Source organism: Mycobacterium sp. IS-836 (assembly GCF_001954275.1).
Classification (GTDB): domain Bacteria; phylum Actinomycetota; class Actinomycetes; order Mycobacteriales; family Mycobacteriaceae; genus Mycobacterium.
On the sequence record NZ_MBEU01000072.1, the window covers coordinates 1 to 191,425 of the forward strand.

At 67.2% G+C, this 191,425-nt stretch carries 186 protein-coding genes, 1 tRNA gene and 1 riboswitch; of the genes, 113 read left to right on the top strand and 74 right to left on the bottom strand.

Annotated elements, in window-relative coordinates; all coding sequences use genetic code 11:
* Positions 1–211 precede the first annotated feature (211 nt).
* Positions 212–1,348: a PPE family protein gene (locus A5747_RS20105; RefSeq protein ID WP_076115395.1), complete on the bottom strand. Its 1,137-nt coding sequence runs from the start codon at positions 1,346–1,348 to the stop codon at positions 212–214.
* Between the two features lie 45 nt (positions 1,349–1,393).
* Positions 1,394–2,263: a PE domain-containing protein gene (locus A5747_RS20110; protein WP_076127554.1), complete on the bottom strand. Its 870-nt coding sequence runs from the start codon at positions 2,261–2,263 to the stop codon at positions 1,394–1,396.
* Between the two features lie 358 nt (positions 2,264–2,621).
* Between A5747_RS20110 and A5747_RS20115 the strand changes: the two genes are divergently transcribed.
* Positions 2,622–2,695 (top strand) — tRNA-Leu (locus tag A5747_RS20115).
* Between the two features lie 29 nt (positions 2,696–2,724).
* On the opposite strand, the gene A5747_RS20120 is transcribed toward A5747_RS20115, so the two are convergent.
* The 3 genes from A5747_RS20120 to A5747_RS20130 form a co-directional block, all read right to left on the bottom strand.
* Positions 2,725–3,015, bottom strand: coding sequence for a hypothetical protein (locus A5747_RS20120; RefSeq protein ID WP_076127556.1), 291 nt, complete (start codon positions 3,013–3,015; stop codon positions 2,725–2,727).
* Positions 3,016–3,163: 148 nt separating this feature from the next.
* Positions 3,164–3,598: an FHA domain-containing protein gene (locus tag A5747_RS20125; RefSeq protein WP_076127558.1), complete on the bottom strand. Its 435-nt coding sequence runs from the start codon at positions 3,596–3,598 to the stop codon at positions 3,164–3,166.
* Positions 3,599–4,319: 721 nt separating this feature from the next.
* Entirely contained in the window at positions 4,320–4,826 is a 507-nt protein-coding gene (locus A5747_RS20130) for an isoprenylcysteine carboxylmethyltransferase family protein (RefSeq protein ID WP_083700563.1), read from the bottom strand.
* 79 nt (positions 4,827–4,905) lie between these two features.
* On the opposite strand from A5747_RS20130, the gene A5747_RS20135 reads away from it, so the two are divergent.
* The 13 genes from A5747_RS20135 (at position 4,906) to A5747_RS20195 (ending at position 16,996) form a co-directional block, all read left to right on the top strand.
* Positions 4,906–5,571 carry a winged helix-turn-helix transcriptional regulator gene (locus A5747_RS20135; protein WP_076127560.1) on the top strand — a complete coding sequence of 222 codons (666 nt, stop codon included), beginning with the start codon at positions 4,906–4,908 and terminating at the stop codon, positions 5,569–5,571.
* A 51-nt stretch (positions 5,572–5,622) separates the two neighbouring features.
* Positions 5,623–6,417, top strand: a complete 795-nt coding sequence (locus A5747_RS20140) for a hypothetical protein (RefSeq protein ID WP_076127562.1) — start codon at positions 5,623–5,625, stop codon at positions 6,415–6,417.
* 194 nt (positions 6,418–6,611) lie between these two features.
* Complete coding sequence (locus A5747_RS20145; protein WP_076127883.1) at positions 6,612–7,367, top strand: dienelactone hydrolase family protein; 756 nt, start codon at positions 6,612–6,614, stop codon at positions 7,365–7,367.
* A 12-nt stretch (positions 7,368–7,379) separates the two neighbouring features.
* Positions 7,380–7,652 carry a DUF6295 family protein gene (locus A5747_RS20150; RefSeq protein WP_076127885.1) on the top strand — a complete coding sequence of 91 codons (273 nt, stop codon included), beginning with the start codon at positions 7,380–7,382 and terminating at the stop codon, positions 7,650–7,652.
* Positions 7,653–7,659: 7 nt separating this feature from the next.
* Positions 7,660–8,439, top strand: coding sequence for a DUF427 domain-containing protein (locus A5747_RS20155; protein WP_076127565.1), 780 nt, complete (start codon positions 7,660–7,662; stop codon positions 8,437–8,439).
* A 147-nt stretch (positions 8,440–8,586) separates the two neighbouring features.
* Entirely contained in the window at positions 8,587–10,008 is a 1,422-nt protein-coding gene (locus tag A5747_RS20160) for an ammonium transporter (RefSeq protein ID WP_083700565.1), read from the top strand.
* A gap of 2 nt (positions 10,009–10,010) precedes the next feature.
* The gene (locus tag A5747_RS20165; protein ID WP_076127567.1) at positions 10,011–10,349 is read left to right on the top strand and encodes a P-II family nitrogen regulator; all 339 of its coding nucleotides are present in this window, start codon (positions 10,011–10,013) and stop codon (positions 10,347–10,349) included.
* Between the two features lie 485 nt (positions 10,350–10,834).
* Positions 10,835–11,953 carry a YncE family protein gene (locus tag A5747_RS20170; RefSeq protein WP_076127569.1) on the top strand — a complete coding sequence of 373 codons (1,119 nt, stop codon included), beginning with the start codon at positions 10,835–10,837 and terminating at the stop codon, positions 11,951–11,953.
* Between the two features lie 132 nt (positions 11,954–12,085).
* On the top strand, positions 12,086–13,717 hold the full coding sequence (locus A5747_RS20175; RefSeq protein ID WP_076127571.1) for a long-chain fatty acid--CoA ligase: 1,632 nt from the start codon (positions 12,086–12,088) through the stop codon (positions 13,715–13,717).
* Positions 13,718–13,750: 33 nt separating this feature from the next.
* A complete protein-coding gene (locus A5747_RS20180; RefSeq protein ID WP_076127573.1) occupies positions 13,751–14,815 on the top strand; it encodes a dihydrodipicolinate reductase in 1,065 nt (354 codons plus the stop codon).
* 14 nt (positions 14,816–14,829) lie between these two features.
* On the top strand, positions 14,830–15,303 hold the full coding sequence (locus A5747_RS20185; RefSeq protein WP_076127575.1) for an SRPBCC family protein: 474 nt from the start codon (positions 14,830–14,832) through the stop codon (positions 15,301–15,303).
* A 4-nt stretch (positions 15,304–15,307) separates the two neighbouring features.
* Positions 15,308–16,198, top strand: a complete 891-nt coding sequence (locus tag A5747_RS20190; protein WP_076127577.1) for a class II glutamine amidotransferase — start codon at positions 15,308–15,310, stop codon at positions 16,196–16,198.
* A 240-nt stretch (positions 16,199–16,438) separates the two neighbouring features.
* Positions 16,439–16,996 (top strand): class I SAM-dependent methyltransferase, encoded by a 558-nt coding sequence (locus A5747_RS20195; RefSeq protein WP_233148093.1) that lies wholly within the window; start codon positions 16,439–16,441, stop codon positions 16,994–16,996.
* 56 nt (positions 16,997–17,052) lie between these two features.
* On the opposite strand, the gene A5747_RS20200 is transcribed toward A5747_RS20195, so the two are convergent.
* Positions 17,053–17,727: a metalloregulator ArsR/SmtB family transcription factor gene (locus A5747_RS20200; RefSeq protein ID WP_076127581.1), complete on the bottom strand. Its 675-nt coding sequence runs from the start codon at positions 17,725–17,727 to the stop codon at positions 17,053–17,055.
* 105 nt (positions 17,728–17,832) lie between these two features.
* On the opposite strand from A5747_RS20200, the gene A5747_RS20205 reads away from it, so the two are divergent.
* The 5 genes from A5747_RS20205 to A5747_RS20225 all read left to right on the top strand — a co-directional run bounded on the left by A5747_RS20205 (position 17,833) and on the right by A5747_RS20225 (position 22,572).
* Entirely contained in the window at positions 17,833–19,008 is a 1,176-nt protein-coding gene (locus A5747_RS20205) for an NAD(P)/FAD-dependent oxidoreductase (protein WP_076127583.1), read from the top strand.
* 69 nt (positions 19,009–19,077) lie between these two features.
* Positions 19,078–19,848: a methanethiol S-methyltransferase gene (gene mddA, locus A5747_RS20210; protein ID WP_076127585.1), complete on the top strand. Its 771-nt coding sequence runs from the start codon at positions 19,078–19,080 to the stop codon at positions 19,846–19,848.
* The gene (locus tag A5747_RS20215; protein ID WP_142245658.1) at positions 19,845–20,786 is read left to right on the top strand and encodes an adenylate/guanylate cyclase domain-containing protein; all 942 of its coding nucleotides are present in this window, start codon (positions 19,845–19,847) and stop codon (positions 20,784–20,786) included. Before mddA ends, A5747_RS20215 begins: the two co-directional genes overlap by 4 nt.
* A gap of 184 nt (positions 20,787–20,970) precedes the next feature.
* Positions 20,971–21,663 (top strand): cutinase family protein, encoded by a 693-nt coding sequence (locus A5747_RS20220; protein WP_083700569.1) that lies wholly within the window; start codon positions 20,971–20,973, stop codon positions 21,661–21,663.
* Between the two features lie 39 nt (positions 21,664–21,702).
* On the top strand, positions 21,703–22,572 hold the full coding sequence (locus A5747_RS20225) for a patatin-like phospholipase family protein (RefSeq protein ID WP_076127590.1): 870 nt from the start codon (positions 21,703–21,705) through the stop codon (positions 22,570–22,572).
* Between the two features lie 15 nt (positions 22,573–22,587).
* On the opposite strand, the gene A5747_RS20230 is transcribed toward A5747_RS20225, so the two are convergent.
* Positions 22,588–23,658, bottom strand: coding sequence for a patatin-like phospholipase family protein (locus tag A5747_RS20230; protein ID WP_175611163.1), 1,071 nt, complete (start codon positions 23,656–23,658; stop codon positions 22,588–22,590).
* Between the two features lie 90 nt (positions 23,659–23,748).
* Positions 23,749–24,192 (bottom strand): lipoprotein LpqV, encoded by a 444-nt coding sequence (locus A5747_RS20235; RefSeq protein ID WP_076127594.1) that lies wholly within the window; start codon positions 24,190–24,192, stop codon positions 23,749–23,751.
* A gap of 115 nt (positions 24,193–24,307) precedes the next feature.
* Here A5747_RS20235 and A5747_RS20240 point away from each other — a divergent pair, with 115 nt between their 5' ends.
* Positions 24,308–24,895: a cysteine dioxygenase gene (locus tag A5747_RS20240; protein ID WP_076127596.1), complete on the top strand. Its 588-nt coding sequence runs from the start codon at positions 24,308–24,310 to the stop codon at positions 24,893–24,895.
* Positions 24,892–25,338, top strand: coding sequence for a rhodanese-like domain-containing protein (locus tag A5747_RS20245; protein WP_076127598.1), 447 nt, complete (start codon positions 24,892–24,894; stop codon positions 25,336–25,338). The genes A5747_RS20240 and A5747_RS20245 overlap by 4 nt, the downstream gene beginning before the upstream one ends.
* Here the strand turns inward: A5747_RS20245 and A5747_RS20250 are convergent, their stop codons facing one another.
* The 3 genes from A5747_RS20250 to A5747_RS20260 are packed head-to-tail and all read right to left on the bottom strand — an operon-like array spanning position 25,339 to position 28,938.
* Positions 25,339–27,087, bottom strand: coding sequence for an alpha/beta-hydrolase family protein (locus A5747_RS20250; protein ID WP_076127600.1), 1,749 nt, complete (start codon positions 27,085–27,087; stop codon positions 25,339–25,341).
* An 8-nt stretch (positions 27,088–27,095) separates the two neighbouring features.
* Complete coding sequence (locus A5747_RS20255) at positions 27,096–27,887, bottom strand: enoyl-CoA hydratase (RefSeq protein ID WP_076127602.1); 792 nt, start codon at positions 27,885–27,887, stop codon at positions 27,096–27,098.
* Between the two features lie 13 nt (positions 27,888–27,900).
* Entirely contained in the window at positions 27,901–28,938 is a 1,038-nt protein-coding gene (locus A5747_RS20260) for an enoyl-CoA hydratase/isomerase family protein (RefSeq protein ID WP_076127888.1), read from the bottom strand.
* Between the two features lie 261 nt (positions 28,939–29,199).
* On the opposite strand from A5747_RS20260, the gene A5747_RS20265 reads away from it, so the two are divergent.
* From A5747_RS20265 to A5747_RS20275, 3 genes are all read left to right on the top strand, one after another.
* Positions 29,200–30,048, top strand: a complete 849-nt coding sequence (locus A5747_RS20265) for a Bax inhibitor-1/YccA family protein (protein ID WP_076061815.1) — start codon at positions 29,200–29,202, stop codon at positions 30,046–30,048.
* 124 nt (positions 30,049–30,172) lie between these two features.
* Complete coding sequence (locus A5747_RS20270; RefSeq protein ID WP_076127892.1) at positions 30,173–31,333, top strand: NAD(P)/FAD-dependent oxidoreductase; 1,161 nt, start codon at positions 30,173–30,175, stop codon at positions 31,331–31,333.
* On the top strand, positions 31,330–32,223 hold the full coding sequence (locus A5747_RS20275; protein ID WP_076127890.1) for an RNA polymerase sigma-70 factor: 894 nt from the start codon (positions 31,330–31,332) through the stop codon (positions 32,221–32,223). Before A5747_RS20270 ends, A5747_RS20275 begins: the two co-directional genes overlap by 4 nt.
* Before the next feature lie 72 nt (positions 32,224–32,295).
* On the opposite strand, the gene A5747_RS20280 is transcribed toward A5747_RS20275, so the two are convergent.
* Together A5747_RS20280 and A5747_RS20285 are read right to left on the bottom strand one after the other, a co-directional pair.
* A complete protein-coding gene (locus A5747_RS20280; RefSeq protein WP_076127604.1) occupies positions 32,296–33,513 on the bottom strand; it encodes an acetyl-CoA C-acetyltransferase in 1,218 nt (405 codons plus the stop codon).
* Positions 33,514–33,606: 93 nt separating this feature from the next.
* Entirely contained in the window at positions 33,607–34,551 is a 945-nt protein-coding gene (locus A5747_RS20285) for an SGNH/GDSL hydrolase family protein (protein ID WP_139333082.1), read from the bottom strand.
* A 245-nt stretch (positions 34,552–34,796) separates the two neighbouring features.
* On the opposite strand from A5747_RS20285, the gene A5747_RS20290 reads away from it, so the two are divergent.
* The 4 genes from A5747_RS20290 (at position 34,797) to A5747_RS20305 (ending at position 39,295) form a co-directional block, all read left to right on the top strand.
* Positions 34,797–35,864, top strand: a complete 1,068-nt coding sequence (locus tag A5747_RS20290) for an alpha/beta hydrolase (protein WP_076127608.1) — start codon at positions 34,797–34,799, stop codon at positions 35,862–35,864.
* 65 nt (positions 35,865–35,929) lie between these two features.
* Positions 35,930–37,321, top strand: a complete 1,392-nt coding sequence (locus A5747_RS20295) for a cystathionine beta-synthase (protein WP_076127610.1) — start codon at positions 35,930–35,932, stop codon at positions 37,319–37,321.
* Between the two features lie 90 nt (positions 37,322–37,411).
* Entirely contained in the window at positions 37,412–38,098 is a 687-nt protein-coding gene (locus A5747_RS20300) for an RDD family protein (protein ID WP_076127612.1), read from the top strand.
* 30 nt (positions 38,099–38,128) lie between these two features.
* Entirely contained in the window at positions 38,129–39,295 is a 1,167-nt protein-coding gene (locus A5747_RS20305; RefSeq protein ID WP_076127614.1) for a cystathionine gamma-synthase, read from the top strand.
* A 108-nt stretch (positions 39,296–39,403) separates the two neighbouring features.
* Here A5747_RS20305 and greA read toward each other — a convergent pair whose 3' ends face one another.
* Together greA and A5747_RS20315 are read right to left on the bottom strand one after the other, a co-directional pair.
* Positions 39,404–39,898 carry a transcription elongation factor GreA gene (gene greA, locus A5747_RS20310; protein ID WP_066915156.1) on the bottom strand — a complete coding sequence of 165 codons (495 nt, stop codon included), beginning with the start codon at positions 39,896–39,898 and terminating at the stop codon, positions 39,404–39,406.
* Positions 39,899–40,102: 204 nt separating this feature from the next.
* Positions 40,103–40,546, bottom strand: a complete 444-nt coding sequence (locus A5747_RS20315) for a DUF4307 domain-containing protein (RefSeq protein WP_076127616.1) — start codon at positions 40,544–40,546, stop codon at positions 40,103–40,105.
* 114 nt (positions 40,547–40,660) lie between these two features.
* Between A5747_RS20315 and mca the strand changes: the two genes are divergently transcribed.
* Genes mca through A5747_RS20335 form a run of 4 tightly spaced genes read left to right on the top strand, consistent with a single transcriptional unit; the run spans position 40,661 to position 44,211 of the window.
* Positions 40,661–41,533: a mycothiol conjugate amidase Mca gene (gene mca, locus A5747_RS20320; protein WP_076127618.1), complete on the top strand. Its 873-nt coding sequence runs from the start codon at positions 40,661–40,663 to the stop codon at positions 41,531–41,533.
* On the top strand, positions 41,530–41,829 hold the full coding sequence (locus tag A5747_RS20325) for a hypothetical protein (protein ID WP_076127620.1): 300 nt from the start codon (positions 41,530–41,532) through the stop codon (positions 41,827–41,829). Before mca ends, A5747_RS20325 begins: the two co-directional genes overlap by 4 nt.
* Positions 41,816–43,828 carry a thioredoxin domain-containing protein gene (locus tag A5747_RS20330; RefSeq protein ID WP_076127622.1) on the top strand — a complete coding sequence of 671 codons (2,013 nt, stop codon included), beginning with the start codon at positions 41,816–41,818 and terminating at the stop codon, positions 43,826–43,828. The genes A5747_RS20325 and A5747_RS20330 overlap by 14 nt, the downstream gene beginning before the upstream one ends.
* An 11-nt stretch (positions 43,829–43,839) precedes the next feature.
* On the top strand, positions 43,840–44,211 hold the full coding sequence (locus A5747_RS20335) for a nuclear transport factor 2 family protein (RefSeq protein WP_076127624.1): 372 nt from the start codon (positions 43,840–43,842) through the stop codon (positions 44,209–44,211).
* Here A5747_RS20335 and A5747_RS20340 read toward each other — a convergent pair.
* Positions 44,208–44,945, bottom strand: a complete 738-nt coding sequence (locus A5747_RS20340) for a hemolysin III family protein (RefSeq protein ID WP_076127626.1) — start codon at positions 44,943–44,945, stop codon at positions 44,208–44,210. The two genes, A5747_RS20335 and A5747_RS20340, sit on opposite strands and share 4 nt — an antisense overlap.
* 107 nt (positions 44,946–45,052) lie before the next feature.
* On the opposite strand from A5747_RS20340, the gene A5747_RS20345 reads away from it, so the two are divergent.
* From A5747_RS20345 to A5747_RS20355, 3 genes are all read left to right on the top strand, one after another.
* Positions 45,053–45,841, top strand: coding sequence for a (2Z,6E)-farnesyl diphosphate synthase (locus A5747_RS20345; RefSeq protein WP_076127628.1), 789 nt, complete (start codon positions 45,053–45,055; stop codon positions 45,839–45,841).
* 19 nt (positions 45,842–45,860) lie between these two features.
* Positions 45,861–47,240, top strand: coding sequence for a hypothetical protein (locus A5747_RS20350; RefSeq protein ID WP_076127630.1), 1,380 nt, complete (start codon positions 45,861–45,863; stop codon positions 47,238–47,240).
* 278 nt (positions 47,241–47,518) lie between these two features.
* Complete coding sequence (locus A5747_RS20355) at positions 47,519–47,932, top strand: hypothetical protein (RefSeq protein WP_076127633.1); 414 nt, start codon at positions 47,519–47,521, stop codon at positions 47,930–47,932.
* A gap of 68 nt (positions 47,933–48,000) precedes the next feature.
* Here A5747_RS20355 and coaA read toward each other — a convergent pair whose 3' ends face one another.
* Entirely contained in the window at positions 48,001–48,939 is a 939-nt protein-coding gene (gene coaA, locus A5747_RS20360) for a type I pantothenate kinase (protein ID WP_076127635.1), read from the bottom strand.
* A 115-nt stretch (positions 48,940–49,054) separates the two neighbouring features.
* On the opposite strand from coaA, the gene glyA reads away from it, so the two are divergent.
* The 5 genes from glyA to A5747_RS20385 all read left to right on the top strand — a co-directional run bounded on the left by glyA (position 49,055) and on the right by A5747_RS20385 (position 55,310).
* On the top strand, positions 49,055–50,335 hold the full coding sequence (glyA, locus tag A5747_RS20365) for a serine hydroxymethyltransferase (protein ID WP_076127895.1): 1,281 nt from the start codon (positions 49,055–49,057) through the stop codon (positions 50,333–50,335).
* A 75-nt stretch (positions 50,336–50,410) separates the two neighbouring features.
* Positions 50,411–51,238 (top strand): acyl-ACP desaturase, encoded by an 828-nt coding sequence (locus A5747_RS20370; protein WP_076127637.1) that lies wholly within the window; start codon positions 50,411–50,413, stop codon positions 51,236–51,238.
* A 250-nt stretch (positions 51,239–51,488) separates the two neighbouring features.
* Positions 51,489–52,790, top strand: a complete 1,302-nt coding sequence (locus A5747_RS20375; RefSeq protein ID WP_076127639.1) for a PhoH family protein — start codon at positions 51,489–51,491, stop codon at positions 52,788–52,790.
* Positions 52,791–52,882: 92 nt separating this feature from the next.
* Complete coding sequence (locus A5747_RS20380) at positions 52,883–53,758, top strand: polysaccharide deacetylase family protein (RefSeq protein ID WP_076127641.1); 876 nt, start codon at positions 52,883–52,885, stop codon at positions 53,756–53,758.
* Positions 53,759–53,840: 82 nt separating this feature from the next.
* Positions 53,841–55,310 carry an adenylate/guanylate cyclase domain-containing protein gene (locus A5747_RS20385; RefSeq protein ID WP_076127897.1) on the top strand — a complete coding sequence of 490 codons (1,470 nt, stop codon included), beginning with the start codon at positions 53,841–53,843 and terminating at the stop codon, positions 55,308–55,310.
* Here the strand turns inward: A5747_RS20385 and A5747_RS20390 are convergent.
* From A5747_RS20390 to glpX, 3 genes are read right to left on the bottom strand one after another with little or no spacing between them, the layout of a single operon-like run.
* Positions 55,294–56,265: a hypothetical protein gene (locus tag A5747_RS20390; protein ID WP_076127642.1), complete on the bottom strand. Its 972-nt coding sequence runs from the start codon at positions 56,263–56,265 to the stop codon at positions 55,294–55,296. The genes A5747_RS20385 and A5747_RS20390 overlap by 17 nt on opposite strands.
* Positions 56,266–56,294: 29 nt before the next feature.
* Positions 56,295–57,695 (bottom strand): class II fumarate hydratase, encoded by a 1,401-nt coding sequence (locus A5747_RS20395; protein ID WP_076127644.1) that lies wholly within the window; start codon positions 57,693–57,695, stop codon positions 56,295–56,297.
* Between the two features lie 27 nt (positions 57,696–57,722).
* Positions 57,723–58,778: a class II fructose-bisphosphatase gene (gene glpX / locus A5747_RS20400; protein WP_175611162.1), complete on the bottom strand. Its 1,056-nt coding sequence runs from the start codon at positions 58,776–58,778 to the stop codon at positions 57,723–57,725.
* Positions 58,779–58,857: 79 nt separating this feature from the next.
* On the opposite strand from glpX, the gene A5747_RS20405 reads away from it, so the two are divergent.
* Genes A5747_RS20405 through A5747_RS20415 form a run of 3 tightly spaced genes read left to right on the top strand, consistent with a single transcriptional unit; the run spans position 58,858 to position 61,911 of the window.
* Positions 58,858–59,547, top strand: coding sequence for a DUF4245 domain-containing protein (locus tag A5747_RS20405; RefSeq protein ID WP_076127646.1), 690 nt, complete (start codon positions 58,858–58,860; stop codon positions 59,545–59,547).
* A gap of 11 nt (positions 59,548–59,558) precedes the next feature.
* Positions 59,559–60,356 carry a dienelactone hydrolase family protein gene (locus A5747_RS20410; RefSeq protein ID WP_076127649.1) on the top strand — a complete coding sequence of 266 codons (798 nt, stop codon included), beginning with the start codon at positions 59,559–59,561 and terminating at the stop codon, positions 60,354–60,356.
* A 7-nt stretch (positions 60,357–60,363) separates the two neighbouring features.
* The gene (locus A5747_RS20415) at positions 60,364–61,911 is read left to right on the top strand and encodes a carboxylesterase/lipase family protein (RefSeq protein WP_076127650.1); all 1,548 of its coding nucleotides are present in this window, start codon (positions 60,364–60,366) and stop codon (positions 61,909–61,911) included.
* 22 nt (positions 61,912–61,933) lie between these two features.
* Here A5747_RS20415 and A5747_RS20420 read toward each other — a convergent pair whose 3' ends face one another.
* The 4 genes from A5747_RS20420 to A5747_RS20435 are packed head-to-tail and all read right to left on the bottom strand — an operon-like array spanning position 61,934 to position 65,209.
* Complete coding sequence (locus A5747_RS20420; RefSeq protein WP_076127652.1) at positions 61,934–63,034, bottom strand: NAD-dependent epimerase/dehydratase family protein; 1,101 nt, start codon at positions 63,032–63,034, stop codon at positions 61,934–61,936.
* Between the two features lie 60 nt (positions 63,035–63,094).
* On the bottom strand, positions 63,095–63,364 hold the full coding sequence (locus tag A5747_RS20425; RefSeq protein ID WP_076127655.1) for an exodeoxyribonuclease VII small subunit: 270 nt from the start codon (positions 63,362–63,364) through the stop codon (positions 63,095–63,097).
* Positions 63,357–64,607: an exodeoxyribonuclease VII large subunit gene (gene xseA / locus A5747_RS20430; RefSeq protein ID WP_076127657.1), complete on the bottom strand. Its 1,251-nt coding sequence runs from the start codon at positions 64,605–64,607 to the stop codon at positions 63,357–63,359. The genes A5747_RS20425 and xseA overlap by 8 nt, the downstream gene beginning before the upstream one ends.
* Entirely contained in the window at positions 64,604–65,209 is a 606-nt protein-coding gene (locus tag A5747_RS20435; RefSeq protein ID WP_076127659.1) for a lipid droplet-associated protein, read from the bottom strand. Before A5747_RS20435 ends, xseA begins: the two co-directional genes overlap by 4 nt.
* 96 nt (positions 65,210–65,305) lie before the next feature.
* Between A5747_RS20435 and A5747_RS20440 the strand changes: the two genes are divergently transcribed.
* Positions 65,306–66,310: a 4-hydroxy-3-methylbut-2-enyl diphosphate reductase gene (locus tag A5747_RS20440; protein ID WP_076127661.1), complete on the top strand. Its 1,005-nt coding sequence runs from the start codon at positions 65,306–65,308 to the stop codon at positions 66,308–66,310.
* On the opposite strand, the gene A5747_RS20445 is transcribed toward A5747_RS20440, so the two are convergent.
* Positions 66,307–67,506 (bottom strand): DUF6542 domain-containing protein, encoded by a 1,200-nt coding sequence (locus tag A5747_RS20445; RefSeq protein ID WP_198938229.1) that lies wholly within the window; start codon positions 67,504–67,506, stop codon positions 66,307–66,309. The two genes, A5747_RS20440 and A5747_RS20445, sit on opposite strands and share 4 nt — an antisense overlap.
* A 132-nt stretch (positions 67,507–67,638) precedes the next feature.
* Here A5747_RS20445 and ychF point away from each other — a divergent pair, with 132 nt between their 5' ends.
* Positions 67,639–68,712 carry a redox-regulated ATPase YchF gene (gene ychF / locus A5747_RS20450; RefSeq protein ID WP_076127665.1) on the top strand — a complete coding sequence of 358 codons (1,074 nt, stop codon included), beginning with the start codon at positions 67,639–67,641 and terminating at the stop codon, positions 68,710–68,712.
* Positions 68,713–68,739: 27 nt separating this feature from the next.
* Here the strand turns inward: ychF and A5747_RS20455 are convergent, their stop codons facing one another.
* Positions 68,740–69,129, bottom strand: coding sequence for a DUF732 domain-containing protein (locus A5747_RS20455; RefSeq protein WP_076127667.1), 390 nt, complete (start codon positions 69,127–69,129; stop codon positions 68,740–68,742).
* 200 nt (positions 69,130–69,329) lie between these two features.
* Between A5747_RS20455 and A5747_RS20460 the strand changes: the two genes are divergently transcribed.
* From A5747_RS20460 to A5747_RS20475, 4 genes are all read left to right on the top strand, one after another.
* Entirely contained in the window at positions 69,330–69,728 is a 399-nt protein-coding gene (locus A5747_RS20460) for a VOC family protein (protein WP_076127669.1), read from the top strand.
* A gap of 70 nt (positions 69,729–69,798) precedes the next feature.
* Positions 69,799–70,134, top strand: coding sequence for a hypothetical protein (locus A5747_RS20465; protein ID WP_142245668.1), 336 nt, complete (start codon positions 69,799–69,801; stop codon positions 70,132–70,134).
* Between the two features lie 156 nt (positions 70,135–70,290).
* The gene (locus tag A5747_RS20470; RefSeq protein WP_076127901.1) at positions 70,291–70,869 is read left to right on the top strand and encodes a glycoside hydrolase; all 579 of its coding nucleotides are present in this window, start codon (positions 70,291–70,293) and stop codon (positions 70,867–70,869) included.
* Positions 70,870–71,190: 321 nt separating this feature from the next.
* Entirely contained in the window at positions 71,191–71,514 is a 324-nt protein-coding gene (locus A5747_RS20475; RefSeq protein ID WP_076127673.1) for a putative quinol monooxygenase, read from the top strand.
* Positions 71,515–71,519: 5 nt separating this feature from the next.
* Here A5747_RS20475 and A5747_RS20480 read toward each other — a convergent pair whose 3' ends face one another.
* Positions 71,520–72,209 (bottom strand): guanylate cyclase, encoded by a 690-nt coding sequence (locus A5747_RS20480; protein ID WP_076127675.1) that lies wholly within the window; start codon positions 72,207–72,209, stop codon positions 71,520–71,522.
* Positions 72,210–72,421: 212 nt separating this feature from the next.
* Here A5747_RS20480 and A5747_RS20485 point away from each other — a divergent pair, with 212 nt between their 5' ends.
* Positions 72,422–72,607, top strand: coding sequence for a hypothetical protein (locus A5747_RS20485; RefSeq protein WP_076127677.1), 186 nt, complete (start codon positions 72,422–72,424; stop codon positions 72,605–72,607).
* Here A5747_RS20485 and A5747_RS20490 read toward each other — a convergent pair.
* Positions 72,583–73,410 (bottom strand): adenylate/guanylate cyclase domain-containing protein, encoded by an 828-nt coding sequence (locus A5747_RS20490; RefSeq protein ID WP_076127680.1) that lies wholly within the window; start codon positions 73,408–73,410, stop codon positions 72,583–72,585. The two genes, A5747_RS20485 and A5747_RS20490, sit on opposite strands and share 25 nt — an antisense overlap.
* 117 nt (positions 73,411–73,527) lie before the next feature.
* On the opposite strand from A5747_RS20490, the gene A5747_RS20495 reads away from it, so the two are divergent.
* Both A5747_RS20495 and gnd read left to right on the top strand, forming a co-directional pair.
* The gene (locus A5747_RS20495; protein ID WP_076127682.1) at positions 73,528–74,937 is read left to right on the top strand and encodes a glucose-6-phosphate dehydrogenase; all 1,410 of its coding nucleotides are present in this window, start codon (positions 73,528–73,530) and stop codon (positions 74,935–74,937) included.
* A gap of 14 nt (positions 74,938–74,951) precedes the next feature.
* Positions 74,952–75,974 (top strand): phosphogluconate dehydrogenase (NAD(+)-dependent, decarboxylating), encoded by a 1,023-nt coding sequence (gene gnd, locus A5747_RS20500; protein WP_076127684.1) that lies wholly within the window; start codon positions 74,952–74,954, stop codon positions 75,972–75,974.
* Here the strand turns inward: gnd and A5747_RS20505 are convergent.
* Positions 75,967–76,827, bottom strand: a complete 861-nt coding sequence (locus A5747_RS20505; protein WP_076127686.1) for an alpha/beta fold hydrolase — start codon at positions 76,825–76,827, stop codon at positions 75,967–75,969. The two genes, gnd and A5747_RS20505, sit on opposite strands and share 8 nt — an antisense overlap.
* 138 nt (positions 76,828–76,965) lie before the next feature.
* Here A5747_RS20505 and A5747_RS20510 point away from each other — a divergent pair, with 138 nt between their 5' ends.
* The 3 genes from A5747_RS20510 to A5747_RS20520 all read left to right on the top strand — a co-directional run bounded on the left by A5747_RS20510 (position 76,966) and on the right by A5747_RS20520 (position 79,694).
* Positions 76,966–77,442, top strand: coding sequence for a VOC family protein (locus A5747_RS20510; protein ID WP_076127688.1), 477 nt, complete (start codon positions 76,966–76,968; stop codon positions 77,440–77,442).
* A gap of 94 nt (positions 77,443–77,536) precedes the next feature.
* Positions 77,537–78,439, top strand: coding sequence for an alpha/beta fold hydrolase (locus A5747_RS20515; protein ID WP_076127690.1), 903 nt, complete (start codon positions 77,537–77,539; stop codon positions 78,437–78,439).
* Between the two features lie 4 nt (positions 78,440–78,443).
* Positions 78,444–79,694, top strand: coding sequence for a WS/DGAT domain-containing protein (locus tag A5747_RS20520; RefSeq protein WP_076127692.1), 1,251 nt, complete (start codon positions 78,444–78,446; stop codon positions 79,692–79,694).
* A gap of 1 nt (position 79,695) precedes the next feature.
* Here the strand turns inward: A5747_RS20520 and A5747_RS20525 are convergent, their stop codons facing one another.
* From A5747_RS20525 to A5747_RS20535, 3 genes are read right to left on the bottom strand one after another with little or no spacing between them, the layout of a single operon-like run.
* The gene (locus A5747_RS20525) at positions 79,696–80,310 is read right to left on the bottom strand and encodes a MarR family transcriptional regulator (RefSeq protein WP_076127694.1); all 615 of its coding nucleotides are present in this window, start codon (positions 80,308–80,310) and stop codon (positions 79,696–79,698) included.
* On the bottom strand, positions 80,307–81,899 hold the full coding sequence (locus A5747_RS20530; protein ID WP_076127696.1) for a pyruvate, phosphate dikinase: 1,593 nt from the start codon (positions 81,897–81,899) through the stop codon (positions 80,307–80,309). The genes A5747_RS20525 and A5747_RS20530 overlap by 4 nt, the downstream gene beginning before the upstream one ends.
* Positions 81,900–81,946: 47 nt before the next feature.
* The gene (locus A5747_RS20535; RefSeq protein ID WP_233148094.1) at positions 81,947–82,612 is read right to left on the bottom strand and encodes an NADPH-dependent F420 reductase; all 666 of its coding nucleotides are present in this window, start codon (positions 82,610–82,612) and stop codon (positions 81,947–81,949) included.
* A 17-nt stretch (positions 82,613–82,629) separates the two neighbouring features.
* Here A5747_RS20535 and A5747_RS20540 point away from each other — a divergent pair, with 17 nt between their 5' ends.
* Positions 82,630–83,139: a DoxX family protein gene (locus tag A5747_RS20540; RefSeq protein WP_076127698.1), complete on the top strand. Its 510-nt coding sequence runs from the start codon at positions 82,630–82,632 to the stop codon at positions 83,137–83,139.
* Between the two features lie 4 nt (positions 83,140–83,143).
* Here A5747_RS20540 and A5747_RS20545 read toward each other — a convergent pair whose 3' ends face one another.
* Both A5747_RS20545 and A5747_RS20550 read right to left on the bottom strand, forming a co-directional pair.
* Positions 83,144–84,526, bottom strand: coding sequence for an FAD-dependent oxidoreductase (locus tag A5747_RS20545; RefSeq protein WP_076127700.1), 1,383 nt, complete (start codon positions 84,524–84,526; stop codon positions 83,144–83,146).
* Between the two features lie 99 nt (positions 84,527–84,625).
* A complete protein-coding gene (locus A5747_RS20550) occupies positions 84,626–86,566 on the bottom strand; it encodes a hypothetical protein (RefSeq protein ID WP_233148095.1) in 1,941 nt (646 codons plus the stop codon).
* A 171-nt stretch (positions 86,567–86,737) separates the two neighbouring features.
* Between A5747_RS20550 and prpD the strand changes: the two genes are divergently transcribed.
* Positions 86,738–88,228: a 2-methylcitrate dehydratase PrpD gene (gene prpD / locus A5747_RS20555; RefSeq protein WP_142245659.1), complete on the top strand. Its 1,491-nt coding sequence runs from the start codon at positions 86,738–86,740 to the stop codon at positions 88,226–88,228.
* Between the two features lie 28 nt (positions 88,229–88,256).
* On the opposite strand, the gene A5747_RS20560 is transcribed toward prpD, so the two are convergent.
* A complete protein-coding gene (locus A5747_RS20560) occupies positions 88,257–88,484 on the bottom strand; it encodes a hypothetical protein (RefSeq protein ID WP_076127704.1) in 228 nt (75 codons plus the stop codon).
* Between the two features lie 123 nt (positions 88,485–88,607).
* On the opposite strand from A5747_RS20560, the gene A5747_RS20565 reads away from it, so the two are divergent.
* Positions 88,608–90,347, top strand: coding sequence for a DUF3556 domain-containing protein (locus tag A5747_RS20565; protein WP_076127706.1), 1,740 nt, complete (start codon positions 88,608–88,610; stop codon positions 90,345–90,347).
* 52 nt (positions 90,348–90,399) lie between these two features.
* Here A5747_RS20565 and metE read toward each other — a convergent pair whose 3' ends face one another.
* The 8 genes from metE to A5747_RS20605 all read right to left on the bottom strand — a co-directional run bounded on the left by metE (position 90,400) and on the right by A5747_RS20605 (position 99,879).
* The gene (gene metE / locus A5747_RS20570; RefSeq protein ID WP_233148096.1) at positions 90,400–92,682 is read right to left on the bottom strand and encodes a 5-methyltetrahydropteroyltriglutamate--homocysteine S-methyltransferase; all 2,283 of its coding nucleotides are present in this window, start codon (positions 92,680–92,682) and stop codon (positions 90,400–90,402) included.
* Positions 92,683–92,772: 90 nt separating this feature from the next.
* A riboswitch (cobalamin riboswitch) is annotated at positions 92,773–92,935 on the bottom strand.
* Positions 92,924–93,565, bottom strand: a complete 642-nt coding sequence (locus A5747_RS20575; protein ID WP_076127710.1) for an NAD(P)-dependent oxidoreductase — start codon at positions 93,563–93,565, stop codon at positions 92,924–92,926. Its footprint overlaps the riboswitch before it by 12 nt.
* Before the next feature lie 147 nt (positions 93,566–93,712).
* Positions 93,713–94,555 (bottom strand): SDR family oxidoreductase, encoded by an 843-nt coding sequence (locus A5747_RS20580; protein ID WP_076127712.1) that lies wholly within the window; start codon positions 94,553–94,555, stop codon positions 93,713–93,715.
* A gap of 96 nt (positions 94,556–94,651) precedes the next feature.
* Positions 94,652–95,959: a TetR/AcrR family transcriptional regulator gene (locus A5747_RS20585; protein WP_076127714.1), complete on the bottom strand. Its 1,308-nt coding sequence runs from the start codon at positions 95,957–95,959 to the stop codon at positions 94,652–94,654.
* 86 nt (positions 95,960–96,045) lie between these two features.
* Positions 96,046–96,693, bottom strand: coding sequence for a nitroreductase family protein (locus tag A5747_RS20590; protein ID WP_076127716.1), 648 nt, complete (start codon positions 96,691–96,693; stop codon positions 96,046–96,048).
* Positions 96,693–97,622 carry an SDR family NAD(P)-dependent oxidoreductase gene (locus tag A5747_RS20595; protein ID WP_076127718.1) on the bottom strand — a complete coding sequence of 310 codons (930 nt, stop codon included), beginning with the start codon at positions 97,620–97,622 and terminating at the stop codon, positions 96,693–96,695. Before A5747_RS20595 ends, A5747_RS20590 begins: the two co-directional genes overlap by 1 nt.
* The gene (locus A5747_RS20600; protein ID WP_076127720.1) at positions 97,619–98,719 is read right to left on the bottom strand and encodes an acyl-CoA dehydrogenase family protein; all 1,101 of its coding nucleotides are present in this window, start codon (positions 98,717–98,719) and stop codon (positions 97,619–97,621) included. The genes A5747_RS20595 and A5747_RS20600 overlap by 4 nt, the downstream gene beginning before the upstream one ends.
* Entirely contained in the window at positions 98,716–99,879 is a 1,164-nt protein-coding gene (locus A5747_RS20605) for an acyl-CoA dehydrogenase family protein (RefSeq protein WP_076127722.1), read from the bottom strand. Before A5747_RS20605 ends, A5747_RS20600 begins: the two co-directional genes overlap by 4 nt.
* A 98-nt stretch (positions 99,880–99,977) precedes the next feature.
* Here A5747_RS20605 and A5747_RS20610 point away from each other — a divergent pair, with 98 nt between their 5' ends.
* The 9 genes from A5747_RS20610 (at position 99,978) to A5747_RS20650 (ending at position 110,863) form a co-directional block, all read left to right on the top strand.
* Positions 99,978–101,690 carry a nitric oxide reductase activation protein NorD gene (locus tag A5747_RS20610; protein WP_076127724.1) on the top strand — a complete coding sequence of 571 codons (1,713 nt, stop codon included), beginning with the start codon at positions 99,978–99,980 and terminating at the stop codon, positions 101,688–101,690.
* A gap of 64 nt (positions 101,691–101,754) precedes the next feature.
* The gene (locus A5747_RS20615) at positions 101,755–102,600 is read left to right on the top strand and encodes a CbbQ/NirQ/NorQ/GpvN family protein (RefSeq protein ID WP_076127726.1); all 846 of its coding nucleotides are present in this window, start codon (positions 101,755–101,757) and stop codon (positions 102,598–102,600) included.
* 109 nt (positions 102,601–102,709) lie between these two features.
* Entirely contained in the window at positions 102,710–103,822 is a 1,113-nt protein-coding gene (locus A5747_RS20620; protein ID WP_076127728.1) for an ABC transporter substrate-binding protein, read from the top strand.
* A 10-nt stretch (positions 103,823–103,832) separates the two neighbouring features.
* Positions 103,833–104,975, top strand: coding sequence for a spirocyclase AveC family protein (locus A5747_RS20625; protein WP_076127729.1), 1,143 nt, complete (start codon positions 103,833–103,835; stop codon positions 104,973–104,975).
* Positions 104,968–105,930: an SDR family oxidoreductase gene (locus tag A5747_RS20630; RefSeq protein ID WP_076127732.1), complete on the top strand. Its 963-nt coding sequence runs from the start codon at positions 104,968–104,970 to the stop codon at positions 105,928–105,930. Before A5747_RS20625 ends, A5747_RS20630 begins: the two co-directional genes overlap by 8 nt.
* Positions 105,930–107,144 (top strand): cytochrome P450, encoded by a 1,215-nt coding sequence (locus A5747_RS20635; RefSeq protein WP_076127734.1) that lies wholly within the window; start codon positions 105,930–105,932, stop codon positions 107,142–107,144. The genes A5747_RS20630 and A5747_RS20635 overlap by 1 nt, the downstream gene beginning before the upstream one ends.
* A 91-nt stretch (positions 107,145–107,235) precedes the next feature.
* On the top strand, positions 107,236–108,720 hold the full coding sequence (locus A5747_RS20640; RefSeq protein ID WP_076127736.1) for an aldehyde dehydrogenase family protein: 1,485 nt from the start codon (positions 107,236–107,238) through the stop codon (positions 108,718–108,720).
* A gap of 203 nt (positions 108,721–108,923) precedes the next feature.
* Entirely contained in the window at positions 108,924–110,069 is a 1,146-nt protein-coding gene (locus A5747_RS20645) for a thiolase family protein (protein ID WP_076127738.1), read from the top strand.
* 47 nt (positions 110,070–110,116) lie between these two features.
* Entirely contained in the window at positions 110,117–110,863 is a 747-nt protein-coding gene (locus A5747_RS20650; protein ID WP_369805154.1) for a crotonase/enoyl-CoA hydratase family protein, read from the top strand.
* Here A5747_RS20650 and A5747_RS20655 read toward each other — a convergent pair.
* Both A5747_RS20655 and A5747_RS20660 read right to left on the bottom strand, forming a co-directional pair.
* The gene (locus A5747_RS20655) at positions 110,860–111,876 is read right to left on the bottom strand and encodes an NAD(P)/FAD-dependent oxidoreductase (RefSeq protein ID WP_076127742.1); all 1,017 of its coding nucleotides are present in this window, start codon (positions 111,874–111,876) and stop codon (positions 110,860–110,862) included. The two genes, A5747_RS20650 and A5747_RS20655, sit on opposite strands and share 4 nt — an antisense overlap.
* Entirely contained in the window at positions 111,873–112,373 is a 501-nt protein-coding gene (locus A5747_RS20660) for an isoprenylcysteine carboxyl methyltransferase family protein (RefSeq protein WP_076127744.1), read from the bottom strand. The genes A5747_RS20655 and A5747_RS20660 overlap by 4 nt, the downstream gene beginning before the upstream one ends.
* Positions 112,374–112,501: 128 nt before the next feature.
* On the opposite strand from A5747_RS20660, the gene A5747_RS20665 reads away from it, so the two are divergent.
* Positions 112,502–113,038 (top strand): gamma carbonic anhydrase family protein, encoded by a 537-nt coding sequence (locus A5747_RS20665; protein ID WP_076127907.1) that lies wholly within the window; start codon positions 112,502–112,504, stop codon positions 113,036–113,038.
* Between the two features lie 89 nt (positions 113,039–113,127).
* Positions 113,128–113,850 carry a CPBP family intramembrane glutamic endopeptidase gene (locus A5747_RS20670; protein WP_076127746.1) on the top strand — a complete coding sequence of 241 codons (723 nt, stop codon included), beginning with the start codon at positions 113,128–113,130 and terminating at the stop codon, positions 113,848–113,850.
* On the opposite strand, the gene A5747_RS20675 is transcribed toward A5747_RS20670, so the two are convergent.
* Together A5747_RS20675 and A5747_RS20680 are read right to left on the bottom strand one after the other, a co-directional pair.
* Positions 113,813–115,195, bottom strand: a complete 1,383-nt coding sequence (locus A5747_RS20675) for a DUF2867 domain-containing protein (protein ID WP_076127748.1) — start codon at positions 115,193–115,195, stop codon at positions 113,813–113,815. The two genes, A5747_RS20670 and A5747_RS20675, sit on opposite strands and share 38 nt — an antisense overlap.
* Before the next feature lie 75 nt (positions 115,196–115,270).
* Positions 115,271–116,080 (bottom strand): enoyl-CoA hydratase, encoded by an 810-nt coding sequence (locus tag A5747_RS20680; protein ID WP_076127750.1) that lies wholly within the window; start codon positions 116,078–116,080, stop codon positions 115,271–115,273.
* A 90-nt stretch (positions 116,081–116,170) separates the two neighbouring features.
* On the opposite strand from A5747_RS20680, the gene A5747_RS20685 reads away from it, so the two are divergent.
* Both A5747_RS20685 and A5747_RS20690 read left to right on the top strand, forming a co-directional pair.
* Positions 116,171–117,253 carry a CaiB/BaiF CoA-transferase family protein gene (locus A5747_RS20685; RefSeq protein WP_076127752.1) on the top strand — a complete coding sequence of 361 codons (1,083 nt, stop codon included), beginning with the start codon at positions 116,171–116,173 and terminating at the stop codon, positions 117,251–117,253.
* Positions 117,254–117,298: 45 nt separating this feature from the next.
* Positions 117,299–118,051, top strand: a complete 753-nt coding sequence (locus A5747_RS20690) for a 3-hydroxyacyl-CoA dehydrogenase (protein ID WP_076127754.1) — start codon at positions 117,299–117,301, stop codon at positions 118,049–118,051.
* Positions 118,052–118,181: 130 nt separating this feature from the next.
* Here A5747_RS20690 and A5747_RS25655 read toward each other — a convergent pair whose 3' ends face one another.
* Complete coding sequence (locus A5747_RS25655; RefSeq protein ID WP_139329413.1) at positions 118,182–118,313, bottom strand: hypothetical protein; 132 nt, start codon at positions 118,311–118,313, stop codon at positions 118,182–118,184.
* A 303-nt stretch (positions 118,314–118,616) separates the two neighbouring features.
* Here A5747_RS25655 and A5747_RS20695 point away from each other — a divergent pair, with 303 nt between their 5' ends.
* Positions 118,617–120,953 (top strand): MMPL family transporter, encoded by a 2,337-nt coding sequence (locus tag A5747_RS20695; RefSeq protein WP_076127756.1) that lies wholly within the window; start codon positions 118,617–118,619, stop codon positions 120,951–120,953.
* 15 nt (positions 120,954–120,968) lie between these two features.
* Complete coding sequence (locus A5747_RS20700) at positions 120,969–121,613, top strand: class I SAM-dependent methyltransferase (RefSeq protein WP_076127758.1); 645 nt, start codon at positions 120,969–120,971, stop codon at positions 121,611–121,613.
* 9 nt (positions 121,614–121,622) lie between these two features.
* On the opposite strand, the gene A5747_RS20705 is transcribed toward A5747_RS20700, so the two are convergent.
* Entirely contained in the window at positions 121,623–122,336 is a 714-nt protein-coding gene (locus A5747_RS20705; RefSeq protein WP_076127760.1) for an NAD-dependent deacylase, read from the bottom strand.
* 37 nt (positions 122,337–122,373) lie between these two features.
* Here A5747_RS20705 and A5747_RS20710 point away from each other — a divergent pair, with 37 nt between their 5' ends.
* Entirely contained in the window at positions 122,374–122,751 is a 378-nt protein-coding gene (locus tag A5747_RS20710; RefSeq protein ID WP_076127762.1) for a GntR family transcriptional regulator, read from the top strand.
* Positions 122,752–122,794: 43 nt separating this feature from the next.
* Here A5747_RS20710 and A5747_RS20715 read toward each other — a convergent pair whose 3' ends face one another.
* Entirely contained in the window at positions 122,795–123,316 is a 522-nt protein-coding gene (locus tag A5747_RS20715; protein ID WP_076127764.1) for a DUF1697 domain-containing protein, read from the bottom strand.
* Between the two features lie 32 nt (positions 123,317–123,348).
* Here A5747_RS20715 and A5747_RS20720 point away from each other — a divergent pair, with 32 nt between their 5' ends.
* From A5747_RS20720 to A5747_RS20735, 5 genes are all read left to right on the top strand, one after another.
* Positions 123,349–123,792, top strand: a complete 444-nt coding sequence (locus A5747_RS20720) for a PPOX class F420-dependent oxidoreductase (protein ID WP_076057775.1) — start codon at positions 123,349–123,351, stop codon at positions 123,790–123,792.
* A 42-nt stretch (positions 123,793–123,834) separates the two neighbouring features.
* Entirely contained in the window at positions 123,835–124,011 is a 177-nt protein-coding gene (locus tag A5747_RS24950) for a DUF5302 domain-containing protein (RefSeq protein WP_139333377.1), read from the top strand.
* A 54-nt stretch (positions 124,012–124,065) separates the two neighbouring features.
* Positions 124,066–124,458 carry a VOC family protein gene (locus tag A5747_RS20725; protein WP_076127766.1) on the top strand — a complete coding sequence of 131 codons (393 nt, stop codon included), beginning with the start codon at positions 124,066–124,068 and terminating at the stop codon, positions 124,456–124,458.
* A gap of 274 nt (positions 124,459–124,732) precedes the next feature.
* Positions 124,733–125,311: an HhH-GPD-type base excision DNA repair protein gene (locus A5747_RS20730; protein WP_076127768.1), complete on the top strand. Its 579-nt coding sequence runs from the start codon at positions 124,733–124,735 to the stop codon at positions 125,309–125,311.
* Complete coding sequence (locus A5747_RS20735) at positions 125,308–125,454, top strand: hypothetical protein (protein ID WP_007169078.1); 147 nt, start codon at positions 125,308–125,310, stop codon at positions 125,452–125,454. Before A5747_RS20730 ends, A5747_RS20735 begins: the two co-directional genes overlap by 4 nt.
* 27 nt (positions 125,455–125,481) lie before the next feature.
* Here the strand turns inward: A5747_RS20735 and A5747_RS20740 are convergent, their stop codons facing one another.
* Both A5747_RS20740 and A5747_RS20745 read right to left on the bottom strand, forming a co-directional pair.
* Positions 125,482–126,546 (bottom strand): hypothetical protein, encoded by a 1,065-nt coding sequence (locus A5747_RS20740; protein ID WP_142245669.1) that lies wholly within the window; start codon positions 126,544–126,546, stop codon positions 125,482–125,484.
* Position 126,547: 1 nt separating this feature from the next.
* Positions 126,548–127,225 (bottom strand): hypothetical protein, encoded by a 678-nt coding sequence (locus A5747_RS20745; RefSeq protein ID WP_076127772.1) that lies wholly within the window; start codon positions 127,223–127,225, stop codon positions 126,548–126,550.
* A 94-nt stretch (positions 127,226–127,319) separates the two neighbouring features.
* Here A5747_RS20745 and A5747_RS20750 point away from each other — a divergent pair, with 94 nt between their 5' ends.
* Positions 127,320–128,636, top strand: a complete 1,317-nt coding sequence (locus A5747_RS20750; protein ID WP_076127777.1) for a mannosyltransferase — start codon at positions 127,320–127,322, stop codon at positions 128,634–128,636.
* Here the strand turns inward: A5747_RS20750 and A5747_RS20755 are convergent.
* The gene (locus A5747_RS20755) at positions 128,633–128,917 is read right to left on the bottom strand and encodes a 4a-hydroxytetrahydrobiopterin dehydratase (protein WP_076127780.1); all 285 of its coding nucleotides are present in this window, start codon (positions 128,915–128,917) and stop codon (positions 128,633–128,635) included. The two genes, A5747_RS20750 and A5747_RS20755, sit on opposite strands and share 4 nt — an antisense overlap.
* Before the next feature lie 73 nt (positions 128,918–128,990).
* On the opposite strand from A5747_RS20755, the gene A5747_RS20760 reads away from it, so the two are divergent.
* From A5747_RS20760 to A5747_RS20800, 9 genes are all read left to right on the top strand, one after another.
* Complete coding sequence (locus A5747_RS20760) at positions 128,991–129,491, top strand: nitroreductase family deazaflavin-dependent oxidoreductase (RefSeq protein WP_076127909.1); 501 nt, start codon at positions 128,991–128,993, stop codon at positions 129,489–129,491.
* A 268-nt stretch (positions 129,492–129,759) separates the two neighbouring features.
* Entirely contained in the window at positions 129,760–130,014 is a 255-nt protein-coding gene (locus A5747_RS20765; RefSeq protein ID WP_142245661.1) for a hypothetical protein, read from the top strand.
* 41 nt (positions 130,015–130,055) lie between these two features.
* Complete coding sequence (locus tag A5747_RS20770) at positions 130,056–130,460, top strand: (deoxy)nucleoside triphosphate pyrophosphohydrolase (RefSeq protein WP_076127782.1); 405 nt, start codon at positions 130,056–130,058, stop codon at positions 130,458–130,460.
* Between the two features lie 402 nt (positions 130,461–130,862).
* The gene (locus tag A5747_RS20775) at positions 130,863–134,537 is read left to right on the top strand and encodes a nitrate reductase subunit alpha (RefSeq protein WP_076127784.1); all 3,675 of its coding nucleotides are present in this window, start codon (positions 130,863–130,865) and stop codon (positions 134,535–134,537) included.
* The gene (gene narH, locus A5747_RS20780; RefSeq protein ID WP_076127787.1) at positions 134,537–136,210 is read left to right on the top strand and encodes a nitrate reductase subunit beta; all 1,674 of its coding nucleotides are present in this window, start codon (positions 134,537–134,539) and stop codon (positions 136,208–136,210) included. The genes A5747_RS20775 and narH overlap by 1 nt, the downstream gene beginning before the upstream one ends.
* A gap of 2 nt (positions 136,211–136,212) precedes the next feature.
* Complete coding sequence (narJ, locus tag A5747_RS20785; protein WP_076127790.1) at positions 136,213–136,878, top strand: nitrate reductase molybdenum cofactor assembly chaperone; 666 nt, start codon at positions 136,213–136,215, stop codon at positions 136,876–136,878.
* Between the two features lie 11 nt (positions 136,879–136,889).
* Entirely contained in the window at positions 136,890–137,618 is a 729-nt protein-coding gene (gene narI, locus A5747_RS20790) for a respiratory nitrate reductase subunit gamma (protein ID WP_076127792.1), read from the top strand.
* A gap of 139 nt (positions 137,619–137,757) precedes the next feature.
* Positions 137,758–139,644, top strand: a complete 1,887-nt coding sequence (gene typA, locus A5747_RS20795; protein ID WP_076127795.1) for a translational GTPase TypA — start codon at positions 137,758–137,760, stop codon at positions 139,642–139,644.
* A 46-nt stretch (positions 139,645–139,690) separates the two neighbouring features.
* Positions 139,691–141,625, top strand: coding sequence for an ABC transporter family substrate-binding protein (locus A5747_RS20800; protein ID WP_198938230.1), 1,935 nt, complete (start codon positions 139,691–139,693; stop codon positions 141,623–141,625).
* A gap of 7 nt (positions 141,626–141,632) precedes the next feature.
* Here the strand turns inward: A5747_RS20800 and A5747_RS20805 are convergent, their stop codons facing one another.
* Positions 141,633–142,244, bottom strand: a complete 612-nt coding sequence (locus A5747_RS20805) for a TetR/AcrR family transcriptional regulator (protein WP_076127800.1) — start codon at positions 142,242–142,244, stop codon at positions 141,633–141,635.
* Between the two features lie 87 nt (positions 142,245–142,331).
* Here A5747_RS20805 and mshB point away from each other — a divergent pair, with 87 nt between their 5' ends.
* The 4 genes from mshB to A5747_RS20825 all read left to right on the top strand — a co-directional run bounded on the left by mshB (position 142,332) and on the right by A5747_RS20825 (position 147,315).
* Positions 142,332–143,234: an N-acetyl-1-D-myo-inositol-2-amino-2-deoxy-alpha-D-glucopyranoside deacetylase gene (mshB, locus tag A5747_RS20810; RefSeq protein WP_076127803.1), complete on the top strand. Its 903-nt coding sequence runs from the start codon at positions 142,332–142,334 to the stop codon at positions 143,232–143,234.
* 92 nt (positions 143,235–143,326) lie between these two features.
* Positions 143,327–143,788, top strand: a complete 462-nt coding sequence (locus A5747_RS20815; protein ID WP_076127805.1) for a hypothetical protein — start codon at positions 143,327–143,329, stop codon at positions 143,786–143,788.
* Positions 143,789–143,889: 101 nt separating this feature from the next.
* Positions 143,890–146,511 carry a bifunctional FO biosynthesis protein CofGH gene (locus A5747_RS20820; protein ID WP_076127913.1) on the top strand — a complete coding sequence of 874 codons (2,622 nt, stop codon included), beginning with the start codon at positions 143,890–143,892 and terminating at the stop codon, positions 146,509–146,511.
* A gap of 30 nt (positions 146,512–146,541) precedes the next feature.
* The gene (locus A5747_RS20825) at positions 146,542–147,315 is read left to right on the top strand and encodes a maleylpyruvate isomerase N-terminal domain-containing protein (protein WP_076127915.1); all 774 of its coding nucleotides are present in this window, start codon (positions 146,542–146,544) and stop codon (positions 147,313–147,315) included.
* A gap of 19 nt (positions 147,316–147,334) precedes the next feature.
* Here the strand turns inward: A5747_RS20825 and A5747_RS20830 are convergent, their stop codons facing one another.
* Positions 147,335–147,658, bottom strand: coding sequence for a hemophore-related protein (locus A5747_RS20830; protein WP_076057822.1), 324 nt, complete (start codon positions 147,656–147,658; stop codon positions 147,335–147,337).
* 432 nt (positions 147,659–148,090) lie between these two features.
* Here A5747_RS20830 and fdxA point away from each other — a divergent pair, with 432 nt between their 5' ends.
* The 4 genes from fdxA (at position 148,091) to A5747_RS20850 (ending at position 153,273) form a co-directional block, all read left to right on the top strand.
* On the top strand, positions 148,091–148,417 hold the full coding sequence (gene fdxA / locus A5747_RS20835; protein WP_007168467.1) for a ferredoxin: 327 nt from the start codon (positions 148,091–148,093) through the stop codon (positions 148,415–148,417).
* A gap of 26 nt (positions 148,418–148,443) precedes the next feature.
* Complete coding sequence (gene dapC, locus A5747_RS20840) at positions 148,444–149,556, top strand: succinyldiaminopimelate transaminase (RefSeq protein ID WP_076127807.1); 1,113 nt, start codon at positions 148,444–148,446, stop codon at positions 149,554–149,556.
* A gap of 100 nt (positions 149,557–149,656) precedes the next feature.
* On the top strand, positions 149,657–152,032 hold the full coding sequence (locus A5747_RS20845; protein ID WP_076127809.1) for an APC family permease: 2,376 nt from the start codon (positions 149,657–149,659) through the stop codon (positions 152,030–152,032).
* Positions 152,029–153,273, top strand: coding sequence for an alpha/beta hydrolase (locus A5747_RS20850; RefSeq protein WP_198938231.1), 1,245 nt, complete (start codon positions 152,029–152,031; stop codon positions 153,271–153,273). Before A5747_RS20845 ends, A5747_RS20850 begins: the two co-directional genes overlap by 4 nt.
* Before the next feature lie 6 nt (positions 153,274–153,279).
* Here A5747_RS20850 and A5747_RS20855 read toward each other — a convergent pair whose 3' ends face one another.
* The 3 genes from A5747_RS20855 to cysD form a co-directional block, all read right to left on the bottom strand.
* Positions 153,280–154,398 (bottom strand): YeiH family protein, encoded by a 1,119-nt coding sequence (locus A5747_RS20855; RefSeq protein WP_076127814.1) that lies wholly within the window; start codon positions 154,396–154,398, stop codon positions 153,280–153,282.
* Between the two features lie 176 nt (positions 154,399–154,574).
* The gene (gene cysC / locus A5747_RS20860) at positions 154,575–156,494 is read right to left on the bottom strand and encodes an adenylyl-sulfate kinase (RefSeq protein WP_076127817.1); all 1,920 of its coding nucleotides are present in this window, start codon (positions 156,492–156,494) and stop codon (positions 154,575–154,577) included.
* Positions 156,494–157,414, bottom strand: coding sequence for a sulfate adenylyltransferase subunit CysD (gene cysD / locus A5747_RS20865; RefSeq protein ID WP_076127820.1), 921 nt, complete (start codon positions 157,412–157,414; stop codon positions 156,494–156,496). Before cysD ends, cysC begins: the two co-directional genes overlap by 1 nt.
* A 145-nt stretch (positions 157,415–157,559) precedes the next feature.
* On the opposite strand from cysD, the gene A5747_RS20870 reads away from it, so the two are divergent.
* From A5747_RS20870 to A5747_RS20880, 3 genes are read left to right on the top strand one after another with little or no spacing between them, the layout of a single operon-like run.
* Positions 157,560–157,838, top strand: a complete 279-nt coding sequence (locus A5747_RS20870; protein ID WP_076127822.1) for a hypothetical protein — start codon at positions 157,560–157,562, stop codon at positions 157,836–157,838.
* Between the two features lie 13 nt (positions 157,839–157,851).
* Positions 157,852–158,763: a hypothetical protein gene (locus tag A5747_RS20875; protein ID WP_076127825.1), complete on the top strand. Its 912-nt coding sequence runs from the start codon at positions 157,852–157,854 to the stop codon at positions 158,761–158,763.
* Between the two features lie 13 nt (positions 158,764–158,776).
* A complete protein-coding gene (locus A5747_RS20880; RefSeq protein ID WP_158070283.1) occupies positions 158,777–159,688 on the top strand; it encodes an NHL repeat-containing protein in 912 nt (303 codons plus the stop codon).
* A gap of 13 nt (positions 159,689–159,701) precedes the next feature.
* On the opposite strand, the gene A5747_RS20885 is transcribed toward A5747_RS20880, so the two are convergent.
* On the bottom strand, positions 159,702–161,294 hold the full coding sequence (locus tag A5747_RS20885) for a CdaR family transcriptional regulator (protein WP_076127829.1): 1,593 nt from the start codon (positions 161,292–161,294) through the stop codon (positions 159,702–159,704).
* 83 nt (positions 161,295–161,377) lie between these two features.
* Here A5747_RS20885 and pruA point away from each other — a divergent pair, with 83 nt between their 5' ends.
* Both pruA and A5747_RS20895 read left to right on the top strand, forming a co-directional pair.
* On the top strand, positions 161,378–163,009 hold the full coding sequence (gene pruA / locus A5747_RS20890; protein ID WP_076127831.1) for an L-glutamate gamma-semialdehyde dehydrogenase: 1,632 nt from the start codon (positions 161,378–161,380) through the stop codon (positions 163,007–163,009).
* Positions 163,009–163,977 carry a proline dehydrogenase family protein gene (locus A5747_RS20895; RefSeq protein ID WP_076127833.1) on the top strand — a complete coding sequence of 323 codons (969 nt, stop codon included), beginning with the start codon at positions 163,009–163,011 and terminating at the stop codon, positions 163,975–163,977. Before pruA ends, A5747_RS20895 begins: the two co-directional genes overlap by 1 nt.
* A gap of 64 nt (positions 163,978–164,041) precedes the next feature.
* Here A5747_RS20895 and A5747_RS20900 read toward each other — a convergent pair whose 3' ends face one another.
* Genes A5747_RS20900 through A5747_RS20940 form a run of 9 tightly spaced genes read right to left on the bottom strand, consistent with a single transcriptional unit; the run spans position 164,042 to position 171,849 of the window.
* On the bottom strand, positions 164,042–164,644 hold the full coding sequence (locus A5747_RS20900; RefSeq protein ID WP_076127835.1) for a TetR/AcrR family transcriptional regulator: 603 nt from the start codon (positions 164,642–164,644) through the stop codon (positions 164,042–164,044).
* Positions 164,641–165,711 carry a zinc-binding dehydrogenase gene (locus A5747_RS20905; RefSeq protein WP_076127838.1) on the bottom strand — a complete coding sequence of 357 codons (1,071 nt, stop codon included), beginning with the start codon at positions 165,709–165,711 and terminating at the stop codon, positions 164,641–164,643. Before A5747_RS20905 ends, A5747_RS20900 begins: the two co-directional genes overlap by 4 nt.
* A gap of 21 nt (positions 165,712–165,732) precedes the next feature.
* A complete protein-coding gene (locus tag A5747_RS20910) occupies positions 165,733–166,902 on the bottom strand; it encodes a lipid-transfer protein (RefSeq protein ID WP_076127840.1) in 1,170 nt (389 codons plus the stop codon).
* A complete protein-coding gene (locus A5747_RS20915; RefSeq protein WP_076127843.1) occupies positions 166,899–167,354 on the bottom strand; it encodes a MaoC family dehydratase in 456 nt (151 codons plus the stop codon). Before A5747_RS20915 ends, A5747_RS20910 begins: the two co-directional genes overlap by 4 nt.
* Complete coding sequence (locus A5747_RS20920) at positions 167,351–168,463, bottom strand: acyl-CoA dehydrogenase family protein (protein WP_076127846.1); 1,113 nt, start codon at positions 168,461–168,463, stop codon at positions 167,351–167,353. Before A5747_RS20920 ends, A5747_RS20915 begins: the two co-directional genes overlap by 4 nt.
* Before the next feature lie 9 nt (positions 168,464–168,472).
* Complete coding sequence (locus A5747_RS20925) at positions 168,473–168,883, bottom strand: Zn-ribbon domain-containing OB-fold protein (RefSeq protein WP_076127849.1); 411 nt, start codon at positions 168,881–168,883, stop codon at positions 168,473–168,475.
* The gene (locus A5747_RS20930; protein WP_076127852.1) at positions 168,883–169,425 is read right to left on the bottom strand and encodes a MaoC family dehydratase N-terminal domain-containing protein; all 543 of its coding nucleotides are present in this window, start codon (positions 169,423–169,425) and stop codon (positions 168,883–168,885) included. The genes A5747_RS20925 and A5747_RS20930 overlap by 1 nt, the downstream gene beginning before the upstream one ends.
* Complete coding sequence (locus tag A5747_RS20935; RefSeq protein ID WP_076127854.1) at positions 169,426–170,625, bottom strand: acyl-CoA dehydrogenase family protein; 1,200 nt, start codon at positions 170,623–170,625, stop codon at positions 169,426–169,428. It abuts the gene before it with no gap.
* A 3-nt stretch (positions 170,626–170,628) separates the two neighbouring features.
* Positions 170,629–171,849 (bottom strand): cytochrome P450, encoded by a 1,221-nt coding sequence (locus A5747_RS20940; protein ID WP_083700572.1) that lies wholly within the window; start codon positions 171,847–171,849, stop codon positions 170,629–170,631.
* Between the two features lie 168 nt (positions 171,850–172,017).
* On the opposite strand from A5747_RS20940, the gene A5747_RS20945 reads away from it, so the two are divergent.
* Both A5747_RS20945 and A5747_RS20950 read left to right on the top strand, forming a co-directional pair.
* Positions 172,018–173,487 (top strand): aldehyde dehydrogenase family protein, encoded by a 1,470-nt coding sequence (locus A5747_RS20945; RefSeq protein WP_076127856.1) that lies wholly within the window; start codon positions 172,018–172,020, stop codon positions 173,485–173,487.
* Entirely contained in the window at positions 173,484–175,793 is a 2,310-nt protein-coding gene (locus A5747_RS20950) for a CaiB/BaiF CoA-transferase family protein (RefSeq protein ID WP_076127858.1), read from the top strand. Before A5747_RS20945 ends, A5747_RS20950 begins: the two co-directional genes overlap by 4 nt.
* A 1-nt stretch (position 175,794) precedes the next feature.
* Here A5747_RS20950 and A5747_RS20955 read toward each other — a convergent pair whose 3' ends face one another.
* Positions 175,795–176,202, bottom strand: a complete 408-nt coding sequence (locus tag A5747_RS20955) for a VOC family protein (RefSeq protein WP_076127860.1) — start codon at positions 176,200–176,202, stop codon at positions 175,795–175,797.
* Complete coding sequence (locus tag A5747_RS20960) at positions 176,202–176,744, bottom strand: carboxymuconolactone decarboxylase family protein (RefSeq protein WP_076127862.1); 543 nt, start codon at positions 176,742–176,744, stop codon at positions 176,202–176,204. Before A5747_RS20960 ends, A5747_RS20955 begins: the two co-directional genes overlap by 1 nt.
* Positions 176,745–176,857: 113 nt before the next feature.
* Here A5747_RS20960 and sigI point away from each other — a divergent pair, with 113 nt between their 5' ends.
* The 4 genes from sigI to A5747_RS20980 all read left to right on the top strand — a co-directional run bounded on the left by sigI (position 176,858) and on the right by A5747_RS20980 (position 180,081).
* Entirely contained in the window at positions 176,858–177,751 is an 894-nt protein-coding gene (gene sigI / locus A5747_RS20965; RefSeq protein WP_076127864.1) for an RNA polymerase sigma factor SigI, read from the top strand.
* A gap of 126 nt (positions 177,752–177,877) precedes the next feature.
* Positions 177,878–178,249, top strand: coding sequence for a nitroreductase family deazaflavin-dependent oxidoreductase (locus A5747_RS20970; protein WP_076127866.1), 372 nt, complete (start codon positions 177,878–177,880; stop codon positions 178,247–178,249).
* Positions 178,250–178,261: 12 nt separating this feature from the next.
* Positions 178,262–179,143 (top strand): alpha/beta fold hydrolase, encoded by an 882-nt coding sequence (locus A5747_RS20975; RefSeq protein ID WP_076127868.1) that lies wholly within the window; start codon positions 178,262–178,264, stop codon positions 179,141–179,143.
* A 29-nt stretch (positions 179,144–179,172) separates the two neighbouring features.
* The gene (locus A5747_RS20980) at positions 179,173–180,081 is read left to right on the top strand and encodes an alpha/beta fold hydrolase (RefSeq protein ID WP_076114951.1); all 909 of its coding nucleotides are present in this window, start codon (positions 179,173–179,175) and stop codon (positions 180,079–180,081) included.
* A gap of 22 nt (positions 180,082–180,103) precedes the next feature.
* On the opposite strand, the gene A5747_RS20985 is transcribed toward A5747_RS20980, so the two are convergent.
* Both A5747_RS20985 and A5747_RS20990 read right to left on the bottom strand, forming a co-directional pair.
* On the bottom strand, positions 180,104–181,342 hold the full coding sequence (locus A5747_RS20985) for a type II toxin-antitoxin system HipA family toxin (RefSeq protein WP_076127870.1): 1,239 nt from the start codon (positions 181,340–181,342) through the stop codon (positions 180,104–180,106).
* On the bottom strand, positions 181,339–181,638 hold the full coding sequence (locus A5747_RS20990) for a helix-turn-helix domain-containing protein (protein WP_083700574.1): 300 nt from the start codon (positions 181,636–181,638) through the stop codon (positions 181,339–181,341). Before A5747_RS20990 ends, A5747_RS20985 begins: the two co-directional genes overlap by 4 nt.
* Before the next feature lie 161 nt (positions 181,639–181,799).
* Here A5747_RS20990 and A5747_RS20995 point away from each other — a divergent pair, with 161 nt between their 5' ends.
* Both A5747_RS20995 and A5747_RS21000 read left to right on the top strand, forming a co-directional pair.
* A complete protein-coding gene (locus A5747_RS20995) occupies positions 181,800–183,215 on the top strand; it encodes an acyl-CoA synthetase (RefSeq protein WP_076127872.1) in 1,416 nt (471 codons plus the stop codon).
* 143 nt (positions 183,216–183,358) lie between these two features.
* Positions 183,359–184,645 (top strand): MFS transporter, encoded by a 1,287-nt coding sequence (locus A5747_RS21000; protein WP_076127924.1) that lies wholly within the window; start codon positions 183,359–183,361, stop codon positions 184,643–184,645.
* On the opposite strand, the gene dapD is transcribed toward A5747_RS21000, so the two are convergent.
* Positions 184,642–185,595 carry a 2,3,4,5-tetrahydropyridine-2,6-dicarboxylate N-succinyltransferase gene (gene dapD, locus A5747_RS21005; protein ID WP_142245664.1) on the bottom strand — a complete coding sequence of 318 codons (954 nt, stop codon included), beginning with the start codon at positions 185,593–185,595 and terminating at the stop codon, positions 184,642–184,644. The genes A5747_RS21000 and dapD overlap by 4 nt on opposite strands.
* Before the next feature lie 44 nt (positions 185,596–185,639).
* Here dapD and dapE point away from each other — a divergent pair, with 44 nt between their 5' ends.
* On the top strand, positions 185,640–186,716 hold the full coding sequence (gene dapE / locus A5747_RS21010; RefSeq protein ID WP_076127874.1) for a succinyl-diaminopimelate desuccinylase: 1,077 nt from the start codon (positions 185,640–185,642) through the stop codon (positions 186,714–186,716).
* A gap of 13 nt (positions 186,717–186,729) precedes the next feature.
* On the opposite strand, the gene A5747_RS21015 is transcribed toward dapE, so the two are convergent.
* A complete protein-coding gene (locus A5747_RS21015) occupies positions 186,730–188,862 on the bottom strand; it encodes an ATP-binding protein (RefSeq protein ID WP_076127876.1) in 2,133 nt (710 codons plus the stop codon).
* Positions 188,863–188,921: 59 nt separating this feature from the next.
* Between A5747_RS21015 and A5747_RS21020 the strand changes: the two genes are divergently transcribed.
* Positions 188,922–189,485: a TIGR00730 family Rossman fold protein gene (locus A5747_RS21020; RefSeq protein WP_076127926.1), complete on the top strand. Its 564-nt coding sequence runs from the start codon at positions 188,922–188,924 to the stop codon at positions 189,483–189,485.
* A gap of 47 nt (positions 189,486–189,532) precedes the next feature.
* The gene (fadD6, locus tag A5747_RS21025) at positions 189,533–191,308 is read left to right on the top strand and encodes a long-chain-acyl-CoA synthetase FadD6 (protein ID WP_233148097.1); all 1,776 of its coding nucleotides are present in this window, start codon (positions 189,533–189,535) and stop codon (positions 191,306–191,308) included.
* The last annotated feature ends 117 nt before the right edge of the window (positions 191,309–191,425 follow it).

Sequence of the window (191,425 nt, forward strand, 5' to 3'; positions counted from 1 at the left end):
ATCTCAAAGCGGCCCGCCATCGCCCGCATCGCGTGCGGGTCAGTCATAAAACGTGTTGCCATCTTGGCTATCTCCTTTTCGTTCGAGCCTTCGGCCTGTCGAAGTTTCCGCGGTCGGTATCGGTTCGTTGGTGGCCGTATCGCGGATAGAGTACGGCGCAGCGGTTAACAGCTGGCCTCAAATGCGTGACATGTACCCCCTTTTTTCCGCATCAGACGACGACCTGTTTGGGCATGACAATGGGTTTGACCCCGTACCGTGGCCCAGCCCCGTAGGCACCGGCACCCTTGGCGGCCGCCGCAGCGCCCGGCATGCCGGGCATTGCCGCCACGGGCTCCTCGGTGGCGGCGGTCCAGCCCGAACCCGCGAGGGGAGCGGTGGACGAAGCCGCCGACGCCGGGGCTGCCGCGTTCCAGCTGGCCGGTACCGAAAGACCGCCGACCGCGGACGCCTCGCCCAGGGTCGCCGACGTCGCCGCGCCCGACACCGAGCCCACCATCGTCCCGGGAATGATGCCCGCGCCGGTGGCGGGTGCAACCGCGTCCGAGAGGGCGTAGGGGATCGATCCCACGGTGCCAAGTTTTTGCCCCAGTGCTACGCCGTTTGGGATGGCGTTCATGGTGAACCAGGCCCCGGTGTTCACCGCTCCGTTGATGGCGTTGAAGACGGACGGAGTGCCGATGAAGTTGTCAATCGAGGACAGCAAGCCGTCGGTCGTAAAGGGCAGCGAGGCGGCGGCCGGAGCGGCCAGCGCCTGGACCGGGGCGTTCACCGCCGAATTGGCGACCGCGGCGGCCTGAATCCCGTCGGCGGCCGGGTTGGTGGCCGGCGTCATCGGCGTCACCGGCTGCAGGACCCCGGCCGCCATCGAAGCCGCCTGATAAGTGGCCATCATCGTGGCGTCTTGGACCCACATCTCGGCGTACTGGGCCTCGGTCGCCGCGATCGCGGCCGAGTTGACACCCAGAAAGTTGGTTGCGATGAGCGTTGCGAGCAATGTCCTATTGGCCGCGATCACCGGCGGGGGCACCGTCGCGGCAAACGCCGCCTCGTAAGCGGCCGCCGACGCCGTCGCCTGGGCGCCCGCCTGCTCTGCCGCAGCTGCCGAAGTCGTCAGCCAGGTCACGATTGGCTGGGACGCGGCGGCTGCCGCCGCCGATCCGGCACCCGTCCACTGCTCGGTGGTGAGCAACGTGATGATCGATTCCCATTGCGTCGCCGTCGTACTCAGCTCGGCGGCCAGGTTGTTCCATGCCGTCGCGGCGGCCATGAGTGGTCCCGCCCCCGCGCCCGCGTACATCAGGCTCGACGTGATTTCGGGTGGGATAGCTGCGAAATCCAAAACCATTTTTCTGTATTCCGTTTCTATGGAGGGAATTTGGCGGGTTGTTGACTAGACGGCGGTCGGTTTGGGCATAACCAGGGGCTTGACGCCGTAGCGCGGCGCACCGAAGCCGGCGCCGCTGCGCGCTCCCGAGACCATTCCGGGCATCCCCGGGATGATCCCCCCTGTCCCGGCCTGCGGCGCGCCGGCGGTCCAACCCACGGTCTGGATTGGGGTGACCGCGCTGGTAGCCGGGCCGACCGTGCCGGCCCAGCTGGGTGGCACCGACAACTTGCCGACCATGGTCGCGTTGCCCGCCGCGGCCGCCGGCATCGCTCCCACACCACCCATGCCACCGACGGGCGCCATCGGCGTCGTCGTGTTGGCGAGGTCCGCGCCGGCGGCGGCGTCGCTGACAGAAGTGTCCAGCAGGCCGCCACTGCCCAGACCGAGCAAGTCGGACGCGGCGGAGGCCCAGTTGCCGCCACCGATGTTCAAGATGTTCGCACCGTTGCTCGACAGGCCGAAGATCCCACCGAGCATGTTCGGGTTGGTGCCGTTGCCGGTGCTACCGAGGAGATAGGCAAGCCAGTCGAGGGGAGTGTTCGAAGACGTGGCAGCGGGGGCCGCGGCACTTGAAAGGGCGCTCGCGGCGGCATTCGAGGCCTCCGTGGCGCTATACGTCCCGGAGCTGGTACCCAGCGTGCTCGCATACTGCTCTTGAATCGTCTGTGCCTCGGCGGCGATCGTCTGGTACTCGGTGCCGAACGCCGAGAAGATCGCCGCCTGCTGGGCCGACACCGGGTCGGCGGCCGCGGGAGCGATGACCGTGGTCGCCGCGGCGGCGCCCGCGTTCTGCGCCGCCAGGTTGGAGTTGATCCCTTCCAGCAGCCCCTGTGCGGCAAGCAACTCTTCAGGCAGTGTTGTCAGAAACGACATCTATTAGCTCCTATTGTGTGAACCATGCCGGCCCATGCGCTGGGCCGACCCTGTGCGTTGTCGTACGGGCCCCTGTGTATTGGCGTAAGGCTAAACAGCTCGGTCTCCACATTCCCGACCGAAAGGGTTAGGGTGACAGCCGTTTACGGCTTCTTAACGCGAGGGCGGGCAGTTTTAACAAGCTCACGCCGGGTGACATAGCCGTGTCATCTGATTTCGGGTGGCGAACCAGCGGATAGACCCGCGGCCGCCGCATCCTAGGCGAAAGTCACTCCGCACGCATGCCCAAGATTTGGCAAGGTGTGGAGTGCGGCGCGGTGCGCCGGGCCTGGCATCCACCCGCTAAATTCGCCGCCGGGCCCCCATAGCCCAATTGGCAGAGGCAGCGGACTTAAAATCCGCCCAGTGTCGGTTCGAGTCCGACTGGGGGCACAACGTTTGCGCAAGTAGATGCGCCAAGCTCACCTATGACCGTCGGGCTGGGGCGCGCTGGATCCGACTGGGGTTTCGCCGGCACTGGTCGGCGAAGTCCCGTCTGTCGCGAGCACGTCACCGACATCCTGGTTGCCGAAGATGCTCGCGATGGCGCGGCTAAACGAGGTGCGCCCAACATTCTCGCCACCCGGTAGTTCGCTGTGTACGTGGAGAGCCCCGCAGGTAAGAAACGACACGACCACGCTGAACACCTCTATGCCGACATTGAGAATCTGCGTGAGGATGCATTCGCTGCTCGAGCCGGTGGGGTTGCTCACAGCGCGACCGCGTTCTCGGTCAACTCAAACTTGGCTGCCATGGCAGTTTCTCCCTGTTCGTTTTCTCGAACAGGGAGACGCTACGCCTCGATTGCATCTCGCGCGCGCACCTAGCTTATGGGTCGCTTATGGGTCGTGGCCGCTCGGATTATCCGGTCAGGAAGACGAGCCGGAACTTCCCGATCTGAACTTGATCGTTATTGGCCAGCACCGTTGAGTCCACCGGCTGTCGGTTGACGTAGGTGCCGTTGAGGCTGCCGACGTCGGCGACGGCCCAGCTGCCGTCCTTGTCGAGGCGAAACTCGGCGTGACGGCGGCTCACGGTGACGTCGTCGAGAAGAATGTCGCTATCGGGATGGCGCCCTGCCGAGGTGACCGGCTGATCGAGCAGAAATCGAGAACCGGCGTTCGGGCCACGTTTAACAACCAGCAGCGCCGATCCGCTCGGCAGTCCTTCGGCGGTTTCCGCCTCGGTAGTAGCTGTCGAACCGTTATCCGCGTCGTCGAGAAAGTGGTCACCAAAATCCGCGGTGGTCTCCGCCGCTGCTTGATTGAGGTTTCGGTCATCGTCGCCGCGGTTCACAGTGTTGTTTCACCGCCCGCCACTCTTGCCCGCTTTGCATGGTGCCAGCCCACTCGACGGCTCCTTATACATGAAGCTCGGGCACGATCAGATACCCGCTAGCTACAAGAAGTACCCGAGTCCGGCGGTCTTATGCCCCCCAGATCGGCGAGCTCGTGCAACTGCCGCGCCTTCGGGATAAGGCTGTATTAGCCGAACATTCTTTGAGATGAATCGCAGAATTTCCCGCCCCGATCCGTGACCTTTTCCGAGGGAATGCGACTCACCCGCATGATCAACGAAGCATTCCAAAAGGGTCACGAAGGAAAACATCGATTGGCTCGGTGATTCGCGGTACTTACATTTGTTCAATGAATGTCAAAATACTGGCTGTGACCAGCGCGCTTGCGCTTGCGGGCGGAATCGCGGCGGCGCCGCTAGCCAGTGACTATCCAGCACTGGACTTACCCACTTTGCTAATGCTGCGTTTCTACACCGTCCCAACGACTGGGTCTTGCGACGACGCCGCCTGCAAACCCCCCGCGAACGACCATCCGGTCCAAACGGACGAATTGGCGTTATTTCGCGCAAACAAATGACATGACACCTACGAAATACTTTGGTAGCAAATAACTTTGGGGACTCGAATGCTTAGCGGCCCGCTTGGCCGATCGGCGCACATGATTCGATCCCCTTGTCGCGCAACAACATATCCATGACCCGCAGCTGAAGTCCGCTTGCCCTAGATCCACCTGCGGGTTCGGTGTTTGTAGCGTCGATAGGCCTCGCCGAACGTGGCCTCCAGGCACCGCTCCTCCCGCGCAATGACGCCGCGGTCGACCACGATCAAGACGCCCACAAGAACGATGAGAGCCCACGGGGCCTCGGCGAGGACGACGATGCCTGCGTAGGCCAGCGCCATCCCCAGATAACCCGGATTGCGGCTCAACCGGTAGGGGCCCGTCGTCACGAGTGCGCTGGACCGCTCGTACGGGTTGATTGTGGTGCGGGCGCGCCTGAACGCGCGAATGAACCCTATCGCCAGCAGGCCACCCGCCAGCAGCAGCGCGGCACCAACCGGGATGGCAAGTCCAGTCGGGATCGAGATGGGCGGAAGCACGGCATCAAGCGCGAATCCGCCAGCCAGGCCGGCAAGGTAGATCAGCGGCGGGGGCGCGATTACCCGCGGGGTTCCGGGGCTCGCCCCGCCTTCCGAGTCGACGCCTTTGCCCGGATCCTCTTGGCTCATGGTTGGCAGTCTACTACCAATAAATAAGTAAAAACAATTAAAAGCGTACTTTCAACTTTCAGATTGCTACTATGCCTCTGTGCGGAGTTATCAGCAGTTCTGCCCGACGGCCCGGGCCCTAGACCTGGTCGGTGAGCGTTGGACGCTGCTGATCGTCCGGGAGCTCCTGTTCGGCCCCAAGCGCTATACCGACTTGCAGGATGGGCTTCGCGGTATTGGCCCGAACGTGCTCGCCGCTCGTTTGCAATCGATGGAAACCAACGACTTGATCCGCAAGCGTCGCCTGCCGCCGCCCGCGGCCTCGACGGTGTACGAGCTCACCGAACTCGGCGATCGCCTGCGCCCCGTGGTGCGCGCACTTTTCGAGTGGGGCCTCGACATCACCGACACCCCAGACGCGGACGACACCGTCAAAGCCAGCTACTGGCTTCCGGCCGTTCACGCCGCCGTCCAAGCGCAATCGCCCTCGACCGATATCGACGACGAGTACGAATTCCGGGTCGCGGACGAGGCGATCACCGTAACGGTCAGGGCCGGAAAGACAGACGTTCGGCAGGGGCCGGCCGACAGGCCCGATGTCGTGCTGCGCACCGACACCCAAACCTTCATCGGCCTCGGCACCGGCCGGATCGCGCCGGCGGAGGCAATCGAGGCGGGCGCCCTCAGGGTCGAAGGAGACCCGGGCGCCGCTCAGCGGTGCGCGGAACTGTTCGGACTCTCGGGCACGCAGGGCCCGAAGCGGTGACGCGACGGCGGGTGGCCGTGGCGCAAACGGGCGGCCATACACTGACCCTCCGTGGGCATGCTGTTTGGATTCGCGCCATGGATCGTCTATTGGGTGCTAGTCGGTAACGTCCCGTTCAAGGCCGCCGTGTTGGTCGCGCTGGCGATCGCCGTCGCCGTGTCGGTGATCGGGCGCGTCACCGGCCAGCCGGGTCGCACGCTCGACATGGGCGCTGTCGCAACGTTTCTGGTGCTGACCGTGCTCACGTTTACGCTCAGCGAGTCCTTCATGCAGGGCTGGATACAGCCGCTGAGCAACGCCGGGATCTTCCTGGTGGCCTTGATCAGCCTGCTGATCGGCAAGCCGTTCGTGCGTGAGTTCGCCGCGGCCGAACAGCCCGCCGACGTGGCCAAGACCGAGCTGTTCGGCCGCGTCGTCACCGTCCTGACCTGGATTTGGATTGCGGCCTTCGCCGGCATGACGGTGTCGTCGGCGATCCCACCGATCGCGCAACGCCTCGGCGGCGAAGAGGCCACGATCCTCGACACCAAGACCCCCTTGTCGTTCGTCTGCTACTGGGTCATTCCGTTCTCCCTGCTGGGCGCGGCTGCCCTTGCGTCGCGCTACCTGCCCGAACGGATGCTGGCCGGTATCGAAGACGTGGCGCGGGAGACGTCGTTCGTCGCCTACGACGAAGCCACCATCGACGAGCTGTACTACCTCGCCCAGGAACACGCCAACCGCGAGGTCGGCCCGGGCAAGGAAGCCTACAACGTCAAGGTCGGCGGCATGGGAACCCCGCTGACCGGGGACGAGTCGCGAAAGTCGTGGCCCTCGACCTACAAGGTGCGCGACAAGCGACACTGAACCCCTGCCCAAAACCGACGCATCTACCCACCGCGACACATAATCCACGCACACGACATGCCGGAAAACGTCGCAGCGGCTTATGTTTCGGCGACGGAGCCGTGCCGCGCCACGAGTCGGATACGTTGGTGAAGGCGGGGCGACTCGAGACGGGCCGCGCGCCCCGCAACTTGCGGCCAAGCGAGGAGCACGCGATGAATGCGTTCAGCCCAGATGCCATTCGCGCCGAAACGATCACCATCACCGGCCACGGCGGCGACGAGATCGAGGCCTACCGCGCGAGCCCGCTCGCCGAGGGATCACGCGGCGGGATCGTCTGGATCCACCACATGCCCGGCTACGACCGGGAGACCAAGGAGTTCGTGCGCCGACTCGCGGTCAACGGCTATCACGCCGTGGCCACGAATTTGTATTCCCGCGAGGCCCCGGGCGCCGCGCCCGACGATGCCGCCGCGACGGTGCGGGCCGCGGGCGGAGTGCCCGACGAACGACTGGTCGGCGATGTCGCCGGAGCGGTGGAGCACCTGCGCACCCTGCCGGGTGCGAATGGGAAGTTCGGTGTCATCGGGCATTGTTCGGGCGGGCGGCATGCCTTCCTTTCGGCGTGCTCGCTGCCGTTCGACGCCGCGGTCGACTGCTACGGAGCGTTCATCGTCGAGGACCTGCCCGAGGGCATGCCCAAGGCCATGCAACCGATCCTGCATCTGGCGCCGAAGCTGAGTTGCCCGCTGCTGGGCCTATTCGGGCTCGACGACAGGTACCCGGCGCCGCCGGCGGTGGCCATCCTCGATGCCGAGCTGGCCAAATACGACAAGCCACACGAGTTTCACTCCTACGAGGGCGCCGGCCATTCGTTCTTCTCCGTCGACCGCCCGGCGTACCGGGTGGAGGCCGCGGTCGACGGCTGGCAACGCATCGACGAATTCTTCGCCACCCACCTGAAAGGCTAGGTGTCCCAAGTCATGTGCACATATCTCACCGAACACGTCGCGATCGACGGCAGCGGCAAGGGCGCAATCGGATGGTTTGGCGCCGACCGCGCGACGGTCTATGTCGATCACCCCGTGCACGCTCCCTACGGCCACACGGTCAACATCGACATCCTCAATCCGGCGCTGGGTCCGTCGGCGCGGGTCGCCCTCGAGCTCACCGAGGAGAGCGCGCTGAAGCTGGCCGACGCCATACACAAAGCGATCGCCCACGCTCCGGCCGGGCTGGCGTCGAAGGATCAGTAGGTGTCCCATGGCTAACGACATCGGTCACGGCGCCTTCCCGCAAATGGCCGCCAGCCGCGGCCGGATCGAGCCCGCGCCCCGCCGGGTCCGGGGTTTCCTCGGCCACGAACTCGTATTCGACACCACCTCGGCACGTTATGTGTGGGAATTGCCTTATTACCCAGCGTATTACGTGCCGTTGGCCGACGTCCGCGAAGGATTCCTGCGCGACGAGAACCATCCGCAGACGGTGCAGCTGGGCCCGTCGCGGCTGCACTCGCTGGTGGGCGCGGACCAAACCTACCAATCCGCCGCGCGGGTATTCGACGCCGACGGCGCCAGCCCAGTGGCGGGCACCGTGCGCTTCGAATGGAATCCGTTGCGGTGGTTCGAGGAAGACGAGCCGATCTACGGCCACCCGCGCAATCCGTATTCCCGGGTCGACGCGTTGCGCTCACACCGGCACGTGCGGGTGGAACTCGACGGGTTGGTGCTGGCCGACACCCGATCGCCGGTGATGCTCTTCGAAACCGGTTTACCCACACGGTATTACATCGATCCGACCGACATCGCCTTCGAGCATCTGGAGCCCAGCCCGACGCAGACGTTGTGCCCGTACAAGGGCGTGACGTCGGGCTACTGGTCGGTGCGGGCCGGCGACACGGTGCATCCCGACCTCGCGTGGACGTACCATTACCCGCTGCCGGCCGTCGGCCAGATCGCCGGCCTGGTGGCGTTCTACAACGAGAAGCTCGACATCACGGTCGACGACGCCGCCCTGTCCCGGCCGCAAACTCAGTTCAGCTAAGGCATCGCGACGCGAACCGAAATGAATATTTAAACCGCCGCACACACGGTCGAAACATTTTCATTCGACGCTTCACCCGTCTACGGCGTCACTTCGCACCGCAGCTGATTTAAAGCCCGACGGCTCGAATTGGGGTGTGTCTGAACCATGTTGCCCTATCCCGACTGGGTAAATTCCGGAGACAACGCCTGGCAGCTAGTGGCCGCGACCTTGGTCGGCCTGATGAGCATTCCGGGAATCGCCGTCCTGTATGGCGGCATCGTCCAGAAGAAGTGGGCCGTCAACACCATGCTGATGGCCTTCACCGGGTTCTCGCTGGTGCTGGTCGTGTGGGTGCTGTGGGGTTTCAAGATGGGCTTCGGCGAGCCGTTGAAGCTCGGCCCGGGCATCCTGCAGGCCGCGGTCGGCAAGCCCCACACCATCCTGGGCTCCGCCAACCAGCAGCAGGCGGTGATTCCGCTCCTTGACGGGACGATGCCCAAGTTCCGCTTCTCTGAGACGACGCTGGCCTATTTCCACTTTGCGTTCGCGGCGATCACCCCACTGCTGTTCCTGGGCAGCGTGGTCGGTCGGATGAACTTCAAGGTCTGGCTGATCTTCGTGCCGCTGTGGTCGACGTTCGCGTATTCGGTCAACGCGTTCCTGCTGTGGGGTGGCGGCTGGTGGGCGCAAGCCCCGCACGCCGCCATGGACTACTCCGGTGGCTATGTGATCCACCTCGCCGCCGGCACAAGTGGTTTCGTCGCGGCGGCGGTCATCGGGCCCAGGCTGGCCCGAGACCGGGAACGAGCAGTGCCCAACAACCTGCCACTGGCAGCGATCGGTGCGGGCATCCTGTGGCTGGGCTGGAACGGGTTCAACGGCGGCGACATGTACTTCTCCGGCGCCAACGCGTCGCTGGCCGTGATCAACACGAACCTGGCCACCGCCGTCGGGGTCATCACCTGGGTGGTGTGGGACATTTTCGCGAGCAAGCAGCGCAAGCCGACGTTCCTCGGCGCCATCAACGGCATGATCACGGGCCTGGTCGCGATCACCCCGGCAGCCGGTTACGTCAACAGCTTCGGCGCGTTGATCATCGGCGTGGTCGCCGCTTCGCTGGTCTGGATGTCCTGGAATTGGCTCGGCAGGGCCAGGCTCTTCAAGAAGGTCGATGACACTCTGGGTGTGTTCCACACCCACGGCGTCGCGGGCCTGGCGGGCGGATTGCTCGTCGGGGTACTCGCCGACCCGAAGATCATCGTTTACCTGGGTGGCAGTACAGGGCAGGACGTGTCCATGTCGGGCTGGCTGTGGGGCCATCACCCGAAACAGCTATTGATCCAGCTCGGCGCGGCGGGCACTGTCATCGCCTGGGACGCGTTCGTCACGTTCGTCATCCTGAGAGTCCTTGGCCTCTTTATGAAGTTGCGGCTGCCCGACGAGGTCTTGGAAACCGGCGACCTCGGAGTGCACGACGAAGAGGCTTACCCCGACGAAACGCTTGTCACGGGTCGGCACGTCGAGCAGTTAGTGACAACGCGGGCTGAGGCGGTACCCTCCAATCCCGCTGAGCCAGTGGATGATTGACCATGAAGCTGATCACTGCGGTCGTCAAGCCCTTCGCACTAGACGAGGTCAAGCACGCCGTTGAGTCCGCCGGCGTGCTGGGCATGACCGTTACCGAGGTCCAGGGGTACGGCAGGCAACGCGGGCACACCGAGGTCTACCGCGGAGCCGAGTACAACGTTGATTTCGTCCCGAAGGCCCGTGTCGACGTCGTGGTCGACGAGGAATATGTCGAACGAGTCGTTGGAGCCATCGTCACAGCGGCCCGCACCGGCAAGATCGGCGACGGCAAGGTATGGGTCTGCCCGGTGGACAGTCTGGTTCGCATCCGCACCGGAGAGCGCGACCACGAGGCGCTTTAAGCGCTACCGGGACAATGCTTTTCGCTGCACTCGCGTGTGTCGAGCGGGAAATCTGCTGCGCGGCATCCCGTTTCGACCCTGCCCGCGATTAGGTAATTGTTCGGCTAACGACACGCGACAACGCATAAATGTGACGTTTGCCTCGTTTTAAGATTAATTATAAGAATTTCTTACTCGACGCCCGGCGACGCGGGCGCGCCAAGCGTTAGCGATCCCCATCAAAACAACTGCTGGAAGCGATACGCAATGTTCGCTGCGCCATAGGCTGGCGGATAACCGGCAATCGCAATCTAAGCGCAGCCTGAGTGGCCGGCGTGACGTGTGTAACAGCTCGCGAATTAGCCGCTTCTGCACCGATATTCCGTGACTAAACTCTGACGAAAGCAGTCACCTAAACGGTGCTGGAATCCGGTTAATCCCGTGTGGCGCACAGCGCTCGTCAAGAGCTTGCGCGCGCGTGGATGCCGACGAAAGGCGGTACCAGCATGACCAGTGTCAACGGCCCCACGGCCGCCCACGACGGCCTGGATCGCCCGGTCCTCGAGCTCGGCAACGCGCCCGGTTTCCCGATCGTCGTCGAGGTCGCCGTGCATGAGGGTCCCATCAGCGGCATCGCGACCAGCTCCGATGGCACCCGGCTGTTGGTGACCAACTACGGCAACGACAGCGTCTCGGTCATCGACACCCACTCCTGCCGGGTGGGGGAGACCATCGCGGGCCTCGACGAGCCATTCACGATCGCCGTGGGCAGCGAGAACGCCGAGCGTGCCTACGTCAGCGCGGTGTCGGCCGCATACGACTCGATCGCGGTCATCGACCTGCCCACCGGCGCGGTCGTTGCGACCCACCCGGTGGCGCTCAGCGTCACCGATCTGGCGGTCAGCCCCGACGGTAGGCACGTCTACATCAGCCGAAACGCCGCCCGCGGCGCCGACGTCGCCGCCTTGGACACCACGACCGGCGACGTCGAGGCGCTCGACATCGCAACCGCGCCGGGAACCTCCGCCGCATGCGTGCGCGTCAGCCCTGACGGCGACCGCCTGTATGTCGGGACCAACGGGCCGGCCGGCGGTCGGCTGATCGTGATCGGCACGCGCGGCGACTCCGGGCAGACCGGATTGAGCCTCCTGGGCACCGTCGACATCGGTTTGCCCGTTCGCGACGTCGCGCTTTCTCCCAACGGCGCCGTCGCCTACGTGGCCAGTTGCGATCCCGGGTTGGGCGCGGTGCTCGACGTCGTCGACACCGCGACCCGCAAGATCGTCGGGACGCGCAAGCTCGGCGAGATCGGCGGCACTCTCACCGGTTTGACGCTCAGTCGCGACGGCGACCGCGCCTACCTGGTCAGCGAGGACGGCATCGCCGTGCTCTGCACACTGACCCACGACGTTGTCGGCACCGTGACGGGGGCCAATCAACCATCGTGCGTGGTCGAAAGTCCGGACGCGAAGTACCTCTACATCGCGGACTACTCGGGCCGGGTCACCCTGGCGGCGGTCGCCGCGATCGTCGCGTTGGGTACCGAGACCGAGGCGCCTGAAACGCAGATCCCGACCGATTGGGTCACGCCCGAGCTGCTGCACTACGAGCCGGCGCTCGCCTAGCCGCGCAGCCGCAGGGCACGGGTAAACGCGCGTTGTCGGGGGAACCCATTTCTCATCGTTGCGCGCGGCGATAGCATTCGCCCGATTGATCATCAGGCGGTGCTGCGCCGAGACCCGTAAGGCGGTACATCGATGGACAGCACGATGCAGGACTTTCCGCTGACGGTCGCCGCGATCATGCGACACGGCTGCGGTGTCCACGGAGGACGCACCGTCACGACCGCCTCCGACGCCGGCTATCGGCACATCAGCTACCGCGAGCTGGGTCAGCAGGCCGCCCGCCTGGCCAACGCGCTACGCCGCCTCGGCGTCGCCGGGGACCAGCGCGTCGCGACGTTCATGTGGAACAACGCCGAACACCTGGCGACCTACCTCGCCGTGCCGTCGATGGGCGCCGTGCTGCACACCCTCAACATCCGGCTCTTTCCCGAGCAGATCGCATACGTCGCCAACGAGGCCGAAGACCAGGTCGTGCTGGTCGACATGTCCCTGGCCAAACTCCTCGGGCCGGTGCTGGGCGAGCTGAAAACCGTTCACACGGTGATCGCGGTCGGCGAGGGCGACACGGCGCCCCTGAGCGAATCGGGCAAGAACGTGCTGCGCTACGCCGAGGTGCTCGACGGCGAGTCGACCGAGTTCGACTGGCCGCAGATCGACGAGAAGTCGGCCGCCGCGATGTGCTACACCAGCGGCACCACCGGCAACCCCAAAGGCGTTGTCTACAGCCACCGTTCGAGCTTCTTGCACACGATGGCGGCCTGCACGACCAACGGGATAGGGATCGGATCCAGCGATCGCGTGCTGCCCGTCGTGCCGATGTTCCACGCCAACGCGTGGGGCCTGCCCTACGCGGCGCTGATGGCGGGCGCCGACTTGGTGCTACCCGATCGCCACCTCGACGCCCGGTCGCTGATCGGCATGGTCGAGGAGCTGCGGCCCACCGTGGCCGGCGCGGTGCCGACCATCTGGAACGACGTGCTGCATCACCTCGAGAAGGACCCAGCGCACGACATGTCGTCGCTGCGCCTGGTGGCCTGCGGCGGCTCGGCGGTGCCGCTGTCGCTGATGCGCACCTTCGAAGACAAGCACGACGTCCAGATCCGGCAGCTGTGGGGCATGACGGAGACATCGCCGCTGGCCACCATGGCCTGGCCCCCGCTGGGCACGCCGGAAGACGAGCACTGGAAGTTGCGCGCGACCCAAGGGCAACCGGTGTGCGGCGTGGAGATGCGGATCGTCGACGACGACGGGCAGGTGCTGCCCAACGACGGCGACGCGGTGGGGGAGGTAGAAGTCCGCGGCCCGTGGATCGCCGGCTCCTACTACCTGGGGCGCGACGACTCCAAGTTCGACTCCGGCTGGCTGCGCACCGGCGACGTCGGCCGAATCGACGAGCAGGGCTTCGTGACCCTGACCGACCGGGCCAAAGACGTCATCAAGTCCGGCGGCGAATGGATCTCCTCCGTCGAGCTGGAGAACTGCCTGATTGGGCATCCCGATGTGCTGGAGGCCGCGGTGGTCGGTGTGCCCGACGAGCGCTGGCAGGAAAGGCCGCTGGCCGTCGTCGTCCTCAACGAAGGCGCATCGGTCGAGCCGGGCGATCTACGAATGTTCCTCTCGGACAAGGTTGTTCGCTGGTGGCTGCCCGAGCGGTGGGCCTTCGCGGACGAGATACCCCGCACCAGCGTGGGCAAATACGACAAGAAGACCATTCGGTCCCGCTACGCCGAGAACGCCTACCAGGTGATCGAGGCGCGCGACTGACCGGTGCCCGCGCCGATGGTGTAGAACGAGTCCATGGGACTGCGGGTCGTTCAATGGGCAACCGGGTCGGTCGGTGTGGCGGCGATCAACGGCGTGCTGGATCATCCCGAGCTCGAACTCGTCGGATGCTGGGTGCATTCCGAAGTCAAGGCGGGCAAGGACGTCGGTGAGATCATCGGCACGTCGCCGCTCGGCGTGACCACGACTAACGACGTCGACGACGTGCTCGCGCTGGACGCCGACGCGGTGATCTACGCACCGCTGATGCCCAACGCCGACGAGGTCGCCGCGCTGCTGCGGTCGGGGAAAAACGTCGTCACCCCGCTCGGCTGGTTCTACCCGAGCGAAAAGGAGGGTGCCCCGCTGGAAATCGCCGCGCAGGCGGGCAACGCGACGCTGCACGGCGCCGGCATCGGCCCCGGGGCGGCCACCGAGCTGTTTCCCTTGCTGTTCACCATGATGTCCACCGGAGTGACTTTCGTTCGCGCCGAAGAGTTTTCGGACCTGCGTACCTACGGCGCCCCGGATGTGCTGCGCTATGTGATGGGTTTCGGCGGGACGCCGGACAGCGCGTTGACCGGGCCGATGCAGAAGCTGCTCGACGGCGGTTTCCTTCAGTCGGTGCGGCTGTGCGTCGACCGGTTGGGCTTTGCCGCCGACCCCGAGATCCGCTCTTCGCAGGAGGTCACGGTCGCGACCGCGCCGATCGATTCGCCCATCGGCCCGATCGAGCCGGGACAGGTCGCCGGGCGCCGCTTCCACTGGGAAGCCGTCGTCGGCGACAAGGTGGTCGTCCAGATCACGGTGAACTGGCTGATGGGGGAGGAAAACCTCGATCCGCCTTGGTCTTTCGGGCCCGCGGGCGAGCGCTACGAGATCGAAGTGCACGGCAACCCGAACGCCTTTGTGACGGTCAAGGGCTGGCAACCGGAGAGTGTGGAGGCAGGGCTGAAAAGCAACCCGGGCATCGTCGCGACCGCGGCGCATTGCGTCAACGCCATCCCCGCGACGTGCGCCGCACCGGCGGGCATCCAAAGCTTCTTCGATCTGCCGCTCTTCACCGGCCGGGCTGCCGCAGCCCTGCGGGCAGACAATTGAAAGGCATTGCAACCATGGCACATTCGCTCGTCGTCGAGGAATCCCTCGTCATCCCCGTCCCCGCCGAGCAGGCGTTCCACAACACGCTGCCGGCACCGCTCCCGGAGATTTTCAAGCGCTGGCACGGGCCCTTCCCGCCCGTCAAGGAGGTGCGCGAGCAGACGGGCGCGTGGGATGCGGCCGGCCAGACCCGCACCGTCCTGCTCGCCGGCGGGGGCAGCACGCGCGAGGAACTGACCAGCATCGACGCGCCCCGCTCGTTCGGCTACCGGCTCACCAACGTCACCGGCCCAATGGCGCTCCTGGTCGACCACGTCGAAGGCGAATGGCTCTTCACCCCGGCGCCCGACGGAACCGAGGTGACCTGGCGCTGGACCATCCATTCCAAGTCGCCGCTGACCTCGTGGCTGCTCCCGCTGGTCGGCGCCCTGTGGAAGGGCTACGCGCGCAAAGCGCTGCGCGATCTCGCGACGACGCTGACGGCCTGACGTCATGTGCCGACTCTTCGGCCTGCACGCCGGGACGCACGCGTGCATCGCGACGTTTTGGCTGCTGGACGCCCCCGACAGCCTGGCCGAGCAGAGCAGAACGAACCCCGACGGCACGGGCCTGGGCGTCTTCGACGAGCACGCCCGGCCCCGGCTGCACAAGCAACCCATCGCGGCCTGGCAGGACGCCGCCTTCGCCACTGAGGCACACCGGCTGACCGGGACGACGTTCATCGCGCACGTTCGCTACGCGACGACCGGTTCGCTCGACCTCCGCAATACCCACCCGTTCCTGCAGGACGGGCGGATCTTCGCCCACAACGGAGTGCTCGAGGGCCTGGACGCCCTCGATGAACGGCTGCGCGAGGTCGGCACCGACGACCTGGTCCTGGGCGACACCGATTCCGAGCGGGTGTTCGCGTTGATCACCGCCTCGATCCGCGCGCACGGGGGCGAGGTGACGGCCGGTCTGGTCGATGCGACGAAGTGGCTCGCGTCGAACGTGCCGATCTACGCGGTCAATGTGCTGCTGACTACGGCGACGGACATGTGGGCGCTGCGGTACCCGGAGACTCATGAGCTGTACATCCTGGAACGGCCCGACGAATCCCGAACCGCGCCGCCCGAATTCGACCTACGCACCAAGCGAATTCACGCGCGGTCGGAACATCTGTGCACGCGGGCATCGGTGGTGTTCGCGTCCGAACCGATGGACGACGACCCGCGCTGGCGTCTGCTGGATTCGGGAGAGCTGGTCCACGTCGACGCCGCGTTGCGGGTCGAGCGCAGCGTGGTGCTACCCGACCCGCCGAAACATCCGCTCCGGCGGGAGGATCTGAGCGGGCCGGTCCAGGACGCGCAGCACGCCCTCCCGAGCACTCGGCGGCTCGCCTGACGCCGGGTCACGCAAATTAGGGCGGTACATATCGGGAACCAAGTTGTAATCTCGGGGGCCGGTACGCTAACTTCTACGCTATTCCAAGGATAGTTGGAGAATACCTTGCCGGACCCGCGGAAACTCGGTCGATGCGCGAGTTTGTCAGCACGCGAGCTGTGCGCGTTGCAGCGCCGACACTGGCAAGACACTTATCGAGCACACCCCGACATGTACGGGTCTGCGCCGTCAGCCCCGGCGGTGTACGCAGCGAACCTGTTTAAGGCCGCTGGCGTCAAGCGGCTGCTGGAATTGGCTGCCGGTCACGGCCGCGATGCCATGTATTTCGCCAGAGAAGGCTTCACGGTGACGGCTATTGACTTCAGTGATGTTGCGATCGAACGAATCCGCGGAGTAGCCCAAGCCCAAGGCGTAGGGGCGCAATTGTCGACAGTTGTGCACGACATGCGCGAGCCCCTCTCCCTGGAAAACCGCGCCGTCGATGCGGTGTTCGCGCACATGGCGTTGTGTATGGCCCTGTCGACGACGGAGATACACGCCGTCGTCAGCGAGGTCCGGCGCGTGCTGCGGCCTGGCGGGATACTCGTTTACACTGTGCGCCACACCGGCGACGCCCACTGCGGTGCCGGAAAAGCATACGGAGACAACACTTTCGAGCATGGTGGCTTCGTTGTGCACTTCTTCAACCGGCAGCTGGTCGAGGCTTTGGCCGAGGGCTGGACGCTTAACGAGGTGTATGCCTTCGAAGAAGGAGACCTGCCTCGTCGGCTATGGCGCGTCACGATGATACGCGGTTGAGACGTCGTGGCATCGTCGTTCGGTGATCCCTAGCCGCGGTCGCCAAGAATGACGTGTCAGCCTGCTTGCCCCGTGGGTTCCTCTACCGGCAGTCCAGCGAGGCGCCATTCGAGCATGCCTTCGTCAAGGCGTTTCACCACGCGCCCAGCGCTTTTCACGATGCGAGTGGCCTCGGGTGCCATGACACAGTACGCGCCGCGGCAGTAGGCGACGATCTCCTGACCGGCCGGCAGTTCGGATAGTCGGTCTACCAGCTCGGCGAGGGGCATGCTGATCGCGCCGGGAATGTGCCCGGCTGAGTACTCCTCATGCGGTCGCACGTCGATCAGCGTGACCTCGCCGGCGTCGAGGCGGCGTATCAGTTCCTGCCGCGTGATGGCGTCTTCGGGCGAACCAAGCACCGCGGCGGCCGCGACGGCCACATCGGCCAGGTGCGCCTCAGCGACTGTCTGCACCAGTGAAAACAGCCGGCCCACGTCCTCTCCGGCGAGCCGGTAGTACTGACGGGTGCCATCACGACGGGTTTCGACCAGACCGCCGGCCTTGAGCGATTGCAGGTTCGCCGAGGCGGTGGTCAGGTTCATCCCCGTCGCAGTGGCGATCGCGTCGACGGTGCGCTCGCCCTGAGCGAGCAAGTCGAGGATCTGCAGTCGGCGCCCGTTGCCCAGCGCCTTACCGACCCGCGCGATCTCGTCCATAAGTGCCGCTTTGGAACCAGCCGGCTTTCCCATCTTGCTTCTCCAATAATCTTTGGAATATCGTATAGATCTTAGCACGCGGCGACGGTCCCACCAGATCATCGACGTCTGACCAACTCCGTCGGGAGGTGAGCGTCCATGAACAAGACCGTTGTCGTCCTGGGGGCCGGCGTCGGAGGCCTGACCGCGGCCGCAGAGCTGCGCAAGGTACTACCCACCCAAGATCGGATCGTGCTGGTCGACCGGAGCTTTACCGGCGGCTTGGGGTTGTCGCTGCTGTGGGTGATGCGCGGCTGGCGGACCGCGGAGCAAGTGCGCGTAAAACCCACGGCGGCGGCGCTTCCCGGTGTGCAGATGGTGACCGCGGAAGTCGATCGCATCGACGACGTCGAGCAGGCGGTGCACTGCCGCGGTTCGAGCCCGGTCCGCTACGACGCTTTGGTGATCGCCCTTGGCGCCGCCCTCGACGCTTCAGCCCTGCCAGGTTTATCGGAGGCGTTCGAATCTGGTATCGCGGACCAGTTCTACACACTCGAGGGTGCCGCGGATCTGCACCGCACGATCGGGACGCTGGAGTCGGGACGGGTGATCGTGCTGGTCGTCCGTGCGCCGTTCAAATGCCCGGCCGCACCATTCGAGGCGGCGTTCCTGATCGCCGACCAATTAGGCGCTAGGTATGCCAGCGGCGCGGTGCGAGTTGACGCGTTCAGCCCTGATGCGCTCCCGATGCCGGTCGCCGGCCCGGAAGTTGGTGAAGCCCTAGTCGCCATCATGGAAGCGAAAGGCATTGGTTTCCATGGTGATAAGTCCGCGACATGCATCCATCCGGATAACCACGTCGTGGAATTCGCGGACGGAACTACTGAATCGTTCGATCACCTCGCGGTGGTTCCGCCACACCAGTCACCAGCAACAGCGGTGATGTCGACCGAACTCCACGCTGGCGGCTGGATCCCGGTCGATCCGCAAACTCTCGCCACAAGGACGCCGAATGTCTGGGCGATCGGCGATGTCACCGCACTTGAGCTGCCCAACGGCAAACCGCTACCGAAGGCAGCGATCTTCGCCCGAGCCGAAGCCGAGATCGTCGCGCACCAGGTGGCCCGCCATCTAGGCCGTGACGCGCCCGACACCCGCTTCACCGGCGAGGCCGCCTGTTATGTCGAGATCGGCGGGGGTCTGGCCGCTAAGGCTGAGGGTAATTTCCTGACGCTGCCCGCGCCTCAGATCGCATTGCGTGACCCGTCGCGGGCGTATCACGTGGAAAAGGAGCAGGAGGAGCGAGATTGGCTGGTGCGCTGGAACATTCGCTAAGCAACCCGGAGACGCCGGCGCGACAACCGCACGGCCAGGAACCGTAGGAAACGGAAAACGGAGGACATAATGAAGCGCTCACTCACCATCGCTTACGGCGCCACGTGCTATCTCGTCTTTTTGGCGGCGTTCCTATACGCCATCGGCTTCGTGGGCAACCTTGTTGTGCCGCGCAGCATCGACAATGGTGTCGCGGCGTCGATTCGGGAGGCGGTCGTCGTCAACGCGGTGTTGCTCGCGTTATTTGCCGTGCAGCACAGCGTGATGGCACGACCGACGTTTAAGCGTTGGTGGACGCGGTTGATACCTGAGAATATCGAGCGCAGCACCTACGTGCTGTTGTCGAGTTTGGTTCTGTTCCTGTTGTTCTGGCAGTGGCGGACGATGCCGGCGGTCATCTGGGACGTCGCATGGCTACCGGGCCGGATCGGGCTGCAGGTCCTGTTCTGGCTCGGCTGGGCCACGGTTCTGGCTTCGACATTCATGATCAATCACTTTGATCTGTTCGGCCTTCGTCAGGTCTATCTGGCGTGGCGTGCAGAACCCTACAGCGAGACGGGCTTTCGTTCGCCACTGCTGTATCGGGTCGTCCGGCACCCTCTCATGCTCGGTTTCATTGTCGCGTTTTGGGCCGCCCCGACGATGACGGCAGGGCATCTGCTTTTCGCGTTGGCGACCACCGGGTACATCCTGATAGCGCTGCAGATTGAGGAGCACGACCTCACAGCGGCGCTCGGCGACGAATATCGCGAATATCGTCGCCGCGTGCCGATGCTCATTCCGGGACTTCAGCGGCCCGGTCACCGTACCGACGCTGAAGCCACTACAAATCGGGCTTGACAATTAATCGGCAGCATCTCGTGATCATTGACCGTCTGTGGGGGGTGCGTGAAAATGCGGGTATGGGCGAGGTTCGAGTCAAGAACCTGATGAGTCCGGACGAGACACTCGAGTTCAAAGGGATCAAGGTCCAGCAGGTCGATGTGGGTGACCTGACTGTCGGGCGGATCGTGACGCAGCCAGGATGGCGGTGGTCTACGCACGTGCGTCCACAAGTCGGCGGGGATTGGTGCGAGGCGCGCCACGTAGGGATCGTGGTGTCGGGCCGGTTCGAAGTCGCGATGCGCGACGGGACGACGCTGCAGTTCGGCCCGGACGACGTCTTCGAGATCCCGCCCGGTCATGACGGATACACGCTTGGGAACGAGCCGTGCATCCAAATCGAGTGGTCGGGGTTGCGAGCCTTCGCGGGATTCCGGCTCATCGGCACTCAGAACCGGGCGCTGGTCACGCTGCTGTTCACCGATCTCGTTGACTCTACGGTGACGGCAAAACGACTTGGCGATGTCGCATGGCGAGACGTGCTCTCGGCACACTATGAGGCGACGCGGGCCGCGTTGGAACGCCATCATGGCCACGAGATCAACACGACCGGAGACGGACTGCTCGCGACCTTCGATGGACCGGCAAGCGCCTTGCGCTGCGCTGCGGCGATCGGCCGGGCCGCTCGTCGGGAAGGCCTGCAGATCCGCGCGAGCGTACACGTCGGAGAAGTGGAACTGGTTGGGAACGACGTGCGCGGCGTCGCGGTACATGAAGCGGCACGGATCCTCAGCGCGGCGACGGCCGACGAAATCCTGGTGTCGGCCACGACGCGCGCATTGGCGAGCAACGCGGGCTTTGTGTTCCGGCCCCGCGGTACACACACGCTCAAGGGCCTGCCGGGCGAATGGAATCTCTTCGCCTGCTTCGAGGACGAGAAGCCCACACGCACTTGAACTGCGAGGACACCTTTTGAGGCGCTAGAGGGGTATAAGCGCAACCCAGGAGCGCGTACTTTCGCGCCGGCGTGTTGCTATGAGTAGCTGTTTGTGCCCGCGCGGCGCATGACGCACGCAAGGCAGGCGTTGGGTCAGCAAATTAGGGCGGTACATATCGGTCGCGATGTGCCAGCATTAACTCGTGGGCGCACGTCGATTCGCTCGCTTGCTGGTCGTCGCGGTGGTGGCGACCTGGGCGACGCTGCTGACCCCGCCGATCCTCATCGCCTCCGCGTCCGCCGCGCCCTGCCCCGACGTCGAGGTGACGTTTGCCCGCGCCACCACCGAAGCGCCCGGCGTTGGTGGGGTCGGACAGGCATTCATCGACTCGCTGCGCTCGCAGGTCGGGGGTCGATCCCTCGGGGTGTATCCCGTCAACTACCCCGCCACCGAAGATTTTGGCCCTTCCGCATCCGCCGGTGCCCGCGATGCGAGCGCTCATGTCGAATCCATGGCCGCGACCTGTCCCAACACCAAGCTGGTGCTCGGTGGATATTCCCAAGGCGCGATGGTGATCGATCTGATCACCATCGCCCAAATAGAGGTTGCAGGTTTGGTCCCCTCGTCGCTGCCGCAGGACGTGGCTGATCATGTTGCCGCGCTCGCCCTCTTCGGGAATCCATCGGACAGATATCTAGGAGCGCCGGTGAGCACGGTCAGCCCGTGGTACGGGGCTAAGGCCATCGATTTGTGTGCGCCCGGCGATCCGATCTGCACTCCGGGCGGGGCCCTGGCACCGCCGACGCATGACGAAATGTTCTCCGCGGCGCACCTGTCCTACAAGCAGTCCGGGATGCCCACTGAGGCCGCGACTTTCGTGGCCGGCCACCTCTGACGCGGGCGCGCCCGGCGCCGGCTGGCAGAGTGGGTCGACGTGGCAACCAAACGCGCGCTCGTGTTGGCCGGCGGAGGAATAGCGGGAATCGCCTGGGAGACAGGTGTTCTGCGGGGTATCGCCGACGAGTCGCCGGAATCGGCGCGGCTGCTGCTGGATTCCGACGTGCTGGTCGGGACCTCGGCCGGCTCGGCGGTCGCCGCCCAAATCAGCGGCGGGAGCACGCTCGAGGCGCTGTTCGACCGGCAGGTCGCCGAGGCATCCGCCGAGATCGATTCCGGTGTCGACGTCGACGACATCGCCGAGATCTTCCTGGTCGCGCTCGCCGAACCATACGACGAGACGGCGGACAAGACCCGCCAGCAGTTGCGGCGGATCGGAGCCGTGGCGCTGACGACCGAAACGGTCGCGGAGCCGGTCCGCCGCCAGGTGATCGCGCAACGCTTGCCCTCCCACGAGTGGCCCGACCGGCAGTTGCGGCTGACCGCGATCGACACCGAGACAGGGGAATTGGTCGTTTTCGACAATCGGTCGGGTGTCGAGCTCGTCGACGCGGTGGCGGCCAGTTGCGCGGTGCCCGGAGCGTGGCCGCCGGTGACGATCGCGGGCCGGCGCTACATGGACGGCGGGGTCGGCAGCACGGTCAACCTCGGCGTCGCCCGCGACTGCGACGAGGCGGTGGTGCTGGTGCCCTCGGGCGTCGATACCCCGTCGCCGTTCGGCCCTGGCCCGGCGGCCGAGATCGCGGCCTTCCCCGGCGCAGCCTTCCCCGTGTTCGCCGACGCAAACTCGTTGGCGGCCTTCGGGCCCAACGCGCTGGATCCCCGCTGCCGCATCCCCTCGGCAACCGCCGGACGCGAACAAGGACGGCGCGAGGCCCGCGCGGTCGCGAAATTCCTGGGAGCCTAAGGGACTTAAGCGCGTTCAGCCCTCGATCGCGGGTGGGACCGGCTGGTCCTCCTCGCGCTCGAAGGCGTCCAGCGCCTGCGTGGCCAGCTCGCGGCCCGCGGCGATCACCTCCACCGCCCGATGAAATTCCAGGCTTCGGCACGTCGTGCGGGGCACCTCGATCAGCAGGTCGGCCGGGTAGGCGGCCAGCGTGTGGCGGGCCAGCGCCGATTGGGCGATGTCGATCGTCCGATTCATCACTTCGAAGCTGCCCAGCTTCGGCACTTCGGGAGCCTCCAGGGCGGCAAGGGCGTCGAGTTCGGTTGCGGTCGGTTCGATGTCGGCATCCGCGGACCAGGCATCCGGTTCCGCGGCCGCGCCGCCGAATCGGCTCAGCATCGCCCGCGCCGCGGGCCGGTCCAGCAGCGAGCGTGCCGCGGTGGCATCGAGCAGCGCGGAGGTGCTGCGCACCATGCGGTTCAGCCACTCGACGGTGGCGCCGGGCTCCTCCTCGCGGCTGACGATGGTCTCGCTGCCGTTGAGGCTCACCGCGATGGTCAGATCGGCGTTGACCGCGGCGATCGGGGCCATCGGCAGCGGATCCAGAATGCCGCCGTCGGCGAGCAGGCGCCCGTCGATCGCGTGCGGGGCGATCACCCCGGGAATCGCGATCGACGCCCGGATGGCCTCGTCGAGCGGGCCGCGCTGAAACCACACCGACTTGCCAGCGAGCAGGTCGGTCGCCACGGCGGTGTAGGGGATGGGCAGTTCCTCGATCGTGACCGGGCCGAGGATGTCGCGCACGGTGTCCAGGATCTTCTCGGCCCGCATCACGCCGGCCGCGCTGATGGAGAAGTCCAGCAGCCGCAGGATCGTGCGCTGGGTTAGCGACTTCGCCCAGTCGGCGAATTCGTCGAGGCGCCCGGCGGCCTGCAGACCGCCGACCATCGCGCCCATCGACGAGCCGGCGATGCCCACGATGTCGTAGCCGCGCTCGGCCAGCACCTCGATGACTCCGATGTGGGCGTAGCCGCGGGCGCCGCCGCTGCCGAGCGCCAACGCCACCCGTATCGGTGCTGATCGACGGTCGACAACTTCGCCAGGCACTCCCTCATTTTGCGCGGCGGAAGGCGCCCCGAGCGGGCCGGGTGGGCAGTTTTTTCACCCGTGATCTGAATTGCGTGAGGCCGGCCGCGGCTACCCGCATTCGTCGTTGGCGGCCGCGCGCGCCGCGGTGATCAGGGCCGCCTGCCGTGCCAGGGTCAGCTCCGCCCACCGGATGTTCCAGCTGCCCGCGGTGCCCGATGGCGAGGCCTGAACCATCGCCAGATACGGCTCGAACAGCGACTGACCCGTCTTGGGCTGGCCGTCCATCCACTCTTTCGCGGCATGACAGGCCTGGTAGTACTCCTCCTCGGTCGAATCCGCGGGGACGTCGACCCTGGTCGTGACGCCCGTGGGGGACAGACCCACGGCGCCCGGCGGCGCGCTGGCCGGGCCGGCGGGGATGCCCGACGGCCGCGCCGACGACGAGGTGGGCGCGCCGGTATGGGCGCCGCGCGAGCACCCGGTGACCGTCACCAAACCGGCCGCCAGGACGACCGCGACCCATCCCAGGAGCCAACGACTGCGCCAACGCACGATGTCAATCTATGCAACACTGGCGGCCGTGATGGAGCGCTTCGGATTTTGCGAGTGTTGTCGGCCCTAACTTGCCGCCGCTCGTCCCGATCCGTCCTCCCTGGAGCACTCCCCAATGTCTTTGCCCTCGTCCATCGAGTTGCGCCCCTACACCGTCGCATCGCCCTCCGCCGGCCCCACCCGGCTGCGGGTCCCCGACCTGTTGCACGCCACCGACCAGGCAGCCGACGACGTGCTCAGCGGGCGCTGCGACCACCTGCTGCCCGAGGGGGGCATACCGCACGCCGAGCGCTGGTTCACCCGCATCCACGGCGACGATGAGCTGGACGTCTGGCTGATCAGTTGGGTCCCCGGTCGGGCCACCGAACTGCACGACCACGGCGGTTCCCTCGGCGCGCTAACCGTGCTGTCCGGTTCGCTCAACGAATTCCGTTGGGACGGACGCGGACTGCGACGCCGCCGGCTCGACGCGGGCGACCAGGCCGGGTTCCCGCTGGGCTGGGTGCACGACGTGGTGTGGGCGCCCCGGGCCGTCACCGGGCCCGCCTCGGCGAGCACGATCAAGGGTCCGGTCGAGCCGACGCTGAGCGTGCACGCCTACTCGCCGCCGCTGACCGCGATGTCCTATTACGAAGTCACCGATGCCAACAGGTTGCGCCGCCGGCGCACCGAATTGACCGACCAACCTGAGGGGCCGCAGTGAGCCGCATCGACGTGGTGTTGAGATCCGCCCGGCGCAGGTACCGCCGCCTGCCCGCCGCCGAGGTGCCCGACGCGGTGCGACGCGGCGCGGTGCTGGTCGACATCCGGCCGCAGGCGCAGCGATTCCGCGAGGGTGAGATACCGGGCGCGCTGGTGATCGAGCGCAACGTCCTGGAATGGCGCTGCGATCCGACCAGCGACGCCCGGCTGCCGGAGGCCGTCGGCGACGACGTCGAATGGGTGATCGTGTGTTCGGAGGGCTACACGTCCAGCCTGGCCGCCGCGGCGCTGCTCGATATTGGCCTGCTCCGCGCCACCGACGTCATCGGCGGCTACCACGCGCTGGCGGGTGCCGGTGTGCTGGAACGGCTGGCCGGCGGCGCGGTCGACGCGCGCCCCGGCGGACTGGCCGACGCCGGGACGACCGGTCGCCGCTGGCTCTAGTCACTCGCTGGCGTGCAGCAGCGGCCGCAGCCTTTCCGTCTTGTCCGGCGTCCATCCGGGCGGTGACAGCACCGCGGCGCAGCCGTCGGCCACGTCGGCGACGTAGCGGTGGCCATGCCCGTCGGGCACGTCCACGGCGACCGCCATATCCGCCGAGACTTGCAGGAACGTCACCACCGGAATCCATTGTGTCTGCGGCAGCACGTCGTATCCCCGTCTTTCGCGCAGCCAATCCGGTTCACTGAACAGCAGATCCGGCGTCCACCACGCGATCGGGTCCGACGCGTGCTGCAAATACACCACGCGGGGGTGACCCCACGTCGAATCCGGGCGCGCCAAATTGCTTGGGCGAGCGACGAATCGGACGTTCTTGCCGTCGTTGTAGATCGGCAGCCACTGCGGGGACCCCGCGTCGCGCGTCGACGTCAGGTCCGTCCAGATCGTGTTGTTGAAGGTCGGGCCGCTGAACAGCGCTCCGTCGGTGCGGGCCAGCACGTTGTTGAGGCTCATGAACGGTGCCTCGCCGCCGAAGGATCCGAGGCTCTCGCCGAACACGACGAGCTTGGGACGCTGCCCTTCGGGCATTTGGCGGATAAGCCTGTCGACCGCCTCGAACAGTGCCTGGCCGGCGTGCCGCGCGTTCTCCTTGTCCACCAGGAACGACAGCCAGCTCGGCAAGAACGAATACTGCACGCTCACGATCGCGGTGTTGCCGTTGTACATGTATTCCAGCGCCGAGGCCTCCGCCTCGTTGATCCAGCCGGTGCCGGTGGTCGTCGCGACGGCGACGACCTGCCGCTGCAGGCCCCCTTCGCGTTGCAGCTCGCGCGCCGCAAGCTCGGCGGCCGCCGTGATGCCGTCGGCGGACGTCAGGCCGGCGTAGGCGCGGATCGGTTCGGCGGCCGGGGCACCGTTGAAAGCGGTCAGCTCGCTGATAGTCGGGCCGCCGTTGACGAAGATGCGGCCCTGGTGGCCCAGCGATTCCCACGAAACCAGGGACTGTGGGCCGCCGGATCGCAGCGGGCTCTTCGGCGGCGCGATCTCGGGATTCATCTCGTTGTTCGCCGTGGCGAACGTGTTGTTCATGGTGCGCATCGCGAACTTGAGCACGACGCCGTTGAGCAAGGTGACCGTCAGGAACACCAGCACCACTACGACGATGGTCACCGACAGGCGGAAGGGGGCGATCCGGTCGACTTCGCCCACCAAAAATCTGACCAGCCAGCGAATGAACTGGCCGATTTCGACGACGGTGAACAGCACCACCACCGACAGCCCCGCGGCGATCGGGTAGTCGTACCACTCCAGGTGCGCCACGCCCATCAAGTCGCGCACGTCGTCCTGCCAGACGTGAAACCAGATCGCCATCAGCACCTGGCCGATCACGGCGATCGGGATCAGTACCTTCCACGCCCAGCGCGGCGCCGGCGGGCTGGACTTCGATTCACGCATGTAGCGAACCAGCCACACCGAAAAGACGCCCAGCCCATAGCCGATGGCGCCGGAGATCCCGCTGACCAGCCCCTGGAACAACGGGCCGCGGGGCAGCAGCGACGGCGTCATGGAGAACCAGATGAAGATGAGGCCGACCGCGGTCCCGGTGAACGTGTAATGCCTTACCCACCAAGGCTTTCGGATACCCTCGGGCGCTTCGGCGGTGCCGTGCGCGCTGGCCGGCGCCTCGGCGTCGGGGCTGGCGACGGATTCGTCGTCGGCTTCGGTACTGGTGACAGAGCCCGTTTCGCTCATGGAGCGTCCTACCGATGGGTGAAGTTGGGGGTGCGCTTCTCGATGAATGCGGCCATGCCCTCGGACTGGTCGTGCGTCGCGAAGGTCGAATGGAAGAGCCGGCGTTCGTAGAGAAGTCCTTCGGACAGCGTCGATTCGAAGGCCCGGTTGACGGCTTCCTTGGCCATCCGGGCCGCCGAACGCGACATCTGCGAAATAGTGGTGGCAACGGCCTTGGCCTCGGTCAGCAAATCGTCGGCGGGCACCACCCGCGAAACCAGGCCGCTGCGTTCGGCTTCTGCGGCGTCGATGGTGCGGCCGGTCAGGATCAGGTCCATGGCCTTGGCCTTACCGATGGCCCGGGTGAGACGTTGCGAGCCGCCCATGCCCGGCAGCACGCCGAGTTTGATCTCCGGCTGACCGAATTTCGCGGTGTCAGCCGCGATCAGCAGGTCACACATCATGGCGAGCTCGCATCCTCCGCCCAGGGCGTGGCCGGCGACGGCGGCGATCGTCGGGGTGCGGATCGCCGCCAATTTGCCCCAGGCCGCGAAGAAGTCGGCCTCGAACGCGTCGGAAAACGTCAACTCGGCCATTTCTTTGATGTCGGCGCCGGCGGCGAACGCCTTGGCTGACCCGGTGATGATGATTGCCCCGATACCCGGATCGTTGTCCAACTCCGTTGCCGCACTGGTGACTTCATTCATCACCTGACTGTTGAGGGCGTTGAGGGCCTTGGGCCGGTTCAGCGTGATGATCCCAACTCGCTGGTCGCGCTCGACCAGGATGGTTTCGTAGGTTGTAGAGGTCACCTCTGTCATCCAAACCGCCTTTCTAGAAACTCAAGTCGTCGTCGACGGGCGCGAAGTACGCGTCGACGTCGGCCGCGCTGACCGCGTCCAGCGTCGCCGGCGACCATTTCGGATTGCGATCCTTGTCGATGATCTGCGCGCGGATGCCCTCGACCAGGTCGTGCGAGCGCGCCGACGCGGACGACACCCGATAGTCCTGGATCAGAACGTCTTCCAGCGTGTCGAGTTTCGTGGCCCGGCGCACCGCCTCCAACGCCACCGACACCGCGATGGGGGAGCGGGTGGCGATCAGGTTGGCGGCGTCGTTTGCCGGCCCGGCGCCGTGGCCGCGCAGCGCCGCGACGATGTCTTCGACGCTTTCGCCGGCGAAGCAGTCGTCGATCCAATCACGTTGTGCGGCAAGCTCACTCGGTGGGGGTTCGACGGCATAGCGGGCCAGCGCGCTCTCGATGCCGTCGGAAACGATCGCCGCGGTGAACGCGTCGAGTTCGCCGTGTGGCACGTAGTGGTCGGCGAATCCCATCGCGATGGCGTCGGCTCCGGAAAACGGCGCGCCGGTGAGCGCGGCGTGCAGCCCCAGCGCGCCCGGCGCCCGGGACAGCAGAAACGCGCCGCCGACGTCGGGGATGAAGCCGATGCCGACCTCCGGCATCGCCACCTTTGACGTCTCGGTCACCACCCGAACGGTGCCGTGCGCGCTGACGCCGACGCCGCCGCCCATCACGATGCCGTCCATCAACGACACATACGGCTTGGGGAAACGCCCGATCTGGCCGTTCAGCAGATACTCGTCGCGCCAGAACTTGCGGACCTCCACGCCGTCCTTGCGGGCGCTGTGGTAGACGGCGACAACGTCGCCGCCGGCGCACAACCCGCGGTCCCCGGCGCCGGACAACACCACGGCGCGCACCGCGTCGTCGGCTTCCCAGCGGGTGAGGATGGCGCGCAGGGCGTCCACCATCGATTGGTTCAGCGAATTGATCGCCTTGGGGCGGTTGAGCGTGATCAGGCCGACGCCGCCGTCGACCCGGGTAAGGACCTCGTCGGATTCCTCCGTCACGCCCACGCCTTAGCCTCCTAATCGCCGGAAAATCCGTACCCAGAATGCTGCCCGACAAGGCAGTCGGAGTCTCGACCAGCAATCTAGATCGTCACTACCGCCCCAGTACCCGCGGGTAAGGTTTATGTTTAACCGGACGAGAACGTCCGAGCCCGGATTTATCGACAAAACCCCAGCTCCGCTGGGAACCCGGGCGGGTCGCTGATCGTTGAGCAGGTGTTCGCACAGCTCCAAGCCACAGTCTTCAGAGAGGATCCGACAGTGCGGGAGACAAGTAACCCGGTATTTCGCTCGCTGCCCAAGCAGCGCGGCGGGTACGCGCAATTCGGCACTGGCGCGGCCCAGGTGCAGCAGGGGTACTACCAAGGTGACCCCTACACGGCGGCTCCCTACCAGGAGGCCAAGGTATCCCGTCCGGTCACGATCGATGACGTCGTCACCAAGACGGGCATCACGCTGGGCGTGCTGACGGTCGCGGCGATCGTCTCCTACTTCCTGGTGGCGTCCAATCTCGCGCTGGCGATGCCGCTCACCCTGATCGGCGCGCTCGGCGGCTTGGGGCTGGTGCTGGTCGCGACGTTCGGTCGCAAGCAGGACAGCCCGGCGATCGTGCTCAGCTACGCCGTCCTCGAGGGCCTGTTCCTCGGCGCGGTCTCGTTCGTCTTCGCGAACTTCACGGTGTCGTCCGCCAACGCCGGCGCCCTGATCGGGGAGGCCGTGCTCGGCACCTTCGGTGTGTTCTTCGGGATGCTCGTCGTCTACAAGACCGGCGCCATCCGGGTCACGCCCAAGTTCACCCGCATGCTGGTCGCCGCGATGTTCGGCGTGCTGGCCCTGATGCTCGGCAATTTCGTGCTGGCAATGTTCCACGTCGGCGGCGGCACGGGCCTGGGTCTGCGCAGCGGCGGAACGATCGCGATCATCTTCTCGCTGGTGTGCATCGGTATCGCGGCGTTCAGCTTCCTCATCGACTTCGACGCGGCCGACCAGATGATCCGCGCCGGGGCGCCGGAGAAGGCGGCTTGGGGCATCGCCCTGGGCCTGACCGTGACGCTGGTCTGGCTGTACCTCGAGATCCTGCGTCTGCTCAGTTATCTGCAGAACGATTAGCGCTTGACCCGAAAACCGGCACGCCGTTCGGCGTGCCGGTTTTTGTCGCGCGTGATGTCACATCCACGACCGCTGGATGCGTCTGCTGGTTGTCAGCACCCATTCACTCGCGAAAGGCAGCATCATGAAGCACATCGTTATCATCGGCGCCGGCTATGCCGGCATGGCGGCCACCGCCCGCTTGGCGCGTCGGGTCAAGGGCCGCGACGACGTGCGCGTCACCCTGGTCAACCCGCAGGCTCGGTTCACCGAGCGGTTGCGCCTCCACCAGGCGGCTTCGGGCCAGCGGCTGGCCGAGCTTCAGATCCCGGACATGCTCGCCGGTACCGACGTCGAGTTCGTCCAGGGCTGGGTCACCGGCCTGGACGCCGACGCGCGGACCGTCCGTCTCGACGACGAGCGCGTGATCGGCTACGACACCCTGGTCTATGCGCTTGGCAGCGTCGCCGACACCGAGGCAGTGCCCGGCGTCGACGAATTCGCCTACACCCTCAACAGCGCCCACGACGCCGGCTTGCTGGCCCAGGAGCTGGATCGGCTCGGCGCCGGGACGGTCGTGGTCGCCGGCGGCGGTCTGACGGGCATCGAATCGGCCGCCGAGATCGCCGAGCGGCACCCGGAACTCGACGTCGTCCTGCTGAGCCGGCAGACACCCGGATCGATGATGGGCCCCAAGGCGCGTGCCCGCCTGCACGCCGGGCTGGCCCGGTTGGGCGTGCGGATCCGTTCCGGTGTCGACATCGTCAAGGTGATGCCCGACGGGGTCGCCCTGGCCGACGGCGAGGTCGTGCCGGCCGGCGCGGTGCTGTGGGCCACGGGCGTGCGGGTGTCGCCGCTGGCGGCCGCCGCGGGCCTGCGCGTCGACGAGCGGGGCCGAATCATCACCGACGCGGCGCTGCGCTCGGTGTCCCACCGGGACGTGTACGTCGTTGGCGACGCCGCGGCGGTTCGGCAAGGATATGGCCTCGTGCACGGCACCTGCCAGAGCGGCATCCCGACCGGGGTGCACGCCGCGGCCAACATCGTGCGAGAGCTGAAGGGCAAGCAGCCCAAGCGGTTCCGCTTCGGCTATGTCCACCAGCCGGTGAGCCTGGGGCGGCACGACGCCGTCATCCAGTTCACCCATCCCGACGACAGCGCGTCGCGTTTCTATCTGGCCGGTCGGTGGGCGGTCGCCTACAAGGAGACGGTGAGCGCCAGTCCGTGGACGACCTACCGATTGCTCAAGCTGCTGCCGGCGCTGGGCGCCGTGACATGGCGGCGCGGTGGGGGCTTCACCCGATGAGCGCCGACGAGCACACGTTCGTCGAACATCGGAAACTGTTGTTCGCCATCGCCTATCGGATCCTGGGCTCGGCGGCAGACGCCGAGGACGTGGTTCAGGATGCCTGGCTGAAGTGGTCGGCGGCCGATCGGGGTCAGGTCGCCGACCCCAAAGCCTATCTGTCCCGCATCGTGTCGAATCTGTCGATGGAACGGCTGCGCTCGACTCGGCGCCAGCGGGAGACCTACGTGGGCCCGTGGCTTCCCGAGCCGATCCTCACGAGCGAAGACACGGCGGAGGACGTCGCGGCCGCCGAATCGGTGTCGATGGCGATGCTGGTCGTACTCGAGACGCTGAGCCCCCTGGAGCGTGCGGTGTTCGTCCTCAAGGAGGTGTTCGACTTCAGCTACGCCGAAATCGCTTCGGCCGTCGATCGTTCCGAGGCCGCGGTGCGCCAGGCGGGCCACCGCGCCCGCAATCACGTGCAGGCGCGCCGGCCCCGGTTCGAGGCCGACCGCGGCAAGAAGCGCGCGGTCACCGAACGCTTCTTCGCCGCGGCGACCGGCGGGGACATCAACGATCTCATGCAACTGCTCGCCCCCGATGTCACGCTGTGGACGGACGGCGGCGGAAAGGTGCGCCAGGCGCTGCGTCCGGTCGAGGGCATGGCCAAGGTCGCCGCGTGGCTCGCCGGTGTCACCAAGCGCCCCTACGAAGGCGTCGAGATCGCCGATATGACAGCCCAAGTCGTCGACATCAACGGCGGGCCGGGCATCGTTTTCTCCGCCACGGGCCGCGTGATCGCAACCCTCACAGTCGAACTCGGCACTGACGGGCGCATCGTCACCATCCACAACGTGGCCAACCCGGACAAGCTGGGCGCCGTCGCGGACGGGGTACAGCGCGGCTGACGCCTTTGGTTGTGCACTCGCGGCGCCCCGGGCGCACACTCGGCGCCCAGGACGCACACTCGACGAGCAGGGCTAGCTGAGCCGCTCGATCACCATCGCCATGCCCTGCCCGCCGCCGACACACATGGTCTCCAGACCAAGCGTCTTGTCGTGCGTCTGCAGGTTGTTCAGCAACGTGGTGGCGATGCGCGCGCCGGTCATGCCGAACGGGTGGCCGAGTGCAATCGCCCCGCCCGACACGTTCAGCTTGTCCTCGTCCATGCCGAGCTCCCGCGCCGAGCCCAGCACCTGGACCGCGAACGCCTCGTTGATCTCGTACAGGTCGATGTCGCTGATCGACATGCCGGCCCGCTCCAGCGCCTTCTTGGACGCCTCGATCGGGCCCAGCCCCATGATCTCCGGCGACAGTCCGCTGACGCCGGTCGACACGATGCGGGCCAGTGGTGTCAGGCCCAGTTCCTTGGCCTTGGTGTCGCTGGTGATCACCAGCGCGGCGGCGCCGTCGTTGAGCGGACAGGCGTTGCCCGCCGTCACGGTGCCGTTGGGGCGAAACACCGGTTTGAGCTCGCTGACCTTCTCGTAGGTGGTGCCCGGACGCGGGCCGTCGTCGGTGCTGACGGTGCTGCCGTCGGGCAGCGTCACCGGGGTGATCTCGCGTTCGAAGAACCCGCTCTTGATGGCCTCCTCGGCCCGGTTCTGGCTGCGCACGCCCCAGTGGTCCTGGTCCTCGCGGCTGATGCCGGTCAAGATGGCGACGTTTTCAGCGGTCTGGCCCATCGCGATGTAGACGTCGGGCAGGTTGTCGTCGGCGCGGGGGTCGTGCCATTCGTCCGCGCCGCCGGCCGCGGCGGCGGTCCGCTCCTGGGCCTCGTCGAACAGCGGATTCTTGGTGTCCGGCCACGAGTCGGAGTTGCCCTTTCCGAACCGGGACACGGTCTCCACTCCCGCGGAGATGAACGCGTCACCCTCGCCCGCCTTGATCGCGTGGAAGGCCATCCGCGTCGTCTGCAGCGACGACGAGCAGTACCGGTTCACCGTGGTGCCCGGCAGGAAGTCGTAGCCCAGTTCGACGGCGACGACGCGCGCCATGTTGAAGCCGGACTCGCCGCCGGGCAGGCCGCAACCCAGGATGAGGTCGTCGATTTGGTGCGGGTTGAGGGCGGGCACCTTGTCGAGCGCGGCGCGGACCATCTGCGCCGCGAGGTCGTCGGGCCGCATGGAGACCAGCGACCCCTTCATGGCGCGGCCGATCGGCGAGCGGGCAGCGGAGACTATGACGGCTTCAGGCATGGCGGTTCTCTCCCATGGGACGCGGGCTAGCTAGGAACGGGTGGTACGTCCACCTCGACGGGTAGCACAAATCTAGTCGGTGCCGACCGGCCGCTACGACGACGGGGCGCGCGAACCCGGCACCGGCCGCTGCCAGAGCCGCGGCATGACGCTGCGTCGGGTGTGCGCGGTGTCGAGCACCTGCGCCGGGGCGGGGGCCGGTGCCTGCTCCGCCGGGCCGTCGACCTGCTCGGCCAGTTCATCGCAGAGCGTCGCCAACAGCGCCCTGGCCGCGAGCGCGTACGCGGCCGGCGAGGGATGGAAGCCGTCGGCGGAGAACATCACCTCGGGCGTGGCCCGGAACTGGGGCGCCAGCAGGTGCGCCAACGGCACCGGCACACCGCCGGCCGCCCGGACCGACGCGGCCTGGGCGCGGGCGAGCTGCGAAGTGCGCGCATGCGCAAGGGAGCGAAGCGGTTGGGGGATGGCGCTGATCACGCCCAGGTCCGGGCAGGTGCCCACGATGACGATCGCGCCGCGGGTGCGCAACTTGCGCACCGCCGTGCCCAGCCGTTGCGCGGACTGGCTGATCCCATTGAGCGCGGTGACGTCGTTGGCGCCGATCATCATCACGGCCGCGTCCGGTGGCGCGCCGGCCACGAACATCGCATCCACTTGGCCGCAAACGCCTTTCGAGGTGGCGCCGACGATTGCCTTGGTGCTCAACCTGATGCGCTTGCCGGTCTGCTCCGCGAGTCCGCGTGCGATCAGCACGCCCGGCACCTCTTCGGCGCTGATGCAGCCGTATCCGGTGGCCGTCGAATCCCCGAACATCATCAAGTGCAGATCGGCGGGCACCCCGCGCTGCCACCGCTCCACCGGCCCGCCGCCCGGGCTGTACACGCCGTCGGCGCGGGGCGGGATGTCCCACGCCTTCGGGATGACGGTGCGCGCGTGCGTCGCCTGGCCGACGAGCAGGTTGCGAGCGCCCAGGTAGGCCGTGCCTGTCGAGGCGAGTGCACCCGCTGTGGCCAGGGCGATCGTCGAACGACGCGGCACCCGGATGGTCACAAAATCAGTTTAGATCGGCTCGAGTGTTTGCGCTGGCGGCTTAAAAACAATGTGATCACGTTGTGAATCACATGTGGTATCAAATCAGACTCTTCAAATGTTGTACCCGGAAAAGCCTGTCAAGCTAAGTCCAGCGAGTTGGCTGAACGACTCGGCGAATAGAAGATGAACCGGACGCTTAGCCGCCTCGTCACATGCTGTATCGGACTACAACGGCGTAGGAAGTGTTGAGCATGACCGCACCGAGCAAGGTCTCCGGTTCCGCCCCGAGAGCCATTTGCACACACGATGTCCTCAGGGCACGTAGAGTTGAATCACGCAAATTCGCGATCAGCGATGGGGCGCCGGTCGAGGTCCTCGAATCGGGGCCGAGCGTTGCTGCGAGGCTTGCCAATCTCGCGTCACGGCTGACGATCCGGCCGATCCTGGCCGCTGGGAGCCACGCACCCAACGCACCCTGGCCCTGGGGCCTCATCGACCTTCTATCTCGGGTCGTGCTTCCGGTGACCGCCACGGTGCGACAGGACGTGAACTTGCCAAACGCGTCGGCACAGTTGGTCCGTGCCCCCGGGGTGCTGCCGGCGGACGGCACCCGCCGGATGGTTCTCTACTTCCATGGCGGAGCGTTCTTGACATGTGGAGCAAACTCACACGGCCGGCTCGTCGAAGCGCTCTCGAAGTTTGCTGACTCACCGGTCCTGGTGGTCAACTACCGGCTCCTGCCCAAGCATTCAGTGGGAATGGCGCTGGCCGATTGCTACGACGCCTACCAATGGGTGCGCCGGCGCGGCTACGACGCCGACCGCGTCGTGCTGGCCGGCGACTCGGCCGGCGGGTATCTCGCGCTCGCCCTCGCGCAACGTCTACAGGAGGAGGGCGAAGAGCCGGCGGCGCTGGTCGCGATCTCGCCACTGCTGCAGCTAGCAAAGGAATGCAAGCAGGCGCATCCCAACATCAAGACCGATGCGATGTTCCCCGCCACCGCCTTCGACGCGCTCGTTGCTTTGGTTGCTAGCGCCGCCGAAAAGAACATCGTCGACGGCAAACCCGAAGAGATCTACGAGCCACTGGAGCACATCAAACCCGGACTGCCGCGGACGCTGATCCACGTCTCCGGATCCGAGGTGCTGCTGCATGACGCCCAGTTGGCCGCGAGCCGGCTGGCGGCGGTCGGCGTGCCCGCCGAGGTCCGGGTGTGGCCAGGCCAGATTCACGATTTCCAGCTCGCCGCGCCGATGGTGCCCGAAGCAATCCGTTCGCTGCGCCAAATCGGCGAGTACATCCGCGAAGCTACCGATTAGCGCGCCGCCGCGGCCGACCGCGGCGCGGGTATGCGCGGCCCGAAACGGCCTGAGACGATGAACGCATGCGAATCGCGCAGCACATCAGTGAGCTCATCGGTGGCACCCCACTGGTTCGCCTGAACTCCGTCATCCCCGCGGGCGCCGGCACCGTCGTGGCAAAGGTCGAATACCTCAACCCCGGGGCCAGCTCCAAGGACCGGATCGCGGTGAAGATGATCGACGCCGCGGAGGCAGCTGGGCTGCTGAAGCCGGGCGGCACCATCGTCGAACCGACCTCGGGCAACACCGGTGTCGGTCTCGCCTTGGTCGCCCAACACCGCGGCTACAAGTGCGTGTTCGTCTGCCCGGACAAGGTCAGCGAGGACAAGCGCAACGTGTTGCTCGCCTACGGCGCCGAGGTGGTGGTGTGCCCGACGGCGGTGCCGCCCGACCACCCGGACAGCTACTACAGCGTTTCCGACCGGCTGGTCCGGGAGATCGACGGCGCCTGGAAGCCCGACCAGTACGCCAATCCCGAGGGCCCGGCCAGCCACTACGAGACCACCGGCCCGGAGATCTGGGCCGACACCGACGGCAAGGTCACCCACTTCGTCGCTGGCATCGGCACCGGCGGAACCATCACCGGCGCCGGGCGCTACCTCAAGGAGGTGTCCGGTGGCGCGGTGCGCATCGTCGGCGCCGACCCCGAGGGCTCGGTGTATTCGGGCGGCACCGGCCGGCCCTACCTCGTCGAAGGCGTCGGTGAGGATTTCTGGCCGGCGGCCTACGACCCGACCGTGCCCGATCAGATCATCGCGGTGTCCGACTCCGATTCGTTCAACATGACCCGGCGGCTGGCCCGCGAGGAAGCGATGCTGGTCGGCGGCTCGTGCGGGATGGCCGTGGTGGCCGCGGTGAAGGTGGCAGAGGAGGCCGGGCCCGATGCGCTCGTCGTCGTTTTGCTGCCCGACGGCGGGCGAGGCTACATGTCGAAGATCTTCAACGACGCGTGGATGTCGTCGTACGGGTTCCTGCGCAGCCGCCTCGACGGCTCGACCGAGCAGCCGACGGTCGGCGACGTGTTGCGCGGGAAGTCCGGCGCGCTACCGGATTTGGTGCACACCCATCCGTCGGAGACGGTGCGCGACGCCATCGGCATTCTGCGTGAGTACGGCGTCTCGCAGATGCCGGTCGTCGGGGCCGAGCCGCCGGTGATGGCCGGCGAGGTCGCCGGCAGCGTCTCCGAACGCGAACTACTTTCGGCCGTTTTCGAGGGACGCGCCAAATTGGCCGACGCCGTCGCCGAACATATGAGTCCGCCGCTGCGGATGATCGGCGCCGGCGAGTTGGTCACCGCGGCCGGCAAGGCGCTGCGCGAGTGGGACGCGCTGATGGTGGTGGAGCAAGGCAAGCCGGTGGGAGTGATCACGCGGTACGACTTGTTGGGGTTCCTCTCGGAGCCGCGGCGGCCCTAGCGCGGCGTCCCCAAAGGTCTCGCCTGGCCAGTGGGTGCTCAGGTACTGTGATTCGGCCTAGTTCAGCTCATCCGAAGTGGAAGGGTTGCCATGACCGATCAACCGCCGCCCGGCGAATCTCAGCTCCCCGCTCCACCTCCGCCCGGCCAGGGTGAGCATGAGCCCGCGCCTTCGGCGCCCGGCGCCGCCTACCCGCCACCGCCCCCGCCACCGGGCGGCGGTTCGTACCCGCCGCCACCGCCGCCGTCCGGCGCTGTTGCGCCGCCACCACCGGGACCCGTCATCCGGACGCTGCCGACGGAGGCCTACACGCCGTGGCTCACCCGGGTGTTGGCCTTCATCATCGATGTCATCCCGTACGCGGTGGTGGTCGGCATCGGCACGGTGATCATGATCGCCACGCAGCAGACGTCCTGCGTCACCGATATCACGCAGTACGACGTCAACCAGTACTGCGCCAGCCAGCCCTCGATGATCGGTCAACTCGTGCAGTGGTTGGCGCACCTGGCCGGCCTCGCCTACCTGTTGTGGAACTACGGCTACCGCCAGGGCACCACGGGGTCGAGCCTCGGTAAATCGGTGATGAAGGTCAAGGTGGTCAGCGAGGTCACCGGCCAGCCCCTCGGTTTCGGGCTGTCCATCGTGCGCCAACTTGCGCACTTCGTCGACGCGATCATTTGCTACATCGGTTTCCTGTTCCCGCTGTGGGACGCCAAGCGACAGACTCTGGCCGACAAGATCATGACGACGGTCGTCCTGCCGATCGAAGAGGGCTAGCAATGGCCGGGCTGGCTAGGCTGATCGTCGATGAGCGGAGACGGTAAGCGACACCAGGAAATCACCGGCCTAGCCACCAAAGCCATCCATGCCGGCTACCGCCCCGATCCCGCGACCGGGGCGGTGAACACCCCGATCTATGCCAGCAGCACGTTCGCCCAAGACGGCGTCGGGGGCCTGCGTGGCGGATTCGAATACGCCCGCACCGGCAACCCGACCAGATCGGCGCTCGAAGCCTCGCTGGCGGCCGTCGAAGAGGGCACGTTCGCAAGGGCATTCAGTTCTGGGATGGCCGCCACCGATTGCGCGCTGCGGGCGATGCTGCGGCCCGGCGATCACGTCGTCATCCCGAATGACGCCTACGGCGGCACCTTCCGGCTGATCGACAAGGTCTTCACACCCTGGAACGTCGGGTATACACCGGTGGCGCTGTCCGACCTGGACGCCGTGCGCGACGCGATCACGCCGACGACGCGGCTGGTTTGGGTGGAGACACCGACCAACCCGCTGCTGTCCATCGCCGACATCGCGGCCCTTGCCGACCTCGGCCGACAGCACTCGGCAAAGGTGTTGGTGGACAACACATTTGCCTCACCCGCGCTGCAGCAGCCGCTGACGCTGGGCGCCGATGTGGTGCTGCATTCGACCACCAAATACATCGGCGGTCACTCCGACGTGGTGGGCGGCGCATTGATCACCAACGACGAAGAGCTGGACGACGCCTTCGGTTTCCTGCAGAACGGGGCCGGGGCGGTGCCGGGCCCGTTCGACGCGTACCTGACGATGCGCGGGTTGAAGACGCTGGTGCTGCGAATGCAGCGGCACAGCGAAAACGCTTTGGCCGTAGCGGAATTCCTCGCCGGGCATCCCGCGGTGAGCGCGGTGCTGTATCCGGGTCTGCCCGGTCACCCCGGGCACGAGATCGCCGCGAAGCAGATGAGCGGCTTCGGTGGCATGGTTTCCGTGCGCATGCGGGCCGGCAGGGCCGCCGCCGAGCAGCTGTGCGCCGGCACCAAGGTGTTCATCCTGGCCGAATCGCTGGGCGGGGTGGAGTCGCTGATCGAGCACCCCAGCGCGATGACCCACGCGTCGACGGCCGGCTCGCAGTTGGAAGTGCCCGACGACCTGGTGCGGCTTTCGGTGGGAATCGAGGACGTCGCCGACCTGCTGGCCGACCTCGAGCAGGCGCTGGGCTAACGACTAACGACGCCGAGTGTGAATCTCGCGACGCGACACGCCGCCGACCCGTCGCACGATTCACGCTCGACGCGGCGGGCGAAAGGCCGACCTCGAGCAGGCGCTCGGTTAGGAGTGGTAGGGCTCCGCGCTGACCAACGTGACCTCGACGGTGTTGCCGTTGGGCACGGTGTAGCTGCGGGTCTCGCCCACTTTGGCGTCGATCAGGGCGCCGCCCAGCGGTGAGTTCGGCGAATACACCTCGAGCTTGCCCTCGTTGACGCCCTCCTGACGGGTGGCGATCAGGAACGTCTCGCTGTCGGACTTGTCGCCGTTGTAGTAGACCTTGACCACCGAGCCGGGCAGCGCCACACCGGACTGCTTGGGCGCCTCCCCGACCTTGGCGTTGTTGAGCAGGTCCTGCAGCTGGCGAATGCGCGCCTCTTGCTGGCCCTGCTCCTCGCGGGCGGCGTGGTATCCGCCGTTCTCCCGGAGGTCGCCCTCCTCGCGACGGTCGTTGATTTCCGCGGCGATGACGGGGCGATTCGCGATCAACTGATCGAGCTCGGCCTTGAGCCGGTCATGTGATTCCTGGGTCAGCCAGGTGACCTGAGTATCGGTCATCTCGTCGCGCTCCTCGTCTTTCCGGTCCGCATATCCGCGTAAGCTTCTGATCCCCGCTGTCGGGGTATTGGGGTCCCACCCCCCGGTGCTACCACGCCGTTCTGCTCACGGCCTTTAAGCAGCAATACACGGTCCCAGCAGGAACCGTGCATTCATCCATGTTACCACTGCGGAAACAGCTGATGACGATATATTCGCAGTTCTTTATCGTTTGTCGGGCGGGCGCAAATAGCCCGGCACGTCGGTGCCGCACCCGTAAATGTCCGCCATGGCCGGGGGTTGGGAGGACTTCACCGTCGTCGTCACCTGCACCGTGGTCTCGGTAGCCGGCGGAACCAGCACCTCGCGCCTGCCGGTCTCGCTGCCGTCCTTGGCGCGAACCCGCACGATGCAGTCCACCGGCCGCGACGGGTCGGATCGCGTCACGCTGATCGTCACCGACGCCGTCTCGTCATCGATCACCGAATAGCCGCCCAGCGACCCGGTGACGTCGCTGGTGCCAAGCCGTAGGTAGCCGACGACGGCGACCACGAGGCCGACCGCGACCGCCAGCAGGGCCGCCGCGATGACCACGCGGCGGCCCGAGACCCCCGACCGCCGCGAACGCCCGTAGCGGGCCTCCGGACGAGCGATGGGGGTTTCGGTCATGGGTGGGTATGCCTGGGCTGAGCGACTGCCGGACCTCGGCCGAGGGAATACAGCGATCGGCAACTGGAATTATAGGGTCGAAACCGGGCGTCCAGCAGACCGACAAGGGGGCATGTGAGCGAACTGCGGTTGATGGCTGTGCACGCCCACCCCGACGACGAATCCAGCAAGGGTGCGGCGACCCTTGCCCGGTACGCCGACGAAGGCCATCGGGTGCTTGTGGTGACGCTGACCGGCGGCGAGCGCGGCGACATCCTCAATCCGGCGATGGACCTGCCCGACGTGCACGGGCACATGGCCGAAATCCGCCGCGACGAGATGGCCAAGGCCGCCGAGATTCTCGGCGTGGAACACACCTGGCTCGGTTTCGTCGACTCCGGCCTGCCCAAGGGCGACCCGCCACCACCGCTACCCGAGGACTGCTTCGCGCTGGTCCCGTTGGAGGTGTCCACCGAGGCGCTGGTGCGTGTCATCCGCGAGTTTCGGCCGCACGTTATGACCACCTATGACGAAAACGGCGGCTACCCGCATCCGGATCACATTGCCTGCCACAATGTTTCGGTCGCCGCCTACGAGGCGGCCGGCGACCGTACCCGCTTCCCGGGCGCCGGCGAGCCGTGGAACGTGTCCAAGCTGTACTACGTGCACGGGTTCTTGCGCCAGCGGATGCAGCTGCTGCAGGACGAGTTCGCCAAGCGTGGCGAAGAGGGCCCGTTCGGTAAGTGGCTGCAGCACTGGAAACCCGAGCACGATCCTTTCGAGTCGCGGGTGACCACGCGGGTGGAGTGCTCGAAATATTTCAGCCAGCGCGACGATGCGCTGCGCGCCCACGCCACCCAGATCGACCCGAACGCCGAATTCTTCGCGGCCCCGATCTCATGGCAGCAGCGGCTCTGGCCGACCGAGGAATTCGAGTTGGCCCGCTCGCGAGTGCCCGCCCAGCTGCCCGAGGACGACCTGTTCGCCGGGATCGAGAACGACTCGTGAGCAGCCTTCTGCTCACGGTGATCGCTGACGGATCGCCCGGCAACCACGGCCCGGATTTCGGCAAGGCGAGCCCGTTGGGGTTGCTGGTCGTCGTGCTGCTGCTGATCGCCACGTTGTTGCTGCTGCGGTCGATGAACCGGCAGCTGAAGAAGGTCCCCAAGACGTTCGACCCCGAGCACCCCGAGCCCGATCAGGCCGCCGACGAGGGCACCGACACCGTCGACGAGGCGCCGGAGCGACGCCCCGGGCGCCCCGACGGATCGGCACCGCCAGGTTCCGGCGATGAGCCCGGCTGAGGGCGCCGGGACCAACACACTCGGGCTGGCCACCAGCCCGTATCTACGTCAGCACGCCGAAAACCCGGTGCATTGGCAGCAGTGGACGCCCCAGGCGCTGGCGGAGGCCGCCGCGCGCGATGTGCCGATCCTGCTGTCCATCGGCTACGCCGCGTGCCATTGGTGCCACGTCATGGCGCACGAGTCGTTCGAGGACGACGAGGTGGCCGCGGCGATGAACGCGGGATTCGTCTGCATCAAAGTGGACCGCGAGGAACGGCCGGACATCGACGCGGTCTACATGAACGCCACCGTCGCGCTTACCGGGCAGGGCGGTTGGCCGATGACGTGTTTCCTCACGCCGGACGGCCGCCCCTTCTTTTGCGGCACGTACTACCCGAAAGACAGCTTCCTGCAACTCCTTTCGGCCGTATCCGAAACGTGGCGAACCCGCCGCGGTGAGGTCGACGAGGCGTCCGAACACATCGCCGGCGAGTTGCGCAAAATGTCGGCCGGGCTGCCCGGCGGCGGCCCGGATGTGGCACCCGCCCTGTGCGACCAGGCCGTCGCGACGGTGCTGGGCGAGCAGGACACCGTGCACGGCGGATTCGGTGGCGCCCCGAAGTTCCCGCCGTCGGCGATCCTCGAGGCGCTGCTGCGCCACTACGAGCGCACCGGCTCGTCGGCGGCGCTGCAGGCGGTTACGCGCACCGGCAACGCGATGGCCCGCGGCGGCATCTACGACCAGCTGGGCGGCGGCTTCGCCCGGTACAGCGTCGACAACGCTTGGGTGGTACCACATTTCGAGAAGATGCTCTACGACAACGCGCTGCTGCTGCGCTGCTATGCGCACTGGGCCCGGCGGACCGGGGATCCGCTGGCGCGCCGGGTCGCCGCCCAGACGGCGGGGTTTCTGCTCGACGAACTCGCCGACGGCGCCATGTTCACCTCGTCGCTGGACGCCGACGCCGACGGGCGCGAGGGCTTGACCTATGTGTGGACGCCGGGGCAGCTGACCGAGGTGCTCGGCGTCGACGACGGGCGTTGGGCCGCAGAGATTTTCGCAGTCACCGAGCCCGGAACGTTCGAACACGGGACGTCGGTGCTGCAGTGCCCCGCCGATGCCGACGATCCCCAGCGGCTCGACCGCGTCCGGGCCGCGCTGCTGGCAGCCCGGCGCACGCGCCCCCAGCCCGGGCGCGACGACAAGGTCGTCACGTCGTGGAACGGGCTGGCGATCACCGCGCTGGCCGAGGCCAGCGTGGCCCTGGACGAACCCGAATTCGCAAGCGCCGCACGGGATTGCGCGGCGGCCCTGCTGGACTTACACGTCGTCGATGGCCGGCTGCGGCGCGCCAGCCTCGGCGGGGTGGTCGGCGACAGCGCCGCCATCCTGGAGGACCACGCGATGCTGGCCACCGGACTGCTCGCGCTGTATCAACTGACCGCCGACGACGCTTGGCTGACGAGGGCAACCGAGCTACTCGACATTGCGCTCGCGCACTTCGCCGACCCGCAGCGGCCCGGCCGGTGGTTCGACACCGCCGACGACGCCGAGCAACTGATGCTGCGGCCCGCCGACCCGCTGGACGGCGCGACGCCGTCGGGCGCGTCGACCGTCACCGACGCGCTGCTGACCGTGGCCCACCTGGTCGACGGCGACCGCGCGCAGCGGTATCTGCAGGCGGCGTCCGATGCGCTGACCGCACACTCGGTGCTGCTGGCGCGCGCGCCGCGATCGGCCGGACATTGGCTGGCCGTCGCCGAATCCGCGGTTCGCGGCCCGCTGCAGATCGCGGTCGCCTGCGATCCGTCGAACTCGCCACTGCTCGCCGACGCGCGCCGGCTCGCGCCCGGCGGGGCGATCGTCGTCGGCGGCGAAAGGGACTCGTCGGCGCTGCTCGCCGGGCGGGACCGGGTGGCCGGCGCCGACGCCGCCTACGTGTGCCGGGGACGCGTCTGCGACCTGCCCGTCACCTCTGCCGAACACCTCGCTGAGGCGTTGGCCGCGCCACGGTAGCGTGACCGTTTATGCCGAGCGCCGAACACATCACCGAAACGGTCAACCGCTACATCGAACTGATGGCCAAGGGCAGCGCCGACGACGTCGTCGAGTTGTACGCCGACGATGCCACCGTCGAGGACCCGGTCGGCGGCGAGGTCCACATCGGTCGCCAGGCGATCCACGGCTTCTACTCGGCGGTCAACGATCTGCAGCGCGAGTGCGAACTGGTCACGCTGCGCGTCGCCGGCAAAGAGGCCGCCTTCCAGTTCCGGCTGACCGTGGCCGCGGGCGAGCACCGGATGCGGATCGAGCCGATCGACGTCATGGTGTTCGACGACCAGGGCAAGGTCGCCGCGATGAAGGCCTACTGGTCGGCGGACAACGTCACCCAGCTCTAAAACACCACGAACCACATCGCGATGTAGTGGCAGATCGCCGCCACCGCGGTGCAGGCGTGGAAGAACTCGTGGTATCCGAACGTGTTCGGCCACGGGTCGGGCCAGCGCAGCGCGTACAGAATGCCGCCGATGCTGTACAGGGCGCCGCCGACGAACAGCAGCACCATCGCGGCCACCCCGGCGTTGTGCAGGATCGTGCCCGTGTACCAGACCGCGACCCAGCCCAGCAGCAGATACAGCGGCACCCCCACCCAGCGCGGCGCCGACGGCCAGCACATCTTCAACAGAATCCCGGCCACCGCGCCGCCCCACACGATGGACAACACCGCTCGCCCCGCGGCGGGCGGCATGGCCAGCAGCGCGAACGGTGTGTAGCTGCCGGCGATGAACACGAAGATCATCGAATGATCGGCCCGCTTCATCCATTTCCGCGCGGTCTCGGATTGCCAGTTGACGCGGTGATAGGTCGCGCTGACCGTGAACATCACGATGGTGGCCGCGGTGTAGGCGAACGTCGCGAGGCCGGCCTTGGTCGATCCGACCGCCCACGACACGGCGATCAGCGAGGCGCCCGCGGCGACGGCGGTCCCGGCGGAGTAGACGTGGATCCAGCCGCGGAAGCGGGGCTTGGTCAGGACCCGGGCGACGCCGTCGACGAGATGCTGCGCGGCATTGGCCGCGGGGCCCTGCGATTCGGACTCCGGTTGGGTGACCGTGGTGATCTGGCCGCTCATACCGCTAAACATTAGCGGCCGTCGGCGCAATGGCTGGTCAGACGTGCAGTGAGATTGCCGGAAATGCGGGCGGGAAATTGGCGCAGCTCACAGTAGGGTGAATCTTCGTGGAGGTCATCCCGCCGCGGCTCAAAGAGCCCCTGTACCGCATTTACGAGCTGCGGCTGCGGCAGGGTCTGGCCGCGTCGAAGTCCGAATTGCCCCGCCACATCGCGGTGCTGTGCGACGGAAACCGGCGATGGGCGCGCGATGCCGGGTACGACGACGTCAGCTACGGCTACCGCATGGGCGCCGCGAAGATCGCCGAGATGCTGCGCTGGTGCCAGGCCGCCGGTATCGAAATGACCACCGTCTACCTGCTGTCCACCGAAAACCTGCAGCGCGACCCCGACGAGCTGGCCGCACTCATCGAGATCATCACCGACGTCGTCGAGGAGATCTGCGCGCCCGCCAACCGGTGGAGCGTGCGCACCGTGGGGGATTTGGAGCTGCTCGGCGACGAACCCGCCCGGCGGCTTCGCGGCGCGGTCGAGTCCACGCCGGCGGTGGCGCCGTTCCACGTCAACGTCGCCGTCGGCTACGGCGGGCGCCGGGAGATCGTCGACGCGGTGCGGGCGCTGCTGAGCAAGGAGCTGGCCAACGGGGCCAGCGCGGAGGAACTCGTCGACGCGGTGACCGTCGACGCCATCTCCGAAAACCTTTACACCTCTGGGCAACCCGACCCCGACCTGGTCATCCGCACATCGGGGGAGCAGCGCCTGTCCGGCTTTCTGTTGTGGCAAAGCGCGTACTCGGAGATGTGGTTCTGCGAAGCGCACTGGCCCGCGTTCCGGCATGTGGATTTCCTGCGCGCGCTGCGTGACTATAGCCAGCGCCATCGCCGCTACGGGAAATAACCCGTGACAAACTAGAGGCATGGCTGCGCTGTCGGCGGTGGTGTTCACGCTGAGCGGGTGGCTGGGGTTGTACCTGCTGGCCCGCGATCCGCGTAAGCCGGTGCTCGCGTTGGCGGCGATCGGACTGTGCGGTTTCGCGCTGGTGGTGGCGCTGGACGCGGTGCGCACAGTTGGCGTTGCGCGCAGCGGACTCCTCAGCCAGATCGAGATCTACCTGGCCGCCGTCCCCAGCGTCGCGTGGTTCGCCGTCCTCGTCGAGCTGTCCCGGCCGTCCGAAGGCTGGCGGGCTCGCACCTGGGAGCTGTTGCTCGTCGCCGGCGTCGGCGCGCTCACCCTGTTCGGCGCGGCCATGGCCGGCAGCGTCGACGGGCCGCTGCGGCCCGGGCATGTGCTGATGATGGCGGTCATCTCGATATCCACCCTGGGCGCGATGGTCGCCGCCGTGCGGCGTCCCAAACAGCCGGTGCCGGTGGCCGGCATCGTCGTCGTCGCGACCCTGTTCTTCGCGCTGGCCAACGCCATCCTGATCATCCCGCTGGGCCTGGTGCCCAGCTGGCTGGCCCTGGCGTCCACGGGTTTCGATGTGCTGACGCTGGGCGTGGCGGTCGCACTGTGGGATGCGTTCGACGAGGGCCAGGCGCTGCGCGCGGACATGCTGCGCTCGTTTGTCGGCTGTTCGGCGGTGGCCGTCCTGTTCGGCGGCCAGGCGCTGATCGGCTTGGCCATCATCCGGCATGAGACCACCGCGCAGACGGTGCTGACCGTGCTGCTGTTCACCACCCTGGCGATCGCGATCGCGGTGCAGGTCCTGGCCGACCCGCTGGCCGGGGTGCTGGACCGGCTGGCGTTCTCGAAATCGCCCACGCTGCGCGCCGATCGGGCCGCGCTGCGGCACACCGGGGCGGCGCTGCCGCTGCGCTCGGCCGATCCCCTCAGGGCCCTGCATGGCGTCGACGACGACACGTTCACCCGGCTCACCCGCCGGGCGCTGGGCCACTACGCCGACCTGACCAAGTTGGTCGCGAGCCCGCTGACGGCGCTGCCGGTCATCGACGAGCGGCTGGCCGCGCGCGGCGCGCCCGACCACCCGGTGGAGCGGGCCAACGAACTCAAGGCCGTCCTCGCCGACGGCATCGCGCGGCTCAAGCCCCGCGACGCGGGCGATTTCGGCACCACCGAGGAGTGGCGCTACTACAACTCGCTGTACTTCCCCTACGTCGTCGGGGTGCGCGCATACGCGCAGAACGCCACGGCCGCGGGCCTGGATCCGACCGCCAGGCAGGCCTGGCAATGGTTCGTGACCGAGGTCCCGCAGCGCTCGCTGCACAACTGGCAGAACGCCGCGGCCCGGCTTATCGCGGCGGATCTGCGCGGGCGCGTCCCCGTCGCCAGCGAATAGGCATCGGCGAGTCGCCGCCCTCGAGATATAACCCATTGCGAGCGTCGTCGGCGTGTCTTCGCCACTGGTTATGTGTCGCGGTCGCGGCGCAGCCGATCACGCCGCCAACCCCACGGTTTGAGACACGTGTGGAATTTGGCGCGGCCGAGCGGGAATAGCCCGATGAACTACCTGGTCATAGAACTCGTGGCAGTGATTGGCAGTGCCACGCGTCGATATGGCAGTGCGTGGGCGGCACGCTCAAACCTGTTCGACTATTGCCATCGCGAGGAGTAATCATGACCGCTGTATCTGGTATTCCAACCAGGCCCCTCTACGATTCGACCGACTCGCTGCTGCGTTTCGCCATGCGTGCCGATGCCACGTTGACGGGATTGTGCGGTCTGGCGGTCGCCGTCTTCGCCGACCCACTCTCGTCGCTGACCGGCCTGACGTCCCTTCAGGAATACGCCCTGGGCGCGTTCTTCGTGCTCTATGGCCTGGCGGTGTTCGGCCTGGCGGCGGTGCAGGACTTGCGTCGGGTCGGGATCGGCGTGGTCGTCGCCAACATCGTTTACACCCTGGCCGCGATCGTGGCCGCCGGCGTTGTGCCGATGACCGCATTCGGGGTCGCCGCGACGCTGGCCACCGGTGTCTACACGGCGGGCTTCGCCGCCCTGCAATACCTGGGAGTGCGGCGCCTCGCGGCTTAGCCTCCCCTCCCGCCGGTGCGGGGCGCCTCCGTTAGGAGCGCCGCCCCGCTCCGGCCTTTCGCGGTTCGTCAGAGCTTGCGCAAACGGAGGCGGTTGATCGAGTGGTCGGCGTCCTTGCGCAGCACCAGGGTCGCGCGGGGACGGGTGGGCAGAATGTTCTCGACCAGATTCGGCCGGTTGATCGATCGCCAGATCTCGCGGGCGGCCGCGACGGCCTTGGTGTCGTTGAGGGCCGAGTAGTGGTGGAAGTGTGATTCCGGGTCGGCGAACGCCGTACCGCGCAGCGAGAGGAACCGCGACACGTACCACTGCTCGATGTCTTCGATCCGGGCGTCCACATACAGCGAGAAGTCGAACAGGTCCGACACCATCAGCGTCGGGCCGGTCTGTAAAACGTTGAGGCCCTCCAAGATCAGGATGTCTGGATGGCGGACCACGTGCTTGGCCCCCGGGATGATGTCGTACTTCAGGTGCGAATACACCGGCGCGCACGCGTAATCGGAACCGGACTTCACCGAGGTCACGAACCGCATCAACGCGCGGCGGTTGTAACTCTCCGGAAAACCCTTGCGGTGCATGAGGTTTCGCCGATCCAATTCGGCATTGGGGTAGAGGAAACCGTCGGTGGTGACAAGGTCGACCCGCGGGTGGTGATCCCAGCGCGCCAGCAGCGCCTGCAGCACGCGGGCGGTGGTCGACTTGCCCACCGCCACGCTTCCGGCCACGCCGATCACGAACGGCACGGGCCGGTCGGGGTTTTGTTGCGGCTCGCCGAGGAACTCCGCGGTGGCGGCGAACAACCGCTGCCGCGCGGCGACCTGAAGATGAATGAGCCGGGCCAGCGGCAGGTACACCTCTTCGACCTCGAGCAGGTCGAGCTGCTCGCCCAGACCGCGCAGGCCGATCAGTTCCTCTTCGGTGAGGGCCAGCGGCGTCGACATGCGGAGCGCGCGCCACTGCTTTCGGTCGAACTCCACGTAGGGGCTCGGCTCGCTCAGCCGCGGCATAGTGCCAGTGTCGCAGGGGCCGACGCGCGCCCCACGGCTGGGCTGGCCAAAAATGCGGCTCGATAGACTGGCGGCCGTGACTGCCGCACCCGACGCCCGCACCACCGCATCCCTGATGTCGGCCCCCCTCGCCGAGGTTGACCCCGAAATCGCCGAGTTGCTGGACAAGGAACTCCACCGGCAACGCGACACGCTGGAGATGATCGCTTCGGAGAACTTCGCGCCGCGCTCGGTGCTGCAGGCGCAGGGCAGCGTGCTGACCAACAAATACGCCGAAGGCCTACCCGGCCGGCGCTACTACGGCGGCTGCGAACACGTCGACGTCGTCGAGAACATCGCCCGCGACCGCGCCAAGGCACTCTTCGGCGCCGAGTTCGCCAACGTGCAGCCGCATTCCGGCGCCCAGGCGAACGCGGCCATACTGCACGCGTTCATGCAGCCCGGGGAACGCCTGCTGGGTCTGGACCTCGCCAACGGCGGCCACCTGACGCACGGCATGAAGCTCAACTTCTCCGGCAAGCTTTACGACGTCGGTTTCTACACCGTCGATCCGACGTCGCATCTGCTCGACATGGACGCGGTTCGCGCCAAGGCGCTCGAATTCCGGCCCAAGGTGATCATCGCGGGCTGGTCGGCCTACCCGCGGATCCAGGACTTCGCGGCCTTCCGGTCGATCGCCGACGAGGTCGGCGCCAAGCTGTGGGTCGACATGGCCCACTTCGCCGGGCTGGTGGCCGTGGGCCTGCACCCGACCCCGGTGCCCCACGCCGACGTGGTGTCCACGACCGTGCACAAGACCCTCGGCGGCGCCCGGTCCGGGATGATCCTGGGCAAGCAGGAGCACGCCAAAGCCATCAACTCCGCGGTTTTCCCCGGCCAGCAGGGCGGACCGCTGATGCACGTCATCGCCGGCAAGGCGGTCGCGTTCAAGATCGCCGGCACGCCCGAATTCGCCGACCGGCAGCAGCGCACCCTCTCCGGCGCCCGGATCATCGCCGAGCGGCTGCTGGCATCCGATGTCGCCAAATCCGGTGTGTCGGTGGTCAGCGGCGGGACCGACGTCCACCTGGTGCTGGTGGACCTTCGCGATTCGCCGCTCGACGGCAAGGCCGCCGAGGATCTGCTCCACGAGACCGGCATCACGGTGAACCGCAACGCCGTCCCCAACGACCCGCGGCCGCCGATGGTGACCTCGGGCCTGCGGGTCGGCACCCCGGCCCTGGCCACTCGCGGTTTCGGCGATGCCGAGTTCACCGAGGTCGCCGACATCATCGCCACCGCGCTCGCGGCGGGCACCGCAGCGGACGTACCCGCTCTGCGGCAGCGGGTGACGCGGTTGGCGCGGGACTTTCCGCTGTACGAGGGGCTCGAGGACTGGACGCTGGTCGATCGCTAGCCACCGCCCGCACTCGGGCCGCGACACGACTGCACCAATTTCACGAAATCTGTGTACGGAGGTTACAGTTACTTTATGGCACAGAAACCTGTACCTAATGCGCTGACCCTGGAGCTCGAACCGGTGGTCGAGCAGCTGATGGATCACCACCTCAACACCGAGGACATCTGGTTCGCCCACGACTACGTGCCGTTCGACCAGGGCGAGAACTTCGCCTTCCTCGGCGGGCGCGACTGGGACCCGTCGCAGACGACGCTGCCGAGGACCATCACGGACGCCTGCGAGATCCTGCTGCTGCTCAAGGACAACCTGGCCGCCCATCACCGCGAGCTCGTCGAGCACTTCATTCTCGAGGAGTGGTGGGGTCGCTGGCTCGGCCGGTGGACCGCCGAGGAGCACCTGCACGCCATCGCGCTGCGTGAGTACCTGGTGGTGACCCGCGAGGTCGACCCCACCGCCAACGAGGAGGCCCGCGTCCAGCACGTGATGAAGGGCTACCGCGGCGACATGTACACACAGGTCGAAACCCTGGTGTACATGGCGTTCACCGAGCGCACCCACGCCGTCTTCGCCCGCAACCTGGCTGCGCAGATCGAGGAGCCCGTCCTGGCCGGCCTTATCGACCGCATCGCCCGCGACGAGGTGCGCCACGAGGAGATCTTCGCCAAGCTCGTCGCGCACTGCCTCGAGTACACGCGCGACGAGACGATCGCCGCGATCGCCGCACGCGCGGCGGACCTCGAGGTCGTCGGCGCCGACATCGACGCTTACAAGGACAAGGTGCAGCACGTCGCCGAGGCGGGCATCTTCGGTCCCGCCGAGCTGCGGCAGGCGATTTCCGATCGCATCACCGCGTGGGGAGTGGCCGACGAGCCCACCCTCAAGCAGTTCGTCGTCGGTTAACCCAACCTTCGCCCGCCGGCGTACATTTCGCGGCTCGGATCTTTCGCTCGCGGCGGATCTCGGCGCGCCTGCCCGGCAGCCGAGCGGCCACGAGAGTAGCGTCATTCTTCGATGGCCAGCGACAGACTCTGCTGCCAGGGCGGCACCTCCCGTCACGACTACGGCAGGACCGGCCCCGGTCCTGGTGCCGCGTTTCCCGCCGACATGCCTGTGTGGGTCCGCGCGGGCTTTCCCGCTCGAGGAGCGCTTCGTGACCGATACCCGGACCTATGTGATCGACACGTCCGTCCTGCTGTCCGATCCGTGGGCGTGCAGTCGGTTCGCCGAGCACGAGGTGGTGGTTCCGCTGGTGGTGATCAGCGAACTGGAGGCCAAACGCCACCACCACGAGCTGGGGTGGTTCGCCCGTCAGGCGTTGCGTCTGTTCGATGATCTGCGCCTCGAACACGGGCGGCTGGATCAAGCGATTCCCATTGGCACACAAGGCGGTACGCTGCACGTCGAACTCAACCACACGGACCCGACGGTGCTGCCCGCCGGCTTCCGCACCGACAGCAACGACTCCCGCATTCTGAGCTGCGCCGCCAACCTCGCCGCCGAGGGCAGGCGAGTCACGTTGGTCAGCAAGGACATCCCGCTTCGAGTCAAGGCCGCCGCGGTGGGCCTGGCCGCGGACGAATACCACGCCCAGGACGTCATCGTCTCGGGGTGGTCGGGGATGCACGAGATCGAGACGGCGGCCGAGGATATCGACACATTGTTCGCCGACGGCGAGATCGACCTGGCCGAAGCGCGAGACCTGCCGTGTCACACCGGGATTCGTTTGCTCGGCGGCAGCTCCCATGCGCTGGGCCGGGTCACTCCGGCCAAGCGCGTCCAACTGGTCCGCGGTGACCGCGAGGTGTTCGGCCTGCGCGGCCGCTCAGCCGAGCAGCGGGTCGCGCTTGACTTGCTGCTCGACGAGTCGGTGGGCATCGTCTCGCTGGGCGGCAAAGCCGGAACCGGCAAGTCGGCGCTGGCGCTGTGCGCGGGTCTCGAGGCGGTGCTGGAACGCCGGACCCACCGCAAGGTGGTGGTTTTCCGCCCGCTGTATGCCGTCGGCGGCCAGGAGCTGGGCTACCTGCCCGGCAGCGAGAGCGAAAAGATGGGCCCCTGGGCGCAGGCCGTCTTCGACACGCTGGAGGGCCTGGCCAGCCCGGCGGTGCTGGAGGAGGTGCTCTCCCGCGGCATGCTCGAGGTGCTGCCGCTGACCCACATCCGGGGTCGCTCGCTGCACGACTCGTTCGTCATCGTCGACGAGGCACAGTCGCTGGAGCGCAACGTCCTGCTCACCGTGTTGTCCAGGCTGGGCGCCGGATCGCGGGTGGTCCTGACCCATGACATCGCCCAACGCGACAACCTGCGGGTCGGTCGCCACGACGGGGTAGCGGCCGTGATCGAGAAGCTCAAAGGCCATCCGCTGTTCGCACACATCACCCTGCTGCGCAGCGAGCGATCGCCGATCGCCGCGCTGGTCACGGAGATGCTGGAGGAAATCGCCGGGCCGCACTGAGTCCGCTTGCCGACGTTGCGTGTGCGCTGATGGCGCCCTATACGCACACTCGACGCCCAGGTCGCACACTCGATGCCGGGTAGGCTTCCACCGTGCCGAAACGACCCGACAGCCAGGCCTGGCGGTACTGGCGCACCGTTTTCGGTGTCGTGGCCGCCGGTGCAGTCCTGGTGATCGGCGGGCTCACCGGCCACGTCACCCGCGCCGACAACCCGGGCTGCTCGGTGGTCAAGTGCGTCGCGCTGACATTCGACGACGGTCCGGGTCCGTTCGACGACCGGCTGCTGCAAATCTTGAAGGACAACGACGCGAAGGCCACATTCTTCCTGATCGGCAACAAGGTGGCGGCCAACCCCGCGGGGGCCAAGCGCATCGCCGACGCCGGCATGGAGATCGGCAGCCATACCTGGGAACACCCCAACATGGCCACGATCCCCACCGACGACACCGCCGGCCAATTCTCCAGGGCCAACGACGCGATCGCCGCCGCCACCGGGCGCACGCCGACCATCTACCGTCCGGCCGGCGGGCTGTCCAGCGATGCGGTGCGGCAGACCGCGGCCAAGTTCGGGCTGGCCGAAATTCTTTGGGATGTCATCCCTTTCGATTGGGCGAACGACTCGAACACCGCGGCGACGCGATCCATGCTGATGACGTACATCAAGCCGGGCTCGGTGGTGTTGTTCCACGACACCTACTCGAGCACCGTCGACCTGGTGTACCAATTCATCCCGGTACTCAAGGCCAACGGCTACCGGCTGGTGACGGTCAGCGAACTGCTGGGCCCGCGGGCGCCCGGCAGCAGCTACGGCAGCCGGGAAAACGGCCCGCCCGCCAACCAACTCCATGACATCCCGGCCAGCGAGATCCCGACGCTGCCCAACACGCCCTCGCCCAAGCCGATGCCCAACTTCCCGATCACCGACATACCGGGCCAGAACTCCGGCGGGCCGAATAACGGTGCTTAGCCCGACGCGCGGCTACCGTTAGAGGGTGACCAAGGCGGGCTGCGCGAGCACAGGGCGGCGAAAAAGCGCCCGCAGGTTATCGATTCAATACGCGATCGACCTCGCTCTGGCCTACATCATCGCCGTCGTCGATGCGTCGGCCATCCTGATCCCGCTGCGCGGCCACACGTCCGTCGCGGCGGACGTCGACTTCGCGCAGAAGAACACCACGACGGTCGTGATGCTGGTGACGGCGGGGATCATCGGTGTCGCGGTGGCCGGTGTGGTGAGCCTGGCGCCCTCGCTGGAGTGGTACGCCGCGGGGAAAGAACCGACGCAGGCCCAACGGGAAGCCGCAATGAAACTCGCCGGCCGCCAGACGGTGATCCTGTTGGTGGCCTGGGGCGCCGCCGGCGCAATTCTCATGGTGCTCAATCGGGACGGCGGGGCCGCACTGCTGTTGCCGATCGCGCTCGGTGTGCTGCTGGGTGGGCCGGCCGCCGCGGGCACCGGAATGCTGTTCGCCCAGCGCACCCTGCGGCCTCTCATGGGCGCCGCCACGCGGGGTGCCGAGCCTCGTCTGTTGGTACCCGGTGTGTTCGCCCGTCTGGTTCTGATGTGGTTTATGTGCAGCGCGCTACCCATCCTCGTGATCGCGACTCTGGTCGTGCTTCGCTCGTACGGCTGGCTCATCCAGAAGTCCGCGGCGCTGGAGGTGCCCGTTCTGGTGGTGTCGCTGGCGGCGTTGCTGCTCGGGCTGCCGACGATGATCCTTACGTCGCGATCCATTTCCGATCCTCTGTGCGAGGTTGTGGATGCGATGGCCGAGGTCGAACACGGAAACATCGACACCTATGTGGGCGCCTACGAGCGCTCCCAAATCGGGCGCCTGCAAACGGGATTCAATCGGATGGTGGCCGGCCTTGCCGAGCGGGACCGGTTGCGCGACCTATTCGGCCGCCACGTCGGCGCCGACGTGGCCCAGCGCGCCATCGAGGAGGGCGTATCGCTGTCGGGAGACGTGGTGGAGGCGGCGGTCCTTTTCATCGACCTGGTGGGCTCCACGCAGCTCGCGGAAAGCCGCCCGCCGCAAGATGTTGCGTCCGTGCTTAACGACTTCTTCCGGATCGTCGTCGACGCCGTCGACGAACATCATGGGCTGATCAACAAATTCGCCGGCGACGCGGCGCTCGCGGTTTTCGGGGCGCCATTGCGGACCGATGACCCGGCTTCGGCGGCGCTGGCGACGGCGCGTGCCCTTGGCACGCAGCTGCGCCGGCTGCCCGTCGATTTCGGCATCGGCGTCTCGGCGGGCCGAGTCTTCGCCGGCAATGTCGGTGCCGAAAACCGGTATGAATACACGGTGATCGGGGACGCCGTGAACGAGGCCGCGCGGCTGGCCGATCTCGCCAAGACCGCCGACCGGCGGATCCTATGCTCGGCGGCAGCCATCGACCGGGCGGGTGAGGACGAGCGGGCGCACTGGGCCGAATGCTATTCCACGGTGCTGCGCGGACGCTCCGAAGCCACGCACGTGTGCGCGCCGGTCGCCGCGACTACTTCGAAACCTTGAGCGCCGAAATCACCTGGCCGAGGGTCGCCGCCGACGCCGCATCGCCAATGGGCGTGGCGCCCAAGAAGATCGTCACCGGTTTGGTGTCCACCGCGATGACGACGACGGAGTCGCCCTTCACGTTGCGGGACGGGTCGGCGATCGTGACGTCGGCGTCCACCCGAGCCGCCTTGGTCCCGTCGACGGTGATCGACGACGTCTTCATCGGGCCCAGGGTGGGCGACGCGTTCGAGTAGCCGGGGCCATTGGCCACGCACTGCATCAGCTTCGACGCCTGCGCGCTGACGTCCATGCTGCTGACGAAGTTGGTGACGGCGACCTCGGCCTGCATAACCCACTGGCTGGCGCCGGGGACCTCTTGGGCGAGGCCCACCGCGCCGATGAGGTTCGGGGTCTGGTCGTCCGAGAACGGCATCCACCCGGGTGCTGCCGTGGCCGGGAACGACAGCTTGCCCGCGCTGATCGGGGCGCCGCCTGCGGGCTTGTCACCGCCGGACACGTTGGGGCCGCAGTCGGTCGCGGTTTGGCCGCCCCCGCCGGGCTGCGACGTCGGGGCGCTCGTCGTCACCGAAGGCGACGTGGCCTGGGGGGACTTGTTGCCGCCGTTTCCGTTGCCGCCGAACACGACTATCAGTGTCGCCACCAACGCGATGACGCCCAGCACGGCGAGAACGGCGACGATGATCCAAGGCGCCTTCGAGCCCGGCCCCCTCGGCGGTGGGCCCGGCGGGAACGGTCCACCCGGCCAGCCGGGCGGAATCTGCTGGCCCGGCTGCGGGTACTGCTGGGGCGGATAGGGACTGGCGTACTGGCCCGGCGGTGGGTACGGGTAGGGGCTGCCCTGCTGGTAGGGGTACGGGCCGCCCTGCGGCTGGCCGCCTTGGGGCTGGCCGCCCCAATATGGGTCCTGCCCATACGGATTCGTTCCGTAGGGACCACCGGGCGGAGCCGTCATCGTCCAACCACCATCCTCTAGTCCTCCGGCTAGGTGTCGTCCTGTACGCGGGCCATCGCCAACACGTCGAGCCGACGGTCCAGCTCTTCGATCGACAGCTTGTCGCCGATCAGGCCGCGGTCGATGACGGTCTGGCGGATGGTCTTGCGCTCCTTGAGCGCCTGCTTGGCCACCGCGGCGGCCTCCTCGTAGCCGATGGCCGAGTTCAGCGGCGTCACGATCGAGGGCGACGATTCGGCCAGCTCGCGCAAATGCTCGACGTTGGCCGACAAGCCGGTAATGCAGCGCTCCGCGAACAGCTTTGACACATTTGTCAGCAGCTTGAAGGACTCCAAGATGTTGCGGGCCATCATCGGGATGTACACGTTGAGCTCGAAGGCGCCGTTGGCGCCACCCCACGCCACCGCGGCGTCGTTGCCGATCACCTGCGCTGCCACCTGCGTAACCGCTTCGGGCAGAACCGGATTGACCTTGCCGGGCATGATCGAGCTGCCAGGCTGCAGGTCCGGTAGCTGGATTTCGGCCAGGCCGGTCAGCGGGCCCGAACCCATCCAGCGAACGTCATTGGCGATCTTGGTCAGTGACACCGCGATGGTGCGCAGCGCACCGGACGCCTCCACCAACCCGTCGCGGGCGGCCTGCGCCTCGAAAGAGTTTGCCGCGGTGCGTAATTCGCTCAGGCCGGTCTTGTCGATCAGCGCCTCGACCACCTTGGCGCCGAAGCCGTCGGGAGCGTTGAGGCCGGTTCCCACCGCGGTACCGCCGATCGCCAGTTCACCCAGCCGGGGCAGCGTGCCGCGTACCCGCTCGATCCCTGCCTCGACCTGGCGGGCGTATCCGCTGAATTCCTGTCCGAGCGTGACGGGTACGGCGTCCATCAGGTGGGTGCGACCGGACTTGACCACGGTGCGCCACTCGCGGGCCTTGGTCGCCAGCGCGTCGTGCAGGACCTCGAGCGCGGGGATCAGATGACGCACCGCGGCCTCGGTCGCCGCGATGTGGGTGGCGGTCGGGAAGGTGTCGTTGGACGACTGCGACATGTTGACGTCGTCGTTGGGGTGCACCGTGACGCCGTTGGCCGCGGCGATGGACGCGATCACCTCGTTGGTGTTCATGTTGGAACTGGTGCCCGAACCGGTTTGGAACACGTCGATCGGGAACTGGTCGTCGTGGCGCCCATCGGCGATCTCGGTCGCCGCGGCGATGATCGCGTCAGCCTTTTCCGGCGCCAGCAACCCCAGGTCCTTGTTGACTTGCGCGCAGGCGCCCTTCAGCAGACCCAACGCGCGGATCTGAGTGCGTTCCAGACCCCGGTCCGAGATCGGGAAGTTTTCCACCGCACGCTGAGTTTGGGCGCGCCACAACGCTTTTGCGGGTACCCGGACCTCGCCCATGGTGTCGTGCTCGATGCGGTACTCGGTGTCGGCCATAGATTGGCTTTCCTCGCTTTGGATTGATCAGGGCAGGGGATAGGCGGCAGAGCTGTCGCCGGTGAAGTCGATCGCGGAGTATTCGTTCAGCTTCGAAAGCCGGTGGTAGGCCTCGATCAGCCGCACGGTGCCCGACTTCGAGCGCATCACGATCGACTGGGTCGTGCAGCCGCCGGGGTAATAGCGGACGGCCTTGAGCAGGTCGCCCTCGGTGACCCCGGTAGCGCAGAAGAAGACGTTCTCGCCGGACACCAGGTCCTCGGTGGTCAATATCTGGTCCAGGTCGTAGCCCGCGTCGAGCGCTTTGCGACGTTCGGGTTCGTCCTTGGGCGCAAGCTGCGCCTGAATCGCGCCGCCCATGCAGCGGATCGCGGCGGCGGCGATGATGCCCTCCGGGGTGCCGCCGATGCCGGCCAGCATGTCGGTGCCCGATTCCGGCCGGCATGCGGAGATCGCCCCGGCGACGTCGCCGTCGGTGATCAGCCGGATCCGGGCGCCGGTGTCACGGACGTCCTTGATCAACTGGGCGTGTCGGGGGCGGTCCAGGATGCACACGGTCATGTCGCGGACCGACAACGCCTTGACCTTGGCGACCGCGCGGATGTTCTCGGCGATCGGCGCGGTGATGTCCAGCACGTGCGCTGCCTCGGGCCCCACGGCGATCTTGTTCATGTAGAACACGGCCGACGGGTCGAACATCGCCCCGCGATCGGCGACGGCGAGCACCGAAATCGCGTTGGGCATGCCCTTGCTCATCAGCGTCGTGCCGTCGACGGGGTCCACCGCGAAATCGCACTCGGGGCCGTCCCCGTTGCCGACCTCTTCGCCGTTGTAGAGCATTGGGGCCTGGTCTTTCTCGCCCTCGCCGATGACCACCACGCCACGCATCGACACCGTGTTCACCAGTTCGCGGATGGCGTCGACCGCGGCGCCGTCGCCACCCTCCTTGTCGCCGCGACCGACCCATCGCCCGGCGGCCATGGCGCCGGCTTCGGTGACCCGCACCAATTCCATGGCCAGGTTGCGATCCGGTGCTTCGCCGCGCGGGCGTGCCTGCGACGAGCGGTCGCCCTCACGTGTCATGGCCGTGATTCTCCCAGAAGCGGATCCGTCCTCTGGAGCTGGGCTCTGGGCGGTGATCACGGACTGGGATACTCACAGGATGACCGAGGAGCCGCAGCCCAACGCCGATGTGGCCGGCGAGCAGGCCCCCGCACCGGGGCCGGTTCCCCGGCCGGCGAAACCGCGGCTGCTGCAGGACGGGCGCGACATGTTCTGGTCGCTGGCACCGCTGGTGCTGGGGTGCATCGTGCTGGCGGGCTTGGTGGGGATGTGTTCCTTCCAGCCGGGCGGGACGAACAAGGGAACGGTCCCGTCCTACGACGCGGCGACGGCATTGCGGGCGGATGCGCAGGCGCTCGGCTTCCCGATTCGGCTGCCGCAGTTGCCCGCCGGCTGGCAACCCAACTCCGGTAGCCGCGGCGGTATCCAGGGCGGGCGAACCGACCCGTCGACGGGTCAGCGGCTGAACGCGGCGACATCGACCGTGGGATATCTGAGCCCGACCGGAATGTACTTGTCCCTGACCCAGAGCAACGCCGACGAAGACAAGCTGGTCGGCTCGATCCACTCGAGCGCGTACCCCACCGGGGCGGTCGACGTCGCCGGCACCCACTGGGTCGTGTACCAGGGCGCCGGGCAAAGCGGCGCGGACGCCGAGCCGGTGTGGACCACCCGGCTTACCGGTCCGGGCGGCGCCACGCAGGTCGCCATCACGGGTGCCGGAAGCACCGACCAGTTTCGTACGCTGGCCGCGGCGACCCAATCCCAGCCGCCCCTGCCAACCCGATAGGAGGGACCCGCGTGACCGCACCCGAAGCCGACCTGTCCGGCTGGTCCGTTTCACCGTTCACCGGCGGCGGCTACACCCACGACGTCTACCGCAAGGGCGCCGGACCGGGAGTGGTGCTGATTCCCGAGATACCCGGCATCCATCCCGGGGTGCTGGCCCTGGGTAACCACCTGGTGGACAACGGGTTCACCGTCGCTATGCCGTCGCTCTTCGGTGAGCCGGGCAGGGCCGCGACGGCCGGCTACACGGCCGCGACCATCGCACGCGCCTGTGTCGCAAAGGAATTCGCGGCCTTCGCGACCAACAAGCCCCGACCGGTGTCACTGTTCCTGCGCGCGCTGGCCCGTGACCTCAACGCGTCGACGCCGGGCAAGGGCGTCGGCGTGATCGGCCAGTGCTTCACCGGCGGCTTCGCGCTGGCCGCCGCGGTCGACGACAGCGTGCTGGCCCCGGTGCTTTCCCAGCCGTCCGTCCCGCTGCCGTTGGGCCGGGCGCAGCGCCGCGACACCGGGTTGAGCGAACCGGAGATGGCCACCATCGCCGATCGCTGCGCCAACGATGGCCTGTGCGCGATGGGTCTGCGGTTCAGCGAGGACAGGATCGTGCCACGGGAACGGTTCGCGGCGATCAAGGAACGCCTCGGCGACGCGTTCGAGATCATCGAGATCGACTCCCGCCCGGGCAACGAGGGCGGTTTCAGCAAGATGGCCCATTCGGTGCTGACCGACGAGGTCCGTGAGGTCGACGGCCAGCCCGCCTACGAGGCGCGCAAGCGGGTGGTCGAGTTCCTCACCGCCCGGCTCAGCTAGGGGCCGCATGGTGATCGACGAGCGTGTGGTCGAAACCACCTATGGCCCGGTTCGGGGCGCCGACGCCGGAGGCGCCAGGGCGTGGAAGGGCATCCGCTACGCCGCGCCGCCCGTCGGTGACCTGCGCTTCCGGGTGCCGGAGCCCCCGCAGCGATGGGCCGAGGTCGCCGACGCCACCTCCTACGGGCCCGCCTGCCCGCAGCCGTCGTTCCCCAACATGCCGCTGGACCTGGGGGCACCGCAAAACGAAGACTGCTTGAGCCTGAACGTCTGGGCGTCGGAAGACACCGCACCCGGCGACGGAAAACCGGTGATGGTGTGGCTGCATGGCGGGGCCTACGTCCTGGGGTCCGGCAGCCAGGCACTCTACGACGGTCGCAGGTTGGTCAGCGGCGGCGAGGTCGTCGTGGTGACGGTCAACTATCGGCTCGGGGCGCTGGGCTTCCTCGACCTTTCGTCGTTCAGTACCGCGCGGCGGCGCTTCGACTCGAACATCGGCCTGCACGACGTCCTTGCCGCGCTGCGTTGGGTACGCGACAACATCGCGGCATTCGGCGGCGATCCGCGGCGGGTCACGCTGTTCGGCGAATCCGCGGGCGCCGGGATCGTGACCACTCTGCTCGCCACCCCGGCGGCCCAGGACCTGTTCACCGCCGCCATCGCGCAAAGCTCGCCGGCCACATCGGTTTACGACCGCGACCGGGCTCGTCAGGTCGCGGTGAGCATGCTTGACAAGCTGAGAATCGCGCCGTCGGACGTGGACCGGTTGCCCGCCGTGCCGACCTCCGCGATGCTGGCCGCATCGCAGCAGGTGTTCGACGAAGTGCCCGCGCGCAACCCGGGCACGCTCGCATTCGTCCCGATCGTCGACGGTGATCTGCTGCACGACTACCCAGTGAAGGCGGCGCAGGAGGGCCGCTCGCACCCGGTCCCGTTGATCATCGGCACCAACAAGCATGAGGCGGCGCTGTTTCGGTTGCTGCGCTCGTCGCTGATGCCGATCACGCCGCGCGCGATCACGTCGATGTTCACCCAGATCGCCGCCGAGCAGCCCGACCTGCAGTTGCCCACTTCAGAGCAGATCGGGTCGGCGTATTCGCAATTCCGGCGGGGTAAGGCAAGGTCCTTGAGTATCGCCACCGACGTCGGCTTCCGAATGCCGACGGTGTGGCTCGCCGAGGGGCACAGCAAGGTGGCGCCGGTGTATCTGTACCGGTTCGACTACGCGACGCCGTTGCTAAAGCTGCTGTTGGTCAGCGCCGCCCATGCCACCGAATTGCCTTACGTATGGGGCAATCTCGGGGCGCCGAAGGATCCCACCTTGAAACTCGGCGGCGCCAAGACCGCCAGGGCGGTCTCGAAACGGGTACGTACCCGGTGGATCAACTTCGCCGCGGACGGCAAGCCCGCGGGCCCTGCCGGCGAGCCAGAGTGGACGGCATACAGGGAAAGTGATCGCGCCTGCCTGATCATCGACAAGGTCGATACCGTTACCAGCGATCCCGATGCGTCCATCCGCGCCGCTTGGGGCAGCGAGATGGTGGGTTTCCGGTAGCGCAGCCCGCGCGGGCCGGTGCTTACCCCGTCGCCTTGGCGGCCAGGGCCTCGCTCTTCATCTGACGGAACAGGTCCACGTAGTAGGGCAGGCATTCCGACAGCGCCTTCTCGGTGGTGAACAGGGGCTCGTAACCCAGGTCGCGCCGCGCCTTGTCGGTGGAGAAGTAGTTGTCCAAATACAACCGCTCGACGGCCAGCGGCTCCAGCAGCGGCGCCGGCATCCCGAATCGGAAATGCATTCGCTGCCAACCGGTCATCGCCGCGCGCACCATCGGACCGTTGACCCGGATTCGCGGCCAGTTTTGGCCGCACGCCTCGACGACCGGGCGCGCGAACTCGAACATGTTGATCGGCTCGGCGTCGTTGATGAAGTACGCCTGACCGGGCGCGGTCCCGCCGGGCACCAGGTGCTGGGCGGCGAGGATGAAACCGTGAATCAGGTTGTGCACGTACGAGTTATCGAGCCGCGCCGACTTGCGGCCGATCAGCACCTTGACGTGGCCGGCGATCACGCTCTCGAACAGCTTGCGGAACATCGTCTGATCGCCGCGGCCCCAGATGCCGCTGGGCCGGATCGCACACGTCAGCATGTCGCCAATGCCGTTCTGCGACAACACGAACCGCTCGGCGACCACCTTGGTCTCGGTGTACAGGTCGTTGAACCTGCTGGTGTAGGGCAGCGTCTCGTCGCCGCCGGAGATGTTCTGGCCGCCCATCACGACACTGTTGGACGACGTGTAGACGAAGCGCTTCACCCCTGCCGACTGCCCGGCGTGCACGAGGTTCTCGGTACCGCCGACGTTGACCGCGAAGCTGCGCTGCCGGTATTCGTCGGTGACCGACGCGCCACCCATCAACTCGATGATCGCCGCGGTGTGGAACACCGTGTCGACACCGTCCACGGCCGCGGCGCACACGGCCGTGTCGGTGATGTCGCCCTGCAGCACCTCCAACTGCGGATGCGGTGGCAGCGGCGACGGGGCGCGATCGAAGGAACGCACCTGGTACCCGCGGTCGAGCAAGGTGCTCACCAGGTTTGCGCCGACAAACCCGGAGCCGCCGGTGACCAGGACTCGGCCGAGTTCGGTGGTCAGTGATGCATCACCCATGCCGCGAAGCATAACTGAAACGTGTTCCAGTTTGGGAAAAATTTTGAAGCAGGTTTCGCCGAAGCGCCGCGCTCAGGCTTCCTCCGCCTGCCCGGCAGCGAGCGCATCCTCGACTCGCTTCCGCGCGCCAGCTAAGTGCTCCTCGCACCTTTTCGCCAGCTGTTCGCCCCGTTCCCATAGTTTCAGCGACGAATCAAGATCCAGCCCGCCCTGCTCGAGCAGCCGCACGACTTCGATCAGCTCGTCCCGGCAAGCTTCATAGCCAAGCTGACTAATAGGCGTAATCGGTCGGGCCCCGCCGCCGTCGGTCGAGCCGTCGTCCAAGCCGTCTTCCTCAACCATCGGCCAGCCCTTCACTCACCGCCGTTACGGCGCCGTCGGAAACCCGCACCCGCAGGCGGGTTCCCGCGGGCGCGTCTTGGACCGACCGCAGCACTTCCGCCGGCACCCCGCCCGCCGGGACCGTCTGCACCACGGCGTATCCGCGGGCCAGGGTGGCCGCCGGGCCCAGCGTGGCCAGTCGCGCGGCCAGGTGGCCCACGCGGTCGGTCTCGGCGGAGATCAGCCGGGTGATGTCGCGGCGAACCGCCGAGCGCGCGCGGTGAACCTCTTCGGCGCGCGCCGTCAGGGCGGTCAGCGGCTCGGCCAGCACCGGGCGGCTGCGCAGCTGCGCCAGCGCGCGTTGTTCGCGCGATACCCAATTGCGTAGCGCCTGCGCGCTGCGCCGCCGCAGGTCGTCGACCAGCCGTTGCTCCGCGGCGGTGTCCGGGACCACCCGCTTCGCGGCGTCGGTGGGCGTGGCGGCGCGTAGGTCGGCGACCAGATCGCAGAGCGGATTGTCGGGTTCGTGGCCGACGGCGCTGATCACCGGTGTCCGGCAGGCGGCGATCGCTCGGCACAGCGTCTCGTCGGAAAACGGCAGCAGGTCCTCGACACTGCCGCCGCCGCGGGCCAGCACGATCACGTCGACTTCACGGTCGCGATCGAGCTCGCGGAGCGCGTCGACGATCTGCGCGACCGCGTTGGGACCCTGGACGGCGGTGTTGCGCACCGCGAAACGCACTCCGGGCCAACGCGCGCTCGCCACCGTCGTCACGTCGTGCTCGGCGGCGCTGGCCCGCCCGGTGATCAATCCGATCATGTTGGGCAGGAAGGGAATTGGTCGCTTGAGCCGCGGATCGAAGAGCCCTTCGGCGTCCAGCAGGCGGCGCAGTCTTTCGATGCGCGCCAGCAGCTCGCCGACACCAACGGCGCGAATCGCGCTGAGCCGCAACGAAAAAGTGCCGCGCCCGGTGTAGAACGACGGCTTGCCGCACACCACCACCTGGGTACCCTCGGCCAATTTGACCGGCGCACCCAGTACTAGGTCGCGTGGGCACGTCACGGTCAGGGACATGTCGGCCGCCGGATCGCGCAGCACCATGAACACCGTCTTGGAGTCATTGCGCATGTTGATCTGGGCCAGTTGCCCTTCGACCCATACGGTGCCAAGCCTGTCGATCCAGCCCGCGACGCGGATCGCCACGGCGCGCACCGGGAAGGGGTTCTCCGCGGAGTTCGGCTCCGAATTCGCCGCTCGGGTCACTTCGCGTTCGCGCGGGTGATCCTGTTGGCGAGCAGCGTCTGGAACGGTGCCCGGGCCTTGGTGGCCTGCTCGTAGGCCAGCAGCGCTTCGAGTTCGTCGACGGCCAGCGATTGCAGCCTGGCGCGCAGCTGGGCCAGCGTCAGCGCTGGATAGTCGAGTTCCGCCGCGACCGCCGGTGCCGGAACTCCGGTGTCGGCCGCCGCCGACTTCGTCGATATTCGCGCGGGTTTCATCGGCGGATCAGCGGCCTCGGGCGCGTCGGTCACCGAGTACAGGGCGAACCGCCCCTCGGCCCGTCGATCGCCGTTGCCGCCTTCCGGCTGCATGGGGGGAGCACCGTTCTCGCCGCCGTCACCCAAATCCTCGTCGAACGTCGCCCACTCCGGATTTTCGTCCTTGGGCGGAAAGATGGATTCCAGGGTGCTGTCGCCCTTGATCACCAGCTCGGCCAGGTTCTGCTGGAAGCGCATCACCAGGTGCGCCGCCTGGCTGGCTAGCGTCATCGGGTACATCAGAATCGACTTCGGCAGCTTCATCGTCTCCTCGACGGCGACTGTCGCCGCGCCGACCAGTAGCCGAACTCCATACGGTGCAGTAGCCATGGGTCCAAGCCTGCCAGCACCTGCGGATAACTCCAAGCCCGCCCGCGCGGGCCGGACTATGTGCCCCGTGGCGCGGCGGCCCGTACCCTGAATGTCATGCCGCCGACTGTCGATGTGGGGATTCCCGGCGCTGTGAAGTCGGGGACGCCGGTCGCCGACCCCACCCGTAAGCGCGTGCTCCTGGCGGAGCCGCGTGGCTACTGCGCCGGGGTGGATCGGGCCGTCGAGACGGTGGAGCGCGCCCTGAAGAAGCACGGCGCCCCGGTCTACGTGCGCCACGAGATCGTGCACAACCGCCACGTGGTCGACACCCTGGTCAAGGCCGGTGCGGTTTTCGTCCAGGAGACCGACGAGGTTCCCGAGGGCGCCATCGTGGTGTTCTCCGCTCACGGCGTCGCGCCGACGGTCTATGCCGCGGCCGCCGAACGTAACCTGCACACCATCGACGCCACCTGCCCGCTGGTGACCAAGGTGCACAACGAGGCCAGGCGGTTCGCGCGTGATGACTACGACATCTTGCTGATCGGCCACGAGGGTCATGAGGAGGTCATCGGCACCGCCGGGGAGGCGCCCGAACACGTGCAGCTGGTCGACGGGGTCGGCTCGGTCGACAATGTCACGGTCCGCGACGAAAACAAGGTGGTCTGGCTGTCGCAGACCACTCTGTCGGTCGACGAGACCATTGAGATCGTCGAGCGGCTGCGGCGTCGTTTCCCGAAGCTGCAGGACCCGCCGAGCGACGACATCTGTTACGCGACCCAGAACCGGCAGGTCGCGGTCAAGGCGATGGCGCCCGAATGTGAGCTGGTGATCGTCGTCGGGTCCCGCAACTCGTCGAATTCGGTGCGGCTGGTCGAAGTCGCCTTGGGTGGGGGCGCCGCCGCCGCTCACCTGGTCGATTGGGCCGACGATATCGACCCGACGTGGTTGGAGGGCGTGACGACGGTGGGGGTCACCTCCGGCGCGTCAGTCCCCGAGGTTCTGGTGCGTGGCGTGCTGGAACGGCTCGCCGACTACGGCTATGACGTGGTGCAGCCGGTGACGACCGCCCAGGAGACCTTGGTGTTCGCCCTGCCCCGCGAGATCCGGTCGGGTCGCTAGACGTCGTATTCCCAGGAGTCGGCCGGCGGCCGCCCCTGAGACCGGCCGTGCGCCCGTGACCGACCCCGTCGTTCGGGGCGGGGCTCGACTCTCGGCTCGTCGCGGGACTGATCGAGCGGAGCTTCCCCGCGGTAGCGCACGCGCGAGATCGGGTGGTGCGTCGGATTGGTGCCGTTCGATCCGCCGCCGGCGCCGCGACGCCGCGGTGCCTCGTAGGAGGGGTCGTAGGGCTCGTACCGGCCGAAACGCTCGGACGGACCGGGCGGCTCGTACCTGTCGTAATCGTCGAACCGACTGGTGCGGGGTGCCGGCCGTTCGTATGGATTGCGGCGCGTCCGCGGATCCCGACGGCTTTCCCGCGGCGGGGCGGGCACGTCTGGCTCACCATCGGGCCTGGGACGGCGGCGCGACCGGCGCGGCGGGTCGGCAGGGTCGAAGTCGCGGGGCGGGGCCGGGCGCCGACGCCGGGGACGATCCGCCGCCGGCTCGTCCTGGTCTTCCGGGAAAGGCCGGCGGGATCGCGTTCGGGTCGAACGGGTGGCGGAACGATCGCCGCGCGCTGCCCGGCCGGACTTCGGCGCCGCGTCCCGGGTGCTCGCGCGGGCTCGCCTTGGGCGGGCGGAGGCGGCCTCGTCGGCATCGCCGTCCTCCGAACCGAGGCCCAGGTACGAGTTGAGTTTCGCGCTGACGCCGCCAAAGAAAGGTTTTCGTTCGGAGGCGCTGGCACTGTCGTCGGTTTTGTTGGTCGCCAACGTCTTTCGGTTAGACGTGCCGGAATACCACCTGACCAGTCCGATCAGCAGAACGGCCCCCGCCGTGCCCAGCATCAGCGGGAACCGCTCGATCAGCGGATACCCGCAGTTGATCAGCAGGTCTTTCAGGTGACCGATTTTGCGTCCGTGGAATAGCCAGTAAGCCCCGGGTACGGCGCAGAAAAGTATCAGCGGCGGCTGGATGATCGCGGTGAAAAGGCCTTCCTGGCGCACGGCCAGCACCGCTGCCAGGCAGCCGGCGATATAGAGGCCGGCGAAGACGTGTGTCAGCTCCTTGTGTCCCGATCCCGCGTCGATGGCATACCCGATGGCGGCGCCGGTGACAGCGATGACCAGCGCTGCCCACCACGGCACACCTGGGATATTGGGGTGGATCGAGCGGTGGGTAGGTTCCACAGCCGATTTGGCCCGCTCTGCTGACACATGTAGACCGTACCGGCAATGGGACGAAACGCCCGTAAAGACCTTGTTGCGGCGGTGGGCGTGCCATGTCGTTCGGGCAGGAACGATCCACCGCGGCCGGCCCCCGCCGCTGAGCCCTAGACTTGGTTCCCCGTGAGCCTGAGCCTGGGAATCGTCGGCTTGCCCAACGTCGGCAAGTCGACGCTGTTCAACGCCCTGACCCGGAACAACGTGGTGGCGGCGAACTACCCGTTCGCGACGATCGAACCGAACGAGGGCGTCGTCTCGCTGCCGGATCCGCGGCTGGCCAAGCTCGCGGAGCTCTTCAATTCCGAGCGCATCGTCCCGGCGCCCGTGACGTTCGTCGACATCGCCGGCTTGGTCAAGGGGGCCTCCGAGGGGGCGGGCCTGGGTAATAAGTTCCTGGCGCATATCCGCGAATGCGATGCGATCTGCCAGGTGGTCCGGGTGTTCTCCGACGAGGACGTCACACACGTGGCCGGAGACGTCGATCCCCAATCCGATATCGAGGTCGTCGAGACCGAGCTGATCCTGGCCGATCTGCAGACGCTGGAACGCGCTCTGGGCCGGCTGGAGAAGGAGGCCCGCACCAACAAGGAGCGCAAGCCGGTTTACGACGCAGCGCTCGCCGCCCAGCAGGTGCTGGACAGCGGGAAGACGCTGTTCGCCGCGGGGGTCGATACTTCGGTGCTGCGTGAGCTGAACCTGTTGACCACCAAGCCGTTCCTCTATGTCTTCAATGCCGACGAGGCGGTGCTCACCGACGCCGCGCGGGTCGCCGAACTGCGTCAGCTCATCGCGCCCGCGGACGCCGTGTTCCTCGACGCCGCCATCGAAGCGGAATTGACCGAGCTCGACGACGAGTCGGCCGCCGAGCTCCTGGAATCGATCGGGCAGACCGAACGCGGTCTGGATGCGTTGGCTCGGGCGGGTTTTCACACGCTGAAGCTGCAGACCTTTTTGACCGCCGGCCCCAAGGAGGCGCGGGCCTGGACCATCCACCAGGGCGATACCGCGCCGAAGGCGGCGGGGGTGATCCACACCGACTTCGAGAAGGGCTTCATCAAGGCCGAGATCGTGTCGTATGACGACCTGATCGCCGCCGGATCGATGGCGGCGGCGAAGGCCGCCGGCAAGGTGCGGATGGAAGGCAAGGACTACGTGATGGCCGACGGCGACGTGGTGGAGTTTCGTTTCAACGTGTAGTCAGCAGTCGGGTTCGGACCCTCGCGTTTACGCCGCCTCAACGGGTGACGTCGGCGACGGCGACGGGGCACCACCGGGGCCCCTGGGGGCCGGGCTGGGGATAGCGGGAGGAGTGAGCGAGCCGAACTGGGGACAGTAGGCCTGGATCGCAGCTCCCGTGAAGTAGGCGGCATTGAGGGGTGGCCAGTTGGTGGCGTTGGTGACCCTGGTGACCAGATCCGCGTTGCTGGTGTTGGGGTTATCGCTGAGGGTGGCGCACACGACGGTTTTCGCGACCTGGATGGCTCGCTCGGGTGCGCCGTAATCCATGCCGGAGGTGCTGAGGTTGGTGATGAATGCGTCGTCGGTGGCGTCGGCATGGGCGGGCACGGCCAACCCCACGGAAAGGACCATCAACGCTATGGCTCTCACGACCATGGCATCCCCCTGGTTGTTCCGCGGTGCCCCGTGACCAGCGAATTCGCGACGAGATTCCATCGCAGCTTAACTAACGCCCGTCGCCGCCGCGCGTCTTGCGGCGCCGACGCCGGGCGCGCCGGCTTGTCAGACCGGGTGCCTAGCATGCCTCACGCAAGCGCTATCGCCGTGCGGCACCGCCGCGGCCCCAGGGAGGTTACGTGAAGTTCATTTCGACCCGCATCATCACGGGCGACGTCGATCGGCTCGTGGCTTTCTACGAGATGGTCACCAACGTTTCCGCCGTCTGGGGCAACGAGCTGTTCGCCGAGATTCCGACGTCGATCGGAACGCTGGCGATCGGCAGCGACAAGACCGTGCCACTCTTTGGGGACGGATCCGCTGAGCCGGCGGCCAACCGGAGCGCGATCCTGGAGTTCATCGTCGAGGACGTGGATGCCGAGTACGAGCGACTTCGCGAACGTGTGGGCGAGGTCGTGACCGAGCCGACGACCATGCCGTGGGGTAACCGCGCGCTGTTGTTCCGCGACCCGGATGGAAACCTCGTCAACCTGTTCACCCCGGTCACGGAGGAGGCCCGTGCCAAGTTTGGCGTCTGACGATGCCACGCGGAGCCTTTCCTGCGTCGCAGCGTTAAGGTGAAGCGTGGTCGCCGATGGCCATATCGACATGGCCGAGGAGCATGAACGCCGGGCTGCCGCGCTGGATGAGCGCGAGAAGGCTCTCGAGCGGCGCGAGGCTGAGGCCGCAAGACGCGAATGGATCGCTGGCAAGAGAGATCGGATCGCTAATCAGCGGGACCGCATCGCGGATGAGCGCGAGCAGCTCGCCGACGAACGCGAGCAGCGCGCGGACGAACGCGAGGGCACGGCGGCGAAACGTGAACGGGAGCGGCTGCAACGCATCACCGAAGGGGTGGAGCGCAGCCAAGCCCGAGCCAGGCGTGAGCAGGCAGACATCTCGCGTGAGATGGCGGACACCGAGCGGGATTACGACCACCCCTAAGGCTGTCGACCGCGCCCGCCTCGTCAGTCGTATCCGTAAATATACTTTTGTGTAATAAATTTGCTGGATATGCGGTCCAAGCCATTTTTTAGCTTACACGTGATGCCTGCCACAAATTTTGTCTTGCTAAGTATCTCGTTGCTAATGTCCCTGGCCATGTTTGTTCTCGCTACGTTGATGTCGCTCATCAACCAGGTTTCCGGGACGCCGTATATTCCGGGCGGAGATTCTCCGGCCGGGACCGACTGTTCCGGTCTTGCTTCCTGGGTTGCCAATGCGGCGACTGACAGGCCGGTTTTTGGAAGTCGTTTTAACACCGGAAATGAAGAATCCGCTTTATTGGCACGGGGCTTCCAATATGGAACCGCCCCGAACGCCTTGGTGATCGGATGGAACGGTGGCCACACCGCGGTCACCTTGCCGGACGGGACCCCCGTATCCAGCGGTGAGCGCGGCGGCGTGCGCATCGGCGGGGCGGGTGCCTACCAGGCCGGTTTTACGCATCACATGTTCCTGCCGATGCCACCGGACGCAGAGATGCTCGCGCCTCCGCCCCCGGACGCACCGCCTCCGCCCCCGGACGCTCCGCCTCCGCCTCCGGACGCACCGCCACCGCCGGACGCACCCCCGCCGCCGGACGCACCGCCCGTTTTGATCGGCATTGTGGATCCCGCGCCGCCGCCTCCGCCGGCGCCCGATTTGCCGCCGGCCGGCGATCCAGGAATTGTGAATTGACCAAAAAACGGATCGCGCGCATGTCGGTTAATGCGGCGGACCGATGCGCAACATTGGTCACATTGCTCGCATTGCGAGCCTGGGAAAAGTGAAATAGGTCCGAACCACGACGGTTTGTGTGCTACATCACTATCCCGGATGCGCAATTGTCACAGCACCACCAATACAAAATCCGCCCGGGCGTCGATGACGATGCCCGGGCGGATTTTGCTGTGCGGGCCGACTGAGAACAAAACTCTATTGGCAGCGACCGTCGGCACGGGCGGCACGTATCCTGACGCTGCGGGCCCACGAGAGTTCCGAGCGGAGGCGGGAGCGGCCATGATCTTCATCGTCGTGAAGTTCGAAACAAAGCCCGAGTGGACCGACCGCTGGCCGGAACTGGTCGCCGCGTTCACGGCGGCCACCCGAGCCGAAGAGGGCAACCTGTGGTTCGAGTGGTCACGCAGCCTCGACAACCCGGCCGAGTACGTCCTGGTCGAAGCCTTCCGCGATGCCGACGCCGGCGGCGCACACGTCAACAGCGATCATTTCCAGCGTGCGATGCGCGAGTTGCCGCAGGCGCTGAAGTCCACGCCCAAGATCATCAGCCAGACGATCGACGCGACGGGCTGGTCGAAGATGGGGGAGATGTCGGTCGACTGACCGATCTAGCCGGGCTGTCCGACGGAGATTGCGATCTCCTCGCCCAGCTGGTTGCCCGGCGCCAGCGGGAGAGTGTCGCCGCTCCAGAACGAGCCCGGGTCGAACGAATGCGCATCCTTGTCCGTGACCAGCAAGCCCATCTCCTCGTAGTTGATCGCCACGGTCTCCGCGCAGTATGCCGTCTCCAGGCTCATCTTGCGCGCTTCCCTACGACGCTGTGTCTGCTCGCGAATCTTCTTATCCACCACCGGAATTCCTCTTACCCAGTCGTTGATGGTCGGCAGCCGACCGCGGAACCACCGGCCGGTCAGCCGGGCGGTGGTCGGGAATGGGGTGCCGTCCATGCGTGCGATGACCCGCAGCAGTTTGTCTTCCTGTTCGCGGCTGGCATAGGGCGTCAGCTGTCGTAGCCAGCACCGCTGCTGGTAGCGATCGGTCCACTGCAGCACGGCCTGACGTAGATCGTGAAGCTGCACGCCGCGATGGTTGCTGCCGGTCCACATGTCGGTGAGCTTGTCGCCCAGCTCGGCGTGCCAGATCAGCGGCGGCAGATCGTCGATGGCTACCGTCATGCCGACGTGGTTCACCGGGGCGTTCGTCAACGTCTGAATGGCGCGATCGGGCCGCGAGCGCCCGCGGAACAACCACAGGTCACCCGTCCGGGTCTCGTTGAGTGCCTGGTCCAGGGTCAGCATGTAATCCCGCCGTCATCGGTCATCGGTGCGCGCCTTTCGGGTTCGCATGCGATCTGGGAGTCGTGACGCCAATGTTTGTGGGCCGCATGTAGATTGCCAGGCCTCCTTTCGGCGAGCGCGAACGCGATCACGCGGCCTATGCAGCCGCCCGCTCCGGTGATCACGGCGGTTTTGTCGCGAAGGGTGTCCATGGCCGTAATAGCCTGTCAACTATGCGCAACATTTGGAAGTGGATCGGCCTGGCCGGCGTCGCCGGCGTCGTCGCCGGCGGTGCGCTGGTGGTGCGCGATCAACGTAAACGGCGGGCCTACACGGCCGACGAGATCCGGGCCAGGTTGCATCAGAGGCTGGCCGACTCCAACCCGGAGGGTTTTCAATCCGAATCGCGTTCGGTCTGAACGCTGAATAAGCGGTAGCTGCCGGAAAAGCCCTTCAGCTCAACCTCGCTGCCCTCGTCGAAGGTGATGTCGTCGCAATCCCTCAGGGCGTGGCGCACCGGTTCGCTCACCAGGATCTGGCCACCGACCGCGTGCGCGGCGACCCGTGCCGCCATCGCCACGTTGCGCCCGAACAGATCGTCGCCGCGGCGCACCGAGCGGCCCATGTGGATGCCGATGCGCACCCGAATTTCCTCGTGCCGCTTACGCTTTGCGTCCCGATGTAGTGCGTCCTGAAGATCTATCCCGCACCGAACCGCCTGCTCGGCCCGGGAAAAGGCGATCATGAATCCGTCGCCCTGGCTCTTCACCACGTGTCCCGAACGCCGTTGCACGAGATCCTGAACCAGCTTGTCGTGCGAACTGATCAGCTTGACCCACGCGCGATCGCCGATGCGTTCGTTGAGCGCGGTGGACTCCTCGATGTCGGAGAACAAGATCACCACGCGGCCGTCCGGCGTGACCCGGGCCAGGTCGGGCCGCTCGACCTCGGCCCAGTCGGCAAGGTCCTCGATCGAACTGCGCACGGCGGCGCCGAAACCCTCCTTGCGCATCAGGTTGGCGGTGTTCCAGACGCGTTTGACGGCCTCGCGACCGCCCGACAGCAGCTGAGTGCGGGCGTCGACTCGCTGTCGAAGGTCGTCGACCTCCCGCCGGCTGCGGGCCAGCAGTTGCCACAGCACCGCGAGCGCGACGGCTTCGACGGCCGCAATCCCGCCCAGCGCGTAGACCGCGATATGCAGCGCATCACCCACGCCAGGAATCCTGCCAAACTCCGCGATCGGTTGTCGGGCCTACCGGCACTGTCTAGGGTTGAGCCCGGACGGCCCCGGGTAGTGCATCTCAAGCGAGCCGATAGGTGACTTTTGGGAGGTTCGGTCTTGGCCGACGACGGAGGTGGTTCGTCAAACCTGCTGGTGATCTTCGGAATTACCGGCGATCTGGCCCGCAAGATGACGTTCCGGGCGTTGTATCGGCTCGAGGCCCGCAAGCTACTGGATTGCCCGATCCTGGGCGTGGCGAGCGACGATATGCCCGTGGAGAAGTTGATCGAGCGGGCGCGCGAATCGATCGGCGACACCGGCGAGAAGATCGACGACGCGGTGTTCGACCGGCTGGCGGGTCGGCTGGATTACCTGCACGGCGACGTCACCGACAGCGCGCTCTACGGCCGCCTGGCCGACATGATCGGCTCGGACTATCGCCCGCTGTACTACTTGGAAATGCCGCCGTCCCTGTTCGCGCCGATCGTGGAGAACCTCGCGAAAGTCGGGCTGCTGGAGCGGGCGCGGGTCGCGGTGGAAAAGCCGTTCGGCCACGACCTGGCCTCCGCCCGCGAGCTCAACGCGCGGCTGCGTGCGGTCCTCGACGAGGACCAGATCCTTCGGGTAGACCACTTCCTGGGCAAGCAACCCGTCCTCGAACTCGAGTGCCTGCGCTTCGGCAACCACGCATTGGCCGAATTATGGGACCGGCGCAGCGTTTCCGAAATCCACATCACCATGGCCGAAAACTTCGACGTCGAGACCCGCGGCAAGTTCTACGACGCGGTAGGCGCCCTGCGCGACGTCGTGCAGAACCACCTGCTCCAAGTGCTGGCGCTGGCGGCGATGGATCCGCCGGTCGGCTCCAGCGCCGACGACCTCAACGACAAGAAGGCCGAGGTTTTCCGCGCGATGCCGGCCCTATCGCCCGACCATTGCGTGCGCGGCCAATATCGCGGCTACACCGACGTCCCGGAAGTGCCGAAGGATTCCCAGACTGAGACCTTCGTGGCGCTGCGCACGGAGATCGACAACTGGCGCTGGGCCGGGGTGCCGATCTTCCTGCGGACCGGCAAGGCGCTGCCGGAGAAGGTCACCGAGGTGCGGTTGTTTCTGCGCCGTGTCCCGGCGCTGGCCTTCCTGCCCGACTGCCGACCCGCGGAGCCCAACCAGATCGTGCTGCGCATCGACCCCGACCCGGGGATGCGTGTCCAGATCTCCGCGCAGGTGGGCGATAGATGGCGCGACATTCACCTGGACTCGTTGTTCGCCGAGGACCTGGGTGAACCGGAGCGACCCTACGAGCGGCTCTTTCAAGCCGCGCTGACCGGCGATCGGCAGCTCTTCGCCCGCATAGACAGCATCGAAGAGACGTGGCGCATCGTGCAGCCCCTGCTGGACAACCCGTCCGAAATCCACCCGTATGACCGCGGTTCGTGGGGGCCCGACGCCGCGCGGTCGCTGTTGCATGGGCACCACGCTTGGCAGGAGCCGTGGATGCCGCGAAGCACGTCCCCAGCACAGTAAGGAGACCCAGGCAAATGCAGCTAGGCATGATCGGACTTGGCCGGATGGGCGCCAACATCGTGCGCCGCGTGGCCAAGGACGGACACGAATGTGTGGTGTACGACCACAATCCCGACGCGGTCAAGGCGATGGCCGGTGAAGAGCGCACCACCGGGGTGAGCTCGCTGGCGGATCTGCGCGACAAACTCGACGCGCCACGCGTCGTCTGGGTGATGGTTCCCGCGGGCACCATCACCACGTCAGTGATCGAGGAGCTGGCCACCACGCTCGAGCCGGGCGACACCGTGATCGACGGCGGGAACTCGTACTACCGAGACGATATCCGTCATGCGAAGACGTTGTCGGACAACGGTATTCACCTGTTGGACTGCGGTACCAGCGGCGGGGTGTGGGGCCGGGAGCGCGGCTACTGCCTGATGATCGGCGGGGACGACGAGGCGTTCGCCCGTGCCGAGCCGATCTTCGCCAGCGTCGCACCTGGCGTGGACGCGGCACCGCGTACGCCGGGCCGCGACGGTGAGGTCGCGCAATCGGAGCAGGGCTACTTGCATTGCGGTCCGTCCGGCGCGGGGCACTTCGTCAAGATGGTGCACAACGGGATCGAGTACGGGATGATGGCCTCACTCGCGGAGGGGCTGAACATCCTGCGCAACGCCGACATCGGGAAGCACGTGCAGGAGGGCGACGCCGAAACGGCGCCACTGTCGAACCCCGAGTTCTATCAGTTCAACTTCGACATCCCCGAGGTCGCCGAGGTGTGGCGCCGGGGCAGCGTCATCGGTTCCTGGCTGCTGGACCTGACCGCCATCGCGCTGCACGAATCGCCTGAGCTGAAGGAGTTTTCGGGACGGGTCTCCGACTCCGGCGAAGGCCGGTGGACCGCCATCGCCGCGATCGACGAGGGTGTCCCCGCGCCGGTGCTAACTACCGCGCTGCAGGCCCGCTTCGCCTCGCGCAGCCTGGACGATTTCGCCAACAAGGCGCTCTCGGCGATGCGCAAGCAGTTCGGCGGTCACGCGGAGAAGCCCGCTAACTAACACGCTCGACGAAAGTCACGACGGCTTCGCTGAAGGCGTCGTTGTCGTCGCCGGCCGCGGTGTGCCCCGCGTTCGACAGTTCGACGAACTCCGCATTGGGCACGGTCGCCAGGAAATGCTTGACGCCCTCGGGGCTGACAACGTCCGAGAGCTTTCCGCGTATCAACAAAACCGGGATTGTCAGTCCCCTGGCCGCCTGCTCGAAGTTCTCGGTGCGTAGCTCGGGGTCGTCGCCGGGCTTGGTCATGAAGGCCGGGTCCCAATGCCAGTACCAGCGTCCGTCACGCAGCCGCAGGTTCTTTTTCAGCCCCTCGGGGCTGCGTGGCTTCTCCCGGTAGGGCAGGTAGGCGGCAACGGCGTCGGCGGCCTGTTCGAGCGATTCGAATCCGTCGAGGCCGCTGAACATGAAATCGCGGATGCGGGCGCTGCCGCCTTTCTCGAATCGCGGTACCACGTCGACGAGGACCAGTCTGGTCACCCGCGCGGGGCCGGCCCGATGGGCGGCAAGGATGCCGGTCAGCCCGCCCATGCTCGCCCCGATTATCGCCACCGGCCGGCCAATGGCATCCAGGACGCGCATCACGTCCGCGGTCAGCGTCTCGACGTCGTAGTCGGCGTCGGGCGCGCGATCGCTGTCACCATGGCCTCGGGAGTCCAGCGCCACGACGTGAAACCCGTCGTCGGCCAGGATTTGGCCCGTGTTTTTCCAGGAAAACCGGTTCTGTCCACCGCCGTGCAGCATCAGGATCGTTGGCCGGTCGGTGGCGCCGCGGTTCCATTCGTCGGCGACCAGAGTGATCCCGCCGGCACCGGAAAATTCGACCGTCGTGGGGCTGCTGCTAACGGCGCTCATTGGCGTCCTCTCGGTAGGTCGTCCTCCGACGTTACCTAGGTTGTCTATTCACCCCCTACCGGGCCCCGCCGCCGATGAGTTTCTGACGCCGTCGGGGTCAATCAACTACACACCCTGCTCTAAGAAGAAGGAGGCGGCATGCCATCGATCACGCCCTCGCTCTGGTTCGACCACAACCTCGAGGACGCGGCCAAGTTCTACACCTCGGTGTTCCCCAACTCGCACATCGAGAGCTTCAACCGCACCACCGACGCCGGACCTGGCGAGCCGGGCACGGTCCTGTCGGGCAGCTTCGTGCTGGACGGCACCCGATTCATCGGGATCAACGGCGGCCCGATGTTCTCGTTCAGCGAGGCGGTGTCGTTCACGATCCATTGCAAGGACCAGGACGAGGTCGACTACTACTGGGATCGGTTGAGCGACGGGGGTGAGGAATCGCAGTGCGGATGGCTGAAGGACCGCTTCGGCCTGAGTTGGCAGATCGTTCCCGACCGACTCTTCGAATTGATCGGCCACCCGGATCGTGTCCGCGCGGCGGCCGCTACCCAGGCGATGTATGGGATGCGCAAGATCGTGATCGCCGACCTGGAGAGGGCAGCGGAGCTCATCCCGTAGGCCGCCCGATCGCCCACCCATCGTCGAGTCGCTCCCGTCTTATATCCGCACGGGTTACGTTGGTCCGTGCGGACGCGCCGAACAGGGAGTCAAGATGGGTGAACCAGGCTGGATCGACGTGCCCGGCCCCGGCGGTGATCTGAAGGCGCTGACCTGGGGTCCGAGCGACGGCCCGATCGCGCTGTGTCTGCATGGCTTCCCCGACACCGCTTACGGATGGCGCAAGATGGCGCCCCGGTTGGCCGAGTCCGGTTGGCGAGTCGTCGCGCCGTTCATGCGGGGGTACGCCCCGTCCGCGATCCCGGCCGACGGCAGTTTTCACGTGGGTGCGTTGATGGACGATGCCCTCCGCGTCCGCGCGGCGGCCGGCGGCACCGAGCGCGATGTGGTGATCGGGCACGACTGGGGCGCGATGGCGGCCACCGGTCTGGCCGCGATGCCCGACAGCCCGTTCGTCAAGGCGGTGATCATGTCGGTCCCGGTGTCCGCGGCATTCCGCCCGCTGGGCCGGGTGACCGAGCGCGGCCGCCTGGCCCGCCTGCTATCACGTCAGCTGCTGCGCAGCTGGTACATCTTCTACTTCCAATTGCCTTGGCTGCCAGAGCGTTCCGCGTCCTGGGTGTTACCGCTGCTGTGGCGGCGGTGGTCGCCCGGCTATCACGCGGACGAGGATCTGCGCCACGTCGACGCCGCGATCGGGACCGCCGAGAGCTGGCGCGCGGCGCTGGGACCATACCGGGCGCTGCGAAACACCCGAGCACCGCAGCGGTACGCCGAGTTGAACCGGCTCTGGACCGAGGCACCCATCCTGCCGAGTTTGTATCTCCATGGCCGCGACGACGGTTGCATGACATCGGCTTTCACGCACTGGACGGAAAAGGCGCTCCCCGCCGGCAGCGAGGCGGCCATCGTCGAGCACGCCGGTCACTTTCTGCAGCTGGAACAGCCCGACAAAGTCGCCGACTCAGTGCTCGCGTTTATCGGCCCATCCGGCTGAAGCCGTGTCGGCGCACCGCATGGCGGCCGTCGATGCCCAGTTCTATTGGATGTCGGCCAAACTGCCCAACGATCAGTTCCTGCTCTACGCATTCGACGGTGCGCCGGCCGATCTCGGGCATGCCGTCGAAGAGCTGCGCCGTCGTGCTGCTGCCTGCGCGGAGCTGCGGATGAGGGTTGAGGATGGCAGCCGAATGACGTACCCGCAGTGGGTGCCGGCGGCCGTCGGACCGGAGCGGGTGGTTTGTCACGACTTGGCCGACCAAAGCTGGCGCGGCTGCCTGGCGGCCGTCGTCGCGCTCGCCGAACACCAGCTCGACATCCGCCGGATGCCCTGGCGGATGGACGTCTTCACGCCGGTGCGCGGGATTCCGGGCGTCGCCGGACCGGGCTCCGTCGCGGTCATGCAGGTCGCGCACGCGCTGGGCGACGGCGCCCGCGCCTCGGCGATGGCGGCCTGGTTGTTCGGCCGGTCGGCGCCGGTGCCCGGGGTGACACGGCCGCGGGCGGGTTTTCTGCCGTGGCGGGCGGTCGACGCGGCCCGCACCCATCGGCGGCTGGTCCGCGATACCCGGGCCGGACTCGTGGCGCCGGGGGTCGGCTCCCGGCCGCCGCTGCCCACCAATGAACGCCCTGACGGCGTCCGCTCGGTGCGCACGCTGGTGCGCCACCGCTCGCAGGTGCCCGGGCCGACCGTCACGGTCGGGGTGCTGGCGGCGGTTTCCACGGCGCTATCCGCGTTCCTGGGCGACACCGCCGAGTCGCTGGGGGCCGAGGTGCCGATGGCTAAACCCGGTGTGCCGCATGCCCATAACCATTTCAGTAACGTCGTTGTCGGGCTGTATCCCGATCTTGACCCGAACGCGCGCATCGAGCGGATCGCGGCCGACCTGGCCAACGGCCGGCGTCGCATGGAGCACCCGGCCACGCGCTCCGCCGACCGGGCGTTCGCGGCGGTGCCCGCTCCACTGCTGCGCTGGGGCATTTCGCAATTCGACGCCGACGCCAGGCCGACGCGGGTGGCTGGCAACACGGTGGTGTCCAGCGTCAATCGCGGCCCCGTGGATCTGAGTTTCGGGGGTGCGCCGGTGGTGTTGACGGCCGGCTATCCGGCGCTGTCGCCGGCGATGAGCCTGACGCACGGCGTGCACGGCATCGGCGATACCGTCGCGATCAGCGTGCACGCCGCGGAGTCGGCCTTTCGGCAGGGGGCCGGCGTCGACGCCTACCTGCAACTGCTCGACGCGGCGCTGTGAGCTATTGCGCGTCGCCGGATCTTGCCGCTTGTTCGCGGGTCAGGCCGACGGCGCCGATCAGCTCCTCGTGCAGTTCGAACCACACGGTGTGGTAGGAGTCGATGAGCGGCCTGGTCAACCAGGCGCTCTCGCCGTCCTTGACTTTGCCCAGTGCCGCAAGCAGTTTCGACGAATAGGCCGTCAGCCGCGGTAGCTGCCTGGCGGCCGCGTCGATGATCGGAACCACCCGGGCGTGCACGTCGTCCAGGCGGGCCAGCACCGCGGCGTCGTATTCGGCGTCGTCGTGGGTGTTGGGCTCGCCGCCCGGGCCGCCTTTCAGCTGCCAGTCGGTGACCACCGCCTTGAAATCGGCGTTCACGGAACGAAAGTCGTCGTAGGCGGCGGCCATTGCGGCCGAGTCGATGCCCTTTCGCTCCTCGGTGAGCAGCTGCTCCAGCCGGGCGCGGCCGCTGGAACTGAGCTTCAGCGTCGCGCCGTCGACCAACAAGCCCGACGCTGTCAGCCGTTCGACGGTGGTGGTGACGCCGTCGAGCTCTTCGCCCAGCGTCTTCGCCAGGTCAGGGGGACCCACCCGGCCCTTTAGTCGGACCGCTTGCAGCACAGCCAATTCCGTCACTGGCCCGCCAACTTCAACGCGGTCAGCATGACGATCAGCGGGGTCGTCGACACCACGTCGCTGTGCCCGGCGTCCAGGGCCCCGCGCACCGCGGCCTCGGAGGTGTCGTCCAGCCTCGGGTGGTCGCCGGTGGTGTGGGCGCGCAGCGGGGCGATCGCTCGTGCGATGTCGGCCAGTTCGCGCAGCTCGGGCGTATCGGCCTCCGACCACGCGGAAAGTGTCAGATTGCCTTCGCGCACTTCGCCTTCGTTGCCGTCGACGGTGATCTGCCTGCCGGCCAGCTCCGCCGCGACTCCGCGGCCGCAACCCACCACGGCCACCCGGCCCAGTTCGCGGCTCACCACCGCGGCGTGGCTGGCCGCCCCGCCCACTTCGGTGACGATGCCTTGTGCGGCCAGCATGCCCCGGACATCTTCGGGCCTGGTGTGATCGCGCACCAGGATGACCGGCTCCCCCCGGTCTGCGGCATCCAGTGCCGCGTCGACGTCGGTGTACGCCTTGCCCGATACCACGCCGGGACAGGCGGGTAAGCCGGTCGCCAGAAGCGGTGCGGCCAAACGTGTTTCGGGCTGCAGCGCCGGACGCAGCAGGGCCTCGACGTGCGCCGGCGTCACCCGTCGCACCGCCTCGGTGTCGTCGATGAGCCCCTCGCGCCGCAGTTGCAGCGCCAGCCGCACCGCCGCCTGCGCCGAGCGCTCGGCCGCCCGTGTCTGCAGCAGCCACAACTTGCCTTCTTCGACGGTGAACTCGATCTCTTGTACGTCGGATCCGAGCCGCTCCAGGCTGCGGGCGGCGTCCATCAGCTCGTCGTAGACGTCCGGTTGCTCCGCGCGCAATGCGGTGATCGGTTCGACGTCGACGAGCCCGGACACCACGTCGTCGCCCTGGCCGCCGGGCAACCATTCACCGAACGGTTCGTCGGCGCCGGTGATCGGATTGCGCGAAAACACTGCCCCCGCACCGGAATTGGGGCCCTGATTTCCGAACACCATGGCCTGCACCACCACGGCGGTCGTTGCCCGGTCGTCCAGGCCGTAGTGGGCGCGATAGGCGACCGCGCGCGGTGAATTCCACGAGGCGAACACGGCTTCGATGCCCGCGCGCAACTGCGCGTGCGCGTCGGCGGGTAGGGGTCCTGCGGTATCGCCCACGGTGCGTTGGAAGGTGGCCGTGAACCGCCGGCGGGTGTCGCGGGCGAACTCGGGCGTCGCCTGCGCGGCGAGTGCCCGCTCCACGGCGTCGTTCATACCCAGGTTCAGGATCGTGTCCATCATGCCGGGCATGGAGTGTGTGCCTGCCGAGCGCACGCTCACCAGCAGCGGGTGCGGGCCCCGCCCAAAGGTGCGCGAGGTCTCGGTCTCCAGCCGGCCGATCCCGTCCAGCACGTCGTCCCAGATGGCATCCATCGTCGCCGCCCGGTCGGCGTGATACTTCAGGCCCACCGTGGTGGTAATGCAGAACGCGGGCGGTACGGGCAACTTCTGCCGGCGCATCACGTCGATGCCGTGGCCCTTGTTGCCCAGCAGCTCGCGCGGGAGATTCGCGTCGCCGTCGAGCAAGACGACCGCCACGGTGCACCCCCTCGTCATGCGGCCCGCCCCCGGTGGGACCTTCCCAGCAGGCCTCGACGAGTATGTCAGGACGCTCCGCGCAGCAGTCCGAAGCCAAAGTTCGTGCCGAACCCGCGACGTAGCGCCAGGTGGATCCAGAGCAGCCCGTAGGGCTCGAGGAGTCGTGCCAGCGTCAGGTCGCCGACGTCGACGGTCTCGAAGCCGAGTTCGGCGACCAGCCCGGCGGTCACCGACCTGGCCGCGTCGTCGTCGCCGCAGACGAACATCACCGGTTGGCCCGGCAGTTGTGGTGCGTCCATCATCGGGAAACCGATCTGGTTCATCGCCTTGCAGACCCGGGCGCCGGGCGCCCACTTCGCGACTTCCTCCCCGCCCGAGGTGGTGTGCCCGACTTCTAATGCCGTGACGTCGGGGGTCAGCGGGTTGGTGCAGTCGATGAGCACTTTGCCGGTGAGGTCGCCGCAGCCCTGCACCGCCGACTGCGTGGTCTGCCACGGCGTGCACAGCACGACGACATCGGCGGCGGCCGCGGCGGATTCGTTCGTCTCGACGCCGCCGAGTTCGGCGTATTTCGGGTCGTCGGGGTTGCGGACACCGAATGTGACCTGGTGGCCACGGTTGCGCCAGGCGGTACCCAACGTGGTGCCGACATTGCCGGCGCCGATGATCGCGATCTTGATGTCGGACTCCTTCCCGTGCAGGAACGCTACTCGCAAACGGGACTGCCCCATGATCTAGGTTTGCAGCTATGAATGTGTATGACGTCGGGTTACTGATCCTGCGGCTGGTGCTGGGACTGACACTCGCCGCGCATGGCTTCAACAAATTCTTCGGCGGCGGCCGGATACCGGGCACCGCCCGATGGTTCGAGAGCATCGGCATGAAGCCCGGTAAGTTCCACGCCGCCGTGGCCGCCACCACGGAGGTCTCCGCCGGACTCGGGCTGGCCGCCGGGCTGCTTACCCCGATCCCGGCTGCGGGCTTCGTGTCGCTGATGCTGGTCGCGGCGTGGACCGTGCATCGCCCCAACGGCTTCTTCATCGTCAAGGAGGGCTGGGAGTACAACCTGGTGCTGGCGGTCAGCGCCGTGGTGGTGGCGACGCTGGGCGCCGGGCGGCTCAGCCTGGATTGGCTGATCTTCGGAAAGAACTGGCTCGACGGATGGCCAGGCCTGGTGCTGTCCGTAGCGCTCGGCCTCGGCGGGGCCATCGGCCAGTTGCTGATCTTCTACCGCCCCCCTGCAAAGCAAGCCGGGTAAGTCGTCACGCCGGCGTTGGCGAGGCGACCGCCTCGGTATCGAGTGCCATCACCTCGGCCGCCGCGCGTTCGCCGGAGCGGATCGCGCCGTCGATCCAGCCACACATGATCGCGGAGCTCTCCGTCCCGGCCCAGTGGACGCGGCCGCATGGCTCGCGCAGGGTGTATCCGAACTCGGTGAGCACGCCCGGCGGGGCGTGGCCGATCATCCCGCCGCCGGAGTAGCGCTCGGTGGTCCAGTTCTGCTCGTGGAATTCCAGCGGCGCTTTGGCCTTGCTGCCGAACCGGTCGACGAGTTCGCCGATGACGATCGCTTTCCGTTCGGCCTCATCGAGCTTTGTCAGCCGGCGCGCCGCCGGCCCTTCGGTGATGACGCACATGACCCCGGGGTTACCGGTATCGGTGCACGCATCGATGGTCAGGGAGGCCGGGGTTCCCGGCGCGGCCGACTGGCCGGACAGCCCATCGGCGCGCCAGAACGGCTCGTCATAGATGGCCGAGATCTTGATGACCGCGCCGCTTGGCATCCGCTGATGCAGCAGCGCCCGATCCACCGGCAGCATCGGCTCGTAGACGATCGAGCTGGCGACCGCCAACGGTATCGCCACGATGGCCCGCCGAGCCCGCACCGTCAAACCGTCAGCGCTCACGGTCACGCCGTCGTCGTCTTGGCTGATCTGCCGGACCGGCTGCGAAAGGTGCAGCGCGTCGCCCAGTGCGGCCACCATCGGCCGGTGCAGGGCGCCCATCCCACCCACCGGCCGGGCTTCCTGCGCGCCGCCCTTGACTGAAATGACGAAGGTTGCACCCCCGCCGGAGGATCCCATTTGGGTCAGCGCCCACAGCAGCGACGTCTCCGACCCCGCCGAGGTGTAGGTGCCGGCCAGCACCATGTCGAGCATCTCGCGGGCTTGTTTGGACATGGTGTTGTTCGCGATCCATTCACCCACCGTGATGCGGTCCCACTCGGCGGCGTGCTTTGCCTCCCACGGCGCTTCGAGCGGGATCGATTTGCACATCTTGTCGAACGAGAGCAAACCGATGCCAAGGTTGGTGACGGCCCAGGGGCTCATCGTCCACGGGATCGTCCCGCCATAGCGGTGCTTCTTGCCGCCGACGATCATCATCGCGTCACCGTCGAGGTGCTGTTTGTATTCCGGCACACCGAATTCGCCCATCAGCGCGTAAATCCGGTCCTGGCCCGGCCCGATCCAGGCGCCGCCGCGGTCGATCCAGGTGCCGTCGTCGCGAGTGACGGTGAAGGTTCGACCGCCGACCCGGTCGCGCGCCTCCAGCAAGGCCACCGAGCGGCCCGCCTGCTTCAGCCGGAACGCGGCCGTCAAACCCGCGAAACCCGCTCCGACTACGCAATAATCGACGTCCGCCATGACGGCTCCTCACCTAGCCCGCCCCAGCAGCAAACTACACCGATCGCCATGAGGCGGAGTTCCGTTCGCGCGGAATTCATTCACGGCTTTCGTATCGACCTACATGCGATCGAGGCTCTGGAATCCGGGGTCTCCGAACCAATGCGTCTTGAGGTCTAGGGTGGCCTGACCGACGCCGGCCGGGTCGTAGCGTTTCGCGATCTCCAGCAGCCCGAAATAAGCCCAGCCGTTTCCGGGATACGTCCCTACAGGGATTTCGCCAGGCCGGGTGGTCGGGGGCCCATCCAGGCTTTCCAGCAGCAGCCGCTTGGCCTCGTCCAGAGACGGCTTCCACTCCTTCGCTCCGGGACCGATCGCATCCGCCTTTTGGATCAGGACCGAGGCCACGGTCTGACGCGTGGGGTAGAGCCACAACGGAGGCTCGTAATAGCCCAATTTTGTGTCAATATCTAGAGCGCGTCGAGCCCAGGCCTCTGCATCGGCCCACCTCGTGCCATCGCCTCGCTTTGCGTCGAAGACGGCCATTCGCGCACGTCCTAGGTAATTGAGGATCGAGGCTAGGCATAGGTCCTTATCGCGGGGGAGCCGCACGTTGGGATCGCAATCCTCGTTCGTTTCGGTCTTGCGTGCGGCGCTGCGAATTTTGCTGAGGTCGTCATAGAACCGGTCGGCGGTCTCCGTGGGCTTATTTCCGTCCCAGATATCCGCCATCATTTGCGTAAAGTGATAGGCGAGGTTAGCAATCGGCTGCTGCTCGAAAGGATCGGGCTCCGCGAATTTACGAATATCCGCCGTGGTGGAGAAATTCAGCTTTGCGAGGTAGTAGACAGTGCGATATTTCTCCGCCCGGAGTCCATTTCCACTATCCGGCAGCGATTGGAACAGCTTTTTCGAGTAACGGTCGATGTCCCTGTCTGGGGTGTCACCGCTCAGAACGGCAGCAGCGAGTAAGAGATGCATATTATGGGGATAATATTCATATTTGTAGCGGTCACCATCTGGGCGGTACAAATTCGGCTCCTTGGCGAAATACGCGTCGTCTGCCTCGATGGCTGCCTTGTTGGCCGTGATCGCGTCCTGCATGTCCCCGATTCGGTAGTAGATGTGTGACGGCATGTGGACCAGATGGCCCGCGTTCGGCGCCAATGGCGTCGGCGGCGCCAACAGGTCGGCGTGTTGTCTTGCGACGACGGGGGTCCACGACCCCTCCATCAGATGGATATAAAAGTGGATGGGCCCTTCGTTTTGCATATATAAGGGGAGGTTCAGGGCCTTCTCTAGTTGCTTCTGTGCATCCGTGACCTCGTTGGAGACGGGCTTTCCGACGTTGTCCCAATATCTCCAAGGCGTCAGGTTCATGACGGAGTCGGCGAAGAGCGTGACGACGTTAGGGTCATTGCTACCGAACCCGTTCAGTACTTTTACCATCCCTCTGTAATAGGCTAGGTTGCGATTCTTCTGGCATTTTTTTTCGTCCTGACCGCTGCAATCCTGGTTGCGCTCCAGTAAAGCGTCAATAATCGCTCGATCCTTTGGGCTTGGATTAGCTTTCTCAGCTCTATGGAGGACGGCAATCGCTTGCGTTCGATCATACGGCGATTGTTCCAACTCATTGATGTCTACTCCAAGAGGGAGAGCTTGGGCCCAATAACATGCGGAGCAGGGCACGTTACTATTCTCGGCCTCATTCGCCGCTTCGTGGAATGCGCGATAGGATTCCCGGCTGTTGAAAGCGAAGAAAAATCGCAGTCCCTGATCAAAATACGCCTGGCCAGCCGGCACGTCCCAATGCGCGCTTCCGATCCCGGCATAGCGCGGCGGCACGGGATCGTTCTTTGCCAGTAAGTACAAGGAACAGGGCGGAGTCTCTTCGGCCATCCCCATTGGGTCGGTACCCTGGCCCGCAGCGGGTTGCGTCATGGCATCTTCGGCCGGGCCCTGGCAGGTATCTGTCGGCTCGAAAGGCGAGCAGGACGGGGCGACGGTGAAACCGACAATAATTGCCGCTGCCGACACTCTGTTCCGGAATATTTTGAACATGATTTCCCTCGCACCGTATCGGCAACTTATTGGGACGAATGGCATGCTATTCCGCAACGCGCCGCGGCGTCGCGATACGACAGAACCGCTTCGCGGAAATCCGTCCCGCCGGTCGATCCAAACGGTTGACGAATACGGCAAGCTGCTGCCGCTTTGCATAGGGTGCGGATGATGATGGTGCATACCGTCCGGACGCGGCGCAGCTCCGATGACTTTCCGCGCGCCGAACATCTGGCCGCCAAGATCGCCGAGGTCGCCGCCGATCCGGTTGCCGTCGAGCCGGATACCGCGGAGATGGTGGCGAATCGGATCATCGACAACGCCGCCGTCAGCGCCGCGGCCGTGTTGCGCCGTCCGGTCGCCGTGGCCCGCGTGCAGGCGCTGGCCCATCCCGCGCGGCCGGGGGCTGCGGTCTTCGGCGTTGGGGGCGGTTATTCGGCCGAATGGGCGGCGTGGGCCAACGGCGTCGCCGTGCGCGAGCTCGACTTCCACGACACGTTTCTGGCCGCGGAATACTCGCATCCCGGCGACAACATCCCGCCGCTCGTCGCGGTGGCGCAGCAGCTCGGCGTGCCCGGTGCCGACCTGGTGCGCGGCGTGGCGACCGCATATGAAATCCAGATCGGCCTGTCGCGCGGAATCTGCTTGCACGAGCACAAGATTGACCATGTCGCGCATCTCGGACCCTCGGTGGCTGCCGGTCTGGGAACCATGCTTCGGCTCGACACCGAGACCATTTACCACGCGATCGGACAAGCGCTGCACCTGACTACGAGCACCCGCCAATCCCGCAAGGGCCTGATCTCCAGCTGGAAGGCGTTCGCGCCGGCGCACGCGGCAAAGATCGCCATCGAGGCGGTCGACCGGACGATGCGCGGCGAGCGCTCACCGGCGCCGATTTGGGAGGGCGAGGACGGCCTGATCGCCTGGCTGCTGGGTGGACCCGAGCGCGAGTATCACGTGCCGCTGCCCGCTCCCGGCGAGCCGAAGCGGGCCATCCTGGACAGCTACACCAAGGAGCATTCGGCGGAGTACCAGAGTCAGGCGCCGATCGACATGGCACGGCGGCTGCGCCAGCGCTTAGGCGATCTCGACGAGGTCGCCTCGATCGTGCTGCACACCAGCCACCACACCCATGTGGTGATCGGGACGGGCTCCGGCGATCCGCAAAAGTTCGACCCCGATGCGTCACGGGAAACGCTGGACCACTCGCTGCCCTACATCTTCGCCGTCGCACTGCAGGACGGCGCCTGGCATCACGAACGCTCCTACGCGCCGGCGCGGGCCCACCGGCGCGACACCGTCGAACTGTGGCGCAAGATCTCCACCGTCGAAGACCCCGAATGGACCCGCCGGTATCACTCGACGGATCCGGCCTTCGGTGCGCGGGCGGAGGTGACGCTCAAGAGCGGCGAGGTGATCTCCGACGAGCTGGCCGTCGCCGACGCACATCCGTTGGGGGCGCGGCCTTTTCGGCGCCCGCAGTATATGCAGAAGTTCTCCGACCTAGCCGACGGCATCGTGGAGCCGGCCGAGCAGCGTAGGTTCTTGTCCGCGGTGGAATCGCTGGCCGAGCTCGAGGCCGTGGATGCGCTGAACGTGGTGGTCGACCCGCGGATGCTGGACACCGCGCCGGTCATCCCGCCGGGAATCTTCGGCTGAGTTGGATTGTGCTGCCTTGGCTTTGGGGCTAAGGCGTGGAAGGTCCGCCGTACTGCCACACCAGCGTGTGGTCGCCGGTCATCGTCGGGTTGCACCACATCATCCGGGCGTTGGCGTCTTTGGTGGTCGCGTGCAATACCGTGCACGCGTCGCCGGGTGCCGGTGGGTCGGCGCGGGCGGTACCGACCGCGGCGGCGAAGGCGACCGGTGCCACGGCAGCGATCAGCGCCGCGATGCCGTATCGAAGTTTGCTCATGATGGATGTCTCCCCAGGACATGCCGACCCGACCTCACCGTATCCGGCGAGAGAGCCACAGGCAAAGGATTCTTCGCCCCTACCCAAGCCACGCGCCTAGAACGCGTTCTAATCTGTCAAACCATGGGATTTCTCAAGCCTGATCTGCCGCAGATCGACATGGCCGAGTGGAGCAAGGGCACCCGCAGCGAGAAGATGCGCCCGATGGCCAGGCACTGGGCCGAGGTGGGCTTCGGCACACCGGTCGCACTGCACCTGTTCTACGTCGTCAAAATCCTTCTTTACATCCTTTTTGCGTGGTTGTTTGCCTCGGCCACCAACGGAATCGGCGGCTTCACCAACGTCGCGTCGTGGTGGTCGGAACCGATCGTTTTCGAGAAGGTCGTGCTCTACACGATGCTCTTCGAGGTGATCGGGCTGGGCTGCGGCTTCGGTCCGCTGAACAACCGGTTCTTCCCGCCCCTGGGCTCGATCCTGTACTGGATGCGGTTCGGCACCATCCGGTTGCCACCGTGGCCGGATCGTGTGCCGGGAACCAGCGGAACCAAGCGCACCCCGTTCGATGTCGCGCTATACGCGCTGCTGTTGCTGGTGACGCTGAGGGCGCTGTTCTCGGACGGCACCGGGCCGGTGCCCGAATTGGGCACGACGATCGGGTTGCTCCCGACGTGGGAAATCGTGACGATCCTGCTCCTCGTAGGCGTGCTGGGGCTGCGCGACAAGGTGATCTTTCTCGCCGCTCGCGGCGAGGTGTACGTGACCATGACGGTGACGTTCTTGTTCGGGGGCGTCGACATGATCGTCGCCGCCAAGCTGGTGTTCCTGGTGATCTGGATGGGCGCGGCGACGTCGAAGCTCAACAAGCACTTCCCGTTCGTGATCTCCACGATGATGTCCAACAACCCGCTCATGCGGCCCCGGTGGCTGAAACGGCGCTTCTTCGAGAAGTTCCCCGACGACCTGCGGCCGGGGCTGCTGTCGCGGCTGCTCGCTCACCTGAGCACCGCCATCGAGATGTTGGTCCCGTTGCCGCTGTTCTTCTGCCACGGCGGCTGGCCGACCACGATCGCGGCCATCGTCATGGTGTGCTTCCATCTGGGAATCCTGGTGTCCATCCCCATGGGGGTGCCGCTGGAGTGGAACGTCTTCATGATCTTCGGTGTGTTGTCGTTGTTCGTCGCCCATGCCCGCTTGGGATTGGGCGACCTAAAACACCCTGTGCCGGTGGCGATCCTGTTCGTCGTCATCGCGGGCATCGTCGCGCTGGGCAACCTGTTCCCGCGCAAGATTTCGTTCCTGCCGGGCATGCGCTATTACGCCGGAAACTGGGACACCACGCTGTGGTGCATCAAGCCGTCAGCCAACGACAAGATCGGTAGGGGCATCGTGGCGATCGCGAGCATGCCGCAGGCTCAGCTGGAGCGCTTCTACGGCAGCCCGGAAGCCGCGCAGATCCCGATCTACATGGGGTACGCGTTCCGCGGATTCAACACCCACGGCCGCGCGCTGTTCACCTTGGCGCACCGCGCGATGGCCGGCCAGAACGAGGACGACTACGTCATCACCGACGGCGAGCGGATCTGCAGCACCGCCATCGGCTGGAACTTCGGCGACGGCCACATGCACAACGAACAACTGATCGCCGCGATGCAGGAGCGCTGTCACTTCGAGCCGGGCGAAGTGCGTGTGGTCCTGCTCGACGCGCAGCCCATCCACAAGCAGACCCAGGAGTATCGCCTAGTCGACGCCGCCACAGGCGAATTCGAGCGCGGCATCGTCCGGGTCGCCGACATGGTGACCCGCCAACCCTGGGCCGACGACGTCCCAGTCCAGGTGCTGTCGGACGAGGCGCGCCAGGCGTAACGCCAGGGCGAAATTTCGGGCTAAAAGCCGCCGTGGTGTTACGCCCGTGGAGTCAGGCCGACGCTCGGACTTCCCGCGCCGCGGCGACCATGTTTCGCAGCGACGCGGTGACCTCGTCGACATTGCGCGTCTTCAGCCCACAGTCGGGATTGACCCAAAGCCGTTGTGCCGGAACGGCGCGCAGCGCCGCACGCAACGACTCGGCCATCTCGCCTTCGCTCGGCACTCGCGGCGAGTGGATGTCGTAGACGCCCGGACCCACGCTGTTGGCGAAGCCGGCGGCGTTCAGGTCGTCCAGCACCTCCATGTGTGAGCGCGCCGCCTCGATGGACGTGACGTCGGCGTCAAGGTCGGCGATGGCCCCGATGACATCGCCGAACTCTGAGTAGCACAGGTGCGTGTGGATCTGCGTCGAGTCGGCGACCCCGGACGTAGCCAACCGGAAAGCGCCTACGGCCCAACGCAAGTACTCGTCCTGCTCGGCGCGACGCAACGGCAGCAGCTCGCGCAGCGCCGGCTCGTCGACCTGGATGACGGCGATACCCGCGTCCTGCAGATCCACGGTCTCGTCCCGAATCGCCAGGGCCACCTGGTTGGCGGTGTCGGCCAGCGGCTGGTCGTCGCGCACGAACGACCAGGCCAGGATGGTGACCGGGCCCGTCAGCATTCCCTTCACCGGCTTGTCGGTCAGGGACTGCGCGTAGGTGATCCACTCGACCGTCATCGGATGGGTGCGCACCACGTCGCCGTACAGGATCGGTGGCCGGACGCAGCGGCTGCCGTAGGACTGCACCCAGCCGTTCTGCGTGGCGAAGAAGCCCTCGAGCTGCTCGGCGAAGTACTGCACCATGTCGTTGCGCTCCGGCTCGCCGTGCACCAGCACGTCCAGGCCGAGTTGTTCCTGCAGGGCGATGACGTCGGCGATCTCCTTGCGCATCTTGCCGATGTACTCGGCCTCGTCGATCTCGCGGGCCCGAAAAGCCGCGCGCGCCTTGCGGATTGCCGACGTCTGCGGGTAAGAGCCGATCGTCGTGGTCGGCAGCGGGGGCAGGTGTAGCCGCGCCTCCTGGCTCGCGCGGCGCGCGGCCGCCTCACCGCGATGGGTGCCCGACGCGACGATCGAGTCGATCCGCGCCCGGACTTGTCCGTTGTGCAGCCGTGGGTCGCCGCGACGGGAGGCGACGGCGGCGTTGGACGCCGCGATCTCGTCGGCGACCGTGTCGCGTCCGTCGTGCAGCGCCCGCGCCAGCGTCACTACCTCGGCGACCTTCTCCCGCCCGAAGGCCAGCCAGCCGCGCAGGGCATCGTCGAGCTCGGTTTCCGGCTCCAGCGAGTACGGCACATGCATCGTCGAGCACGACGTCGACACCGCGACATGGGCCGCGGAGCCGAGCAGGGTCGCCAGTTTGCCCAGCGCGGCCTCCAGGTCGGTGCGCCAGACATTGCGTCCGTCGACGATGCCGGCCACCAGGGTCTTGCCGGCCAATTCCGGGATGCCGGCCGCGGCCGTGTCGGCGCCGGCGACCAGGTCGACGCCGATCGCCTCGATGGGTGTGCGGGCGAGCCCCGCCAGGGACGCGCCCGGGTCGCCGAAGTAGGTCGCGACGTGGATCGCGGGGCGGTTGCTCACCGAGCCCAGCGCGTCGTACACGGTCTCGGCCAGCGCGGGCGCGTCGGGGGAGATGTCGGTTACCAGCGCCGGCTCGTCGAACTGCACCCACTGCGCGCCGTTGTCGGCGAGCAGCGACAGCAGCTCGGAGTAGATCGGGACCAGCTCCTGCAGCCGCTCGATCGGTGCGCCGCCGCCGTTGACGCCCTTGCTCAACAGCAGGAAGGTCACCGGCCCGATGACCACCGGACGCGCCGGAATGCCTTGTCCGAGCGCCTCTTTCAGCTCGGAAAGGACCTTGTCCGGGTTCAGCGCGAACCGGGTTGCGGGCTCGATCTCGGGAACCAGGTAGTGGTAGTTGGTATCGAACCACTTGGTCATTTCCAGCGGCGCGACCTCGTCATTGCCACGCGCGGCGGCGAAGTAGCGGTCCAGCTCATCGGGGACGTCCGCGGCCCTGGCCGGTAGGGCGCCGAGCATGACGGCCGTGTCGAGCATCTGGTCGTAGTACGAGAAGGTGTTCACCGGCACCGAATCCAGGCCGGCGGCTGCCAGGCTTGCCCACATGTCGTGGCGCAATGTGGCGGCGACGGACTCCAATTCCGATCGGCTGGTGCGTCCGGCCCAGTAGCCTTCGGTCGCGCGCTTGAGTTCGCGTTTCGGGCCGATGCGCGGCGAGCCGGTAACCGTGGCGGTGAATGGTGGACTACTTACCAAGTGAGTCACGATGTCGTCCTTCATTCGACGGTTTGGCACACCAACCGCAACGGCCACGGCCAAACGCCCATTCCACGAGGCGATGAGCCCGCCGGACACGGCGCGCCCGGCACAGCCGGCAGGTCTTCGGACTCGCAGGCGCGCACTGTCGTGGTGCTCCTACGGGCTTACCGCTGCGGGACTGTCCCGGACTTTCACCGGGTTCCCTCTCGCGACGCGTGTCTAACATGCCTCGCTCGATGCCGGCGCGTCAGTCGGCCAGCGCCTCCGCGATGGGCACTTCGCCATTGTTGAATCCGATGGTGCGGCGGATGGTGGAGTCGTCTGCCAGCGCGGCCGCGACGACGAGCGCGACGTCGGCTCGCGACACCTCACCATTGCCCTTGCCGATCGCGATCCGGCCGGTGGCGGGTTCGAGGGTGAGCCGGCCCGGTCCCAGCACCGTCCAGTCCAGCGCGCTGGAGCGCAGATGGGCATCGGCGGCGGCCTTGGCCTCGGCGTATGCAAAGAACGGATTATCTTGCGATACACCATGATCCGGGCCGGCACCGAAGTACGACACCATCACGAACCGCGGCACGCCCGCCTGCCCGGCCGCATCGATGGCCCGGATCGCGGCGTCGCGATCGACGGCATAGGTGCGTGCCGGATTGCCACCGCCGGCTCCGGCGGAGAAGACGACCGCGTCGTGCCCGCTCAGCAATTCGGCAAGCGCGGGGGTATCCAGCTGCTCGATATCGGCCACCACCGGCTGGGCGCCGGTGGCCGCGACGTCGTCGGAGTGCTCGGGATTGCGGAAGACCGAGGTCACCTCGTCGCCACGCTCGGAGAGGATGTGGGCCAGCTGCAGCGCGACCTTGCCGTGGCCGCCGATGATGACGATGCGTGCCATGCCCCGACGGTACTGCGTTTGCGCCGAGCGCCCGGCTGGCCGGGCAGTCGCGGCTTTGCGCCCGGCTGGCCGGGCACTCACGGCTGAGCGAGGCTTGGACTATGCGGCGATCCGCTTCGCCCGGCTACGCCGCGCTCGCGATCGCCCCTAGAGTTTTACCCGCCCCATGATCAGGTCGATGATCGGCTTGCCGGGCGGGTAGGCGCCCGTGAGCGACGCCATCGTGTGCCCGTAGTCCACCAGGAGCGTGATCCCGCTGATGCCGAACGCGGCGGCGCTGTTGAGGAAGCACATGACATCGCCCATTTGCTCCGGGGTATGCACTTTGGAGCCGGTCTCGTCGCGGTAGTCCTGCGCGAAGGTGAGCCATAGGTCGGCGTTGGCCTGGGCCAGCGGGGTATCGGTGGGGCCCGGGCAGATCGCGTTGATGCGGATGCCCTTCTTCAGCAGCGGATAGCCCTGCGTGGCCACGTAGGCGTTGACCACCTTCTTGGAGAAGCCGTAGTGGATGATGCCTTCCGATTCGTGCGCTTTGACCCAGTCCTGGGCCGTCGCGAAGTCCGGCGTGGCCAGGAACTCGTTCAGCAAGTCCAAGTCGTTCTCCCAGCCCATGCCGGCGACCGAGGAGATGAAGCAGATCGCCGCGCCCGAGGGAAGCTGGTTCTTCTCGAGCAGGCGCTCGAGCAGGTACCGGTGGCCGAGGAAGTTGATCGCCATCAGGTCCGTCGTTCCCTCCGCAATGCCGGCGGCCGAAAACACGGCGTGGACCGGGCCGTCCAGCTGCTCGAGCGCGGCGTCGATCGACGCGGGATCGCGCAGGTCCACCTGGATGGACTTGGCGACGTCGTAGTTCACCGGCGCGTAGTCCATCACGATGACCTCGGCGCCGAGCTCGCCCGCCGACTTGGCCGCCGCGGCGCCCATGCCTGTCGCACCACCGACAACGAGCGCGCGCTTGCCGTCGTAGCGCAGCCGATCGACAATGGTCATGGAAATCCCCTTCTCGGATAATGCCAACGCGGTTCTAACTGCTCAACTGTATGGGTAACAGTTATTTGGCTCAATACCGGGTCCGGATTAGCGGCCTTATTTGCCGCGGACGGCAACACCACGTAGGACGGTGTCGCGGGCGTGCACCAGCGCCGTCCGACGGCCGACGGCGCGAAGGATGTTCTCCGGTATCCACTGCAGGCCGATGACGCACCGCGCCAGCATCGCGGTGGAGGCGGCGTCGACGCGGATCTCGCCCGACCGGATTCCATCGGAGAGCAGTGATTTCATCTGGCGAAGGCGCGTTGCGTACAGCCAACCGGGGTTGGGAGTGTTCGGCGGGGATTGCCGCATCCAGGCGAGCTGAATCCGGAACTCGTCGGAAAACCGGTCCAGTGCGTTGACGTTGACCCAGCTGAGCGCGTCCAGCTTTTCGATGGGGGTGGCATCCGAACGCAGCACGCTGACCCATCCGGCCTCGACCTTCCTGCCGAAGGACTCCATGATCGACGCGAGGAGTTCGTCCTTGGATCCGATCACGCGATAGACCGTCCCGGTACCCATGCCCGCGGCCGAGGCGATGTCCCGGATCGTGGTGACTTCATATCCCTTGCGGCCGAACTCCGTTCGTGCCACGGCCCGGATGTGGGCCGCCTTGTCGCGGGGATCGGCCTCGCTGTCGTCGGCCCACGTCTCGATCACGTCACTGGCGGCCTTGAAAGCGTTGGACCGGTCCAGCGCCGAATCGGTAGATGGCCGGGCCGCCAACCCTTGCAAGATGATTCGGCACAGCAGCTCGGCCACCTGGTCGGCGGGAGCGGTGTGGCGCATGACGTCGAGCCCGACCTGCAGCATGGTCTGGCAGATGCGGTCGGCCAGCGTGGGAAGGTCGATGTCTTGTTTGATGTAGCCGCTCCACCGGCCGGCGCGCAGCGTCTGCAGCATCGCCTGCTGAATCGCGGTGGGCTGCTGTTGGGTGAGCTTCACGAGTTCGGGATCCGCGCTCGGCCCCTCGTAGAACGACATCTGCAGGGCAGCCGCGTGTTGCACGGCGCAATTGGCGATCGCGGATCCCAGCTGGATGATCTGCTCCGCGACCGGCCTCGAGTCGGGTTCGTCCAGTCTCGCCTGGGCCGCCAGCCCGATGCGGTCCAAATCGTCCTGATACCGGCGTATCAGCTCGACGAGGATCGCCTCTTTGGACTCGAAATGGTGATAGAGGCTGCCGGGGAGAATGCCTGCTGCGTCGGCGATTTCCTGTAACGACGTCCGCAGTCCCGAGGAGGCGATCAGCGATGCAGCCGTCTGCAGGATCTCGGTGCGCCGCGTTCCCGAGTCGTCCGTGCCGCCTTGATCGAAACGATCCACCGGTCGCCCGGCAGCCAATGATTCGGCCTTGGCCATTCGTCCTCCCGCCGAACCAAATCTTTGTTAAAGGCTACCAGACTTCCCGGAATAAACTCGCTGCATACAGCGGTGACGGACCCATTCTAAAGGCCGGGGCCGTCCCAGCGGTCGCGCGCGACCACCTCCTCGACGGGCCGCCGTCGGGCCGGCCGAAACGCATGTCCGGCCTTCAGGCGGCCCACCGGCAGCAGGCAGCCCTGGACGTACGTCTGCGGAATCCCGAGCAGCCGCCGGACCTCGTCTTCACGGTGCAGGTGCAGGGTCGTGACGCACGTCCCGTAGCCGCGGGTGTGCAACGCCAACTGAAAGTTCCACACCGCCGGGAAGATCGATCCGTACAGCGTGGCCTGGTGAAACGACTCGTCGCTGTCGATGCGCGGCAGGTATGGCTGATAGCAGGGGATCACCAGCAACGGCACCCGCGCCATGTTCTCGACCAACCACTCCGTCGACGACATGAGCCGGCCCTCGGGCGTTCCGGCCGGCAGCATGTCGGCGAGCAGGTTGCCGCCGACCCTGAGCAGATACGCCTCGCGGTACAGCTCGGCGATCTTGTCCCGCAACGCGGGATCGGTCACCACCAGCCACCGCCACGCCTGCTGATTCGAGCCGTTGGCGGCCTGCAACCCGATGCGCAGGGCCTCTCGAATGTCGTCGATGTCGACCGGCGCATCCAGGTCGAGCGACTTGCGCGCGGAACGGGTCGCGGTAAGGAGGTACTCGATGTCCATCACGTGCCCACGCCGAGCTGGGCCGCGACGGCGAAGACTTCCTCGAAGATCGAGCCGGGCACGGTGAACGGTTCGGTCGCCGACACCTCCGAAAGGTGAGCTTCGATGTCGTCGGCGGTCGGGTTGCTGTCTTTCTCCGCGAACCAGCCCTGGCCGAGGCCGACGAATACACGGGCGAAACGACCAGCGCAGGCCGAGTAGTTCTGGTGGCTGAATTCGCAGGCCCGGCTCGCCAGGAAAACAACCATCGGTACGACCAGCTCGGGCTTGATCACCCCCAGGAAGCCGATCTCCTCAAGGGCTTTCGGGTCGCCCACGGTTTCGGTCACCATGCGCGAAAAGCCGAACGGGAGCACGGTATTGGAGAGGATGCCGTGCTCGGCGCCCTCGATCGCGATCACGTTCGACAACCCGACGAGCCCGGCCTTGGCCGCCGCATAGTGGGCTTCCAACGGCTGGCCGAACATGCCTCCCGAGGAGGAGATGAACACGAACCGGCCATAGCGCTGCCTCTTCATCACCCGGTACGCGGGCTGGCTCAGATAAAACCCCCCGTCGAGATGCACGCCGAGCATCTTGCGCCAGTCGTCCGCGGACAGCTCGTCGAACGGAATGCTGTTGAAAATTCCGGCATTACTGACCACGGCGTCGAGCCGGCCGAAGCGCGCGAGCGCCAACTCGACGATCTCCTCGCCACCCTCCGGGCTTGCGACCGAGTCGTGGGAGGCCACGGCCACGCCGCCCTCGGCTACGATCTCGGCGACGACCTGGTCCGCGACGCTGGCGTCAGAGCCGTCGCCGTGCATCGTGCCGCCGAGGTCGTTGACGATCACCGAGGCGCCGCGCCGCGCCAGCTCCAGCGCATATAGCCGGCCGAGTCCCCGCCCCGCTCCCGTCACGATCGCGACCTGGTCGGTGAAATCGATCATGACACAGCACCTTTCGCAAGACGCGCGCCGAGTGCCGTGAGATAGCCGTCGGGCCCACCGAGAAATGCGCTCCAGCTCAGCAGCCGTTTGAGGTAGAGGTGGGCGTCGTGTTCCCAGGTGTAGCCGATGCCGCCGAACACCTGGATCGCGGTATCGCCCACGGTGGCCAATCGTCCTGCGAATGCCTTCGCCCGCAACGCGGCCAGATGGCGCTGCTGCGCGTCGGCGTGGTCGGCGGCCCACAGCGCGTGGATCACCCCGCTGCGGGCCAGCTCGACCGTTTCGTACATGTCGACGCACAGATGCTGGATGGCCTGGAATGAGCCGATGACCTGACCGAATTGCTTTCGCACCTTGGCATATTCGATGGCTAGGTCCATGATGGCCCGCGCGGCGCCGAGCGCGTCGGCGGCGGTGGCGATGAGCACGTCGTCGACCACGGCCGCAACGGCATCCGGGGACGACGTGGCCAGCCGGTGCGCGGGCACGCCATCGAGAGTGACTCGAAAGTGCTTGCGGGTCTGGTCGATACCCCGTTGTGCGGCCACCAAAATGCCCGCGGAGTCGGTCTTCACCGCGAAAAGCCCGGTCCCGTCCTCGTTCTCGGCGAGCACGAGCAGAACGTGCGCCGCGGCGGCGTCGGACATGGTGACCTCGCCCCGCAGCACGACGTCGCGGTCGCGCCCGGCGGCGCTGACCGCAGCGTCATTGCGATCGAGCGGTCCGACGGCGACGATCGTGGTTCCGTCGGCGATCCCGGTCAAAAGGTCGGCCGCTTCGGCCCCAACGCCGAGCCTGGCCAGCGCGCGCGGCGCGGCAACCGCGCTCGACAGCCACGGCCCCGGGTGCAGGGCGGCGCCGAGCTCTTCGGCCACGATGCCCGCCTCGACCATCGTCATGCCGGCGCCCCCGTACTCGGGCGGCACCAACAGCCCGGTCGTCCCGAGGTCGGCGAGGCCGCGCCAGACGGCGCCGGTGGTACCGGTCGGGTCGTCGAGCAGGGCGCGGACGTGTCCGGAAATCGGGGCTTTCTCGGTGAGGAAGTGTCGCGCCGTGTCGCGCAGCGCGACTTGCTCGTCGGTCAATTCGAGGTTCATTGGCGCGGCAATCCGAGCACGCGTTGGGCGGTGATGTTCTTGTTGATCTGGGTCGTGCCGCCGGCGATGGTCAGCGAGCGCGACGTCAGGCGGTAGTCGGCCCACCGGTGCTGCTCGCCGCCGGTGCCCAGCACGTCGAAGGCCAGGGCGGCCATGTCCTGTCCGATCTCACCCCAGACGCTCTTGGCGAGGCTGGCCGAACCCATGGCGGTCTTGTCTGAGCCGCCGTGCAGCGTCGCCGAAATCGAGCGCTGGCAAAGCAATTCGAGATATTTGATGCGCACCCCGATTTCGCCGAGGCGACGCAGTGTCACCGGGTCCTGCAGGATGCCGTGCGGGTCATCGGCGGCGGCGAAGTCGGCCACCAATTCCTCCAGGCGCACCTGCATCTCGGCGTAGAGCCGTGCGGCCCCGGCGCGCTCGTGGCTGAGCGTGGTGGTGGCCACCTGCCAGCCGCCGTTCAGCGGGCCCAGCAGGGCGTCCGCCGGAACTCGCGCGTCGTGGAAGAAGATCTCGGCGAAATCGGTGTCGCCGTTGAGCGTGACGAGCGGGCGGACCTCGATGCCGGGCAGCGTCATGTCGACAATCAGGCACGAGATCCCTTTGTGTTTCGGGGCCTCCGGATCAGTACGCACATAGAGCTGGCACCAGTCGGCGCGATGCCCCAGCGAGGTCCAGATCTTCTGCCCGTTGACGACGAAGTCGTCCCCATCGCGCACCGCGCGGGTGCGCAGCGCGGCCAGGTCGGATCCCGCTTCCGGCTCGGACATCCCCTGGCACCAGATGTCGTCCGCGCGCATCATGCGGGGGAGCAGCGTCGTCTTCTGCGTCTCGGTGCCGTATTGCATGATCGCCGGCGCGATGTTGTTCATGCCAATGACGTTGAGCGGCAACGGTGCCCGAGCGCGCGTCGTTTCCTCGGTGTAGACCAGCTGCTCCAGAATCGTCGCTCCGCGGCCACCGTACTCGCGCGGCCAGGACACGGCCGCCCAGCCCGCGTCGGCCATCGCGCGGTTCCAGGCACGAAGCATCGCGAAGGTGGTGTCGTCGCGGCCGGAGGGACGACGGGCGGCGATTAGCTCGTCGGTCAGATTCGCGGACAGCCAGTCGCGCAGCTCGGCGCGGAACTGTTCGACCTCCGCCGGGTAGGAGAAATCCACGTTCTCTTGTTTACCTCGCGCGATTGACTGGGCCAAGCCCCGGACTTTACGTTGGAACAGATATTTGGTCAACGCGGTCCAAGGTTCGGAGGTGGAGCGTGCCAAGCGACGCTCCTGGGGACCAGCCGCAGGTTTTCGGCCTGCTGGCCTCCGCCCTTGCGGGCAGGGCGGTGGCGGTTGCCGAACTGCGACCGGGTGAGCCGCCATGGACCGACGGCCAGACGATTTACCTGGATCCTTCCGCGCCGGCCCGCGCGAAACTCGAAGCGGTTGCCGTCGAGGCTTCGATGCTCGCGGCCGGCAGCCTGGACCCCGACGTCGTGCGTTCCCTGGTCCGCCGCCCGCGGCTCGCCAGCCGGTATCTGGCGATCGAGGGGCATCGCGCATTGGTCGGCAATAGCTATCTGCTGCCGGGCGCGCTGGCATCGATGGGCAACCGTGACGTCGCGAGTCGCACGAAGTCGGCCGCCGACTCCCTGCGAATCGCCGAGGGGCGGGAGGCGATCGACGACGCGCCGCCGGAATTCGGCGTCATCCGTGCGGCCAAAGTGCTGGCCGCAGGCTCGGCCAAGCCCGAGGACCGGCGCAACGCCGGTCATGTCCCGCACGGTGGCGGCGCGAAGCAACTCGACGAGTTGGACGAAGGCGCGATCGATGATTCCGACGATCCCGACATGTTCACCAGCCCGGTGGGCGGCGGTGGCTTCATCGGCAAGTGGCTGAAAAGGATGCTGTCGTCGGCGCGCAAGACCGGTAGCGGCGGTGGTCCGCCCGGCGCGGACACCCCGACGCATCGTACGAACTCCGCCAACCGCGGTCTGCACGCCGTCTCCTCGCTGGCGTCAACCGCGAGCGAGGGGGTCGACGACGACGAAACCCACGGCGGCGCCGACGGCGTGACCTATCCGGAATGGGACGTCACGCGCAAGAGCTACCGGCCCGCGTGGTGCACCGTGCACGAAATCGAGCCCCAGATCAAGGCATCGGCGACGCACGCGATCGACACCGCCATCGGTGTGCGGCGCCCGCTGTCGCGACTCGGGATGGGCCTGCACCGCCGCCACCGCCAGCCCCAGGGCGACGACATCGATATCGACGCGGCAGTCGAAGCCCGCGTGGAGGTGCTGGCGGGGTCGGTGCCCGACGAGGCCGTATATCTCGACAGCCTGCGGCGCCGGCGCGACCTGTCGGTGCTGCTCCTGCTCGATGTGTCGGGGTCGGCGGCGGAGCCCGGAACGGTCGGACGGACGGTGCACGAACAACAGCGCGCGGCGGTCGCCAATCTCGCTGTGGCACTGCACGATTTGGGTGACCGGGTCGCGCTCTACGCCTATTACTCGCAGGGCCGGCGCGCGGTGAACGTGGTGCCCGTCAAACGGTTTGACGACCATCTCGACTCCCGGGTCATGAAGCGGCTGAACAGCCTCGAACCCGGCGCATACTCCCGCCTCGGTGCGGCCATCCGCCACGGCTCGGCGGTGCTCGAGGCGCGCGGAGGCACGTCACGACGGCTATTGGTGGTGCTGTCCGACGGGCTTGCGTACGACCACGGTTACGAGCGGACTTACGGGGCCGCGGATGCACGCCGCGCCCTGATCGAGGCGCGCCGCCGCGGCACCGGCTGCGTGTGCCTGACGATCGGAGCGGGAACCGATGTGGGTTCGCTGCGCCGGGTGTTTGGCAGCACCGCGCACGCGACGATCGCGCGGCCCGATCAGCTCGCCGGCGTGATCGGACCGCTGTTCCGGTCCGCGCTGCGATCGGCGGAAGTTCGTCGGGGGGTGCCCAAACCCGCTGTTCAGCGGGCTTGAAACAAACATCTGTTCCGGATAGGCTCGAAAACACCGCGGTGCTGCGGCTGACAGAGGGGACACTATGGCCGACGAGTCCGGAGTCGTTTACCGGAACGGCGTGACCCCCGAAGCGGAGACGGTACGTCCCTACTACAAGGCGATCGGCAGCGAAGAGGCCATCTTCAAGGCGGCATACCGCCAGGGTTTGTCCCTCGTCTTGAAGGGCCCGACGGGGTGCGGAAAGACTCGCTTCGTCGAGGCGATGGCCTTCGACCTCGGCCGGCCGCTGATCACCGTCGCCTGCCATGACGACCTCACCACCGCGGACCTGGTCGGTCGGTACCTGCTGCAGGGCGACGAGACGGTGTGGGTGGACGGTCCGCTCACCCGGGCGGTGCGCGAGGGCGCGATCTGCTATCTGGACGAAGTCGTGGAGGCCCGTCAGGACACCACCGTGGTGCTGCATCCACTCGCAGACCACCGCCGGCAGCTGCCGATCGAGCGGCTCGGTGTCACGCTGGACGCGGCACCCGGCTTCGGCCTCGTGGTGTCCTACAACCCCGGCTATCAAAGCGTGCTCAAGGACCTCAAGGATTCCACGCGTCAGCGGATGGTCGCCATCGAATTCGGTTTCCCCGCAGCCGATGTCGAACAAGCCATCGTTGCGCACGAAGCGGGTGTGGACGAGGCGACCGCGGCCGAGCTGGTGCGCTTCGGGCACGCGATCCGCCGGCTGGAAACCGGCGGGTTGCGGGAGGTCGCCTCGACGCGCGTGCTGATCGCGGCGGGCCGGCTGGTCGCGGAGGGCCTGACCATGCGAGAGGCGGCCCGGGCGGCGATCGCGGGGCCGCTGACCGACGACGTGGCCGTGGGCAAGGGGTTGGGCGAGATGGTCGAGATCTATCTGGGCGGATCCGATGGGGTCTGACGGGGTGAGCTGGGCCCGATGATTGACGGTCCAAACCGCCCCCGCTAGGGTCTGAACAAATATTAGGTTTGCGCGGTCCGGCGCGTGAGCTCGCCATCCGGGAGGTCAGATGTCCTACGAAAGCAGCGCTGAGCCGATCAAGGTCGGCTACCTGATGGACTTCAGGCTGCCGCCGGGCTTTCCCGAAGAACTGAAGGCGTCCTTCACCCAATGCTTTGACCTCGTCTTCGACGAAGCGCACGAGCAGGGCCTGATCGATCGCCCGGTGCAAATGATCTACCGCGAAGTGGAGGGGCTGCCGAAGGGGTCGGTGAAGGCGGTGATCGATGCCTTCGGCGAGCTCGTCGACGAAGGCTGCCTCGTGGTGTTCGGGCCGCACATCACCGACAACTGCGTGCCCGCCCGCGAGGCGATCGAAGAGCGGTTCAAGGTGCCCGCCATCAGCGTCACCGGCACCGACGACTGGCTAGGCGAATGGACCTTCTCCTTCCCGCAGGGCTCGTTGACCGACGAGCCGATCTTCATCGCGGACCTCGTCGCCAAACGCGGGCTCGCCGAGATCGGGGTTCTCGTCGAGCAGAACCTGATCGGCGAGAGCTATCTGAGGAATCTGCGAAGCGCCTGCCGGCGCAAGGGCATTCGCATCGTCGCGGAGGCGGCGATCGCGCAGACGGCTCAGGACATCAACGAGGCCGTGCGCACCCTGCACGACGCCAAGGCCGAAGCGATCGTGCATCTGGGTTTCGGCTTCGGCATCGTGTTCATCAACCCGGCGCTCGAGGCCGTCGATTGGGACCCGCCGCGTTTCACCACCACGGCCTTCCAGAACGCGTGGGTGAACCCGATCATGTGGAACGCGTTCATGGGTTGGATCGGGGTCGATCAGTACGACGAGACGAATCGAGTCGGCCAGGACTTCCTGGATCGCTACGCCGCCAGGTACGAGGGCAGCCGTCCCGAATACTGCGTGCCGGTGGTCAACAGCGACGTCGCCGCCACCCTGGTGCGGGCATTCACGGATGCGCACCCGCTCAGCCCGCGCGGCGTCAAAGAGGCGCTGGAGCGGGTGAAGATGATGCCCGCCGCCTCCGGTGCGCCCGGCACCCGGGTCTCCTTCGGCAAATGGACGCGGCGGGCGTGGATGGGTGCCGGCTATCTGGTGGCGCGCACCCTCGACGCCGACGGCACCAACTCGCACTTGGTCGATCGCTTCGGAGAGTGAGGCTGAGGAAATGAGCACTGAGCAATCCGCACCGCTTGCCGCGGAAGAGAAGTCGGCACCCCAGCAGCGAACCGAAAAGCGCGGTTGGGGTGGATGGATCGCCGGCGCCGCCCTGGCGGCGTTTGCGCTCTTCTTCATCGCGAACATGCGCGTCGCACTGGACCCGCGCGTCGCCAATCCGAACGTGCAGGGCCGGCCCCGCCCGGTCAGATTCATCTTCGGCCTGGACTACATCACGTTCCTGCACATTTCCACCGTCATCATGCTGCTGGTGCTGCTCGTGGTGTTCATCAGGGGCTGGCGGCGCAATCCCGGCAGCCCGGTGATGCTGATGTTCCTGTGCACCACGCTGATCGTGTGGCAGGACCCGATCATGAACTGGGCCCCGTTCGCGGTGTACAACCCCGACCTCATCCACTGGCCGGAGTCGTGGCCGCTGGTGTCGCTTTCGCCGACGGTCGAGCCGTTCGTCGTATTCGGTTACGTCACTTTCTATTTCGGGCCCTACTTCCCGGCGATCTGGATCCTGCGCAAACTGCAGGCCAGGTACGGGCCGCAGGCGTTCGTGTCGCGGCACCCGCTGGTCAGCCTGGGCGTGCTGACGTGTGCGATCGGCTTCGTCTTCGACGCGTGGCTGGAGATCCAGCTCGTCCACATGGGGATGTACATCTACTCGCAGGTGATCCCGTGGGGCTCGGTATTCACCGGCACGACGTTCCAGTTCCCGCTGATCTGGGAGTCCTTCTCGGTGACGTTCGTGATGGTGCCCGCGGCGATCCTGTGCTATCGCGACGACACGGGCAAATCGGTGGCGGAGAAGCTGGCCGCCAAGGCCAAGATCTTCCCGAGCCGTCCGGTGCTGGGCACCTTCCTGGTGATGTTCGCCATCATCAACGTGTCTTACTTCGCCTACGGCGCGTGGTTCGCCGTCATCAAGGCCACCAAGGCGGCGACCTCGGTCGCCTGCCCGTGGCCCTATCCGGAAGCCAAAGTGTATGACCCGCAAGGGTTTTACGAGAAGGCCGGTGCGCAAGGCCCCTACTCGGTCGGCATTTGGTCGACGTGGATGAGCGGGCAGCCCAACGGCCGACCCGATGTGCAGCCGCCACCGCCCGGTCAGGGCGCTTGTGCCACCCCGAGCAAGAATGGCTGATCCTCGTAGCGTCGTCATCACCGGCGCTTCCCGTGGCCTGGGCTTCGCGTCGGCGGTGCGCCTCCACCGCGACGGGTGGCGGGTGATCGCGGCGATGCGCACACCTGAGAAAGGGATCGCGGCGCTGCGCGAGGCGACCGGAGCGGGCGACGATGACCGTCTGATCGGCGTGCAGCTCGACCTTACCGATGCCGCGTCAATCTCGGCCGCTGCCAAGACAATCGAGGAAGCCGTCGGCGCACCCTACGCGCTGGTGCACAACGCCGGGATCTCGGCCGCCGGAATGGTGGAAGAGACCGATATGGACTTGTGGCAGAAGATGTTCGCCACCAGCGTCCTGGGCCCCGTCGCGCTCACTCAGGCGCTGCTGCCGGCGATGCGCGCGGCCGGCGAGGGACGCATCGTGCTGATATCCAGCGCGTCGGGGGTGCGCGGTCAGCCCGGCACCGCGCCGTATTCCGCGGCGAAGGGGGCGCTGGAGCGGTGGGGTGAGTCGATGGCGTGCGAGATCGCGCCCTTCGGTCTCGGTGTCACGGTTTTGGTGACCGGGGTGTACGACACCGACATCATCACCGACGCGGGCACCACCGACGATCGCAATTTCGACGGCCCCTACGCCCGACTGCACACCACCATGAACACCCGCGGCCGGTTCGCGATCCGTTTCGCCAGGCCACCCGAGCGGTTCACCGACGGCTTGGTCAAGGCGCTCGCTGACCGCGCGCCGTTCCGCCGTCGCGGGGTGGGACCGGACGCCTCGATGTTGTTGGCGCTCAACAGGATCCTCCCGGCGTCGGGCATGCATCACATGTCCCGGATCGTGCTGGGCATACCCAGACAGGGTTCGATGCGCGGCGGGACGTGGCCGCTGACCGTCGGCCAACGGCTGATGGCGCTCGCCGCTCGAGTTCTACCGGCGTCGGCGTTGCGGCGCTTGGGATCAAAGGAGCAGTAATGGAACAGCTTTTCGACGACTTGGAAGACTTCGGCGCCTTCGACGACGCGGTCTCCGGCGACGTCCGCGACCCGTACACGGAACTGGCCCGACTGCGCCGCGAGGAGCCGGTCCAGCGCCTGGACACCTCGGGGATGCCGCACGAGGAGTCCAAGCCGGTGTTCATCGTCTACCGCCACGAGGAAGCCCAGCAGATGCTGCGCGACAACGAGACGTTCTCGTCGGCTGCCGTCATCGCGGCGTTCGGGCCGGTGCTGGGCGAAGGCGTGATGCTCGGCATGGACGAGCCGGTGCACGGCCGGCTGCGGTCGCTGGTGTCAAAGGCCTTCTCGCAGAAGGCCTTAGCCCGCTGGGAAGACGAGCTTGTCGGACGCGTCGCCAACAGTCTGATCGACAAGTTCGCGGCGAACGGCAAGGCCGACCTGGTCAAGGAATTCACCTTCGACTATCCCAGTCAGATCATCGCCGGGCTGCTGGGCCTGCCGGAGGAGGACTACCCGCAGTTCCAACGCTGGTCCATCTCCCTGCTCAGCTGGATCCTCAACCCGGAACGCGGGCTCGCGGCGTCGGCCGCGCTATGTGACTACTTCGCACCGATCCTCGAGGCCCGCCGCGCCGAACCGAAAGACGATTTGATCAGCGCGCTGGCCCAGGCGGAGATCGACGGCGAGAAGCTCGACGACGAGGAGATCTTCTCGTTCTTGCGGCTGCTGCTGCCCGCCGGCGTGGAGACCACGTATCGCGCGCTGGGCAGCCTGCTCCTGGCGCTGCTGTCCGACCCCGCGCAGCTGGACGCCATCCGCGCGGACCGATCGCTGCTGCCCCAGGCCATCGAAGAAGGTGTGCGGTGGGAACCGCCCCTACTGACCATCACCCGGGTCGCCACCCGCGACACCGAGCTCGGCGGGGTGCCCATACCGGAGGGTTCGACGGTGATGCCGATGCTGGGATCGGCCAACCGGCAGGAAGACCGCTACCCCAATCCCGACACGTTCGACATTTACCGACAGGCGCGGGGGCACCTTGGCTGGGGTCATGGCGTGCACGTCTGCCTGGGCATGCACCTGGCGCGGCTGGAGATGCGTACCGCCATCAACCTGCTGCTGGATCGGCTACCGAATCTGCGGCTGGACCCGGACGGGGATGACCCGCACATTCGGGGGCAAGTTTTCCGGTCGCCGACGTCGGTTCCGGTGCTCTTCGACCCCCAGTAACCAGCCCGGCAGCGGTTGCACCTTGTCAATCGGCTAGTTTCCAGTAAGGCTCTCCGTAGCCCCTCAACGGACCCAGAAGAGAGTGACAGATATGACCGAGGCTGTAAAGGTTCGCTTCGAGCCCAAAATGATGATCGATGGCAAGCTCGTCGAGGGCCAGGCAGGCACCTTCACCAACATCAACCCGGCGACCGAGGAATCGCTCGGCGAGGTCGCTGACGCGTCGAAAGAGGACATGCACCGGGCCATCGACGCCGCCCGGCGCGCCTTCGACGAGACCGACTGGTCGACTAACCGTGAGCTTCGCAAGCGCTGCCTGTTGCAGCTGCACGACGCGATCGAATCCGAGAAGGAGGAGCTGCGCGAGGAACTCATCCTCGAAGTTGGTTCCCCACGGGCCATCACTTTTGGCCCCCAGCTGGACGCCCCGCTGGCCGACGGACTGAAGTACCCGGCGCGACTGATCGACGAGTACGCGTGGGAAACCGACCTCGGCGACCGGGTGATCAGCCTGACCGGCGCCAACACCTCCGTCAAGGTCTGGCGGGAGCCGGTGGGCGTGGTCGGCGCGATCGTGCCGTGGAACTTCCCGTTCGAAGTCACCCTCAACAAGCTCGGCCAGGCGCTGGGAACCGGCAACACCGTGGTGCTCAAACCGGCGCCCAACACCCCGTTCAACGCGACCCGGCTAGGTCGGCTGATCGCCGAAAAGACCGACATCCCGGCCGGCGTCGTCAACGTCGTCACCGCGTCGGATCACTTTGTGGGCGAGGAGCTTACGCTCTCGCCCAAGGTTGACCTGATCTCGTTCACCGGCTCGACGGTGGTCGGCAAGCGGATCATGGAAAAAGGTGCGGCCACCATGAAGCGGCTGTTCCTCGAGCTCGGCGGCAAGTCGGCCACCATCGTCTTGGAGGACGCCGACTTCGGGTTGGCGTGTGCGATCGGCATCGCCCCGTGCATGCACGCGGGCCAGGGTTGCGCCAACCCGACCCGGATGCTGTTGCCGCGGTCTCGCTACGACGAGGGTGTGGCAATCCTCAAGGGCATCTACGAGAACGTCACGTGCGGCGATCCGCAGGACCCCGGAACCCTGTGCGGTCCGGTGATTTCGCAGCGACAGTTCGAGCGGGTGACGGACTACATCAAAAAGGGCGTCGAAGAGGGCGCCACCGCACTGGTCGGTGGGCCCGGCGCGGAGACTGGTTTCGACAAGGGATACTTCATCCGCCCAACGCTTTTCACCGACGTCGACAACTCCATGACGATCGCCCAAGAGGAGATCTTCGGGCCGGTGCTGTCGGTGATCCCGTTCGACGACGAGGAGGACGCGATCCGGATCGCCAACGACAGCGTGTACGGATTGGCCGGCAACGTGATGTCGGGCTCGTTGGAGCATTCGCTGGCGGTGGCTCGCCGGATCAAGGCCGGCTTTATCGGCGTCAATGGCGGGGCTCCGTACGGTGCCGACACGCCGTTCGGCGGTTACAAGCACAGCGGGGTGGGCCGCCAGAATGGCGTTGCCGGATTCGACCAGTACACCGAAATCAAGTCCGTGGGGTATCCGGCCGGCTGAGTCGCCGGCGTCGAGCTGAAGCGCCGAAATTGCCGTCAGGGCTGTGATTTTGGGGTCGATCGCAGCCATGGCGGCAATCTCGGCGCGGTGGCCTAGTGACCACCGGTCGCGAATGGACCACCCCGCTCTGCGACCGCCCAACGCATGGTTGACAATCGACCCAACAGCACTTCGTTAGTTTGTCTGTCAAAGGAGACACCATCATGGCTGAAGCCGTCATCGTCGAGGCAGTGCGCTCACCGATCGGGAAACGCAACGGCGGGCTGTCCGGGGTGCACCCCGCCGACCTGTCCGCGCAGGTCCTCAACGGGTTGGCGGACAAGGCCGGCATCGACCCCGGGATCGTCGACGACGTCATCTGGGGCTGCGTCATGCAGGCCGGCGAACAGGCCCTCGACATCGGCCGCACCGCGCTGCTCGCGGCCGGCTGGCCGGAGACCGTGCCGGGCGTGACCGTCGACCGCCAGTGCGGGTCCAGCCAGCAGTCCATACATTTCGCCGCCGCCGGGGTCGTGGCCGGGCACTATGACGTCGTCGTCGCCGGCGGCGTGGAGTCGATGTCACGGACCCCGATGGGATCGTCGTTGGCGGGCGGCGGCAACCCGTACCCCAAGGCTTTCAAGGACCGCTATGACCGGACACCCAACCAGGGCCTGGGCGCGGAGATGATCGCCGAGCAGTGGGGCCTCGACCGGCTCGCGCTCGACGAGTTCTCCCTGGGATCGCACGAAAAGGCCGCGGCGGCACAGGATTCCGGTGCTTTCGACGACCAGATTGTGGGCATCAAGGACCAGGACGGCAACGTCGTCCTCAAGGACGAAGGCATCCGCCGCGGTACGCCGATGGAGAAGATGGCGTCGCTGAAGCCGGCGTTCAAGGAGGACGGCGTGATCCACGCGGGCAACTCCTCGCAGATCTCTGACGGCTCGGCCGCCATCCTGTTCATGTCTGCCGAGAAGGCCAAGTCGCTTGGGCTGAAGCCGCTCGCCAAGGTGCACACGGCGACGCTGGCCGGAGCCGACCCGGTGATTATGCTGACCGCGCCGATCCCGGCGACGCAGAAGGTGCTGAAGAAATCCGGGCTGAGCATCGACGACATCGGGGCGTACGAGGTCAACGAGGCATTCGCCCCCGTACCGCTCGCGTGGCTGAAGGACATCGGTGCCGACGAGAAGAAACTCAACCCCAACGGCGGCGCGATCGCGCTCGGCCACCCGCTCGGCGGTTCGGGCGCGCGGCTGATGACCACGCTGCTCTACCACATGCGGGACAAGGGAATTCGTTACGGCCTGCAGACCATGTGTGAGGGCGGGGGTCAGGCCAACGCCACCATCGTGGAACTCCTGTGACCGAAGCCGCGCAGCCGGCGGTGCTGGTCGACCGGACCGGCAACGTCATGGTCATCACGATCAACCGCCCCGAGGCGCGCAACGCCGTGAACAGTGCGGTGAGCATCGGAGTCGGTGACGCGCTGGAGGAAGCACAGCACGACCCCGACGTGCGCGCGGTGGTGATCACCGGCGCCGGTGACAAGTCGTTCTGCGCCGGAGCCGACCTCAAGGCGATCTCGCGCCGGGAAAACCTCTACCACCCCGACCATGGTGAATGGGGCTTCGCCGGTTACGTGCACCACTTCATCGACAAGCCCACCATCGCCGCGGTCAACGGCACGGCATTCGGGGGCGGCACCGAGCTGGCGCTGGCCAGCGACCTGGTGGTGGCCCACGAGCACGCTCAATTCGGGCTGCCCGAGGTCAAACGCGGACTGATCGCCGCGGCCGGCGGTGTCTTCCGGATCGTGAACCAGCTGCCCCGCAAGGTGGCGATGGAGCTGCTCTTGACCGGTGAGCCGCTGACGGCGTCCGACGCCTGGGAGTGGGGCCTGGTCAACCAGGTGGTCAAGGAGGGCTCGGTGCTGGATGCGGCCTTGGCGCTGGCGGCGCGGGTGACCGTCAATGCGCCGCTGTCGGTGCAGGCCAGCAAGCGCATCGCCTGCGGCGTCGACGACGGCGTGATCACCGCCGACGAAGTGGGCTGGGAGCGCACCATGCGCGAGATGCGTGTTCTGATCAGATCCGAGGACGCCAAGGAGGGACCGCTGGCGTTCGCCGAAAAGCGGGATCCGGTCTGGAAGGCGCGCTAGCCCGCCAGGACGTTTACGCCGGCGCGGAACGCGCCGGGCAACAAGGCGCCCGCCGGCACGATGGCACGGCGCACCACCCGTGGGGTGCTGGCCAGCACCAGTGCCCGGGTGAGCAGGCGGTAGTCGCGGGTAATCCGGTGCCAGGCGGCTTCGTATGACGCGGGGTCGTCACGAATTATTGCCCCGACCACCGCGGCCGCTTGCTTGACCGCCAGGCTGATGCCCTCGCCGGTCAGCGCGTCCTCGTAACCCGCCGCGTCGCCCACCAACAGCACCCGGCCGGCAACCCGGCGCGGAACCACCTGGCGCAGCGGGCCGCAGCCGCGGGCCGCCCCACGGTCGGCGCCCGCCAGGTGCTCGGCCAGCCGCGGGAACCAGGCGAGGTCAGGTTGTCCGCTGGACAGGATCGCCACGCCGACCAGATCCGGTTCCACCGGCGTCACGTACGCCTCGCCCCAGCGCGACCAATGCACTTCGACGAACTCCGACCACACCGGCACCCGAAAATGCCAGCGCACGCCGAAACGGCGCGGCCTGCCGGCCTTCGCCGTGATTCCGACGGCACGCCGGACCGCCGAATGCAATCCGTCGGCGGCCACCAACCATTTCGCGCGCACGCCCGCGGCCGTCACGCCGTGCGCGTCCTGCTCGACGCCTGCCACCTTTGCCCGGATCCACTCGGTATCTTGCTCTTTGGCCCGTGCGGCCAGCGCCGCGTGCAACGTGGTGCGCCGCACGCCGCGGCCAGGGCCGGCGCGAAACCGCGCCTCGGCACGACGATGTTCACCGACGTAGGCGATGCCGTGAAATGGCATGCCGGCCGGGTCAACTCCCAACGACATCAGCTCGCGAAGCCCGCCGGGCATCAGCCCCTCGCCGCACGCCTTGTCGATGGGGCCGTCGCGCGGCTCGACAACGATCACCGAAAGCCCTTGCCGGCGAGCGTGTAACGCTGTGGCGAGGCCTCCGGGGCCACCGCCGACGATGAGCAGATCGGTGTCAAAGTTCGTCATGTGTAGCCCAACGCGGAGTTCTCCACGTGCACACGCACCCTGAGCAACATCGCGTTGGCCAGGGTGAAAATGGCCGCTGTCAGCCACGCCGTGTGCACCAACGGCAGCGCAAACCCTTCGGCCACCACTGCAACATAGTTCGGGTGATGCAGCCACCGGTAGGGGCCCTGCCGCACCAGCGGCGCGTCCGGTAACACGATCACCCTGGTGTTCCACCGCCGGCCCAGCGCCGCGATGCACCACCAGCGCAGCCCCTGGCTCAGCACCACCACGGCCAGCATCGGCCAGCCGAGCCAGGCGATGAACGGGCGGTGCAGCGCCCAGGCTTCGACGATGCAGCCCACCAGCAGCGCCGTGTGCAGGACGACCATCACCAAGTAGTGCCGACGGCCAAACTCCTTGGCGCCCTGGGCAAAAGACCACCGCGCATTCCGCTTGGACACCACCAGCTCTGCCACGCGTTCGATCCCGACCGCCAGGATCAGCAGGTAATACATGTCTTCACTATCTCGTGACCGGGCACTGCCACGCCAGCAGGGTTCACGTACCGGGTTACGGTGCCGTAGCCGCGTCGGTTCAAACCATGCGGTAAACGGTTGGCTTGCGGGCATTTACGATGGCGTCCATGTCCGCGCCACTGATTGTTTCCATTCGGGGCCACGTGCCTGTCCTGCACGCCGAGTCCTGGGTGGCGCCCAATGCCAGCGTGATCGGAAAGGTCAGCCTCGCCGCCAGGGTCAGTGTGTGGTACGCGGCGACGCTGCGCGCCGAGGCCGAGCACATCGAGGTCGGGTTCGGGACCAACATCCAAGACGGCGTCACCGTCCACGTCGACAAGGAATTCCCGGTGCGCATCGGCGCCGGAGTGAGCGTCGGGCACAACGCGGTCATCCACGGGTGCACCGTCGAGGACGACGCATTGATCGGCTCGGGGGCGGTCGTCCTCAACGGTGCGGTGATCGGCGCGGGCGCGCTGGTGGCCGCCGGTGCGCTGGTGCCGCAGGGCATGGTGGTGCCGGCCCGGTCGCTGGTGACCGGTGTGCCGGCCCGAGTGCAACGCGAACTCAGCGAGGCCGAGGTCGCCAACAACCGGTACAACGCCGAGGTGTACCGGCGGCTGCTCGACCTGCATCGCGCCTCGACGGACGAAGCCGGCCGCTGAACCAGGCCCGCGCCTACTAGGGTCGGGAATATGCGGATTCTGGTCACCGGCGCCGCCCCGATTACCCCCATCCCGATGGCGCGGCTCGCATGAGCCAGTCCGGCACCCCCTACCGCACCAGTGTGCTTTTCGAGCTGCGCCGCGCGATCACCAATGTCGCTGTGCCACATAACGAACCGCCCGCGGTAGTGCGGCGTCGGCGCGTCGTCGTCGGCGTCACGCTGGTGATCGGTGCCATCGTGCTGGGTTTCTCGATGCGGCGTCATCCGGGGGAATCGAGCTTTTATTGGCTGACCCTGGTACTGGCGGCGGTGTGGATCGCCGGTGCCTTCATCTCGGGCCCCTTGCACCTGGGCGGCATCTGTTGGCGCGGTCGCAACCAGCGGCCCATTATCACGGGGACGACCGTCGGCCTGCTGCTTGGCGGCGCGTTTGTGGTGGGTGGGCTGATAGCCAAGGAGATGCCGCCCGTCGCGGCGCTGATCACCCGGGTGCTGCTCTATGCCCACCACGGGTGGTATCCGGTGATCGTGGCGATCACGCTCATCAACGGCATCGCCGAGGAAGTCTTCTTCCGCGGCGCGCTGTATACCTCCCTGGGCCGCTATCACCCAGTGGCCATCTCGACGGTCTTGTACACGTGCGTGACCTTGGCCAGCGGCAACCCGATGCTGGGATTCGCCGCGATCATCCTGGGAACGGTGTGCGCTTTCGAACGCCGGGCCAGCGGCGGGGTGCTGGCTCCGGTGCTCACCCACTTGGTGTGGGGCGTGATCATGGTGCTCGCATTGCCTCCGATGTTCGGCGTGTGACTGGCCGCACGGCGTCTTGTGACAGCGCGCGCAGCACGGCAGTTCGCGAGGGCCACAACACGAACCAGTAGAGCCGCCCCGGTAGCCCGGTGGGCACGAAGACGTATTGCTGCGTGTATTCAGTGCCCCCGCCGTCTCGAGGCGCCACGCCGATGTCGAGCCACCCCTGGCCCACCGAGCGCGCTCGGGAGCGCAGTCGTAAGCGCCTGCCGGGCTCGCGCGCCTCGACTTCCCAGCGCCTCAGCAAACGACGCCGGGCGAACCCGCCACCGCTGACGGCAGCCTCGGCCGCCCGCCAGACGTCGCCGGGTTCGGCGGGAGTCCGGGCGGTCCGCACGTCGACATGGATGACTTCGCCCGCCCACTCCGGATCGCTGGGCAGCGGCTCGGCGGGGTCCGAGCGCAGGGAGGCCCAAGTGGCCGCGCTGAGACCACGCGTCGTGCGCTCGAGTGCCAATTCGACGGCGCGGCGGTAACCGGTGAGGCCGTCCGGGGGCGGCTCGATGACGCCGTCGATGTCCGAATTGCGCTTCACCGCATCGCATTCCAGCGAGTCGATGAGTGGCCGCGCCAGCCCCGGCGGTATCGGGGTGACGGCCCCTATCCACAGGCTGGCAATCGTCGGGGTCAGAAAGGGCAGCACTACCAAGTAGCGCTTGCGCAGGCCCGCCACCTCCGCGTAGACCCGCATCATGTCGCCGTACTCCAGCACGTCGGGTCCACCGATATCCCATGTCGACGACGACGGCACCGGCGCCGTTGCCGCTGCGACCAGGTAGTACAGGACGTCGCGCACCGCGATGGGCTGGATTTTGTTGTGCACCCACTTCGGCGTGGTCATCACCGGTAATCGGTCGGTGAGATGCCGGATCAGTTCGAAGGACGCGGAGCCTGATCCGACGACCACCCCGGCCTGCAGCACGACTGCCTCGACGCCCGAGTCGATGAGGGCCTCGCCGACGGCGGTGCGCGACTCGAGGTGGGCGGAGAGCTTGCGGCCGTCGGGATGCAGGCCGCCCAGATACACCACCCGTCGCACCCCGGTGCGGCGGGCGGCCGTCACCACGTTGCGCACCGCGCGGTCCTCGTCGGCGGCGAAGTCCTTGGACGCGCCCATCGAGTGGACCAGGTAATAGACGACGTCGATCCCGTCGAATGCCGCGATCAGCGAATCGACGTCGCCGAGGTCGCCGCGCGCCACCTCGGCCCGGTCGCGCCACGGGACGTCGGCCAGCTTGCCCGGGTTCCGCGCCAGGGCGCGGACCTGGTGGCCCTCGTCGAGCAGTCGCGGCACCAGCCGGGCACCGATGTAGCCGGTGGCTCCGGTCACCAGGCAGCGCACCATCGACCCTCCGTTCTTCGCATGTTCATTCGGTCCCGACGCGAGGAAGGATTGCCGGTTCTGCCCAGAGTAAGCCTGTCAGCGGTCCGTGAAGTTGGGGCGGCGGCGCTGCTGGAATGCCGTTGCGCCCTCGACGAAGTCGGGTGATCGCAGCAGCACCGACTGGCCGCGGTATTCACACTCGAGCGCGTTGTCCAGCTCGGTCAATGTGGCCGCGTTGATCGCGTGTTTGGTCTTGGAGTACGCAACGACGGGTCCCGCCAACAACTTCGAGATCACCTTGTCGACCGCGGCGTCGAACTCCTCGGCGGGATAGACCGCGGTGACCAGTCCCGCGGCCAGCGCCTCGGCGGCCGGCAACCGCTCAGCCAGCAGCGCCATGCGCATTGCGCGGATACGACCGATCGCGGCCGCGATCAAGGCCGACGCGCCGCCGTCGGGCATCAACCCGATCTGGGTGAAGGCAAGCATGAAAAACGCTTTGTCAGAAGCCAATACGAGGTCGCAGGCCAGGGCCAGGGAAACGCCGACGCCGGCTGCCGGGCCCTGGACGACGGCGACGACGGGACGCGGCAGCGCCGTGATGGCGCGGATCAGCCGGTTGACCTCCAGGACGATTTCGTCGGGAGGCATTCCGCTGCCCGACATGTCGTCGGCGCTGATCCCCGCTCCGGAGCAGAAGCCGCGACCGGCGCCGCCCAGCCGCACGACCTTGACCTCCGGGTCGTCGGCCGCGCATTCCATCGCGTCGGCGAGCGCGGTGATCACCGGAACCGAGAGCGAGTTCAGGCTGTCGGGACGGTCGATGGTCACCGACAGCACGCCGTCGGCCAGCGTGACGTCAAGACCTGCTACGGGGGTCAGCGTGTCGAGCACGGATTGCGACATGGCCACACCCTAGGTGACCGGGGTGCGCGGCTCAGAACCGCGGCTGCGAAGATGCGAACGACGTCAAAGCAGACGAAAGGTCGGTGGATCATGGCGGGACCGCTGAGTGGATTACGCGTTGTCGAGCTGTCGGGGATCGGGCCGGGCCCGCACGCCGCCATGATCCTCGGGGATCTGGGCGCCGACGTCGTGCGCATCGACCGCCCGTCGGGCGCCCCGGGTGGTGTGGTCAAAGACGCGATGAGCCGCAACCGGCGCATCGTGACCGCCGACCTCAAGTCCGACGAGGGACGCGAACTCGTGCTCAAACTCGTCGCCAAGGCCGACGTGTTGATCGAGGGCTACCGTCCCGGCGTCACGGAGCGCCTCGGCATCGGCCCCGAGCAGTGCGCGGAGGTGAACGAGCGGCTGATCTACGCCCGGATGACGGGCTGGGGTCAAACCGGTCCGCGCAGCCAGCAGGCCGGCCACGACATCAACTACATCTCGCTCAACGGGATCCTGCACTCCATCGGCCGGGCGAACGAGCGGCCGGTGCCACCGCTGAATCTGGTCGGCGACTTCGGCGGCGGCTCGATGTTCTTGTTGGTCGGCATCCTGTCCGCGCTGTGGGAGCGGCAGCGTTCCGGCAAGGGCCAGGTCGTCGACGCCGCGATGGTCGACGGCTCGAGCGTGTTGATCCAGATGATGTGGCAGATGCGCGCCTCCGGCATGTGGACCGACGAGCGTGGCACGAACATGCTCGACGGCGGCGCGCCCTACTACGACACCTACGAGTGCGCCGACGGCCGCTACGTCGCGGTCGGCGCCATCGAGCCCCAGTTCTATGCGGCCATGCTGGCCGGCCTCGGTCTGGACGGCGCGAACCTGCCGCCACAGAACGACACGACCCGCTGGCCCGAGCTGCGGGCCGCGCTCACCGAGGCGTTCATCGCCCACGATCGCGATCACTGGACGAAGGTGTTCGCCGACTCCGACGCCTGCGTCACGCCGGTGCTGGCCTTCGGTGAGGTGCAGACCGAGCCCCACATCACCGAGCGGAACACCTTCTATGAAGTCAACGGCGCGCTGCAGCCGTTGCCCGCTCCGCGGTTCTCCCGCACGGCAGCCGAAACGCCGCGGCCCGCGTCGCCGGTGGCCGATGTCGAGGCCGTGCTCAGCGACTGGGTATAGTCCCCAACCAACTGGTTGGCGGGATGGCGATAGGGAAGGACTCGGATGGAGATCAAAGACGCCGTAGCGGTCGTCACCGGGGGAGCGTCGGGTCTGGGCCTGGCCACCACCAAGCGGCTGCTCGACGCCGGCGCACAGGTGGTGGTGCTGGACCTGCGCGGCGAAGACGCGGTTGGCGAGCTGGGCGATCGGGCGCGTTTCGTCGAGGCCGACGTCACCGACGAGACCGCCGTGTCCGGCGCGCTCGACACGGCCGAGTCGCTGGGCCCGCTGCGCATCAACGTCAACTGCGCGGGCATCGGCAACGCCATCAAGACGCTGTCGAAGGATGGCCCGTTCCCGCTGGACGGGTTCAAAAAGGTGATCGGGGTCAATCTGATCGGGACGTTCAACGTGCTGCGGCTGGCCGCCGAGCGCATCGCCAAGACCGAACCAATCGGAGAAGAGCGCGGCGTCATCATCAACACCGCCTCGGTTGCCGCGTTCGAGGGCCAGATCGGGCAGGCCGCCTACTCGGCGTCCAAGGGCGGCGTCGTCGGCATGACGCTGCCGATCGCGCGCGACCTGTCGCGCGAGCTCATCCGCGTGGTGACGATCGCGCCGGGATTGTTCAAGACGCCGCTACTGGGTTCGCTGCCCGAGGAGGCGCAGAAGTCGCTGGGCAAGCAGGTGCCGCACCCGGCCCGGCTGGGTGATCCCGACGAGTACGGCGCCTTGGCCCTCCACATCATCGAAAATCCGATGCTCAACGGCGAGGTCATCCGCCTCGACGGCGCCATCCGCATGGCGCCCCGCTGAGGTTCACGGGCAAAAAGAAAGCCCCCCGCATGCGGAGGGCTGTCTGGGAAACAAGAACGAAGTTATCGACGGAACCATCGGGTAATGGCGGGTTCGGCCATCAGTAGCCGCGCGAGCACGCTCATGGCGGTCAGCTTGCCGTAGGCAGCGGGTGCGAGTCTTCGAACTGCTCGGAGGTCTCACCTTCCACCAGCATGTCGCCGTGGTAAAGGGCCTCGAAGTCAGCCTTGATGACGTCAGCACTCGAGTCGTCGATCCACATGAGACTGAGCGTATGGGCCACCATTAAGGAATCTTTGAGTCACGATTCGGAAAATGGTGGCAATTTACTCGCCGGTAGGTTCGCCCGACGTCGAGCGACGGATTGGGCCGGTCAGCGGGCCTACCTGCGGCCCAGTTTTCTTTCTAGACTCTTAGTATCGCGCAGGTTTGGCACTGCGTTGAACCATGTGGGCGGGCGTATGCGTGTCCACAGAAGGTGTCGTTTGGCACCGGTAACCCTGCCGGATGGTTGCCGCGGCTCTGGGTGCGGGCGAGCGTTGCCTGGCCTGGCGGAAGGACGATCATGCTGCAGGCGACCGCTCGGCTGGCCATCGCGGCGCCGCGCCGCATCGTTGCGGTTGCCGTCCTGGTCTTCATAGCCGCCGCGATCTTCGGCGTTCCCGTCGCCAAGAGCCTGGCGCCCGGCGGTTTCCAGGATCCCGACTCGGAGTCGGCCCGCGCCATCGCCGTGTTGACCGACAAGTTCGGGCAGAGCGGTCAGCAAATGCTGATCCTCCTAACCGCGCCCGCGGGCGCCGGCAGCGAGCAGGCCCGCAGCGTGGGAACCGAGCTGGTCGACCAATTGCAGCGGTCGCCGTTGGTGTACAACGTCGCCTCGCCGTGGACGGGAACGCCCGCGGGGGCCGGTGCCGATCTGGTCAGTCAGGACGGGAAATCGGGCTTGATCGTGATCAACCTCAAGGGCGGCGAAACCAACGCGCAGCAGAACGCCCAGACCCTGGCCGATGAATTCGTCCACGACCGCGACGGCGTCAGCGTCCGTGCGGGTGGTTCGGCGATGCAGTACGCCCAGATCAACAAACAGAACCAGGACGACTTGGTCGTCATGGAGGCGATCGCGATCCCGCTGAGCTTCCTCGTGCTGATCTGGGTGTTCGGCGGCCTGCTCGCGGCGGCGCTGCCGATGACCCTCGGCGCGCTGGCCGTCGTCGGCTCGATGTCGGTGCTGCGGCTGATCGCGCTCGGCACCCAGGTGTCGGTCTTCGCGCTCAACCTGAGCACCGCGCTGGGCCTGGCGTTGGCCATCGACTACACGCTGCTGATCGTGAGCCGCTATCGCGACGAGCTGGCCGAGGGTGGTGACCGAGACCAGGCACTGATCCGGACCATGGCCACGTCGGGCCGCACGGTGCTGTTCTCCGCGGTCACCGTCGCCTTGTCGATGTCGGCGACGGCGCTCTTCCCGATGTACTTCCTGAAGTCGTTCGCCTACGCCGGGGTGGCGACCGTGGGTTTCGTCGCGACCGCGTCCATCGTGATTACCCCGGCCGCCATCGTGCTGCTGGGACCGCGACTGGACTCGCTGAACGCGCGCACACTGGTGCGCCGGGCGCTGCCTAAAAAGATGAGGCGCCCGGATCCGGTGCACAAGCCGGTCGAGCAATTGTTCTGGTACCGGTCGAGCAAGTTCGTGATGCGCCGCTGGCTGCCCCTCGGCCTGGGCGTCGGTGCCCTGCTGCTGGTGCTCGGGCTTCCCTTCATCTCGGTCAAGTGGGGGTTCCCGGACGACCGGGTCCTGCCGCGCTCGGCGTCGGCGCATCAGGTTGGTGACCAGTTGCGCACCAATTTCGCGCACGACTTCTCGACGTCGGTGCCCGTCGTCATTCCCGACGCCGGCGGCGTGAGCCCGGCGGACCTGGACCGGTACGCCGCGGACTTGTCCCGGGTTTCCGACGTGTCGGAGGTATCGGCGCCGGGCGGGACGTTCGTGAACGGAAACCGGGTAGGACCGCCGGCGGCGGCCACCGGCATGGCCGACGACAGCGCCTTCCTGACGGTGAGCAGCGCGGCGCCGCTGTTTTCCGCAGCCTCGGACGCGCAGCTGAAAAACCTGCGCGCAGTACCCGGTCCCGCCGGCAGGCCCGCCGAGCTTGCCGGCGTCGCGCAAGTCAACCGCGACAGCGTCGACGCGGTGACGGATCGGCTTCCGCTGGTGCTGGGGCTGATGGCCGCCGTGACCTTCGTGTTGCTGTTCCTGCTGACCGGCAGCGTGGTGATGCCGGTGAAGGCCCTGATGTGCAACGTGCTGTCGCTGACCGCGGCGTTCGGCGCGCTGGTGTGGATCTTCCAGGACGGCCATCTCGGCGCGCTGGGAACGACCCCAAGCGGCACGCTCGTCGCGAACATGCCGGTGCTGTTGTTCTGCATCGCGTTCGGGTTGTCCATGGACTACGAGGTGTTCCTGATCTCCCGGATCCGCGAGTACTGGCTGCAGTACCGGCCGGCGAAGCCAATCGCCAAGCAGGCGCACGCCGCCAACGACGAAGCGGTGGCGCACGGCGTGGCCCGCACCGGACGGGTGATCACCGCGGCCGCGCTGGTGATGTCGATGTCGTTCGCCGCGCTGATCGCCGCGCACGTGTCGTTCATGCGGATGTTCGGCCTGGGCCTGACGCTGGCCGTGTTCGCAGATGCGACCCTGGTGCGGATGGTGCTGGTTCCGGCGTTCATGCATGTGATGGGCCGATGGAATTGGTGGGCGCCCAAGCCGTTGGTGCGGCTGCACGAGCGGTTCGGCATCAGCGAGGCGCCGACGAAAGATGTCGAACTCGAACCCGTCGGGGTCGCGGCACAGCACAATGGTCACGAGGTCACGGAGACGGTGACCAACGTCGGTTAGGGAGGGACTGCGAACATGACGGCTACGACGCCGGCATCCACCGTCGACAATCCGTTCTTCGCCCGGATCTGGCCCCTGGTGGCCGCCCGCGAGGTCGAGGCGGTGCGGGCCCTGCGTCGGGAGAACCTAGCCGGCTTGTCGGGCCGAGTGCTGGAAATCGGTGCGGGCATCGGGACGAACTTCGGGCTCTACCCGGATTCCGTCGAGCAAGTGGTGGCCGTCGAGCCCGAGCCGCGGCTGGCGGCGCGGGCCCGCAAGGCGGCCGCCGCCGCGGCCGTCCCGGTCGTCGTGACCGGCGAGACCGTCGAGGCGTTCGGCGGCGCGACGCCGTTCGACGCGGTCGTGTGCTCGCTGGTGCTGTGTTCGGTGGAGGATCCCGCGATGGTGCTGGGGCGCCTGCATTCGTTGCTGCGGCCGGGCGGCGAGCTGCGCTATCTCGAGCATGTGGCCAGCGCCGGTGGGCGGGGCCGGCTGCAGCGTCTTGCCGATGCGACCCTGTGGCCCAGGCTCTTTGGGAACTGCCACACGCATCGCGACACCGAGCGCGCGATTCTCGACGCCGGGTTCAAGGTGCTGAATTCTCGGCGGGAGTGGACGCTGCCGGTGTGGGTGCCGCTTCCGGTGTCGGAGTTGTTATTGGGCCGGGCGCGCCGCGCCTAGCGTCTGCGGTTAGCCGAGCAGGGCGGGCAGTCGCTGCAGCAGCTCCGGCAATGCCTGGCTCGCGGTCTCGCGCAGGCTGAGGGTGGCGGCGCCGCTCAGCGGCGTCGGTTCGGGGTTGACTTCAATGACGGCCGTGCCGCTGGCCAGCGCCAGTTCCGGCAGGCCGGCCGCCGGGTAGACGATCGCGGATGTCCCGACCACCACCATCACGTCGGCGGTCTCCGTCGCCTCGAGCGCCCGCTGCCACGGCTCGTCGGGCAACGGCTCACCGAACCACACGATGTCGGGCCGAATCAGGCCGCCGCAGCCGCAGACCGGTGGCTGGACCTCCAGCGCCGGTTCCGGCATCTCGGGTAATGCCTCCGTATACGGCATATCGCAACGCGCACAACGGAATTCGAAAAGACTTCCGTGCAGGTGGTGCACGGCGGCGCTGCCGGCGCGCTCGTGTAAGTCATCGACGTTCTGCGTGACGACGCTGACCTCGGCATGGTCCTGCCAGTCGGCGATGGCACGGTGCCCCGCATTCGGTTCGACGTTGGCCACCAGGTAGTGGCGCCACAGGTACCATCCCCAGACCCGTTCGGGGTTGTTGCGCCACCCCTGGGTGCTGGACAACTCGTACGGATCGAAGCGGGCCCACAACCCGTTTTTGTCGTCACGGAATGTCGGCACGCCGCTCTCCGCGGAGATTCCCGCGCCGCTGAGCACCGTCACTCGCATCCCCCCAAGATAGCGGTGCGTAGGTGATACTGGGTACGTGGAGCTGGCGGACTGGTTGAAGGTCGACCTGAAGGCGCGCAGGCCGTTGTTCGACCAGCTCAGAACGCAGGTCATCGACGGGGTCCGCGACGGCGCATTGCCGCCCGGCACCCGGCTGCCGACCGTGCGTGAGCTGGCCGGCCAACTCGGCGTGGCCGTCAATACCGTGGCCCGCGCCTACCGGGAGCTGGAAACCGCGGCCATCGTCGAAACCCGGGGCCGCTTCGGCACTTTCGTCGCTCGCTACGACCCGACCGACGCGGCGATGGCGGCCGCGGCCCGGGAATACGTCCGTGTCGCCCGGGGACTGGGCCTGGACAAGGCCGACGCGGTGCGCTACATCGAGGACGTGCCCGACGATCAGGACCCCGGCTAGCCGATCGCCGGAAACCCGTTGGCGCACTGGGGTATTGGGCCGCTCACCGTAAGACTTTGTCCAGCGTGCGCAGGTTGCGGGTGGTGGTCGACGATTTGTAGCGCGGCTTGCCCATCGTCTTGCCGATGGTGCTGTCCAGGGTTCCGCCCTTGGGCACCTGCCAATAGACGACCCCGTCGCCGCGGCTGATCTTCTCGTCCGCGCCGGCCTTGCCGCTCAGCCCGGCGAGTTCGTCGAGCACTGCCGCGTCGGCGACAAACGTGACATAGGACTGATACCCCTCGACCTCGCGCTCGAAGGGATAGCCGTCGCTGATGGCACGCACCGTGTCGATGTCATAGGTCAGCACCCAGGCGTCGTAGCCGAATCGCTCGCGGAGGGCCGATTCGGCTTTCTTGCGCACCGCGGCGGCCTTGGCCGAGGACTCCAGCACCACGTTGCCGGTGGCCAGGATGGTGCGCACATTCTTGAATCCCGCGTCCGTCAGCGCGGCTGCCACCTCGGCCATCTTGAGGTTGACGCCGCCGACGTTGACACCCCGCAGGAAGGCCGCGTACTTGGTCATAGTGCGATTTCACCACGACGTAGGCTTTCGACATGGGACGCCAAGTCTTCGACGACAAATTGTTGGCCGTCATCAGTGGGAACTCTCTCGGGGTATTAGCCACCATCAAGCGTGACGGGCGCCCACAGCTGTCGAACGTGAGCTATCACTTCGATCCGCGCGAGCTGGCCGTGCGGGTCTCCATCACCGAGCCGCGCGCCAAGACGCGCAACCTGCGCCGCGACCCGCGCGCGTCGCTGTTGGTCGACGCCGACGACGGATGGTCGTACGCCGTCGCTGAGGGCACGGCGGAACTGACGCCCCCGGCGGCCGCGCCCGACGACGACACCGTCGAGGCGCTGATTGCTTTGTATCGCAACATCGCCGGGGAACATCCGGATTGGGACGAGTTCCGCGAGGCGATGGTCACCGATCGGCGGGTGTTGCTGACGTTGCGGGTCTCGCACGTCTACGGCATGCCGCCGGGCAAGCGGTAAATCCACGCGCCAGGCGCGGGGAGTCCGGGTTAAGCTGCCGTCATGGCCGAATCGAACCCTCAGCAAGAGGACGAGACCAAGCGCAGGTTCCGCGAAGCGCTCGACCGCAAGAAGGCGAAGTCGTCGGGCGGATCCGACCACAAGGACGGCGGCGACAAGCAGCCGCGGGCGCACGGTCCGGCCGAGAGCCGCCGGGAATTCCGCCGCAAGAGCGGCTAGAGCCGTAGTCAGCCCACTCTGGCCCAGCACTCGGACCCTGAGGAGGAATGAATCATGGCGATCGCGTCCACCGAAATGGCCAGCGTGCGTTATCTCGTCGACGACGTCGCGCGAGCGACCGATTTCTACACCAGCCATCTCGGATTCTGCTTGGGCCATAACGCCGCACCGGCTTTCGCCGAAGTCACCCGGGGATCGTTGCGGTTGTTGCTGTCCGGACCCACCAGTTCCGGAGCGCGTCCGATGCCCGACGGCGCCACACCGGTGCCGGGTGGCTGGAATCGCATTCATCTGATCGTCGACGACATCACTGCAGAGGTTGCGCGGCTCCGCGCCGCCGGGCTCACTTTTCGCAACGACATCGTCAAAGGCCCTGGTGGGCAACAAATCCTGTTGTTAGACCCGGCAGGTAACCCGGTCGAGTTGTTCCAGTCCGCCAGCCGCTAGGGAGGCAAGCCGGTGCCGGTAGATCGACAAGAGTGCCGGCATGCATGCCACTATTGATCTTCCCCGGACTGCGCTGACTTCCACGCTATGCCGATAACTACCAAAGCGGCGGTATCGGTGTCGCTGAGTTGGCGCACGTGCATCATCACCGGCGCCGCGATGATGGTGGCGCCGATCGCGCTCAGCGCCGCGAGACCCGCCTCCCTCGGCGGCCACAGAAGACCACACTGCAGGGAGCCTTCACCGTCCCCAGGCCTTGTGGTTGAGTGTGTCTGTGAAGCTCTGCTTGGCGCAGGAACCCGAGGCCGATCGACTGCTGTCCTCGAACCCGTTCGCGTTGCTGATCGGCATGCTGCTCGATCAACAGGTGCCATTCGAGACGGCCTTCGCAGGGCCGAAGAAGATCGCGGACCGACTGGGCGGCCTGGATGCCGGCCAGATCGCCGCCTACGATCCGGACAAGTTCGCCGCGCTGTGCGCGGAAAGGCCTGCGATACACCGCTTTCCGGGGTCGATGGCCAAGCGGATTCAAACCCTGGCGCAGATCATCGTGGACCGCTATGACGGCGACGCGGCCGGGTTGTGGAAGGCCGGTGAGCCCGACGGCAAGGAGCTGCTGCAGCGGCTCAAGGCGCTGCCCGGCTTCGGTGAGCAGAAAGCGAAGATCTTCCTGGCGCTGCTGGGCAAGCAATACGGCGTGACGCCGACGGGCTGGCGGGCCGCGGCCGGGGAGTTCGGCAAGGCCGGCGCCCACCTGTCCGTCGCCGACATCGTCGACGCGCAATCAATGGGCAAAGTGCGGTCCTACAAGAAGCAGATGAAGGCAGCAGCAAAGGGAAAGGCGGCAACGTGAAGACACACCTGACGTGTCCGTGCGGCGAAGCCATCGTCGGCAAGGACGAGGACGAGCTGGTCGAACTGACCCAGGCCCACCTTGCCAGCGTTCATCCGGGACTGGAGTACGACCGCGACGCCATCTTGTTCATGGCGTACTGACCGCGGCCGCGTGACGGTCGGGTGGCGCTAAGGCACCACCGTCGAGCCGATGGTGGGCATGAACTGGCACTGCTTTTCTTTGGTAGTGACCTGTCCGAAGATCGTCGACATGATGCTGCCCGACCCCGTATCGGCGATCGCCGTCAAGGTCGTCGGACCGTCCGGATTGATGTCGTTGCGTGGCGTGAGGGTGACGCTCCCTGACTTGCCCGTGGTCAGGTTCACCCAGGTGACGTTCAACGGCAGCTTCTGCACCTCGGCGGGCCCGGGGGTCCCGACGGCGGTGAACACGTAGGCCGTCTGGCCGGCCGCGGGGCCCGGCGTCGGAATCTTGGCCGGCCCCGCCACCGAGAGCGCGGTCGCGATCGAACTGGTGCCGTCCGCAAGGCAATTGGTGCCGATCGAGGGGTACATGAAGTCCTGCGTCGGCGGGGCGTCAGGGCCGAAACCGGGAGCCGCCGCGGGCGCGGCCGGCGCAGCAGCCGCTGCCGGTGCGGGGTCGGGGGCTGGCGCCGCTGCGGCGTCGGGCGCCGGTGAGGCCGGTGCTGCCACCGGCGCGGGCGGGGGGGCGACGGGTGGGGTGGCGACGGGTGCTGAGGCCGGAGCCGGACCCGCCGCGCGGACGGGATCGACGCCCGTCGGCAGGTGCGCCTGCACGCCGGGCACGACACCCTCCGGTGGCACGTGTGGCACCGGTCCGGTATCCGCCGGGGCGACGGCATCCGGCGCGCCGGGCTCTCGGACGAACTGGTTCACCGACGCGGCCACGTTCTTGGACTCGGTCGGCGCGGTCGGATTGTGGGCGAATGCCTGTGCCGCGGCCATGAGCAGCTGCGTCGCTTGCGCGGGATTGCTGGCCGCCTGCTGGATGATCGGGCTCAGCTGCGATAACGCCGGCAGGCCGGGTAACTGCTGAGCGGAGTTCGGTTGCGGTGTCGGCTGTGGCGCCGCCGGGTCGGCCGCCGCGCTCGGGCAGAGCCCGAACGCGGCAACCGACGCCGTGGCGACAGCGGCCAAACCTTTGGACAGATTCCAAGTGCTTGCCACGGTGTCCTCCGGTCCTAGGTGGTGGGTGAGCTGTCTAGTAGGCAGCTCAGGGCAGGGCGGAAAGCAGCGACGGCGGGGTAAGCGGTGCCGGTGCTGCCGGTGCCGCCGCTGCCGGGGCACCCGGGACGCCGCCGTTGGCCAGCGCCGACAGGTCGCCCGGAAGCGAAAGCTGCGGTGGCACATTCAGCGGTAAGCCCGGCAGTGCCGGCATGTTCACCCTCGCCGCCGGAGTCGCCGGTGCCGCCGGAACGGCCGGAGTTGCCGGCACGCCCGGGATCGAAACCGGCAGGCCCGGAATCGTCGGAGCCGCCGGCACGGCGGGCGCCGCCGGTGCCGCCGGTGCCAACCCTGGGATCGAGTTGAGCCCCGGGAGTGCGGAGGTAGCCGCGGGCGCTATGGGTGAGGTGGCTGCCGGCGCCGTGATCCCGGGAAGGGACGGGATAGCAGCCGGAGACGACGCCGCGGGCGCGGCCGCGGCCGGGGTCAGTCCCGGAAAGGTGATACCGGGAGCCGCCGGTGTGGCCGGCGGGGTCGCCCCGAGTGCGGTCGCGAGGTTTTGCAGAATCTGCGGCGCGTTGGCCGCAGAAGCGATCAGCTGTTGCGGAATGTTGGGTACTGGGTCCGCCGGCACGGGGTCGGCGTGGGCGATACCGCCCGTGAGTAGCGCGGCGGACGAACCGACCAGAACGGCGGATGCCCGCATGTAGGTCCAGATGGTTGGCATGACTCTCCCTGAGTTATCGACGACAGGTCCCGGCCTGAAGGTACGTTGATGCTGGTGTGACTCAAGTGACACGTGTGGCATTTATTCGATCGTTATGGATACGTGTGACGGCGGTGATCGAGCGTCTGCGTCGATCGCTAAAGTCGGGCGGATAGACGCCACCTCGGCCGCCCCGGCGGCATCGAACACCCGGCGGCTGGCGAATCTGCTCGTCGCGGCCGCGCCGGTGCTGCTAGCCGTCAGCGTCGCCGCGCGCCTCGCCTGGACATACCTGGCACCCCACGGGGCGAACTTCGTCGACTTGCACGTCTACCTCGGCGGTGCGGCGGCTATCGACCACCCCGGCAGCCTGTACGGCTACACGTATGCCGATCAGACGCCGGACTTCCCGCTCCCGTTCACCTATCCGCCGTTTGCGGCCGTCGTCTTTTACCCCCTGCACCTGTTGCCGTTTGGCCTCGTGGCTTTCCTGTGGCAGATCGCGACGATCGCGGCGTTGTACGGCGCGATTCGGATCAGCCAACGGTTGCTGGGCGGGGGCAGCCGGCGCGTCGCGATGGCCTGGACGGCCGTCAGCATCTGGATCGAGCCGTTGCGCAGCACCTTCGACTACGGGCAGATCAATGTGCTGCTGATGATCGGGGTGCTCTGGGCTGCCTGCACCACACGGTGGTGGCTATCGGGACTGTTGGTCGGCGTGGCGTCCGGGATCAAGCTCACACCGGCGATCGCCGGTGTCTACCTCCTCGGCGTCCGGCGCGTCGGCGCGGCGGTGACCTCCGCGGTCGTCTTCCTTGGCACCGTCGGGATATCGCTACTCGTCGTCGGCGATCAGGCGCGCTACTACTTCACCGACCTGCTGGGCGACGCGCGCCGGGTCGGGCCCATCGCCACCTCGTTCAATCAGTCCTGGCGTGGCGGCATTTCGCGGATCCTGGGCCACGACGCCGGCTTCGGTCCGCTTGTGCTGGCCGCCATCGCCGTCACGGCAGTCCTGGCCGTCCTCGCGTGGCGGGCGCTGGACCCCTCCGATCGGCTGGGCAAGCTGCTGGTGGTCGAGTTGTTCGGGCTGCTGCTCTCGCCGATTTCGTGGACCCATCACTGGGTGTGGTTGGTCCCGCTGATGACCTGGGCGATTCACGGGCCGGTGCGCCGATGGCCCGGCGCATCGATTGTGGGCTGGGGTTGGTTGGGGCTCACCATCGTTGGCGTGCCGTGGCTGCTGAGCTTCGCGCAGCCGACCATTTGGCAACTCGGCCGCCCGTGGTACCTGGCGTGGGCCGGGCTGGTCTACATCGTGGCCGCGCTGGCGACCCTGATCTGGATCGCTGTCGCCGGCCGCCGCGCCGTCCCCTCCGAAGGGCAGCCTTCTGCGCAGCCCGCCGAGCGGGCCGCTTCGTCGCCCGGTTAGTCCGCGACGATCCCGTCGATATCGCGCGCCATGTCGATGTCGTTCTTGGTGATACCGCCCTCGGAATGCGTCACCAGAGCGAAAGTCACTGTCCGCCAACGAATATCGATATCAGGGTGATGATCCTTGCTCTCGGCGTGCTCGGCGACCCGACGCACCGCGTCGATGCCGGCCAGAAAGCTCGGAAACTTTATCGACCGGCGTAGGGCGCCCTCGGCACGCTCCCAGCCGTCGAGGTCGGGCAGTGCGGCGTCTACTTGCTCATCCGTTAACACAGCCATACCCCGAACATACTCCGCGCGCCAACCGTTGTTCGGGGTCGTAACGGCGCCGGGTTTGGGCAAGAATGTCACCATGCCACAGCGGTCGTTCGAGGATGCCAGTGCCTTCCATCGGGTGATGCGAACCTTTGCGGCCACGAAAGTCGGTGTGGCCCTTCTGCGGCCGACCGCGAACCGCCTCGACCAACTCATCACCAAGGTCACCGGCGGCCGACGTAGTTTCGCCGGGATCGCCACCGGTGTACCGGTGGTCATCCTCACCACGAAGGGCGCCAAGTCCGGCGAACCCCGCACCGTCGCGGTGTACGGAATTCCGCACCCCGACGGCCTGGCCCTCATCGCCTCCAACTGGGGCGGCGCAAAACACCCGGCCTGGTATCACAACCTGAAGGCCAACCCACAAGCCACGGTATCGATCGAGGGCGACACCTGGCAGGGCACCGCACGACGCGCCACGCCACGCGAGCGAGACGAGATCTGGGCCAGAGGCGTTGAGCTCTATCCGGGCTGGGCGAAGTACGAAGCACGGGCGGGCGACCGCCACATCGAGGCATTCGTCCTCACCCGGCAATGACCGACGCGTAGCTGACTTTCCCTCGTAAATGCGTTGCGGCGCAGGCCTGTTTGACCTGCTTGTCCCGTGACACTTTGCGTTTTCTCAGGATTCGGAACCATCTCAGCGCACGGGCGTCGAATCAATCAAAAGCATGAAGCGTCTATGTAATCAGCCAATCGCGTTGCACACCAACAAAGGACACGAAATGGTGGGTTCGTGGGGTGTGGCCCGGCGGCGGAGCATCCAGGCGCGGGGATTTCACGGGAGACCTATGAAAGAGGATGACATGACGACCCATCACCACCGGGTGATCACCAAAATTATCGTCGGCGCCGCCGTCGTTCTCGGCGTCGGCGTTGGGGGCGCGGCAACCGCCCGGGCCGACGCGAATCAAACCGGCACCGACCCGAATCCATTCGGCGCGCTCGGCTGTGGCTGCCAACAGACAGCTCCGCCCGGGGGCCCGGCGATGGAGGCACAGCTAGAGCAGGGAATCTGGGCGGGTCTCGCCGCCACCCCGGCCAACCGCAGCATTAGGTAAGTCCAGCCGCGCCCCCGACGGGCGGTATACCGTGACTGGCCATGCCGACCCAGATTGTCGTCGCCGGGGCAGTCATCGCCGGCTCGACGCTCTTGGTGGCGCAACGCGTCCGGCCGCCGGAGCTGGCCGGCCGCTGGGAGCTGCCCGGCGGCAAGGTGGCGACCGGCGAGACCGAGCGCGACGCGCTGGCCCGCGAATTGGCCGAGGAGCTTGGTCTCGACGTCGGCGATGTCGCGGTGGGCGACCGCCTCGGCGACGACATTGCGCTGGACGGCATGACGACGCTGCGGGCGTACCGCGTGCGGTTGCTCGGCGGGGAACCGCACCCGCATGACCATCGGGCGCTGCGTTGGGTGACGGCGTACGAACTGCATGACGTCGATTGGGTGCCGGCCGACCGGGCCTGGTTAGCGGACCTGATTCGGGCGCTGCGAGCAAGCTCCTGACGAGTCCACAGTTTCTCCGCAGGGAACGTACAGCGCTATTGCAGCAGACACGCGTGAAACTGGAAGCTAACAAGCTCAAATAGACCCTAACCTCGATTTGCATGCCGGTAGCGATCCCGATGGTTGGCCCGACGGCGTGGGCGCTGTTTCCACGCCGTGATCCGGCGTACGCGAATACGGAAACCCCACGTCGATGGCAGTAATTTCTACTCACAGGCCCCGCGTGGTCGATGTGGTAGGACGGTCATCCGGGACCTACGCTGAGGGTCGATTGCCGCCCAGCGCGCGGGTCGCCAACGCCGTCGGACACGCGATTGCCGATTGTGCGGATCGCGCGGGCGGACTACCGCATTCGAACCCAGCAGCGAGACACGCCGTTGTTTTGAGTAGGGGGTTTACCGTTTGACTGCCACACCTCACGTTGGTGGACCGCTCGAGGAGTTGTTGGAGCGTAGTGGGCGTTTCTTCACGCCCGGCGAGTTCTCCGCCGATCTGCGCACCGTCACGCGCGAGGGCGGCCGCGAAGGTGACGTGTTCTACCGCGACCGGTGGAGCCACGACAAGGTGGTCCGCTCCACGCACGGGGTCAACTGCACCGGATCGTGCTCGTGGAAGATCTACGTCAAGGACGGGATCATCACGTGGGAAACCCAGCAGACCGACTACCCGTCGGTGGGCCCCGACCGCCCCGAATACGAGCCGCGTGGCTGCCCCCGGGGCGCGTCGTTCTCCTGGTACAGCTATTCGCCCACGCGGGTGCGCTATCCGTATGCGCGGGGCGTGCTGGTCGAGATGTTCCGTGAGGCCAAGGCGCGGCTCGGTGACCCCGTGCTCGCGTGGGCGGATATCCAGGCCGATCCGGAGCGTCGTCGCCGCTACCAACAGGCCCGCGGCAAGGGCGGGCTGGTCCGGGTGACCTGGGCCGAGGCGACCGAGCTGATCGCCGCGGCCCACGTGCACACCATCAAGACGTACGGCCCGGACCGGGTCGCCGGCTTCACGCCGATTCCGGCCATGTCGATGGTCAGCCATGCGGCGGGTTCGCGATTCGTTTCGCTGCTGGGCGGGGTGATGACCTCGTTCTACGACTGGTATGCCGACCTGCCGGTGGCCTCGCCGCAGGTGTTCGGAGACCAGACCGATGTGCCCGAGTCCGGGGATTGGTGGGACGCGTCGTATTTGATGATGTGGGGTTCCAATGTCCCGATCACCCGAACCCCGGACGCGCACTGGATGGCCGAGGCTCGCTATCGGGGCACCAAAGTCGTTGTGGTGAGCCCGGATTACGCCGACAACACCAAGTTCGCCGACGAGTGGATACGCTGCGCCGCCGGAACCGATGCCGCACTGGCGATGGCGATGGGCCACGTCATTCTCTCGGAATGCTATGTGCGCAAGCAGGTTCCGTTCTTCGTCGACTATGTTCGCCGCTACACCGACCTGCCGTTCCTGATCAAGCTGGAGCGGCGCGGCGACTCGCTAGTGCCCGGCAAGTTCCTGACCGCGGCCGACATCGGCGAGGAAGTCGAGAACGCGACGTTCAAACCCGCCCTGGTCGACGAGGTCACCGACCGGGTCGTCGTGCCGCACGGCTCCCTGGGATTCCGGTTCGGTGAGGACGGCGTCGGGAAATGGAACCTCGACCTGGGCCCAGTTGTCCCGGCGCTGAGCGTTGCGGGCACGCAGGACGTTCAACTGGTCGAACTGCCCAGCTTTGACACGATCGACGGCCACGGGGAGACGGTGCACCGCGGCGTGCCGGTGCGCCGCGTCGGCGAGCACCAGGTGTGCACGGTGTTCGACCTGATGCTGGCCCATTACGCGGTGCAGCGCGACGGTCTTCCCGGCGAATGGCCGACCGGTTACGACGACCCCAGCCAGCAGAACACCCCGGCCTGGCAGGAACCGATCACCGGTGTGCCTGCCGCGCAAGCGATTCGGGTCGCCAAGGAATTCGCCCGCAACGCAGAGGAATCCGGCGGACGTTCCATGGTGATCATGGGTGGCGGCATCTGCCACTGGTTCCACAGCGACGTCATGTATCGCTCGGTGCTGGCGCTGCTGATGTTGACCGGGTCGATGGGGCGCAACGGCGGCGGATGGGCGCACTACGTCGGCCAGGAGAAGGTGCGCCCGTTGACCGGCTGGCAGACGATGGCGAATGCCACCGACTGGTCGCGGCCACCGCGGCAGGTGCCCGGCGCCTCGTACTGGTATGCGCACACCGACCAATGGCGCTACGACACCTATGGGGCGGACAAGCTGTCCAGCCCGCTGGGCCGCGGCAAGTTCGACGACCAGCACACGATCGACCTGTTGGCCTCGGCGACGGCGATGGGCTGGAGCCCGTTCTATCCGCAGTTCGACCGCTCCAGCCTCGATGTCGCCGACGAGGCAACCCAGGCGGGGCGCGACGTCACCGAGTTCGTCGCCGAACAGCTCGCCCAGCGCAAGCTGAAGCTATCGATCACCGATCCCGACGATCCCGTCAACTGGCCGCGCGTGCTGTCGGTCTGGCGGTCGAACCTGATCGGCTCGTCGGGCAAGGGCGGCGAGTATTTCCTCAAACATCTGCTGGGCACGGACTCCAACGTGCAATGCGAGGCGCCCGCCGACGGCGTGCGGCCCGTGGATGTGGCCGCGCACCGGGAAATTCCCGAGGGCAAGCTGGATTTGATGATGTCGATCGACTTCCGGATGACGTCGACGACTCTGGTATCGGACGTGGTGTTGCCCGCCGCGACGTGGTACGAGAAGAACGACCTGTCCAGCACCGACATGCACCCGTACGTGCACGCGTTTTCCCCAGCGATCGACCCGCCGTGGGAAACACGTTCGGACTTCGAGGCATTCGGCGCCATCGCCCGCGCCTTCAGCGCCATGGCCCGGAAGCATCTGGGCACGCGCAACGACGTCGTACTGACCGCGCTGCAGCACGACACGCCGGATGCGATGGCCTATCCCGATGGCACCGAACGCAATTGGCTGCGCACCGGCGACGTGCCCGTGCCGGGCAGGACGATGAGCAAGCTCACCGTGGTGGAGCGCGACTACGCGGCGATCTACGACAAATGGGTGACCCTGGGCCCGCTTGTCGACCAGTTCGGCATGACCGTGAAGGGTTACACCGTCCATCCGTTCCGCGAGATCAGCGAGCTTGCCGCGAAGTTCGGAGTCATGAATTCCGGTGCGGCAGCGGGCCGTCCGGCGATCACCACGGCCGCGCGGATGGCCGACGTCATCCTCGCCCTGTCCGGGACGTGCAACGGGCGCCTGGCAGTCGAGGGTTTCCTCGAACTGGAGAAGCGCACCGGGCAACGGCTGGCGCACCTGGCCGAGGGCAGTGAGGAACGGCGGATCACTTACGCCGACACCCAGGCTCGCCCGGTCCCGGTGATCACCAGCCCGGAGTGGTCCGGTAGCGAGACCGGCGGACGCCGCTACGCGCCGTTCACGATCAACATCGAGCACCTCAAACCGTTCCACACGCTCACCGGGCGGATGCACTTCTATCTCGCCCACGATTGGGTGGAAGAGCTCGGCGAACAGCTGCCCGTGTACCGACCGCCGCTGGACATGGCGCGGCTGTTCAACCAGCCCGAGCTCGGATACGACGGAATCGGCCTCACCGTGCGCTATTTGACGCCGCACTCGAAGTGGTCGTTCCATTCGACCTACCAGGACAACCTGTACATGCTGTCGCTGTCTCGCGGCGGCCCGACGATGTGGATGAGTCCGGGGGACGCGGCGAAAATCAAAGTGCGCGATAACGATTGGGTCGAGGCGAGCAACGCCAACGGCATCTATGTGTGCCGGGCCATCGTCAGCCACCGCATGCCCGACGGCGTGGTGTTCGTCTACCACGTGCAGGAGCGCACGGTTGACATGCCGCGCACCGAGACCAACAACAAGCGCGGCGGCAACCACAACGCGCTGACGCGGGTGCGGATCAAGCCCAGTCACCTGGCCGGCGGCTACGGCCAGCACGCGTTCGCCTTCAACTACCTCGGCCCCACCGGCAACCAGCGCGACGAGGTGACCGTGGTACGCCGTCGCAGCCAGGAGGTGACCTACTAGTGAAGGTCATGGCGCAGATGGCGATGGTGATGAACCTCGACAAATGCATCGGCTGCCACACCTGCTCGGTGACTTGCAAGCAGGCCTGGACCAACCGCGCGGGCACCGAGTACGTGTGGTTCAACAACGTCGAAACCCGTCCGGGAGTGGGTTATCCGCGCACCTATGAGGACCAGGATCGCTGGCGCGGCGGGTGGGTTCGCGACAAGAGGGGCCGGTTGCGGCTGCGCGACGGCGGCCGCATCAACAAGTTGCTGCGCATCTTCGCCAATCCCAAGCTGCCCACCATCGACGACTACTACGAGCCGTGGACCTACGACTACGAAAACCTGACCCAGGCCCCGGCTGGCGACACCTTCCCCACGGCCGCGCCGCGCAGCCAGATCACCGGCGAACCGATGAAGGTGTCCTGGGGATCGAACTGGGACGACAACCTCGCGGGCTCGCCGGAGATCGTGCCCAACGACCCGGTTTTGAAGAAGGTCAGCCAAGAGGTCAAGCTCAAGCTCGAAGAGACCTTCATGTTCTACCTGCCGCGGATCTGCGAGCACTGCCTGAACCCGTCGTGCGTGGCCTCCTGCCCGTCGGGCGCGATGTACAAGCGCAGCGAGGACGGCATCGTTCTCGTCGACCAGGATCGCTGCCGGGGCTGGCGGATGTGCGTGTCCGGATGTCCTTACAAGAAGGTGTATTTCAACCACAAGACCGGCAAGGCCGAGAAGTGCACACTGTGCTATCCGCGCATCGAGGTCGGCCTGCCCACGGTGTGCTCGGAAACCTGCGTGGGACGCCTGCGCTATCTGGGGCTGGTGCTCTACGACGTGGACCGCGTGCTGGAGGCGGCGTCGGTGGAAAACGACACGGACCTCTACGAGGCGCAGCGCCGGATCCTGTTGGACCCCAACGATCCCGAGGTGATCGCCGCCGCGCGGGCGGAGGGCATCGCAGATGAGTGGATCGAAGCGGCGCAGCGGTCACCGGTCTACGCGCTGATCAACACCTACCGGGTGGCGCTTCCCCTGCACCCGGAATACCGGACCATGCCGATGGTTTGGTACATCCCACCGCTGTCACCGGTGGTCGACGCGGTCAGCCATGACGGCCACGACGGCGAGGACCTGGGCAACCTGTTCGGCGCCCTCGAAGCGCTGCGCATCCCCATCCAGTACCTGGCCGAGCTGTTCACCGCGGGCGACACCGAAGTGGTCGCCGGGGTGCTGAAGCGGCTGGCCGCGATGCGGTCGTACATGCGCGACATCAACCTCGGCCGTGAGACGCAACCGCACATCCCGCATGCCGTCGGGATGACCGAAGAACAGATCTACAACATGTACCGGCTGCTCGCGGTCGCCAAATACGAAGAGCGCTACGTGATTCCGACGTCATACGTGGCCGACGTGCCCGCCGCCGCGATGGCCGACGAGATGGGGTGCTCGTTGTCGTTCGAGGGAGGGCCGGGCATGTACGAATCAGGACCGTTCGGCGAGGGCAGCGGCGCGCCGGTCCCGATCGCCGTGGAAACTTTCCACGCCCTGCAACAGCGCCAGACGGGTGCCGTCGCCGGGACCGGTGGCACGGGCGGCGGCGGCCGCTCCAGGATCAACCTGCTCAACTGGGACGGCAACGGCGCACCCGCGGGCCTGTTCCCCGATTCCAACGAAGATCCGGGGTAGCGATGAGGTTGTTGTCCAAGATCGCCGAGCGCGGGACCTCCCGGGAGATGCAGGACCGACTGGTGTGGCAGGCGGCCTCGCTGTTGCTGGCCTATCCCGACGATGGGCAGGCGCAGCGCTTGGCCACCGTGAGCGAGCTGCTGGACCACATCAGCGGGCCCGCGGCGGCGCTGCTCGAACGGACGCTTGTCGCGCTGCGCGGCCGCGACCCGATGACCGCCGCGGCGGAGTATGTCGAGACCTTCGACTTGCGCCGCCGCGCAACGATGTACCTCACCTACTGGACCGCCGGCGATACCCGTAACCGCGGCAGGGAGATGCTGGTGTTCGCCAGCGCTTACCGGGACGCGGGTGTCGAGCCGCCGCGAAAGGAGGCCCCGGATCACCTGCCCGTGGTGCTGGAATTCGCCGCGACCGTCGATCCCGAGGCGGGCCGGCGGCTGCTCACCGAGCACCGGGTTCCGATCGACGTATTGCACGGGGCGCTGGCGCAAGCCGAGTCGCCGTACCGGCACGCCGTGGCGGCGGTTTGCGAAACACTGCCGGGCGCAACCGATCAGGAGGCGCGCCGAGCGGAACGGCTGGCGAAGGCCGGTCCTCCCGCGGAAGCCGTTGGGCTGCAGCCGTTTACCCTGACCGTCCCGCCGAAGCGCACCGAAAGAGGCTGACCGTGGTTCACATGAAATTGGTCGAGATCTTCTGGGACGACGTGCCTTACGTCGCGCTGTCGGTCGCGGCCGTCGGCACCTGGTGGCGGTATCGCTACGACAAGTTCGGGTGGACCACCCGTTCGTCGCAGCTTTACGAGTCGAAGTTGCTGTCGATCGGCAGCCCGCTGTTTCACTTCGGCAGCCTGCTGGTGATCATGGGCCACGTCATGGGGCTGTTCATTCCGGAATCGTGGACCCGCGCGATCGGGATGAGCGACCACATCTATCACCTGCAGGCGTTGTTGCTCGGCGTGCCCGCCGGCTTTGCCACCCTGATCGGCATCGGGTTGCTGATCTACCGGCGGCGCAGGTACGGGGCGGTGTTCTTGGCCACCACCCGCAACGACAAGCTGATGTATCTGGTGCTGGTGTGCGCGCTGGTGGCGGGGCTGTGCTGCACCCTGGCCGGGGCCACCCACTTCGGCGAGCTGCACGACTACCGGCAGAAGGTGTCGGTCTGGTTCCGGTCGATCTGGATCCTCGATCCGCGGGGGGATCTGATGGCGCACGCGGCGTTCTACTACCAAATTCACGTGTTCATCGCGCTTGCGCTGTTTGCCCTGTGGCCGTTCACCCGCCTGGTGCACGCGTTCAGCGCGCCGGTCGCCTACCTGTTCCGCCCTTACATCGTGTACCGGACCCGGGAAGTGGCCGACAAAGAACTGATCAGCGCGGCACCGCGCCGCCCCGGCTGGTGAGTGCGCCTCCCGGGCTTTGGTTGTGCGCCTAGGGCGACGCCAATGCACACTCAACGCCGCCACCGCACACTCAACACCGCAGGGCGGTCCGGCATCCGCCAGTTCGCTATCTGAAGCCCCCGCTGCCAGAATCACCGACGTGCCATTTCGCAATGTCGCCATCGTCGCCCACGTGGACCATGGCAAGACCACGCTGGTCGACGCGATGCTGCGGCAGTCCGGCGCGCTGCACGAACGCGGTGAAGTGCAGGAACGCGTGATGGACACCGGCGACCTGGAACGCGAAAAAGGCATCACCATCCTGGCCAAGAACACCGCCGTGCACCGCCACGACCCGGATGGGACCGTCACGGTGATCAACGTGATCGACACCCCGGGCCACGCCGATTTCGGTGGCGAGGTGGAGCGCGGGCTGTCCATGGTGGACGGGGTGCTGTTGCTGGTCGACGCGTCCGAGGGCCCGCTGCCGCAAACGCGGTTCGTGCTGCGCAAGGCGCTGGCCGCCCACCTCCCGGTGATTCTCGTGGTCAACAAGACCGACCGGCCCGATGCGCGCATCGACGAGGTCGTCGAGGCCAGCCACGACCTGTTGCTCGACGTCGCCTCGGATCTCGACGACGAGGCCGCCGCGGCCGCCGAGCACGCCCTGGGCCTGCCGACGCTGTACGCGTCCGGGCGCGCCGGGGTGGCCAGCACCACGCAGCCGCCCGATGGCCAGGTCCCCGACGGCTCGAACCTGGACCCGCTGTTCGAGGTCCTGGAAAAGTACGTGCCGGAGCCCAAGGGCGACCCGGACGCGCCGCTGCAGGCCCTGGTCACCAACCTCGACGCGTCGAGCTTCCTGGGCCGGCTGGCGCTGATCCGCATCTATAACGGGCGCATCCGCAAGGGCCAGCAGGTGGCGTGGATCCGCGAAGTGGACGGCCAGGAGACCATCGCAACCGCGAAGATCACCGAGCTGCTGGCCACCGAGGGCGTCGAACGCAGCCCGACCGACGAGGCCATCGCGGGCGATATCGTCGCCGTCGCCGGCCTGCCGGAGATCATGATCGGCGACACGCTAGCCGACTTGGCGAATCCCGTTGCGCTGCCGCGGATTACGGTGGACGAGCCGGCGATCTCGGTGACCATCGGAACCAACACCTCGCCGCTGGCCGGCAAGGTGTCCGGGCACAAGCTGACCGCGCGCATGGTGCGCAACAGGCTGGACGCCGAATTGGTGGGCAACGTGTCGATCCGCGTGGTCGACATCGGCGTGCCCGACGCATGGGAGGTGCAGGGGCGCGGCGAGCTGGCGCTGGCCGTGCTGGTCGAACAGATGCGCCGCGAAGGCTTCGAATTGACGGTCGGCAAGCCCCAGGTGGTCACCAAGACCATCGACGGCAAGCTGCACGAGCCGTTCGAGGCCATGACCGTCGACTGCCCGGAGGAGTACGTCGGGGCCGTCACGCAGCTGATGGCCGCGCGCAAGGGCCGCATGGTCGAGATGGCCAACCACACCACCGGCTGGGTCCGAATGGATTTCGTCGTCCCCAGCCGCGGCCTGATCGGCTGGCGCACCGACTTCCTGACCGAGACCCGCGGCACCGGCGTCGGCCACGCGGTGTTCGACGGGTACCGGCCGTGGGCGGGGGAGATCCGGGCCCGGCACACCGGGTCGCTGGTGTCCGATCGGTCCGGCACCATCACGCCGTTCGCGCTACTGCAGCTCGCCGATCGCGGACAGTTCTTCGTCGAACCCGGGCAGGACACCTACGAAGGCATGGTCGTCGGAATCAACCCGCGCCCAGAGGATCTCGACATCAACGTCACCCGCGAGAAGAAGCTCACCAACATGCGGTCGTCGACCGCCGACGTCATCGAGACGCTGGCCAAGCCGCTCGAGCTCGATCTGGAGCGGGCCATGGAATTCTGCGCACCCGACGAATGCGTCGAGGTGACTCCGGAGGTGGTGCGAGTGCGAAAGGTCGAGCTGGACGCCACTTCCCGGGCCCGCGGCCGGGCGCGGGCGAAGGCCAGGGGTTAGGCCGCTCGTGGTCGGGCGCGTTGCTGGGCGGGTGCTCGATACCCTGATGGGCGTGCCGAGACGCCCCCGCCGTTTCTTCGCGAAGCTCGGCTTCTCGATGGTCGCCGTGGTTTCGCTGGCCGGGTTGGCGCTGGCGGCGTGCACGGTCAGCCCGCCGCCGGCACCGCAAAGCACCGATACGCCGCACAACTCGGCGCCGCCGCCGCAGCGGCCTACCCAGATCATCATGGGCATCGACTCGATCGGTGCCGGGTTCAACCCGCATCTGCTGTCCGATCTGTCCCCGGTGAACGCGGCGATCAGCTCGCTGGTGCTGCCCAGCGCATTTCGGCCGGTGCCCGATCCCGGGACGCCGACGGGTTCGCGCTGGGAGATGGATCCCACGCTGTTGGTGTCGGCGGAGGTGACCAACCAGAACCCGTTCACCGTCACCTACAAGATCCGGCCCGAGGCGCAATGGACCGACAACGCCCCGATCGCCGCCGACGACTTCTGGTACCTGTGGCATCAGATGGTCAGTCAGCCGGGGGTCGTCGATCCCGCCGGCTACGACCTCATCACCGGCGTGCAGTCGCTCGAGGGCGGCAAGCAGGCGGTGGTGACCTTCGCGCAGCCCTACCCGGCGTGGAAGGAGCTGTTCAGCGACATCCTGCCCGCGCACATCGTCAAGGACGTGCCGGGCGGTTTCGCGGCCGGGCTGGCGCGGGCCCTGCCGGTCACCGGCGGGCAGTTCCGCGTCGAGAACATCGACCCGCAGCGCGACGAGATCCTGATCGCCCGCAACGACCGCTACTGGGGTCCGCCGGCCAAGCCGGCGCTGATCCTGTTCCGCCGCGCCGGGGCGCCGGCGGCGCTGGCCGACTCGGTGCGCAACGGCGATACGCAGGTGGCCCAGGTGCACGGCGGGTCCGCGGCCTTCGCGCAGCTGTCCGCCATCCCCGATGTGCGGACGGCGCGGATCGTCACTCCGCGGGTCATGCAGCTCACCCTGCGCGCCAACGAGCCCAAGCTGTCCGACACGCAGGTCCGCAAGGCGATCCTGGGGCTGCTCGACGTCGACCTGCTCGCCGCCGTCGGCGCCGGCAGCGACAACACCGTCACGCTGGCGCAGGCCCAGATCCGCTCGCCCAGCGACCCGGGCTATGAGCCAACCGCGCCTCCCGCGATGACGACGCCGGCGGCGCTGGCCTTGCTGACGTCGTCCGGATACCAAATCGAGAGCAGCACCTCGGCGTCGCCGGTGCCGCCGCCGCCCAGCGCGACGCCGCCGGTGAGCACCGGGCCGCCCGAAGTCATTCGGGGGCGGATCAGCAAGGACGGCCAGCAGCTGTCGCTCGTCATCGGGGTCGCCGCGAACGACCCGACAGCGGTCGCCGTGGCCAATACCGCCGCCGATCAGCTGCGCAACGTCGGGATCGCCGCGACCGTGCTGGCGCTGGACCCGGTGACGCTGTATCGCGACGCGCTGAACAACAACCAGGTGGACGCTATCGTCGGATGGCACCAAGCGGGCGGAAACCTGGCGACCCTGCTGGCCTCGCGCTACGGCTGCCCCGCGCTGCAGTCGACGACGGTGCCGACCGCCAACACGCCCACCAATGCGGCCTCCACCGGTCCCTCCAGTCCTGCCGGGCCCACGTCGCCCGCCCCGCCAAGCCCCTCCGCCACGACGCCGACGTCGACCCCACCCAGTCGCGCACCCGACCCCGGCGCGCTGGTGCAGGCGCCGTCGAACCTCACCGGGATCTGCGATCGCAGCATCCAGTCGAACATCGACGCCGCCCTCAACGGCACCAAGAGCATCAACGACGTGATCACGGCGGTCGAACCGCGGCTGTGGAACATGTCGACCGTGCTGCCGATCCTGCAGGACACGACGATCGTTGCGGCCGGACCGAGCGTCCGGAACGTCAGCCTGTCGGGCGCAGTACCGGTCGGCATCGTCGGCGACGCCGGCGAATGGATCAAAACCGGGCCGTGACGGCCTCCTAGTCGACGGCCGCCGCCGGCGCCCGTGCCGGGATCACGGTGTCGACGATGAGTGCCAGCTCCCGCCGATTCGGCGGTTCCCCGGTGAGCAGGAAGTGTTGGTTGATCAACGCCGGACCGATCCGCGCGGTCAGCGGGGTGATCGTGGCCGGGTCGATGTCGCCGGAGTCGACCGCGGCTTGCAGGATCGATTCGATGATTTTCAATCGCGGGCTCACGACGGCGTCGGCGAAGATGGCCCGCATCTCGGGTTCGTGGAGCAGCTGCTGGACCACGTAGAGGCCCGGAAAGTCGGTCTTGCCGGCCAGCATGTCGCGGTGGGAGGTGAACATCGCCAGCAGGTTGTCCCTGGCCGGGCGGCCCGACCGCGGCTCGGGGACCGGCGGCAGCGCGAAAACCAGCGCGGCGTGCACCAGCTCGCACTTGGTGGCCCAGCGACGGTACAGCGCCGCCTTGCCCGTGTGGGCGCGCGCCGCAATCCCTTCCATCGTCAGCCCGCCGTAACCGACTTCGGTCAGTTCGGCCAACGTGGCCTCATAGAGGGCACGTTCCAGGACTTCGCCCCGCCGGCGGCTGCGGCTGCCGTTGTGGGCTGGTGTGAGCTGGGCCATTACTCGATAGTAGCCGTCCGCGTTCCTATTCACCGCGGCCAGGTGGAACAACGGCTATCAACTCGGTGCCGCGGGTAGGGTGCGTCCATGCCTGAGACCCCGCGGCTGCTGTTCGTCCACGCGCATCCCGACGACGAGAGCCTCAGCAACGGGGCCACCATCGCCCACTACGCCGCCCGCGGCGCACAGGTAAGCGTCGTCACCTGCACCCTCGGCGAGGAGGGCGAGGTCATCGGCGACCACTGGGCCCGGCTCGCCGTCGATCACGCGGACCAACTCGGCGGGTACCGAATCGGTGAGCTAACCGCGGCGCTGCGCGAGCTCGGCATCGGCGGACCGACCTATCTCGGCGGCGCGGGCCGCTGGCGCGACTCCGGGATGGCCGGGACCGCAAAGCGGCGACAGCAGCGGTTCATCGACGCCGACGAACGCGAAGCGGTCGGGGCGCTGGTCGCGATCATTCGCGAGCAGCGGCCCCACGTCGTGGTGACCTACGACCCCAACGGCGGCTACGGGCATCCCGACCACATCCGCACCCACACGGTCACCTCGGCCGCCGTCGCGGCGGCGGGGACCGGCGACTACCCCGGCGAGCCATGGACGGTCCCGAAGTTCTACTGGGCGGTCATCGCGGCGAGCGCTTTCGTGGCGGGCTGGCGCGCCCTGCAGCCCGATGATCTGCTGCCGGGGTGGACGATCCCGCCCGCGGAGGAGTTCGACTTCGGATATGCGGATTCCGATATCGACGCCGTGGTCGAGGCCGGCTCGGACGCGCTCGCGGCCAAGTCGGCGGCGCTCGCCGCGCACGCCACCCAGGTGGTGGTCGGCCCGACCGGTCGAGTGTGTGCCCTGTCGAACAACATGGCGCTCCCGATACTGGCGCAAGAGCATTACGTGCTGGCCGCGGGATCCGCGGGAGATCGCGATGAGCGCGGCTGGGAGACGGATCTACTCGCGGGACTGGGTTTCAACGGATTCGGCACGCGGTAGGCTGCCAACCAGGCAGCCACGGAAGGAATTCGCATGGACCCCGACCTGGACCCTAACCTGCAGCACTGGCAGGACCGCCTGGACAGCCTGCAGTGGGTACTCGGCTCCATCCTCTCCAATATCGACAGCGTCCCGACCTGACCGAAACCAGGCCGCGCGCCGCGTCTGTCGAAGACAGCGGCACGACAGACCCCGCTATTCGCGTCGTTGTCCTGGCGCTGTTGGCTGTCGACGGGGTGTTGTCCGCACTAGCCGGGGCTCTGCTGCTGCCGTTCTATATCGGCACGGTCCCCTTTCCCATCAGCGGATTGATCAGTGGATTGATCAACGCCGCCCTGGTCTGGGCCGCGGGGCGCTGGACGAGTTCGCCACGCGTGGCCGCGTTGCCGCTGTGGACGTGGCTGCTGACGGTGGCCGCGATCAGCATGGGCGGTCCCGCCGACGACGTCATCCTGGGCGGCAAGGGGTTGATGGCATATGGGGCGTTGATCCTGATCGTGCTGGGCGTGGTGCCGCCGGTATGGGTGCTGTGGCGGTACAGCATGCACCGCTGAGCGTTGACGAGATTCCGGCCGGGAATGCGAGCGCGGGCCGGGCGGCGCCTGGCGCTACTGTTGCGCAAAGGGCACCCGCCATGGTTGCCAAGCTTCCAAAAATGTTGGGACGCGTGGATGAAATTCGATCGTGGGGAAGTTACACAAACGTGCCACTGACACCGGTGCCTCCGGAGCCCACCGCTCTGCCTAGCCCCGTCATTCCGCCCAAGGCCAGTCGGTCGGCGCTGCGGCGGGTGTTGCGGCGGGCCCGGGACGGGGTCGCGCTGAACATCGACGAGGCGGCCGTCGCGATGACCGCGCGCGGAGCGGACCTGGCCGACTTGTGCGCCAGCGCGGCGCGAGTGCGGGACGCGGGCCTGGAGTCGGCCGGTCGGCGTGGCCCCGGCGGCCGGTTGCCGATCACCTATTCGCGGAAGGTGTTCATCCCGGTCACTCACTTGTGCCGGGACAGCTGCCACTACTGCACATTTGTCACGGTTCCGGGCAGGCTGCGCGCCCAGGGCATCGGCATGTACATGGAGCCCGACGAGATCCTCGACGTAGCCCGCCGCGGGGCCGAACTCGGTTGCAAGGAAGCGCTATTCACGCTGGGGGACCGGCCCGAGGACCGCTGGCCCGAGGCGCGCGACTGGCTCGGTGAGCGGGGCTACGACTCCACCCTGTCCTACGTGCGGGCGATGGCGATCCGAGTGCTGGAGGAGACCGGTCTGCTGCCCCACTTGAACCCCGGGGTGATGAGCTGGTCGGAGATGTCGCGGCTGAAGCCGGTGGCACCGTCGATGGGCATGATGCTCGAGACGACGTCGCGGCGGCTGTTCGAGACGAAAGGGCTGGCGCACTACGGCAGCCCGGACAAAGACCCGGCGGTTCGGTTGCGCACGTTGACCGATGCGGGCCGGCTGTCCATTCCATTCACCACCGGACTGCTCGTGGGTATCGGGGAGACGTTGCCCGAACGGGCCGACACCTTGCACGCGATTCGCAAGTCGCACAAGGAGTTCGGGCATGTTCAGGAAGTGATCGTGCAGAATTTCCGGGCCAAGGAACACACCGCGATGGCCGGCTTCCCCGACGCTGGGATCGAGGATTACCTGGCGACGGTGGCGGTCGCGCGATTGGTGTTGGGCCCCGGCATGCGCATCCAGGCGCCGCCGAATCTGGTGTCGCGCGAGGAGTGCCTGGCACTGGTGGCCGCCGGGGTCGACGACTGGGGCGGGGTGTCGCCGTTGACGCCCGACCACGTCAACCCGGAACGGCCCTGGCCCGCCTTGGACGAGCTGGCCGCCGTGACCGCCGAAGCCGGATACGACTTGGTGCAGCGGTTGACCGCGCAGCCCAAATACGTCCAGGCGGGCGCCGCGTGGATCGACCCACGGGTACGGGGACACGTTGTGGCGCTGGCCGATCCGGCGACCGGCCTCGCCCGCGACGTCAATCCGGTCGGCATGCCCTGGCAGGAGCCCGACGATGTCGAGTCCTCCGGCCGGGTCGACCTCAACGCGGCGATCGACTCCGAGGGCCGCAACACCGAGGCGCGCAGCGATCTCGATAGCGCCTTCGGCGATTGGGAATCGATCCGCGCGCACGTGCACGAGCTCGCCGCGCACGCCCCCGAGCGCATCGACACCGACGTGCTTGCCGCGCTGCGGTCGGCCGAACGCGATCCCGCCGGCTGCACCGACGACGAGTACCTGGCGTTGGCGACGGCCGACGGTGCCGCACTGGAAGCGGTTGCCGCACTGGCCGATTCGCTACGTCGTGACGTGGTCGGCGACGACGTGACGTTCGTGGTGAACCGCAACATCAATTTCACCAACATCTGCTATACCGGCTGCCGATTCTGCGCATTCGCGCAGCGCAAGGGCGACGCCGACGCGTACTCGTTGTCCACCGACGAGGTCGCCGACCGCGCCTGGGAGGCACACGTCGAGGGCGCGACCGAGGTCTGCATGCAGGGCGGGATCGACCCCGAGCTGCCGGTCACCGGCTACGCCGATCTGGTGCGCGCCGTCAAGGCCCGCGTCCCGTCGATGCACGTGCACGCGTTCTCCCCGATGGAGATCGCCAACGGCGTGACCAAGAGCGGGTTGAGCGTCCGCGAGTGGCTGATCAGCCTGCGGGAGGCCGGGCTGGACACCATCCCCGGTACCGCCGCCGAGATCCTCGACGACGAGGTGCGCTGGGTGCTCACCAAGGGCAAGCTGCCGACGTCGATGTGGATCGAGATCGTGACCACCGCGCACGAGGTGGGCCTGCGGTCGTCGTCGACGATGATGTACGGGCACGTCGACAGTCCCCGGCACTGGGTCGGACATCTCAATGTGTTGCGCGAAATCCAGGACCGCACCGGCGGCTTCACCGAGTTCGTGCCCCTGCCGTTCGTGCACCAGAGTTCGCCGCTGTATCTGGCCGGCGCGGCCCGTCCCGGGCCCACCCATCGCGACAACCGGGCGGTGCACGCGTTGGCGCGGATCATGTTGCACGGCCGCATTTCTCACATCCAGACCAGCTGGGTCAAGCTCGGTGTCGCGCGCACGCAGGTGATGCTCAACGGCGGCGCCAACGACCTGGGCGGCACGCTGATGGAGGAGACCATCTCGCGGATGGCCGGCTCGGAACACGGCTCGGCGAAAACGGTGGCCGAGCTGACGGCGATCGCCGAGGGCATCGGCCGCCCCGCCCGGCAGCGCACCACCACCTATTCGCCGCTCGCCGCGTAGGTGTCGGAGGCAGCGGGTATACCCGAGGCCGTGAAACGACAGATCGATACCGACCGATTTCCCGAATGGCAGCCCTTCGCGGACGCCGTGCAGCAGCGCCGCCCGGATACCGGGACCTGGTGTGAAGCCTGGACGGTACGCGACATCGTGGCCCATCAAGCCGGGAACGCCGAGGAGCTCGCCCGGGTGCTGGGCGCACACCTGGAAGGCGAACCCGTCGGCACCCGCAGTTTCGAAGAACGGGAGGGCCCCCTGCGGGCGCTCAACGATGCCGACCTGTGGGATGCCCTGCTCGACCGCATGGCCACCCTGAACGAGGTGGCGGTCGCCGCCGAAGGCGTTCCCGCCGACACCGATGTCGCCTGGACCGGACGCACCATGAAGGTGCCCTGGTTCGCCGAGCACATGCGCGAAGAACTCGTCCTGCACGGCTGGGACATCACCGGCGACTGCGATAAGAGCGTCGCCTTCCAGACGGCGCTGGCGGCGCCGTGGATGACGACGCACAGCGTCGTCGCGGTGGGACGCCCGCTGCTCGCCAAGGGCGCCAAGGAGCTGGGATCCGACGAGCGAATCGAGGCCAGGCTGCGAGTTCCCGAGACCGACGACGTCGTCCTCAGCGCGGACGCGGACCACACCACAGTCGGCTTCGCCGACGCGGTGGGTCCGGCCACACTCGAAACCGATGCCGCAGCACGCGTTTTGCTGCTGTGGGGCCGCCGACCCGGCGACCCGTCCAGGATCTGCAGCCGCGTCGGCGCCGAAACCTTGGGTCGCGTGCGCCGACTACTCAGCGGCTACTGAATTGCCTGGGCCTGTCGGCTCAGTAGTTGTTGCAGACGCCCGCGACGTTCTCGATGGTCCCCATGAACTGCGCGGCCTGCGGCATGGCCCGAATCTGCGCGGCCATCTGCTGGCGCTTCGGCGGCGGCGCGGCCAGGAACTGCCGCAAGTAGTTCTGCGCCACCGGCGATGAGTTCAATTGCGCGGCAGTTGCCGGATCCGTCGCGTTAAGCGCCGCCATCACCTGCCCGTAGTTACAAGTCGTGTCGACGATCGGATCCGCGGACGCGACCCCGGTGGCAGCGCTCAGCGCCACTGCCACGCCGCCAACTGCGGCTGCCAACTTACCCAACGACAGCGTCATCATTTATCGGACACCTTCCCCAGTTATGCACCGCTGTTGACGGCGATGACATCTCTGCCCAGCGGTTTGCCGTCCTTTGCGAGGCTACCAGGCGCCGCGGGCGTTCCCTTCCGCGTGACTATTCGTACGCCGCCGCCCGAATGTAACTATGGGCAGGTCACCGGCTTGGCGGCGTTCGTCATCGCCGACACACGCTAAACCAACTCACAGCTTTGACCCCGCGAATTCGGCACGGACCGCGGCCGTGCTTTGCTATGCGACTAGGTTTATAGAACGCCAGTCCTCCAGTGCGTGCCCGGTAGTTGACGTGTATGTGCAACGTCTAGTATCAGTAACCGAAAGCTTTGCGTATTGCGGGGCCTGGAGCGCCGCGGCGAGGCAAACGGCAGCCCACACCGAGCAGTACATGGAGGAGACCTTGAGGAGACGTCCGTGACGTACACGATCGCCGAGCCTTGCGTCGACATCAAAGACAAGGCATGCATCGAGGAGTGCCCCGTCGACTGCATCTACGAGGGTGCTCGGATGCTCTACATCCACCCCGACGAGTGCGTCGACTGCGGGGCCTGTGAGCCCGTCTGCCCCGTCGAAGCGATCTACTACGAAGACGATGTGCCCGAGCAATGGAGCCAGTACACGCAGATCAATGCGGACTTCTTCGTTGAGCTGGGCTCGCCGGGCGGCGCGGCCAAGGTCGGCATGACCGAGAACGACCCGCAGGTGGTCAAGGATCTGCCGCCGCAGGGCGAAGGCGACTGAGCGGGCCGGTGCCGCGTAAGCCCGGCATGGCCCGGCTTGTTTCGGCGTCCCTGCCGGAATTCCCCTGGGACACCTTGGCCGACGCCAAGGCGCTGGCCGGGGCCCATCCCGACGGCATCGTCGACCTGTCCGTCGGCACTCCGGTAGACCCGGTCGCCACGGTGATCCGGGAGGCGCTGGCGGCCGCCAGTGCGGCGCCGGGATACCCCGCAACCGCCGGCACCGCGAACCTGCGGGAATCCGCGGTCGCCGCGCTGGGTCGCCGCTTCGGCATCACCGGGCTGAACGAGTCGGCGGTGCTGCCGGTAATCGGGACCAAAGAGCTGATCGCCTGGCTGCCAACCTTGTTGGGTCTGGGCGCCGCCGACGTGGTTGTGGTGCCGGAGCTGGCCTACCCCACCTATGAGGTCGGCGCCCGCCTGGCTGGAGCGCAGGTGCTGCGCGCGGACTCGCTGACCCAGCTCGGCCCGCAGTCACCGGCGTTGTTTTACCTGAATTCGCCGAGCAACCCGACCGGGCGCGTGCTCGGCCTCGACCACCTGCGCAAGGTGGTCGGATGGGCGCGTGAGCGGGGCGTCGTCGTGGCTTCCGACGAGTGCTACCTGGGCTTGGGCTGGGACGCCGAGCCGCTGTCGGTGCTGCACCCGTCGGTCTGCGACGGCGACCACACCGGGCTGCTGGCGGTGCATTCGCTCTCCAAGAGTTCGTCGCTGGCCGGCTATCGGGCGGGTTTCGTCGCGGGGGATCCGGGGCTCGTCGCCGAGCTCCTGGCGGTGCGCAAGCACGCCGGGATGATGGTCCCGACGCCGGTGCAGGCCGCGATGGCGGCCGCGCTGGATGACGACGTCCACGACAAGCTGCAGCGCGAGCGATACGCCCGGCGGCGGGCCGCGCTGGCGCCGGCGCTGCGCTCCGCCGGGTTTGTCATCGACCTTTCCGAAGGCGGCCTGTACCTATGGGCCACCCGCGGCGAGCCCTGCCGGGACAGCGTCGCGTGGTTCGCGCAGCGCGGCGTCCTGGTCGCACCCGGCGAGTTCTACGGCCCCGGCGGTGCCCGGCACGTGCGCGTGGCGCTGACCGCCACCGACGAGCGCATCGCGGCCGCGGTGGACCGGCTCACCGCGCCGCCCGGGGCCTGATCGCCGCCCGGCCACGAATATGGCCGGTCCGCCTGCCGCGCGGCCGGGGCGGGCGGCAGAATGCATCGAAGGCGCTCCGACCTCGGGTAAGGATGTGGTTGTGACAACTTCGGCTGGCAAGCTGCGGATCCCGGTGTCAATAGGGGACCTGGCCAAGCGTGTCTTTCTGGGCAAGCCGCTGATCACCGAGGAGTTGGCATCCGAGAAGCTATCGAATCCGGTTGCGCTGGGAGCGCTTTCGCCCGACGCGATCTCGTCGACCGCTTACGGGCCCGAGCAGATCCTGATCGAACTGCTGCCGCGTGCAGGGCTGGCGGCGTTTGTGTTGTTGCTTCCCATCACGGGCGTCATCTTGCTGATTCTGGTGTTGGTTGCCGCGTCGTATCGGCAGGTCGTCATGGCCTATACCCGAGCCGGCGGTTCCTACATCGTGGCGCGGGAGAACTTCGGGCCGCGGGTGGCGCAGGTCGCCGCCGCGGCTCTGTTGATCGACTATGTGGTCACCGTGGCGGTGCAATCCGCAGCCGGGACGGTGGCGGTGGTATCGGCGATCCCCGTCTTGGGTCCGCACAGCCTGCAAATCACGGTCGCGGTGGTGCTGGTCATCTGCTACCTGAACCTGCGCGGACTGAGGGAGGCGGGCTGGCAGTTCGCATTCGCGACCTACTTCTTCGTCGTCATGATCGGCCTGATGATCGTGGTCGGTATCCTTCGCGTGACATTCGGCGATCTACCGGTGTACGACCCCGCGCACCTGCCGGGCACGGTGCCAGTCCAGCAGGGTGGCGGATTGGTGATGGGCGCGACCGTCCTGACGTTGCTGCGCTCGTTCGCCAATGGGGGCTCGTCGCTGACGGGGGTCGAGGCAATCTCGAACACCGTCGATGTGTTTCGAAAGCCGCAGGGCCGCAACGCGCGTCGAGTGCTCACCGCTATGGCCACTATTCTCGGCTTCTTACTGGCCGGTGTCGCCTATCTCGCCTACGTCACCCATGCCACACCGTATGTCACCGAGTATCCGTCGGTCCTGTCGCAAATCGGGCGCGCGGTGTTCGGTCACGGTGTAATCGGTGACATCCTCTATATTCTCGTCCAGACATCCACCGCTGCCATCCTTTTCACGGGCGCAAACACCAGTTTCAACGGATTCCCTGCGCTGGCCAGCTTCGTCGCAGAAGATCGATTCCTGCCGCGCCAGCTGACGAAACGCGGTCACCGCCTGGTGTTTTCGAACGGAATTATCGCGTTGACGGCGCTCTCGGTAGCCTTGCTGATTATCACCGGGGGGTCGGTCAACGCGTTGGTCCCGTTCTACGCGATCGGCGTGTTCACCGGGTTCTCGATGGCCGGTTACGGAATGACCAAACATCATCTGACGCACCGGGAATCGGGTTGGCGACGCCGCCTGGCGATCAACCTTTCCGCGGCGATCCTGTCGACCATCGTGGTCGGCATCTTCGCGGTCGCTAAGTTCACCGAGGGCGCGTGGTTGGTCGTCGTCGTCTTCCCGGTACTGGTTTTCGTGCTGATGCGACTCAACCGCGAATACCGTGCCGAGGCGGCCATTCTCGAGATGTTCCGCACCGACCGCCCGGAGTTGGTGAAGTACGCGCGGCACAAAGTTTTCGTGTTTGTGAACTCGGTCGACCTCGCGGTCATCGAAGCGCTGCGCTACGGCCGGGGGCTGCGCGCCGACGAGCTTGTCGCCGTGCACTTCATGATCGATGAAGCCCATGCGCAACTGATCCGAAAGCGTTGGGATCACTTTGAACTCGACACGCCACTGCGGGTGGTGGACTGCCCGGACCGGCGGATCACCCGGGCTGCGCAGATGCTGGTCGCCAAGGCGCGCGACGAGCAGCGGAACACCAATGTGACGGTGTTGCTGCCACGTCGCACGTATGCGCCGCTGCTGGGTCGGCTGCTGCACGACCGCACCGCGGACAAGGTCTCCCGCGCGGTCAGCCTGATCCCGGATGCCGCGGCGACGATCGTGCCCTACGACGTGCAGTCGCGAATCCAGCAGGCATACCCCGATAACTTCGAGCAACGGATCGCGCGCGAGCTCGAGAAGGTGGAGGCCTGGGTTAACGAGGACGAAGAGGAGAAGGTCGAAGCGTATGAACACCCCGACCCTGGGCCGTCGGTGATTACGGTGGCGGGACTAATCCCCGGCCAGCGCGCCACCTTCGAAGGACGGGTGAATCAGGTCGAGGACGTCAATGAAGGTAGGCGGACCCGGCGGCAGGTCGTCATCGGCGATAACAGCGGCGAGATCAGCGTGACGTTCCGTCCAGGACATGGGGGCGCAGACATCCAGCCTGGGCAGCTGTTGCGGATCACCGGCAAGCCCAAGCAGACCGGCAACCGGCCCATGTCGTTGGTCGACCCGACATATCAGGTGATTGAGGACCCGGCGAAGGCCGGCAGAGCCGGCGATTCGGGGGAATCCGGGGAACAGAAAGGACAGGCGTGAAACGACTGGCAGCCGTATTGATCTCGGTGTTGAGCTTCGCATTCACCGCCAATGGCTACCGCCCGCTGACAAAGCGGCCGTACGGCGCCATGTATGCGTTCGGCTACGGCGTTTTCGCGTCGGAACTTCCGATGCAATCGCTCGGCGTACAGTTCGCGGCGCTGGCGTCGGTCGCACGCGGCCTGCCGCCGCGGGTACGCCGATTCAGCTGGCTGCTGTCGGCGCTGTCCTGGCTCGGGCTCTTGGGTCTGCGCCACGTCGGGCGCAATGCCAACGAGCCGCTGACCGCCGCGCTGGATGCCGGGCTGGGTCACGATCGTCGCACCGAGTCGGGCGATCTGTGGCGGCGGCCCGCGCCCGGCGGCGCGACCGCGAAGAAACCCGGTGTGGCCCGAATGCTGCGGATCTATCGCGACTACGCGCACGACGGCGACATCAGCTACGGGGAGTACGGCTCGCGCAATCATCTCGACATCTGGCGACGGCCCGACCTCGACCGCGGCGGTCGCGCCCCGGTGCTGCTGCAGGTCCCCGGCGGCGCGTGGGTGACCGGAAACAAACGGGGACAAGCACATCCGCTGATGAGTCATCTGGCCGAGCTCGGCTGGATCTGTGTCGCGATCAACTACCGGCTCAGCCCGCGCTCCACCTGGCCCGACCAGATCGTCGACGTCAAGCGCGCGATCGCGTGGACCAAAGAGCACATCGCCTCCTACGGCGGCGACCCGGACTGGATCGCGATCACCGGTGGCTCGGCCGGCGGGCACCTGTCGTCGCTGGCCGCGCTGACGCCGAATGATCCGCGGTTCCAGCCGGGTTTCGAGGAGGCCGATACACGGGTGCACGCGGCCGTTCCGTTCTACGGGGTTTACGACTTCACCCGAAACGACGACTCCATGCATCCGCTGATGGTGCCGATGGTGGCGAAGCAGGTATTCAAGCTGAGCAGGACGGAGATAGCCGAGCCCTTTCGCATCGCCTCGCCGATCACACACGTCAGCGACGATGCGCCGCCGTTCTTCGTGCTGCACGGGACCAACGACTCGCTGATCCCGGTCGAACAGGCCCGCAGCTTTGTCGCGCGGCTCACCGAGGTCAGCCGCCAGCCCGTCGTCTATGCCGAATTACCGTACGCACAGCACGCTTTCGACATCTTCGGGTCGGCCCGCGCGGCACACGCCGCGGTGGCCGTCGAGCAGTTCCTCGCCGAGATCTACGCGAAGCGTGCGGTTTCGGTATAGGCGCCATTAAGCGCTGACACCCCAATGGAATACGCGGGAGGTCAGCAGCACTATCCCCAGCGAGACCGCCGCGACGACGACGAGCCCGATGACGGCCACCAGGAGCGGCCGCCATCCGGTCCGCGCGATCTGCCGGATGTCGGTGTTTAGGCCCACCCCCGCGAACGTTAGCAGGAACGCCCACTTCGAAACGGCGGCCAGGTTCGCGGTTTGGCCCTTGGTCAGCCAGCCTGCGGTCGCGATCGCCGAGACCGCCAGAAAGCCGAGCACGAACTTCGGGAACTTCTGCCAGACGAACTCGGCCTTGGCTTTGGCGCCGCGCGCGATCTCGTCGGCTTGGCCGCGCGCAGCCCAATACAGCGCGAAGCCGAGCACGACGAACCCGATCAGCGCGTTGCGGGTCGACTTGACCAGCACGGCGATCTTGCCGGCGTGGTCGGAAAACAGGTAACCGGTGGCGGTAGTTTCCGCGGTGTTGTCCACCGCCAGGCCCGCCCACAGCCCGAACTCCCGATCGGTCAGCCCGATCGCGTGCCCCAGCGGCGGCAACACGAACAGCGCCACCGCCCCCAGCGCCAGGATCGCCGCGATGGCGTAGCCGACGTCGGAGTTGCGCGCCCGGATCGCGCCCTTGGCGGCCACGATCGCCGACACCCCGCAGATCGACGTACCGATCGCCAACAGCGAACCGAGCTTGCCGGATAACCCGAAGGCGCGCGCCGCGACGATGATGATGGTGCCCGCGACCGCCATGTCGACCAAGATCTGGAGCAGGCTCAGCCCGCCGAGTTTGGCGACGTCACCGAGCACGAAACGCGCTCCGAGCACGACGATCCCGGCCTTGAGCCAAAACTCGTATGTCTGCACGCCCGGTCGAAATATCCGGTGCAGTCCGGCGGTGTTGGCGATGACAAGCCCAATCACGATGGCCCACAACACGTATTCGATATCGGGCACCCGCCAGTGTTCGTGCTTGGCCAGTGCGTTCCACCAGATCTGGGCGTATTTGCCGAGCAGCCCCACGGCGATCAGCAACACCACGCCGGGTACGTAGTCCAGCGGCCGGCGGCTGGTGAAGGCAGGCTCGTCCAGCGTCGCTTCGCGTTCGAGTCCGGTGGTGCTCACGCGATCACCACGGAATCTTCGGCAGCGCGTCGGCCACCGCCAACGCGACGATCACGCCGGCGACCAGGGTCGCCCACCAGTCCACCGATATCGAGCCGGCTCGCTCGCGCCAATCACCCACGCGCTCACATTTGCGTGCGCGGCCTCGGCGGCCAAGTGATTAGATCGTGGTGAATCTAGCGGGCCGGCGGGCGCGGGCTGCGTTCGTTGAGCAGATCGATGACCCGCGCGGCGAGGTCGTCGATGCCGGCGCTGGTGGTGTCGAGCAGCAGGTCCGGATTCTCCGGCGCCTCGTACGGGGCATCGACGCCGGTCATGCCGGACAGCTGGCCGCTACGGGCGCGCGCGTAGAGGCCCTTGGGATCCCGCTTTTCGCACTCGGCCAGCGAGGTGGCGACGTAGACCTCGATGAAGGGCAGCTTGGCGGCTTCGTTGAGGGCACGCGCGATTTCGCGGTCCGACTTCAGCGGTGACACCAGTGATGCCAGCGCGACGACGCCCGCGTCAGCCAGCAGCCGAGTCAAATGCCCGACCCTCCTGATGTTTTCGGCGCGGTCGCCGGGGGAGAAGCCCAAATCGTCGGACAGGCCGTGGCGCAGGTTGTCGCCGTCGAGCAGGTACGCCACCCGCCCCGACTCCACGAGCGCGCGCTCGACGGCCACCGCGATCGTCGACTTGCCCGACGCGGGCAGTCCGGTGAACCAGATCGTCGCGCCGGGCTGTCCGGTGGCCCGCCACCGGTAGCCGCGGTCCAGCGACGACGGATGCCAACGGATGTCGGTGCGCGGATGCGCGCCCGGCTTGACCTCCCGTGCCTCGACGATGGTGCCGGCGCCAACGGTGTCGTTGGTGGTCTCGTCGATCAGGATGAACGCGCCGCTGTCACGGTTGTCGGTGTACCTGTCGGCGATGACGACCGAGCTGGTCCGCAGCGTGATGGTGCCGATGTCGTTGAGCGCCAGTTCAACCGGGCCGTCGAGCTCGTCGAGCGTCTCGGGGTCCAGCCGCGTGTGCAGCGCCTGCACGGTTGCCCGCACGGTCTTGGTGGTTTGTTTGAGGGCCAGCCGATCGCCCGCGCGCAGCGGTGAGTCCACGAACCAGCACACGGTCGCGTCGAGCTCCCGGGCCAGTACCGGCGGAACCGCATCCTCGGCACCACTGACGAAGACGTCGCCGCGGCCCACGTCGATGTCGTCGGCCAGTTCGATCGAAACCGACAGCGGGGCAACGGCAGTCGTGCGTTCGTCGTCGAGGGTGTCCACGCCGGTGACTGTCGAGCGGGTGCCGGCGGGCAGCGACACCACCGGGTCACCGACGCTCAGCGTTCCCGCCGCCAGGCGCCCGGTATAACGACGGCGCACGTCGGCGGTCGGTCGGGACACCCACTGCACGGGGAGGCGCAGCCGTGCCGGCTCGGCCTGCGGCGCGGCCAGTTCGATGCCCTCCAGGTACTCGAGCAACGTGGGGCCGCCGTACCACGGGGTGCGCTCGGAGCGGTGGACGACGTTGTCCCCATGCTTGGCGGCGATTGGAATGACGGTGATGTCCACGCCGCCGAGGCGTGCCGCCAACTGTCGCAGCTCGTCAGAAACCCCGGTGAACTTGCCCTGGTCGAAGTCGATGAGGTCGATCTTGTTCACCGTCGCGACAAAGTGCTTGATGCCCAACAGCTTTGCGATGCGGGCGTGCCTGCGGGTCTGGCGCAACACCCCGGCGCGTGCATCGACGAGCAAGATGGCGACGTGCGCGTTGGAGGCACCGGTGAACATGTTGCGGGTATAACGCTCGTGGCCCGGGGTGTCGGCCAGGATGTAGCTGCGAGTGTCGGTGGCAAAGAAGCGGTAGGCGACGTCGATCGTGATGCCCTGTTCGCGTTCGGCGCGCAGACCATCCGAGAGTGCGGCCAGATCCGCGATACCCTCGGTGTCGGTGACCGCTTCCAGGTGGTCCAGCGGCAGGCTGTCGGTGTCGTGCAGGAGCCGTCCGATCAGGGTGCTCTTCCCGTCGTCCACGGAGCCCGCGGTGGCGATGCGCAGCAGCTGGCGCGTTATGCCCTTGGGAGGCAAGGGCTTTTCTGAACCGTTCGTGCTCGTCATCAAAAGTAGCCTTCTCGCTTGCGGTCTTCCATCGCGGCCGCCGACGTGCGGTCGTCGGCGCGCGTCTCGCCGCGCTCGGACACCGTCGCCGCGGCGATTTCGGCGATGACCCGGCCGATGTCGGTGGCCGTGGAGCGCACCGCCCCCGTGATCGTCAGGTCGCCGACGGTGCGGTAGCGCACCCACTCCACGGCGGAGCTTTCGCCCGGCCGCGGTCCGGCGTACTGCGACACGGCCAGCAGGATCCCGTCGCGTTCGAACACCTCGCGTTCGTGGGCGTAGTAGATCGACGGGAGTTCGAGATTCTCCAGCTCGATGTAGCGCCACACGTCGAGTTCGGTCCAGTTGCTCAGCGGGAACACTCGCACCTGCTCGCCCTTTTTGATGCGGCCGTTGTAGAGCGACCAGGGCTCCGGTCGCTGGGCGCGGGGGTCCCACTGGCCGAACTCGTCGCGGAAGCTCAGGATCCGCTCCTTGGCGCGGGCCCGTTCCTCGTCGCGGCGCGCGCCCCCGAAGGCCGCATCGAAGCCGCCGGCGTCCAGCGCGTCGAGCAGCGTGCGCGTCTGCGCCCGGTTGCGCGACGCCCCCGGACCCGGGTCGGGCACCCGCCCGCTGTCGATGGATTCCTGCACCGAGGCGACGATCAGCTTGTGCCCGTGGCCGGTGACCCTGCGGTCCCGGAATTCGATCACCTCGTCGAAGTTGTGGCCGGTGTCGACATGCATCACCGGAAATGGCAGCGGCAGCGGCCGAAACGCCTTTTCCGCCAGCCGCAGCAGCACTATCGAGTCCTTGCCGGCGGAAAACAGCAGCACCGGGCGCTCCAGCTCAGCCACGACCTCGCGGATGATGTGGACCGCTTCGGCCTCCAGCAGGCGCAGTTCGTCGACGCGCCGTGCCCCGTTCGTGCTAACCGCCATTGAGCAAGACTAACCGTAGGGAAAACCTATGGAACACGGTGAATTACGTTCATGTTGAACATAATTCTTGTCCTTCGCCGGCCGCTCTCGTGCCGCGGTTGGCGGGTGAATACCCGAAGCCCCCGACAAGTCGTACACTCCTCGCATGACCGAGCTGCGGGTGGGTGTAGCAGACCTGCAGATCATGTCCGCCCGGTGGCAGACGCAGGCCGCCACGCTGGGCGTTAGCGCGCCACGGACGCTGGGATTGTCGTGTCAGCCTAGCGCGCTGGCCGTCGACGCGGGGCATGTCGCGGTAGCGGCCGCGGCGACGTCGCTGAGGACGAGGGTGCAGACGGGTGCGACGAAAGTCGCCGAAGCCGACACTCGGTATGTCACCAATGAAGCCAATTCGTCGGCGAGACTCGCCACAGTGGCCCGCTAGAACCGGTGTAGCGATGGCGGCCGTTGGCGGATCGTTTCCGAGTTTGTCCAAGCTTTTGGACTGGCCCACCGAGCATCTCACCCAGGCGGCCGACTCCTGGACATCGACCGGCAATCAGTGGGATGAAGTCTTCACTCAGATCTGGCGCGACAGCGTAGCGGTCGAGTGGAGCGGCCATGCTGCCGAGGCGCTGCACGGCCGGACCGCAGGCGACAAGGCAAAAGTCAGCGGGTTAGTTGAGCAGTTGCACACGGCGGCCACCGTCGCTCGCACCGGTGCCTCCGAGCTCTACGCGGCCAGATCCCGAGTGCGGTACGCGGTTGAGGACGCCGAGGACGCCGGGTTCGAGGTCGGTGACGATTTCGCGGTTACTGATCGCTGGAGCGGCGGATCCTCCGCCGAACGCGCGGAAAGGCAGGCCCAAGCAGAAGCGTTTGCCGCCCGTATTCGCCAAAGCGCCGTGCAACTGGTCGGCATGGATCAGCAGATTGCGAGCAGAACCACCAACGCCCTGAACGGCATCGCGAATATTACGTTCCCCGAAGATGATCCGACCACCACGACCACGACGCCGCCCCCAACTCCGAAGTGCGATCCCGAAGACGTCGCAAAGTTACATCGGGAAGTAGACGATTTCGATCGCCGGTGGACCGATTTCGAACGCCGAGTCAACGAGCACAACCTCAAACCGCACGAATTCGATATCAACGATCCGGTTCAGCGCGAGGCCGCCGCCAAATACCAAAAAGAAACGGAAGCCCTCAAGGCCGAGGAGGATCGCCTCATGCGGGAGAGGGACAAACTTCGCCAAGACGTCGTGACGTGCGGAATCAAGATCATCAATGGCCAGGTGCAGTGGCCGGATGGATCGACAAGCCCGAGCCCGACCACGACCCCGGCGCCAACCCCGACACCAGCCCGCTGAGTTGCGTCGGCAAGTGCGGGTTCCACCACGGATCGGCGGCAACGGGCTTCGTATCGGCTTGCTGGCACTGACCGCGATCATCGCGGCACTCGCCGGGTTCGTGGTGTACGACCACCAGCAGGCCCGGCGGCCGTCGGACGGCAACCCGCATCCCGCGCGAACCCAGTCGCAGACCGTGCTGCCGTTCACGGGCCTCTCTGGACCGGAAGGGCTGACGGTCGATTCGGCCGGCGACGTGTATGTCGCCGACGGCGCCAACAACAGGGTCGTGAAGATAGCGCCCGAATCGGGGGCGCAGCAGGTGCTCCCATATGCGGGCCTCAACAAACCTTTCTCGGTGGCGGTCGATTCGGCCGGAAGCGTGTACACCTTCGACAAAAACGATCGGGTGGTGGAATTGGCCGCGGGGCACAACACCCAGCGGGTGCTGCCGTTCGCCGGCCCCGAGTCACCCACGGGCATGGCCGTCGATTCGGCCGGCAACCTCTATGTCTCACAGTGTCTTCTGCACCGGGTGGTCAAGCTGGCGGCGGGATCGCACACCCAGGAAGTGTTGCCATTCGCCGGACTCGCCTGCCCCGGAGGGCTGGCGGTCGACCCCGCCGGCAACGTCTACGTCGTCGAGCAACTCACGGACCGGGTGGAGGTATTGGGCGCCGGTTCCGCGGACCGGCGGACGCTGCGCTTTCCGGACCTGTTCAACCCTGCCGCGATTGCGGTCGATTCCTCCGGCAACCTCTATGCGACCCAGTCTTTTGAGCATAAGGGCTCTCAGGTAATGGAATTGGGGACGCGGACCGGCCTGCACCGGGTGCTCCCGTTCACTGGTCTCGATGGCCCGAGCGGTGTCGCGGTTGATTCCGTCGGGAGCGTCTATGTCACCGACCACGGCAACAACCGGGTGGTGAAATTGACCGCTGGCTAGTGCCCGGGCGGACTCACGCCGAGCGCTCCAGCACCCGCAACCCAAGCGAAAACAGTAGTCGCACATCGGGATCGGCCAGGGACGTCGACAATAGCTTCTCGATCCGCCGCACCCGATAGCGGACGGTGTTCGGATGAACTTGCAGCCACTGCGCGGCGGCGCCGATGTCACCGAAACTGTCCAGGTAGGCCCCCAGCGTCTCGGCCAGCACCGCATCGCGCGCGAGCAGGTCGCGTATCCGCGGATCGACCAGCCGCTCGTCGGCGCCGACCAGGGTGACAATCTCGTCGAGCAGAACGGTCGTACGCGCCTCGGCCAGCGACGTCACCTGACCGATCGAAATCGGGTGTCGCTCAGCGCTGTCGAGCACCCGGTCTACCTCGATGCGTGCCGCGGCGGCCTCCGCCAAGCTCGCGATCGGCGCGGCGATGGCGGCCCGCAGCTCGACACCGAGCTCGGTGCGTAGTGCGCCGATGGTGCCGCGGACCCACGAGGTGACCGACCGCGTCGTCGCGGTCTGCGGCAGCAGCACGTAGATCCGTGAGCCGTTCGACGCGACCTGGGCGTCACGACGAAAAGCGCTGGCGCTCAACGCCAAGACGTCAGGCAACCGCGCATGGCGGGCATCGGCGTCCGCGGTGTCCCAGCCGATCACCGCGGCGCTCCCGTGCGTCGCGAGACCGAGTTCGGCCGCGACGGCGGCCACGTCGGCCGGTTCGGCGTCGGTCAGGCCCAGAACCTGCTGCACCCGCCGCGCATGCGTGGACGGCCGCGCCAGCAGCCGCGACATGATCCTGGCGGCGAGCACCGCCGCGCCCCGCAGCATCTCCTCGGCGTCGTCGGCCAACGGCTGCGACCCTTGTTGCACCCAGATCGTGCCGGCGAACGCGGGCGGCTTGCGCGGCCCGGGTTGATGGATTCCGATGGCCAGCCGCGGCCGCAGACCCAGCTCCGGGCGCTCGGCGACGCGCACCACTTCGTCGCTGGATCGCAGCGCGTCGAAGATGCCCCACTGGCCGATCCACTCCAAATGCTCGGGCGGGCCGGCGCGCCCCAGGATGGAAAGGCGGCGCAGCTCGTCGGCTTCGTCGTTGGAGGCCGAATAGGCGAGCACGTGCGACTGGGCGTCTTCGATGCTGACCATGCCGTGGATGCGGTCGGCGAGTGACTGGGCCAAGCCGAAGAGGTCCGTGCCCGAGTCATCCACCGCGTCGCCGCGGTCGCCGTGGTGTTCCAGGACGTGATTGACCAACTGGTAGAGCCGTTCCCACCGGGCCCGCGGCTCCACGGCGACCACCGCCGACCCGGCCTCGACCGCCCTGGTCACCAGCGCGTCCGACGGTTCCTTGACGAAAATCGCCACCGCCGCCCGCTCGCGCGCCTGATTGTCGACCCACCGCAGGGCCTCGTCGTCGGTCACTCCCAGCAGGAAGAACACGTCGGCCGATCCGGCCGCGGCCGCCAGGCCCAGTCGCACATCGTCGGAATCGATCAGCGCCGTCGAGCCCACCGGAAGGTCCAGGCCGCGCGGCGCGTCCACCAGGCTGACCAGGGTCGCGTCCAGCGCCAGCAGCAGCTGACCCAGCCCGACACCAGGAACCCGCATGTTGTCCGATTCTACTATCAAGAGGGCCTGATGTTGTCTGATCAGCCAACACAACGCCGGGCCGCGCCGAGGATCCTGGCAACATGGACGCGATCACTCAGGTCCCGCTGCCGGCCAACGAGCCGGTCCACGACTATGCCCCGCAATCGCCAGAACGCACTCGCCTACGTGCCGAATTGGCCGCTCTGGCCGACCACCCGATCGACCTCCCGCATGTCATCGGCGGCAAACACCGCATGGGTGACGGCGAGCGCATCGACGTCGTCCAGCCGCACCGGCACGCCGCGACGCTGGGCACCCTCACGAACGCCGTGCACGCCGATGCGACCGCCGCCATCGAGGCCGCGACCGCGGCGAAATCCGGTTGGGCGGCAATGCCGTTCGACGAGCGTGCCGCGATATTCCTGCGCGCCGCGGACCTGCTGGCGGGGCCGTGGCGGGAGAAAATCGCCGCCGCGACGATGCTCGGCCAGTCCAAGTCGGTCTATCAGGCCGAGATCGACGCGCCCTGCGAGCTGATCGACTTCTGGCGCTTCAACGTGGCGTTCGCCCGCCAGATCCTGGCCCAGCAGCCGGTGAGCGGACCCGGGGAGTGGAACCGCAGCGACTACCGCCCGCTCGACGGCTTCGTCTACGCGATCACGCCGTTCAACTTCACCTCGATCGCGGGCAACCTCCCGACGGCGCCGGCGCTGATGGGCAACACCGTGGTGTGGAAGCCGTCGATCACCCAGACCCTGTCGGCGTACCTGCTCATGCAACTGCTCGAGGCCGCCGGGTTGCCGCCCGGGGTGATCAACATGGTCGCCGGCGACGGCTTCGCGGTTTCCGATGTGGCACTGGCGGATCGGCGGCTGGCGGGCATCCACTTCACCGGATCGACCGCCACCTTCCAGCGGCTGTGGTACCAGGTCGGCACCCATATCGGTCACTACCACAGCTATCCGCGCTTGGTCGGCGAGACCGGCGGCAAGGACTTCGTGGTCGCACACGCCTCGGCGCAGCCGGATGTGTTGCGCACGGCCTTGATTCGCGGAGCCTTCGACTATCAGGGCCAGAAATGCTCGGCCGCGTCGCGGGCCTTCATTCCCCATTCCGTGTGGCAGCGGATGGGCGACGACTTCCTGGGCGAGACGGCCGCGCTGCGCTACGGCGACATCACCGACCTGACCAACTACGGCGGCGCGCTCATCGACCGGCGCGCCTTCCTCAAGAACGTCGACGCCATCGAGCGAGCCAAGGGCGCGCCGGCCATCACCATCGCCGTGGGCGGCGAATACGACGACAGCATCGGGTATTTCGTGCGCCCGACCGTGCTGCTGTCCGACGATCCGACCGACGAATCGTTCGCGACCGAGTACTTCGGCCCGCTGTTGTCGGTCCACGTGTATCCCGATGAGCAGTACGAGCGCATCCTCGAGGTCATCGACACCGGATCTCGCTACGCGCTGACGGGCGCGGTCATCGCCGACGACCGCGAGGCCGTGTTGAGAGCGCAGGACCGGCTGCGGTTCGCCGCCGGAAACTTCTACGTCAACGACAAGCCGACCGGCGCCGTCGTCGGGCGTCAGCCGTTCGGCGGGTCACGCGGCTCGGGCACCAACGACAAGGCGGGATCGATGCTGAACATGTTGCGCTGGACGTCGGCACGCACCATCAAGGAGACGTTCGTCCCGGCGACGCGGCACACCTACCCACACATGGCGCCCGACTGATGGCCGGCTTTTTCGCGCATACCGTGCGACCGACGCTGCTCGCGGCCAGCCGGGCCGAGGGCTTGCGCCGCGCGGTCGAGCGGTCCGCGATCACCCGCAAAGTAGTGCGCCGCTTCGTGCCTGGTGACACGCTGGAGGCTGCCCTGGATATCGTTGCCGCACTGCGGGATTCCGGTCGCTACGTCAGCATCGACTACCTGGGCGAAAACGTCACCGACTCCGACGGCGCCGCGGCGACCGTGCGGGAATACCAGCGGCTGCTCGATTCGCTGGGCCGACGGGCCGATACCCCGAGCGGTCGGGTGCGGCCGCTCGAGGTGTCGCTGAAGCTGTCGGCTCTTGGGCAGGCGCTGGAGCGCGACGGGGACAAGATTGCGCTGGAGAACGCGCGTATGATCTGCGAGCACGCCGAGCGCGTGGGCGTCTGGGTCACCGTCGACGCTGAAGACCACACCACCACCGATTCGACGTTGTCGATTTCGGGTGATTTGCGCGTCGACTTCGATTGGCTCGGCACGGTTTTGCAGGCCTACCTGCATCGCACGCTCGGCGATTGCACGGACCTGGCCGGCGCGGGGGCGCGAGTTCGATTGTGCAAGGGCGCATATGACGAGCCGGCGTCGGTGGCCTATCGTGCCGTTGGAGACATCGCCGATTCCTACCTGGCCTGCCTACGGGTGTTGATGTCCGGGACGGGCTACCCGATGGTGGCCTCGCACGATCCGGCAATCATCGATGCGGTTCCCGCGCTAGCCGACGAAACTGGCCGTGGTGCCGGCGATTTCGAATACCAAATGCTGTACGGCATCCGCGACGCGGAGCAGCGACGGCTCGCCGATGACGGCAACCAGGTCCGGGTGTACGTGCCGTTCGGCGCGCAGTGGTACGGCTACTTCATGCGGCGCCTGGCCGAACGGCCGGCCAATCTGACCTTCTTCCTGCGGGCGCTGGCCCATCGTGGTCGTTGAGTGTGCATTTAGGCACGCGTGTGTGCGCTCAGGCCGTCGTGGTCGCACACTCGACGGAGAGTCTCTAACCGCGGCGCGGCCGTCCACGCTCGCTGGCGAACCCACGGACCACGTGTGCGCGCACGAACTCCGCCACCACGTCGGGGTCGTCCATGTCCAATGTCGACGACGGCGTGCTGAACAGCGAAAAAAGTATGCGCGCAAACCATTCACCCGCGGCCTCGACGTCGAGATCCTTGCGCACCTCACCGGTGAGTTTGGCCGCCGAGAGATGGGGTGCAAAGAAGTCGACGCATTCGCGCAGGAGGACGGCGGCGTCCTTGGTGAGGAGCAGGCTGATCGCTTCCTCGTCGAAGTACTCCTCGGAGGCGATCGCCCGCCGCGCCTGGGTCACGAACACCGCGGCATGGCTGAGCTTTTCCTCGAGCGAGGCACCCCGGTCCATGGCCTTGGACATCTCGCGGTAAAACTGCTCGGAAGCGTGCTCGGCGCAGGCTTCGAGGACCGCGCCCTTGTCGCTGAAGTACTCGTAGATGGTGCTTCGGGATACGTTGGCCGCCTTGGCAATATCGACAATTGTCGTTTTCTGGAGGCCGTGCTTGCGAAAGCATCCATAGGCGGACTCGATAATGAGCTCGCGGGTGTCCAACTCGGTGGCTTGGGTCATGGCACCAACGCACCTCTCGGCACCAGCCCGGCGTCGGCGGAGGCGAACGCGGCGTTGACATCGGTCAGACGAAACGGCTTGGGCATCAGCCGGTCGAACGGAAAGCTGGTGTGCTGCAGGAAGGACAGGCCGGTCGCCAGCGTGACAGGGTCGTAGAACGACACACCGCGGATGGACTTGTTGCCGTACACCAGCGCGCTGGGGTCCATCTCGAAAGTTCGGCCCATACCGACATTGCCGACCTCGAGCAGCGTGCCGCCGTTGTTGAGGAAGCCGACGCCATCGGGAATCACGCCGGGTATACCGACGACTTCGAGCACCCAGTCGGCGCCGATGCCGTCGGTGTACTTGTGCACCTGCTCGGTTACTTCCCAGGTCGAGATACCGTTGGCGTCGATGCATTGCGTGGCACCGAAATCCGCTGCGACGTCCAGGCGTTCAGCGAGCTTGTCGATGACGATCACCTGCGCCGCGCCCGCCGTGCGCGCGACGGCGGCGGCATTGATGCCCAGCCCGCCCGCGCCCTGGATCACGACAGTGTCGCCCAGCCGGACTTCGCGCAGTGCGAACAACACCTGGGCCAGAGCGCAATTCAGTGGCGCGACGGCCTCGTCGGGCAGCTCTTCGGGGACCTTATACAGCGGCTGCCGGCGGGTCGTGTAGTAGTACTCGCCGTAGGCCGCGACGAAGTGCGGTGTCTGCTCGTGCGTGCGGTATTCACCGGCCATTAGGTTCTGGCAGGCATACGACCTGCCGCGTACGCACGCATGACACTGTCCGCAGAACCAGAAGTACGGTGTGACAACGCGGTCACCGACCGCCAGCGGTTGGCCGGTCGCGTCAGCCGTCAGTCCCCCGCCGAGTTCGGCGATCTCGCAGACCATCTCGTGGCCCATGGCGAAGGGACACGGCAACGGCAGCTCACCGCGAAAGATGTGCAAATCGGATCCGCAGATGCCGGCCATGCGCAACTTGAGCGCGGCGGTGCCCGGCGCTGGCGTGGACAACGGAAACTCGGCCAGCTCGATCGGTCCGCCATACGCGGTCAACAGCGCCAGCTTGGGCATGACGGTCCCCCTCTCGTGTGCTCAGTTCGCCGGCGCCAGAATCAGACCGCTGGTGGGTACGCCGGTGCCTGAGGTGATCAGTACGTGCTCGACATTGTCGACTTGGTTGTACGACGTGCCGCGCACCTGACGAACGCCCTCGGTGATGCCGTTCATGCCGTGGATGTACGCCTCGCCAAGCAGTCCGCCGTTGGTGTTGATCGGCAGCTCCCCACCGAGTGACAGCCGTTCTACGGTCGCGTAGTCCTTGGCTTCGCCGCGCCCACAGAAGCCAAGTTCTTCGAGCTGGGTGAACACAAACGGCGTGAAATGGTCGTAGATGAATGCGGTTTGGATGTCTTGCGGCTTCAGGCCCGAATCGCGCCACAATTGCCGGGCCACCACCCCCATCTCGGGCAGCCCGGTGATGTCCTCGCGATAGTAGCTGGTCATCATCTCGCCGTTGTGCGCTGCGCCCTGCGCGGCCGCGGTGATGATCGCCGGGGGCTGCCGCAGGTCGCGCGCGCGTTCGGCACTGGTGACCACGAGCGCGACACCGCCGTCGCTTTCCTGGCAGCAATCCAGGAGTCGCAGGACGGGTTCGACGATCCAGCGTGAATTCTGATGGTCCGCCAAGGTGATCGGGCGCTGATAGAACCAGGCGTCGGGGTTCTTCGCCGCATGAGCCCGGTCGACGACGGCGATCCTGCCGAAGTCTTCGTTGGTGACCCCGTAGGTCGACATGTAGCGCTGGGCGTGCATCGCGACCCACGCTGCGGGGGTGAGCAATCCGAATGGCGCGTAATGCGCCATGAACAACGGGGTCTCCGCGCTGGTGCGTCCACTGCCACCGAACCGGAAGCCGGAACGTTCGTTGAACGCGCGCCAGCACACCACCACATCGGCGACGCCCGTGGCGACGGCCATCGCTGCGTGCACCACGGTGCCCGCCGCGGCGCCGCCGCCGTGGTGCACCCGGCTGAAGAAGCTCAGGTCTCCGATGCCGACGTTGCGTGCGATGTCGATCTCGTCGCTGGCGTCCATGGTGAACGTCACCATGCCGTCGACATCGCCCGGTGTCAGGCCGGCGTCGTCGAGTGCGGCGCTGACCGCCTCACAGGCCAATTGGAGCTCGCTGCGCCCGGATTCCTTGGAGAACTCGGTCTGGCCGATCCCCACGATGGCCGCGGTGCCGCCTAGCGACGAACTCATGCGGAAGCTCCGTCGAGCAAGCTCAGGACGGCGGTGCCGGAAACGTGATCGCCAAGGCTGTTGGACGCCTTGAAGGCGACCTCGACGAAGTTCTCATCGCCGGGCCCCTCGGTCTTGCCGGTCACGGCGCCGGTGAACCGCAGCGGATCGTCGGGGAAGCACGGCACCCCGAGCCGGATCGACAGGTTCTTGACCATCGCTTCGGGGCCCGCCCAGTCGGTGAGGAACCGCACGCAATACCCATTGCTGGTCAAGATGTTCATGAACAAATTGGGCGAGCCCTGTTTGTTGGCGTAGTCGCGGTCGTGATGCACCGGCATGAAGTCACGTGAGGCGATCGCGCCCGCGACGATCATCGTTGTGGTGACGGGGATCTCGAGCGGGGTCACCTCGTCGCCGACTGCGATGTCGGCCCACTTCAAGGTTGTGGTGCGGGTTTTGGCGGTAGTCATCGGTTTCCTTTTTCAGCGGAATATGTGCTGCCCATCCGGGCCAGTTGTGCGGTAGCGGAACCAAGGGTGAGCTCGTTGTGCTTGGCCCACAGGAAGTAGCGGTGCAGGGGATAGGTGGTGTCAATCCCGATCCCGCCGTGGACGTGCTGGGTGGTGGCGGCGACGCGGGCGCCGGCCTCTGCGGCCCAGAACTTCGCGATGCGCGCGGCCCTCTCGGCAGGGCGTCCGTGGGCGATCAGCCAGGCCGCGTGCCAGGTGGTCCACCGGATCGCCTCCACGTCGATGAAAGCGTCGGCCATCCGCTGTTGCACCGCCTGGAAGCTGCCGATCGGACGCCCGAATTGCTCGCGCTCCGTGGTGTATTCCGCGGCGATCTTCAACGCCCGCTCCGCGACGCCGAGCTGGATCGCGCACAGTCCGACCAAGGCCCGGGTGTAGAGCGATTCGATTGGCCCGTTGAGCCGGTTTTCCTCGGAAACAATTGCGCCATCGAGGAATACGTCCGCATGTGGCTCGTGGTTGGTGGTCGTTACCGCCCGGATCTCGACACCGTTGGCGTCAGTCGGCAACAGGAAAAGGCCCACGTCACCGTCGTCAGTGCTGGCGGGTACCACCACGGTATCGGCGAGCTGGGCGGCCGGCACCAGCTGTTTGGCCCCGTCTAGGCGCCAGTTCGGGCCGTCGCGAAGGGCTTTGGTGGATGGGCTCGTCGGGTCGGAGCGGCCGGGCTCGGCTAGACCGGCACTGAGGATGTGGGTTCCCGCGACAACCCCGGGCAGGAAACGTTGCTGTTGCTCGGAGCTTCCGTGTCGGGCGATCGGATCCGCGCCCAGCACCAAGGTCGCGTACGCAGGCACCGGAGCCACGCTCCATCCCACCTCGGCCAGCAACACCCCGAGTTCCACGAAGCCGCCGCCGTTGCCGCCCACCGATTCCGGCAATCCCGTGCCCAGCAGGTCGACGGCGGCGAGTTCTTTCCACAGTGCGGCGTCGTATCGGGTTTCGCCGGCTTCGAGGTCCGTGAGTCGCTCAGGGGTGGCGCGGCGTTCAAAGAGATCGCGGGCCAGCTTGCTGATGGTCTCTTGCTCTTCGGTGAAGGTGAAGTCCACGAGGCATTCCTAGGTGCTGGGCCGGAACTGATGCAGCACAAGGTCGTCGGGTCCAGAACTGCCGAAGGTCTGGTAGAAAACCTCGACCAGCATCCCGACCTTGACGTCCGCCGGGTCGATCTCGCACAGGTTCGAAACCAGCCGCACCCCTTCGGCGAGATCCACCAGCACGACGATGTAGGGGTATTCGAAGAACGGAAACTTCGGTTCGTGTGGCATCACGTAGCTGTAGACGGTTCCGCGGCCCGACGATTCGATGGCCTCCCAGTCCAGGGAGCGGCAGTTCGGGCACATGGGGCGAGGAGGGTGGCGCAGCTGCCCGCAGCGGCCGCAGCGCTGGATCAGCAGCTTATTGTCCCGCAGCCCATCCCAGAAGAACTTGGTGTCCGGGCTGATCGCCGGTGCCAGCCGGGTCGCCATCAGTTGGCCGGCCTGAATCGAAGGACCCGGAATCGCTGCCGCCCCAATACCTCACCGTCCTGGTTGGTATAGGTCGTCAACCAAGTAAGGAAGAAGCCGGTGCCCAGCGCCGTCTTCTTCTCGTCGGACACCGATTCGAATACCGCCGTTGCGCTGATGACGTCACCCAGCCGGGGATAGCGCTCGATCTCGAACTCCGAGTTCGTCGCGACGGTGCTGGTGTAGCCGGCCTCGTCGAGGAACGCCGTCGGGTTGTTCGTGATTATCATCGGGGCGCCGCCTCGTTCGCCGATCCCCTCGAGTAGCGGCGACGGCATGATCCACGTCTGCAGCATGACCGGCGGGGAGACGATGCCGCCGAACCGCGACGCGGCCGCGAACTCCGGATCGAGGTACACGGGGTTCATGTCGGCCAGTGCGTACGCCCAGTGCCGAATCATCGGCTGGTTGACGGGATCGGGTGCGACCGAAGGCTTTCCGGTGCCCCCGGTCGGCTGACCAACGAGCGCCCGCACCTTGGCTTGCACGTCTGCGTCTGTCACTTAACCTGCCTTTCCTGTTGCCGTGGCCCGAAGGTCACGGGGCGCGCGCGGCATGAGGAGCCCTGCCATGGCGATGATGTCACGCTGGATTTCGTTGGCTCCGCCGCCGAACGTATTGATGACCGCCATCCGGTAGGCGGACTCCAGTTCGCCGCGCAGCGGCGCGCCGGCGCCGCGGCGTATTCCGTTGCCGTCGAGCACTTCCAGGAGTTGGCGGGCGACCTGTTGGGTGAGCTCGGTGCCGAACACTTTGGCGGCCGACGCCTCGCCCATGTTCAGCACGCCCTTGGTCATGGCCGCGTTAACCCGCAGGTTGACCAGCTTGTAGGCGGCGACCTGGGCCTCGACCCGGGCGAGCGCGAGCTGCACCCACGGCTGGTCGATGACGTACCCTTCGTCGAGCTCAGTGGTTTGGGCCCAGCGCAGCGCCTTCTCGAACAACGGCTCCAGCGCGCCCAGATTGCCCAGCGCAGCGCGTTCGAAGTTCAGCTGCGTGGTGATCAGCTGCCAGCCCTGGTTCTCTTCTCCCACCAACGCACTCGCCGGGACGCGCACGTCGTCGTAGAACGTATAGAAGGTGGAGATGCCGGGCATCGTGTGCAGCGGCTGCCAGGAGAATCCGGGCGAGGAGGTCGGCACGATGAAGATCGAAATACCCTTGTGCTTCTTGACATCCGGGTTGGTGCGCGCCGCCAGCCAGATGTAGTCGGCGTAGGCGGCGCCGCTGGTGAACATCTTTTGGCCGTTGATGATGTAGTCGTCGCCGTCGCGCACCGCTGTGGTGCGCAGCGATGCCAGGTCGCTTCCCGCCCCGGGCTCGGAATAGCCGATGGCAAACTCGACGCTGCCGTCGAGGATTGCGGGCAGGAACTTTTGTTTCTGTTCCTCGGTGCCGCACTGCATGAGCGTCGGCCCGACCGTGTTGAGCGTCACCAGGGGGATGGGGGCGTCGACCCGGCGCGCCTCCTCGGAGAAGATAAACTGCTCAATCGCCGAGAACCCGCGTCCGCCATATTCTTTGGGCCAGCCCACGCCGAGCAGGTTGGCCGCAGCCAGGGCGCGCACGCAGTCCCGGACCGCCGGGCCACCCTCGATGCGTCCGCCGATGGCGGCGATGCGCTCCGGTGTCATCACCTGTTCCAGGGTGGCGCGGATCTCGGCGCGCAGCTGCTCCTGATCGGGCGTGTATTCCAAGTGCATCGGTCAGGTTCCCAGCCGCACCGGCATGCGCTTCACTCCGGGCACCATGGTGGCCCGCATCCGGTCCACCTCACCCACCAGCTCGATCTTCGGGAAGCGGCGCAACAGTTCGTCGAACATGACGGACGCCTCCAGACGCGCCAATTGTGCACCGACACAGGAATGTTCGCCGCATCCGAACGCGATGTGCGGGTTCGGGTTCCGGGTCACCTTGAACTCTTCGGAGTCGGCGCCGAATATCTCCTCATCCCGGTTGGCCGATCCATACAGCATCACCACTACGTCGCCTTCGGCGATTCGCTGACCCCGGATCTCAACGTCGGTCGTCGCGGTGCGCGCCATGTGCACGACCGGGCTGTTCCACCGCAGCATCTCTTCGACGGCGCCCGGGATCAGCGAGCGATCCTCGACCAGCAGGCGGCATTGGTCGGGATGGATGATCAGCGCCAGCGTGCCCAGCGCGATCAGATTGCGGGTGGTTTCGTTTCCGGCGACCAGCAGCAGGTACGCGAAGTTGAGCAGGTCTTCGTCGGTGAGCCGGAGCCCGTCGATCTCAGCCCCAGCGAGCACTGACAGCAGGTCGTCACGCGCCTCGGCGCGCCGGGCCGCGATCAGCTTTTGGAAGTACTCGAATAACTCCCCCATGGCCACCAAGGGGTCGAGTTCGATCTCCGGGTCGGCGCTTCCGGTGGCGGCGTCCGACCAAACTCGGAACTGCTCCCAGTCGTCGGGCGGGGCGCCGATCAGCTCGGCGATCAGGCGGGTGGGCAGGGGAGCGGCGATCTTCTCGGCGAACTCGTGGACGGCACCAGGTTGTACTCCGTCGAGGATTCCCCGCACAATTTCGCGGATTTTCGGCTCCAGCACGGCCACCCGCCGCCGGGTGAACCCCGCGTTGATCAGCTTGCGCATCTGCCGGTGGCGCGGCGGGTCGGTGAAGATGAGGCTGCCCGGCACGACGGGGCTCGGCGCGCGCGGGTCGGGGATGGTGACGCCCTTGGTCGAGGAAAACAGGGCCGGGTTGCTCGACACGAAGCGGATGTCCTCATATTTCAGCAGTGCCCAGAAGTTGGTGACGTCGTTCCAACACACCGGTGACATGGCGCGCAGTTCCCGGTAGGCCGGGTAGGGGTCGGCCGCGTAAAAGTCGGGGGAATGCAGCGGAAAAGTGGTCTGCACGGCGAACCTCCTCGGCCGACCCCGCAGGATCGCGATCCGACACATTGGGCCAATGTGTCCTCCGGCGTTGTGTCTACTCTCGGCCAAGCGTCTCTGTCAATACATCCGCAACACCCGTGAAATAGCGGAAAATTCGCCGGATTAGTGATTGACGCCAGAGATCCACGGGTGAACACTGACTGTCGAGATGACCGACGCACGGTGAGGAAGCTGATGGCCGAGCTACAAACCCCGGGACCTCTTGTCGACACCTACCAGCTCTACATCGACGGGAGATGGGTCGAGCCGCAGGACGGTCGATACGACGACATCGACCCGGCCACCGAGCAGACCATCGCAAGCGCGCCGGACGCGAGCGTCACACAGGTCGGCGACGCGATCGCGGCCGCACGCCGGGCGTTCGACGAGGGACCATGGGCCGCCGCGAGCCCCGACGACCGCGCCGGTTACCTCAATCAGCTCGGCGACGCGCTACTCAAGCACGCCGACGAGTTCTTCGCCCTCTCCCAGGTCGAGTGGGGCTGCGTCGCGAACGAACGAATGATGCAGATCGACGGCGCCGGATACATGTCAATGCACGCCGCCCAGCTCGCCACCAAGCTGACCGACGAGCCGGTCACGGGAATCGGCGCGGGAACGACCGTGCTCCGTCGTGAGCCACTCGGTGTCGTGTCGATCTTGACGCCGTGGAACTTCCCGCACTGCCTCAACGTCATGAAGGTGAACAATGCGCTGGCCGCCGGCAACACCGTGGTTCTCAAGCCGTCGCCGCTGACGCCGCTCGCCGGACTTGCACTTGCCCGCATCATCGACGAGGACACCGACATCCCGCCGGGGGTAGTCAACGTCGTCACGCCGTCGGGTCTCGACGCCGCCAAGCTGCTTACCACCGATCCGCGAATCGACATGATCAGCTTCACCGGCAGCTCGGCCGTCGGCTGTGAGGTGATGCGAGCCGCCGGCGACGCCATGAAGCGGCTCTTGCTGGAGTGCGGCGGGAAGTCGGCAAGCATCGTTCTCGACGACACCGACGTGACCGACGAGATGCTGGAGCAGATGATGTTCGATTGCTGCTCGCTGCACGCCGGGCAGGCCTGCATCCTGCACAGCAGGCTACTTCTTCCCGACGCGTTACACGACGACGTCGTCGACCGGCTCGTCGGGCTGGCCCGCGCCGTGCGCGTCGGCGACCCCAAAGACCCTGCGGCGCAAATGGGTCCGCTGATCAGCGCGGCACAGCTGAAGCGCGTTAAGGCGCATGTCGACGGGGCGGTAAACGACGGAGCCAAGCTGGTGACCGGCGGCGGCCGTCCGGCCGGCCTGGATGTCGGGTTCTACTTCGAACCGACGATCCTCACCGACGTCGATCCGGATTCGACGATCGCGCAGGAAGAAGTCTTCGGACCGGTGCTGACGGTTCTGCGCTATCGGGACGACGACGACGCGGTGGCGATCGCCAACAACTCCCGCTACGGCCTGTCCGGTGCCGTGTGGGGTGGCGACGTGGACCGCGCCGTCGACGTTGCCCGCCGCATCCGGACCGGCCAGGTGGCGGTCAACGGTTGCGGCCCCGGTGACGCGCCGTTCGGCGGCTTCAAATTGAGCGGGTTCGGTCGAGAGAGTGGCGGTGTCAGCGGAATACACCAGTACATGGAGGTGAAGGCTATCGGGATCCCCGCATGACGGGACCCCTCGCCGGGCTCCACGTCGTCGAAATCGCCAACGAGATCTCAGGTTCTTACGCCACCAAGCTTTTCGTCGACCTCGGTGCCGAGGTCACCAAGGTCGAGCCGCCCTCCGGGGACCCGCTGCGCCGGTGGGGTCCGTTCCCCGGCGGAGTTTTCGACCCGCGGCGCAGCGGATTGTTCGAGTATCTCAACGCCGGAAAGCGCGGGGCGACAATCGATTTCGCCGAGGCCGACGGCATGTCGGCCGCGCGCGAGCTGATCGCGCACGCACACCTGCTCGTGGAGGATTTCGGGCCGGGAACATTGGAGGACTGGGGACTGGGAGTCGATGAACTGCAACGGCTGAACCCGGAGTTGGTGCTGCTGCGCATATCCGCATTCGGGCAATCCGGCCCGCTGCGCGACCGGCCGTCCACACCCCTGACTCTGCAGGCGGCATCTGGCTGGATCAGCACCCGGGATCCCGAGCGCCCCCCGGTAGGCGTTGGCGCCCGGATCTCCGAATATGTCGCGGGCGCCTACGGCGCCCTGGGCGCGCTGACCGCGCTGCGCTCGGCGCCCACCGGCCGGGTTGCGGTGGTGGATGTCTCGCAGCTGGAATCGCTGCTCTCGACGTTGCCGTATCCGATGTTGATGGCGAAGCGGATGCGACGGCTCGGCCTGCCCGCCAACCTGCGATCGGCCCCGATGCTCGGTGTCGTCCGGGCCGCCGACGGCTGGGTGGGAATCAACTGCCTCACAGGTCAGCACTGGCTCGATGTTTGCGCGATGCTCGGGCTGCCCGAGTACGGCGAGCATCAGATCGCCATCATGATGGGCGGCCCCGAGCGTGCAGAATTCTTCGCCAAGGCCGAGCCGTGGTTGGCCAACCAAACCGTCGCCGAGATCGTCGAACTGGGCCAGGCGTTGCGTATTCCGGCCGCCGCGGTCAACGACGGCGCCACAGTGCTGGGCTGTCCGCAGTACGCCGAACGTGGGTTCTTCGTCACCGGCGGCACAGAGGGCTGGTCGTTCCAACGCCCGGGGCCGCCGTTCAGGTTCTCAAAAACCCCTGTGGCACAACCACACCCGGCACCTCAGCTGGGAGAGCGGCTAGCGCGATCGGGCACCGGCGGCCAGGCGCTTTCGCCTTCACGGGGGGAGCTGCCGTTTGCCGGACTCCGGGTGCTCGACCTGACCACGTTTTGGGCCGGTGCGTACCTGACCTGCTATCTCGGCGCGTTCGGTGCCGACATCGTCAAGGTCGAGTCGATCCAGCGGCCCGACGGCCACCGGTACTCGGGGGCGTTCGCCTACGAGGGCGACGACTGGTACGAGCGCAGCGTCATGTGGCAGGGGACCAATCTCAACAAGCGGGACCTCACGCTCGACCTGACCTCGCAGCCGGGACTCGACATCGCGCGGCGGCTGGCCGCGCAGGCCGACGTTGTCGTGGAGAACTTTTCGCCCCGGGTGCTCGAGCAGTTCGGCCTCGACTACGACTCGCTGGTATCGGCCAACCCCGACGTGATCGTGGTCCGGATGCCGGGGTTCGGCCTGCGGGGGCCGTGGCGCGACTACGTCGGCTGGGCGCTGAACATCGAGCAGACCTCGGGGATGTCGGCCGTCACCGGCTACCCCGACGGTCCGCCGTGCAACCCGCAGGGTCCCGCCGATCCCGTCGTCGGTGTACACGCCGGCGTTGCGCTGCTCGCCGCGCTCGAGCATCGCAGCCGGACCGGTGCGGGCCAACTCATCGAAGTCGCTCAGATCGAGGTCGCCGCCTGTGTCACAGCCGAGCCGGTGATCGAGTACTCGATGAATGGTGTCGTCCGATCGCGCGACGGCAATCGTCAGCGCGGCTACCTGCAGGGCGCCTACCCGACCAGCGTGGCGGATTCGTGGGTCGCGTTGTCGGTGCGCGACGACGGGCCGGGGCGCACAGACCACGACGTCTTCGACGCCATGGTCACGGCCTGGACCCGAACGCAGCCACCAGCGGTGATCATCGAAGCCTTGCAAGCACAAGGTATTCCGGCCGAGGAGGTGATCACCGGCGACCAGATGTACGACGGTTATGTCGGAGCCCAACTCGACGCGCGTGGATACTACGAGGAGCTTGAGCATCCGATCACCGGCCCGCACAGGTATCCCGGCTGGCCGTTTCGCATCAGCCCCGGACCGGACCGCCACCACCGCTCCGCGCCGCCGACACTTGGCCAGCACAACGACGAGATCCTGCGCGGTCTGGGCCTGTCCGACGACGAGGTGGCCACTTTGCGCGCCGATCGGGTGATCGGTGAGCGGCCGCTCAACGCCTGAATCACCTTGTGACGGAAGAGGATACGGTGATCAGCTGACCGTTGGGATCACGGAAGATCATCGAGCGTCTGCCCCATGGTTGGTTCGTGGGCGGCATCACCCAGCTCACGCCCAGGGCGTCGATGCGCGAATATTCGGCGTCGACGTCGTCGGCGGTGAAATCGACAATGATTTCTCCTTCCCGGGGCGCCAGGCCGGGCGGGCAGGTGGTGTGCGGGCCGCGGTCCTCGGTGAACCCGGCTTTGGAGAACCCGACCGAGGACGGACCCGCCGGCACTTCGAGGTAGTGCTCGTTCAGTGGCACCGACACGCCGAGGAGCGCGGCGTAGAAACCGGCGATCGGTTCGATCGTCGCCGACACAAATCGCAGTTGTGCCAGGGACAGCCGCGGCCCGTCGGGTCGGGTCATCACGCACCCGCCGGAACGTCGAGATCGGTTTGCGCATAGTTGAGGAAGTACGCGGTGAACACGGTCAGGCCCAGATAGGCGAAGGCCTCCGTGAGTTGTTCGGCGTTCCAGCCGGCCTCGACCGCGCCGGCCCACGTGGTGTCGCTGACCTTTCCGGAGTTGGCGGTCGCCTCCCGGACGAGACCGACGATCGCGTCCACCTTGTCGTCCCCGGTCGCGGTTCCCGCGTGCAGGGCCCCGACCTGCTCGTCGGTCCATCCCGCGAGTTTGGCAAGCCGGCCGGTGATCGCGACGACGTAGTCGTTGCCGACGGCGCTGCCCGCCGCGAGCATCAATGCGGCCGACAGCTGGGGGCCGAGGGTGCCATGCTCGGCCGTCGCCGCCCGCAACGACGTATACGCGACGAGCACCGCCGGGGAGTGCGCCATTTGGCCGTGCAGATTCAGCGGCCGTCCCGTCGGGGAGAACTGGATGACGTTTTCGAGCAAGCCGCGGCTGGCCTGCGGGGCATCGCCGACGGTGTGGGTGGGGATCCGGCTCATGGCTCTCACTTCTCTCGGACTCGATGGTTTCGGTGTCTGGAAGGACGGCACAGCGGCTCGGAATGTGACAGCGCGCGTGTCACATTCGGCCGGGCTATCGCGTCCTTAACTTCATGAATGCCCAGCACGACCAGGTGAGCGACGCGTGGCGGGCCCATCGCGCCTACCTGGTGGACCTCGCGTTTCGGATGCTGGGCGACGTCGGGGCGGCCGAGGACGTGGTGCAGGAGGCCTTCTTCCGGCTGCTGCAGGCCCCGATCGGCGACATCAACGACGAACGGGGTTGGCTGATCGTGGTGACCAGCCGACTCTGCCTGGACCACATGAAATCGGCCACGTCACGTCGCGAACGCGCGCAGGACATGGCCGAGCCCCGATACGGCGACCGGCCCTCGTCGTCCATCGACCCCGCCGACCGGGTAACCCTCGATGACGAGGTCCGGCTGGCCCTGCTGATCATGCTCGAACGCCTCAGCCCCGCCGAGCGGGTGGTGTTCGTGCTGCACGACATCTTCCAACTGCCCTACGACGCCATCGCCGCGACGGTCGGCAGCCGCGCGCCCACCTGCCGGCAGCTGGCGCATCGGGCCCGGCGCAAGATCAACGACGCCCGCCCCGGCAGCCCGGCCCGATCCGGGCAAGTGGAACCGGCCCAGCACCACGTCGTCACCCGGGCCTTCATCGAAGCGTGCTCCACAGGAGACCTGGACGCCCTGCTCGAGGTGTTGGACCCGAACGTCTCGGGCGAGATCGACGCCCGTAGGGGCGCTGTCGTCGTCGGCGCCGACCAAGTCGGCGGGAACATCCTGCGATTCTGGGGCCGGCCCGAAACCGTCCTGGTGGCCCAGCCGGTGTGCGGTCAGCCCGCGGTCCTGGCCTTCGTCAAGCGCAAACTCGTCGGCGTACTGGCCCTGACGATCGGGGACGGCAAGATCACGAAAATTCATGTGCTGGTCCAGCATTCGACGCTGGGTCCGCTGCGCGCCGAACTCGGCGGCGCGCGCTAGCGTCACATTCCCGCAAGCTGCGTCGTCCTCTAATGCATGAGTACACCAGCAGCACAACCACATTCAGCGAATGTGTCGTTCGTCCCGGTCGGGCCGTCACTCTTCGTCCGGCTGGTCCTCCGGCCAATGTCCAGACTGCTCAACCCGCTCGTCGGCGTGCTCGCCGGGCGGCGTTTCGTCCCGGTGATCGCCCGGGTCCATCACGTGGGCCGGCGCTCCGGCAAGCCATACGTGACCTCGACGGGTGCCCACATCACCGGCGACACCATCGTGATTCCGCTGTCGTTCGGCAACCAGTCCGACTGGGCGCGCAACGTGCGCGCCGCCGGGCACTGCGACGTGCAGCTGGGTGGCCGGCTTTATCACGCGACGCAACCGCGATTCGTCGACGCCGAGGACGCCAAACCCGTTGTCAGACAGTCATTCAACGCGGCCAACCGCGCCGGATTCAGGCTGTTCGGTATCAAGCAGTACCTGTTTCTGCACGCCACAAATTGAGAGGAAACCGACATGAAAACGCTTGCCACACTTGACCGGCCAAGCTGGCTGCCGCCCTCGGCCTGGCCCTGGCCGACCTACACATTGCGCCACGACCGGGGCCGCATCGCGGTCACCGACATCGGCGAGGGGCCGACCCTGCTCTTCGTTCACGTCGGCAGTTGGAGCTTCGTCTGGCGCGACGTATTGCTGCGCCTGCAGAACGAGTTTCGATGCGTCACGGTGGACGCGCCCGGTAGCGGCCTCAGCGACCGGCAGTCGAGCCCGCCGACGCTCGCCCAAGCGGGCGACGCCGTCATCGCGGTCATCGATGCGCTGCAATTGCGCGACGTAACCCTGGTCGCTCACGACCTGGGCGGCCCGGCCGGATTCCTCGCCGCGGCACGCCGTCCTGACCGCATCGCAGCATTCGCGGCGGTCAACTGCTTCGCGTGGCGGCCGACGGGCCCGGCATTCCGCGGCATGCTTGCGCTGATGGGCAGCGCCCCGGTCCGCGAACTCGCCGCCGCCACCAACGTGCTGTCCCGCGTGACGTCGAGGAGCTTCGGCGTCGGCCGGCACCTGAGTCGTGGCGACCGCGCGGTCTTTCGGGCGGGCATCGACGCGTCGGCGCGCCGGGCCTGGCACGGCTACTTCCGCGACGCGCGCCGCGCCGACGCCCTCTACGCCGAGGTTGGTGACGCCCTGCGGGGAAAACTGGCCGACCGGCCGCTGCTGACCATCTTCGGCCAGCTCAACGATCCGCTGCGGTTCCAGCGGCGGTGGAAGGCGTTGTTTCCCGCGGTACGCCAACTGAAAGTTCGACGCGGCAACCACTTTCCGATGTGTGACGACCCGGACCTGGTAGCCGGGGCGATCAAGACCTTTGTGCGGCAGGCCGTGCGCCTTTCGTAAACGGCGCGGCGCATGCAAAGCTGCTGGGCATGGTTATCGCGATTGCCCGCCCTAAGCTCGAAGGCAACATCGCGGTCGGAGAGGACCGCCAAATCGGTTTCGCCGAGTTCGGTGCCCCCTGGGGTCGCGCGGTCTTCTGGTTCCACGGGACTCCCGGCGCCCGCCGGCAGATCCCGATCGAGGCCCGGGTCTACGCCGAGGAACACAACATCCGCCTGATCGGCATCGACCGGCCGGGCATCGGTTCGTCGACGCCCCATCGGTACGCGAACATCCGGGCGTTCGGTGATGACCTGCGGACGATCGCGGACACGCTGGGCATCGACAAGATGGCGGTCATCGGCCTGTCCGGCGGCGGCCCCTACGCGCTCGCGTCCGCCGCCGTGCTGTCGGATCGCGTGGTCGCGGCCGGCGTGCTCGGCGGCGTCGCGCCGTTCCTCGGCGACGAGGGGATCACCAGCGGTCTGATGAACCTCGGTAAGCGGGTGGCGCCGCTGCTGCGGGTGGGGGGTGACCCGCTGCGGATCGGCGCGAGCCTGGTGATCCGGATGATCCGTCCGGTCGCGAATCCCGCGCTGTATCTGTATGCCGCGATATCGCCCGAAGCCGACCGGCGCCTGCTCACCCGGCCCGAATTCAAAGCGATGTTCCTCGACGACCTGCTCAACGGCAGCCGTAAGCAACTGGCGGCCCCGTTCAACGACGTCATCCTGTTCACGCGGGACTGGGGTTTCCGGCTCAGTGAGGTCAAAGTCCCGGTCCGCTGGTGGCATGGTGACAGCGACCACATCGTCCCGTTTGCCCACGGCGAGCACGTCGTGTCCATGCTGCCCGACGCCGAGCTGTTCGTGCTGCCCGGCGAAAGCCATCTGGCCGGGTTGGGCCGCGGTGAGGAAATCCTGTCCACGCTGATGAAGATCTGGGACGAGCAGGCCTGACCGTCGCGCGTGGATGTGTCGTCTACATCAAGGTTGCGATGCGTGCCCGCAGCATGTCAGACAACAATTCGGTTGGACGCTCGTCGAACCCGATCTCGCTGCAGCGGTCTGGCCACCGCGTTGCTGCGTCGACGAGGTCGTCGATCATGTTGGCGGGTGCCCGTTTGCGCAGACCAAGACGGGAAGCGGCTTCGATGAAGTGGTTGCGGTTCAAGCGATTTGCCCGCCCATAGAGTGGCAATGCCATTGGGTCGCGCCATCCGCTGTAGGGCTGAGTTGTGAGCAAGTCATATGCGGGTGTCGGCCGCCAGAAGCCGCCCGGGCAATAGATCGAAAGATTCTTGCCGTGCAGATCGCCATTGCCGATTAGCCAGGAGAACAGCACGATCCGCAGCAGCTCGAGGGCGGCCGCAGCCCGCGAACCTCCGCCACGCGCGCAGGCGTCGGCCAAAGAAGCGATCGCCGTTTGAGCGTGGATACGGTACTTCGCGGCCGGATACACGTCGGCGACTTGGCAGGCATCCTCCTGAGCGATCCGGACATCACCCTGGCGATCGAATCGGTCGACCAGCAATGCGCTTCGCCCGTGAGCGTCGTGGATCAATTCTGTTCTGGCTGCGGGCAATCCGCAATCGGCCGCCATTTGCATGAAGAAGTGTTCGTTTTCGACCAGCCGGGGGAATCCCGTCGGCGGGTTTAGCTTGAGGATGGCGGGCCCCGTAGTCGTCCTTGCGGGTGTCGACCACATGGCAGCGCTGACTTTGGGTTGAACTCCCGAAAGTCCGACCGGATCGGCGTCGACGGAACCCGTGAGGCGTTTGAAAACTTCCCGAAAGTCAGTGTCTCGCATGGGGACGAACATGGGCTCGTGTTCTGGCGGAGTGGCACCGGCCGGCAGAACGCGAACATTTCCGATGGTGTCGACGCCGATCGCAAGAAGAAGGGTGAAATGGTCATCCACCGAGGTTTTCGTCGATGATGTCACCACGCCTAGTCGGACGCCTTCGGGGAGCAATCCGGCAAAGAATGACGGAACCGCGCCGCCGGTAGTTGTCAGGGGGTACCCCGCATCCACCGGGAGGGACCACGACACGGAACGGGTGCGGATAGTCAGAGGTGCTGGATGGGGGGGCCCTGGCCCCAAGTCGTGGTAGTTGAACTGGATCTTGTCGCCTGGCACGCGGGCTAGGTTGGCCACGATCTTGTCGTCGAGGTAGACGTCGGCTTCTGTGACCTCTCGAAGGTCGGATGGTCGGATCACGTCAGAGAGTGGTCGGCGCTGGCAGCGACGGCGATTTCTAGCCGAAGCCCAAGTACCTCGGCGATTTCGACAAGCGATGCGAGTTTTACCGATCCGGTGCCGTATTCGAGTGCCTGGACGCTGTATCTGGAGACTCCTGAGAGGTCGGCCAACAGTTGTTGAGTAAGCCCCAGTTGAACCCGCCTGGCCGCAAAGCCCTGCCCTATGCGTGCTATTTCAGGCAGAGAGGAGCGTGGGACGGGGCTAGTCCTGCGAGGGCCCCTCTTGCTGCGCACAATGCGCAATTTTTCAGGCATAAAGACCTTTTCCGGCAATCAAGTCCCGTCGTGATGGATTGCGCATGATTTTCCATGCATAGGACAATACTGACGTCGCCGATCGACCTTGTCAAGACATAATGCCTGCTTTTTCAGGCGTTAACTTCGCAACAATTACGGCGCCCGAGTAACCTGCTGACGTGCTGCTGGCCTCGCTGGACTCCGCTGTCACCACGGACATTCCCGACGCGGTGAGTATCGACGGCACCGCGCTGAGCCGCAGCGGCTTGGTCGGTGCGGCGACCTCGGTGGCCGAGCGCGTCGCCGGCGCGGACCGCGTTGCCGTGCTGGCCACCCCGACCGCGTCGACGGTGCTGGCGATCACCGGGTGTCTGATCGCCGGCGTGCCGTTCGTCCCGGTGCCGTCGGATGTCGGCGCGGCCGAACGGCGGCACATGCTCACCGACTCTGGCGCGCAGGCGTGGCTCGGGCCCGAGCCGGACGACCCAGAAGGCTTGCCGCACATCCCCGTTCGGCTACACGCCCGGTCCTGGCACCGCTATCCCGAGCCGGCGCCGGAGTCCACCGCGATGGTCATCTACACCTCGGGCACCACGGGGGCGCCCAAGGGGGTGGTGCTGAGCCGGCGAGCGATCGCCGCCGACCTGGATGCGCTGGCCCAGGCCTGGCAGTGGAGCGCCGACGACGTGTTGGTGCACGGGTTGCCGCTGTTTCACGTGCACGGGCTGGTGCTGGGCCTGCTCGGGTCGCTGCGGATCGGAAATCGCTTCGTGCACACCGGAAGACCGACACCGGCGGGGTATGCGCAGGCCCGTGTCGAAGCCGGCGGCACGCTGTTTTTCGGGGTCCCCACCGTGTGGTCCCGGGTGGTGGCGGACGAGACGGCCGCCGAGGCGCTACGGCCGGCGCGGCTGCTGGTCTCCGGGAGCGCCGCGCTGCCGGTGCCGGTATTCGACCGGCTGGCACGTCTCACCGGGCACCGGCCCATCGAGCGTTACGGCGCCTCGGAATCGCTGATCACGGTTTCGACGCGCGCGGACGGCGAACGGCGAGCGGGCTGGGTGGGGCTACCGCTCGCCGGTGTGGAGACCCGGCTGCTCGACGACGATGGCGGCCCGGTGCCACAGGACGCGGAAACCGTTGGGAAGCTTCAGGTTCGGGGCCCGATGATGTTCGACGGCTACCTGAATCGGCCGGAGGCCACCGCCGGGGCCTTCGAGCCCGACGGGTGGTATCGCACCGGCGACGTCGCCGTCGTCGACGACGCCGGCATGCACCGCATCGTCGGCCGCGAGTCCGTCGACCTGATCAAGTCGGGCGGATACCGCGTCGGCGCGGGGGAGATCGAAACGTCGTTGCTCGGGCATCCGGGCGTGCAGGAGGCGGCCGTCGTCGGGCTGCCCGACGAGGACCTGGGCCAACGGATCGTCGCGTTCGTCGTCGCCTCCTCCGAGCTGAAAGCCGACGACCTGATCAGTCATGTCGCCGGCGAGTTGTCCGTACACAAGCGGCCGCGCGAGGTGCGCATCGTGGATGCGCTGCCGCGCAACGCGATGGGCAAGGTCCTCAAGAAGCAGTTGCTGGCCGAGGGCTGAGTTGCTGGCCGCCCGAAGGTGCCCGGACCCACGACACGCAGGATGTTGCCAGGTTTTCTAGCGGGCGCGACCGCGAGCCTTCACCTACCGTCGTAGGCGTGACGGAACTGCCGACGATTGCGGCCGGGCGCGCGTCGACACCGATGAGGCGGGTGGCGGCGGCGTGTCTCGTCGGCTCGGCGATCGAGTACTACGACTTCCTTATCTACGGCACCGCCGCGGCGCTGGTGTTCCCGACGGTGTTCTTCCCGCGACTCGGTTCGACGCTGGGGATCGTCGCCTCGATGGCGACGTTTGCGACGGCGTTCCTGTCCCGGCCGCTGGGCGCGGTCGTCTTCGGGTACTTCGGTGATCGGCTGGGCCGCAAGAAGACGCTGGTCGCAACGCTGCTGATCATGGCCGTGTCGACCGTCAGCGTCGGGCTGGTGCCGAGCACGGCCGCCATCGGTGCGGCCGCCCCCCTGATCCTGATCGTGTTGCGGCTCTTGCAAGGGTTTGCCGTCGGCGGCGAATGGGCGGGGTCGGCGCTGCTGAGCGCCGAGTACGCGCCCGCCGGCAAGCGGGGCCGCTACGGCATGTTCACCCTGCTCGGCGCGGGCACCGCCTCCGTGCTCGCCAGCCTGACCTTTTTGGGCGTCAACTTCAGCATCGGGGAAAAGAGCGCCGCGTTCATGCAGTGGGGATGGCGGCTGCCTTTCCTGTTCAGCGCGGGGCTGATCGGGATAGCGCTCTACGTGCGGCTCAACATCGACGAGACCCCGGTGTTCGCCGAGGAGAAGGCCCGCGACCGGGTCCCCAAGGCGCCGCTCGGGGAGCTGTGGCGCCTGCAGCGCCGCGAGATCCTGCTGGCCGGCGGCAGCCTGCTGGGCGGATTCGGGTTCGGCTACCTGGGTCACACGTATCTCCTCATCTACGCCAATTCGCACCTCGGGTACACCCGCGGCTTCATCTGGTCGGTGGGCGCGCTGACCGGGCTCGTCAGCATCGCGACGGTCGCGGCTTCGGCCGCCCTCTCCGACCTGGTCGGGCGCCGCCGCCTGATGCTGCTGGGCTGGTCGCTGCTCTTGCCGTGGGCGTTCGTGGTGATGCCGTTGCTGAACACCCGCAATCCGGCGATGTATGTGGTCGCCATCGTCGGCATGGCCGTCGGTGGTGCGATCGGCTCCGGGCCCACCGCCGCCTTCATTCCGGAGCTGTTCGCCACGCGATACCGCTACAGCGGATCGGCGCTGGCCCTCAACCTCGCCGGAGTCATCGGCGGGGCCCTGCCGCCCCTGCTCGCCGGGACGCTGTTCGCGGCGTACGGCAGCTGGGCGATTGGCGCCATGCTGGCCGTGCTGACATCGATCGGCCTGGTCTGCACCTACCTGCTGCCGGAGACCAGCGGCACGACGCTCGGGTCCCGCTTCGAAGAGCTGTCCGGCCGCTAGTTTGCGTGCAGGTCCTCGTTGAGCGCGATGCCCTGACCGTCGCGGGCCACCACTTCGACCGCCCCGGTGAGCGAATTGCGCCGGAACAACACGTTATTGGCGCCGGAGAGTTCTCGGGCCCTGACCGCCTTGCCGTCCGGCGTGGCGACCTTGGTGCCCGCGGTGACATACAGGCCGGCCTCGACGACGCAGTCGTCGCCCAGCGAGATGCCCAGGCCCGCGTTGGCGCCGAGCAGGCACCGCTTGCCTATCGAAATCACTTGCGTTCCACCGCCGGACAACGTTCCCATGATCGACGCCCCGCCGCCGATGTCGGACCCGTCGCCCACCACCACGCCGGCCGAGATGCGGCCCTCGACCATCGACGCCCCCAGGGTGCCGGCGTTGTAGTTCACGAAGCCCTCGTGCATCACCGTCGTGCCCGGCGCCAGATGGGCGCCGAGCCGCACCCGGTCGGCGTCGGCGATGCGCACGCCGGTGGGCATGACGTAGTCGACCATGCGGGGGAACTTGTCGACGCCGTAGACCGTCACCTGCCCCTTGCGGCGCAACCGCGCCCGCACCGCCTCGAATCCCTCGATCGCGCACGGGCCGTGATTGGTCCACACCACATTCGTCAATACCCCGAACAAGCCGCCGGCGTTCAGCCCGTGCGGCGCCACCAGCCGGTGTGACAGCAGATGTAGCCGCAGGTAGGCGTCGTATGCGTCGGCGGGGGCATCGTCGAGGGAGCCGATGACCGTGCGCACCGCGATGGTTTCGGTGATGCGGTCGTCGTCGCGGCCGATCAGCGCCGCCAGCTCCGGGGGAACGTCGGAGAGCGCCAGCCGCGACGTGCCGCTGGTGCCCGGTTCGGTCAGTTCCGGTGCGGGAAACCAGGTGTCGAGAATCGATCCGTCGGAGGCGAGGGTCGCCAATCCAATGCCTGCAGCTCCAGTCACGCTCGCCACGCTACTTGCCCGGCATCGCGCGCCGAACCACTACCCTTGGTGGCGTGCTGGACTTGCATGGCGATCCGATCGAGCTGACCGCGGCGCTGGTCGACATCCCTAGCGAGTCCCGGGACGAAGCGCGCATCGCCGACGAGGTGGAGGCCGCGCTGCGCGCCCAGACGTCCGGCTTCGAGATCGTTCGCAACGGCAACGCGGTGTTGGCGCGCACCCAGCGCAATAGGCCGTCGCGGGTGCTGCTGGCCGGGCATCTGGACACGGTCCCCGTGGCCGACAACGTGCCCAGCCGACGCTCGATCGAACCGGAAGGCGACGTGCTGCACGGGTGCGGCACCGCGGACATGAAGTCCGGCGACGCGGTCTTCCTTCATCTGGCCGCCACCATCGCGGAACCCGTGCACGACCTGACCCTGGTGTTCTACGACTGCGAGGAAATCGATGCGGCCGCAAACGGTTTGGGTCGCATCGAGCGGGAACTCCCGGACTGGTTATCCGCCGACGTGGCCATCCTGGGCGAGCCGACCGCGGGCTACATCGAAGCCGGCTGTCAGGGCACGCTGCGCGTGGTGATCAGCGCGACCGGAACCCGCGCGCATTCGGCGCGTTCGTGGTTGGGCGACAACGCAATTCACAAACTCGGCGCCGTGCTGGACCGGCTGGCCCGCTACAGCGCGCGCACGGTCGACATCGACGGTTGCACCTACCGCGAGGGCCTGTCGGCGGTGCGGGTCGACGGCGGCGTGGCCGGCAACGTGATTCCCGACGCGGCCGCGGTGACCGTCAACTACCGCTTCGCCCCCGACCGTTCGCTGGACGCGGCGCTGCAACACGTGCGCGACGTGTTCGACGGGCTCGACGTGCGCATCGAGCAGACCGACGCCGCCGCGGGTGCGCTACCGGGCCTGTCACAACCCGCCGCCAAGGCTCTGGTCGAAGCCGCCGGCGGGCAGGTCAGGGCGAAATACGGGTGGACGGACGTGTCCCGGTTCGCCGCGCGCGGCATCCCGGCGGTGAATTTCGGGCCGGGTGACCCGAACCTGGCACACCGGCGCGACGAACGGGTGCAGGTCGCCGCGATCACCGCAGCCGCCGCGATGCTGCGGCCCTACTTGGGTGGTTGACCCCCGGGCGCAATCAGCCGCACCGCTGTGCCTGCGTGGCGGCATCGGCCGCTGCCGCGCGCATCCCCGCGGCGTCCAGCTCATGCGACACCGCGCGCAGCGCCGCGCCATCGCGTGTCGCCAGCGCCCGCGCATGGGCCAGCGCGATTCGGCCTACGACGCAGTCGATCTCGCCGCTCAGCCGGGCCAGGGGGTCCGCGGCCCGGGCGTCGCCGAGCCGGACGGCCTCGTACCACGCACGCAGCGCCACCGCCGACTGACCGCCGCGTTCGGCCATCCGAGCGGCGTCGCGGGCGGCGGCGACCGCGCCATGCGAATCGCGCACCGAGGCCAGCCGCCACGCCCGCGCCACACCGAGTTCCGGCGTGAACAACGCCGACTTGGTTCCGTGCCGAGATTCGGCTCTGCTCAACGCCTTTGCCGCGGCGGCGGTGTCTCCCTCTTGCGCCAGGGCGGTGGCCAGCAGCGTCAGCGACAGCGGTCCCCACGAGTAGCCGGTGCGTTCCAGGGTGGCGGCCGCCGGTCCGAGAAGCGCTGCGGCTCGGGCGAATTCGCCGCCGGCGATCAGCACGTGCGCCAGCAGCACCTCGCCGATGGCGCGGCCGGGCTGCTGCAGCTCGGCGAAGTCGGTGAACTGTTGCGCGAGCTTTCGCGCCGCGTCGAGTTGACCCGCCATCAGCAGCGCACTGCTCTGGCCCAGCCCGATCGTGAAGCGCAGCAAACCTGGATGCTCGGCGGCCAGGGCGCGTTGGGCCAGCGGCTCGACGTCGTCGAAGCGGCCCTGGCGCGCCGCACACAGCGCGGCGGCGCTGGCCGCCCACGCCACCGCCTGGTCATCGGCCGCCGGTGAGGCCAGCACCTCCCGCGCGACCTTGACGGCGTGCCCGACGTTGCCCGCATTCATCGCGAACGTCGCGCTCAGTGCGTCGAGGGTGGTGCGCGGGCCCGGCTCCGCGACCCGATTGCGGGTGGTCCGCAGGAACGCGGTGGCCCGCTCCGGCTCGCTGAGCATCCAGAACTGGTTGGCCGCCCGCAGCAGCGCCCAATCCATGAGCGCGGCTTCGGTCAACGCGGTGGAGTCGACGGCGTCCAGTAACGCGTCGGCCTCGCGGCCACGTCCCTGCCACGCCAGGGCGTGCGCCAGTGCCAGCCGCGCGGCCAGGCCGCCGGAGCGCTCCAGCGCCGACCGGGCCAGCCGTTCGCCCAGCGCGAGATCGCCCAGGCGCAGCGCCTGCCGCGCGGCGGCGGCGACCTCGGCGACGCGCTGCGGGGCGTCGCTGTCCAGCGCCAGGGACGCCAGCCGCAGCCGATCGACGAGGCGATCCGACGGATGCTCCGACAGCCGCGTGACCAGCTCGGTGCGCCGCCGTCGCGCGCCCTCGCCACCGAGCGCCGCACGCGCGCGTTCGGCGAACAACGGGTGCGCCGTGTAGACCACCGGGTCGTCCGCGCGCTCGTCGCGCACCCGGGTTTCCGCCGCGCCCCATTCGACCGCCTCGCTGACCGCGCCGTCGCCGGCGAGGACCGTGAGATCGGCGAGTGACAACGGCTCGGCGACCGCCAGGTAGTCCAGCACCGCGCGTGCCGGCGCGGGGAGCTCGGAGAGGAACACGTCGACCTCGCCCGCTGTGGTGGCCCCGCCGGGCGCCTCGATGTCGATCCGATCCAGCAGGGCGTCGGTCCACAGCGCCGCGATGGCCTCGGGTGCGGCCCCAGAATCTTGGGCGGTGACGATCAGGCGGGCGGTGTGGGCCAGCGCCAATTGGTACACCAACGTGGCCGACAGGATGTCGAGGTGGTGGGCATCGTCGACGATGAGCAGCAGCTCGCCCTGCGGGTCGTCACGGCCCAGCGATGCCCGCGCCGCCCGCAACAGCGCGGCCGGCTTGCCGATCTCGTCGATATCCACCAGGTGGCTGAAGGCGCCGAAGGGCACCGCCCGCTCCGTCGGCGTGCCGGTGACCCAGCGGGTGATGGTGCCCGGGTGCCGGCCGGCGAACTGTTCGGCGGCCAATCGGGCCAACGTGGATTTGCCGCAGCCGTCCGGTCCCAGCACCACCGCACCGGCCCGCGCCCCGTCGCCCAGCGCGGCGTCGAGCCGTTCCAGGCCGCCCGCGTGCTGGGGGACATTCCATCGAATCGGCACCGCCGGATTTTAGTGCGCGCGATGTGCGCGCCGCACCGGGCGTGGTCTACCTTTCGGTTATGCCGGCGGAGCGCGATTCATCGAGCGAGTGGTCGGTGTGCGTGTACTGCGCGTCCGTCCCGACGGATCCCGAATTGCTCGAGCTGGCCACCGAACTCGGCGAGGCGATAGCCGACCGCGGCTGGACCCTGGTGTGGGGCGGCGGCCACGTCTCGGCGATGGGTGCGGTATCGAGCGCGGCGCGGGCGCGCGGCGGCCGAACCGTCGGGGTGATCCCCCAACACTTGATGAGCAGAGAGCTGGCCGATACGGAAGCCGACGAGCTGATCGTCAGCGAGACCATGCGCGAGCGCAAGCAGATCATGGAGGACCGCGCCGACGCGTTCATCGTGCTGCCGGGCGGTATCGGCACCCTCGACGAGTTCTTCGAGGCGTGGACGACCGGCTACCTCGGCATGCACCGCAAACCCGTGGTGATGCTCGACGCGTGGGGCCACTACGAGGGCTTGTGGATCTGGTTGAACGGATTGCTGGACAGCGGGTACATCTCGCAGGTCGCGATGGACCGTCTGGTACTGGTCGATAAGGTGGGTGCCGCAATAGAGGCGTGCGCCCCCACGTGAGGTCGGCGGGCTGAATGGGACGGCGCCGAGGGGAATCGAGGGTTCACGTGTCGAACGACGGGGGAGCGCGCGCGGCGGTTGGGCTGGCCGATATCGCGGTTCGGGCGCCGCGCGTGCTGGCCGATCTGCCATCGATCGTGCGGGGTGTGCGCACCGGGCTGCTGGCGTTCCCGAACTCCAAGAAGTCGATCGGGACGGTATTCCAGGATCGGGCCGCTCGCTACGGTGACCGGGTCTTCCTGAGATTCGGCGACCAGGAACTGACGTACCGCGACGCCAACGCGGCCGCCAACCGGTACGCGGCCGTGCTGGCCGCCCGCGGCGTCGGCCACGGCGACGTCGTCGCCATCATGCTGCGCAACTCGCCCAACGCCGTGTTGACGATGCTGGCGACGGTCAAGTGTGGCGCGATCGCCGGGATGCTCAACTACCACCAGCGTGGTGAGGTGCTGGCGCACAGCCTGGGCCTGCTGGACGCCAAGGTGTTGATCGCGGAGACGGACCTGGTCAGCGTCGTCACCGACTGCGACACCACGGCCGGCACCGAGACGATGACCATCGAAGACGTGGAGCGATTCGCGGTGAGCGCGCCGGCCACCAACCCGGCATCGGCCTCCGCGGTGCTGGCCAAGGACACCGCGTTCTACATTTTCACGTCGGGCACCACCGGATTCCCCAAGGCCAGCGTGATGACGCACCGCCGCTGGCTGGCTGCGCTGGCCGCGTTCGGCGGGCTCGGGTTGCGGCTGAAGAGCTCCGACACGCTTTACAGCTGCCTGCCGCTGTATCACAACAACGCGCTGACGGTCGCGGTGTCGTCGGTGATCAACTCGGGCGCGACGCTGGCGCTGGGCAAGTCGTTTTCGGCGTCGCGGTTTTGGGACGAGGTGATCGCCAGCCGGGCCACGGCGTTCATCTACATCGGCGAGATCTGCCGCTATCTGCTCAACCAGCCGCCCAAGCCCACCGACCGGGCGCACCAGGTGCGCCTGATCGCCGGCAACGGACTGCGGCCGGAGATCTGGGACGAGTTCACCGACCGGTTCGGCATCGCGCGGGTGTGTGAGTTCTACGCGTCCAGCGAGGGCAACACCGCGTTCATCAACATCTTCAATGTGCCTCGGACGACGGGCATTTCGCCGACGCAGCTGGCCTATGTGGAGTACGACCCCGACACGGGCACCCCGTTGCGCGACGAGAACGGACGGGTGCGCCGGGTGCCGGCCGGTGAGCCCGGCCTGCTGATCAGCCCGGTCAACCGGCTGCAACCCTTCGACGGCTACACCGACCAAGCGTCGAGCGAAAAGAAGTTGGTGCGCAACGCTTTTCGTGAGGGCGACTGCTGGTTCAACTCGGGCGACGTGATGAGCCCGCAGGGCATGCGGCACGCCGCGTTCGTGGACCGGCTCGGCGACACCTTCCGCTGGAAGGGCGAGAACGTCGCCACCACGCAGGTGGAAGCGGCGCTGACGTCGGATGGGTCCGTCGAGGACTGCACGGTCTTCGGCGTCGAGATTCCCCGCACCGGCGGGCGCGCCGGAATGGCGGCGGTCAAGCTGCGCGACGGCGCCGAGTTCGACGGCAAATCGCTGGCCGGTGCCGTCTACGGCCAGCTGCCCGGCTATGCCCTGCCGCTGTTCGTGCGAGTGGTTTCGGCCCTGGAGCAGACCACGACGTTCAAGAGCCGCAAGGTCGAGCTGCGTGAGCAGGCCTACGGCCCCGACGTGGACGACCCGCTGTTCGTCTTGGCCGGCCGCGACGAGGGCTACGTGCCCTTCTACGACGAATATCCCGACGAAGTCGCGGCGGGTAAGCGACCGTAAGGCTCCGCTCGGTTTTACGCCCGAACGTGCGGCCCGCCGCGCCGTGGGGGTGGTGTGTGGGGCGGGCCGCACGCTCGCGAGCAAGGCCAGGCACCAGGTACGTGGGGAGGGAAAGAT

Coding starts and splice junctions, on each gene's coding strand:
- A5747_RS20970 (WP_076127866.1), top strand. CDS start 177,878: ATGTCCAGACTGCTCAACCCGCTCGTCGGCGTGCTCGCCGGGCGGCGT.
- A5747_RS20170 (WP_076127569.1), top strand. CDS start 10,835: ATGACCAGTGTCAACGGCCCCACGGCCGCCCACGACGGCCTGGATCGC.
- A5747_RS20475 (WP_076127673.1), top strand. CDS start 71,191: ATGATCTTCATCGTCGTGAAGTTCGAAACAAAGCCCGAGTGGACCGAC.
- A5747_RS20560 (WP_076127704.1), bottom strand. CDS start 88,484: ATGAGCAAACTTCGATACGGCATCGCGGCGCTGATCGCTGCCGTGGCA.
- A5747_RS20405 (WP_076127646.1), top strand. CDS start 58,858: ATGACCGAGGAGCCGCAGCCCAACGCCGATGTGGCCGGCGAGCAGGCC.
- A5747_RS20805 (WP_076127800.1), bottom strand. CDS start 142,244: ATGGCCCAGCTCACACCAGCCCACAACGGCAGCCGCAGCCGCCGGCGG.
- A5747_RS20870 (WP_076127822.1), top strand. CDS start 157,560: ATGACCGAGCTGCGGGTGGGTGTAGCAGACCTGCAGATCATGTCCGCC.
- A5747_RS20820 (WP_076127913.1), top strand. CDS start 143,890: ATGTTGGGACGCGTGGATGAAATTCGATCGTGGGGAAGTTACACAAAC.
- A5747_RS20535 (WP_233148094.1), bottom strand. CDS start 82,612: ATGGGGCAGTCCCGTTTGCGAGTAGCGTTCCTGCACGGGAAGGAGTCC.
- A5747_RS20600 (WP_076127720.1), bottom strand. CDS start 98,719: ATGAACCTCGAATTGACCGACGAGCAAGTCGCGCTGCGCGACACGGCG.
- A5747_RS20645 (WP_076127738.1), top strand. CDS start 108,924: ATGGCTGAAGCCGTCATCGTCGAGGCAGTGCGCTCACCGATCGGGAAA.
- A5747_RS20935 (WP_076127854.1), bottom strand. CDS start 170,625: ATGCACTTGGAATACACGCCCGATCAGGAGCAGCTGCGCGCCGAGATC.
- A5747_RS20340 (WP_076127626.1), bottom strand. CDS start 44,945: ATGAGCGGCCAGATCACCACGGTCACCCAACCGGAGTCCGAATCGCAG.
- A5747_RS20585 (WP_076127714.1), bottom strand. CDS start 95,959: ATGGCCAAGGCCGAATCATTGGCTGCCGGGCGACCGGTGGATCGTTTC.
- A5747_RS20295 (WP_076127610.1), top strand. CDS start 35,930: ATGCGAATCGCGCAGCACATCAGTGAGCTCATCGGTGGCACCCCACTG.
- A5747_RS20620 (WP_076127728.1), top strand. CDS start 102,710: ATGTCCTACGAAAGCAGCGCTGAGCCGATCAAGGTCGGCTACCTGATG.
- A5747_RS20760 (WP_076127909.1), top strand. CDS start 128,991: ATGCCACAGCGGTCGTTCGAGGATGCCAGTGCCTTCCATCGGGTGATG.
- A5747_RS20900 (WP_076127835.1), bottom strand. CDS start 164,644: ATGACCCAAGCCACCGAGTTGGACACCCGCGAGCTCATTATCGAGTCC.
- A5747_RS20255 (WP_076127602.1), bottom strand. CDS start 27,887: ATGACAGAGGTGACCTCTACAACCTACGAAACCATCCTGGTCGAGCGC.
- A5747_RS20190 (WP_076127577.1), top strand. CDS start 15,308: ATGTGCCGACTCTTCGGCCTGCACGCCGGGACGCACGCGTGCATCGCG.
- A5747_RS20200 (WP_076127581.1), bottom strand. CDS start 17,727: ATGGGAAAGCCGGCTGGTTCCAAAGCGGCACTTATGGACGAGATCGCG.
- A5747_RS20875 (WP_076127825.1), top strand. CDS start 157,852: ATGGCGGCCGTTGGCGGATCGTTTCCGAGTTTGTCCAAGCTTTTGGAC.
- gnd (WP_076127684.1), top strand. CDS start 74,952: ATGCAGCTAGGCATGATCGGACTTGGCCGGATGGGCGCCAACATCGTG.
- A5747_RS20670 (WP_076127746.1), top strand. CDS start 113,128: ATGAGCCAGTCCGGCACCCCCTACCGCACCAGTGTGCTTTTCGAGCTG.
- A5747_RS20305 (WP_076127614.1), top strand. CDS start 38,129: ATGAGCGGAGACGGTAAGCGACACCAGGAAATCACCGGCCTAGCCACC.
- A5747_RS20975 (WP_076127868.1), top strand. CDS start 178,262: ATGAAAACGCTTGCCACACTTGACCGGCCAAGCTGGCTGCCGCCCTCG.
- A5747_RS20770 (WP_076127782.1), top strand. CDS start 130,056: ATGCCGACCCAGATTGTCGTCGCCGGGGCAGTCATCGCCGGCTCGACG.
- A5747_RS20155 (WP_076127565.1), top strand. CDS start 7,660: ATGGCTAACGACATCGGTCACGGCGCCTTCCCGCAAATGGCCGCCAGC.
- A5747_RS20640 (WP_076127736.1), top strand. CDS start 107,236: ATGACCGAGGCTGTAAAGGTTCGCTTCGAGCCCAAAATGATGATCGAT.
- A5747_RS20510 (WP_076127688.1), top strand. CDS start 76,966: ATGCCATCGATCACGCCCTCGCTCTGGTTCGACCACAACCTCGAGGAC.
- sigI (WP_076127864.1), top strand. CDS start 176,858: ATGAATGCCCAGCACGACCAGGTGAGCGACGCGTGGCGGGCCCATCGC.
- A5747_RS20175 (WP_076127571.1), top strand. CDS start 12,086: ATGGACAGCACGATGCAGGACTTTCCGCTGACGGTCGCCGCGATCATG.
- A5747_RS20625 (WP_076127729.1), top strand. CDS start 103,833: ATGAGCACTGAGCAATCCGCACCGCTTGCCGCGGAAGAGAAGTCGGCA.
- A5747_RS20165 (WP_076127567.1), top strand. CDS start 10,011: ATGAAGCTGATCACTGCGGTCGTCAAGCCCTTCGCACTAGACGAGGTC.
- mddA (WP_076127585.1), top strand. CDS start 19,078: ATGAAGCGCTCACTCACCATCGCTTACGGCGCCACGTGCTATCTCGTC.
- A5747_RS20110 (WP_076127554.1), bottom strand. CDS start 2,263: ATGTCGTTTCTGACAACACTGCCTGAAGAGTTGCTTGCCGCACAGGGG.
- glyA (WP_076127895.1), top strand. CDS start 49,055: ATGTCGGCCCCCCTCGCCGAGGTTGACCCCGAAATCGCCGAGTTGCTG.
- A5747_RS20765 (WP_142245661.1), top strand. CDS start 129,760: ATGACGACCCATCACCACCGGGTGATCACCAAAATTATCGTCGGCGCC.
- A5747_RS20160 (WP_083700565.1), top strand. CDS start 8,587: ATGTTGCCCTATCCCGACTGGGTAAATTCCGGAGACAACGCCTGGCAG.
- A5747_RS20370 (WP_076127637.1), top strand. CDS start 50,411: ATGGCACAGAAACCTGTACCTAATGCGCTGACCCTGGAGCTCGAACCG.
- cysC (WP_076127817.1), bottom strand. CDS start 156,494: ATGACGAGCACGAACGGTTCAGAAAAGCCCTTGCCTCCCAAGGGCATA.
- A5747_RS20275 (WP_076127890.1), top strand. CDS start 31,330: ATGAGCGCCGACGAGCACACGTTCGTCGAACATCGGAAACTGTTGTTC.
- A5747_RS20745 (WP_076127772.1), bottom strand. CDS start 127,225: ATGCCAACCATCTGGACCTACATGCGGGCATCCGCCGTTCTGGTCGGT.
- A5747_RS20925 (WP_076127849.1), bottom strand. CDS start 168,883: ATGGCGACCCGGCTGGCACCGGCGATCAGCCCGGACACCAAGTTCTTC.
- A5747_RS20960 (WP_076127862.1), bottom strand. CDS start 176,744: ATGAGCCGGATCCCCACCCACACCGTCGGCGATGCCCCGCAGGCCAGC.
- coaA (WP_076127635.1), bottom strand. CDS start 48,939: ATGCCGCGGCTGAGCGAGCCGAGCCCCTACGTGGAGTTCGACCGAAAG.
- A5747_RS20505 (WP_076127686.1), bottom strand. CDS start 76,827: ATGAGCGCCGTTAGCAGCAGCCCCACGACGGTCGAATTTTCCGGTGCC.
- A5747_RS20565 (WP_076127706.1), top strand. CDS start 88,608: ATGGGATTTCTCAAGCCTGATCTGCCGCAGATCGACATGGCCGAGTGG.
- A5747_RS20470 (WP_076127901.1), top strand. CDS start 70,291: ATGTTTGTTCTCGCTACGTTGATGTCGCTCATCAACCAGGTTTCCGGG.
- A5747_RS20690 (WP_076127754.1), top strand. CDS start 117,299: ATGGAGATCAAAGACGCCGTAGCGGTCGTCACCGGGGGAGCGTCGGGT.
- A5747_RS20480 (WP_076127675.1), bottom strand. CDS start 72,209: ATGCTGACCCTGGACCAGGCACTCAACGAGACCCGGACGGGTGACCTG.
- A5747_RS20665 (WP_076127907.1), top strand. CDS start 112,502: ATGTCCGCGCCACTGATTGTTTCCATTCGGGGCCACGTGCCTGTCCTG.
- A5747_RS20915 (WP_076127843.1), bottom strand. CDS start 167,354: ATGACTACCGCCAAAACCCGCACCACAACCTTGAAGTGGGCCGACATC.
- A5747_RS20330 (WP_076127622.1), top strand. CDS start 41,816: ATGAGCCCGGCTGAGGGCGCCGGGACCAACACACTCGGGCTGGCCACC.
- A5747_RS20725 (WP_076127766.1), top strand. CDS start 124,066: ATGGCGATCGCGTCCACCGAAATGGCCAGCGTGCGTTATCTCGTCGAC.
- A5747_RS20680 (WP_076127750.1), bottom strand. CDS start 116,080: ATGTCGCAATCCGTGCTCGACACGCTGACCCCCGTAGCAGGTCTTGAC.
- A5747_RS20720 (WP_076057775.1), top strand. CDS start 123,349: ATGGGACGCCAAGTCTTCGACGACAAATTGTTGGCCGTCATCAGTGGG.
- A5747_RS20315 (WP_076127616.1), bottom strand. CDS start 40,546: ATGACCGAAACCCCCATCGCTCGTCCGGAGGCCCGCTACGGGCGTTCG.
- A5747_RS20715 (WP_076127764.1), bottom strand. CDS start 123,316: ATGACCAAGTACGCGGCCTTCCTGCGGGGTGTCAACGTCGGCGGCGTC.
- A5747_RS20800 (WP_198938230.1), top strand. CDS start 139,691: ATGGGCGTGCCGAGACGCCCCCGCCGTTTCTTCGCGAAGCTCGGCTTC.
- dapC (WP_076127807.1), top strand. CDS start 148,444: ATGGCCCGGCTTGTTTCGGCGTCCCTGCCGGAATTCCCCTGGGACACC.
- A5747_RS20355 (WP_076127633.1), top strand. CDS start 47,519: ATGACCGCTGTATCTGGTATTCCAACCAGGCCCCTCTACGATTCGACC.
- A5747_RS24950 (WP_139333377.1), top strand. CDS start 123,835: ATGGCCGAATCGAACCCTCAGCAAGAGGACGAGACCAAGCGCAGGTTC.
- A5747_RS20390 (WP_076127642.1), bottom strand. CDS start 56,265: ATGACGGCTCCGCCCGGTGGTCCCTACGGAACGAATCCGTATGGGCAG.
- A5747_RS20910 (WP_076127840.1), bottom strand. CDS start 166,902: ATGAGTTCGTCGCTAGGCGGCACCGCGGCCATCGTGGGGATCGGCCAG.
- A5747_RS20250 (WP_076127600.1), bottom strand. CDS start 27,087: ATGAGCGAAACGGGCTCTGTCACCAGTACCGAAGCCGACGACGAATCC.
- A5747_RS20415 (WP_076127650.1), top strand. CDS start 60,364: ATGGTGATCGACGAGCGTGTGGTCGAAACCACCTATGGCCCGGTTCGG.
- A5747_RS20655 (WP_076127742.1), bottom strand. CDS start 111,876: ATGACGAACTTTGACACCGATCTGCTCATCGTCGGCGGTGGCCCCGGA.
- A5747_RS21000 (WP_076127924.1), top strand. CDS start 183,359: ATGAGGCGGGTGGCGGCGGCGTGTCTCGTCGGCTCGGCGATCGAGTAC.
- A5747_RS20465 (WP_142245668.1), top strand. CDS start 69,799: ATGGCCGAGGAGCATGAACGCCGGGCTGCCGCGCTGGATGAGCGCGAG.
- greA (WP_066915156.1), bottom strand. CDS start 39,898: ATGACCGATACTCAGGTCACCTGGCTGACCCAGGAATCACATGACCGG.
- A5747_RS20660 (WP_076127744.1), bottom strand. CDS start 112,373: ATGTATTACCTGCTGATCCTGGCGGTCGGGATCGAACGCGTGGCAGAG.
- A5747_RS20240 (WP_076127596.1), top strand. CDS start 24,308: ATGTCTTTGCCCTCGTCCATCGAGTTGCGCCCCTACACCGTCGCATCG.
- A5747_RS20145 (WP_076127883.1), top strand. CDS start 6,612: ATGAATGCGTTCAGCCCAGATGCCATTCGCGCCGAAACGATCACCATC.
- pruA (WP_076127831.1), top strand. CDS start 161,378: ATGGACGCGATCACTCAGGTCCCGCTGCCGGCCAACGAGCCGGTCCAC.
- A5747_RS20940 (WP_083700572.1), bottom strand. CDS start 171,849: ATGTGTCGGATCGCGATCCTGCGGGGTCGGCCGAGGAGGTTCGCCGTG.
- A5747_RS20575 (WP_076127710.1), bottom strand. CDS start 93,565: ATGGCACGCATCGTCATCATCGGCGGCCACGGCAAGGTCGCGCTGCAG.
- A5747_RS20705 (WP_076127760.1), bottom strand. CDS start 122,336: ATGCGAGTGACGGTGCTCAGCGGCGCGGGAATCTCCGCGGAGAGCGGC.
- A5747_RS20530 (WP_076127696.1), bottom strand. CDS start 81,899: ATGACGAGGGGGTGCACCGTGGCGGTCGTCTTGCTCGACGGCGACGCG.
- narI (WP_076127792.1), top strand. CDS start 136,890: ATGAAATTGGTCGAGATCTTCTGGGACGACGTGCCTTACGTCGCGCTG.
- A5747_RS20395 (WP_076127644.1), bottom strand. CDS start 57,695: ATGGCCGACACCGAGTACCGCATCGAGCACGACACCATGGGCGAGGTC.
- A5747_RS20150 (WP_076127885.1), top strand. CDS start 7,380: ATGTGCACATATCTCACCGAACACGTCGCGATCGACGGCAGCGGCAAG.
- A5747_RS21020 (WP_076127926.1), top strand. CDS start 188,922: ATGCCGGCGGAGCGCGATTCATCGAGCGAGTGGTCGGTGTGCGTGTAC.
- A5747_RS20695 (WP_076127756.1), top strand. CDS start 118,617: ATGCTGCAGGCGACCGCTCGGCTGGCCATCGCGGCGCCGCGCCGCATC.
- A5747_RS20590 (WP_076127716.1), bottom strand. CDS start 96,693: ATGGACATCGAGTACCTCCTTACCGCGACCCGTTCCGCGCGCAAGTCG.
- A5747_RS25655 (WP_139329413.1), bottom strand. CDS start 118,313: ATGTGGATCGACGACTCGAGTGCTGACGTCATCAAGGCTGACTTCGAG.
- A5747_RS20455 (WP_076127667.1), bottom strand. CDS start 69,129: ATGGTCGTGAGAGCCATAGCGTTGATGGTCCTTTCCGTGGGGTTGGCC.
- A5747_RS20980 (WP_076114951.1), top strand. CDS start 179,173: ATGGTTATCGCGATTGCCCGCCCTAAGCTCGAAGGCAACATCGCGGTC.
- A5747_RS20950 (WP_076127858.1), top strand. CDS start 173,484: ATGACGGGACCCCTCGCCGGGCTCCACGTCGTCGAAATCGCCAACGAG.
- A5747_RS20750 (WP_076127777.1), top strand. CDS start 127,320: ATGGATACGTGTGACGGCGGTGATCGAGCGTCTGCGTCGATCGCTAAA.
- A5747_RS20440 (WP_076127661.1), top strand. CDS start 65,306: ATGCCGCCGACTGTCGATGTGGGGATTCCCGGCGCTGTGAAGTCGGGG.
- A5747_RS20515 (WP_076127690.1), top strand. CDS start 77,537: ATGGGTGAACCAGGCTGGATCGACGTGCCCGGCCCCGGCGGTGATCTG.
- A5747_RS20885 (WP_076127829.1), bottom strand. CDS start 161,294: ATGCGGGTTCCTGGTGTCGGGCTGGGTCAGCTGCTGCTGGCGCTGGAC.
- A5747_RS20550 (WP_233148095.1), bottom strand. CDS start 86,566: ATGTTCAAAATATTCCGGAACAGAGTGTCGGCAGCGGCAATTATTGTC.
- A5747_RS20130 (WP_083700563.1), bottom strand. CDS start 4,826: ATGAGCCAAGAGGATCCGGGCAAAGGCGTCGACTCGGAAGGCGGGGCG.
- prpD (WP_142245659.1), top strand. CDS start 86,738: ATGATGGTGCATACCGTCCGGACGCGGCGCAGCTCCGATGACTTTCCG.
- A5747_RS20700 (WP_076127758.1), top strand. CDS start 120,969: ATGACGGCTACGACGCCGGCATCCACCGTCGACAATCCGTTCTTCGCC.
- mshB (WP_076127803.1), top strand. CDS start 142,332: ATGCCTGAGACCCCGCGGCTGCTGTTCGTCCACGCGCATCCCGACGAC.
- A5747_RS20945 (WP_076127856.1), top strand. CDS start 172,018: ATGGCCGAGCTACAAACCCCGGGACCTCTTGTCGACACCTACCAGCTC.
- A5747_RS20335 (WP_076127624.1), top strand. CDS start 43,840: ATGCCGAGCGCCGAACACATCACCGAAACGGTCAACCGCTACATCGAA.
- A5747_RS20650 (WP_369805154.1), top strand. CDS start 110,117: ATGGTCATCACGATCAACCGCCCCGAGGCGCGCAACGCCGTGAACAGT.
- glpX (WP_175611162.1), bottom strand. CDS start 58,778: ATGACACGTGAGGGCGACCGCTCGTCGCAGGCACGCCCGCGCGGCGAA.
- A5747_RS20350 (WP_076127630.1), top strand. CDS start 45,861: ATGGCTGCGCTGTCGGCGGTGGTGTTCACGCTGAGCGGGTGGCTGGGG.
- A5747_RS20895 (WP_076127833.1), top strand. CDS start 163,009: ATGGCCGGCTTTTTCGCGCATACCGTGCGACCGACGCTGCTCGCGGCC.
- A5747_RS20270 (WP_076127892.1), top strand. CDS start 30,173: ATGAAGCACATCGTTATCATCGGCGCCGGCTATGCCGGCATGGCGGCC.
- A5747_RS20545 (WP_076127700.1), bottom strand. CDS start 84,526: ATGGCGGACGTCGATTATTGCGTAGTCGGAGCGGGTTTCGCGGGTTTG.
- A5747_RS20290 (WP_076127608.1), top strand. CDS start 34,797: ATGACCGCACCGAGCAAGGTCTCCGGTTCCGCCCCGAGAGCCATTTGC.
- A5747_RS20755 (WP_076127780.1), bottom strand. CDS start 128,917: ATGGCTGTGTTAACGGATGAGCAAGTAGACGCCGCACTGCCCGACCTC.
- A5747_RS20595 (WP_076127718.1), bottom strand. CDS start 97,622: ATGATCGATTTCACCGACCAGGTCGCGATCGTGACGGGAGCGGGGCGG.
- A5747_RS20615 (WP_076127726.1), top strand. CDS start 101,755: ATGGCCGACGAGTCCGGAGTCGTTTACCGGAACGGCGTGACCCCCGAA.
- narJ (WP_076127790.1), top strand. CDS start 136,213: ATGAGGTTGTTGTCCAAGATCGCCGAGCGCGGGACCTCCCGGGAGATG.
- A5747_RS20280 (WP_076127604.1), bottom strand. CDS start 33,513: ATGCCTGAAGCCGTCATAGTCTCCGCTGCCCGCTCGCCGATCGGCCGC.
- A5747_RS20830 (WP_076057822.1), bottom strand. CDS start 147,658: ATGACGCTGTCGTTGGGTAAGTTGGCAGCCGCAGTTGGCGGCGTGGCA.
- A5747_RS20300 (WP_076127612.1), top strand. CDS start 37,412: ATGACCGATCAACCGCCGCCCGGCGAATCTCAGCTCCCCGCTCCACCT.
- A5747_RS20420 (WP_076127652.1), bottom strand. CDS start 63,034: ATGCTTCGCGGCATGGGTGATGCATCACTGACCACCGAACTCGGCCGA.
- A5747_RS20185 (WP_076127575.1), top strand. CDS start 14,830: ATGGCACATTCGCTCGTCGTCGAGGAATCCCTCGTCATCCCCGTCCCC.
- A5747_RS20675 (WP_076127748.1), bottom strand. CDS start 115,195: ATGGTGCGCTGCCTGGTGACCGGAGCCACCGGCTACATCGGTGCCCGG.
- A5747_RS20435 (WP_076127659.1), bottom strand. CDS start 65,209: ATGGCTACTGCACCGTATGGAGTTCGGCTACTGGTCGGCGCGGCGACA.
- A5747_RS20540 (WP_076127698.1), top strand. CDS start 82,630: ATGAATGTGTATGACGTCGGGTTACTGATCCTGCGGCTGGTGCTGGGA.
- A5747_RS20580 (WP_076127712.1), bottom strand. CDS start 94,555: ATGACCATTGTCGATCGGCTGCGCTACGACGGCAAGCGCGCGCTCGTT.
- A5747_RS20205 (WP_076127583.1), top strand. CDS start 17,833: ATGAACAAGACCGTTGTCGTCCTGGGGGCCGGCGTCGGAGGCCTGACC.
- A5747_RS20425 (WP_076127655.1), bottom strand. CDS start 63,364: ATGGTTGAGGAAGACGGCTTGGACGACGGCTCGACCGACGGCGGCGGG.
- A5747_RS20635 (WP_076127734.1), top strand. CDS start 105,930: ATGGAACAGCTTTTCGACGACTTGGAAGACTTCGGCGCCTTCGACGAC.
- A5747_RS20180 (WP_076127573.1), top strand. CDS start 13,751: ATGGGACTGCGGGTCGTTCAATGGGCAACCGGGTCGGTCGGTGTGGCG.
- A5747_RS20485 (WP_076127677.1), top strand. CDS start 72,422: ATGCGCAACATTTGGAAGTGGATCGGCCTGGCCGGCGTCGCCGGCGTC.
- cysD (WP_076127820.1), bottom strand. CDS start 157,414: ATGGCGGTTAGCACGAACGGGGCACGGCGCGTCGACGAACTGCGCCTG.
- A5747_RS20105 (WP_076115395.1), bottom strand. CDS start 1,348: ATGGTTTTGGATTTCGCAGCTATCCCACCCGAAATCACGTCGAGCCTG.
- A5747_RS20990 (WP_083700574.1), bottom strand. CDS start 181,638: ATGCCTGAAAAATTGCGCATTGTGCGCAGCAAGAGGGGCCCTCGCAGG.
- A5747_RS20685 (WP_076127752.1), top strand. CDS start 116,171: ATGGCGGGACCGCTGAGTGGATTACGCGTTGTCGAGCTGTCGGGGATC.
- A5747_RS20955 (WP_076127860.1), bottom strand. CDS start 176,202: ATGACCCGACCCGACGGGCCGCGGCTGTCCCTGGCACAACTGCGATTT.
- A5747_RS20905 (WP_076127838.1), bottom strand. CDS start 165,711: ATGCCCAAGCTGGCGCTGTTGACCGCGTATGGCGGACCGATCGAGCTG.
- A5747_RS20630 (WP_076127732.1), top strand. CDS start 104,968: ATGGCTGATCCTCGTAGCGTCGTCATCACCGGCGCTTCCCGTGGCCTG.